This window comes from Flavobacterium arundinis (genome assembly GCF_038289855.1).
In the GTDB taxonomy this organism is placed as follows: Bacteria; Bacteroidota; Bacteroidia; order Flavobacteriales; family Flavobacteriaceae; genus Flavobacterium; species Flavobacterium arundinis.
Map to the genome: position 1 here is coordinate 1 of NZ_JBBYHR010000006.1, position 230686 is coordinate 230686.

Annotated in this window: 159 protein-coding genes (1 of these 159 cut by a window edge); 60 read left to right on the plus strand and 99 right to left on the minus strand. The window is 43.1% G+C overall.

Going from position 1 to position 230686, the window contains the following annotated elements; translation table 11 throughout:
• Positions 1-430: 430 nt before the first annotated feature.
• The 12 genes from AAEO56_RS11620 to AAEO56_RS11675 all read right to left on the minus strand — a co-directional run bounded on the left by AAEO56_RS11620 (position 431) and on the right by AAEO56_RS11675 (position 11696).
• On the minus strand, positions 431-910 hold the full coding sequence (locus AAEO56_RS11620; protein WP_341697230.1) for a hypothetical protein: 480 nt from the start codon (positions 908-910) through the stop codon (positions 431-433).
• A 4-nt stretch (positions 911-914) separates the two neighbouring features.
• The gene (locus AAEO56_RS11625; RefSeq protein ID WP_341697231.1) at positions 915-1877 is read right to left on the minus strand and encodes a phage tail protein; all 963 of its coding nucleotides are present in this window, start codon (positions 1875-1877) and stop codon (positions 915-917) included.
• Positions 1861-2325 carry a hypothetical protein gene (locus AAEO56_RS11630; protein WP_341697232.1) on the minus strand — a complete coding sequence of 155 codons (465 nt, stop codon included), beginning with the start codon at positions 2323-2325 and terminating at the stop codon, positions 1861-1863. The genes AAEO56_RS11625 and AAEO56_RS11630 overlap by 17 nt, the downstream gene beginning before the upstream one ends.
• 56 nt (positions 2326-2381) lie before the next feature.
• Positions 2382-3557 (minus strand): hypothetical protein, encoded by a 1176-nt coding sequence (locus AAEO56_RS11635; RefSeq protein WP_341697233.1) that lies wholly within the window; start codon positions 3555-3557, stop codon positions 2382-2384.
• A complete protein-coding gene (locus AAEO56_RS11640; protein ID WP_341697234.1) occupies positions 3557-5458 on the minus strand; it encodes a type II secretion system protein GspD in 1902 nt (633 codons plus the stop codon). The genes AAEO56_RS11635 and AAEO56_RS11640 overlap by 1 nt, the downstream gene beginning before the upstream one ends.
• Before the next feature lie 4 nt (positions 5459-5462).
• Entirely contained in the window at positions 5463-6857 is a 1395-nt protein-coding gene (locus AAEO56_RS11645; protein WP_341697235.1) for a GspE/PulE family protein, read from the minus strand.
• Between the two features lie 484 nt (positions 6858-7341).
• Positions 7342-7776: a type IV pilin protein gene (locus AAEO56_RS11650; protein WP_341697236.1), complete on the minus strand. Its 435-nt coding sequence runs from the start codon at positions 7774-7776 to the stop codon at positions 7342-7344.
• A 73-nt stretch (positions 7777-7849) separates the two neighbouring features.
• On the minus strand, positions 7850-8968 hold the full coding sequence (locus tag AAEO56_RS11655; protein ID WP_341697237.1) for a type II secretion system F family protein: 1119 nt from the start codon (positions 8966-8968) through the stop codon (positions 7850-7852).
• Complete coding sequence (locus tag AAEO56_RS11660) at positions 8958-9458, minus strand: hypothetical protein (RefSeq protein ID WP_341697238.1); 501 nt, start codon at positions 9456-9458, stop codon at positions 8958-8960. The genes AAEO56_RS11655 and AAEO56_RS11660 overlap by 11 nt, the downstream gene beginning before the upstream one ends.
• Positions 9439-9786 (minus strand): hypothetical protein, encoded by a 348-nt coding sequence (locus tag AAEO56_RS11665; protein ID WP_341697239.1) that lies wholly within the window; start codon positions 9784-9786, stop codon positions 9439-9441. Before AAEO56_RS11665 ends, AAEO56_RS11660 begins: the two co-directional genes overlap by 20 nt.
• Positions 9761-10975, minus strand: coding sequence for a hypothetical protein (locus tag AAEO56_RS11670; protein WP_341697240.1), 1215 nt, complete (start codon positions 10973-10975; stop codon positions 9761-9763). Before AAEO56_RS11670 ends, AAEO56_RS11665 begins: the two co-directional genes overlap by 26 nt.
• Positions 10962-11696, minus strand: a complete 735-nt coding sequence (locus tag AAEO56_RS11675; RefSeq protein ID WP_341697241.1) for a toxin-antitoxin system YwqK family antitoxin — start codon at positions 11694-11696, stop codon at positions 10962-10964. Before AAEO56_RS11675 ends, AAEO56_RS11670 begins: the two co-directional genes overlap by 14 nt.
• 141 nt (positions 11697-11837) lie before the next feature.
• On the opposite strand from AAEO56_RS11675, the gene AAEO56_RS11680 reads away from it, so the two are divergent.
• Both AAEO56_RS11680 and AAEO56_RS11685 read left to right on the plus strand, forming a co-directional pair.
• Positions 11838-12932, plus strand: coding sequence for an RHS repeat-associated core domain-containing protein (locus AAEO56_RS11680; RefSeq protein ID WP_341697416.1), 1095 nt, complete (start codon positions 11838-11840; stop codon positions 12930-12932).
• Between the two features lie 7 nt (positions 12933-12939).
• Positions 12940-13386: a hypothetical protein gene (locus tag AAEO56_RS11685; RefSeq protein WP_341697242.1), complete on the plus strand. Its 447-nt coding sequence runs from the start codon at positions 12940-12942 to the stop codon at positions 13384-13386.
• 105 nt (positions 13387-13491) lie between these two features.
• Here AAEO56_RS11685 and AAEO56_RS11690 read toward each other — a convergent pair whose 3' ends face one another.
• The 18 genes from AAEO56_RS11690 to AAEO56_RS11775 form a co-directional block, all read right to left on the minus strand.
• Positions 13492-14538 (minus strand): tyrosine-type recombinase/integrase, encoded by a 1047-nt coding sequence (locus AAEO56_RS11690; protein WP_341697243.1) that lies wholly within the window; start codon positions 14536-14538, stop codon positions 13492-13494.
• 398 nt (positions 14539-14936) lie between these two features.
• On the minus strand, positions 14937-15521 hold the full coding sequence (locus AAEO56_RS11695; RefSeq protein WP_341697244.1) for a hypothetical protein: 585 nt from the start codon (positions 15519-15521) through the stop codon (positions 14937-14939).
• Positions 15522-15524: 3 nt separating this feature from the next.
• Positions 15525-26819 carry a DUF6443 domain-containing protein gene (locus AAEO56_RS11700; RefSeq protein WP_341697245.1) on the minus strand — a complete coding sequence of 3765 codons (11295 nt, stop codon included), beginning with the start codon at positions 26817-26819 and terminating at the stop codon, positions 15525-15527.
• Between the two features lie 272 nt (positions 26820-27091).
• On the minus strand, positions 27092-27796 hold the full coding sequence (locus AAEO56_RS11705) for a hypothetical protein (protein WP_341697246.1): 705 nt from the start codon (positions 27794-27796) through the stop codon (positions 27092-27094).
• Complete coding sequence (locus tag AAEO56_RS11710; RefSeq protein ID WP_341697247.1) at positions 27786-33410, minus strand: choice-of-anchor J domain-containing protein; 5625 nt, start codon at positions 33408-33410, stop codon at positions 27786-27788. The genes AAEO56_RS11705 and AAEO56_RS11710 overlap by 11 nt, the downstream gene beginning before the upstream one ends.
• A gap of 26 nt (positions 33411-33436) precedes the next feature.
• Complete coding sequence (locus tag AAEO56_RS11715; RefSeq protein ID WP_341697248.1) at positions 33437-39124, minus strand: hypothetical protein; 5688 nt, start codon at positions 39122-39124, stop codon at positions 33437-33439.
• Positions 39121-39720: a hypothetical protein gene (locus AAEO56_RS11720; protein WP_341697249.1), complete on the minus strand. Its 600-nt coding sequence runs from the start codon at positions 39718-39720 to the stop codon at positions 39121-39123. Before AAEO56_RS11720 ends, AAEO56_RS11715 begins: the two co-directional genes overlap by 4 nt.
• On the minus strand, positions 39704-40060 hold the full coding sequence (locus tag AAEO56_RS11725; RefSeq protein WP_341697250.1) for a hypothetical protein: 357 nt from the start codon (positions 40058-40060) through the stop codon (positions 39704-39706). Before AAEO56_RS11725 ends, AAEO56_RS11720 begins: the two co-directional genes overlap by 17 nt.
• Before the next feature lie 1410 nt (positions 40061-41470).
• Positions 41471-43336 (minus strand): OmpA family protein, encoded by a 1866-nt coding sequence (locus AAEO56_RS11730; protein WP_341697251.1) that lies wholly within the window; start codon positions 43334-43336, stop codon positions 41471-41473.
• Between the two features lie 26 nt (positions 43337-43362).
• Positions 43363-44301 (minus strand): PorP/SprF family type IX secretion system membrane protein, encoded by a 939-nt coding sequence (locus tag AAEO56_RS11735; RefSeq protein ID WP_341697252.1) that lies wholly within the window; start codon positions 44299-44301, stop codon positions 43363-43365.
• 134 nt (positions 44302-44435) lie between these two features.
• Positions 44436-51245: a T9SS type B sorting domain-containing protein gene (locus AAEO56_RS11740; RefSeq protein ID WP_341697253.1), complete on the minus strand. Its 6810-nt coding sequence runs from the start codon at positions 51243-51245 to the stop codon at positions 44436-44438.
• A gap of 170 nt (positions 51246-51415) precedes the next feature.
• Positions 51416-59341, minus strand: coding sequence for a choice-of-anchor J domain-containing protein (locus AAEO56_RS11745; protein ID WP_341697254.1), 7926 nt, complete (start codon positions 59339-59341; stop codon positions 51416-51418).
• Between the two features lie 155 nt (positions 59342-59496).
• Positions 59497-61314 (minus strand): tetratricopeptide repeat protein, encoded by a 1818-nt coding sequence (locus AAEO56_RS11750; RefSeq protein ID WP_341697255.1) that lies wholly within the window; start codon positions 61312-61314, stop codon positions 59497-59499.
• 1267 nt (positions 61315-62581) lie between these two features.
• Positions 62582-64303, minus strand: coding sequence for a choice-of-anchor tandem repeat GloVer-containing protein (locus AAEO56_RS11755; RefSeq protein ID WP_341697256.1), 1722 nt, complete (start codon positions 64301-64303; stop codon positions 62582-62584).
• 104 nt (positions 64304-64407) lie between these two features.
• Entirely contained in the window at positions 64408-66834 is a 2427-nt protein-coding gene (locus AAEO56_RS11760) for a T9SS type A sorting domain-containing protein (protein WP_341697257.1), read from the minus strand.
• 343 nt (positions 66835-67177) lie between these two features.
• A complete protein-coding gene (locus tag AAEO56_RS11765; protein WP_341697258.1) occupies positions 67178-68059 on the minus strand; it encodes a helix-turn-helix domain-containing protein in 882 nt (293 codons plus the stop codon).
• An 18-nt stretch (positions 68060-68077) separates the two neighbouring features.
• Positions 68078-68323, minus strand: a complete 246-nt coding sequence (locus AAEO56_RS11770) for a hypothetical protein (RefSeq protein ID WP_341697259.1) — start codon at positions 68321-68323, stop codon at positions 68078-68080.
• Positions 68323-69033, minus strand: a complete 711-nt coding sequence (locus AAEO56_RS11775; RefSeq protein WP_341697260.1) for a hypothetical protein — start codon at positions 69031-69033, stop codon at positions 68323-68325. Before AAEO56_RS11775 ends, AAEO56_RS11770 begins: the two co-directional genes overlap by 1 nt.
• Positions 69034-69381: 348 nt before the next feature.
• On the opposite strand from AAEO56_RS11775, the gene AAEO56_RS11780 reads away from it, so the two are divergent.
• Positions 69382-71070, plus strand: coding sequence for an AraC family transcriptional regulator (locus AAEO56_RS11780; protein WP_341697261.1), 1689 nt, complete (start codon positions 69382-69384; stop codon positions 71068-71070).
• Between the two features lie 107 nt (positions 71071-71177).
• Here the strand turns inward: AAEO56_RS11780 and AAEO56_RS11785 are convergent, their stop codons facing one another.
• From AAEO56_RS11785 to AAEO56_RS11885, 21 genes are all read right to left on the minus strand, one after another.
• Positions 71178-72533, minus strand: coding sequence for an alginate export family protein (locus tag AAEO56_RS11785; RefSeq protein ID WP_341697262.1), 1356 nt, complete (start codon positions 72531-72533; stop codon positions 71178-71180).
• Positions 72533-72964, minus strand: a complete 432-nt coding sequence (locus AAEO56_RS11790) for a DoxX family protein (RefSeq protein WP_341697263.1) — start codon at positions 72962-72964, stop codon at positions 72533-72535. The genes AAEO56_RS11785 and AAEO56_RS11790 overlap by 1 nt, the downstream gene beginning before the upstream one ends.
• Positions 72965-72967: 3 nt before the next feature.
• Positions 72968-74776, minus strand: coding sequence for an amidohydrolase (locus tag AAEO56_RS11795; RefSeq protein WP_341697264.1), 1809 nt, complete (start codon positions 74774-74776; stop codon positions 72968-72970).
• A 99-nt stretch (positions 74777-74875) separates the two neighbouring features.
• A complete protein-coding gene (locus tag AAEO56_RS11800) occupies positions 74876-75565 on the minus strand; it encodes a hydrolase (protein WP_341697265.1) in 690 nt (229 codons plus the stop codon).
• A 288-nt stretch (positions 75566-75853) separates the two neighbouring features.
• Complete coding sequence (locus tag AAEO56_RS11805) at positions 75854-77020, minus strand: MFS transporter (RefSeq protein ID WP_341697266.1); 1167 nt, start codon at positions 77018-77020, stop codon at positions 75854-75856.
• A gap of 10 nt (positions 77021-77030) precedes the next feature.
• Positions 77031-77345, minus strand: a complete 315-nt coding sequence (locus AAEO56_RS11810) for a phosphoribosylpyrophosphate synthetase (protein ID WP_341697267.1) — start codon at positions 77343-77345, stop codon at positions 77031-77033.
• Positions 77346-77396: 51 nt separating this feature from the next.
• The gene (locus AAEO56_RS11815) at positions 77397-78329 is read right to left on the minus strand and encodes an alpha/beta fold hydrolase (protein WP_341697268.1); all 933 of its coding nucleotides are present in this window, start codon (positions 78327-78329) and stop codon (positions 77397-77399) included.
• Between the two features lie 18 nt (positions 78330-78347).
• Positions 78348-79331 carry an alpha/beta hydrolase gene (locus tag AAEO56_RS11820; protein WP_341697269.1) on the minus strand — a complete coding sequence of 328 codons (984 nt, stop codon included), beginning with the start codon at positions 79329-79331 and terminating at the stop codon, positions 78348-78350.
• Between the two features lie 167 nt (positions 79332-79498).
• Positions 79499-81055, minus strand: a complete 1557-nt coding sequence (locus AAEO56_RS11825) for a sigma-54 interaction domain-containing protein (protein WP_341697270.1) — start codon at positions 81053-81055, stop codon at positions 79499-79501.
• A 46-nt stretch (positions 81056-81101) separates the two neighbouring features.
• Positions 81102-81398, minus strand: a complete 297-nt coding sequence (locus AAEO56_RS11830; protein WP_341697271.1) for a GNAT family N-acetyltransferase — start codon at positions 81396-81398, stop codon at positions 81102-81104.
• A 17-nt stretch (positions 81399-81415) separates the two neighbouring features.
• The gene (locus tag AAEO56_RS11835) at positions 81416-82783 is read right to left on the minus strand and encodes a sigma-54-dependent transcriptional regulator (RefSeq protein WP_341697272.1); all 1368 of its coding nucleotides are present in this window, start codon (positions 82781-82783) and stop codon (positions 81416-81418) included.
• Between the two features lie 13 nt (positions 82784-82796).
• Positions 82797-85013: a tetratricopeptide repeat-containing sensor histidine kinase gene (locus tag AAEO56_RS11840; protein WP_341697273.1), complete on the minus strand. Its 2217-nt coding sequence runs from the start codon at positions 85011-85013 to the stop codon at positions 82797-82799.
• Between the two features lie 107 nt (positions 85014-85120).
• On the minus strand, positions 85121-85594 hold the full coding sequence (locus AAEO56_RS11845; RefSeq protein ID WP_341697274.1) for a Dps family protein: 474 nt from the start codon (positions 85592-85594) through the stop codon (positions 85121-85123).
• A 368-nt stretch (positions 85595-85962) separates the two neighbouring features.
• Complete coding sequence (locus AAEO56_RS11850; RefSeq protein WP_341697275.1) at positions 85963-86865, minus strand: carbohydrate kinase family protein; 903 nt, start codon at positions 86863-86865, stop codon at positions 85963-85965.
• Positions 86866-86883: 18 nt separating this feature from the next.
• Positions 86884-88434, minus strand: coding sequence for a glycoside hydrolase family 32 protein (locus tag AAEO56_RS11855; RefSeq protein WP_341697276.1), 1551 nt, complete (start codon positions 88432-88434; stop codon positions 86884-86886).
• A gap of 14 nt (positions 88435-88448) precedes the next feature.
• On the minus strand, positions 88449-89843 hold the full coding sequence (locus tag AAEO56_RS11860) for a DUF4960 domain-containing protein (RefSeq protein WP_341697277.1): 1395 nt from the start codon (positions 89841-89843) through the stop codon (positions 88449-88451).
• Between the two features lie 20 nt (positions 89844-89863).
• Positions 89864-91558 (minus strand): RagB/SusD family nutrient uptake outer membrane protein, encoded by a 1695-nt coding sequence (locus tag AAEO56_RS11865; protein ID WP_341697278.1) that lies wholly within the window; start codon positions 91556-91558, stop codon positions 89864-89866.
• 17 nt (positions 91559-91575) lie between these two features.
• Positions 91576-94677 carry a SusC/RagA family TonB-linked outer membrane protein gene (locus AAEO56_RS11870; protein WP_341697279.1) on the minus strand — a complete coding sequence of 1034 codons (3102 nt, stop codon included), beginning with the start codon at positions 94675-94677 and terminating at the stop codon, positions 91576-91578.
• Positions 94678-94713: 36 nt separating this feature from the next.
• On the minus strand, positions 94714-96288 hold the full coding sequence (locus AAEO56_RS11875) for a glycoside hydrolase family 32 protein (RefSeq protein ID WP_341697280.1): 1575 nt from the start codon (positions 96286-96288) through the stop codon (positions 94714-94716).
• Positions 96254-97609 (minus strand): sugar porter family MFS transporter, encoded by a 1356-nt coding sequence (locus AAEO56_RS11880; RefSeq protein ID WP_341697281.1) that lies wholly within the window; start codon positions 97607-97609, stop codon positions 96254-96256. Before AAEO56_RS11880 ends, AAEO56_RS11875 begins: the two co-directional genes overlap by 35 nt.
• A gap of 233 nt (positions 97610-97842) precedes the next feature.
• Complete coding sequence (locus tag AAEO56_RS11885) at positions 97843-100596, minus strand: substrate-binding domain-containing protein (RefSeq protein WP_341697282.1); 2754 nt, start codon at positions 100594-100596, stop codon at positions 97843-97845.
• A 480-nt stretch (positions 100597-101076) separates the two neighbouring features.
• Here AAEO56_RS11885 and AAEO56_RS11890 point away from each other — a divergent pair, with 480 nt between their 5' ends.
• Positions 101077-102279 (plus strand): T9SS type A sorting domain-containing protein, encoded by a 1203-nt coding sequence (locus tag AAEO56_RS11890; protein ID WP_341697283.1) that lies wholly within the window; start codon positions 101077-101079, stop codon positions 102277-102279.
• 156 nt (positions 102280-102435) lie between these two features.
• Here the strand turns inward: AAEO56_RS11890 and AAEO56_RS11895 are convergent, their stop codons facing one another.
• From AAEO56_RS11895 to AAEO56_RS11905, 3 genes are read right to left on the minus strand one after another with little or no spacing between them, the layout of a single operon-like run.
• On the minus strand, positions 102436-102624 hold the full coding sequence (locus AAEO56_RS11895) for a hypothetical protein (RefSeq protein WP_341697284.1): 189 nt from the start codon (positions 102622-102624) through the stop codon (positions 102436-102438).
• Between the two features lie 45 nt (positions 102625-102669).
• Positions 102670-103716: a response regulator gene (locus AAEO56_RS11900; RefSeq protein ID WP_341697285.1), complete on the minus strand. Its 1047-nt coding sequence runs from the start codon at positions 103714-103716 to the stop codon at positions 102670-102672.
• Entirely contained in the window at positions 103713-104900 is a 1188-nt protein-coding gene (locus AAEO56_RS11905) for a PAS domain-containing sensor histidine kinase (RefSeq protein WP_341697286.1), read from the minus strand. The genes AAEO56_RS11900 and AAEO56_RS11905 overlap by 4 nt, the downstream gene beginning before the upstream one ends.
• A gap of 267 nt (positions 104901-105167) precedes the next feature.
• Here AAEO56_RS11905 and AAEO56_RS11910 point away from each other — a divergent pair, with 267 nt between their 5' ends.
• From AAEO56_RS11910 to AAEO56_RS11945, 8 genes are all read left to right on the plus strand, one after another.
• Entirely contained in the window at positions 105168-105836 is a 669-nt protein-coding gene (locus tag AAEO56_RS11910; protein ID WP_341697287.1) for a BON domain-containing protein, read from the plus strand.
• 107 nt (positions 105837-105943) lie between these two features.
• The gene (locus AAEO56_RS11915; protein WP_341697288.1) at positions 105944-106522 is read left to right on the plus strand and encodes an outer membrane beta-barrel protein; all 579 of its coding nucleotides are present in this window, start codon (positions 105944-105946) and stop codon (positions 106520-106522) included.
• 241 nt (positions 106523-106763) lie between these two features.
• On the plus strand, positions 106764-107309 hold the full coding sequence (locus tag AAEO56_RS11920) for a hypothetical protein (protein WP_341697289.1): 546 nt from the start codon (positions 106764-106766) through the stop codon (positions 107307-107309).
• A gap of 209 nt (positions 107310-107518) precedes the next feature.
• The gene (locus tag AAEO56_RS11925) at positions 107519-108511 is read left to right on the plus strand and encodes a 2-hydroxyacid dehydrogenase (protein WP_341697290.1); all 993 of its coding nucleotides are present in this window, start codon (positions 107519-107521) and stop codon (positions 108509-108511) included.
• Between the two features lie 156 nt (positions 108512-108667).
• Positions 108668-109177 (plus strand): hypothetical protein, encoded by a 510-nt coding sequence (locus AAEO56_RS11930; protein WP_341697291.1) that lies wholly within the window; start codon positions 108668-108670, stop codon positions 109175-109177.
• A 46-nt stretch (positions 109178-109223) separates the two neighbouring features.
• The gene (locus AAEO56_RS11935) at positions 109224-110117 is read left to right on the plus strand and encodes a J domain-containing protein (RefSeq protein WP_341697292.1); all 894 of its coding nucleotides are present in this window, start codon (positions 109224-109226) and stop codon (positions 110115-110117) included.
• A complete protein-coding gene (locus AAEO56_RS11940) occupies positions 110107-110415 on the plus strand; it encodes a chaperone modulator CbpM (protein ID WP_341697293.1) in 309 nt (102 codons plus the stop codon). Before AAEO56_RS11935 ends, AAEO56_RS11940 begins: the two co-directional genes overlap by 11 nt.
• Before the next feature lie 21 nt (positions 110416-110436).
• Entirely contained in the window at positions 110437-112935 is a 2499-nt protein-coding gene (locus AAEO56_RS11945; RefSeq protein WP_341697294.1) for a cation-translocating P-type ATPase, read from the plus strand.
• A gap of 117 nt (positions 112936-113052) precedes the next feature.
• Here the strand turns inward: AAEO56_RS11945 and AAEO56_RS11950 are convergent, their stop codons facing one another.
• Positions 113053-114465 (minus strand): MBL fold metallo-hydrolase, encoded by a 1413-nt coding sequence (locus AAEO56_RS11950; protein ID WP_341697295.1) that lies wholly within the window; start codon positions 114463-114465, stop codon positions 113053-113055.
• A gap of 107 nt (positions 114466-114572) precedes the next feature.
• Entirely contained in the window at positions 114573-115376 is an 804-nt protein-coding gene (locus tag AAEO56_RS11955) for a sulfite exporter TauE/SafE family protein (RefSeq protein ID WP_341697296.1), read from the minus strand.
• Positions 115377-115772: 396 nt separating this feature from the next.
• Here AAEO56_RS11955 and AAEO56_RS11960 point away from each other — a divergent pair, with 396 nt between their 5' ends.
• Positions 115773-116192 carry a hypothetical protein gene (locus AAEO56_RS11960; protein WP_341697297.1) on the plus strand — a complete coding sequence of 140 codons (420 nt, stop codon included), beginning with the start codon at positions 115773-115775 and terminating at the stop codon, positions 116190-116192.
• A gap of 307 nt (positions 116193-116499) precedes the next feature.
• Here AAEO56_RS11960 and AAEO56_RS11965 read toward each other — a convergent pair whose 3' ends face one another.
• The 9 genes from AAEO56_RS11965 to AAEO56_RS12005 all read right to left on the minus strand — a co-directional run bounded on the left by AAEO56_RS11965 (position 116500) and on the right by AAEO56_RS12005 (position 124862).
• Positions 116500-117087, minus strand: coding sequence for a YciE/YciF ferroxidase family protein (locus AAEO56_RS11965; RefSeq protein WP_341697298.1), 588 nt, complete (start codon positions 117085-117087; stop codon positions 116500-116502).
• A 16-nt stretch (positions 117088-117103) separates the two neighbouring features.
• The gene (locus AAEO56_RS11970) at positions 117104-119269 is read right to left on the minus strand and encodes a catalase (RefSeq protein WP_341697299.1); all 2166 of its coding nucleotides are present in this window, start codon (positions 119267-119269) and stop codon (positions 117104-117106) included.
• Between the two features lie 57 nt (positions 119270-119326).
• The gene (locus tag AAEO56_RS11975; RefSeq protein ID WP_341697300.1) at positions 119327-119515 is read right to left on the minus strand and encodes a DUF3606 domain-containing protein; all 189 of its coding nucleotides are present in this window, start codon (positions 119513-119515) and stop codon (positions 119327-119329) included.
• A 139-nt stretch (positions 119516-119654) separates the two neighbouring features.
• Positions 119655-120107: a response regulator gene (locus AAEO56_RS11980; RefSeq protein ID WP_341697301.1), complete on the minus strand. Its 453-nt coding sequence runs from the start codon at positions 120105-120107 to the stop codon at positions 119655-119657.
• Between the two features lie 10 nt (positions 120108-120117).
• Complete coding sequence (locus AAEO56_RS11985) at positions 120118-120678, minus strand: helix-turn-helix domain-containing protein (protein WP_341697302.1); 561 nt, start codon at positions 120676-120678, stop codon at positions 120118-120120.
• A gap of 130 nt (positions 120679-120808) precedes the next feature.
• Positions 120809-121996: a hypothetical protein gene (locus AAEO56_RS11990; RefSeq protein WP_341697303.1), complete on the minus strand. Its 1188-nt coding sequence runs from the start codon at positions 121994-121996 to the stop codon at positions 120809-120811.
• Positions 121993-123135 (minus strand): UDP-galactopyranose mutase, encoded by a 1143-nt coding sequence (glf, locus tag AAEO56_RS11995; protein WP_341697304.1) that lies wholly within the window; start codon positions 123133-123135, stop codon positions 121993-121995. Before glf ends, AAEO56_RS11990 begins: the two co-directional genes overlap by 4 nt.
• A complete protein-coding gene (locus tag AAEO56_RS12000; protein WP_341697305.1) occupies positions 123132-124259 on the minus strand; it encodes a glycosyltransferase in 1128 nt (375 codons plus the stop codon). Before AAEO56_RS12000 ends, glf begins: the two co-directional genes overlap by 4 nt.
• Positions 124260-124583: 324 nt before the next feature.
• Positions 124584-124862 (minus strand): hypothetical protein, encoded by a 279-nt coding sequence (locus AAEO56_RS12005; RefSeq protein WP_341697306.1) that lies wholly within the window; start codon positions 124860-124862, stop codon positions 124584-124586.
• 204 nt (positions 124863-125066) lie between these two features.
• On the opposite strand from AAEO56_RS12005, the gene AAEO56_RS12010 reads away from it, so the two are divergent.
• The 6 genes from AAEO56_RS12010 (at position 125067) to AAEO56_RS12035 (ending at position 132223) form a co-directional block, all read left to right on the plus strand.
• The gene (locus AAEO56_RS12010; RefSeq protein ID WP_341697307.1) at positions 125067-125492 is read left to right on the plus strand and encodes a response regulator; all 426 of its coding nucleotides are present in this window, start codon (positions 125067-125069) and stop codon (positions 125490-125492) included.
• Between the two features lie 21 nt (positions 125493-125513).
• Positions 125514-128807, plus strand: coding sequence for a CheR family methyltransferase (locus tag AAEO56_RS12015; protein ID WP_341697308.1), 3294 nt, complete (start codon positions 125514-125516; stop codon positions 128805-128807).
• A 194-nt stretch (positions 128808-129001) separates the two neighbouring features.
• On the plus strand, positions 129002-129475 hold the full coding sequence (locus AAEO56_RS12020) for a hypothetical protein (RefSeq protein ID WP_341697309.1): 474 nt from the start codon (positions 129002-129004) through the stop codon (positions 129473-129475).
• Between the two features lie 33 nt (positions 129476-129508).
• Positions 129509-130825: a hypothetical protein gene (locus AAEO56_RS12025; RefSeq protein ID WP_341697310.1), complete on the plus strand. Its 1317-nt coding sequence runs from the start codon at positions 129509-129511 to the stop codon at positions 130823-130825.
• The gene (locus AAEO56_RS12030) at positions 130741-131721 is read left to right on the plus strand and encodes a glycoside hydrolase family 88 protein (protein ID WP_341697311.1); all 981 of its coding nucleotides are present in this window, start codon (positions 130741-130743) and stop codon (positions 131719-131721) included. The genes AAEO56_RS12025 and AAEO56_RS12030 overlap by 85 nt, the downstream gene beginning before the upstream one ends.
• A 76-nt stretch (positions 131722-131797) precedes the next feature.
• Positions 131798-132223, plus strand: coding sequence for a response regulator (locus AAEO56_RS12035; protein WP_341697312.1), 426 nt, complete (start codon positions 131798-131800; stop codon positions 132221-132223).
• Positions 132224-132233: 10 nt separating this feature from the next.
• On the opposite strand, the gene AAEO56_RS12040 is transcribed toward AAEO56_RS12035, so the two are convergent.
• Positions 132234-133019: an SDR family NAD(P)-dependent oxidoreductase gene (locus AAEO56_RS12040; protein WP_341697313.1), complete on the minus strand. Its 786-nt coding sequence runs from the start codon at positions 133017-133019 to the stop codon at positions 132234-132236.
• A gap of 169 nt (positions 133020-133188) precedes the next feature.
• On the opposite strand from AAEO56_RS12040, the gene AAEO56_RS12045 reads away from it, so the two are divergent.
• Genes AAEO56_RS12045 through AAEO56_RS12055 form a run of 3 tightly spaced genes read left to right on the plus strand, consistent with a single transcriptional unit; the run spans position 133189 to position 136031 of the window.
• Positions 133189-134724 (plus strand): DEAD/DEAH box helicase, encoded by a 1536-nt coding sequence (locus tag AAEO56_RS12045; RefSeq protein WP_341697314.1) that lies wholly within the window; start codon positions 133189-133191, stop codon positions 134722-134724.
• A 17-nt stretch (positions 134725-134741) separates the two neighbouring features.
• Positions 134742-135242 carry an ankyrin repeat domain-containing protein gene (locus tag AAEO56_RS12050; protein ID WP_341697315.1) on the plus strand — a complete coding sequence of 167 codons (501 nt, stop codon included), beginning with the start codon at positions 134742-134744 and terminating at the stop codon, positions 135240-135242.
• Positions 135243-135254: 12 nt separating this feature from the next.
• Entirely contained in the window at positions 135255-136031 is a 777-nt protein-coding gene (locus tag AAEO56_RS12055) for a hypothetical protein (RefSeq protein WP_341697316.1), read from the plus strand.
• A 186-nt stretch (positions 136032-136217) separates the two neighbouring features.
• Here AAEO56_RS12055 and AAEO56_RS12060 read toward each other — a convergent pair whose 3' ends face one another.
• Entirely contained in the window at positions 136218-137195 is a 978-nt protein-coding gene (locus AAEO56_RS12060) for a fasciclin domain-containing protein (RefSeq protein ID WP_341697317.1), read from the minus strand.
• Positions 137196-137477: 282 nt separating this feature from the next.
• Positions 137478-138374 carry a MerR family transcriptional regulator gene (locus AAEO56_RS12065; RefSeq protein WP_341697318.1) on the minus strand — a complete coding sequence of 299 codons (897 nt, stop codon included), beginning with the start codon at positions 138372-138374 and terminating at the stop codon, positions 137478-137480.
• A 170-nt stretch (positions 138375-138544) separates the two neighbouring features.
• On the opposite strand from AAEO56_RS12065, the gene AAEO56_RS12070 reads away from it, so the two are divergent.
• The 8 genes from AAEO56_RS12070 to AAEO56_RS12105 all read left to right on the plus strand — a co-directional run bounded on the left by AAEO56_RS12070 (position 138545) and on the right by AAEO56_RS12105 (position 146471).
• A complete protein-coding gene (locus AAEO56_RS12070; RefSeq protein ID WP_341697319.1) occupies positions 138545-139633 on the plus strand; it encodes an FAD-binding domain-containing protein in 1089 nt (362 codons plus the stop codon).
• Positions 139617-140321, plus strand: a complete 705-nt coding sequence (locus AAEO56_RS12075; RefSeq protein WP_341697320.1) for an SDR family NAD(P)-dependent oxidoreductase — start codon at positions 139617-139619, stop codon at positions 140319-140321. The genes AAEO56_RS12070 and AAEO56_RS12075 overlap by 17 nt, the downstream gene beginning before the upstream one ends.
• A gap of 2 nt (positions 140322-140323) precedes the next feature.
• Entirely contained in the window at positions 140324-141739 is a 1416-nt protein-coding gene (locus AAEO56_RS12080) for an SDR family oxidoreductase (protein WP_341697321.1), read from the plus strand.
• A complete protein-coding gene (locus AAEO56_RS12085; RefSeq protein WP_341697322.1) occupies positions 141736-142023 on the plus strand; it encodes a TIGR03643 family protein in 288 nt (95 codons plus the stop codon). Before AAEO56_RS12080 ends, AAEO56_RS12085 begins: the two co-directional genes overlap by 4 nt.
• A gap of 5 nt (positions 142024-142028) precedes the next feature.
• Positions 142029-142160 carry a DUF2256 domain-containing protein gene (locus tag AAEO56_RS12090; protein ID WP_341697417.1) on the plus strand — a complete coding sequence of 44 codons (132 nt, stop codon included), beginning with the start codon at positions 142029-142031 and terminating at the stop codon, positions 142158-142160.
• Complete coding sequence (locus AAEO56_RS12095; protein WP_341697323.1) at positions 142139-143701, plus strand: cryptochrome/photolyase family protein; 1563 nt, start codon at positions 142139-142141, stop codon at positions 143699-143701. The genes AAEO56_RS12090 and AAEO56_RS12095 overlap by 22 nt, the downstream gene beginning before the upstream one ends.
• A gap of 111 nt (positions 143702-143812) precedes the next feature.
• Positions 143813-144649 (plus strand): phytoene/squalene synthase family protein, encoded by an 837-nt coding sequence (locus AAEO56_RS12100; RefSeq protein ID WP_341697324.1) that lies wholly within the window; start codon positions 143813-143815, stop codon positions 144647-144649.
• A gap of 238 nt (positions 144650-144887) precedes the next feature.
• A complete protein-coding gene (locus tag AAEO56_RS12105; protein WP_341697418.1) occupies positions 144888-146471 on the plus strand; it encodes a sensor histidine kinase in 1584 nt (527 codons plus the stop codon).
• Between the two features lie 196 nt (positions 146472-146667).
• On the opposite strand, the gene AAEO56_RS12110 is transcribed toward AAEO56_RS12105, so the two are convergent.
• The 5 genes from AAEO56_RS12110 to AAEO56_RS12130 all read right to left on the minus strand — a co-directional run bounded on the left by AAEO56_RS12110 (position 146668) and on the right by AAEO56_RS12130 (position 151360).
• Positions 146668-147624 (minus strand): sodium-dependent bicarbonate transport family permease, encoded by a 957-nt coding sequence (locus tag AAEO56_RS12110; RefSeq protein WP_341697325.1) that lies wholly within the window; start codon positions 147622-147624, stop codon positions 146668-146670.
• 73 nt (positions 147625-147697) lie between these two features.
• On the minus strand, positions 147698-148666 hold the full coding sequence (locus AAEO56_RS12115) for an L-threonylcarbamoyladenylate synthase (RefSeq protein WP_341697326.1): 969 nt from the start codon (positions 148664-148666) through the stop codon (positions 147698-147700).
• Complete coding sequence (locus AAEO56_RS12120; RefSeq protein ID WP_341697327.1) at positions 148663-149499, minus strand: DUF6671 family protein; 837 nt, start codon at positions 149497-149499, stop codon at positions 148663-148665. Before AAEO56_RS12120 ends, AAEO56_RS12115 begins: the two co-directional genes overlap by 4 nt.
• Positions 149499-149756, minus strand: coding sequence for a hypothetical protein (locus tag AAEO56_RS12125; protein ID WP_341697328.1), 258 nt, complete (start codon positions 149754-149756; stop codon positions 149499-149501). Before AAEO56_RS12125 ends, AAEO56_RS12120 begins: the two co-directional genes overlap by 1 nt.
• A 167-nt stretch (positions 149757-149923) precedes the next feature.
• Complete coding sequence (locus AAEO56_RS12130) at positions 149924-151360, minus strand: NADP-dependent isocitrate dehydrogenase (RefSeq protein ID WP_341697329.1); 1437 nt, start codon at positions 151358-151360, stop codon at positions 149924-149926.
• Between the two features lie 93 nt (positions 151361-151453).
• Here AAEO56_RS12130 and AAEO56_RS12135 point away from each other — a divergent pair, with 93 nt between their 5' ends.
• The 5 genes from AAEO56_RS12135 to AAEO56_RS12155 all read left to right on the plus strand — a co-directional run bounded on the left by AAEO56_RS12135 (position 151454) and on the right by AAEO56_RS12155 (position 157535).
• Positions 151454-152374, plus strand: coding sequence for a LysR family transcriptional regulator (locus AAEO56_RS12135; protein WP_341697330.1), 921 nt, complete (start codon positions 151454-151456; stop codon positions 152372-152374).
• A gap of 80 nt (positions 152375-152454) precedes the next feature.
• Complete coding sequence (locus tag AAEO56_RS12140; protein WP_341697331.1) at positions 152455-153126, plus strand: TetR/AcrR family transcriptional regulator; 672 nt, start codon at positions 152455-152457, stop codon at positions 153124-153126.
• Between the two features lie 4 nt (positions 153127-153130).
• A complete protein-coding gene (locus AAEO56_RS12145; protein ID WP_341697332.1) occupies positions 153131-154801 on the plus strand; it encodes a peptidase domain-containing ABC transporter in 1671 nt (556 codons plus the stop codon).
• Positions 154795-156147 (plus strand): HlyD family secretion protein, encoded by a 1353-nt coding sequence (locus AAEO56_RS12150; RefSeq protein WP_341697333.1) that lies wholly within the window; start codon positions 154795-154797, stop codon positions 156145-156147. Before AAEO56_RS12145 ends, AAEO56_RS12150 begins: the two co-directional genes overlap by 7 nt.
• Positions 156144-157535 carry a TolC family protein gene (locus AAEO56_RS12155; RefSeq protein ID WP_341697334.1) on the plus strand — a complete coding sequence of 464 codons (1392 nt, stop codon included), beginning with the start codon at positions 156144-156146 and terminating at the stop codon, positions 157533-157535. Before AAEO56_RS12150 ends, AAEO56_RS12155 begins: the two co-directional genes overlap by 4 nt.
• Before the next feature lie 97 nt (positions 157536-157632).
• Here AAEO56_RS12155 and AAEO56_RS12160 read toward each other — a convergent pair whose 3' ends face one another.
• Entirely contained in the window at positions 157633-157983 is a 351-nt protein-coding gene (locus AAEO56_RS12160) for a hypothetical protein (protein ID WP_341697335.1), read from the minus strand.
• Positions 157980-158468: a DoxX family protein gene (locus AAEO56_RS12165; protein ID WP_341697336.1), complete on the minus strand. Its 489-nt coding sequence runs from the start codon at positions 158466-158468 to the stop codon at positions 157980-157982. Before AAEO56_RS12165 ends, AAEO56_RS12160 begins: the two co-directional genes overlap by 4 nt.
• Before the next feature lie 152 nt (positions 158469-158620).
• Here AAEO56_RS12165 and AAEO56_RS12170 point away from each other — a divergent pair, with 152 nt between their 5' ends.
• A complete protein-coding gene (locus tag AAEO56_RS12170) occupies positions 158621-159856 on the plus strand; it encodes a helix-turn-helix domain-containing protein (RefSeq protein WP_341697337.1) in 1236 nt (411 codons plus the stop codon).
• A gap of 124 nt (positions 159857-159980) precedes the next feature.
• On the plus strand, positions 159981-161795 hold the full coding sequence (locus AAEO56_RS12175) for a serine hydrolase (RefSeq protein WP_341697338.1): 1815 nt from the start codon (positions 159981-159983) through the stop codon (positions 161793-161795).
• Between the two features lie 189 nt (positions 161796-161984).
• Here the strand turns inward: AAEO56_RS12175 and AAEO56_RS12180 are convergent, their stop codons facing one another.
• A complete protein-coding gene (locus AAEO56_RS12180; RefSeq protein WP_341697339.1) occupies positions 161985-167873 on the minus strand; it encodes a T9SS type A sorting domain-containing protein in 5889 nt (1962 codons plus the stop codon).
• A 105-nt stretch (positions 167874-167978) separates the two neighbouring features.
• Positions 167979-170651, minus strand: coding sequence for a hybrid sensor histidine kinase/response regulator transcription factor (locus AAEO56_RS12185; protein ID WP_341697340.1), 2673 nt, complete (start codon positions 170649-170651; stop codon positions 167979-167981).
• Positions 170652-170890: 239 nt separating this feature from the next.
• Here AAEO56_RS12185 and AAEO56_RS12190 point away from each other — a divergent pair, with 239 nt between their 5' ends.
• From AAEO56_RS12190 to AAEO56_RS12210, 5 genes are all read left to right on the plus strand, one after another.
• Entirely contained in the window at positions 170891-171934 is a 1044-nt protein-coding gene (locus AAEO56_RS12190) for a ligase-associated DNA damage response exonuclease (protein WP_341697341.1), read from the plus strand.
• Positions 171931-173535, plus strand: coding sequence for an ATP-dependent DNA ligase (locus AAEO56_RS12195; protein ID WP_341697342.1), 1605 nt, complete (start codon positions 171931-171933; stop codon positions 173533-173535). Before AAEO56_RS12190 ends, AAEO56_RS12195 begins: the two co-directional genes overlap by 4 nt.
• Before the next feature lie 54 nt (positions 173536-173589).
• A complete protein-coding gene (locus AAEO56_RS12200) occupies positions 173590-176049 on the plus strand; it encodes a ligase-associated DNA damage response DEXH box helicase (protein ID WP_341697343.1) in 2460 nt (819 codons plus the stop codon).
• 51 nt (positions 176050-176100) lie between these two features.
• Positions 176101-176742, plus strand: coding sequence for a ligase-associated DNA damage response endonuclease PdeM (gene pdeM / locus AAEO56_RS12205; RefSeq protein WP_341697344.1), 642 nt, complete (start codon positions 176101-176103; stop codon positions 176740-176742).
• A 203-nt stretch (positions 176743-176945) separates the two neighbouring features.
• Positions 176946-178706, plus strand: a complete 1761-nt coding sequence (locus AAEO56_RS12210) for an ABC transporter ATP-binding protein (protein ID WP_341697345.1) — start codon at positions 176946-176948, stop codon at positions 178704-178706.
• 74 nt (positions 178707-178780) lie between these two features.
• Here the strand turns inward: AAEO56_RS12210 and AAEO56_RS12215 are convergent, their stop codons facing one another.
• From AAEO56_RS12215 to AAEO56_RS12250, 8 genes are all read right to left on the minus strand, one after another.
• Positions 178781-180760, minus strand: coding sequence for a DUF3857 domain-containing protein (locus AAEO56_RS12215; protein ID WP_341697346.1), 1980 nt, complete (start codon positions 180758-180760; stop codon positions 178781-178783).
• Positions 180757-182703: a DUF3857 domain-containing protein gene (locus AAEO56_RS12220; RefSeq protein ID WP_341697347.1), complete on the minus strand. Its 1947-nt coding sequence runs from the start codon at positions 182701-182703 to the stop codon at positions 180757-180759. Before AAEO56_RS12220 ends, AAEO56_RS12215 begins: the two co-directional genes overlap by 4 nt.
• Entirely contained in the window at positions 182672-185926 is a 3255-nt protein-coding gene (locus AAEO56_RS12225) for a tetratricopeptide repeat protein (protein WP_341697348.1), read from the minus strand. Before AAEO56_RS12225 ends, AAEO56_RS12220 begins: the two co-directional genes overlap by 32 nt.
• Positions 185927-186196: 270 nt before the next feature.
• Positions 186197-187204, minus strand: coding sequence for an LLM class flavin-dependent oxidoreductase (locus tag AAEO56_RS12230; RefSeq protein WP_341697349.1), 1008 nt, complete (start codon positions 187202-187204; stop codon positions 186197-186199).
• Between the two features lie 21 nt (positions 187205-187225).
• Positions 187226-187732: a peptide-methionine (S)-S-oxide reductase gene (locus tag AAEO56_RS12235; protein ID WP_341697350.1), complete on the minus strand. Its 507-nt coding sequence runs from the start codon at positions 187730-187732 to the stop codon at positions 187226-187228.
• Positions 187725-188726, minus strand: coding sequence for a bifunctional methionine sulfoxide reductase B/A protein (locus AAEO56_RS12240; RefSeq protein WP_341697351.1), 1002 nt, complete (start codon positions 188724-188726; stop codon positions 187725-187727). The genes AAEO56_RS12235 and AAEO56_RS12240 overlap by 8 nt, the downstream gene beginning before the upstream one ends.
• 148 nt (positions 188727-188874) lie before the next feature.
• A complete protein-coding gene (locus tag AAEO56_RS12245; protein WP_341697352.1) occupies positions 188875-189879 on the minus strand; it encodes a polysaccharide deacetylase family protein in 1005 nt (334 codons plus the stop codon).
• A gap of 22 nt (positions 189880-189901) precedes the next feature.
• Positions 189902-191617, minus strand: a complete 1716-nt coding sequence (locus AAEO56_RS12250; RefSeq protein WP_341697353.1) for an amidohydrolase family protein — start codon at positions 191615-191617, stop codon at positions 189902-189904.
• A 181-nt stretch (positions 191618-191798) separates the two neighbouring features.
• Here AAEO56_RS12250 and AAEO56_RS12255 point away from each other — a divergent pair, with 181 nt between their 5' ends.
• Positions 191799-192179, plus strand: a complete 381-nt coding sequence (locus tag AAEO56_RS12255; protein ID WP_341697354.1) for a hypothetical protein — start codon at positions 191799-191801, stop codon at positions 192177-192179.
• 10 nt (positions 192180-192189) lie between these two features.
• Here the strand turns inward: AAEO56_RS12255 and AAEO56_RS12260 are convergent, their stop codons facing one another.
• From AAEO56_RS12260 to AAEO56_RS12275, 4 genes are all read right to left on the minus strand, one after another.
• Positions 192190-193317 (minus strand): DNA helicase PriA, encoded by a 1128-nt coding sequence (locus AAEO56_RS12260; protein ID WP_341697355.1) that lies wholly within the window; start codon positions 193315-193317, stop codon positions 192190-192192.
• A gap of 1 nt (position 193318) precedes the next feature.
• Positions 193319-194422: an SPFH domain-containing protein gene (locus AAEO56_RS12265; protein WP_341697356.1), complete on the minus strand. Its 1104-nt coding sequence runs from the start codon at positions 194420-194422 to the stop codon at positions 193319-193321.
• A 167-nt stretch (positions 194423-194589) separates the two neighbouring features.
• Positions 194590-195276 carry an SIMPL domain-containing protein gene (locus AAEO56_RS12270; protein ID WP_341697357.1) on the minus strand — a complete coding sequence of 229 codons (687 nt, stop codon included), beginning with the start codon at positions 195274-195276 and terminating at the stop codon, positions 194590-194592.
• A gap of 64 nt (positions 195277-195340) precedes the next feature.
• The gene (locus AAEO56_RS12275; protein WP_341697419.1) at positions 195341-195967 is read right to left on the minus strand and encodes a rhomboid family intramembrane serine protease; all 627 of its coding nucleotides are present in this window, start codon (positions 195965-195967) and stop codon (positions 195341-195343) included.
• Between the two features lie 177 nt (positions 195968-196144).
• Between AAEO56_RS12275 and AAEO56_RS12280 the strand changes: the two genes are divergently transcribed.
• Positions 196145-197062, plus strand: coding sequence for a lysophospholipid acyltransferase family protein (locus AAEO56_RS12280; protein ID WP_341697358.1), 918 nt, complete (start codon positions 196145-196147; stop codon positions 197060-197062).
• On the opposite strand, the gene AAEO56_RS12285 is transcribed toward AAEO56_RS12280, so the two are convergent.
• Both AAEO56_RS12285 and AAEO56_RS12290 read right to left on the minus strand, forming a co-directional pair.
• A complete protein-coding gene (locus AAEO56_RS12285; protein WP_341697359.1) occupies positions 197040-198536 on the minus strand; it encodes an aminotransferase class V-fold PLP-dependent enzyme in 1497 nt (498 codons plus the stop codon). The genes AAEO56_RS12280 and AAEO56_RS12285 overlap by 23 nt on opposite strands.
• A gap of 208 nt (positions 198537-198744) precedes the next feature.
• Positions 198745-199968 (minus strand): porin, encoded by a 1224-nt coding sequence (locus tag AAEO56_RS12290; protein WP_341697360.1) that lies wholly within the window; start codon positions 199966-199968, stop codon positions 198745-198747.
• A gap of 180 nt (positions 199969-200148) precedes the next feature.
• Between AAEO56_RS12290 and prmA the strand changes: the two genes are divergently transcribed.
• Both prmA and AAEO56_RS12300 read left to right on the plus strand, forming a co-directional pair.
• Positions 200149-200982, plus strand: a complete 834-nt coding sequence (prmA, locus tag AAEO56_RS12295; protein WP_341697361.1) for a 50S ribosomal protein L11 methyltransferase — start codon at positions 200149-200151, stop codon at positions 200980-200982.
• 23 nt (positions 200983-201005) lie between these two features.
• A complete protein-coding gene (locus AAEO56_RS12300; RefSeq protein WP_341697362.1) occupies positions 201006-201281 on the plus strand; it encodes an ATP-dependent Clp protease adaptor ClpS in 276 nt (91 codons plus the stop codon).
• Between the two features lie 51 nt (positions 201282-201332).
• On the opposite strand, the gene AAEO56_RS12305 is transcribed toward AAEO56_RS12300, so the two are convergent.
• The gene (locus AAEO56_RS12305) at positions 201333-201866 is read right to left on the minus strand and encodes a hypothetical protein (protein WP_341697363.1); all 534 of its coding nucleotides are present in this window, start codon (positions 201864-201866) and stop codon (positions 201333-201335) included.
• A 549-nt stretch (positions 201867-202415) separates the two neighbouring features.
• Here AAEO56_RS12305 and AAEO56_RS12310 point away from each other — a divergent pair.
• The 8 genes from AAEO56_RS12310 to AAEO56_RS12345 all read left to right on the plus strand — a co-directional run bounded on the left by AAEO56_RS12310 (position 202416) and on the right by AAEO56_RS12345 (position 217984).
• Positions 202416-203879, plus strand: coding sequence for a T9SS type A sorting domain-containing protein (locus AAEO56_RS12310; RefSeq protein ID WP_341697364.1), 1464 nt, complete (start codon positions 202416-202418; stop codon positions 203877-203879).
• Positions 203880-204024: 145 nt separating this feature from the next.
• Entirely contained in the window at positions 204025-206814 is a 2790-nt protein-coding gene (locus AAEO56_RS12315) for a triple tyrosine motif-containing protein (RefSeq protein WP_341697365.1), read from the plus strand.
• A gap of 243 nt (positions 206815-207057) precedes the next feature.
• Entirely contained in the window at positions 207058-210102 is a 3045-nt protein-coding gene (locus tag AAEO56_RS12320; RefSeq protein ID WP_341697366.1) for a SusC/RagA family TonB-linked outer membrane protein, read from the plus strand.
• Positions 210103-210113: 11 nt separating this feature from the next.
• The gene (locus AAEO56_RS12325) at positions 210114-211616 is read left to right on the plus strand and encodes a RagB/SusD family nutrient uptake outer membrane protein (protein WP_341697367.1); all 1503 of its coding nucleotides are present in this window, start codon (positions 210114-210116) and stop codon (positions 211614-211616) included.
• Positions 211617-211628: 12 nt separating this feature from the next.
• Positions 211629-213179 (plus strand): hypothetical protein, encoded by a 1551-nt coding sequence (locus AAEO56_RS12330; RefSeq protein WP_341697368.1) that lies wholly within the window; start codon positions 211629-211631, stop codon positions 213177-213179.
• A gap of 3 nt (positions 213180-213182) precedes the next feature.
• Positions 213183-214823: a glycoside hydrolase family 16 protein gene (locus AAEO56_RS12335; RefSeq protein WP_341697369.1), complete on the plus strand. Its 1641-nt coding sequence runs from the start codon at positions 213183-213185 to the stop codon at positions 214821-214823.
• Between the two features lie 87 nt (positions 214824-214910).
• The gene (bglX, locus tag AAEO56_RS12340) at positions 214911-217220 is read left to right on the plus strand and encodes a beta-glucosidase BglX (protein WP_341697370.1); all 2310 of its coding nucleotides are present in this window, start codon (positions 214911-214913) and stop codon (positions 217218-217220) included.
• Positions 217217-217984 (plus strand): glycoside hydrolase family 16 protein, encoded by a 768-nt coding sequence (locus AAEO56_RS12345; protein ID WP_341697371.1) that lies wholly within the window; start codon positions 217217-217219, stop codon positions 217982-217984. The genes bglX and AAEO56_RS12345 overlap by 4 nt, the downstream gene beginning before the upstream one ends.
• A 67-nt stretch (positions 217985-218051) precedes the next feature.
• Here the strand turns inward: AAEO56_RS12345 and AAEO56_RS12350 are convergent, their stop codons facing one another.
• The 4 genes from AAEO56_RS12350 to AAEO56_RS12365 all read right to left on the minus strand — a co-directional run bounded on the left by AAEO56_RS12350 (position 218052) and on the right by AAEO56_RS12365 (position 220051).
• A complete protein-coding gene (locus AAEO56_RS12350) occupies positions 218052-218369 on the minus strand; it encodes a hypothetical protein (protein WP_341697372.1) in 318 nt (105 codons plus the stop codon).
• Between the two features lie 31 nt (positions 218370-218400).
• A complete protein-coding gene (locus AAEO56_RS12355; RefSeq protein ID WP_341697373.1) occupies positions 218401-218814 on the minus strand; it encodes a DUF6691 family protein in 414 nt (137 codons plus the stop codon).
• Positions 218815-218821: 7 nt separating this feature from the next.
• On the minus strand, positions 218822-219382 hold the full coding sequence (locus AAEO56_RS12360) for a YeeE/YedE family protein (RefSeq protein ID WP_341697374.1): 561 nt from the start codon (positions 219380-219382) through the stop codon (positions 218822-218824).
• 168 nt (positions 219383-219550) lie between these two features.
• Positions 219551-220051 carry a hypothetical protein gene (locus tag AAEO56_RS12365; RefSeq protein ID WP_341697375.1) on the minus strand — a complete coding sequence of 167 codons (501 nt, stop codon included), beginning with the start codon at positions 220049-220051 and terminating at the stop codon, positions 219551-219553.
• Between the two features lie 114 nt (positions 220052-220165).
• Here AAEO56_RS12365 and AAEO56_RS12370 point away from each other — a divergent pair, with 114 nt between their 5' ends.
• From AAEO56_RS12370 to AAEO56_RS12385, 4 genes are all read left to right on the plus strand, one after another.
• The gene (locus AAEO56_RS12370; RefSeq protein WP_341697376.1) at positions 220166-220720 is read left to right on the plus strand and encodes a DUF1543 domain-containing protein; all 555 of its coding nucleotides are present in this window, start codon (positions 220166-220168) and stop codon (positions 220718-220720) included.
• A 95-nt stretch (positions 220721-220815) separates the two neighbouring features.
• Positions 220816-221412: a DUF7822 domain-containing protein gene (locus tag AAEO56_RS12375; protein WP_341697377.1), complete on the plus strand. Its 597-nt coding sequence runs from the start codon at positions 220816-220818 to the stop codon at positions 221410-221412.
• Positions 221413-221435: 23 nt separating this feature from the next.
• Positions 221436-222590 carry a DUF4274 domain-containing protein gene (locus AAEO56_RS12380; RefSeq protein ID WP_341697378.1) on the plus strand — a complete coding sequence of 385 codons (1155 nt, stop codon included), beginning with the start codon at positions 221436-221438 and terminating at the stop codon, positions 222588-222590.
• Positions 222591-222610: 20 nt separating this feature from the next.
• Positions 222611-223762, plus strand: a complete 1152-nt coding sequence (locus AAEO56_RS12385; protein WP_341697379.1) for a DUF4274 domain-containing protein — start codon at positions 222611-222613, stop codon at positions 223760-223762.
• 90 nt (positions 223763-223852) lie between these two features.
• Here the strand turns inward: AAEO56_RS12385 and AAEO56_RS12390 are convergent, their stop codons facing one another.
• Positions 223853-225097 carry a T9SS type A sorting domain-containing protein gene (locus tag AAEO56_RS12390; protein WP_341697380.1) on the minus strand — a complete coding sequence of 415 codons (1245 nt, stop codon included), beginning with the start codon at positions 225095-225097 and terminating at the stop codon, positions 223853-223855.
• Between the two features lie 253 nt (positions 225098-225350).
• Here AAEO56_RS12390 and AAEO56_RS12395 point away from each other — a divergent pair, with 253 nt between their 5' ends.
• Positions 225351-225476 (plus strand): hypothetical protein, encoded by a 126-nt coding sequence (locus AAEO56_RS12395; RefSeq protein WP_341697381.1) that lies wholly within the window; start codon positions 225351-225353, stop codon positions 225474-225476.
• Position 225477: 1 nt separating this feature from the next.
• On the opposite strand, the gene AAEO56_RS12400 is transcribed toward AAEO56_RS12395, so the two are convergent.
• Positions 225478-225981, minus strand: coding sequence for a hypothetical protein (locus AAEO56_RS12400; protein WP_341697382.1), 504 nt, complete (start codon positions 225979-225981; stop codon positions 225478-225480).
• Between the two features lie 149 nt (positions 225982-226130).
• Here AAEO56_RS12400 and AAEO56_RS12405 point away from each other — a divergent pair, with 149 nt between their 5' ends.
• The gene (locus AAEO56_RS12405; protein WP_341697383.1) at positions 226131-228182 is read left to right on the plus strand and encodes a YCF48-related protein; all 2052 of its coding nucleotides are present in this window, start codon (positions 226131-226133) and stop codon (positions 228180-228182) included.
• A 62-nt stretch (positions 228183-228244) separates the two neighbouring features.
• Here the strand turns inward: AAEO56_RS12405 and AAEO56_RS12410 are convergent, their stop codons facing one another.
• Positions 228245-230686, minus strand: partial view of a methylmalonyl-CoA mutase family protein gene (locus AAEO56_RS12410; protein ID WP_341697384.1) — the 3' portion only. Its footprint extends 1005 nt past the window's final position; only the last 2442 of its 3447 coding nucleotides appear in the window; its start codon lies beyond the right edge, outside the window; it ends in the stop codon at positions 228245-228247.

Consider the following 230686-nt stretch of genomic DNA (forward strand, 5'->3'; position numbering starts at 1 on the left):
GCAAAAGGAAATTAAAATGAGGACTTATAAAACAAAAAACAGAAGTAACCAAGAAGCTACTTCTGTCTAAAAAATTGTACTTTTATTATTATTAATCCTGTATCGTTATTTTAGGACTAGTCAATAGTGGACAGAAGATGGGATTAGAAACCCATCTAAGAAACCCTTATAGTCACTGGGCTTCATATATTTTGGCTCGAAATGCAATGAATTTACCACAATTTGAACCTGCTTAACTAATTGATTTAAAAGAACGATATAAGTCAACATCAATACAGTATATTTACTGAATATGGTTAATAGAGAGAAACCTTAATTAAGTCTATACTCGCGAAACATATAATTTTAATATTGGATCTATCGCTTTAGAAACGTAGAACCTTATATGAATAATTTCAACGAAGATTTTGCATCTCTTGTATTAGAAAAATTAATGTTTAAAAACCCTCTTTTCCTTGTTATAAATAACTAAAACCGAATCTTTAAATATCTTTTGCACTACTAAATCATTTTTGGCTTCCCCCTTATGCAATTTGAATAATTGCCCGTCAATTTTTAATAAAGCCAATTCCCCGTTGGTGCCTGATTTTATAAAACCGAAGTACTTTACATCAGGCCATTCTGTATTAGGTTTTACTTTTGCGGGCTTAGGGCCTTTAATCTGGTGCGTATGTACCCTACCTTCGGCTTCACGGCTCACCGTTATATGCCCTAAAAAAGGGTCCCTGCCCAAAAGTACCATTGTAAAGGTATCTCTTTTGGCAATAATATCTTTCAATGGGATATTACCCGACTTCATGTATGATATATTTTCTTCATCATGAAAATAATTGTTTATATAGCGGTACCCCAGAGTTCCCCACAACCCGAGTACTGCAACTATTAATACTATATTTATCTTTTTCTTCATTGGCTTATTGGACATTAATTTTAAATGAAGAACTGTAATTGCTATTGTTGCCTGCCTGGTCTGTTGCCCTTACTCTCCAATAATAATTTCCTATCGTCTCAAAAGTATATGTATAGGAAGGTATCGATATTGACGAAGTATTAATGATATTACCAAACCCCTGATCGGTCGCAATTTGAATCGAATAGGTAATCGATGAACTTACCGTCCCTGTATCCTGTACGTCCGACCATTCAAAGTCGATAGCATCTCCGTCCTGTACCGTAGCGTTGTTTGCCGGCATATTGTTTTGGGGTTGGTTTGGCGCTGCCCTGTCAAGGTAGAACACCCGTGTTGCAAAAGGAGTTTCAGTTGAATTTTCAGTATTAATTGCTTTTACTTTCCACATATATTGGCCATCCTGGGTAATTATACTGTTATTTAAGGTTAATGAAGTCCCGGTAATTTCATTTTGTTCATGCACCAGGATATTGCCCTGAGACACGTTTATCAGTTGAAAATCATAATTCGTGGCAGCATTTACCGTCAGCCATGAAAAAGTAAGGGATGTATTTTGGGTATATACTCCTGATGAAGGTGTAGAAAGCTGTACCTGCTGGCCGGAAAGGTCTGATGTTTCAATGAGAGTAAATGACATAGGGAATGTATATGCCGTTTCATAAGCAAAATTTTCTCCCCTTACTCGCCATTGATAATTTCCCGCAGTTAGTGCGTAAGTGAAATTGTTTCCGCTTACAAGCGAATCCAACACCACGCTCTGGCTGGTAGAATATACCTGTATCCTGTATTTGTCTGCGCCGTTTAGCTCGCTCCACTGGAAGTTCACAACATTACTTTCTATCTGCTGATTATTTTGCGGGTAAATCGCAGTTACCATATCATCGGTAATGTCTTCTTCCATAATATCTTCGCAACTGTAGGCCGTCAATACAATAATAGCAGCCAGGAATTTACTTATTCTTTTCATAATTCTGGAATATCATTTTTAAATGTAAGGTATTAGTGTTGTTATCTTTTTTTGCAATATAGAAATCCAGATTGATAAGCCTGGAAAAATCTACTTTTTTTTCAGCGTCATAACTGAGCTTCATTAGCTCGTTTATCCCTCCGGTAACATCAATTACGTTTGTATATATCTTATAATTGTCATTCGAATAGCCGTGTATTGATTCGAGCATATATACAGAAACACCTTTATAAGCCGAAATGAATGCTACAAGATCCTGCTGAACCGCTTCTTTATTTTGTCCCTCTTTCCCTATGACATTATCAATAGCGGCAATTTCCTTATTTAGCACTTTGAGGTTATTTTTGCCTTCCTTCGTTTTTGATTGTTTTTCGGTAAGTTCCTTATTCTCATTTACCAAACCTATCAAGGAGCCAAACGATCTCTTGTAGGCTGCAAATGACAACATACAAAAAATAATGAGCAATGCCCTGAATTTGGTTTTATATGAATATTTCTCAAACATTATAAGAGTATCTTTACTTCAAACTGCTGAATATTTTTTTTGTCTTTTTTAATGGATACAATTTCAAATTTTTTGATCCATTTCATATTTTTAAGGCCTGAAAACCATTCATTAAAATCCGGTTCAGTTGCTGTGGTTCCCTTTAGGATTATTGTATTAGGGATTACCTCTACTTTCTCTTTTTCCTTTATTTCTTTAGAAAGCGGAAAAACATTTAATTCTTTGAGCTGTATTGTGGACGGGACAGATCTTAAAAGCTCATAAATATAAAAGCTTAAAAATTTCTCCGATAGCTGCCCAGTCTGGTTTAATATCGCCAGTTTTTCTTTCTTCGACTCCTCCAGTTTTACAATGTATTCATACGTTTGCTTAGTAAATACATTTTCCTCATTCAAATTTATATTTTTAGCCGAATAATATTGTATAAGCATATAGCTCGTAAGCAGCGATGCCAGAAAAAAGATAAGCATTCCGGTACCAAAGTAATTAAAGCTCTTCTTATAGAGTATTTCTTCAGCATTTATCCTGTCGGGAGTAACCTTGCTAATTTGTCCCGGCTTTAGGAAAAAATGCACAGCGGCCCCATAAAGCGGTAGGTGGTATTGTGAGATCTTTTTATCACCAAAAGTATAATCGTGTTTTACAGCATCGGTCTGTCTTACTATATCATAGAGTTCCGGGCCATCATGCTGAAGTACAGAATTATTAGCATAAACCGTATTCTCACCTATAGATGGTAATAAAAGCCCTGCAACAAGCGGCCCCAGGTAACAGTCAATAACCTGTATTCCTTTACTACCAAAGCTTTCTACAATTTCATCAACATGTTGCTTTCGCGAAAAACTTAAAAATACTGCTGAAGGTGTGGCATAGTCAAGGTGATACATTAATCCAAAGTCAATATTTTTCCTCCAATTGAGATCAGTCTCATTGTTAAGATCAATCTTTTTGCTTAATACTCCTTTGCCATCAATTAACAGAAGAGCGGGTAATTTTTTATCAATGTGTTGCTGCATTTCGTCAAAATCTTCATAAACAGACGACGAAATTATATTAAGTAAGCTACCTTTTTTCTTTATGACAAGAGTATAATACGTGCTTTTTTCGTCACTGTTATATACTCCTACTATAAGTAAAGTATTAAATTTTATTATTTTGGATAAAACACTCAGCATTAATAAATTATAGTAGGTTTTATAAAAATGTGGAGCTTGGAATTACTTTTGGACCTTCTTCTCCCGCTAAAAAGCCATTTGATAACAGGTATTCTTGCAAGCAATGGTACTCCCGACCCTGAATCTTCTTTCTGCAATTCGTCAAGTCCGCCAAGAAGGACCATCTCATTATTCTTTACCCGTACTAACGATTGGAATTGCTGTGTTGCTTTTCCCGGCGGCGCGGTCTCCCCTACCCGACCTAAAAAAGAACTTTTTTCCACCACAACACTAAGCGTAACATTTTCATCTGTTGATACATATGGTTTGATAGACACACTAAGGTTGGCTTCAGTAGATTTCCAGGTACCTGATTGCAGGACATTATTAGTCAGGGTATTAGACAGAAGTTGGTTATTCTGCTCAAAATAATAGCTTGTTTCCCCAATTGCCAATTTGGCCTCATGACCACTTATAGTAGCAATTTTGGGAGTGGATTCAATCTTTATTATAGAATTGTCTTCCAGGAATTTCATATTCAGGTAAAAAGCTTCCGTAACTTTTCCGAGTTTAAGGATACCAAGACCATTGAAGGCGTCAATCAGGCTATTTACGGAAGTTGCATTAAGGTTAACATCTCCTTTAGGAAATAGCAGGCCACCAGTAGCTGTAGTTCTGTTCTTATCAAGGCCCGCAGTGAGGCCCGTTTGTATGTCATACGATTTTTTGTATTGAACGATCATAACATCAATCTGGACCAGAGGCACAACTTTATCTATTTGCTTGATATATAATTTAAGTTCATCGATAGTAGTTTTTGAACCTGAAACAATGAGTGCATTGAGCTCAACGAATTCTTTGATCTCTACCCTTTCAAAAAATATTTTTGGCAGTGAAAGCAGAACTGATTCTATAGACCTGTTTTCAAGCTGAATAAGCTCTGTGATCCTTAATCCTTCGGTAGATTGCTCTCCTATAAGATAAAAAGAATCTTCTTTTTTAAAGGTATATTTCTTTCCTCTGAAAATATGCTCCAACAGATCGTCGAAAGTTATATTGTCTGCCAATAAAGTAGTTTTCTCATTCTCAGGTTTATTATATAAAAAATAAGTTATATTAAGTTTTTCGGCAGCATCTATTATAATTTCAGCAGCATCAGCGGCATTTGCTTTAATTGTTAAAAAACCGGCTGGATTAACTTTAATTTCAAAATAACCCGGTGTACCAAAATCTGATTTCTGGCTTTTGGTTTTAGCAGAGGACTTTTCCACCGTTGCTGCAGGTTGTAGGTTCTTTTCAAAATAATAAAATCCGTTCTCATCTTGTGTAACGATGAGGTCATTAGACTTTGCCATCATATCAATAACCTGATCAAAGGGCCTGTTGAGAATATAGGAAGTTACTATATTCTTTTTCAAGTCGGGAGAAAGTATTATACTCTTACCTGATTTATCAATGATCGCCTGTGCTACTGATATCAATGAGTCATTTTGCAGCTTTACAGAAAGAAAATCATTTTGCGGATTGTAGTTGACATCAATTACTTTAGATACCTTTTTGGGCATTACAGGCACTTCTTTTCGCTTTTTAAATATAATAATGTTACTCATAAAGCTTACCTCGAGTCCATACTTTTCTGTAAGGAATAAAAAGACATCCTTAACAGTTACATCATAAAAATTGTTAGACACTACCTGGTTCAGGTCGGTATCAACACTTACATTCAACTGATGTTCTCCGGCAATTGAAGTTATGAAATCGTGTAATGTTAGTCCTGAAATATCAATTTTAATTACTCCATTGATTCCCGGCTTTTGTTTCGACAGTTCATCAAGCTTAGCGCTCAATAATGTCAAATCCTGTTGTGCAAAAGAAAGTGTAGTACAAAATAAGGCAATTAAGGCGAGTAAATATTTTTGCATCAAATTAAATGTTTATGAGTATGGAATAAATTTCCTCCAGGGATGTTTCTCCTTCGGCCAGTATATCGAAGGCTTTATCCGGAAGACTCTTGTGGTTTTTGCCTTTATAGAGCTTATCTATTGAATTGTCTTTTATAGCCAATGCGATATTATGATCAATTTTTATTACTTCATATATAGCCCTTCGCCCTTTATAACCGGTATGATAACACTGGTTGCAGCCACTCGCTTTATAAATCTTTGTAACCTCATATGGCAACTCGTATCCTGCCGGAAAGTCACGGACATTACAATCAACTTCTTCTTTGCAGTCTGGACACAGTTTTCTCAATAAGCGCTGTGCAACAGATAGGTTCAAAGTTTCTGCAATAAGGTACGATGGAACTCCCATGTCAATAAGCCTTGAAATAGTACCAAGTGCAGAATTGGTGTGTATGGTGGAAAGTACCAGGTGCCCGGTAAGCGATGCTCTTATTGCCATAAGCGCTGTTTCGGAATCCCTAATTTCCCCAAGCATTATTATATCTGGGTCCTGACGGAGAAATGACTTTAATGCCGAAGCAAAAGTAAGCCCTATATCTTCTTTTAACTGTACCTGGTTTATACCTTTTAAAGTATATTCTATAGGGTCCTCAACGGTTACTATATTCCTCTTGCTGTCGTTTAGGAGGCTTAGCGTGGCATACAACGTCGTAGTTTTACCTGAGCCTGTAGGGCCGCTTATAAGTAATATTCCATTTGGTTTTTTTACAGCTTCAAGATATCGCTGTAACTCTTCATCTTCAAGACCCAATGCATTCAGGCTGATATTAGATGCATCCTGCCCCAATAGCCTCATTACTATTTTTTCGCCGAATAAAGTAGGCAGTATGGAAACCCGTATGTCAAATTTATCATTAGTTATCCTGCCATCCTGGGGAAGCCTTTTCTCTGTTATATTTAGCTTGGAGCGTATCTTTATCTTATTTACAATTTCAAGGTAATTTTCACGGTTTATTTTATACCGCTCAATAAGATGCCCATCTATTCTGAAGCGAACGCGGGCAGAATCTTCGTAGACTTCAAAATGGATGTCACTGCTCTTAAGAGATATTGCTTCCTGTACAAGACTATCCAGAAAGTCGCCCTTGTCAATACTTAACTGGCCGGAATTGGATACCCTCTCCTGCCTGTAATGTATTGCAAGTGCTTTTTCAATTTCATTGCCCGAGAACGGCATGAACAGCATCTCGTGCCCCAGCAGTAATCTTAGCTCATCCTGTATATCAACAGTATTGTTTTTCTCATCTATGTATACTGACAATATACCCGAATCCAGTTTTTTTGGTAATACCCTGTAGTGGTTTGCCATGTTCCCTGAAATAAGATGACGTTCTTCCTGGCGGACAACAATTTCCATTATAATTTTATTAAAGTTATTGATGGAAAATTGAACAACAGGTCTTTTGCCATAATAATAACCAGCAACAATGAAGCATATCCTGCAAGCGGAATGTTACTTTTTTGTTTGTTGAAAATAAAATACAGTACTATGGAAAACACCAATGATAATACAAAAAACAATATATAGTTGCGTAACAATAGTAAAGGTGTTACCGCTACATAAAACAGCAGGTCGCCCAGCCCAAAATAATTTTTGAAAGGATTTAAAAATTTGCGGTTTTTAATCGTCATATATATTACCATCAAAAATAAGGTCATGCACAGGAAAATAAAATTAAAAAGTAACAATGCCAGGAGTTCTCTCTGACCTACAGCATGGTATATAGCATATAGTGATGTAAGAAAAAGGACTGCAGGCAAAAGAATGTGTATTTGCCTGAATTTTATATCCTGGTAAAATATGATCAGAAGGCTTGTCAGTATGGTTATAATTATCACGATTATTCTTTAACTACTTCCGTTAGCAATTTTTTATGGTCTATCTCCCACGTGTTAAAATTCCCGTCACCGTCAAGATCAGTTACTGATGTAGCACGGGCAAGAAAAGAGTCATTTGATGATTCTATTATCTCTATTTTGTATACTGCCTGGCCGCCTTCGTCAACAGTCGGCTCTTGTTCAAAGCCAATTTCTTCAAGGTTATTCGAATACTTTGAAAACCTGTAAAAATTGCTTTTCTGCAATCCATATACCTGATTTAGCATAGCCTGTGCTTCAATGGCTTTGGCCTGACCAATTACAGAAGTCTGGTTGGGAAGCACCATTAGTAACAGTATACCAATAATACACAACACTATCAGAATCTCTGTTAGAGAATAGGCCTTTACATATCCTTTTTTAATTTGCCGTAAATATCTTTTTTTGATAATTTTCATAAAATAATTTATAAGTAAATTCCTGTAATGGAAATGTTATAATTTCAAATATATAGAAACATATTTGATTGTACTAATTTGTTAATATCTTACTCAGGTCAAACATTGGTGCATACATAGATATCATAATCACTCCTACAACCAGACCAATAACTATTATGATCATTGGTTCAAGTACTACACCGATCATTTTTGTCTGGTGGCTGATATCTTCGTTGTATTGTTCGCTTAACCTTTCGAACATAGTATCCAGCTGATTAACCTGCTCAGCCACTTCGATCATCGATACCATTTTATTTTCATAAACACTATGCTTACCTAAGCTTTCACTCAACGATGCTCCTCTCGTTATATCCTCTTTTATTTTTTGAATAGAAAGTTCAATAGGAAAAAAACCGATCATTTTTGAAGTTAATGACAAAGATGACAGTAAAGTGGTTTTAGAAGTAATGAGAAGGTTCATTGACTGGCAAAACCTTGATATATATATCTTGCGGATAAGATCGCCAAAATAAGGTACTTTGAGCACTATGGCTGATGTAATTTTCCTGTAAGTATCTCTTTTCCTTAAATAATAGTGACAAGCGATCATGCCAATAACTACCAAACCAAAAACGGTGAAAATAAATCCAGAATTAGTTGATATTTTGATAATGTATTGTGTGCTTTTAGGAAGTTCGCTGCCAAATTGCCTGAATACCGAACTGAACATTGGCACCACTTTATTGAGCATGAAATAAAGTACCAAAAAAGTCACTACCAATACGATACAGGGATATGTAAGCACAGATATGACCTGCCGGCGCATCTGTATCTTTCTGTTGAAATACTTTTGTAACTCGCCCAGTACTTCTTCCAGTTTCCTTGTCTCTTCCCCTATTTGTACACTGTAATATTCATAGGGTGAAAACTGTCCCGATGTCATCATCGCCTCATAAATGCTTTTGCCCGATGTAACCTTATCTTTTATCTGAAGGATGAGATCTCTTTCAATCTTATTTTTTGTCTGGTTGCTTAATATCTCCAGTGATCTTTTAAAGTCGACCCCCGACTTTAGGAGCATACCAAGTTCGCGGTAGAAAATTTCCTTTTTTTTATCAGAGAATTTTTTACCAAATTGAACTGTCCCACTTTTAGTAAAGCTTTTTGACTTTTCATTTTTAATAGTATATGTACCTAAGTCAATGCTCATCCTTACGCTGGTTTAAAAGTTCATCCGGGTATATTTTCTTGTAAAAGTTCAGCGGAATTTCTCTCTTGTCACTTACAATAACCCATCTAAGCCTTTGATAATATTCGCCGCCCGATTTACCCGGTAACATTTCGCTATGTATCCTTTTTGTTGCTATATAGAAAGTATCTGTAAAGCCATTCCTGTCCATTACGAACCTGTCTTTTGATATATAATATTTTATGTCCTCCCCATAAGGCACGGTGAAGTACAATTCCCCTTCATTGACCAAATCCATTTTTTCACTTTCAAAAATTGCTTTATTAAGGCTGTAACACATTCTGTTCAGGTCAGTCACACTACCATTTTGTTTTTTAAAATCCAATAGCCTTTCGGAGGTTATAGAAAAAATAATAAATATGATACAGAGTATAATAGCCGTAACAGCCATAGCCACCACAGCTTCGATGATAGTAAATGCGCTGATATAGTTATTCCCCCTGCTTTGCATTGATATAGAAGCTTTTTTCAGGATACGCTGTTATACTGTCTCTATACTTCACCGTAACTTTTTTTATCTTACTTGTCATTTCATCTTCAAATTCCCATTGACCGTTTGTATAGTTTTCCATCAAGGAATCCTGTTGTATCTGCAAAAGGAAAAAAGCTTCGTTCACTTTATTCCGCTCACTGTAAAAACGTAATGATGTCTTTGGCGAAAATACCGCTGCATACACCATGATTGCGATATAAAGGCAAATGGATATTATGCTCAGCGCAATGACCGACTCCAAAAGCGAATTAGCTTTTACCCTACATAGCTTTTTTGATAGCAGCATAATTGGTTTTGTTTTTAAAGAGGGGTACCGATACAAAAAACTTCGGCCTTTTTAATGCATTTATCTCTACATCAGCAATGCAGTTATCATATTCGCCAGAAAATGTCTTGTACATAAACTTACCCGCATAAACCGCTCCGTATACATCACTTTTCAACATAACATCGCCGGTACAGTAAATATCACCGGTAATATTTCCTGCCTGACCTATTTGAATCAGGTCATTTTCTCTTTTTAGTGTTTCCCCGCTATAGAGCACTATAGCACCGGATATTGCTAACTGCTCCCCTGCAATTATACTTGTTTTTTGCTTTGAAGTATTATAAATACAAAGCGCCGAAGGATAAGTAAGGATGACTTTATTTCCAACCTCTATTTTTTCTGTGGCAAAAACCTGCACTGACCCCTTAAAATCATTACTGATGAATACCTTAGGGGCCATAAGAATTATATCCTGCAAACTTGCCGAAGCAGCAACCACAATTGAATCGTTTGATGTAATTATTATGTTGCCCTTAATTTTAATGTCCGAAAGTAATGTACCGCTCATTACAACCTGCACTGTAGGCTGTAAAAATGAGTTATAATAAACCGATTCCTTTTGCGGGAGGTCATTAATTTTAGTGATAATTCCCTTCGACCCCATAAAAGCTTTGAAAAAATTATCTGACAGCTCCGGTAATTTTTGTTCAGGATTGATCAGTTTCCCTGAAACTTCGAGTTTATTGGGTTTATTGTTGATATAAGCAACTTTAATGTAGTCTGATGGCAAATACCTGTCACCAATAAGCTTAACGGTTCCCGAATAAGAAAGTGGCCTTGATTGTGCAGGAGTATAGATACAGGTTTTGGAGGGTATTTCGCCGCCAATGATATGTGTGGAAACTACCGTATCATTTCCAACTAAAGATGTAGCCTTTAGTATTGAAAGCAGCCCGTAAGGCTTTGCTTCGTAAAAGGATTCGATACCGTTTTCTTCAAGTATCTCTGATGTTTGGTTATCATCCTTTTGCATATTCGCCAAGGCATAGTTTACAAACGACTGGTTTTGAATATACAGGTCTTCGTGGTTGTTATAATAAACATTAAGCTGGCCGTACAGATTGGCAATATAAAGTAATGCCGCACACAATATTGATATTATGAGGCAAACATATATAGCATAAAGCAGGCTGTTAGCTCTTACCATCAGTGGTTGTCTTTTTCTTTTTTGAAAATATCCTTTTAAAGAACCCGGGCTTTTCGTCTGCTTTAGCGGGAGTTTCTTTTTTTTCTGCCACCGGTTTCTTTGCCGATTTATTCTTTGCCGGCCTTTCAGCAGCTTCTTCTTTGCCTTCTTTCTTTTTCCTGCTGAACAGCCTTTTAAAGAAGTTCCCCTCCTTCTTTTGCTGTAGCGTGTCTTTTACAGGCTTAACTTTCGGCACAACCACTTTACCGTCTTTGTATTTAAGAGTATCCTTACTGATATAGTTTATCCACCTGCCATGTTTCCGGTGGTTTTTAAACTTTCCTTCCTCTACCATAAAGCCTGTTTCGTCATAACCATAATAACTGCCATCCATCTGGCCGTCGCTCCAATAGGTTTTCGAATGGAGCACTCCATTTGGGAACCATGTTTTCCAGTAGCCTTCTTTCAGGCCATTTTTAAATTTTCCCGATTCTGCCAGCTGGTTGCTAAGGTAAAACTTTAAAAAGTCGCTGTGCAGCAATTCGCCTCCAATGCCATTTTCTGAACTGTGGATCGCCCCGCCCCTGAACCAAAAGTAATACCTGTCCGGTTCTGCAAACACTTCCTTATCTGTAGTATAAAACTCATAGCGGAATTGCTGGTCGGATATCCTTTTCTTTAACGATGTATCGCTAAATGAAAATAATATGGCAACAGCAAAAAACAGAAAAAACTTACGCATTGAAATTATATATTAGTAGGGCAATATAACATTTTTTTAATAGGGTTTAAAATTAATTTTAGGTTTAAAATATGTAAATTATTGCTATAATATGTACATTTAGCTCATAGAATTTTTTCACTACGTTCTTACAGATACTGAATAAAAGAAAAGAAAGATTACTATCCTTTTGGGATGCTCGTGCCCGAGAGGAATGATAAGGATACGGCAGATAATTACAGGTATGGGTTTAACGGTAAAGAGAAGGATGATGAGTGGAAAGGAAATGGAATGCAGTATGATTACGGGTTCAGGATTTATGACCCGAGAATTGGGAGGTTTTTGTCTACTGACCCATTGTCCAAATCTTATCCATGGTACACTCCATACCAATTCTCAGGTAATAGTCCGATTGCTAATATGGATTTAGATGGTCTTGAAGAATATTATTATTTAGCAAGTTGGAATAAGAAAAGTGGAAAGATTGAATTTAAGCTTCAAAATACCGTATCTAAAAAATCATTTTTAGGATATGAATGGACTCCTGCAGAAGAACATATAGTTACTTTTATCAGTGCAGATGGAGATGAGGATATATATTCTTTTACTGAGAATGGCCATTTAACTAGAATTGATGGGAGAGGTGAGCGTGTAAATAAAATTTCTAGCTTCAAAGAATACAAAAAGGCAAGCGCAAATAAAAAATTTGAGAGTGAAGATAAGGCAGTAAGAGATTTTGAAGGCGATTACGACAGAAATGGCTTTTTTAGTGAAGGAGCATTAACCCTTAATTTTTGGGGAAATGTAGCAAGAGATTATACAGAGCAAACAGTAATGAATGGAACTGCTTTGCGTTATTCTCGCGGAAGCAATATCCCTTTATCAGCTACACCTGAGCAAGAAGGAAATAACAATAATAATAAAGGATTAGTTGCTACTTCTGGTAAAGCAGGGGGCGGGGCGAAATTGGAATATATAGCTCAACAAACAAGAGATAGGATTCAAGCGGTTGCAAATAAGTATGAATTAGAAATCACTGTAGTAGGCTCTAGAGCGAGTGGAAAAGCTGAAGAACATTCTGATTGGGATTATATTATAAAGGGAGGGAATTCTAAATCCAGAAGTTCAGCATTATATCAACTACCAAAAAATTCAAAAGCAGCAAAGGATGGAGATATGAGACCAGGTTCTGAGCAATTAACAGGGGTAGAAGTTGATAATAGTAAACCACATATTACATTCACTCCAAATAAATAAATTAAATATGAAACTAAGAGTATTTGATATAAATAGAAAGTCTAAAATAAAATGTGAATTATCTATTGATGAGGAATTTAAAATTATTTATTGCAAATTTAGTGGTATATATGAAATTGGCAGTAAAGGAAATATGGATGGGTTATTTATTTTTTCAAAAATTTGTTCGGTATATTTTCTTTTTGATACAATAGCAGTTATAATATTGGATCTGAAAGAACTTAACTATAGTTTTGGAAATACATTATTAAAATCACTAAACTTTTTTGAAGAAATTGGTAGAGATAAAGAAGAAAAAGAAAAAGAAATTATTATAATTGTTTCTGAACAAAATCAAATGAGCATTGGTGAGGTGATGAAAATGCTAACTAAAAATAGAGTAAAAGTCCATCATGATTACTCTGAGGCCATAAATGAAGCTATTATTTTCGCTGAAAATGATATCATGGATTAGTTGTTATGTCAACACTATAAAAATTGGTTTGTACATCTGATGTTTTTGAAATAATGATTACAAAAAATGATTTAAAAGATGAGTGGTACTACGCATCAATTTTGTTTATACAAAGTAACTTTCCAATTTACTGTGCACCTTGTCAATTTCTTTATCCATATAGGCCTGGGCATAATGTACATAGCGGTTAAAGGAGCCACTTGCTGCGCTATGCCCGCTTATTTTGCGTACCAGGTGTTCGGGCATACCTAAAATAAGCAGGGTGGTAATGGCGGTGCGGCGCATCATGTGGGAGCTCATTTTGTCGCAAAAGCGTTCCTGGGCAGCAGCTTTTAAAATCTTTTTTGCCTTGCCTTGTTTTTCGCGGGAAACTTCTATCGGGTTGGTATACCCGGCCTGTTCGCCCATTTGCTTTAAACTCTTATTGAAGTTGAACAAGCTTATTTTTCGGAATACACCTGTTTTACAGCTTACAGATCTATATCTCTTATAAATATCCACAGCATAGCCGGGTAGCTTTACACTGGTATAGGTTTTTGTCTTTTGCGATTTTAATTTCAGGTACCAGTCATCGCCGGTTTGCTCGAAATTCTTATTAGTTAGTAAAAAAATATCTGAGAAGCGCAGCCCGGTTGTACACCCAAAGACAAATATATCCTTAATACGTTTGAGGGAAGGAATAAGGCTTTCCTCAAATTCTTTGTCGTGTATCAGGAATTTCAGCTGTTCCGGCGAAAGCACAAAAATGCTTATCTCTTCCTTCCTTACATAAAACAGCCTTTGGAAATCGCCGGTATTAAAGTCTTTATCATTTTTCAGGTAATTGAAAAACACCCGGATCGTCTTTATATTGTTGCCCACGTAATTGTCGAAACATCCCTTCTTATAAAGAAAATCGGTAAACTTCTGGTAAAATTTTTTCCAGTAATTCTTCTCAGACTGTAGTTCCCGTTTGTTCAGCTTTGAAGCATCACACAGCTGCAGTTCAAACTTGCATTCAGTAGAGAACTGTACCAAATTCTGCAGCACATAATAATAGTTCTGTATTGACTGTGGCTGTATACGTTCACCGTTTTTCTTAAGCCTTTTACCCGTTTCGGTATCTTTTATAAATTGCCTGAATAACGGAACTAAGGGTAAAGGTTTTTTCATAAGGTGTTTCTTTCAAATATAGAGAAAACAACCTGATTAATCCGCTTTCAATAATGTTTTGCAATAGCCGTCTTTTAGGCTTATTTCTTCATTTAGTCCTGTCCCTATCCCGCCATAGCAGGGTGTCCGTTCTATCTGCAACGGAAGGACGATGGCAGGATGCCGCTACCATCAGGGCTAAGGGTGATGTATGTACATAAAAATATGAGCGATACTGCTCATATTTTAAATTTGTTTTTGTGATTTTTTATCTTAGAACATTGCAACATATGCTAAAATCAAATCTCTAACTTTAAGTACCAATCTTAATTTTAACATTTATTTCTGCATAATGGCTCTTTAAAAATTTATAAACTTAATCAAACTGTATGTTAACAATTATATTGACCGGACATGTTTTATTCTTGCCAAATGTTATTACTGATACCCAAATTTTTAAGATTTAAATATCCATTTTGTTTAGAAGAGTCATTGATAAAATCTTTATATTTCATTACATTATCTAAATTAAATTGGAACAAGGCTCTTTTTTTGCTATAAATATCTATTTTGCAGTGTCCAAAAGGAAAATATATATACGAATCAAATGAATACTTAAAACTATTACCCACTTTATCCAAATTCCAAGACTTAGAAATTTTAAATACCTCTTCATTTTTATATATAAATTCATTATTAATAATAGGAGTGATTTTAATATCGAAGGCAATAATATCTTCAAAAGAAAATTTTCCAAAACCATTAATAGATGCTACATCCATATCTTCCTCAAAATTTTTGTTCAGTGTATTCAAAATATTTTCTGCCTTAATTAAATCGCCCCATTTATAATTTTTATCTATTGAAACTCCCCAAACGATAAAATCAATATTAGTCGGTAGCATAGTTGGCACAGACAAAAATATCATTTTTCCATCGTATACGTCAATTGGTGATTCTATACTTGAGAAATCAACACTTGTAATATCTAATTGTAGTAACATAAATTATAAATCTTTCTTTTGTAAAATAATTTCATATATATCTCCTTGTATGGGTTTTCCGTCAGTGGTTTTCATTCCAGCTTTTATACTCTTTGATACTTTCTGTAAATTTTGTAATATATTAAAATTTCCGAGTCCGTTAGCCGTTCCATTAACAATTTGATTAAAATATTTATTACTTAGACTTCCTCTGATAATAATTGTACCTTTTTCTTTTAAAAGCTTGGACGCATCTACAAGATAGTCGCTATATCCATAAGGGTTGTTAGCAATTATATTATCGACACTTCCAAATAAATCGAGTTTTTTCATTATTTTACTAAAACTCGATATACTTCCTCTAAATCCTTGCGTAGCTTGAACATCAATGTTAAGAGCAAAATTATAACGACTTTTAGAACCTCCAAAGAAATCTAAGATTTTTTTCCCACTGCCTTTAAAAATTTTTGCTAATTCGTCTCCTTTAGCTTGGGGAAATAAGTCTTCCGGTCCTTCATAAAAGAAGCCTGTAGTCGTAGCAAAAATCTCCGTTAATAAAGCAGGATTTCTTACTATTGAAAGTGCAATACTAATAGCTCTTTGTTTTAGATACGGAAAAGAAACAATCGCAATTCCAAAAGCCAAACCATATTTTTGAGCTTTTATCCCACCCTTATAAGCATCATAAGCTTTTATTGCCTCTTCAACATTTCCCGTAGCTAATTCTGTATTAAATTTTTCTAACCTTGCGTCTGCAAGTCTTGCCGAATTGTGGACAAATGGCTCCAAACCTTCTAATTCAGATGCATCTATCACCCTATTTCCACTAAATGCATAAGGCGAGTAAAAAGGATATTTTCCTGTCAACGGATCCACGGCAAAAAACCTTCCTATCCTCGGGTCGTGCATCCTGTAGGTATAATTCAGGCTGTTGCCGGGCCCTTTTAGTTCATCATCCCTTTCCTGCCCCTGGAAACCAAACCTGTACTTATCCGAAGTATCCTGGTAATTCCTCTCGGGTACGAGCATCCCGAAAGGGTAATAATCATTGTACGCAACCACGTCCGGTACATAGCCTAACGCAAAGCTATCGGTTATTTCGTTAACTACGACATTGTCAACATAAAAGTTTACCGGTGTGGTAAGAGGGGACGGCACCGAAAGCTGGACCGATATCCTGTAATTATCACTCTGCCCTGTTCCCGGGGTATAGGTAAATGTTATCCTTGTTCCCGTAACCAAAACATTGCTTATCCCTACATTGCCCGTAACACGGCTAAACCTTACCCGCACGTCCTGGCTTACGCCGGCCTTGTCTACATCCAGCGTTATATTATAGGTTTTGTTTTGCGTTAAAGCCACATCATAATAAGCCCCTGAGTTGCTAATAGCGCTCGATATCTTCAGCCTGCCGTTATCATTTATCATACCAGAAGCCGCAGAGTGCTTTACCCAGCCTGCAAAACCTGAGTCAAAATTGGTTGTGTAGACAGCAGTTTCCTTAGAGCTGCCACCAATAAGCTTCCTGTCGGTTATTACGCTCAATACATTACCCAGATGGTTCGTTAGTTCATAACGCTTATCACCTACAAAACGATTTACCTGGATAGGGTCGGCTGTCTCAGCCAGCACGCCTGCACCCTGATCTAATCCCTCACAGGCGTCGCCTATACCGTCACCATCTAGGTCTTCCTGCAACGGGTTGGCAGTGTAGCGGCAGTTGTCGCAAGAATCGCCTACTTTATCTCCGTCACTGTCCTTTTGGTCAATATTGGCCACATCAGGACAGTTGTCACATTGTATATAGTCTTCCCCTTCGCCACATGTGGCATCGCCCAAGCCATCTCCATCACTGTCGGCCTGGTCTTCGTTAGGGCACTGGCAATTATCACACACATCCCCTACATTATCCTGATCAAGATCTTCCTGCAACGGGTTAAAGGTGAAAGGGCAATTATCGTCAGTATCTACAATACCATCCTGGTCGGTATCAAGGCCGGGATTACCACAGTATTTTGTGCCGTAGGCTATTGTATTAAGGGTCATTGTTACCAGCCCGTCTTCTGAATGTGGCGTGTAGTCAAACAGGAATAGTTTCCCCTTATCTTCAATTGTATAGGCAAATTCGCACATCTGGGCTTTCACACCGCCCAATTCTTCGGGCGGGAAAAAAGCATAGTAAGGCACTTCTCTTTTACCTATGCTATGGTAGGGCTCAGGTGGGTTTTGGTAAGAATTACCTGTCGTCTGCTCCTGTCCGTCTTTTACTTTTTGATCTACTGCATTAAAGCTTGCAGGGGTAAATATATTTCCGTTTATGGTCATGGTAGGCTGGTAGGCCCCATTTATCAGACTCATCTTCAAATCCATGTCCCATTCGCCTGCAGGTATGCCTGCTATATCCTGCTTTAATGTATAGGTGGTCTGATCAATATAATTCCTGAAGGAGTAACGCCTTCGATGCATAGACGGCTTGTAGTCATGGTAAATACGTTTGTACCGCTCCAGCACAATAACCGGCCGGTAATTGCCGTCACTGTCCATGGTAATCTTTACTTTTGCAAAGCTCCTTACCCAGTACTTTTTATCGGCGTTTCCTACCTTAAAATACATCGCTCCCTGAAGGTCGGCAAGGTTATAGGTCGAATTTTCAGTAAAGCTGCCGTCAGCAAGCTTAAATTTGGTCGTAATTGAAAATTTGTCGGTCACCGGCCCCGCCTCTGTGAAGAAGTTCAGCTTCTCCATATTGTCCGTCCATTTCGTACCCAAATTTTGTTGAAGGTCAAGCCCCGCCGTTACCGGTGGCATATATCTCATCGTGCTTGCCCGCATTGCCAAACGTCCCGAACCAGAATCGGCAGCATTCATTTCCTGCATCCCATGCTCCATACCTATCCTGCTACTACCATATATGGCATGCTCTATGAGGTAATAGGCCTTATCGCCACCCACAGGCTCGTGCAGCTCATAGGTACTCATCACGTTGCCTTGTGCATCCAGCTGATAGTAAGTCGTTGTTATTTTTGTAGCTTCAGCCACGCTCTTGGATATCCTGTTGCCAAGCCCGTCATACCCAAAGGTTATCACCGAGCCGTCGGTTTTGGTTACGCTCCGTACCTTTCCGTCCACCCGCCAGTCAATGGTAAGCCCCGCCCCGAAATCACGGGTAAGCTGCCCTATGGCATCATAACGGTATATGAAGGGTTTCTGGTCATCTATATCATCATTAGGTATGTTTGAAATGGGAGCGGTGTCGTCTACATGCGACAGCTTATTAGAGTTGATAATATACTTGTATGAAAAGTTATCCATTAATACATTAGTCATAACACGGTTTACCATACCCTGCAGGTTGCCGTTACGGTCATAGGTGTACGAGCTGCTGTATGACGCCCCGCTTGTAAGAGGAAAACCATAAGCATCATAATACCTTGCGCTGGAGGTCATGCCCTTTATACGGTTTAGCTGATCGTAGGTATAAAAATTATATTGTGTGTGCAGCAGGTTTTGGTTTTGATCAAGTAAAGAAGTCACCATTTCCTTTATATTTCCGTTATAAAGGTTTTTGTTACCCTCAACCCCTTGCCCTTTGGTGTAATATAAAGTTATATTATCCTTGTTGTCAATAGCATTGTGCCTTGAGGCATAATCACCGTTATAATAGTTGAGGGCAAAGGCAAAAGCATCTTTAGCCACGGTAAGACCATCTTTACCCGCATCACTATCAGGATCAATGCGCTCGCCGTTTACGGCTTTAAGCCATCCCTGTAGTGTATAGATATAATCGAGGCCCTGTACCTTCTTGTCTCCAATTTCTGTACGTGCCAGCGGCCCATGATCATAGTATAGGTAATTGGCTTCTTTTTCCCAAATCACATCATCCTTACTGGTATACACCTGTGTTATCCTGTTATCGGCATCGTAGTCATATTTATGTATAAACTGATCCGGCTTGCCGGGTTGGTATGTTACCCGGTTTACATTGCCGCTTATAAGATCATAATCATAAGATATCTTCTTAATACTTTGCCCAAGCGCCGCCAAATCATCGTTATTTATATGATACACCAGTTCTTTTACATTGCCATGCACATCATAATCATAAAAAATTCCGTTGGCATATTCGGCATCTGCTTCCCCTCCTGCTATGGTCGATGTAAGTTCATTATAATAAAGTACAGCCGTAACCCGGTTCCTTGTATTATTAATAGAATAAGAGGTAAACCAGTCGGTAGTGCTCGCTAATGGCTCGTCATATATGGTACGGGTTACTTCTTTTCGAGTGTTAGCGGCATCAAATCCATCCTGTTTTTCTCCTGCCAGCATAAGTCGCCCTTCGTCGCTTATTGTATATTTTGCTGTGCCTGTACTATTTGTCGGTTTTATTTCTCCAGCTTCATAAATTCTACCTAAACCGTCATATTTGGTATAGCTGAATTTATCACCATTTCCATAGGCCACAACATTAAGGTTGTATAATGATGAACCCGTTCTGCTTATACTAAAATCTGCTATAAGAGGGGCTCCAATATGCCCGGATGGTTCATTCACATCATGTATCACTGCCCCGTTTTTAGACCAGTATATCTTATTCCCTTTTCTTTCTATCCTATATATATCACCGGCAGCTATTTCTCCCACATTTGTGAAGCTGCTCCCCATTCCGCGACTTATATTTATAGGATCCCCTGATAGAGCGGGAGTAGCTATATTAAACATATAGTCCATAATAAGTGCTGAAGGATTGTTATTGTAAGAAAGACCGGCCCTTATACCACTTGCATTCGTAGTAACATTGAAAATAGTAAATTCAACAAAGCCATCGCCACTAATAATATGTGTTGTGGTGTTCGCATTCAATGCTGTTGTTCCCGAACCTGTCTTAGTAAGTGTACCATCTGCTATTGTCATGCCGGTATCCAATGTTAGGGAAGGCATGCCCTGAAAATCGGTTAACTGCCTTTCATTTTGCGATGCAATAATCCGGCCTAACTTATCGTATGCAAATTTGGTTATGCCACCGTCGGGTGTTTTTTGCCACACCAGCTGGTTGAGCGTATTATATTTGTATTGCGTTTTTAAGTTATGTACAGGCAATAATGCCAGATTTGTACTATCATTTGTCCTGGCTTCATCTATGTTGTCATCCGTTCCAGGCAATAACCTGTGTACACCTTCCGGGGGTACGGTCTGCATCAGGTTGCCGGCCTGGTCATAGTAATAAAGAGTATATTGATATTCCTTATCATCTGCGCTTTGTGTGAATGTTTCCCTGAGCCCTTCCATAGCCTGCTTTATATAACGCTGCCTGAATGCTTCCCTTTGGTTTGCCAGGTATTGCTCATTCAATTGCGATATATAAGTACCATTAATCACTTTTGCAAAAAGAGTACACGGATCTGTAATTTCAATTTCGTCAACTGATGCACTTAATGGCATATTTTGTGACGGGCAAATGTCATACTCGACTACATAGATATCATTTACATAATTAACCCATTGCAAGACTCCTCCTCCTGAAGTATATGCGAGAAAACTATCTATAGCATGCCGGGTTTGGGCATTTCCATAACCAAGGCCCGACTTTGCAAACTGCTGTATGGTTATGAAAAATTCATCGTCTATATCATCGATATCAAGTGCTTCCAAATAATGAATATAGTCTGCCGTAATATACTGCAGGTTCATATTGCAAAATTCTTCCGGTCCAAGATATGATGGCCGCTCGTATTCTTCAATAGTGTCAATTGCATCATTAAATGCGCCCCATGCTTCCCCACACGTTACTACATCAACAGGCTTGGGAATACATGGTATACAAGCCACCTCGGCAGTACCAAAACATTGAGTAAGATTCAGGCAATTTATAACTCCCTGGCCATGATTATTACTCAATCGATCTATAATAAAAGATTTGAAATCTTTATTAAATTTTATACCACTTATGGTCTCTACATCAGTTCCGTTATCAGCAGGCAGGTCAAAAACAAAACTACAATCTGAATTTTCGAAAAGCGTAAAACCCATTTGCCTGTGGTCGTCGCTACCTGCCATATAAAAATTATATATCCCAGGTGATCCGGTATCATCACTATCAAGGAACTCCAGCAGATCTGCAAGAGCATCAGGGCTGCTTCCGTCCTCCCATCCCTGGCTTTCTGCATTTTCATCATATCCTTCTATAAGCTCATTTAAAAGGTCTGTTATAACCAAAGCAGCATCAACTGCCTGCTCACAACTTGTATCAATGCATTTTCCACCACTACCGTTCAAAGCTACAATACCTGCAGGAACTACATTTCCATTATCATCTATATATTCATTATGGTATGCCAGCACTTCAAAACTTGCCTGGTCCGTATATTTAGTGGACGAAAAATGTGTTATACTTGCATATAATGCGCCATTGACGCTATTATCTATGGGAACGCTTATAATGCACCTACTGGTAGTTGTAACTATATAAAAATATACACCCCTGACACCATCGTCCACATATGAAAAATTTTTGAAAGAAATATCTTCAGAATCGAGGTAGGATTTTAATTCAGTAGTGTATGGCTCTGGAGTAATGGTATCATCTACATTAATGTTATCCTTGTTTAGCCATATATAGTTGAGTACTCCATGCAGCGCTCTTTCGGTCCCCTCTTCCCAACTTACTGTTTCAGTACATGTACAGTCAAAATCCAAAGGCACTGACATAGAAGAGTTTTTCCAGATACTGCCTCCTGTAACCGTGTGCAGGCTAAGGTCATTTGCTAAATAGGTTACTGTTATAGTATTATTTGGATGGATTGTAACTGCCGTAAACTTCAATACGCCTGTGGATGGCAAAGATGCATTACAATAAGCTACGGCTGTTCCTCCAACGGCAATAGTAAAACCTGAGGTAGTGCCATACCATATTGCATTAGATGAAGTATCGCCAAATATTTGAGGCATAATGCTGCCAACATAACCATAAGGATCCTGCTGGTTCAGCTGCCCTTCGTTTACATATCCTAAAGAAAGGGAAGAACTATATAAATTGCCTGAATCTTTAAGTTTATTAAAAAGCCTTACAAGCGCCTTTTCAAAGCGTGTGCGTTTTTCACATCCTCCTATTCCTGTGCCTGCAGCATCTTCTTCACTCAGCACCTGGCCTCCGGGAGTTATTGCAGGATCGCCTTCAAAACCGCAGCCTCCTACAGCAGCTTTGGAAACGCCTTCAATAATTATCTCTTCCGGTACTTCACAATCTGTCAGGAAGGGATGCCTGACGATTGATGCTATTATACGAAACCTGTAGTTTTGCGTAACGGCATCATAAGATCCCGGAATATAATAAAAGTTTCTGAAACCTGTTATTGAAAAGTCGCCATCTTCATATTCATCCCATGTAGGCAAAGAACTACAACCTGGGTTTCCTGGCAAAATATTGAGCGTTAAACGCTGCACACCGCCAATTTCAATATCAAGCTGTGATGGAGATATGATATCGGCAGCAATAACCGGAGTTGAAGCGGGTGGCCAGGACAAACCTGAAAGCGCCGTGAATAAATCGGGAGTAAGGAAAGGGAAATTATTTGCAGGAGTATTAATAAGTAATCCGTTAGTTTGGTACTGTGTATTAAGCATTCCTGTCAGGAAGTTTTCCATATCAAATGATAACGGGCACCTGCCGGTTTGCATATATATACCGCTGTCTGTATCACTTGTAATATCGTTAGCAGCATCGTTATCACCGTTATTAAATCCAAAATCAGTATTCAGGAATCTCTTTATCTTGTTTTCATATAAACTTGCGGTAAGTTCACCGCACGGCGAAGAAATAGTTCCATCAATTCCGTTGTTATAATTAAGCGCATTGTTTATAGTTGTATGTATAGCGCCATAATTACTAAAATTGGAAAAGACAGTAACGAAGGTGTCATTATTTTCAAGGTCGCCTATACATCCATTATATCTCCTTTTGCCTGCGGAATAGACATTAGCATAAACGTTTTTTATTTTATTTTTCAGACCGATATAATAGTTCCTAAAGGTTATCCAAACATGATCCCGCTGGCTTTCAGACAAGTTCGTATTCATGTATGTAACCGCTGCAGAAAAAGAAGAAAGATCTGGAAAACTGCTTGCAGGCATCATACCCCCAGGATTTACTGTCATGTAAATAGCAGCCTGAAGCATATTTGCATCATTACCATTTATTGTAAACCCATCATAATTACTTGTAAGGGCCTCATGCATAATAGCCCATCTCTGATCCCTTATAGTACTATCTTCAATAGGTCCGGCATCTCCTGAATATATAATATTGAAATACGGATCGTTATTGGTTACAGCTGTAGTATTTGTAACAAGCTGTTCAAGGTCATAATTATGCGGGTTATTCCCTGACTCTATATCTTCAAATGTTGTGATGGTTTCCAGAAACCTGTCAAAATTATCCGAACTCATCGCAAGGCTCCCACCGGTTGTTTCGCATAACGCTTTTTCGTAAACATAATAATAGTATTCAGGATGATACTTTAGTAAGGATCTTGACCATGAAGGCTTCCATGCATTTAAAAAATCTTCGACCTCCTTTAACTGTTCTGGCCTTACCCATAAATTGCCATCAGCTTCGAATGGTACTACACCTGCATCAATAGCCGGGTTATACGTATTAAGCCCTATCATTTCTACCCTTACTCTGGAGGGGGTGCCAAGATCGTCGGCATATGGCTTAAACTGATCAGGATGTTTCCAACTGAAGGCGGCATCAACTTCAGGTGGCCCGTCTTCATCATCATCATTATTCACAAGAAGATAGCCACCATAATAAAAAGCATTACTGCTATTAAAAATACTCAGCCTGTCAGGATCAGGAACCTGCTCTAATTCTTCGTCGGTCAGCATACTGAGGTTTGCCAATCCTTCTGTAGATCCATATTGACCACCAATATTCATATCTGCAAGAAGTTGATATTCACTTACTGAACATGTTGCTAAAGGTTGTTCGCAAAAAGCACGACACCCATTTAATGATTGCCTGAACTCATTTTTAAAGCGATTTTCATATAAATTGATTATTTCCTGTTCAATAAGCGGTTGTTGGTTATCATATTTAAGCACTTCCCCATCATAATAAAAAGACTCATTATTGAGTATTGCTTTTATATTTACTAAAACATAAGCATCTTCTGCTTTTTTTACCAAAGATTCCCTTAAAAGTATATTACCAAGCTGGTCTCCATTATTTTCGGTTTCCCCAATTAAAGCAGTAAACATCGTTGCATCCGTTTCATCCAGGAAATTATTGATAAAAAGTTGCTCACACTCTTTACATGTAATATTACAATTCGAAACCGTTCCGGGGCTAAATTGTATAGGGTCTATATAGCAGGGATTTAAAGGATTTCTTAACCTTTCAACATAATCATCTGCATAACGATCGAGGGCTTCTTTATTGATCCTTACATCTTTATTCAAAGTATAGGTACCAACTTCAAGATTACTGGCTTTTAAAGGATTACTTTCATTTTCTGTTCTTTTGACTGAAAGTTCAGTTACGCCTGTTGAAGTTAAACTAAAAGTACCGACCTGCCCCTTTCTGTCTCCTTCAATACCATCTATTTTTTCATAACCGCAATCGTCCAGAAGGCTAATGTACCAATCGAACACAAATGGGTAGTTGTACTCTGCAACGCAATTATCGTCATAAACATCTGTGGTGTGTGATAAGTTGTATTCAAAAGTAACAGGTGTTGCACCCTGTTTAGCTATACCTATCTGTTTTTCTACCCTAACACCGTCTAAAGCGCTGCCATTTTCACCTGACGAATATTTATCATTATTTATAGTAAGGTCAGTAATTAATTTCTGATGGAGACCTTCGTTCGCTTCATCCTCCAAAGCATCAAGGTTTGCCGGATGTGTTCCTGTAAGGGCAGTTGCTATAGTCCTTCCCTGGGGATCTACATAGCTTATACTTACCTGGCCATTAGGGTCTACAACCATATTTTTTTTATACCGGTTATTGTACCCAACGTTGTACCCAAAGAGCCTGTTTAATTCAATTCTGCCTGGCACAAAATAAAAATATTGCATTTCATGGTCTGAGCCCAGCTGGTGCGTTTCGCCTACTCCTCCTTTTCTTCTTATTCTGCCTGTGTTGTCCGGAGTATACTCTATTTGAGAAAATGGATATCCGGATGCATTTGGAACATAATCATGGAAATTATTTTTAATTGACGTTGATTCCGAATAAAATTTTGATGCCCCTGATGTTTTAGACATAACCGGGGAATGCGTAGGCTCACAGTCAGTAACACCTGAATTCTCCCAGTCAAAATCCCTGTTTGAAAACAACTCCAAAGAACTGTTTTTATTAAGTGCATCATAAAACCGTATTGCGGCTTCTTCCAAAGGTACCGGCAATACTTCAATCGCAGGTCTTCCCTGCGTATCATAAATAACTTCCCCTACAACAGTCTGGTTATTGGAATTAATTCTTGTAACTGTTTGGCGGTTCCTGAGTGTTCCGTCAAAATAGCTTACAACTTCTTTTTTCTTTCCTTCTTCAGCGTAAGAACTCTGATATTGCCAGTTTTTTCCACCATCTTCATGATCAATACCTATTTCCAAAACATCCGGCCAGTTGTACACGGTTGTTTTTTCTTCCAAGCCGCTAGTCCAGGGTCCATAATAATATTTGGATACGTCATCAAGAAAACGCCCCACAGGCCTTATCCTGTAGACCAGATAACCGCGTGAGAAAATCAGAGGTATCCTGTAAAATGTCTTTTTTGTTTGTATGCGTGTACAATTCAATCGAAACTCTGTTTCAGTTAGGCTTATATCATCCTTTTGCAGCTTGTTACCTGTGTGTGTGCCATAATTATCGAGCCATACCCATTCAAGTTCATATTCTTCCGCAGGAGCATCAGTAAAAACACTCCATGAAATCTCAAGTTCATCCTCACCGTTTGTAACGCCGGAAGATGTTATAGCTGTTTCTGCAACGCCTGCAAATGTTATTAGTTTTTTTTCTATAGGGGTTACAACAGTATTCTTTAGGTTATAGTATCGGTCGGTTATAAATTGTGATTCTACATATATGACAGAATTGACATCGTTAAATGAAGGATCTATTGTCCCTGTGGCATCTTTATACACAATACCTGTAACTTCTATATGTGCTTTGTGGCAACCTGGGAATTTGTAAACCGCAAAATCAGTTAGCCCGCCCAATGATGAAGCCTGCGTAATAAAATCGTGCTTTATCTCCAGGGTGATACTTTGTGTTGTGGGAGTATTATTTGCGTCGTAGCTGGTTACATTAAATGTGACCATACATGAATAAACCAATAACTTAGTAACAGTTGTATCCAAATTGTCCTTTAACCCTAAATTGATGTAAATTGCGGGATTTATTGAAGTAAATTTGGAAGTATTAGTAGTAAGCTGTGCAAACAAGGGATCTACAATATTTAAGGTAGCTCCATTTGCAGAATGCCCAACAAATGGACCGACTACTGTTTTTTCTTCATTGGCGTAAGACAAACAGTTACATAGTATAATTATTGCCGTAAAAATAAATTTTTTCACTAACATATGCTCTAATTTTATCGGTGATCTATTAATTCATAATTCCTGTACCTGGCCGCAAGGGTAACCTTCTTATTTGCTACCGTGAAATATTTTGAAGTGTCAAACAGGGCTAACGGAACATTTTCTCTGCTGTGTTTACCAAAAATTATTTCTAATCTTGGATATTCCATATCCTGTTTTCTGTAATCCCCTGAAAAATCCATTGCGTTAGCATAGTAAAAAATTTGCTTTTGGATGAAGTAATCTTTTCCTATATGAAGTACAAGTTTTGAATAAGGTTGGGTGGTAATCGGTTTAGCCTTAAACTCCATTTCCCAGTACGTTTTTTTATCTTTAATTAATGGCTTTTGGAAATCGTCAAATAAATTTCCAAAATCATATTCTTTGCTTAGAATGTTTGTCCCATTTGTAATCAGTACAGCTTTTTCTTCATTGCTGATTTGTGCATTAATTCGTTTTGTTATAAGATATTCGGTATCATTAATTTTTATATAAACTTCGTTATCTGCATTCTTAAAATATAGACCGGTATAAAATTCATAAACTTTTTTATCCTGTTGTCGCTTATATAAATTATAAGTTGTTGAGAATTGCAGCGATTTATTTGAGGAATACTGAGTTCTTACCTTTCGGAGTATTTCTTCTCCGTTTTGTGAATAAGTACAGCAGCTAATTAAAAGAAAAAACAATGCTCTTTTTATCTTGGATTTAATCTTCATTTTCACCTACTGTTTTAATTACATTCCCTGAACGGCTTTCCTGTATTGTCTTCACCCCTTTCGAAGTTTCCTTTTTTATTCTTACTAGTCCGCCTTCTTTATCATATTCATAGAATGTTGTATAATTATTATCATCATGCTCTGCCATTAACCTGAAGGTTTCGGGATCATATACAAAAGATTTCATACTTCCGTGTATAGGATGTATCCGAATATCATCGAAATATGCCGGGATACCATCATTAAGATTTATTAATTCTATTCTCATAATAGCAGCTTCGTGCGGCACTACAAATTTTGCAGCTATTCGTTGCCAACCATCAATTATTTCCCCGGCAGGATTAAATGATATTTCGCTTACCTGATCTTCATTATCATCGTCAAAGACAAGTTTTAACACTACGTGCTCATAATTTTTAACCTGTATGTTATGTTCTTCCTTAACCCAGCCACTTACCCAATAAGTCTCATCAGGCATAGGCTGGAATGTTTCACAGTTTTCACAAAAGTCTTTTGGCAGCGGTTCGGGCCCACACCCTAGGTCTGCTTCGGCGAGTTTATTATAAAAATAATCCAGATCCAGTACTAAGTGGTCAAAAGTAGGGTACTCAAAATAATTCGATGTCATCAGATCATTTTTGTTGCTTACCGGAAATTGCGTAGAAGGAAGGTTGAGCAAAAATTTAAGCGATGTCATCAGCCTGCCGGTTACCTCATTCTGTTGGTTTTCAGGATCATTTGTATCTATCACAGGATTTATTCCATCCACATAATAGCCGCTGCCTATACCATATACATATAAATGGGAGTATACATCTGCGTCATGAATAAGATTTTTAAGCCTTTCCATATCTGCTGTCTGGGAACCATCTGTTATAAGAATTATGATTTCGGGCTTTAAATCATAGGATAGTGCTTTTGAAATACCACTGGCCCAATAATCTGAATTTGGGCTTATTCCCATTGCCCTCCTCGCAGCAGTATAAGGAGATTTATATTTGTGGTCCAGCCAATCGTTTAGCTCTGCAAATTTTCCCGCTGGATTATTTACTGGACCCGATAACCGGCCTGATACCTCGTCAGTGCGTGTATATGTGTCCGAATCGCACATCCCTATGAACGAAACAACCGTCCCGCTACCATATCTGTTCTGAAGCTCTAAAAAGTTCTTCAATTGCTTTTTAATTTTCAGCGCTTCAACAGCATCAATAGAAGCTGACTCATCCAGTACGAATGCAATATGCGACTGGCAATGCTCTATTTCAGGACAAAAATCTATGTGCTTTGTAGTGTTTACAAATGATTGCGTACCATCTGCATATGTAATAATAAAAACACTTTCGTTTTCTGCACCTTCATACCCTACGGTGTTAACATGCGCTATTGTACCAAAATTATCGACGATCACATCTGAGTGTCCGGATGAAAAACCAAATGAAAGTTTCCCATTACTCCAAACAGGATTACTAATAACAGGGTTGCTATCGCTAATGTAAGGAGCTAAATCAGTAAGTTCCGGACATGTGTAACCATCAGTTAAGGTACTGCCCATACTTAACAGTTTATTTAGTAACCTCATATACAATGCTATCACTTCCTGTGAATCCTGGTTGGATTCGGTACATACTGAGCAAGAAGTACTCACCGATATGGTCATATGGAAAGTTGTTTTACAACTCGTTCCGTCTTTAACGACTAATTTAATTTTATAATGGCCTGGCTGAGCATAAATTTTATGTGGATTGACCTCTGTACTTGTGGTAGAGCCGTTGCCAAACTGATTATAAAATGTCCAGAGCACAGTTGCCCCAGCAGGTATACCGGGTTGAAGATGGAATCCGACATTTACATTTGGCGCAACACATGAAACTCCCGAGTCTAATGCTATGCTTCCTAATATCGGCTCACATTCTTCCTCCGGGCAAAAATTTATATGCCGCACGGTATGATAATATGTATGATTATCATTTATATAACTATCAAACATAGTGTCTATAGTTTGATATTCTTCAGTTGTAGAAGGCGGGGCATAAGTCATTAAGTTGATATCAGTTACCTGCCCATACTCTGTCGGCACTGAAACATCATAAGTGGCTCCATGATTAGAAAAAGAAAATTTCATGATACCTTCTTCAAAAGCCAGGTTCCATATTTTGGCATTATCATCAGTTATATAGGGACGCAAGGACTCAAGCTGACTACAGGTGAACTGATTGGAAAAAACATTTCCCTGCAATGTGAGCAAATAATTGATAAGATCCATATAGTATTCCCTCACCTCAGGCGATCCAGGATTATTTTCGGCACATATCTCTTCGCAACCTGTATCTACAACAATCATCTTATAAAAGGTTGCATTGCATCCGTCTCCATAAGTTACAACCAACTTAACTATATATGGTGCTTTTTCAAAAGTAAATACAGGACGTTGTAAGTCGCTTGAAAAGACTTCAACCATGTCTTCCTGACGGAAAAATGTCCAATCATAACCGGTTATTGTAAAGCCACCTGCATCAAAATAGAACTCTTTTGGCGTTCCCATCTTTATACAGGTTATGCCGCCTACAAGCTTAATTTTACCTGTAAGTGGTGGGCATTCTCCCGGGCAAAAATCTACATGCGATACAGTATGATGGTGATAAATACCTCCAATAAGCGGTTTTGTGTCTATTGATGTCTGGATCTCAGGAGATGTAAAACTTAAAAGATCTATATCTGTAATGATACCCGGTGCACCTTCATTATCAATGCTTATATCCGGAGAAACGGAGTCTGAAAAAGAAAATTCAAGCTTCGTACCATTAAATGTTAAATTATAGATCAATGGCGTTGTATCGGTGATATATGGAGCTAAAGCCACAAGTTGGGAACAATTGAAAGGAGTAGTTATTGCTACAGAACCATTGCCACAATAAGTACTAATAAGATAATTGATAAGATTCAGGTATAATTCCTTTACAACAGGAGACTGTAAATTTTCCTCTGTACATTGCGTGCAGGCAGTATTTACAATAAATGGTTTTTCTATAGTAGTAGTGCATCCGTCTGCTGTAGTAACAACAAGTACTGCTTTCCAATCAGACGACTTTTCATCATTTTTAAAATCTATCACTGGGTGTTCAACTATACTTGTATACACTACATTACCTGATCTGTAAAATACCCAGGAATACTGTTCGATGTTTGTATTGGTTGTAACCACTGTAAAAATCGTTGGTTCATCAGGGGTCGTGCATGCTAAACCTGATTCTACCCTTATATTACCTACTACAGGCTGGCAAACAAAATCAGGACAAAAGTCAATGTGCTTAACCGTATTATCAGACGTTATTTCCCCGTTTCCGAACGTAACATACATATTGGCTTCGTCAGAAAAAGATTCAAAATTGAAAAAATCAATAGTATCAACAAATCCACCTGTAGGGTATTTTAATATAACATCAGGGCCATCCGCTTCATTGTGATCTGCAAATGAAAAAGAGATAGTCCCACTTTCAGCATCCTTAACGAAATTATAAATCAGCGGATTGGGATCCAGAATATATGGAATCAGCGGAGCGAGTTCATTACAATCATACGGCCCTGTTGTTGGAACCTCAACTGCCAAAAGGTGGTTTAACAACTGTATGAATAACCCTTTTGCAAGTTCGGCCTGCGCGGGATTTTCCGGGCAAACATCCTCTAGGCTAAGCGTACAGATATCAAATTTAGTATTTACCGGACTACTCGTTGCACTGTAGACCCTTATCGTATAAGTTTGGCCGGGAATAAGGTTTGTGGCAGTACTTTCATTCTCTTCGCTGCAATACACAAGCGTTAAATTATCGCAGATACCTCCCCTGTACAAGGAATGATTGAAGTCTGTCAAATTATCATCTACAGGCAGTATTTTTATAATTTGTTTGGTTCCGTTTGCAACGAATTTATACCACACATCATCATTTGCAGATCCGGGACAACTATTTACTTCCAGAGAAGGAGTGGCATTGCTCAGAGTGCCACGTAAAGGAACACATGATGTTTTCGTTTCATTTCCTACTGTTTTTGCATTTGCACAATCATCATTCACCGGAGGGCAAGAATACTTTGTAAAAAAGCTGCTTACAATAAAGCAATCCGGGTCCTGCTGACTGGTCAATACAACGTATCCTGTGTCAGTAGACCCAAAAGTACCGAAATTATATACGCCTGGAGTTGATATGGTTTGTGTTGACAACGGCTGTAAAACCCCCGTATTATATCTGTAAATAGTAGCTTCCAAAGATGTCGCGCTTCCCAAATCTGTTATATCTGCTACCACGTCAAAATTTAGCGCATCGTTGCAATCAACATTAAATACAGCCTCAATATTATTCGTACATGCCTCTTCAGTAATAGCAATAGTATAACCTGTAAAAGAATCAAAACTATAAGCCCCGGCTACAACTATGAAATATTCCGTTCCGGGTGTTACATCCAAATCGTTTATGGTTTTTTGCAGCTGTGCCTGGTCAAATGTACCGGCCAGGCAATTTGTACCAATATCTTCACAGTCGGTAAATACAAATATACCGGTCGCATTATGAAGGGGATTAACTTCAATATCGATCTCTGTGACCGATGGGGGCGGAGTATAAGAATACACTACATACTCCCAATGATCGTATCCTGTAGTGCCGGTTGTACAGCCCGTACCTGGGGTTGTTATCTCATCTTGTTCCCTCAAAAGCTGGTTATTATAACCTATATACGGTAATGATGATACCGTTATAGGAAATGAACAATTATCGCCGTACCGTGATGTCCTGAAAGTCTCTGACACTTCTTCAGAATGTTCTCCACTAATAAAAGGGCAGTTAGCTTTTACAAGAAATAGGTAGCGGGTATTTTCTAACAATGAGGAGATATCATAATAATTTGTTGTAACTGTAGTACTATCAATGATAGTTGGTGGTCCGGAATCAGCCGTAATTTGAACCTCTACATAGAACGATGTTGCCCCTGTATTATCCCAAGTCAGTCTCGCAGAGGTGGGTGTGAGGTTTGTTACTGAAGGATGTTCTGCGATACATTTTGTATGTACCGATACATCGTCAATAAGCCATCTGTCCCCATTATCACCATTCATTACAAATGCTATATACACAGATGTACCAACAAGACCCGCAGGTAAGGTAACATGTTTTTCAATGTAATTCGTCTGATCGGGGTCGGGATTTAAGGTAAGCTCCGTCCATGCCTGCAATTCAGTATAGGAAGACGTATTTAGTGGCGTACTGCCCGTATGGATCATTATACGGTAGGTATTATTGTCATCTCCCAATTGGGTAAGCCTTGATTGAAAATACAATTCCCCATTTTGTGGCACAGTAAATTGGGGCGTAACCAGCCAGTCCTCAGCGGTGCCGATTGGTACATTCTCCCTGTCTATATAGGCCGCATGACCAGTTCCCCCAAATGCGGGTGTTATAATTGACTGCGCCGCAACAGTCCACTGTTTCCCTGTACCTGAAACATTTATTTTTTGCCAACCAGTAGGGAGGGCAGTCCCGTTACTCTCAAAGTCTTCACTCAACTGGCTATAACCGCTGAAACCTGTTAATACAACAAACAGCGTAAATATGATTTTTCTCATTTCATTAAAAGCTATAATGTTATTATTTAAGGCGCACCCGGTGTTGCAGGGCATGGTACTATCCTCTTTTTTATGGTAGCCTTATTGTTAGGGGCCACCTTCAGGCTTTTCCGTCCCGAATGTGCCTGGACTGATGAAATGGTTACCTTATTAGGCTTTATGTCGCCCTGATAGCTAAAGTGCGATGTAGTGTCGCAAACATTAAAATCATAATCCTCAAAGCCATCGTATGCCAGTTCCCTGTACCTCGTATTTGCCGCGACAGCAACAGGGAATCTGTAGTTGTAGCCATATAATGCCGATGAAAATCTTTCAAGTGCATCCCTATTTTCCAGTTCGAAGCCATAAGGGTTGTATTGGCTGACTTCGGATGCATACGTCCATTTCTGAAGGTTTAAATCAGAATTGGGAGTCCATTTTTTTAAATCCTCATTATATATATAGTATGGAATGAAATCTTTAAAGAAACCTGATTGCCTGGTCGAGGCATTTTCTTCAGAATTTCTGCCCGTGAGGTAGGCGTAGGATATTTTCGGCCTCCAATTCCCCTTTACGTTATACTTATAAGGGTTGTAGGCTAACAATTGATCATCATAATCAAATTTCAGTTTTCCATTAGCATCAAACTGCATCCTTGGCAGGCGGCATTCGCATTGTGCCGGCCATTCATCACTATAGGCAATGGCCGAGGCATTAACAATCCTGTAATTGCCCCATGTTTCGGTACTGAATAAATTTGCCGGAAGCTTGGTAAGTGCCGTAGTGCCATTATAGAGTGGGTTTAGCATTGAGGTTACTGATGCCATTGATGCGGCTTGCATATTCCTGAAACCTGATCTAACAATCGTAAAGTCAGCTTCACTTATACCCATAGTTTTTATACTAGTCCCTTCCGACGTTATCAGGGTAAATTTAGTATTATCTATAGCTGCCACATAAGCTTTAAATTCTTCTGTTGGCAATTTTACCCAAATTTCGTCTCCCTCCATGAGATAGTCTGATGCTTTATGAACACCACTGAGCCTGAATTTGTCTTGGGTACCGAAAACCGGCCTGAGCTTCCAGCTAAGCCCTACATTTTTTGCCGTTTGACCCATAGCCTTATATGCCCAGTAAGCCGGAAAATTAAATGAATAGTATTTGTCATTGTATTCATTGACGGTTTCGGTTAGCAACACTTCCCCTGTTTCCGCATCCCAGGCAAGGTTCCTTGTATATACACTCGAACCGGCATCATAAACTTTTTGTTCCCGTAAAATACCCGATGTATGGATAACCTTTGTAGTGACAGCCATTTTTATGGTGTTATCATGCCTGGAATAGGTAGGTATCGGGGTAGGTATTATAAGTGCTCCAATTATGATAGGCAGGAACGCAGTATTTACATTTATACTTCCTGATTCTGTGACGGATGTATTTTGCCTGAAATCATTAATTATATCATAGTCGACACCTACCAGATTATCGTTGACAATATTTCCTTCGGCATCAATAGTGGTCACAGCATTATTAAGCTTCCCTTGGTTTCGGTTAAACCCTGAAGTATGTTGGCCCGTTTGTTCACTATAAATGTAATCTGCCCCCGAGATTGCCGCTGTCTGCCCTTCGGCATAAACTCTCGTGGCCTTCATCTTGCCATCCATGTCATTAGTATGTAAAGTAAAACCCTGAGAGAGTGTAATATGATCTTTTACATTTAGATTAATTATTTGGGCTAATGGGTGTGACCTGTCATATGAAGCCTTTAGATCTGTATAATCAACAATTGTAGGATAATCTCTGGAGGTATAGAATTCTGTAACAACACTTCCTGTGGCGTGCTTTTTAACTTCGAATGTTTGGGAACCTTCCTGTATCTGGCGCGGGAGGTTTTTTACAGTTACTTTACTATATGTGATCTTAGGAGCAGGAAAAAAACACTCGCCAAAGGGCAGCTCTATATAATTCCTGCTTTCCGGGGCAAGCAGCTTACCTCCCTCTTTCTTATCGTAAAAAGGCTGTACAAAAGGATTTTCCTTATCGCCAATAGGTTCGTATGCCGCTACACCCGAAGATACGACTTTACCGCCTTCCTTTGTTTCATAAGTATATTGCTGACCATAGAATTGTTTATAATTATCATCATCTGTATGATTCGCCATTACGTCCCAACGGTCATGCATAATAATTTGCTTAACCCTGTTTCCACCACCATATTTAATCCTATCGGGAGCCATAAGGCGTATCCATGATTTTCCGCTGATAAATTCACTTGCTATTTTTTTATCAATAAGTTGGCGATTGGGACTTTTAAACATGTCAAGCAGATCCGGAACGGAGTTCAGTATTTCCATGATAATTTCTTCAACATTATCTGTTGATTCATCTGTATTACCGTCGTAAACATATTTGTGCAGGTATTGCCTGCCAAAATTCCAACCGGCTTTGGATATAGGATTTACATTTCCATCTGCGTTAAGGCCATCCCCTTTATTAACCAATTTTACAGGTATAGCGGCATAACGGTGTCCTTCTATTACATTTGTTATGCGATAATCTATATCTCCCTGCAAGTTTTGTCCCCGTTCAAAATAACCGGTTACGTAATCATAAAGCTGGCCCGCGCCTGTGTTTGGTTTGGACATATTTAGCAAAAACCTGAAGTAAATGGCTTCATCTGCAAGGTTGCGAATATATCTATCCTTAAATTTAGATCTGCCAACTTCAGTATTGTCTATATCAGTTCCTGCGGGAAGCTGCACATATAAAACGTCTTTTTCATCTGACATGCTATTGAAAAGCGTAGTGTTCCTGACACCATTCAGAGTTGTTGGCAATGCGTCAGTACTTTTGCCTACCCCGGTTACCTGATACATCTGCATTACTTCCTTATCCTGTACATACCTGTAATCGTCTGATTCAAATTCAATCTCTATGCGACCGCCAGATGGCAGGTCTATGCTCCGCATAAGCCATGCTGTGGCATACTGGTCTGCCGTTTCCTTATTTTGATCTACATATGGGAATTCAGCATTGGAAAGATCCTGATATATGCCACATCCTGTAGTCTCTGCATTAGGTTTAAAATTGCCCCAGATATCGTAGGCCTTCATGTCATAAGCAGGATTTTCATATGGGCTGTTAAGATTATTACCATAATTAAAGCTGTATGGGGTATACTTGCCCATGTTAGAATCCCTATAAGTAAAATATACCTTCTGGAGGGTAAGTTTCCCTCCCTGATTTCCAGTAAATTTGGGATTATTAAGTTCACTTCTGTCTTTTGTACCGAGATTATTATCCACTCCCTGGCACAGGTAATAATTATATTTAAAGTGTGCCACTTTTATAGGTATGGCGTCATCTCCTTTAGCGAGGTATTCTGGTTTTGAATACAGTCTTATCTTATCAAGTTTATACATCCTGGAGGTAGTTCCTGTCCTTGTCCCCCCCCCATCTTCATTGTCTACGCCATAACCATCTTCTCTTAATGATATATCAAATATGGCTATATGGGTTTTGGTTTCTATTTTTTTTATGTACAATATTTCCTTTTCGCCATATAGATAATTTGCTTTATCATCTCCTTTACTCGTTTTCAGTCCCTCATCATAATTAGCTTTCTTTTTAGCGAAAGGGATTCTCCACTTATAGAGATTGTCATTTGTTTTAGCATCATAGCTAAATTTTGTATAGGAGCCTAAATCATCATCTGTAAGTCCATTATTTGTCAGGTCTGAATAATCGGATGATAATACAGCTGTCAGGAGATAGCTATGGGCATAAGCAGGTGTGGTAATCCTGTTAAAGTACTGGTCGCCACGTGCATTGTTATTAATGCTGTTATCGCTTCCCGGATTATAGCTAACCAGCCCCGTTTGGCAATCTCCCGGACGGCCGCTTATATCAAATGTCGCTTCCTTTTTAACCACATTATAGGCCGCACGCCCATATACATACCTTTCTCCACCATCTTTCACGATCCTAATTTCCGCGGTGTGGTGATCATGCTTTCCTTCTACACAGTAGGGACTAAAGTCGGTTGCAATACCATAATCAGCTGCCTGGGCTCTTGAAAGTTTTTCTATCGCCTGGTTCCTGCTTAGTCTTTTTTCCCTTTTTAAAGGTGTATTAATATTTATCAGGCTACTTGCTGATCCTTTCTTGCGAAAATGTTGTTCCACAGTCCTTGAAAAAGGTGAGCCGCCTATTTCAAAACGAACAGGATCGTAATTTCCCATTTTCTCCTTCAGCAGACTATATTCATTATCTACATGGAATCCGCCTATATTCTTAAAAAACACTTTTTCATAATCCGGCCTGTTGCCTGACTTTTTTTCTTCCAATTTTGGTATAGCATAATTTGTGCCTCTCCAAATCATGGTTGAACTTTTTGCAGTTGTGATACCAATATTGGCTCCCCAGTGCGCCCCACCTCCTACACCTAACTCTACACCACCGCTTTGCCCATTAGAATTATCCTCGGTATGATTATCATACACATACCCCACCTGTCCTTTATAAGGCCTGAACATACCCGAAATGCCCTGGCCCTGTATGCTATATAGATCGTAGGTACTATTGGTGACAGGAATGCTTGTACTCCCGGAAGAAAAAGTCCTGTCTTTTTCCCTGTTAAAATCCAGGATGTTGTCATCTGTCGCATTATATGTATTTTCATATCCGTAAGCCTTCTCAATTTTTTGCTTTTCAGTATCCCGTATTCCCTGAGTCGTCCTGTATCCTGTAAACTTTAAGCCTCCCGGTTCGGTACCCCAAAATTCCCCTTCAATATTCAAATTAAAGGTCATGTTATTTGAAATCATCCCTACACGTTTTGAAGGCGTAAAAGTGGCATCAGCAAAAGAAACGGAGCCACTGATTCCCGAAAGCGATTTGCCTTTTGATGATTTTGTTACTTTTCTGGTTTCAGAAAGTGTCACCGTTTCAATACCTCGTCTGCTGCTTAATGTCGTCCCTATACTACTTGTCAATTCGATATCTCTTTTCTGACCTGACATCGCTTTTTCATAAAATGACACGGAAGGACTAACACTTACCCCTTCTTTCGAATCCATATTCATGCCCACAGACAAGTTATTAGAAATTTGGTAACTTAAGCCTGCTGTTACGGTAAACCCGAAACCATCATAATTATTAAATGTTGTACCAAAGCCTATGCTTCCGTTGAAAGGAGAGCCACTTTCCGGAGCAGCGGGAGTTTCACCCTCTACTGGTGGTGGCGGCGGTGGCGGTGGCGTTGGAGATTCTCCTACCCCCTGTACGGGAGTATTTTCCGCGCCAAACAAAGTACTGAACACGTTGAAATTGGCCCCAACCGTTACATTCTTTTTCATATTATTTTCATAGAACATCTCATCGCCCGAAAAATCGTCAGGGAGGCCGCGCAATTGCCTTGATATCTGGCCGACATTCAAATCCCAACCTAAACCAACCCATGATGCTTCTTGGTCCATCGTAATATTAGAATTATAAGCAAGGTTAATCGGATAGCCTCCTACGTCCATGATAGGAATATTATAACTAAAATCACCACTGGAAAGATCTACCATGTCTGATGTCCCAATAGGCGTAAATGATTCAAATTCAGGCTGCGAAGGGCCGCCTGTAAGCGCGTATGCACACATAGGAGCTGTAATTTCAAGAAATATCATTAATGCAAGATAGGAGGCAATAATTTTTGATGCTTTGCTGGTTCTGATGGTCTTAATCATAATTCCGCTCTGATTATAGGTTGCTCGAATTTAAATTTTAATATTCCCTTACCGAATAGTTGATCATTGTATATTAACTGGATTTTATCTTTGGGTTTTATATTTCCAAAGAACAATAGTAGTTTATGGATTGGTGCAACTTTAAAGCTCCTCTCAAAAACAATCCCGGAACAGGGTATAGTATCTTTTTTGGATGTAACCACATAAAAATCCTTATTAATTGAAAACGACATATATTTTACAGCATCATCATATTCCATCCCCGTGAATTCCTGATTCAGCAAATCCTTTTCCTCATCATCAGAAAAATTAAATTCAATTATTCGTTCACTATTATTTGCCTTTTCAATAGAATCAATCTCAAAAAGATTATCATTGCCTTTATTATTAAGAATATAATAAGCCACAGGAACTTCAGCAGCCTTAAAACTTATGCGATCTACTTTTTGTGTGTGCTCCCTCGTCTTCCATCCATACTTTTCAAGATTAAAATAGCGGGTTCTTATTTTACTGTCATCTATAGCAGTATCATCTTTACAACTAATGAATAATGCTAATACTATAATCATAATAATAGCACTATTTACCTCCTTCATACTTTTCATTTATATATTTAATAAACGAATCAGTTACATTTTGATGTTCGTCACCATACAGAATATTTTCATTAGTCTGCATACCCAGAATAAATCTGAAACTATTTTGTTTAGAAAATTCTTTAGCATAATTACTTATCCTACTCCAAATTTTCACAGATTCATTATTGGTGAAATTGTTCGTGAAAATTTCTAATTGTTCTTTTTCAAAGATGAATTTATTCATAAGGGATTCATCATGACTGTAAGAGGAATCAGTCACTAATCTATAGAGGCTGTCAACGGCTTGTTTCCTGATCTGCAATTCCCGCTCTCCACTTTTCTTCATTTCAATAGTCATATTGAAATTTTGAAATACTTTTAAGTTGTCTACATATACAATTGAACTATCTCTATTACAAAAAACTAAAAATGACAATAGAATAATTAAGCAAGCATTACTAATAATTAGAAATAAGATTATTTTTTTTGAAACCATAAATCATTACAAAATATTTGTTAAGAATATTACAAATATATATTTAAATTAATTAACAGCTATTCACTAATTAATTTAATCAAAAAAATGATAATATATTAACATTAACCCGGTAGATAATTAAATTTTGTAATTAATATTAATTTGGATCAAACTATAGGCTAACGGTTTAGCAAATTTCAAGTTATTAGATAATTAACTGTTGGGAATAGAAGCGTGTCATATTTATAATCCAACTTTATAGTGTTAGGAACATTATGAAATGAAAATATGGCTATCATGACACGAGTGAAATCCACATCTGTTCGTCTAAAAATTCCTGTTCGGGAGGGGAACATAGTCGAACCTATTCATTTAAACGTTTGTAAAAATGAAAGTCAAATACTACGAAAACTATTTGCCATGAATTTGCCATAAACTTATTACACGCACCATCCATAAATTTTCATTAGGTGTATTATAAACACACACTTTGTTGAATACACATAAAATTATATTGATATACATTACGCGGGAAATACTAAAAGATTATTTAATAAATCTAACTAATATTAAGACTGCACTTCATAATTTAACAAATAATTCTCGCACCAATGGTGCGAGAATTAAAACTATATATTGTCATTATTTTATATTGCTTAACACACCATAAAATTATCTTAAATTCTAAATTCATTATGCCGAAAGCCTCGCCAATACTAACAAATCCTCAATAAAGGTGTTCGAAAATTGTCCGGGCAAGTCCACCGGAAGAAAAAACCTGCTTAATTTTTGTTAAGTAGGTTTTTATTGTGTTACAGAATGTGAATTAATTGACATAAGATAGGAGTCGAACCATATCTTGAAACCCCATTGAATGCTAAGTTTCAAATATTTTTGATTAAATATTCCATGATTTTGCTACAATTTTAACCTGCTTGGTTGCTTGATTAAAAAGAACGTTATACTCGCTACAAACTTAGGAAAAATAAAACATCTATTCATTTAGCACACACAATTGATCTGAGACATTGCCCAAGATATTTTTCGGATCTTCTTTAATTTATTGCTATCCGATGCATGGAATAAATCAACTCGGGTTGTAGTAAAGCACTGGACGGCATTCGTTTTCGCATTCTGCATATAAGCTCACTATAAGTCAGGTTGCCGCTGTCTTGATCATACGCTTTGCCGTAACCAGCACTTACTATCCGGCGTATGTCGAAAGAAAATAAACAGGGCTGCCTCACTTTAGAGACAGCCCTTTATTAGGTGATGATTGGTTTGTAAAGCTTATTTCTTCACGATGATGAACTCTGAGCGGCGGTTTTGTGCGTGCTGCTCTTCTGTACAGCCCGTGCCACAGTCCACCTTAGGCTGGCTCTCACCAAATCCTTCACCCGATATCCTCGCCTTGGCGATGCCTTTGGAGATCACGTACTGTACCGTAGACTTTGCCCTGCGGTTCGACAGCGCCATGTTGTACTTGTCTGACCCGCGGTTGTCCGTATGTGCTTTTACCATGATCACCATGTCCGGGTATTTCCTGAGCGTTTCCACTAAGTTGTCCAGTACAAAAGCGCCTTCTTTGGTGATGTTGCTCTTGTTGAATTCAAAGAAGATATCCCCAAGTTCTACAACCGGCTGGTCCGGAACTACTATGATAGGGTCAAGGTCAACAAATACTTTGGCCTGTGGCCCCTTGCCTGCCGGAATTTTGGCAGTACCATTGCTGTACTGCTCCTTGCTTCCCTGTAGGCTGAACGGCCTGTCACAGTCAATGTTATAGGTCACCATACCCTGGGCATCGGCTGTCCTGGTCTCGATCACGTTGTTCTTATCGTCAAGTATCGCTACCCTGGCACCACCAAGGGGCTGCAGGGTCTTTTTGTCCCTTACCTGTACTATCGCCTCTACGCCGCATACCGGGGTAGCGCTGTAGATCTTGTCGAAGCCGTCGCGGTTACTGGAGAAGAAACCGATGTTGTTCTTTACGTTGAAGGTAAAGGCAAAGTCATCCTTCTCACCATTCACAGGCGCACCGATGTTGACGGCCTCATCGTTCTTCTTCAGGTCGATCCTGAACACATCCAGTGAGCCGAAGCCTTTGCGTCCGTCGGAAGAGAAATACAGGTGGTTCTCATCGGTGATGAACGGGAAGCTTTCGCGTCCTGCGGTGTTCACTTTCGGGCCAAGGTTTACCGGCTCGCCATAGCTGTCGCCATTTACATCCACTTTCCAGATGTCGTTTCCGCCAAGGGTGCCTTCCCTGTCGGAAGAGAAGTACAAGGTCTTGCCGTCCTTACTGATCGAAGGGTTGCCGGTTGACCATTTCTTGTCGTTGAACGGAAGCGGCTCGATATCGCCCCACTTGCCATCTTTCTTTTTTGCCATGAAAAGCCATACCTGGCCTACCTTAAGGTTGTTCTCGGCATCCCTCTGGTACTCCTTGCGCTCCTTGAAGCTCTCGCTTGCGAAAAACATGGTGTTGCCGTCGGCTGTTACCGCCGCAGGGCCATCGTGGTACCTGGAGTTAACTCCCGGAAGGGCTACTGCCTCGCTGTAGGTGCCGTTGGCGTTGTAAGTTGCCGTATACATGTCAAGGTAAGGCTCCTCGCTCCAGCCATAGGTCCTTCTTGAGGTATTCCTGGCGCTGGTAAAGTACAGCGTGTTGTCGTCGTGGAGCATGGCTCCGAACGATCCGTATTTCTTGTCGTTGATGTCAAGGGCCTTCTCATCGAACAATTTTGCCTGGTTCCTGAGCTTCGGAAGGTAGTTGGGGTCCTTTTTGAACTCCACCGCCCTTTGGTCGCCCGGGGCCATTGATGCAAATTTCTGCATCTGCGCATTGGCGCCCTCATAGTTGCCTTCTGCTTTCAGCATCTGTGCATAGCGGTAGTATACTTCGGCATCCTGGCTGGTCTCGGTAGCCCTGGCATACCACTTTACCGCTTCTTTGCTGTTAAACACGTTGTAGTAGCTGTCGGCAATCTGACCGTACACATAAGGGTCTTTCTTGTCGATCTTCTGGTAAGCCTCTGCCGCTTCCACATACTCAAAGCGCGCATAAAGCTTGTCGGCCTCCTCCGTATCTTTGGTCTGCGCCGTTACTGCCATACTGGCGAGCATAAAACTAAGGGTAATATATAAATTCTTCATGTCTTATCTTATTATGTCGCTTTAGGTTAGAAATAACGTGGTGAACGTGATACTTTTTTCGGGAAGTTCACATCGAACAGCAACATCACCTCGTGCGAGGCAGGGGTGGTCACTTTCAGGTCCGATACGATGTGGTCGTACGCATAGCCGATCCTCAGATTCGGGGTAATGGCATAGTTTACCATGCCGCCAAAGGAGTCATCCAGCCTGTAGGTCGCGCCGATCTCGAACTTGTTGAAGAATAGCGCGTTCAGCGAGCCGTCGATGGACGGGTCTACGCCAAAGGCCGACTTCACCATGAACGATGGCTTCAGCTTGAAGTTATCGCCAATCTCAAACACATATCCACCCGTTAAAAAGTAATGCGACACTTCAGATCCGAACTCAAGGTCCTGCCCGTTGTCCGACCTTACGTTAAGGTGCTTGCTCTTAAGCATGTTCGGTACCGAGAAAGCCAAGTAGTAGTTTTGGGTGTAGTAGAAAACGCCCGTACCCACATTGAAGTAGGTATTGTTTACGTTCTCTGCAAACGCAGGGTCATTCGGGTCCGGCACATAGCCGTTCCCAATGTCGTCATACAATCCTACGTCGTGGAACGTGAGTCCCGCTTTTAATCCAAGGGCAAGCTTGTGCTCGCCGCCCAGCTTAAGGGTGTAGGAGAAGTCGGCATACAGGTTGGTCTCCTGTACCGGGCCGATCTCATCGACTATCGCCGATAAGCCAAGGCCTACATTTTTCCCCACAGGGCTGTGCCCCGAAAAGGTGCCCGTACTCGGGGAATCCTGGATGTCAACCCACTGCTTGCGATACAACAGTCCAAAGGCAAGGTTTTCCTTTGAGCCTGCATACGCCGGGTTGATCACGTTCATGTTGTACATGTACTGCGTGTAGTGCGGGTCCTGCTGCGCCGTAGCGTCCAGCAACCCACCAAGAGCCAATAATGCTGCAAGGTAAATTCTATTCATATTGGTTAATTTATTATTTTACTATAAGCAATACCGGCCGCAAAAATCTTGTTATACAAAAACTACTACATAAATATAAAACTGATCTTTCCCTGCGGCACGGATATTACTATTTCATTCGTTTTTCTTTTACATTATCGTTTCAGGGCAAAGTGGGCTTTGAATTCCCTTGCTTCCCCGTTAAAGGTGTATGCTACAGTAAACCAGTAGTCATCCCCGGGCATCGGCTGGCCATTGTAGGTTCCGTCCCACCCTGCTCCTGCGGCGCTTATCTGTTTGAGCAGTTTACCGTAGCGGTCGAAGATGTAGATCTTCGCATCCCTGTTCTCATCGGTATCCAGCCCGAAGATGTTCCAGGTGTCATGGTAGCTGTCACCGTTCGGTGTGAAGAAGTTCGGGTAGCCTATCGGACTCACCCCATCAAGGTCAAGCATAAGGTAAAGGTCGTTACATGGGTCGGCCGTTGCGGTATCCCTTACATATATGGTATGCGGTTGGTAAGGCGATACGTTTTCGAACACATTGGAGTTCTGCCATGGGCCGTTGTCAAGGCTGTATTGGTAGTCACCAAAGCCTTCTGCAAGCACGGTCACCACCTGGGCCTCACCAAATGGGTTACCCACCACAAAGCCGTGCCCGATAGGGCCGGCAGGGCCGCTTTTCTCTATAGTTACCGGAGCTATCGGATCCGACACACAACCTGTAGCGCTGGTGGCTATCACCGTATAGTTTCCTGGCTCAGTTGCTGTAAGCATTGGTCCTGTCTGTCCAACGATCTCAACAGCGTCTTTGAACCATACAAAGGTATGTGTAGTATCAAGGCCGGAATCTATTATAGCAGGACGTACATTTTCTTCGGTCCTATAGTCGATACACACGGTGGTATGGTCAGTTTTAAGCAACGGTTCCGGGATGCGCTCCACGAACAGCTCCAGTGTGGTGATGTCGTTACAGCCACTTACAGTCGCCTCGTTGGTTACCCGTACCCATATCATTTGGTACTCCGGTGTGTTTTGGAACGCCGTTGGGTTGGGAATGGCATTGTCACCTGCTTCAGCATCCTCAAGGCTGGTGTAATAGGTTACGCTGTAGTCCGCAGGGTTCTGCGTACCAAGGGCATCATCGTCAGCCCTTGTCAAATCGAAGGTGAACCTACCATCGTTGGTACCGTCATAGTCGCACTCAAAGAACGTTTCGGTAACAGGGTTGGCTGTCGCTGCTTCTTCAACGAGCAGGGTAAGCGGTGCCCAATTGGTACAGCCTGTGTCCTTGTTTATCACCTGTACGATGATGTTCTGGATATTCGGCGAGCTGGTGTTGGTGTAAATGTACGGCATGGCGATCCCGGCAAGGCGGTCAGCCTCTGTCCTGTGGAAGGTAATGGTGTAGTCAGCCGGGTCGGCATCTTCACCCAGTATTTCATCCATGTGGGTGTTGAAGTCGAAGGTAGCGATGCCATCAGTGTTTTGCTCACATATCGCGTATGGCGCTATCACTCCGGCCTCACCCAGCTCGGGCAGCGGGTTCACGATAAGCTCAAAGGACACTACCTGGTAGCAGACAGGGTCGGCAGCATTGCCGGTATTGGTCTCAGCCCTCACCCATATCGTTGCACTGCCGCTGTTATAGTTCGTAATGTTCACTATCTGGTTCTCCCTGTTGTTCGCATCGTCAAAAGATTCATAATAAGTCAGTACCATGGTAGTATCATTGTTACGGATATCCGCTGCGGCATCGGTAAGGTTAAATAGTTCCATTCCGTCAGGCGAATTGTTGTCATCACACAATACCAGCGGGCTTGCATCCTTGTCCGGCTCGGGTAAAGGAAGTACTTTTATCGTAAGTGTGGTATAACTTTTACAGCCCTCCGGTGTCGTCACCATCACGAACAAGGTTTTCGGGTTGCCCAGCGGTGGTGGTGGGTTGGTGTAAGCAGTAGGGTTATCAATTGGTACTGCCATTGGATCAACCCTTGGGTCAGCCTCAAAATAGGCCACCGTCATCCCCTGCCCTATACCAAATTCACCAAGTATCTCCTCGTCTTTTACTGTAAGGTCGAATTGGGTTTGCCCGTCGTTGCCTTCCGGATCCAGGCTTTCATTACATAGTGCCAGCACGGTTGGCGTTGCAAGAAGCAGCGGCCTGTCCAGGAATAGCTGGAATGTAGTTATGCTAAAGCATCCTGTATCCGGTGTCTCTACCCTTACCCATATCGTTTGCCCACCTGCGCCATAGTAATGCGCAGGGTTGGTGATCCGCGGTGCGCCGTTACCTGCATTGGCCTCGCTGGTAAAGTAATGTATGGTAAGCGTAGCAGGCGTTGTGCCAAGGGCATCATGTACCACTGCATCCTGTACGGTAAGGTCAAAGTAGGCTTTGTTGTCCTGGCCGTTGGCATCCCGATCGTCGCACTGCACCAGGTCCTCAAGGTGTTCCGGAACCTGTGGTGCAGGTTCTACCACCAACGACAACACATACGGCTCCAGCCTTGTGCATCCTGTGGTGCTGTTCACTACCCTGACGTAAAGGAACTGTGCAAAAGGGTTAACGTTATGGTAGTTCGCAAGGTCTTCTGTTATCGGGTTGTTGCCGCCGATAGCATCCTGATAGGTGGTATGGAAACTCACTTCAATGTCAGTAGCACCATTGACCATGTCCTCCACAAGGGCTTCCAGGTCGAATACCCCAATGCCAAGGCCGGTGGTGTCGCATACGGTTAGTTCTTCAGCTGTTGGCATCACCAATACCGGTATAGGCTCTACCCTCACATCGAGCAGCACGATCCTGTAGCAGCCGGTTTCTTCTACGGTTACCCTTACGAATATCGTCTCTACTGCTGATGTATTGGTATAAGCTTCAGGGTTCAGTATCCGGCTTGGGCCGGTGCCTGCAACGGCATCTTCATACACTTTAAAAAATGTCACATTGATGCCGTCCTGCAATCCTATGACCTCTTCTGTCTTCGTAGTAAGGTCAAATACCTCCCTCTCATCGCCCGGATTGTTGCTATCGCAAAGTGTGTACGGATCAGGGTCGTTGGCTACCGGAAGCGGGTTTACGATAAGGGCTACGTCCACCTCTTTAAAGCAGCCTGTGGCATTGTTGTTCACCCTTGCGATAATCACATCACTTGCGCTGTTGTAGCTGGCAGGGTTTGCTATCTGCCCAACGCCATTATTGAAGGTAACTGTAAACTGTCCAGCGTCCTGTGTAACCAGTATTCCCTCTTCCAGTATTGTAAGGTCAAAGATGGCGATACCATCTGTATCGTTGGTACCGTTGTCGCACATTTCGTAAGGCTCCGGCTCGGTAGCTACCGGGACAGGGTGTACTATCAGCTGAAGCTCTACGATGTCGAAGCAACTGCTTTGGCTGGCAGGGAAATCCACTCTTATATACAAAAGCTGCGAACCATCCGTTTCTATATTTTCATATGCATCAGTATCAACTATCCTATTATTAATAGCCGAATGGAAAGCATCATCATAGGTTTCATATACGCTTACCATGTTTGTACCGGCCTGCCCGCTGATCTGCGCTATAACCGGGTCTAAATCGAACGTTGCCACAGTATCACCATCAAGGTCACATTCTGAAATGGGCTCGGGCGCTGCGACAGTTGTAGCTGCCAGTACTTCGAGGCTTACCGATATCACCTGCGCGCACAATGTGGCCGTGTAAGCGACCCTGGCATACAGTGTTCCTGTAGCGCCCTGGTAGGGTGTATTTTCTGCCGCGCCAACCCCACTGACCGCAGCATCCTGATCCTGATAAAACGACACAGCTACTCCCGGGCTATTGCCAAGGATATCCAACCGGATTGCATCAAGATTGAAAAGGCCAAGTCCCGGTGAAACCTCACAAGATACATAGGCCGGCAAATCGGTATTGACCGATGGCAGTGGATTAACTACAAGTGCGGCAGGTACTACTGTGATGCAACCTGTTTCAACCGACACCACACGCGCCCAAATTGTGCCGGTCCCGCTGCTATGGGCTGAAGGATCGGTAATACCAAGCTCGTTGTCATAAGCATTTTGAAAATTTCCTGTATGGTAACTGAGGGTATAATCATTTTCATCCAATCCGGCAAGTATGATGGGGTTAAGCGCCAAAAGATCAAAGCTGGCCAACCCATCGGTTTGATCAGGTCCATTATCACAAACAGCATAGGGTGCAGGAACAGTAATTTGAGGGGAAGAATCAACCTGTAGATGCAATTCCAACACATTAGGGCATGTTAATGTGCCCGATGTCGATTCCAAACGGATGTAAAGTGTCTGTATCCCGAATACAGCCTGGCTTAAATAGGCTTGTGTATCTGTTACCCGATCCGTATCTACCGCATTAATAGCCCCTGAATAAGAACTATAAACGCGAATTTGGTTACTGCCCGATTCCGAGGCCACCTGCGCCAGCAAAGGATCAAGATTAAAAACCGCCTGTCCGTCCCCATCCGTATCGCACTCATGCAGCACAGCAGGTGTTTGCGCCTGAGGAAGCAACACAGCCCGCAACTGCAAAGGCTCTATACTCCGGCAACCTAAAATGGGGTCTTCTGCTAACGCATATACTTCGGTCATATCGGGAGCTGTATATGAGGCCTGTGGCAAGTCATTATCCCCTCCTTCTATGGCGTCGTTGTATGAGCCATAGTAACGCACTATGAGACTCGCATCGCCTGCTGTAATCTCATCTGTTTTTTCAGAGAGGTTAAAAATTCCGGTTTCAGGCGATGTTCCCTGTCCACAAACCCAAAGAGGTTCGGGCGATGCTGTAATTATGTTATTTATCTCAAATGTAAGGAGCGCAACCGACGGGCAGCTTCCTTCTGAATTATGCACTATCCTAATGTAAATGAGCCCACCATCTGTAGCTTCATACCCATCCCCTATAGCATCGTCGCCCGCAAGAGCATCACTCCATGATGCGTGATAAGAAATAGTGTAGTTATTCAGATCGCTATCCTCATTTGCTTCACTCAAAAGAGGAACTTCGTTTGATGCACTATCTCTCAGCCCTTGTGCCAATACTGTAAGTTGTGACACTATAGCAGTATTGGTACTGCCGATATCCTCGCAAAGAACATAGCTAAAGGGGCCATTATGTAACGGCCCGCGGTCGACAGTAAGCACGATAGGCTCAATGTCGTAGCATGAGGGAAACAGCTCATCAACTATTCTGACATATACAGTAGCATCAGCAGATTGGTATTGCGAGGGGTTGTCGATTGCCGTACCCTCTGCTTCAGCAAGATCGTATGTGCTGTAGAAATCATAGCTATAGCCGTCAACAGGGATAACAGCATCCGCCAGGTCAAAAACCGCTTCAAAAGCCGTATTGATATGACATGCTGTTAGCGGTGATACGGTGTGAGGCTCAATACCTTCCCTAAGTATGATTTGCTCGGTAAAGGTGTTATTGTTTTCATTGATCTCGCGTACCGTTCCGGTACCTGTCCCATCATCGTCAATTACCACGCTAAGATCGAAGGCTGAAGGCACTTCGGGTGGTAATGTAACTGTTACGTTGCCCACTTCAAATCCACCAATGGGAATTGTAGCGGTAGTGGCAGCTGATCCCACAAGCAGGCCATCAGCATAAATGGAAATAGGTGTGCCAAAGGGCAGCACATCGGTACTATTGTCATTCTTTGCCATATAAATGACCTGTATGTCACGATTGCCACAAATTTCTTCACCGGTGTGGTAAATCATCTCGATAGTTGCTTCCGGTAACTCGCTATTGACCACAACTACAATATTATTTGCGATCACAGCATCCTGGCCAGTCGTCAGCGCCACATCGAGATCAGTATCACCTATGGCAATGTAGTTCTGAATATCGTAATAATCAATATCCATATTCCAAAGGTTAGATGCGCCGGTAAAACTATTGGTACTATTAAATGGATTACCAGCCGGGTTCAGGGCGTTGCCCAATACGGTATTATTCACTTTCAGCGATTCGGAAACAGAATTGCCCATATCTCCCTCCCACGCTAAAAAGCCGATCTTGGCACCGGCATCATCAACAACGTTAAGATTATCCAGATAAATATTAAGCAAGGGGCTATATTGATCCACCGTTTTAAATCCGTCGTAAACGCTTACCTGATTGTAGGGAAGTGTACTATCCATATAAATAACTACGATCGACCACCCCGCAAAATTAATCCCTGAAGTACAATAAGTAGGGTCGTTGGCGAGCGTTTGGCTAATATCGAGGGAAGAGAGCGTATAAGTACCACTACTGTTCACAATACCCGTAACATCGGCAAATGCCCCGAAGGCCGGCTTATAGTTGGCCAGGCCTAATTGTATTGTTGAGTAGAAAGTTCTTTCAGCTGAAACATCAATATTATTAAGCTTTACGTCAAGATCTGCAGGTCCGGATCCTGCCCAATACAGGTATGCTGCCGTTATGGTCTGCCCAGGTGCCAGGCTTAACCCGGCTGACGATTGTGTCAAAACGCCACAGTCATCATTGTCTAATATCCCCGCATTTGCCTGAAGGTTTAAGGTATTGCCTATGGCTGTATAATCATATTGGCCATTATACTGGGAGTAAAGCTGAAAAGGCGCGCCCCGCTGCACATCGAAGGTATAAGCCTGCGCGGTTGTGCACCCCTGATAAATGGTGTTCAAAGTCAGTGTAACCAAGCCCTCCTGAATGAATGTAAATGTGACCGATTGGCCATAAAGGACCGCCCCGCCTCCAAAATCCCACTGGTAGGTCAATTGGGCAGGATCTATACCGGGCATCTGGATACCCGCTGTCATTGCTATTGGCCGGGCAAAATCCACGGTGTAAATCCCGTTTTGTAAATCCGACGGGGTAACAGCAGTTAATTGTGCAGGGATGCTTTCGCAATCGGTTTGCGCAAAAAACATTCCCGGCAATAACAATACTGTCCATAATAAAAATTTCAATTTCTTCTTCATAGCATCTCTTGTAATCATTTGCGACCATTCGAAGCAATATATGCTTCATAAAGACCCGCTCCAACTTAATAGCAATTTATTATAAGGCATTAAAAAACCAACTTCTTTGATACTGTGATGAGGGCCAAGCCAGCCCTCATCATCAAATATCAAATGGTATTCAAAAAAATCTAGTCCTCTCGGTTCACGTAGATCCAGCCTGTTTTGGTCTCTGCGCTTTGCAATTCGATACTGTAAAAGTAGGTGCCTGTTGACAGCGTTTCACCTGAATCCGTCTGGCCTGCCCACTCGTTGGTATAGTTGCGCTGCTCATACACCTTCTTGCCGTACCTGTTAAATATTATCAACCTGGTGACACCCATGCCGGTCAGGTCCAGGCTATCATTTTCCCCATCGCCATTTGGCGAAATACCACGCTGAACATCACATAGAACACTATTAAGAGTGTAGCTTGCCGTTGCAGCGCAATCCCCTGTGTCAACTGTTACAGTAAACACTACAGGCAGGGAGATCCCAGGATTGGACCGCAGGTAGTCTGAGGCATTGAAGCCAGCATCGTTACCTAGTACTGTTCCTTGTGCGTCCCTCCACTCGTAATCGGCAGATGAGCTGTCATAAGAACCGTTTGCAGGCATGGCTTCGAGATAGAACTCCCCTGCATTGCAATCTCCCTCAACCACTGCCGAAATGTTATTTGCAAGTGTGATCGTGAAGCTGCTGCTACCATCCTGCTCGCATTCGTCCTGGCTGGTGTAGTTATATGTGATGGTATAAGAACCCTCCTGGCTACCGGAAATATCTATAGATCCATCGGCAGTATTTAATGCAAGGCCGGGAACATTTGCTGTAAAAGTGCCCCCACCCGCAAATCCCGGTGCAAGTAACGGCTGAACGGTCCCCGCGCCCATGCAGTAGGCTTCTTCGTAGGTGAACGATGTGTTCGGTACGGTTTGTGGAGCTATTGCTATTGTCGCAGTTAGCGTTCCTCCGGAAATACATAGTTCCGCATCTGGCGCCATCGTATAAGTAACCTGGTGATCGCCTGCTGTTGCTCCACCCAGGTCTATGACACCCGTTTCCGGATCAACTGATAGTGTCGCAGAGGTAAATGTACCGCCGAATGTAAAGTCATTTGACAACTCCGGTAAAGCTTCAACGCTGCCCTGGCAAACGTTATCATAGGTAAAGCCCATATTTGGTGCCGACGGTGCAACTACTGTAATGTTTGCAGTATGTGTACCGCCTTCGATACACAAAGCAGTGTTTGAAGGGACAGTATAAGTAACCTGGTAAGTACCTGCTGCAACATTCGAAAGGTTAACAATACCCGAAGTGCTATTTACTGCAAGCGCTGCAGAAGAGAATACTCCTCCCTGGGCGAATCCTGTAGGTAATATCGGTGCTGCATTCGTTTCCAGCTGGCATTGGTCGGCATAGCTAAATGCTATCACCGGAGATGTGGCAGCTAAAATAGTGATCGTAGCAGTGTAACTTCCACCCGATATACATCCTGCAGTGTTTTCCCCCACCGTATATACGATCTCATAGGTGCCTGCTGATACACCTTGCAGATCAATGATCCCTGTTGAAGCATCAACCGTTAACGTGGTTGAACTGTAGCTACCGCCAGGAGTAAACCCTCCTGACAATACAGGTTCCGCATCTGCATCAAGCATACAGGTATTGGCGTAGCTAAACGCTAATTGCGGTGAAGCGGCAGCATTTATGGTAATGCTCGCAGTATGGCTGGCAGCAGCCCTGCACAGGGCAGGATCGGCAGCCAAAGTATAGGTAACCTGATGTACACCGGCAGTAGCGGTGCTAATGTCGATGACTCCCGTTGTTGCATCTACGGCTAGAGTTGCAGAACTATAGCTGCCGCCCGAAGTAAAGCCTCCGGAGAATACAGGTTCCGCATCTGCATCAAGAATACAGGTATTGGCGTAGCTAAACACTAATTGCGGTGAAGCGGCAGCATTTATGGTAATGCTTGCTGTATGGCTGGCGGCAGCCCTGCACAGGGCAGGATCGGCAGCCAAAGTATAGGTAACCTGATGTGGACCGGCAGTCGCGGTACTAATGTTGATGACCCCTGTTGTTGCATCTACGGTAAGAGTTGCAGAACTATAAGTGCCACCCAAAGTAAAGCCTGCGGGCGCAATAGGCGTAGCGTCAGGATCAAGGCTGCACGCGTCGGCATACGTAAACGTGGCCACCGGCTGTGCAGCTGCTCCAATATTGATCTCTGCGGTATAGCTATCTGCCAACTCGCATGTAGTTGTATTTGCGGCAACCGTGTATACAACTTCGTGCAGGCCTGCTGTCGCATTGCTTAGATCGATCATTCCTGAAGAAGGGTTAATCGTCAAAGTTGAGGAACTAAAGGTTCCCCCCTGAACAAAACCTGCATTCAGCATCGGTGATGCATTGGTATCCAATATGCAGGCATCAGCATAGCTAAATGAAATTTGTGGTGTGGTAGCCGGCTCTATAGTTATCTGGGCGGTATAGCTGCCTGCAGCTATACACGAAGATACGTTCTGTGCGACCGTATAGGCCACTTCGTATATACCCGGTGAAACACCACTTAGGTCTATTATCCCTGTTGCAGGATCTACCGTTAAAGTTGAAGAACTAAAGCTGCCCCCTGCCGTAAATCCGGAAGGCAATACAGGTACCGACGATCCTTCGAGCGCACATACATTGGCGTAACTGAAGGATGCCTCAGGCAATGCCGGCGCAGTGATCGTTATCTGCGCGGTAGCACTGCCGGCCGATATACAGTTGGCTATGTCAGCAGGTACAGTATAAGTAATTTCATAGTTACCTGGCGAAACGCCTTCAATAGCAACAACACCTGTTGACGGATCAACTGTAAGTACTGGCGATGTGAAGGTCCCTCCTCCATTGAAACCCACAGCCAATACAGGTATTGCACTAGTTGCCAGTGAGCAGCTTTCAGGATAACTAAAGCTGATAGATGGCGCAGCCGGCTGGGCGATCACGACAACTGCATCGAAATGGCTGCCTGTGAGGCATTCGGCATTCGGCACCGTGTAAGTTACCGTATAACTGCCGGGGGTAGTCTGAGACAGATCGATGATCCCTGTTGCAGGATCTATCACAATTCCGGAAGCTGTAACACTGTAAGTACCTCCTTCAGTGAAACCTAAAGGCTTGACAGGTCCGGGGTTTTGTCCTGAAAGTGCGCAAATAGCTGTTGCATAAGAAAACTGCGTAAGCGCCAGTGCATTTGGTACCACAATAGTATTAAATTCAAAAAGCGTAAAGCAGCCTGTTACGGTATTGTCTACCCTTACATGCACTGTGTGTGCGTTAACAGCAGTATACGATGATGTCCCTGTAATGGCATCGTTGTCATCACCCACTTCAGCAAGAGCTGAACTTTCAAAATAACGCACTGTAAGATCTGCGGCGATGGCTACATTTTCCAGTATCGTATCCGTATTGTTATCGAGGTTAAAAATTGCCTCTGAAGTAGCCGAACAAAGGGTAAGCGCTTCCGGAGCGTTGACAATATCGCGGATGTCATCATAAAACTCAATCTCGATGGTATCCTGTGTTGAACATCCTGAAGTGATCACAGTAGCAATAACTTCATATATCCCAGGTTCAGTTACTGTATAAGCAGAAGCTGTTGCGCCGGGGATCACATCTCCATCCTGTTTCCAAACAAAGTTAAAATAGGTTGGGCTTAACCCTGTATCCAAAACTTTATCTGTTCCTGCACAAACAGCAGTGTTAGTGCTTACCAGCATATCGGCCCCAAGATCGATACGGCCTACATTAAAACTGTCGGCATCAAGAAAAATAGCAGAATCGAAGTTACCGTCGTTCTTTTCGGCTATAACCATTTTAATGTGGTAGGTCTCGCCCGGAATTACAGCCGAACGTGCGGTCATCGGCAGTGTATTGCCAAGAAAGTTGGAAGAGCATGCGTATCTGGAATGGCCCCTGTAGCCATCATAAAGCTTGTCGAATTTATCCGGGTTCGCAGATGGACACGAATTATTCAGGTCATAGTTATATGCTGCATCCCTGATAGTGGTTACCGACACCGGGGTAGTCGTTTCGGGGATAACGGCAAGATTAACTGTCTGGCCGTTGGAATCGGTCATGAAAAATGCGAATGCATCACCCCACTGGCATTGGAACAGGCCATAATCTTCCGATGCGAAAAGGAAATCAAATGACATCTCTGTACCGTATGCCTTAAAGTCGAATTCAATAGAAGTGGCATTGTAAAAATTGTTCAGTCCCGGGGAAGTACCCGTTTGGATGATGTAATCGTAAAGCTGCTGATCACCGAGCCACAGTATATTGTATGGCGATACCGTCTGCGAATACGACGCGCTCTGTGAAGCCGTTTTGTAACCAGCGGCATTAGTAGCTTTACCGGTAGAGAGTACGATACCCCTTTCAAAAGGGAAATCGGAACCATTGCGGGCAAAATGTGCTATTCCGTTATGTGGTGCACCATAGTTAGTTCCCGTAAAATAATTGATATTTGAAACTTCCGCGCAATTCTCATCGATTAACACATCGGTTATGAGCTGCTCCGGTGTATAGGTTACCTCATCAATTACTAAGGGCGGCGCAGGAGTACCGATACAAATATCGAAACGTGTATCATTTGCCGTGGCATAATTTGAGAACACCCTGATCTTGTATGTTGTTCCAACTGTAAGATTATTTAGCAGCACGTCATTGTTATTATTAGTACCCTGCAGGAATAAAAAGGTATTATAAAGTATATTATTGCCAATAGTGCAGCTTACCTGCTGTAGATTATTGCAGGCGCCTGAATAGACTACTTTTGACAAATTGAGGCTCGTGCCGGATCCCTGCCTGTTATTAATATAAAGGATATGTGATGCAGCAGTAGCGGTAAACTCAAACCAAACGTCATCATTCGCATTTGCAGCCACACCACAAACATTTCCCTGTGGCGATGCCGTTGCACCCTGTAATGTTGCATGGTAAGGCGTTTCGCAATAACCCAGCGGGCTTACCGGAAGCACATAGGCCGTATCGCAGTTGTCGTTTGTAATCAGCGTGTTGAAAATATCTTTCAGTGTCCAGTTGCTGCTATCTGCATCCCCACATTTTGAGCGGACATAGATGGAATACCTTGTTCCGGGAACCAGGTCCGGGATAGTGTATGGATGGTAAGATACTATAATTCCCTCGGAATTGGCATCAGGGGCAACTTCGTTCGTGCTGGTCGGCACAGCAAATATTTCCCACGATACCGCGTCGGCGGGCTCCGTCCAGTCTATAGTTAATGATGTGCTGGTAGCACTGGTCAATACAACATTCTGTGGCTTAGGACAATCCAAAGGGGTACAGTTGCCGATCCCCGAATATACGGGCACTGTTATAGGCAGAATATCAGGCGTAACACCTTTTATATAATGGTATACCGTTTCATCATAAGAATCAAGAACAAGTACTTCTGCAGTGAGTGGGGTCCAGTTTGCTGATGCCCAGTATAGTGAGAATGGGATATTGGGACAAATAGCTATAGTAGCGGTGCTTGTAGGCGAGGCTATCGGGACCGTTCCTACCAAAATGTTATTCTGGTAAACATTAAGAGCGGAATAATTACCGTTTCCAGTTGTCGCCTTTACCATAAAACTATAATTACACCTGTCTGCTGCCTCACATACCAAGGTATTGAACGTAAATGGCCCCACCCATTCACTTTGATCCGTAGCCGAGCAATATGCCCTTACATAATATTCGTATAATGTAGCGGTGTCCAGTGTGGACGGAGTGTATGAAGGAACAGAAACAAGCACACCGTTACCGGCAGGCATACCTGAATTAGCAGGCTGTACCGCCACCTGCCATTGTGTCTCCTGATATCCAGGCGTCCATGAGAGCGTGGCGCTGTTGTTATCAAAATTTGAAGCAGTAAGGGCGATAGGTGCCGGACATTCGGGTATATCCTCAATGATAACCTCGTCAATATACAGCGTCCAGGAGTTGGTGCTTACATTCGGAACCTGAAAAGCAATGTTAACCGGCCCTGAAAAAGCATCAAGGTAAATGATCTTCTGGTCGTATTGGGTGTTTGAAATAGTCTGCTGCGGCATCAGTACGTTCGTAAAGTTGGCAATTGCCGGGCCGGTGGTAGACAACAGGACTTTCAGGTCAGTAACATAAGACGCAGATACTACACGATAGCGAAATTTCAGGCGCTGGTTTGGCGCCAGGTTGATCGTTGGGCTTATCAGCCAGTCGTTATTGCTGGTTGAGTTCCAGTATTTAGTAATGGTTGCCAGTTGGTCTCCCTCATACATGCCGAAGGTGGCATTCCGGTTCCAGGTAAGGTTGTCTGCATTTGCATCGTTTACAGTCCAGCATGCGTCACTCACTGAGTTAGAATTGAATGTCTCTGTGAATGGTGTTGGGATCGTTCCGCATAAGGTTAGCAGAGGAGCAGTCGCTTTTCCCCATAAGCTTTTATCTGATGCTGAACAGACAGCCCTAACATATACATCATAACCCGAAGTAGGGTTTAAGTTGATTAGTCCCTGTGAAGCCGTAGTCGCACTAATTACGCCTGTTGCATTACTCTCCGGCCATGGCGAGCCTGTTGGCAGGACCAAAACCTCCCAGCCGGTAGCACTACCCGACTGCGTCCATGAAACCGTTGCAGTAGTTTGCGTAATTGCACCAAATGTAATGGCAGTGGGTACAAGGCAGGTCAATAACTGAACATTTACATTATCAACGGAGGCAGGCGGCTGAACACCACCCGCAGCATTATTACGCCATTCAAAAACGAGCCTCATGTTCTGTCCTGCGAACTGCGAGGTATTCAGCATATAGCCGTAGGACTGGTATTGGGAAGAATTATTAAACTTGTCTCCTATTTTTATACGGTTTGCCGCGGCCGTTATTGCTGTACCCGCAACCGGACTAAACGTAGCCGGGACAGCCCAAACAGAAAAATAATCATTAACATCGCCTGTTCCCCGCCAATTGAATGAAATACCTACCTGTTGAGTGCCGGCAGGGATAATTATTTCGCGATAGGCATGAACGGTAGAATTTTGAGTAAGCGTATAAGCGTTAGATACGCCTTCATCATTACTTATATATAATGATCTTTGGCCACCTGCACTGGCAGCATTTCCAACGAACCACTTGTTCAGCTGTGTTCCGTTAACCAGGGTCCACCCTACTGTACCCGATTCAAAATTATCATTAAAAGGCAAACCTGTAGCTGCCTGGAGCGTAGAAAAATTGTATGGCCCTATCCATGTACTTTGGCTGGAGCCACAATTTGATCGTATATAGCACGTATAAGCAGTAGACGGGTTCAGCCCTGTCAATGATACAGGAGATGCTCCCGAGTGTGTCACTACACCACTATTGGCGGCACCTGTACCTTCTATAACCGCAACTTCCCAAACTCCCGATGTTGTACCTACAACTACTGCGCTTGCTGAATTGGTGCCTATAGCATTTGTTGAAGCAGAGGTCGCGGGGTAACAGTTTTCGAAAAGCCTTATATTATCAAGAGTGAATATTTCACCCTGTGCAGCGGCACCGTACTGAGTATCTTTTTTAATGAACGCTATATAAACACTTTGGTTGGAATATGTTGCAGGAAGCGTGATCGTTTGTTCATAGCAGGATAACTGGTTGCCCGGATTCATAGTGTTTTCTGTCCACGTCTGTAACAGAACAAACGTCGACACATCAGTCGCCGAAGTTGTAGATACCCTTAATTCATAGATCGAACCATTTTGGGCCGGATAGGTCTGCTTCGCCTGAAACTTCAAACTGGCATTAGCAGGAATAGGTATCAGCGGACTCACCAGCCAGGCTTGGGAGGTATTGCCAATGCCTATTGCGGCTGTCGGAACCGTGGCGCCTGTTGTTCCCTGGCATGTGGTAGCGGTCGAATTTGCCCATGCCGGAACCGTTCCCTGGGCTCCGTTCAGTAATGTAAATTTTCCCCACGTGTTCGGAATTCCGGATTCAAAGTTTTCGGTCCAAACCTGGCTATGAACAAAATTACAGAAAAGAACGAGCATTACAACTAAAGTAATTTTTCTCATAATAAAAGCATCTTTTGGAATTTGTAATAATAATAGAATCCAAAAATAGCTGTATTATAACAAAAATGACCATTTTGCTCCTAGACAAATACTGAACAATCAAAAAATTAACTATTTAATTTTCAGTAATTTAAAAAAATAATTAATTTTTAAGACTATACATTGTTATTTCCCGTCACTATTTCACATATAAAATCATCAAGACTTTGTTGTGTGTCGAGATTTAACTTTTTCCTGATACGATAGCGCGATGTATGAAGACTTTGTAAAGAGATATTTAAAAGACTGGCAACCTCATTAAGGGACATCCTTATCCTGATATAAGCACAGATCCTAATATCTGTTGCGGTAAGCGAGCTGAAGCGGGATTTAATTTCCGTAAAAAATCCAGGGTGAACTTTCTCAAAAACTTCCCGAAATTTTTCCCAATCTTTTTTTTGGTTTTGATTATGAAAAAGAATTGATCTCAAATCACTCTCGATTTTATTGGGGGTTTTGGAATTTTTGTCTAATATCTCCGCTATTTCGGCCATCAAATTGTTCTTGCCCAAAAGCTGAAGGCTGATAGAAGTTATTTCCCTGTTCTTTGTTTCGAGCTCGAGATCCTGGTGAACAGACCTTAATTTTAAAATTTCCTTTTCCGCTTTTTCCTTTTCAAAATTCAAATGCTCAAAATCAATCTTTTCCTGTAGCCGCTCATTTTCAATTTCGCTTAGTTTTAAGCTTTTCTTGTTATTCCTGAAGAATAACCAAACTATACCAAGCACTAAGACAGAAACTATACCTATCATTACAGATACTATTAACAGGAGACTGCTTTTTTCACGTTCTATCTGGTATTTGCTGAGGAGCAGTTTTTTTTCCAGTGAAGATTTTTCAAATTCATTAGCCCATTTCAATTCTTCTATCTTCTGTTTCACTTCTGAGCCAAACACGCTATCTTTCAATTTGTAATAACGTTCTGTCATCAACGCATGATCGGCATAGCGGCCCTGAAGTTTTGTAACATAAGACAACTGCTCCAGCGCTCCCAACCGCCCGCCCGCAAATTTCATTTTATCAGAAAGTGATAATTCTTCATTAAAATAGTAATGGGCGTTTTTGAGATCTCGCTTTGCCAGATAATTTAACCCTAAATTGTGGAGTACTCTCTCTTTTAATCTGTCGTTGTTAATTTTCTCACTAAGCCGCAATGCCTCATCAAGCATTTTAAATGACGAATCGTAATTTTTCAACTCCCGGTCATTATTACTGATGTTGATCATACAACTTGCTATACTTACAGTGTCATTTAGCGAATTGAAAATATCAAGCGATTTTTTCTGATAAAAATTTGCTCTTTTAAAGTCGCTTTTGGTACTAAATACACTGCCAAGATTGGCATAGAAGACGCCAATACCCCGCTTGTTGCCAACTTTAGTATAGATAGTATAGGCTTTATTGAAATTAATGACTGAGTTGTCATAATCGCCCATTTCAAAATATAATATACCTAAGCCATTATAAGATACCGCAAGATTAATCATGTCATTCTGAGATTGAAAATAATCGCGTGCCTTTAAGTAGTAATCTAATGCCACTGTATACTCATTATTTTGGACATAAAATTTCCCTAAAACTGTATATATCTTATGTTTGTAGTTTTCCTCTCCGATTTTGTCTGAATATTTCAGGGCTTTTTCGCTGTCCTCACGTACCTTATCGGACAAACCTGAATTCACATTGATTATGGTTTTATAATAATAGCCTTGCAAAAAGAGGGAATCGTTATCCGTTAATTCTGCTCTTTGCAAAACTTCATCGGTTATCCTCCTGGCTTCTTGCGGGTTGATTCTTGCCAGTGAATCGAATTTGCTGCTCTCTTTCGATGCAAATGAAATTTTATTGCCCTTATCTTGATTACAGCCAATAAAAAGTGTTGATAATATTAAAAATATAACAGTGTATTGGAGGGTCGACCATTCTTGTTTCATTTGAATGTAGCTACAAATTTATTTATTATGTGTTTCAGACCGATTATAGTTCTTTATTCATTTTATAATTTAATTCGGTATAGTTTACAATTGCTTAAAAATAGTTATTTTTTACAATCATTAAATTTATTATAGATTATATAACAAATTTTTGAAAGTTCGTGTATCCGCTATTGATTTAGTAAAAAGCTATACAACCTACAAATATCATTAAATTATGGCGACTGACTTCACAACTACTTCTTTCTTACGAAAGTTAATTGTTAGAAGCAGTAAAGAAGAAAAGAAATAAATTTAAAATAGTGTTTCATTTTGTAAAATACTTCGAAAAGGATATTTTCAATCTGGTAATTGCTAAAGCAATCCATATTATCATAAATCTGAAAACTTCCTGACAGCGTACTAATTTGATTAACTCCCTGGACAAGACAAAATAAATCGCTAATGTTGAAAACGTAGAGAAAATATCTTATCCAGTTTAAGGGAAATTACGGATTATAGTTTAGATTCTGGAATCGTATTATGAAAACAGAAACGCTGATTATATTAAGAAATTCGATGTGGTGATTCAAAATAGAAAAACTGATATCTGCAAAAAAAACAGTAATAATATCTAATACAACAATTTATCTCGTTTTTCTGCTTAAATTTTCTTTCTGATGTTTGTGTGGCCCTGTCTCTGATCGTTAGGTTGTGAAAAACTAGAAAAATAGAATGGAGAACGATATGTTTTTTATTAAAAATAACACGCGGAATGCTATTTTTAGCAGCTGATCATAATATGATTAAAAACTTTCCTTAATTAACCGGGTTCTGCAAGGGATGGTAGTCGAACCTGTTCAGCTAAAGTGTTTACCATAGATTTGCCAGAATTTTACTAGCTATGCTGAATTACACTAGCAGAATAATAATACTACATAGATCTTCCTTAACACAACATAAAATCATCTTAAATCTGAAAGCCGTCACGCAGAAAGTCGCGCCCATATTGATAAATCTTCAATAAAGGTGTTCGAAAATTGTCCGGGCAAGTCCACGAAGACGGTTTACGGCATACTTTTCAAAGTTGCCAAAAGCGCACAAAATGTCTCGAAAAGCCTTAAAACCTGCAAATTTTAACGTTTGCAGGTTTTTTTATTTTCCCTGCAGCAAGCAAAATTTTCAAAAGTGCCCAAAGTTACGTGCAAAATCGGTCCAGTGCTCCTGCCTCCTACAAGCTTAGCGACAAATATCAAGAACATATTATAGTTTCTGAACAGACATAAATTTACTCTTTTATAAATTTCCCAAACCAAGTGCCTTTATCAGTATTTAAAACAATGCTGTATAATCCTGTTGCGTAATTAGCAGTATCAACCTGGGATCTTTCACCGTTACTTTTAAAAACTACCTGCCCGAGCATGTTGGAAATTGTACATCCTGTAACTTTTAAATTGCTGTTGTCCGGCAATTTTATATTCAGGATATCTTTAGCCGGATTTGGATATAAAGCTATAAGGTTTTTATAAGCAGCCATCTCATCAATGCCCAGGCATCCCACAGTGATATGCAGCGCCATCGTTACTGTTATGCCGCATTCATTTTCCATTTCACAGGTGTAATTGCCCGAATCGGTAGCAGTGATGTTTGGAAAGTTCAAAATACCTGTGGACTGAAACGGTACAATTTCACCATTTTTTTTCCACACATAAGATATTGCATTAGTGTTTTGCACATCAAAGCTAAAAGGAGTGTTTTCGCATGGATTAAAGGTGTCCAAAACAAACTCTTGATATGAGGGCTTACGGCATATTTCGATTAAAGATTCAGTAACATTGGCATTAGGAGGTAAAGGAGTTCCAAACGGTGTAGGCATAATTACAGAATTATCGGCCGGGTTAAACTGAAAAACCCCAAATGAGGAGATCCCGAAATAATTTCCTGACGACGCTCTCATAATGTAGTTTGGGTTTGCCCCTGTAAAAGAATCTGGAGGATTTTGCTGAGTCCCGAAATCATGCAGTTTCGTAATGGCATTTGTAGCAGGTGAATATTCAAAAAGCGTACCCCGGTGCTCTGTAAACGTTACATCATTAAGTGTAACATAGGTAATGCCGCCGTTTTGACAAACTCCGTACACCTTGCCGTTATCCCCGCTAAATGTGGCTTGTGGCTCGCTGCCCAAATTGTCGCCATTAAATTCAATTTTCTTTGTAAGCGTGTTCGTATTGATATCAAACTCAAGTATCGTCCCATCACCTGGCACGGCGTTACCTCCCCCCTCTGTAATATTAATTAGTTTACCAGGGGTTGTCTCTATAAATTCACCACTAAACCTAATACCCTCACTCCCATCACATTTTAATTGATATACTTGCTGTATGCTATTGCCGGTAATATTTACTTTGATAATGGTACCAAAGTTATTTGGCCCTACAGAACTAACTCCGGGGCAAAATGAATCTCTTGTTGTACAGTATAAAAAACCGTTAGAAGCTTTGAATAATTCGCTGTCTATGCTATATCCCGTTGCACCTGTTAAAAAGTTAAAGGTTTCTGTTGCCAAATCATAACGAAACACCCTGTTTGAAACAGTGCCATAAAGCTTTCCGGCTACAGGTTCTATTACACCGGCACCATAGATATAATTTGGAGCCTGTATGTCAAAATAATGCACCACCCTGTATTTATCAAAAATCAGGTCATATTCATACAAAACACCATTACCGTTTGCAATAACGCCTCCTGAAGTATTACCTCCTGCCACTGTTATCCCGTAGAGCTTACCGTTCGACGCTAAAAATAATTTCCCTTTTGGCGTTTTTCCTATCGAAAAGTCTAAGAATTCGTGCACAATCATCGGGTTTTGGCCGGCAATGTCGTACTTTGTTATATTGCCATTGTATGTTGTAGAATTTTGGTAACCTTTATTTACGCCCCAAAGTTCTTTTTGCGAATAACAATTACAGGTACAAATTAGTAAACCTATTATAAGTAGTATTTTATTCATAGCAAACATGATTTCAACTTAGTATTTTTCCAGATCATAACTATGTAAAAATAAGAAACTTTGGCACGTACATGCCAAAGTTCCTTTTTAAAATGTAGATTAAACTATTTAATAATAATTTTTTTAGCTTCTTTTTGACCATCGATATCTAATACTACGATATAAGAACCTTTGGCTAATGCTTCACCTTTAATATTATTTTCTCCACTTTGCAAGTCATATCTAATGATTTCTTTACCGGAAATATCATATATGCTGGCTGTGGCTTTTTGATTGAAGCCCGGAATCTTTATAAAGAAATTACCTGTATTTGGATTAGGATAGACTGTGATCTCGTCATCGCCGGAATCAGGTCCTGATCCCTGGGCGGTACGCTGTGTATGAGTACCTGCAGATGAGCACAGGCGTGTTGTACATCCTCCTGAGGTTACATTTACACAAACTGTAACTGATCCCGGGGAAACAATCGGGCCGTTTAGAGAAAAGTTATTAGCCGTTGCGCCCGCTACAGCCGAACCGTTTACAAACCATTGGTAAGTAGCGCTAGGCGGAGGAGTTATCACAAAGTAGCTATCAGGATTCCCAGCGCTAAAAGATGTGAACAGCTGTGCGCCATTGGCCGAAACAGTAACTGGTGTAACGCTCGTTGCAGCAGCGCCACAACCACTATTATGTGTAATAGACAGGTTGTAGGTACCAGCGGTAAGTGCGCTTGTGCTAAATGTAAGGATATTAGGAGAAGTAAAGGTCACGCCTCCTGTAATGTAATTGCTACCTCCTCCTGTAGGAATCAGGGTAGCAGTATAAGTGCCCGAAAGCGGATTAGTAAATGTTACGGAATTAGTACCCGGTACCCCTACGCTAAAGCAACCGGCTACTACGCCTGTAGGTGCCGCGGCACTATAGCCTATAGTTGTAGAGGCTGCACTGTTACAGCCTACAATACCGTTAGCCGTCACTATTACTGTTCCATTTAGGGTTGCCGTTGTACTGGCTGGTGTTACGGTTATTGAATTGGTCGCAGTGGTGAAACTGGATGCGGTCCAGCCAGATGGGAACGACCATGTATATGTTGCGCCCGGTGTAGCTGCACAAGTATAGGTTTGAGCTGTTAACGCACCCCTAACTACGCATGCCGGCCCACTGATGGTTGGCGTTACAGGTCGTACCCTGAAGGTATAGGTAATATTTCCAGCACATGCAGTTGAACTCGCTGTAAGTGTATACGTTCCGGTAGTTGCCCCGGCAGCTACATTTACTGCTACTGTAGAGTTAGGTGTTGAAGGCGCAAGCGTTACTCCTGTGCCTGAAGGCGATATGGTCCAGGTGGTTGGATTCGCTGCGGCAGAAGTACTGATGTTAAACATATTATTACTGCTGCCCGGAGATAAGCAGGTAGTACCGGCAATAACAGGAGCAATAGCCACCGGAGCTGCGAATGAACGGTTGATCTGGTATTGGAATGTTAGCGGATCACAAGGTGCGTTGCCAACCGTTAATGTTAATACACCAGGGTTATTAAAACCATTTGTATTTATGGTCACATTATAATTATTACCAGAGACTAGCACAGGTGTACCAACAATCCAGCCGGTATTGGGTGCAGTCCATGTGCAGGTATTAGTAGAACTGTAATTAATTGTAAATGTGGCAGCCGATCCGGTTGTTGCGCAAAGAGGCATAATTGAAGAAAGAGGTGCTGTTGTTGTTCCTACCGTTGGCTCAGAAGGTGCATCACCTATAGATTTTGTAACACATGTTGTTCCCAGCGTTCCAGTCACCGATGTTCCTGCGTCCCACGGGTTGGCCCGGCCTAAGCAGCATTTTATGGTAAATGCACCTGAAGCAACGGGTGTAAATGTAATAGAGCTGTTATCGGCAGAGTAATAAGTAGACCCCGGTACAGCAGGAGGCATCCCACTCCAGTAATACTGGTCAAAACCAATATTATCACCCGCATTGTCACTTGCTACCTGGTCAACGGAAAAAGTACAGGGAACTCCTCCCTGTACGCATGCAGGGCCTACTATTGGAGGGGTTGTAGTATAGGTTTTATAAACTTCGAATGTAAGGCTGTAACCACTACAGGCACCAGCGTTATATCCTATGCTCACAGTACCTTTGCTTTTACCTAATTTTGAAGCGGCACTTCCCGGTGCACCTTCTGATCCACGCAGGAATTTATTATACGACTGTATACTTAATGAAGATACTGCACCGGCAGATTGTGTTGGGGCTGTTGGCGGTATATTCGCCGTAGTTACTGAAAGATCGCCCCGTAAGCTCCATCCTGTCAAAGTATAGCCACCGGGAGTGGTTACCGTAAATGTTCCGCCGGCAAAGTTATCCGGCATGGCTACTACGCCTCCACTGCCAACCTGGTTTAAACCAATGGACCCACCGGTTCCTGGTACTTTAACAGTACAGCCTGCCGGTACTGTCACGACTTGTGCAAAACTCGCTGTCATACCAAATAGTATAACTAAGAATGCATAAATTAATTCCTTAAAAATTGTGTTTAATTGTTTCATGTAATTCTAAATTTTATATTCAAATCCTAAAAATTCTTAAACATGCTGCTTTGGCGGGCAGGACACATGCTAAGAAAACAATGTTTTTATAGAGATTCTCCAGAGTGCTACTTTGATATTGATTGTTTGTGCTCCAATGCATACAGGCGGTAATAGAATGTAATTGGCCGTCCAAAATTCACATTATGCAACAGTGTTAACATCTTCCAAATTTAATGGCAGGATGGTGATAAAGAGTTATCAAAATCCTGCCGAAGTTTTCAAAAATCAATCCTTTTTTTTATTAAAACACTTTGGTTTACAATAAATTAAAAAATATTTTTTTTGTTGACAGAACAAATTTTTATAAAGCTGTACTTTGTTGGAACGCACCGAAACGATACTCTGTAGGGCTTATCATTGTATTCTTTTTAAAGAAAGTGCTAAACGAAGGTACCGTAGCAAAACCCAACTCTTCTGTAATTTCTTTAATGGGTAATGCCCTGTCTTCTAAGAGCGGCTTTGCCTTAGATATAATTACCTCCTCTATGCACTGCTTTACTGTTTTTTTACGGCGCTGCCTCACTATTTTATTCAGATGGCCCGGAGTGACACAAAGCTTATCGGCATAAAACCGGACTTTATGCTCCTTCTCTACATGTTGATGTAGAATATCAAAAAAGCGCAAAACCAATCTTTCTTTTCTGTCATGCTTTAAAAGAAGTTCTTCATTGTTTTCAAAATAAACTGCTGCTATTTCATAAAGAAGCTGTTTGAAACTTAACTGGATAAGCTCCATATAAAAGCGTGAGGCATCGCCGCTAATTTTCCGGTCCAGTATCTTACAGGTACGCTGCAACGATTCATATTGCAGGGGTTTTGCATGCAGTATCCAAAATGATCTATTTGCAATTGATGGCAACTGCTGCCATAATGCGCTGTTAAGCAAATTAGTGGCAGCATAAGACTTGTTAAAAAAACAGCATTGAACAGCTATATCTGATTCTGATTTGGATATCTGGCACAAGACACCGGGAGAAATGATAATTACATTACCGGGGCATAACTGATAGTTTGCCTGGTCAAGGTTAAGATGCAGTATACCGGATCGTACAAGGAGGATTGAAAAAAATTCGAGTGTAAACTTTTTATCTGTGGTTTTAGAAATTATACTTTTAAGGATTGTAATGCCGTTAAACTTAAGTTGGTCAAGTTTCTCTGTGTTATTTATAAGATGATGAATCATAAGGTGTGGATTATGATATTACTTTTCCCTTTTCATATAGGATGATGCGCAAAAAAATATATTTGCAGCAGCCACTAAAGAGAGAACGTAAACTGTTCCGCGTAAGCTGTCCAGCTTCTCACCTTCCTGCTTTGAATAGGCCACTAAGGCATCATAGCCTGCCAGCTTTATAATTACGATCAGGCCCGTGAGGTTCAACCCAATTATTAAAAAGCTGCAAATGCGCTTTATCAAAGCCTCATTACGATATATCCAGACAAACATTAGTTACTACTGTTATAAAGTCCTCCGGCTAACGACATAATAATGGCTTTACACGGTCCCTCTTGGGAGCCGTATATTGCACTTGTAAGGCTACCCCTGGACATGCGCCAATCTTTATCTTTCCCCTTCTTCTTGTCGTAAAAAGCAGCATAACGCGCTACAGAAGTGGTAGTCAGGATAATTTTCCGTTCTGCTTCCGGTAGCGCCGCATTTTCAATAATTCCGGATTCGAAAGCTATTATCAGGCTATATATAACCTCATAGGAAGAGGCCTTAGACTCTAAATCAAAAATATTGTCGATAAGTACTTTAAGGCTATTTTGTGAAGCAGGCGATAAAGCGCTATTAGACAATACCTGAGTAAGGTTGTCTTGTGTAATTACATTGAGTTGGGCAGTACTGACTGAAGTGTAATTAGGTGCCAGGGATAAAAAGGTACTGTCAGCCTGAGCTATGGATTCTAAGGCAGTGATCCTTCCAGTGAGCGAAGCAGGGGTATTATATGTGTATGCTTCTAAGATCTGGTTATGCATCCAGCCGGCATTATCATATCCATTGTCCGGATTTGCAGGCATTGTAATGGCCTTCTTTAAAAATGTTTCATTGAGTGCGCTTTTTTCTATTTGCTGGTTTTCTGTTTCCTGAAATTCAGGACTGCACGAAAGTGAAGCAATTGCAAAAAGCAATAGCCACAGGATTGGTCTAATCATAATTTTAAAATGTAAAGGTTACTGAATTTGTTTTATCCAGTCCATTTCGCCCGGGGATTTGAACAGCCGCTTTGAATTCATGGCAAATCTATGCTTATGTGTAATGTAAAGCAATAAACTGTTTGTGGCTTTCTAGAATTTTGAGTGCATAATTCTAGAATTACACATTACATTTTAATTAGATAATTACATGGTAATTACTGATTTAAATATTTAATTAACACCGTTGCTCACAGCTTTAAATTCCTTTGTGCAAATGCATTTTATTAATCGAAAATAAATACTTTAGTACACGGATTTGTATCTCATGAAATGCCTGTAAAGCCACAACCGGAAAACCAAACTAATTTGAAACGCCATTTAGATATTTTCATGCTTATCCTTGCCTTTTGTACATCGGAGGCCGGTGCCGGTATGATTTACCTGCCTGAAAACGATACCCTGCTTTTAAAAAATTATTCCTATTTAAGTGACCATATTGACAGGTTTGAAGGCAAGCCCCGGGCAGCTATATATCTCAGGGCGTATCTGGCTAAAGCATATAGCGAGAAAAACTGGCCGGAAGTTGTAGAAGGATATAAAAATTTTGTGCACGCTACTGAAGAAAATAAGCGGCTTGCATATACCGACAGCATGATAATTGCGGCATCGAAAACCCGTAATAATGACATATTAGGGTCAGCATACCTCACAAAAGGTATTGTTCATTATTCTATGAAACACTATCCCCAGGCACTTGATAATTATCTTGTAGCCGAACGTTTTATAGCAAAAGGTAATGACCTGTACCTAAAATTTAAGGCAAAATATAACATTGCCCATATCAAATATTACTTAGGATATTATGAAGAGGCATTAAATCTTTTTAAGGAATGTTCCTACTATTTTAAAAATGAAAATGACCTTGCCTATTTAAACTGCTTACATTCGGCAGGGCTTTGCTACAACCGGATGGGAAAATATGCGCTGTGCAGTACTACCAACGCCCTCGCCTTTAACGAAAGCAAGCGGTTACATATATCAGAACTGGATCCTTACCTCCAACTTTCTGAAGGCATTAATTTTTATTTCCTGAAGCAATATCAAAAATCGCTCAGTTTAATAGGGCAATCACTTAATGGAATAAGGAAGGATAATGATTTTGCCAATGAAGCCATAGCCTACTTTTACCTCGGAAAAGCAAATATGGATTTTGGGAATAAAACACTGGCATATACCTACTTTAGGAAAGTAGACTACATATTTGGCGAAAGGCATTACTTACGCCCCGATATGAGGGAAGGCTATGAGACATTAATGAAATACAGCCATGAAAACGGTAATCCTGAAAGTGAATTGTATTACATTAACCGCCTCTTTAAAGCCGATAGCTTATTAAATAATAATTATAAATACCTCTCGCAAAAAATCCATAAAGAATATGATACTGCAAAACTTTTAGAGGCTAAAAGCGCTGTAGAGACAAGGTTACTGATAAGAAAAAACTATGAAATTATTTTTATTGTATTAGGTCTGTTATTAATATGCTTTTTGCTTTACCTCATCCATAAATATTTTAAAAGTAAGCAACAGTATAAAATACGATTTGAACAAATAATGCATGAAAAGGCAACTACGACACCTGTAAGAAATTCTACAGCTCAAAAAATTGCAGAAAACGATCCTGTTCCAATTAAGGCAGAAGTAATAGCTTCTATTTTAAAACATTTACAAAAATTTGAGACGCAACACAAATACCTGCAAAAGGAACTGACAGCTGTTAAAATTGCAGAGACGTTTTCTACAAATCACAAGTATTTATCAAAGGTGATCTTAATGCACAGTGGTAAAAAGTTTAACGACTATGTTAATGACCTCAGGATCGATTATATCATCAACCTGCTAAAGGAGGAGCCACAATACAGAAAATATAATAATAAAGCGTTGGCTGAAGAAGCGGGCTTCAGCACAACACAGCACTTTACAAAAGCTTTTTTAAAAAGGACACAAATATCACCCTCTTTTTTTATAGCAGAATTAAATTTACATTTTACCTAAATAAAAGTATCCGACTGTAATTTGTTAGACACTATAAATAATTAAAACCTCAGTAAATTACCGGGGTTTTGCCTTTATATTTTAAGGAAGGAGTGATGTGCCGATCTTTAAAATCGTATCCTCCCGGTAACAGCAGCATAAAAATAGTCTTTTCCCGTGCCAGACTTCTCAAGGAAACTTCCTGCATTGAACCAGGCGCTTTCAAGCGTAAAGTTTAAAAACGGATCGGGCGTATACTCTATATTTGCCGATAGCTGTGTACCAATAAACCTTTCGGCAGTACCTGTACCAGCATACAGTAACTGCATGTTAGGTGCATAAATGCCATCGTTCACGCTCCATCGCCAAAAAATATCAAGGTCTGAACCGAATTCCCATTTGTCACTTAATTCGAGATCTACAGAGGGATGGATATCAAACAGGTTGGCCGGACCAATAAGGGCCACCAAACCAAAATATGCGCCTCTGGGGTACAGCGGGTTGAATGTCTGTAGTTTATGATCTGTATTTGAACTGTCGCCTGATATAGCTTCGGTTTTTAACCCGAACACAGGCTTAAATAGCAGCCCCTCCGCTTTATAATTTATGTTAGAAGATATTGTCCATGCCGATATGTCAAGATTTGAAAGTGATCCAAACTGGTAAAGCCCTTCAATGTCATATTTCCACTTTCCTTTGTTTTTCCAGAACCTGCTTCCAATAGAATGTCTCATTTCCGTACCGGAAGCAGTGTCATAGTGTGCCTCCCGCTTATAGAGCCCCAAATAATACAGGTCAATATTATTAAAGAAACCATTCATATTAATAACAGTATAGCTTGCCCATAATTTAGCCTTATCATTAAACACATCGTTAAACGCGCCCATTTTATTCGCAACGGGGTGCGTATAAAAAAGGTCGGTTTGCAACCTATCCTGCTTATAGAACAGTTTTGCCCCATCCATAGCAATACGGCTGTTAGGTCCCTCACGTACCCCTATAAGCCTTTGCGATCCGTACATTAGTTCCTGCCGGCCGGCACGCAATATAAGAGATGCTTTTTCGTGGCTCAACAGAGCAGCATCTATAAAAGCCTGGTGTATATCCACAGTGTTGTCATCTACCGGGCTGGCATCGGTCAATCCCGCCGAAAGGCTGCTTTGCAGTTGTGCAAATGCCCTGAACCTGTGGGCATGAACATCTGCATGGAACAGGTTTCGATTTAGCAGATAGCCGTCGGTCGCATCCGGTTCGTCACCCCATTTGTTATTTACAGTATAGATGTATTGCAGCCGGAGTTCGCCCCCCATTGAAAGATAAAGGTTGTCATTACCAAGATATTTCATCTTGTCGTACCAGCCGGAGGCCGTGTCGCTTTTTATGGCGCTAAGGTCATCATCATATCGTAACGGCCTGAAGCCGGGGTGTTGAGCGGCAGCTTTTACCATAAACACCAGTGTGATAAGCATAATAATGCGTTTCATTATTTTATTTTTTGACTTATGTAATGGTCTAATGAATAGCGGCCTCCTCCCAGAATAATAATGAGCAGTAATGAAACACTGTACATATAGGGAACGTCGCTCACTGCAAGCGAATCGTTAGCGTGAACTATAAAATATCCGGTTAGTGTCACACACACGGCAGGCAGGGCAGCCAGGCGTGTGCAAAACCCAATGATTAGTAAAAACGGCAGGTAGGTATTCGCAGCTATCGCTATAAATTCGTTTAGCGCGGGGGGCAGGCCCAACGGATTGGGTACTGCCTCCGGTGCTGCTACGCCTACACCTATTTTTTTAAGCCCATGTACTATAATGAGCTGCGCTGCCACAGCTATCCTGAAGATAAGTATCCCGAAATTATATCCCGGACTTTTCAGGTCTGACGATAATAAGGTTGCTAATAATCGTTTCACGGTTTAATTTTTTTGATATCCGCCAAAATAATTTACAGGACTCCATTCGGGTAGTGCTTTTGGCTGTGGGGCAGCGAAAGCGCGGTACTCGTCATTAGCATATACTACTTTTCCATTTACAACCGTAAGCTTTGACTCCATTGCGAGTAGCTGCTCTTCTGAAGCCGAGAAATAATCGCTGGACAGTAGTGTAAAATCGGCCAGGTAATTTTCCTTAAGCATGCCTCTGTCACTATCCAGGCTGATTAACTGTGCGCTGCCCTGAGTAAATAACTTAAGGGCTGTGGTCCTGTCCAGGATGTTTTCTTTGCTCATGTATTTTAATCCGCCAAGTGTTTTTCCTGAAGTAAGCCAGTACAAGCCCACCCATGGGTTGTAGCTCGCTACCCTTGTGCCGTCGGTACCCATACCCACTTTAATGCCCATGTCCATTATTTTTTTAATAGGCACGGTATTGGCGGCGGCAGCTTTGCCGTAACGCTTAATAAAATTTTCGCCCTGGTAAGCCATCCTGTGCTGAATGGCAATACCGCCATTCAACGCTTTTATCCTTTGCAGGTTCTCTACTGATACGGTTTCGGCATGATCAAAAAACCACAGCAGGCCATCAAGAGGCGTTTCTTTATTAATTTCTTCTATAACATTGAGAAAACGGGTAATACTTTCATTATAAGTAGCATGAATCCTAAAGGGCCATCTGTTTTTTATAAGCAATGATAAAACCGATTTTATCTGGCCTTCCATAGCAGGGCTTAGCTCTGGCCTTGGCTTGTCAAAATTCTCAAAGTCGGCTGCACTCATTACGAGGTTTTCCCCGCCGCCCTGTACATGGTATTCCACCTTTGGCATTTTACCAAATTTCTTACTCCCTTCAGAGGGCACGTCACAACCAGCGCCAATCTCTACCGAACTGATCCATTTGTTGTAATCGGCCAGTTCACTGCCAGCCTTTTGGGCAAAAAGATAGTAAGGCATACGAACTGTCAATGCGTTTTCTTCACATAGCTTTTTAGTAACGCCATAATCGTCAGGATAGTTCTGGAAACCACCTCCGGCATCCATTATCGCAGTTACGCCCAGCCTGTTCATTTCGCTCATAAACAGTTTTGTAGAGTTTATTTTTTCTTCGGTTGTGAGCTCTGGTAGTTTTGAAAGTGTCGAGTACAGGATAAAAGCATTGGGCTCTGCCACAAGCATCCCTGTAGGATTACCATAAATATCCTTCTCTATCAGCCCGCCGTTCGGGTTCGGGGTATTGGCATCCAGCTTTAAGGCTGCAATACCTGCTTTATTAAGATAAGCATGCCCGTAAAGGTGCAGGATAAAGGTGGGTACATTACCCGTAGCCTCATTAATTTCCTCTAGTGTTGGCAGCCTTTTTTCTTCAAACTGGTAGGCATTCCAACCGCCTACAACGCGCACCCATTGCCCTTGCGGAGTACGCTGTGCCTGCTCTTTAAGCATAGCTAAAGCCCTTTTAAGAGAACGAACTCCATCCCATCGCAGTTCGGTATTATAAAACCTTCCTCCGCGAATGATGTGCATATGAGAATCAAACAATCCGGGAATCACAGTGCCGCCTTTAGCATCTATAACCGTTGTGTTTTTGTTTTTATACCTCAGGATTTCGGTATTGCTGCCTGTCCTGATAATTTTTCCATCGGCAACGGCCATAGCCTGCACCACAGTATTATTACTGTCCAAAGTGTGTATTCTGGCATTATGCACAATAAGCGTAGCTTTCGCTTGTGCGGCCGCCTCTAATGAGGACAGTACCAGGAAAAAGAAAATAATTTTTATAAAGATTTTCATGACTCGTGAATTTTGAAAATTAATAGAAGTAAAAAACGGGCTGCACGCTGGGCACAGCCCGTTTTGCCAAACCAAACCGGTGTACACCGGCGTTGGTTATTAATGCTTAAGCATTTCGTGTGCATACTGTACCCCTACCCCATAAGCGCCACCATATTTCTTAACAAGATCGGTAACAGCTTTGTAGGTCTCCTGGCGGGCCCAGTCACGCTGTAATTCCAAAAGGTACTGTAATGATGTCATTGGCCTTACACCCGCCTGAACCATACGTGCAATCGCCATTTCATGGGCTTCTTTAGACACGTCTGCGCTGGCATCGGTAATTACATATACTTCATATCCCTCGTTAACTGCCGATAATGCAGGGCCAACGATACAAACGCCCGTCCAAAGGCCTGCAAAAACCAGTTTCTTTTTGCCTTTGCCTGTAATAGCTTTGTGGGCATTTACATCTTCCCAGGTATTCATGGTAGTACGGTCTATGTAGTTTGACGTTTTTTGAGGATAAAATTCTTCGATTTCCCTGAATACCGGGCCGCTGAAAGATTTCTCGGCTACCGTTGTTACAACAGTGGGCACGTTGAATATTTTTGATGCGCCTGCTACCAGGGCAGTGCTGTTACGAAGCTGGTCTATAGGCTGGCTGGATACAGCAAATGCCATTTGGCTCTCGTGGTCAACCAGTATCAGAGCGTGGTTGGATGGGCTTAGCAACTCCGGGCCCGGTTTTTGGGCAAATGCAGTTATAGAAGCTAAAAATAAGGATGCGGTTAAAATAAATGTTTTCATGACGTTTAAAATTTAAATATTGATTTATTAAAAATTTGTTTTATAACAGCAAATACTTCCGGACGCTTTACTGTTCTCTACTTATAATTCCAAAATCAATACCTTTATTTTAAAACCATGTATATCAATAGCTTATGTTTTAAATGCCAAAATATTTTAACGATATGCCGTAAATTATACAGGTGATTCGAAATCACGTTGTAAATAATATCAGCTCTTAAGTGTATATAAAACAAAACCGGGGACGTGCAGGTCCCCGGTTTTGTAATCAGTTATTAAGGCTTCTCTTTATTTCTTTTTTAAAGATAGAGCTATTAGTATAGCAAGCACTGTAAACAGGCCCATTTGCAGCAAAACCATGCTCCAGCCACCATGCTTCCATACTGTTATCCCGGTAAGCGCACCCAGCGCCCCGCCTATAAAATAGGATGTCATATAAACCGTGTTGATGCGGCTGTTGGCCGAGCTGTCCAGCGTATAAATAAGTGCAATATTGGTTATTTGTATAGCCTGTACGCCAACGTCTATAAGCAGTACCGCCAGTAGCAGCACTGTAACAGATACAGGAAAGAAGTACAGCAATACTATACTTAGCAGTACGAAACTGAGCGAAACCATCAATACTTTTTTAGGGCTATCGCTCTTGTCAGACAGTTTTCCTACTATAGGGGCCAGTAAAGCGCCACCGGCTGCCAGCAGCCCGAAGAGGCCAATAGTATCAGCTTTGTAGTTAAAAGGCTCTCCGCTTAAATAAAAGGTGAGCGTCACCCAAAACGAACTTAATGTCCCAAATACCAAAGCGCCTAAGAGGGCTGCCATCCGCAATGTTGAGAAACGCCTAAGCTGAAAGAGTACCGATGACAACAACTGAAGGTACGAACCTTCAAAACGTTCCTTAACTGACGGAAAATTACCCTGCATCATTATAGCGGTAAGGGCTACCAGTCCTGCTGATATCCTATAAACATACTGCCATCCTATCCATTCTGTAATAAATCCGCTAAAGACTCTTGCTGTAAGTATGCCTACCAGTATTCCTGTAAAAATTATACCAACTACCTTACCCCTATTTTGCGATACCAGGCTTGCGGCCATAGGCAATATTACTTGTGCGGTAACCGCAAAGAGACCAATAGCCAGGCTTGATGCGTACAGCGAAATGATACCCTGCGACAACGACATGGCAATTAATGCGCCCATCAGCAAAATCTGAAGCAATAGTATAAGCCTCTTGCGCTCAATTTTATCTCCCAGCGGGGTAATAAATAACAGCCCAAGGCCATAACCTGCCTGCGACAATGGGGCGATCATGCCCACATCATCTCCCGATATGCCCAACGAATTCCCAATTTCATGCAGTATGGGTTGGCAGTAATAAATATTGGCAACACAAATTCCGGCTGTAATAGCCATAATTAATATTTGCGCTTTAGATAATTCTTTAATTGGTTCCATAATATAATTTTTATCGAACAGTTAGCTTTTTAATCATTTCGGCAGAAAGTGAATCGGCATACATACCGAATGCGCTGGTAAGCACTCCTTTGATGCCGAGGGATACCGATGTAATGCCATATACAATATCTTCATCGCCGGGATCTGTAGCGCCTTCAAAGCGGAAGATGTAAGCAATATCAAATTCGTCCGGCGACAAGTCGTGTTGATCATTATCATACTTTATACAGTTTTCGCCAAGGTTAAAATCATGTATAAATCCTTCGCTGTTAAGCCACAAAAGAGCTTCAGTAACAGTGTCAAATGCGGGTTGCTGTGTATTCATCCTGAAAATAGTAATGCCTGCACCAGTATTGATGCAGGCATATTATGTTTATTATTGTTTTATAAATTTAATTAATTCCTCATTAAACTTATCTCTTTCCTCCAGAAAAATGGCATGCCCGCTTTTTTCAAAGGTAACGAGCTGCGAGCCTGCTATTCCTTTATTCATTTGCTCTGCCAGTGCATAGGCTACGATCTTGTCCTCTTTAGCATGTACAATAAGTGTCGGTACCTTTATTTTAGGAAGGTCGCCCCTCAAATCTTCATCCCGAAGTGCCATCAGGGCCTGTTCCATAGCGTAGGGCGACGACTGCATTTCTATATCCCCCATCCATTTTCCAATGCCGGGAGAAATAGCCTCGGGGGTCAGCGCAAACTGAGCGCCTATAGCTGCCAGTAGCCCGGGCCTGTCGGTATTATTAAGCCCTATCCAGTTGGTAAGATCCTCTTTTTTTGCAAAAGGATAAGGAAAATCCGCCCTTTTAGTTTGCACAGGGGCTGCTGCCGATAGTAACACCAGTTTGCTAACGTGTGCATTATTGTATTTAGCGGTATAGTGCAGCGCAATGGCCCCTCCCATAGAATGGCCTACTATAGTTGCATCGGTAACATCCAGTTCATCAAGCACGGCTTTAATGTCATCGGCAAACTGGTCATAGTTGTACTTGCCATAAGGCTTATCCGAAAGGCCAAAACCTCTTAATGTAATGCCTATTACCCTGTAACCTTCCTTAATAAGCGGATGGTACTGGTATTCCCACATGGCATCGCTCAGCGGATAACCGTGTATAAATATTACAGGTTTACCATCACCCAAATCGGTTACGTGCAGTTTTACATTAGGCGCAGCCTCAATATATTCTGCTCTTGCTTTTACAGCAGTTTCTGTTGTTGTTTTCATTGTAGTTTCAGTTTTTTTGTCGCTGCATGATGTAGCCAGCGCGAGCAGCAATAGTATTGCGCCCATATTATTTATTAGTTTCATTTTTAATTGAATTTAAGATTAAGCAAAAAGATATTTTTTCAATTCAGCGGCTGCCTGCCTGAACAGCGCTTTGGTTTGAGGCAGGTGGGCAAGAGGGTTAAGAAGCCCCCAGTCATGTATCATTCCGTTATAACGGATAGTGGTAACTTCAACACCGGCTTCGTCCAGTTTACGGCCAAAAGCTTCGCCTTCCTCTCTTAATACATCGGCCTCGGCAACCGGGATGAAAGTAGGTGGGAAATGTTTCAGGATATCAAGGGGTGCGTTAAGCGGAGAGGCGTAAATTTCTTCGCGCTGATTTAAATCGGTGGTATACTGGTCGTACATCCATTTCATAAGGGGCGTGGTTAGGAAACGGTCCTGCCCAAATCTTTGGTAGGTCTCAGTCTCAAAATCAGCAGCTACGATAGGCCATAACATAATAAGGTTAGCGATTTTCGGACCATTGTTTTGTATCGACCTTATGGCTGTAACGGCAGTCATATTAGCGCCTACGCTGTTGCCCACAATAGCCAGCCTGCTGCCGTCTGCGTTTATTTCGCTGCCGTTTGCCGCTACCCATTTTGCAACTGCGTAAATTTCCTCAGTTGCCTGGGGGTATTTGGCCTCAGGAGACGGGGTGTAATTCACAAATACACCAACAGCCCCGCTCAAAACTACAAGGTCGCGTACCATGCGTTTGTGGGTAGGGTAATCGCCCAGCACCCATCCGCCACCGTGGATGAAAATGAATACAGGAAGCATTTCGTTGTTTCCTTCCGGCCTTACAATGTTAAGCGTTACATTGTAGCCATCCTGGGTAATGGTTCTTTCAGATTCTTCAATGCCTGAATAATCTACCTCAACCGATTTTTGTGCATTTGCCAATACCAGCCTTGCTTCCTCCGGGGACAGGGTTTCTAATGGTACACCACCTGAGTTTAATGCTGTAAGGAACTCCTTTGTAGCTGTAGAAATTGCAGGGTCCTGATTGAATGGTGGAATTGTAATTTGGTTTTTCATAATGTATTGATTTAATTAAAATTAATTATCGTTATACATTACAAGAAACCAAAAGCGTTCCTAAATAAACAAATCACTATTATTCAACACATTACAGTATTTGTATGATTTATTTTCTACGATATTTCGTGAAATTATAAACGTTTAATAAATACAGAAGAAAGAGGTTATTGCCCGGCAGAATAATGCCGTTTCTTAATGCCCAGCCTTTCCATTTTTGACTTTAGGGTAGTAGGAGGCATTTCTAAGAGGGCTGCGGCACCGCTTGCGCCCGATATTTTCCCATTACAAAATTTAAGAACCGTAAGGATATATTCTTTTTCAAATTCGTACCAGGGCTTAATGGCATTACCGGGTGTGGCAATGTCTTTATTGTTGGTTATCTGCACCTCTTTTATAACCTTGTCCGGCGTTAAAAGGAATGCTCTTTCCAGCGCATGCTCCAGTTCGCGTATATTCCCCGGCCATGGATAAACCCTGAGGGTATTGAGCGCTTTTACAGCAATGGTTTTAAGTGGCTTTTTATTTCTTACGGCATTGCGTTGTATAAAAAAACTTGCCAAATCAGGGATATCCTCTGTTCGTTCGCGTAATGCCGGGACTTCTATAGCGAATACATTGAGCCTGTAATAAAGGTCGGCCCTAAAATTACCTTTCTTCACTTCTTCCTGCAAGTCCCTGTTTGTAGCGGCTATAATCCGGGTATCCGCAATAATACTTCCGTTGCCGCCTATTCGCTGTATTTCCCTTTCCTGCAGGGCGCGTAGTAGTTTTACCTGCAATTCCATGGGCATATCACCTATTTCGTCAAGAAACAGGGTTCCTTTATCGGCCTGCTCGAACTTGCCTTTTTTTTGCGCTATAGCACCGGTAAAGCTTCCTTTTTCATGCCCGAAGAGTTCGCTCTCCAAAAGGTTTTCTGGTATAGCAGCACAATTGACTTTTATTAGCGGCTGCATGCTCCGGGCGGAATTATCGTGTATTGCTTTTGCCACCAGCTCCTTGCCTGTACCACTTTCACCAAGTATAAGCACACCACTGTTGCTACCGCTTACCAGTGTTATAAGGCTCCGTACTTGTTGCATGGCCGCGCTCTTACCTATAATACCCATATCGTTAGCCTGTGCCATATCTTGAATTTCCGGCTCCGGGATTGTTATTCCCGGGATTGCTTTTTCAAAAAGGAGTATATTGGTAAGCGTGATGCCTAATTGTAGTGACAGCATTTTAATAAGTCGCTGGGTATTTCTTTCGGGTTCGTTTCCCCTGCCAAAGCCAAAAAAAGCCACTCCTTTACAATACTTTGACGAAAGGGCGACCGAAACCAAACTAAAAGAATACAATTGTAAGGCCTCTTTGAGAAAAGATGGAAGGCCGGGCGCTTTTGCAGCATCACTTTTTGAGATTACAGCAGGCTCCGGGGAATTTAGCGCTGATGCAAAAATTGCAGAACTGTCGGTAAATAGTGTGGTTTTGTGTTTAGTATAATCAGCGGGAGTACTATGGTATTGAAGCCTGTAGCCTTTTCGAGGCTCATCTTCAATGCAAATGGAAAAATGGTTGAATCCAATTGTGCTTTTAACCACGTTGCTTACCACATCATGAAATTCTTTTCGCGTGGTGACCGGAGCGAGGCTTTCGCATAATGAAAATAACAGGGATTGTTCCTGTTCCCTTTGCTGTATGCGTGCTATGATCTCATCCTTGTCCGGGCTGCCTGCCATGGTGTATTACTTTTTTATAGGTAAAAATACATAAAATGTTGTATTCTTATTCCTGCTTTAGCCATACATTGGCATAGGTATCAGGATGCCTTTTGAACTGCGCATGAACATAAGGGCAAAGGGCAATAACTTTAAGGTTATTTTCCCTGCTGTATTTCACCATCTCTTCCAGCAATAACTTAGCATAGCCTTTACCTTCGGCAGGAGGCTCAATGCCGGTATGGTATACGGTAAGCTTTTCATCTTTAAGGCTTATGACCATTTCACCAATTTTACTGTCTTCTTCATAAAGGTTAAAAGCACCGTGTTGTTTCGCATCCAGTTCCAGTTTTATTTCAGTCATACAAATTGGTTTAAAGGTTAGTAATGTTCCTGCTGGATACCCAGCTTTTTCATTTTAGAGTATAGTGTTGTGGCTGGTATTTTAAGTATCTCGGCAGCGCCTCCGGGTCCGAATACCTTACCGCCGCAGGCCTGCAATGCCTGCATAATATGCCTGCGTTCCATATCTTCCAAAGATTGCAGTCCTCCCGTTTCTCCACTTTGCGGCGCAGGAAGAGCCACATTAGCCGGAAGGTTAACCTGGCTTATTTCTTCGGATGTGGCAAGCAGGGTACTGCGCTCTATTAAATGCTCTAGTTCCCGTATATTGCCCGGCCAGTTATAGTGCTGTAGCTGTTCCATTGCTTTTTGCCCAAAGCCATTAATATTTCTGCCGGAAGCGGTATTAAATTTTTTAAGGAAATATTCCGCCAGCAGTGCTATGTCTTCCTTCCGTTCCCGTAGCGGCGGCAGCTCAACAGGAAACACATTAAGCCTGTAGTAAAGATCCAGCCTAAAACGTCCTTCGGCAACTTCATGTTCCAGGCTACGGTTGGTCGCCGCTATAATGCGTACATCAACCTTTATGGTCTGGTCACCACCTATGCGTTCAATTTCTTTTTCCTGTAATACCCGCAGCAGCTTTACCTGTGCATCTAAAGGAAGTTCGCCAATCTCATCGAGGAACAGCGTACCACCATCGGCCTGTTCAAATTTGCCAATCCTTCGGGAATTTGCACCGGTAAAAGCGCCTTTTTCATAACCAAAAAGCTCTGATTCCATTAACGATAATGGCAGCGCAGCACAGTTAACAACCACTATAGGCTTATTTTTCCTGGCCGAATGCTCGTGTATCGTGTGAGCGATCCTTTCTTTGCCTGTGCCGCTTTCGCCAGTTATAAGTACCGAAGTTTCAGTAGGGGCAACAATATTGATTTTGGACAATACAGCCTGTAACAACGGACTGTTACCAACGATCCCCGTAAAGGCTGCGTTTACATTGGTTTGCGGGTTGGCCGTCGCTCTATTTTCCAGAGCATAACGGTACCGTGCAATATCAAGCATAACCAGGAGGTCCTTCTCCCTGAAAGGCTTTACCATAAAGCCATAGGGCTGCGTTTTTTTGACAGCCTCAAGCGTAGTCTGGTTGGTATTGGCAGAAATAAATAGAAATGGTGTCTTGCATTTTATTAGTTCCCACGCCAGGTCAATCCCGGTTTCATCACCTTTAAGTATAATGTCAAGGAGTACCCACTGGGGCTTTTTGGCAGTAATCATAGTGCGGGCCTGTGCCGCAGACGAAGCAATACCTACCACATCATAACCACCCTTTTTTAATATCATTTTCAGGTCATTAGCTACGATAAACTCATCCTCAACAATTAATATTTTCTCTTTATTTTCCATTATCATATACCGCTTATACAGCGGCCTGTCTTTTTATAAAGTTAATAGTTATTATTACGCCGTTACCCGACTGGATAGTAAATGTGCCGTCCAGCTGTTCGGCGAGCCCTATCATGAGATTCATACCAAGGGAATCTGTCTCAGCCGATTCAAAATGCTCAGGAAGTCCTATACCGTTATCAGAAATGCGAAGCAGGTAGTTATTATCGCTGTCTTCCAAAAGAATATTTATAATGCCTTTACGTTCAGGAAATGCATATTTAATCGCATTGGTTATGGCCTCATTAAGTATTAGCCCCAAAGGTACAGCCTGCGCCACATCAAGGTCTATGGCAGCAAGGGAAAGCTTAAACTTAATCTTGCCTTCATGGTCAAAGCTGTCTTTTAAATAATCGGCCAGCTCTTTAATGTACCATGGCATATTAATGCTGGAAAGGTTCTCTGTCTGGTACAGTTTCTGGTGGATAAGAGACATGGCATGCATCCTGTGCTGGCTGTTCTGTATGGCTTCCAGCGCTTCCTCGTTATCAAGGTAAGCCGATTGTGTGTTAAGCAGGCTTATTACTATCTGTAAATTGTTTTTAACCCTGTGGTGTATCTCTTTTAATAGCCATTCTTTTTCAGCAACAAGGCGTTCCAGCTTATTGTTCTTTCGGTTAATCTCGTCCTGCTTGGCCTCCAGTATGGCATTGGTTTTGCGTTTCATGCAGTACCTGCTGTAAAGCAATCCTATAATTATGCACAGTACAACAACGCTGCCAATGAAGATGTACCTTATAACAAGCTCATTTTCAATTCTGGCTTGCTGCAGTTGGCTTTTGTTCGTAAGCAATTTAATATTCCTGTCCTTTTTTTCAGTATCATATTTCAGCTGTAAATCGGCAAACTGCTTTGTATTGTTGATATTAAAGACAGAATCATTCAGTTGCTTATAGTTTTTTAAATGCTGAATGGCCCCAAGATAATTACCCGTAGCAGAATCTACTTCAAAATGGGTCTTTTCAAGCTGGGTAAGATTATAGATGTCATTGTTTTTCCGGCTTAACTGCTTCAGCTTTTCAATATATCCATAGGTTTTTGCTGCCTGCCCTGTTTTTAGTAAATAATGTATCATTGCATAGTACATTTTTTCCTGCTCCATGGGGTTTTTAACCTGTCCGCTTGCACATGTAACTAATTGGTCATAATAGGGTTTTGCCTTTTCATGTTTTTTTAACTCGCAGTATAATAATATATAAAGTGATGCATATTCTATATCACAATTTTCTTTGTGATAATATTTGTACCCGTTATTCAATACTTCCAGGGCTTCAGCAACTTTACCCCGACCTAAAAGCCCGCGAGCGGTATTAATAGTGATAGAGGTTACACCCTCGGTATCATTATTTTCTTTTGAAATAGCGATTGCCTTTTTATAATACTCAACCGACTTGTCGTAAAATTTCAGTTCAGAGTATATCGTGCCTATCAGATTTTTTATAATGCTTCGCCATAATGCATCGGCTTCGGGAGTTGTTTCAGTTACTTTGTCGGCAGCAAGGGCATAAGCAAGTGCGTTTTCATATTTACCCTGTGTCCTGTAATCCATCGCCAGCATGGTGTATTCCTTATACAGGGCCGGCTCTTTGATTTTCTTTTTAATTTTAACGGCATCAAGTGCAAATTTTATAGAAGTATCTATTTCATCAAGGCCGTTATAAAGTACGGAAAGTTCGGTGCGTGTTTCTGCCTCTTTAAGAAATGCACCTGCCTGTCTGTATAAGTCAGCGGCTTTTAGAAAGTACTGCTCTTTTTTAAGCAGGTCATTTTCCGGAACCTCATAAGCAATAGACATATAAACGGCAGCCGCCTCGGTTTTGAGCCCGTTCGAAAGCGCATATTGCAATGCTTTGTACTTTAATTTTGAAGAATAAGCGCTGTCACCATTTTCCGCTGCAATTTCACCTTCCAGCAGCATATTTTGTGCTAGCTCCTTCTTCATTCCCAACTTACTGCTAAGGCGTATAGACCGTTTATTAAATAGTGAAGCACTATCCAGGTCGGTTTTTATATTCCCTTCCTTTTCAAAGTAAAACCGGGCTGCCTGATAGTAAAGCCCTGCTTTTTTTGTCTCGTCTTTTTCCTTAAGAAGTTTATTGCTAATTTCATTAAACCGGGTGTTGCCTGGCGACTGCGCAAAGACATTTAAGGATATGGCAAATATAATGATAAGCAGTACTTTAGATTTCATATTAGTATGGTTGTAAACCGTTAACTGAGTGGCAACTACTTCTGTTTTCATCCCGAAGATAAGCACGTTTCTTAAATACACCACCCGGTTGTAATGTAAATTCCTATTTATTTTAAATGTGCCCTGAGCATCCAGGCCATTTTTTCATGGGTTTCCAAAAGGCTTGTTATAAAGTTGCTGGTTCGGTAATCTTTTAGTTCCGATGCAAGGCGGTCACTATTTTCGCGCAGGTATATGATAATGCTCTCATGGTCTGACAACAGTTCTTTTATAAAACCGATGCTGGTATTTTCGTGGCTTTTTGTTTCGGACAGGTGTGTGAGGTCCAAAAAACTTTTAAGGGTTCCCGGAGCGTAGTGACCGAGGGTTCTTATCCGTTCGGCAACACTGTCAACAATATCATCCATCTGATTGTACTGCTGTTCAAAAAAAAGATGCTTGTTATAAAAATCGTTACCTTCAACATTCCAGTGCGCATTTCTCGTTTTTGTATGTAATACATATTCATCGGCAAGTATCCTGCACAGTATCATCGCTACGGCAGCCCTGTTTTCTTCGGTAATTCCAATTTGTGTTTCCATTGTAATTATAGTTTCTTAGATTTCTATAGTTTTCAAACGGCATGCCTTTTACTTAAAACTCTGTTTTTCAATATTTAAATATAATCATTAAAGTAATTAATTACTATATATCGTGATTTTACAAAATACTACGAAGCCTTTTAAAATACCAAGCCCTGTTTTCAAAAGTAATATTTAATGAATTTGCTACAATCCTGACCTTTTTAATTTAGTGATTTAAATACGAACATAAAACTTAAGGAATTTGTAGAAACGGCACCCGCTTCAAAAAGAAAAGGGGCAGCTACCTAAAGCTGCCCCTCTGACAGGGAAATCCTTTTCTTCCAAAGTAACCCAAACTTTTGGAAACCCAACGAACTAACCCAAATTTATTCTACACGACACATTAGCGCTTCAATGTCTTCTTCTGTTAACACAGGGTTTGCCCCTGCCGATGCCGCTACAAGCGCCCCTACGGCACAGGCATAGTCTATGGCGCGCTGCGGATCCTGCCCAGAAAGTAGTCCCATAACAAGTGTGGCCAGGAACGAGTCACCTGCCCCTACCGTATCAACTACCTTTACCGGATAGCCGTTATTGCTGTAAAGGCTGCCTTCCCACATCAGCACGGCGCCATGCTTGCCTTTGGTAGCACACATAGAGCGCGTCCCAGTTTTATAAGCTATAAATTCCATATTGTCTTCCAGTAAGGTATAAGGCGAACCCATGCCTGCGGCAATTTCAAGCAATTCTTCATCATTGAATTTTATAAAGCTTGCCGACCTGATAAGGCTTTCTATGGTTGCCTGTGTGTAGTGCGGCGGACGCAGGTTAGCATCAAACACCTTGTAAATATCATTTTTAAGAAGTTCCTCCAGCGAACGCTTAGAAACTTCATCGCGGCACACCAGGCTGCCATAGATCAATACATCGGCATCACCTGCAAGGCTGCGGGCATAATCTGTCAGCTCTATCTTGTCCCAGGCAGACGGGTAACTTATTTCATAACTTGCACTGCCGCGCTCGTTTACATACACTTGTACTAAACCTGTAGGATATTCTTCTGTCCGTATTATACCCGTTGTATCCAGCCCCTGCGCTTTTACATAGGCTACAATTTCATCACCATCGGCATCTTGCCCAACGCAGCTTATCATAGCCACTTCGCAACCAAGGCTTTGCATCCTGAGGGCAAGGTTTAACGGTGCGCCGCCAATTTTTTTACCATCGGCAAAAACGTCCCAAAGTACCTCGCCATACGATACCGCTTTAAGTTTCTTCGCTATATTCATTCAGATAATAATTATAATTTAAGGTTTTAAAACCTGTAATCCTGTTACACTTGCCGTAGCTCCGCCTGTGGCTATAAGCCCCCAGTTTTGCTGTTCACGGCCGTAAATTCGGTTCGTTAATGCTACTTTACCATTTATATAAACTACACAAACGCTGCCGTCTGCAATAATATCGATGTTATATGCCGTGCCCTGGGATATAACCATCGGGATACGGGTAACCAGATCGCCATTGCTGTTGTAGGCAGCAATACGGTTCTGCGCGGGCTCCAACACAACTTTATAGTAAGTATTATCGCTCACGTTAAAGTAAAAACCTGCCGAGCCAACAGTATTTGTAAGCGAAAGCTGTGCCCCGATACGAACTTTTTTACCGGCTGCGTCAAAGGTTGCCATTGCATCTCCCGCTTCGCTGTTAAGCGTATAGCCGCCGTTACTTTCGGTTACCTGGCCGGTAGAGGTCGTCATGCTCACTGCGCTGTTTTGTGTAAGCAGCCCGCTTATAGCATCCGGCGCTTTTGTAGCAAGGGTCCCATCGGTATTCTGCACCAGTTCATGTATTACAAGGTTGCCCGCCCATTCCTTACCACCGGTGTCATTTTCCGGAGCTTTGCGTGCAGCCCAGCCAAAGGCATATCTCTTATTGCCGTCTGATGCTGTTTTTGCAGCATAGTAATATTCTCCGTCTATGAGATCGTTCGCAGGTTTTGTCCACGGCCCGTTAATGGTTGTTGCCATGCGGTAGTGGGTGCCTTTGTTGCCGCTCCAGTTTTCGCTGAACATCATGTACCAGTAACTGCCCATTTTAAACACATCGGCGCACTCCATCATCAGGTAGCTGTCTTCCGGTGTGGTGGTATACAACGGCCCTTCGGTTATCCAGTTGCCGCTGGCAGGGTCGGTAGTTGTAAATTTAAGCAAAACCGCTTTACGCGAAGGGTCGGTTTGTGTGCTCACCAGCATCCAGTATTTACCGTCGTCAGGATTTTGGAATACCTGCGGGTCGCGGAAATCATAATCGAAATACCCGGCAGGCGCCGTTATTTTGAAAGATGGCTGCTTGGTCCAGGTCTTCATATCAGTACTGGTAGCCAAAAGCACGCTTTCGCGCGGGTTATTAGCACGGAACGCCGCGATATCATTATGCCCGGTGTAATAAAAATAATAGGTACTACCCACTTTTACCATGCTGCCTGTTCCTATGCCAAAATCGGGTTCGTCCTGCCCTCCGTAGGGTATCCTCTGCCCTTCGTAGGTAAATGTGGCAAGGTTGGTAGTGCTATATTCATGGATATCATGAAACCCTTTTCCTGCAGGTTTGTTTATAGCATCGTGCAAAAAGTAAATATGCCAGGTGCCATCTTCATAATACGGCATTACATCTCCGGTATAGCCTGCGCTATAGTACGGCTCGTCGCCACCCATCCATTGCGATGGCGGTGCAGGATAAATGCTGCTCATTTCTGTTTCGCCGCCCATTATCGAGCCGCCTGTGTACCTATCGTCATTCGAGCACGAAAGGAACGAGAGTGTTATGGCAGCTGCTAACCCTATATATTTTAGTTTCATTGTGATCATTTTTATTATTGCCCAATAAGATAGTTAAGGCTGTTTTGGGTAAGTGTTTGTATGTTTGTAATAAAGGAATTAGGCTGGCTTGGGTTCCCATTAGCGTCGGGCTCATTATACCAGTCATAAGCCCCCATAGATATTATTACAACGTTGGCATCGCCGTTATTGCCCCATTCCGCAACAGTAACGCGTCCGTTAAGGGCATCGTCCCAGGATTCGCTGGCCAGGTTCATGCCGCCGGTCTGGCTTCTCCAGCCTGCACCGTTATTATAGCCGCCCCATTCCGGTAAAAACCACCATGCGGTATGATTTAGCCTGTAGGTTCCGCCCTGCAACAAATTTGCTTTTCCTGACTGGAAGGTTTCCAGTCCCTGGAATATAGGGTGGCCTTCATGCCCCACAAAAGACATTCCCCAGGAGTTACTGTCTACGCCTCCGGCAGGTAAAAAATCACCAAACACATTGTTAGGGCCTTTACCCGCAGGTACTACACCCAGCGCATCTACATACTGGCTTGCAAATGTGGTAAGCAGCAGGTTGCCTCCATTGGCCCTATAGCTTTGCAGCGCCGCTGTAACAGCAGGGTTAAACGCTATTGACGGCAAGGTTTGCGCCGAATCGTAGTGCCACCAGATAACATCAATATCGCTGATGCTTGTTCCCGAATTGATCTGTGTAAAAGAAAGGTACTGTGCACCACTGTAATTGGCGAACAGCCAGTCGCACGCGGTTTTTTCGTCCATATTGGTAATGGCTTCATGGGTGGCGGCTGTGCCGAGGAAAGCGACAGTGAGTCCTTCTACAGGAACACCTACAGTTGCCGTATAGATTACCGATGTGCTACCCGATGTTACCGTAAATACCACAGGGTTCGTAAAATCTATAGTACTGCCCGAAGCCGGAGCGATACTTACCCCTTCATTTAGCTCGATAACGGGTTGTAGCGCCGTAAGATCGGTGCCCGATGGCAGCGTAAGGTTTATGGTATGAGCGGTGTTATTAATAACCGCTGCCAGGTTGTTTATTTTAAAGCTGACTATCGGAGCAGCGACTGTTACGTTTACCGTGTAGTCTTTAAACAGGTTGCCGTTTACGACACGGAACACTACCGGCTGGCTAAAATTTACGGCCTGGCTAAAATCAACATTTAGTTCAGCGCCCTCAGGTATTGCTACATCCGCAACTTCAGCGCTTACACTACTGCCAAAAGGCAAGGTGACAGTTATAGTACCGGCATTATTGTCAATAACACCTTCCGTACCGTTTATACGGAACGATTCAACGCTTACAGCAAGGTTATTTTCAAAGCCTGTTTTGTCAAAACTTTCTTCGCACGAAAACAGCACAGCTATAAGCGCCAGCAGCAGCCCCGCTTTATGAATGCTTTTTTTATATACTTTTTTCATAATATTCAATTTAGTATCGATTAATAACCCGGGTTTTGGTGGTATACGCCCTGGCTGAAGTTTATCTGTGCCAACGGTATAGGGCAGTATTCCTCTTTGTTTTTGTCAAAATATGCATCGTTATAATAGGCGCGTTTGGTTTTTTCTTCAGCATAGTAGGCATTCATAACCTCATCGGTTACACCCCAGCGCACCAGGTCAAAAAAGCGGCTGCCTTCCATAGCGAGTTCCAGGCGGCGTTCCCAGCGCAGGGCATTGCGGGCATACTCCTGGGTCCAGTTGCAGTTTTGCCCGTTTATATAAGGGCTGATATTGGTATTATTAGCGTAGCCGGATATGAGTGCTGTACTGTTTGCTGCACGGTTACGAACCTGATTTATAAGTGCAAGGGCATCGTTCTGCTGGCCCATTTCTATCAAGGCTTCGGCACGCATAAGCAGTACATCGGCATAGCGTATCTGGATGCGGTTTTTAGAATTGCCGTAAAAAGGGTCAATGTTTACCACACAGCCACAGTTAGGCGATACGTTTTCTTTAAGAGACGCAAAGTAACCATAGGTACTTGGGCTCCTTACCCACGCCGCTACATAGGTATAATCAGGGTCATACTTCCAGGGTAGTCCCGGTATGGCTACCGTATGGTAAAGGCGTGGGTCTACCGAATAACTGCTAAGTTGGTTATAGTCGAGGTCATCATCATTAAAGGTGTTAAATAACGGAAGTCCATTATTGGTCTTAAAAGCATTGACTAAATTCTGGCTTGGCTTATGGAAATCGCAGCAGCCAAGGCCCTGTGGCGTACTCAGCACATCGCTGAAGTTTAGCCTGCCGTATAGTGTGCCGTCGTCCTTGCTGTATTGTATGGCAAATATGCTTTCCGGCCCGTTTTCATAACTGCCCGGAAGAAAGTTATTGGCAAAATCAGGCTCCAAGCTCGCCGAGCCCATCACCTGTGCGGTAGCGTCGAGCACCTGTTGCAGGTGTTCCTGGCTGATACCGGTTACATTATAGTTTTCGTCCTGGGTATAAGCCTGGTACAGGCGCGTTTTGGCCAGGTAGGCATACGCTGCTTTTTTGCTGGCGCGGCCCACTTGTGCCTGTGCATCGGGCAGGACAGCAGCGGCGGCTTCAAAATCGGAAGCTATCTTTTCCCAAAGTTCCTCATTGGTAAGCTGGGTATTACTTATCTGCGGGTATTCTTCCACCGGCATATCCTCCGTTACATAGGGCACATTGCGGTACAATATCTTTAGCATAAAGTAAAAATGCCCGCGTATAAATTTCATTTCTCCCATTCGTGCCTCTTTTTGCGGATACTCAGCCGCATCAAGCATCTCCAGCGCGTGCAGTGCCTTGTTACAGCGTGATATCCCTACATAGTTCAGGTACCACAGGTTATCCAATTCGGCAAAATCGGATCGGATATTGTTTGAAACCTCAAAAAAGTGGAAATCCTGGATGTCGTTTGTGCCGCTGCCTCCTTTATACGCATCATCACTGCGCACATTACCATACGGCCAAAGGCTAAGAGGGGTATCATAGTGGTCATTACCCAGGGCAGCATAGGCTGCATTAACAAAGCCGTCTACATTTTCGGCGGTTACTACTTCGCCTTCGCTAAGCACCCCGCGCGGGTTATTATCTAAAAAATCAGAGCAGGCAGTAATGTTAAGCATCAGTGCCAACGCGCCCATCGTATATATAATCTTTTTCATCTTAGTTTCTTGTTTGGTTATAATGATACATTAAGGCCTACCGTGAAGGTTACCGGTAGCGGGTAACCAAAGGCCGGGCTTTCAGGGTCTACACCCGTAAATTTTTTGCTGTCAATGATAAGCAGGTTTTGGCCACTCACATAGATCCTGAAATTTTCAATGCTGAATTTTTCGCTAAGCGATTTTGGCAGAGTATAGCCCAGCTGTAGCACGCGCAGCTTCAGGTAGCTGCCTTTCTCCACATAATACGTGCTAAAACGGCTCTCGGCATTGCGGTCTACGGTAGTAAGCGCAGGTATATTTGAGTTAGGGTTATCTACGCTCCAGGCGTTAAGCAGGCGTGTGCCTTTGTTAGACCCCACATCATCCACGCTCCAAAAATCGGTCTGGTACTTGGTACTGTTAATCACATCCACGTCGCCTATTCCATCCCAAAAGGTTGTAAAGTCGAAATTCTTATAGCTCAGCGCAATATTAATACCGTATTGGAAGCCGGGGTTAGGGTTGCCTATCCAGGTGCGGTCGTTATTATTGATAGTGCCATCACCGTTAAGGTCTCTATAGCGTATGCGTCCCAGGCCTTTGCCCGGCTGGTCGGCCGAATTATCTACCTCTTCCTGACTACGGAAAAGCCCATCGGCCACATAGCCATACATAGAATTTATCGGCCTGCCTAAAATATTATCGTCAAGACCATTGCCGCCATAGCTGTTTTGTACCGCTTTCGGCAGTTTGGTTATCTTGTTTTGATTAGCCGAAATGTTTGCCGACACTTCATATTTAAAGCCGCCTGCCGTCTCATTATGGTACGTAAGGGCCGCTTCCCAGCCTTTGTTTTCCATACTCGCGCCGTTTACCCACTGGTTACCGCCTTCGCCTATGGCGCCAAGGTAAGGTGGCTGTACTAATATATCTTCCGTCTTCTTTATATAATAGTCTGCCGAACCGCTCAGTTTCTGGTCGAAGAAACCAAAATCAAGACCGATATTGGTTTGCGTAGTCGTTTCCCATTTCAGGTTGTCGTTACCGGTTTGGGTGGCAATAAACCCTGAAGGCAACAGGCCATTATTATTGCCGTTTATATCATATGCTGTTCCGTAAGACGTTGCCCAGGTAGGGCTACCACCGGCATAATTAGCCAGGAACAGCGAATATACTGCGGTGTTGCTTATCTCCTGGTTGCCCGTTTGTCCCCAGCTGGCACGTAGCTTCAGGTCAGAAATGACAGAGTTCTCCTTGTCTTTGATAAAACTTTCCTGGCTGATGCGCCATCCGGCAGATACCGCAGGGAACGTACCAAACTGGTTGTTCTTCCCAAAGCGTGACGACCCGTCGCGGCGGATAGTTCCCGAAACAAGATAGATTCCGTCATAATCATATTCGGCTTTGCCAAAATAAGAAAGAAGCTTATATTGCGTAGAGGTACCGCTGGTAAACGATTCGCCGGTACCTGCATCAGGGTACATATAATCGGGCGTTTCTACAATAAAGTCATTTTTACGAAGTGTAGTATTATCAAAACTGTCCTGGTACATTTCGGTACCCGCAAGCAGGTTAACGTGGCTTTTACCGAGGTCAAAGTTGTACAGGGCGGTATTTGTCCACGTCCATTTGTCGCTTACGCTCTGGTCTATCGTAACTGATGTCTGGTCGTTATGCAGGTAGCCTGAAGTATAGCTTCTTTGAAGCGAACGCTTATTATAATAGCCGTAATCTATACCGAAACTTGTTTTTACATGCAGGTTCTTTATTATTTCAAGATCTGCATACGCATTTCCGAAAAGGCGAAGGTATTTATAACCGTTGTCCTTATTGTATTCCAGCAGGCGCACAGGATTTTGCCTGTCGTTCATTCCTCCTACCGGGCCGCCCCAACCATTACCATCTGCGGTATGTACCGGTATTATAGGCAGCGCACGCAATGCCGGATCGAGCACTCCGGGATCGGTCACTTCATTAGTGCGGGCAAATGTAAAGTTCTCACCCACTGTAAGCTTTCCGTCAAAGTATTTGTAAGAACTGTTCATGCGTGCGGTAACACGCTTAAACTCGGTTGTCTTTACAATACCCTCATTATTATAATAGGAAAGCGAGAACAGGTAGCTGCCCTTATCAGTCCCGTTAGATACTGAAAAATCATAATTTTGGGCTACACCTGTACGGGCTATCTCGTCATACCAGTCGGTATTGGCCGATTTTAGCGTATGCGCCGCGTCCAGGTATTCCGGCACCAAAACCTTATTTAGCGTAGGCCTGCCGTTTACGGCGCTCCAGTCAAACTGATAACTCAGGTTATTGTTATTGGGATCTATCCCATCGTTCACATTGGCCTGCCAAAGCGCCTGTCCGTACTGTTCCGCATTTAAGACTTTCAGCCTGCGTGCATAGCCTGAAAATGCGGTATAATGATCGAAGGTGATACGCATGCGGCCGTTCTTCCCTTTTTTGGTGGTTATGATTATAACCCCGTTAGAGGAGCGCGAGCCGTAAATACTGGCCGAAGCCGCATCCTTAAGTACCTGTATCGTTTCTATATCATTAGGGTTCAGCTCGTGCATGCCAGATTTTGTAGGCACCCCGTCTATAACCAATAATGGTGCGGTATTGTTAAGCGTACCCACGCCACGGATCACGATCCCCGTATTAGAACCTGACGGTGAACCATCTGTAGTTACACGTACTCCCGGTATACGGCCTTGCAGCGACTGTAGCGCGTTGGGCTGTTTCTGCTTGTTGGCTTCATCCATATCCACCACCGCAACGGCGCCGGTAATATCAGCTTTCTTTTGCGATGAGTAGCCGGTAACCACTACGGTTTCCAGTTCTTTGTTGTCAGGAACCAATAAAATATTCACTGTTTCCTGCGCTGCAATCGTTTGCGGTTTAAAGCCGATATAGGTTACCACAAGGTTTGTACCAGGGCTAACATTGGTAAGCAAAAAGTTACCATCAAGGTCGGTAGAAGCACTGATAGTAGTACCCTCTACCAGTACCGAAGCCCCCGGGAGCGGCATATTGTCTTCTGAAGACACTACCGTTCCCTTTACCTCTATTCCCTGCGCGGTAGCAGCCAAAACCGGGAACAGGAGGCATAAAAAGAGAATAATTTTACATTTCATAATTAATCTTTGTTTGGTTATGGTTAATCGTGTTTATTAAAATTTCAACTGGTTAATTGTAAGATCATTAATTTCAAATACAGATGATGCCGCTGCCGAAAGTGTGTTGAAAGGCGCGCCGGCAAAAAATATTTCTGTCATTACCGTTTCGCCATCGTTATAAAAAATTTCGATGCTTGTTTTATCCATCAGGATGCGGAACGTAACTGCTTTCTGGGATCCGCTTAATGCTGCCTTAGACGGCGTTGCCGTAAACTTCTGGAATGCAGGTGCGCTGCCTGATTTTTGACGGTCGATAAAAAGGTTGTGTGCTTTATTATCTATACCAAAGCTCAGCGTTTCGCCGGCGTCATTACTAAACGTAAACGTGTACACATCCTGCTTTAGGTCCTTCACGCTGAAAGTAATGTCGGCCCTTGTGAGATCGGTCGTGCCTTTCTGCGAAAGCACTGCTGTACCTTTCACTACGATCTTTTTTTGACGGTCCGTCTTTTCAATATAATTTTTAAACGCTTCGGACGGGCTTGTTAAAAGGGCATATTTACCATCCTTTTTTACGAGTTTCAGTTCCCGCGGGATCGTATTGCTGCTGCGCCATCCGTTAGTAGGTACCACCTCTGCATATTCCCAGTTGCTCATCCACCCTATCATCATCCGGCGGCCATCTTTTACCGGAGCATTGCCCCAGGTAACCCCCGCATAATTATCCTTGCCATGATCCAGCCATACGGCCTTTTCTTTCGCAACCCTTTCCGCAAAAGCCTTATCCAGTGTAAAGGTCTTACCATCAAAATCGCCTACGAAATATTGTGTACCGCTTCCGCCGTTTGCCCCACCGGGATTAAGGCTTTGTATCAGTACCCATTTTGTTTCGCCTGTACCTTCTACTTTCATCGGAAAGAAATCAGGACATTCCCACACCCCACCGTGCGCTCCTATATTTTTGCCAAAGTCTGACAGGTAATTCCAGTCTTTTAGGTTTTTAGAAACATATAACTGTGACCTGTCCTGAGCTGCAAGTACCATTATCCATTGGTTGTGTATGCTGTCCCAGGTAACTTTGGGATCACGAAAATCGCGTATCCCCGGATTTTTGACCACAGGATTACCCACGTCATATTTTGTCCAGTTATACCCGTTGTCCAGCGAGTAAGCGAGTCCCTGCGACTCTACATCAATTGCGCCTGCCTTTTCCTTAACCGGGTCGTGGTAGGTAAATATTGCTACAACAGGGGCATTTTTCCCGTTTCCAAAGCCACTGGTATTGTTTACATCGAGTACCGCGCTGCCCGAAAAAATATAACCGAACCTGTCAGGGTAAAGCGCTATAGGCTGTTCTTCCCATTTTACCAAATCCTTACTGGTAGCATGCCCCCAGTGCATAGGTCCCCACTTGTTGCCATAGGGCCAATACTGGAAATACAGATGGTAAACACCGTCGGCATAAAAAAGCCCATTAGGGTCATTCATCCAGTTATTCTTTGGCGTAAAGTGAAAATTGGGCCTGTACATTTGCTCCTCAGTACTTTTTGTATCCTGTGCACTGGAGAAGTTAGCCGATAAAAGCAGGGCGCTGCTAAATGCTAATGGTAGAAGTTTTTTTAGTATCATTTTGTGGTGTTACATTATTCGTTAGTTCTTCACTTAATTCTTCAAGAGACCTGCCCTTTGTCTCGGGCATTAAAAAGGCAACAAACGCGAGTTGGAAAACCATCATAATGGTAAATATCAGGAATACAACCTCAGGGCCAATAGTACTAAACAGTATCGGTATCAGGGAAGGGATAATGGCTGCCAGCACCCAGTGTACCGAACTGCCAAAGGCCTGGCCCGATGCACGTATATGGTTTGGGAAAATCTCTGATATAAATACCCAGATAACAGCTCCCTGCCCAATGGCGTGTGATGCGATAAAGAGAAAAAGAAATGCGGGCACAGACACGCCCCCCCAGTTGAAGTAAAATGCAGCGGATACCAGCCCTAATGAAATGATGTATCCAACAGAGCCTATGTACATAAGTAATTTACGTCCAAGTTTATCAATAAGAGCTACACCAAGCAATGTAAACAGCAAATTGGCAACTCCTATACCTATACTGCTCAAAAGGGCAGTATTCTCTCCGAGGCCAGCTTCCTGGAATATCCTTGGAGCGTAGTATAAAAAAGCGTTGATGCCGGAGAACTGGTTAAAAAAAGCGATAAGGAAAGCCAGTATCAGGGGGAAACGGTATTTTTTCATAAATATGTTTTCATGGCTTTTATCCCCGGCCTGCTGAATTTCAAGCATCATAGATTCGATATTGGCAGAGGGGTCTACAATAGCAAGTACCTTTCGCGCTTCCTCGTTCCTGAACTTTGATAATAACCATCTTGGGCTTTTAGGCACGGTAAACATGAGCGATATATAAATAACTGCCGGTACAGCCTGTATGCCCAGCATCCATCGCCATGCATTTTCGCCAACATCTTTAAGGAAATAATTTGATACAAAAGCTACCAGTATACCCAGTACGATATTGAATTGATACAAGGCTACAAGGCGGCCCCGTTTTGCAGCAGGGGCTATTTCCGATACATAAGCGGGTGCGGCAATAGTGGAAGCACCCACGCCAAGGCCTCCTAAGAACCTGAACGCAGCGAACGTGAAAGGATCATTTGCCAGTGCCGAACCAATGGCTGAAACAAGAAAGAAGGCGCCTATCCATAACAGTGTGTTTTTACGGCCTATTTTATTTGTAGGTATGCCTCCAAAGATGGCACCAACAACGGTTCCCCATAGCGCCATGCCCATAACTACAGAGCCATGGAAGGCATCGGATGAGTGCCAAAGTTGCTGTAGCTGTTTATCGGCACCCGATATTACTACGGTATCAAAACCAAAAAGAAAGCCTGCCAGCGCGGCGGTAACAGACCAGATAAGTATTTTATTCATTGCAGCGATATTAATTGATCTGCTGCTAAATTATCAGGTATCGCTGCATTTGTAATTTTGAAAATGCTACAATTTTGTAACAACCGTGAGATAACATATATCAAAACTCAACAAAACACTGTAAATCAGTAATTTAATTTTACGAAAACGATATAATTATATTGCTAATATACATTTTTTGTTACCAAATGTATATTTTTGATACATGGCATTACGTTTATCCTGGTATCATTTTACCCTTTTATTTTATATTCTTTAGGAGAAACACCAAATTTATTCTTAAAGGCGGTAGAAAAATAATTTGGCGATGAGAAGCCCAGGGAATAAGCTATCTCGCTAATATTCATATCGGCCTCACGCAGCATTGTAGCGGCTTTCTCCAGGCGGATGTTATTAATATGATCGCTTATGCTCATACCCAATATAGCCTTTACTTTACGGTACAATTGTACGCGTGATACATGGAGTTTATCGGCCAGTTCTTCTACAGAGAACTTTGGATTGTCCATATTTTCCATGATATGGGTATTCATGCGCGAAATAAAATCCTGTTCTAAAGTACCGAATTTTGATTCCGGCTCTACACGATAAATATTGTTCGTATAATAATAGCGCAGTTTTTCCCTGTTAAAAAGCAGGCTGCTGAGCGACTGACGCAAAACGGACAGGCTGAACGGTTTTGCCAGGTATTGGTCTACGCCGGCCTGCATCCCCTGTATAACCGACTCTTTATTGCTTTGGGCACTAAGTATAATGATAGGTATATGAGAAGTGCGCAGGTCCTTTTTTAAGATTCTGCTAATCTCGAAGCCATCTGTCCCTACAAGGTTAATGTCACAAATAATTATATCCGGCACCAGCTCTAAAGCCAGGGTTACAGCGTTGCTGCCGTCTGAAGTATGCACATCATATTCTGCCGAAAGCTTGCTGCTCAAAAAGTTCACCAGGTCAGGATGGTCTTCTATTACCAGCAATGTATATTTCTCCAGGCCGGGAGCTAAGACGTTAATTTCCGGCAGGTGTTCAAATTCAAGATCGTCCTGAAGTAACGATGTGTTGTATTCTGTAATTGTGGCGCTATTTATTTCTGCCTGCAACAGGTGTTCCCTGCCCTTATAAATTGTAATTACAAATTCAGTACCCTGCCTGGACCGTACTTCTATAGTGCCTTTATGAAGCGCTATAAATTCTTTAGAAAGGTTAAGCCCGATGCCGCTGCTGTTCTTATTGTTATTCGATGCGCGGAAAAAAGGATCAAACACCATATTCATCTCTTTTTCAGGAATTCCTATACCGCTGTCTTTAACCACGATCTTCAGGGTGTTATCTACTCCATCTTTAATAGTAATGGTTATCTTACCATTATCCGGCGTAAATTTAAAAGCGTTAGACAGCAGGTTAAAATACACCTTATCCATGAGACTGTTATCTATATAAACTTCTGTATCCTTGTGGTCAGCAATAAGGCGGAAGTCGATATTCCTCCGGGCTGCCTCGCCTTTAAAGTTGGCCATCACCTGGCTGGTAAACGAGTAGATGTTGGTTTTAGAGGCCCTTAAGGTAAATTTACGCTCTTCTATCTTCCTGAAATCGAGCAATTGGTTTATCAGGCGCAGCAGGCGGTGGGAATTGCTGTATATAAGTTTTAGCTCATCCATAATGCGGGTACCCTTTATCTTGTCGTTTTCTATAAGCGATTCAGCATAGCTTAATATCAGCGTTATAGGTGTTTTAAACTCGTGCGACAACCCTGTAAAAAAACTTAGCTTTGCATCATTGCTGCGTTGTGCTGCAGCCGCCATTACTTCTATCTCATTTTTTTGGTCGGTAACGGTGCTGTTGATCTGCTCCAACTGCCGTTTTTTGCGCGAAATGGAAATAGTGCTGTAAATGCTGTATACGGCAAGGCTGAGTATTATCATCAAAAACAAAGTAAGCAGCCGCACCAGGCTATGCTGCGATGCATATTCCCGCTCCTGTTCACTTATGTTCTCAAGCTGCTGTTTTATAACCGTTTGCTGCTGGTCTACCTTATCCAACTGGCTCTTAATGATCTCTGCATTTATTTTATCTATAACGATCGTATTAAGAAGGTTATTTTTAGTAATGGGTTCCTTGTTATAAATTTTCAGGGCAAGCCTAAGCGCTTCGTTACCCCCTGTAGGGTAAAGTATGGAAGCCTGCAAAATTCCTTTCTTAACCAGCTCTATACCACCATTTGGAGTATTAAGGGCATCTACCCCTACAAACTTTATCTTATTCTCCAGGCCGAGTTCCTGTGCAGTTTCCCACGCACCCAGTGCCATGCGGTCATTCTGCGCAAAAATGTATTCAATGTTCGGGTCGTTTTGTAATAACTTTTTGAGCTGTGGCTTAATCGATTTGCTTTCCCAGTCACCGTTTATAACGCTTACGAGTTTCATTTGAGGATGCTGGTCTATTATTTGAGAAAAACCCAATCCGCGCTCATAAGCCGGTGACGATGTTTTAAGCCCAGTTATTTCTATTATCCTACCATTGCCATTGCTGTTAGAAACAATATATTTTGCGGCAATGCGCCCTACCTCTATATTATCAGCACCTATATAGGCAGTATATTCTTCGCTGTTTATTTTGCGGTCTACCATAATTACCGGAATGCCCTTTTTTACCGATTTTTCTACAATAGCGGTAAGCGGCTTTGCTTCAATGGGCGATACGATTATAACATCTGTACCGAGGTCGATGAACTTTTCAATATCCTTTATCTGCTGCTGCACATCGTTATTGGCATCCTTAATTTCCAACTGTACTTCCGGGTGCAGCGATGCCTCAATCACCATGCTCTTATTTAGCTGGCGCCTCCAGTCATCGGTATTCATTCCCTGCGAAAAGCCAATTTTTACTGTTGTGCCATCGTTCGGTTTGGTACAGGAAAACAGCGACAGCAATGCAAACGCTGCTATAAGAAGGTATTTTATACGGGACAGAAAATAAGTAGTTCTCATTCGGTTATTACGCTATAAAAAGATGGTTCCTGTGGCGGGTCTGGACTGCACAAATTGTAAGGGAATTTGCCACTTATTATATATTGGTGTAAGGTGCAAGTTAAGCTAAAATAATATGTATGTCAAAATTCATTGTCTGCTAATTAAGTAAAAAGATAAAGGATTGATAATTTAAACGTTATTTAATTCCTTAATATTCAAAACACAAGTATCATTTTTATAAGGGTCAGTAACATAATCAATACTATTTCGTTTTCGTAAATTTTAATTTTATAAGTAAAACATTAAAAATTAACACCTTATATTAATACTAGCATATGATGAGGTGTATGATATTTAATTGTAACATAATTAAAAATGTACGCAACTTTTAACTGATACTTTAGTAAGCGATTTTCAAATTTGCACTACAGATGTTCAACTACAACGTTTCACCAGTGCATAAAAGATCCGTATCACTTAACTAATAAAATCTTTACAATGATGAAAAAACTACTACTTATTTTTCTGCTTTTTACAGCAGGTACAACAATGATGTTCGCTCAATTTCCCAGTGTGGGTATTTTAGGGGCGGCTACCCCGCTGGGATGGAGCGGCAACCAGCCGGATATCGCCATGGCTACTACTGATGGCGTTACATACACCCTTAACAACATTAGCCTTTACACGGGCGGGTTGAAATTTCGACAGGATAACAGCTGGCCGCTAAACTGGGGAAATACGGCGTGGCCAACCGGCACAGGTGTTCAGGACCAGGGCGGCATGGACGTGCCTGTCGTTGTGGGTGTATACGATATTACGTTTAACCTTACTACGAAAGAATACAGTTTTGTGTATAAGTTCCCGGTAATAGGCATCCGCGGGAACGCCACAACGGTAGACTGGGGCAGCGCCAATGGCGATATACTTCTTTCTACGACCGACGGAATCACATACACACGCAACAACTTTACACTGGATACCGGAGGCCTTAAATTTCGCCAGGATAATGACTGGCCTAATAACTGGGGCGGCGCTACATGGCCATCGGGCAGCGGTATCTTTAATCAGGACGGTGTTGATATTCAGGCACAGGCCGGCAGTTATAACATCACGTTTAACCGCACTACACTTGAGTATAATTTTGAACAGGTGTTTATAAGCATTGGTATGATAGGCAGCGCCACGCCCGCAGGCTGGGATGGCCCGGATATTGATATGCAGACTGCTGATGGTATTACCTATACCCTAAACAATTATACACTAGCCACAGGCGGGCTAAAGTTTCGTGAAAATGACGAATGGCCCAATAACTGGGGCGGTACCGACTGGCCATCGGGCGTAGGGATATTTGATCAGGGCGGGGTAGATATACCTGTACAGGCAGGAACTTACAACATTACGTTTGACCATGTAAGCAAAGTGTACAATTTTGAAAATTCCCAAACTGCAGGTAGCACAGAATTTAATGCCAATGGTATTGTTATATTCCCTAATCCGGCACAGCAAATAGTTAACGTAAGCAACGCAAATGAACATGTATCCAACATAAATATTTTAGACGTTACGGGTAAACTAACAGCCAGTTTCCCGGTCAATGCCACAAGTGCCGCATTGGATATTTCAGCCTTATCCGCCGGTATTTATTTTGTACAGATATCAACTGAAAAAAACATCCACACAGTCAAGTTTATAAAAAACTGATTATTATAATTTACTGTTTCGTTAAACCTAAAAAAATACCCTACCCCCTATGCAGGAGAAGGGTATTTTTTTTGCATAATTATCAAATGTCTTTTTAGCTTGCGAAAGCAATAATCACAGTCCACAATATTGCACTATTCCTATGCCTCTATTTCTTCACGATGATGAACTCTGAGCGGCGGTTTTGTGCGTGCTGCTGCCTTTGGCCACTACCGTGTAAACAAGTACAGTTTGCCTTCGGGCCCGCAGGTTATGGCGGGATTCAGTACCCCCTTCTTCTTCCATCTTATTTCCCGGCTCAGGTCCCATAATGACCCCCAGCCGGTATAGTTTAAATACGCTCATTTTCTATTTGTTACTAAACGCTTGATAAAACAGGTATTACAACTGCTAATTCCTCATTTTTACAAGGCTGGAAAAATCCAGGATGGTAAGACTGCTTCCCTTCTTGTCGATAAGCCCCTCATTCCTGAATTCCGTGAGCGTACGGCTTACTGTCTCAGAGGCGGTGCCGGACATTGCTGCCAGGTTATCCCTGCTTATGGCAATGGTTTCACCGTCACTATTATTTTGTCGAAACAAGCGCAGGATGGCTTCGGCAATCCTTTTCCGTACAGATTGATAGGCCAGTTGCAGCAGGTGGGCATCCCTGTCGCGCACTTCGCTGGACAGGATACCGATAAACTTGCCGGCGATTTCCGGGTTTTGCAGGAGCGCTTCAAACTGTTCTATCGGGAAAAAACATAATTGGCTGTCCTCCATTGCTGTGGCGGTGTCGGTATGGGGCGCATCAGAAAGGATCATGTTTACACCCAGAAAATCATCCGGTTCATAGATACCCGTCATGAGTTCCCTTCCATCTTCGCTCATTTTTACAGTTTTGACTTTTCCAGATAGTATGAGATAAATGCCAATAGCCCTATCACCTTCATAATGTACGACCTGGTTTTTTCTGAACATCCTGCTTTTGCGTTCAGCAATAATTGCAGCCAGTTCATTGAGGCCTTTGCCATTAGGGACAAGCTTGCCCAACTTGTCAAGCGAATGGCTGTAAAAATCCTGCTCATCGTGCTTGCGTTTCAGCCTGATATCTATTGCATTGAGCAGCTCCATATCGTCAAATGGCTTTGTCAGGTAATCATCTGCCCCCATTTCCATCCCCTTGCGAAAATCGGTCCTGTCAGACTTCGCTGTTATGAATATAAAGGGTATCCTGCTTGTCAGCTCATTCTTATGCAATAAGAACAGCACGCCATAACCATCCAGTTCCGGCATCATGATATCGCATAATATAATGTCCGGTATAATTGTATTGGCAATTTCCACCCCTGCCCTGCCATTATTTGCCTGGGAGACCTCATACCCTGCGAGGCAAAGGATATCAACAAGATTTTCCCTTATATCGTTGTTATCTTCAATTATAAGTACTTTTGTCATAGTATTGGAAATGTTAGCGTAAATAATGTTCCGTTTTCAATAGTGCTGATGCATTCTGCCCTGCCATTCATGAGCGCGACATACCGGGAAACGATATTCAGTCCCAGGCCGGTGCCGGGTATACTTCCCGTATTATGCGCCCTGAAAAACGCAGTAAACAAGTGCTTCTGGTCATCGGCGGGAATACCTATCCCATTGTCCCTGACAGCTATCGTGCAAAGGTTTTCACTGATTTCTGTATGAAAATTGATCGCTGTATTTTCGCCGGAATATTTTATAGCATTAGTAATAAGGTTGATAATGCAGCTTTTGATCAGGTGCTGATCAAGCAGCACCATGGTAACTTCTCCGGAATGCCTAAAAAATATTTCCTGGTCAGGCTTGGCGAGTAATTGCATTTCTTCTGATATCTCAGTACCCAGCCTTTTGATATCAAATAATTTTAGATTCACCTTTACTTTTTGTTCTTCCAGTTGCTCTACATATAAAAAATCATTTAGAATCGTTGTAAGGTTGGCAACGCCGCTTTTGATCTTTCCTACATGCTTTATGATATTGTCGTCCTGATAGGGTTCCGCATACCTGTCGATAAGTGATGCCGAGAGCTGCACGGTGCTCAGGGGTGTCCTGAACTCATGGGAAGCCATCGAAAGGAACCTGTTTTTAAGCCTGCCAAGGTCTTTTTCCTTTTGGAGTGACTGGCTAACCTTTTCCTTTGCCCGCTGGAGCGCCTTTATAGTATCATTAAGGGAGCGGGTACGTTCCTCCACCAATTCTTCAAGGTGCGATGCATAAAGCTGGAGCCGCTCTTCAGATTCTTTCTGCTGGCTCAGGTCATGGACAAAGCCTGCATATATAATCCTTCCGGAATACACTACCTTGCTCACTCCCAGCTGCATGGGGAACAGCCGGCCATCCTTTCGCAGTCCCATAAGCTCACGGCCGATGCCTATGATATTCGCCGCACCCGTCTCCTTGTATTTCCTAAGATAGCCATCGTGCTTTTGCTGGTGCGGGGAAGGCATCAGCATTGAAATATTGCTGCCTACCACTTCGGCTTCCTGATAGCCGAATAACCGGCACGCCGAAGGATTGATAGTCTCAATGATTCCCCCTTCGTCTATCGTTATGATGCCGTCAATTGCATTTTGTATCAGGGCCTGAAGCAGGGCGGCATTTTCCATAAGGAATAGGTAGGTAAGGTTACTTTACCAAATGTCGCGCTAATAAAATTGAACTGTGTTAAATGCATGCCATTTAAATATTTATTTTACACATTACCAACATCTTATTGTAGATTTTTGGCATTAGCAGCCCAAGTTTACTCTCCGGCAAGTTGAAACACTAATTATTGATAAAGATGTTCCATATCACCTTTGGCTATGCGCATGGTCATTTGCAGATAACTATATATGTATCAACTTTACGTGACAAATCAAATACGAACTATTATGGCAGCTAATGAAAGTTTGCAAAGAAGGATTCAGCAGGCGCTGCAATGGGAACCGCTCCTGCATACCTCCGAAATTGGTGTGACCGCGAAGGACGGCGTAATAACGCTTTCAGGAACTGTGAGCTGCCCCGCCAAAAAGGCCCAGGCAGAGGAAGCGGTCAAAAAAGTTTTGGGAGTGCGGGCAGTTGTAGAAAATATAGAGATAAGCAATAGCGCCCCCGGCAGCAATAACGATAATGAGATTGCCAAAAAGGTCATCAATGCTTTCCTGTGGAATACGGAAATCGCAGCAGAAAAAATACAGGTAAAAGTCGAATCGGGGTGGGTCACACTGTCCGGTGAAGTGGCATGGAAGCAACAAAAAGAAACCGCAAAAAAAACAATTATCAACATGATTGGCGTAAGGGGCGTTATCAACAATATTGCAATCTGCCCTAACCGTGATCACCAGATTAGCATAAAGGACATCATGGCAGCGCTCCTGAAGAGTGGATTAGTTAACGCTGAAGGAATACATATTGAGACGGAGGGGAATACCGTCATCCTCTTGGGCAAAATTGATTCGTGGTACGAAAAAGAAGAGGTGGCAAAAATTGTCTGGAATGCGCCGGGAGTTGCAGAAGTCGATAACCGCCTTGAGGTAAGATTCGGCCGTGAATTTGACTGATAAGCGCGATTTAAGTAACGTGTATCATTTTTTCTGCCGTTGCCCGTCATTTTGCCGCCAGCCCTAATGTCCGAGATTTGCATTAATAATAACATAAATATCATATAATGAAAAACACTATCCTACCCTTGCTTATTGCAGTAACAATGATCAGCTTCAGCGCTTCTTCCCAAATTCAGAAAGGCAATTTATTAGTTGGTGGTAACATTGCCAACGTAAACCTGGGACTTAATGACCCAAAAATATTCAGTGTGGATATTACCCCAAAAGTTGCCTGGTTTATTAAAGACAATATTGCCCTGGGTGGCTATGCGCAATTCGGGCTTGAAGCTGCAAAGCATACAAGTACCTCAACAAGTTATGGAATTGGTGCTCTCGGGCGCTACTACACAGGCCCTGAAGGTGAAGTGGTCAGCCACAGCCGTTTCTTTGCAGAGGTTACAGCAGGCTTCGGTGGCGTGAACGTAAGCGGCACAGATAATACTAACGGAGTGAACCTGAGTGCAGGGCCGGGCTTTGCCTACTTTATTAATCCTAATATTGGACTGGAGGTACTTTTCAAGTATAATGGGCTTGTTGGGCTGGGAAGCACCCCTTACCAAAGTAACCTGAACCTGTCCTTTGGCTTCCAGATATACCTTCCGGGAAAAAGCACCGTAAAAAAAGTTGAAAATGATTTCAAATAATAATACAGCTCGAAGCAAACCTTGCCTATATATGGTATGGGGCTACGGGAAACCATGAAAAAATCTGTGAAGACGATGTCACAGATACGTTGAAAATGGATAGGGCTGTTGCTTGAAATGAGATGACGCATAAGGTTCGATAATTACCGGTAGCAAAAGCGTATACGATAACAGGCAGGAAACGCAGGTGAAGCCACACCTGCTTCTACGTTAATACATATTAATCCTAATAACCAAAGCTATGAAAAATGAAAAATCGACAGCATTTCTTTATGATACACACCAACAGGCGGAGCATGTAGTAGGTGAGCTGCAGGAAAACGGGGCTGATATGAAATTGATATCCATGGTGATGACACATTTTAAGAACTGCAGTACTCCCATCGGGTACTATGAAGCCGGTGCCCGCGTGAAAAAATTGGGGAATTACGGACGCTCTTTTGACACATTGACCGGATCTGCCTTGCTCGTGTTACCCGGCTTGGGCCCGTTACTCATCATCGGCCCCTTTGCCAATGCGATCGTGCGGGTACTGGAAGCTAAACCAACCGCAGGCGCTGAGGGTGTTGTATGCGCAGCCCTGCAGAGCCTCGGGGTTCCTTTACATGAAGCCCGGAAGCACGAAACACTCATTAAAACAGGAAAATTCATGCTTGTAGTTCAGGGCATGCAGGACCGATTAAGGCAACCGATAGATAAGCCACCCTTCCGGATAGCAAGGCATTACCTGAGGGAGGACAACAGAAAAATTATACTGAGCGGCGGGGAACACTCTCCGTTTCAGTAAACTTAAAATGCTGCGCTATCGGGCAAATTAACAGGTATACGATCCCTGTAAATAACTATTATGACAACACATAAGAAAGCAGCAGTATGGATGGACCATTCCCACGCCAACATAATAGCCTTACCTGATAACGCTATTTTGGAGACTATCACCCTGAATTTAATAACAGTTTACTAACCAACAATTCAAAGACTTTCTAAAAAACTACAATGAAAACAGCCATATTTAGCACCAAGTATTATGAGCGGGAGTACATGGATAAGGCCAATGCCGCTACCGGCCACGAGCTCACTTATTTTGAAATTCCCCTTAATATTGATACTGCCGTCAATGCAACAGGCTTCGAAGCAATATGTATACAACTGGGCGACAGGATAGACAAAGCAACCATCACGCAATTATCAGCGGCCGGTGTCAGGTTAATTGCCCTTCGGAGCGCCGGTTTTGACAATGTTGATATCGAGGCTGCGGCGCAGCATAATATTACTGTGGTAAGGGTTCCCGCTTATTCGCCGCAGGCCATTGCGGAACATGCAGTAGCCCTTATACTAACCCTTGACCGGAAAACCCATAAGGCCTACAACAGGGTACGGGAAAACAACTTTTCGCTTCACGGCCTGCTTGGCTTCAACCTCTTTGGAAAAACAGTAGGTGTCGTGGGAACCGGAAAGATCGGCAGGGCTTTCTGTAGTATAATGCTTGGTTTTGGCTGCAGGGTAATTGCCTATGATATAAAGGAATCTGAAGAGATGAAAAACAAAGGAATAGTATATGAAAGCCTGGACTACCTGCTTCAAAACTCCGATATAATATCCATACACTGCCCCCTGAACGCAGGGAGCCGACATCTCTTTGATGCCGGCGCATTCTCGAGGATGAAGGCAGGAGCTATGCTCATTAATACCAGCAGGGGTGCGCTGCTGAATACTACCGATGCTATTGAGGCCCTAAAGAAAAAGCAGTTGGGTTACCTGGGCATGGATGTTTACGAGGGTGAGGAAAGCCTGTTTTTCAAAGACCTTTCCGAAAGCGTGGTTCAGGACGATACTATAGAAAGGCTTATGTCCTTTAACAATGTCCTCATAACGCCGCACCAGGCTTTCTTTACCATCGAAGCACTGGAGCAGATTGCGAAGATAACTATAGGAAATTTTACTGCTTTCGAAAACAGCGAGCCACTGCCGAACGAGGTGTTGCTATGAAGAATTGGTAATTAATTAAATACATATTTAACCCTATAAAATGCCTGATTATGGAAAAGATCAATATGGACAACCTGGTGACTGTTTTGGAAAAAACGGTGCCTCGTCACAATCTGGCACATAATCCTTCTTCAGGAAAGTAAAAAACATCAGGAAATGAAAACTATGAGCATCCGGAAAATACCAATGACACATACCATCATATATGTGTTTTTTACAATAACAGCCACGTTGGTATTGCTAAACCGGTACACCAGCCTTTACATCAATAATTCTATTGTCCACTTCACACTGCTGTTTATAGCGGCAGCTTCGTTCATCGTGATCGCAGGGCATTTTTTCGGAAAGTTAAAGACCAATAAATCCATAACGGTTATCTTTTTGATGGTGGGCGTTCTCTGCTTTTTAAAATCCTTCCTGACCTGGGGAGGCGACTGGAAGACCCAGACGGTTGCTTACAGGGACCCGCATAACCCCCGCCGGACAATAGAATACCAGATTCGTGGTGACCGGTTTTCATTTGGATATAAAAAACGTGTCGTAAACCGCTTAAAAATCGTACCTTTCGTAGACTGGACTACTGATATTGATACATCGGCACTGGATACCCCGAAATGGGAGCGTGTCAATGAAAACATCAATGAGATGGGGTTTAAAGGCCAGTAAGCCGAGACCTGTAAATGCTTAATCTGGTAATTAATTTTAAGAGAAGATGGAATTTATAGACTATTACAAAATACTTGAGATCCCAAAAACTGCCGATGATGGCATGATTAAAAAAGCTTACCGCAAGCTTGCGCGGAAATACCATCCTGACCTGAACCCCAACGATAAGGAGGCGGAAAAAAAATTCAAACAGCTGAATGAGGCCAACGAGGTACTTGGCAATCCGGAAAACAGGAAAAAATACGACCAGTACGGCAAAGACTGGAAACATGCGGAAGAATTTGAAAAATCGGGCTATCAGCCCAACCAGTCCCAAAGTTCGGGCAGGCAGCAAAGCTCCTCCGGATTTTCAGGGGACTTTTCTGATTTTTTCCAATCCATGTATGGAGGCCAATCTTCCGGCAGGCAGCAGTCCAGGTTTAGGGGGCAGGACCTGAATGCAGAATTGCATCTCGGTCTCGCTGATGTCCTTACTTCCAAAAAACAGACCCTTACCGTCAACGGCAAAAATATCAGGATTACTATCCCTGCCGGCGTAGAGAACGGCCAGATCATAAAAATACACGGACACGGGACACCCGGAAGCACGGGAGGGCCAAACGGTGACCTCTACATTACATTCCTGATTGCAGATGACCCGGTTTTCAAGAGAGATGGCAGCAATATTTATATCAATGTCACAATCGACCTTTATACCGCAATGCTCGGTGGTGAAGCGGTCATCAATACGCTGGATGGCAAAGTGAAAATGAAAGTGGCCCCGGAAACGCAGCCGGGAACCAAAGTAAAGTTAAAAGGCAAAGGTATGCCGGTATATAAGAAAGAAGGCGAATTTGGGGATTTGTATGTTACCTATGCAATACAATTACCCTCTAAACTATCCGAAGAAGAGAAAAAGCTATTTACAGAACTATCAAATATAAGGAGTCATGAAAACTGAATCTTTGATACTGGTGAAGCAATTCTGCCTGTCGCACGGCATTGACACCGGCTTTATTGCGGCGCTCCACAACTTTGGGCTTATAGAGATCATTGTAGCCGAAGAGAACCAATACCTTTCTCCCCTACAGCTCCGCGAAGCTGAAAAGATGATCAGCCTCCATTATGAACTGGAGGTAAACCTGGAGGGTATCGACATTATCACCAATCTGCTTAGGCGCATTGAAACCCTGCAAATGGAACTCAATGCAGCACAAAATAAACTCAGGCTTATTGATACCACGCCCCCACCCGACTAACACCTTGCAAATAACTATAAAATGCCTGCAAATAATTTCGACATAAATGGCCTATCTGCTGAAGAAGTTCTTCGGGCAAGGGCAAAAAACGGGCTGAACAAGCTTGACTATAAAAAGGAAAATAGCCTTTTAAAAGCGATTAAGCGCATTTTTATCGAGCCGATGATGATCTTATTGCTGGCTGCGGCCTCCATTTATTTTATAAGCGGAAAAACCGGTGACGGCTTTTTTCTTGTTGCGGCAATTATTTTCCAGACATCCATATCGCTGTTTCAGTATTCCCGAAGCAAAAATGCCCTGGAAAAGCTTAAAGATTTTTCGCAGCCAAAATGCAAGGTTATCCGCAGTGGAAAAGTGGAAGAGATCAAAAGTGAAGAAGTGGTCATCGGCGACAGCCTAATGGTGGAAGAAGGCGGTTCGATTGCAGCAGATGGCGTTATAATCCATTCCAACGATTTTTCAGTGAACGAATCGATACTCACAGGAGAGTCACTGTCAGTCTTTAAGGACAAAACAAAAGAAGATAACCGTATATATATGGGTACTACGGTAGCCACAGGCCTTGCCATTGCGACCGTTACCGCTATAGGCAACCAGACAAAGCTTGGAAAGATAGGTTCGAGCCTGGAAAGCATAAACGAAGAAAAGACTCCACTGGAGGTACAAATAGCCAATTTTGTAAAGAAAATGGCAATCGCAGGGGCGCTGGTTTTCGTCATCGTGTGGATCATCAATTACCTGCATTCGCACAACATTATGGGCAGCCTGCTGCAGTCCCTTACTTTAGCCATGAGTATCCTTCCGGAAGAGATACCCGTTGCCTTTACAACATTTATGGCATTGGGAGCCTGGCGGCTGATGAAAATGGGCATTGTAGTAAAACAGATGAAAACTGTAGAAACTTTGGGGAGCGCTACCGTTATATGCACCGACAAGACCGGGACAATAACAGAAAACAAGATGACGCTGGCAAAACTATTTGTGCTTTCTAGCCAAAAGACCCTTGCGCCCGGCGATATAAAAACACCTGAAGAAAAAGAATTACTTGCTGTTGCGATGTGGGCCAGCGAACCCATTCCTTTCGACCCGATGGAAATGGCATTACACAATACTTATAAAGAAGTGGCAGGGAAAGACGAGCGGCCTTATTATAAGCTGGTACATGAATACGCGCTAAGCGGCAAGCCGCCCATGATGACCCATATATTTGAAGACGGAAAATCCCATCGTGTAATAGCTGCGAAAGGGGCTCCGGAGGCCCTCATGGCCGTTTGTAGTTTGTCTGATGCTGAAAAAAAACAGGCCAACGATGCTATAGCATTATTGGCAGCCGATGGCTACAGGGTCCTGGGTGTAGGATCCTGCATTTTTACAGGAAATGATTATCCCGAAAGCCAGCAGGATTTTAAATTTACGTTCTTGGGCATTGTTGCTTTTTATGACCCGCCAAAGGAAAATATACGGCAGGTACTGGAAAAATTTTACACAGCAGGCATTTCGGTAAAGATAATTACCGGAGATAATGCAGCCACTACATTGGCGATAGCACGGCAAATTGGGTTTAAAGGCTATGATAAAAGCATTACCGGGGATGCACTGATGCTGTTGCCTCAGGACGAGCTGGAGGCCTGTGTTATGAATACAAATATATTTACAAGGATGTTTCCCGAGGCCAAGCTCAAAATAATCAACGCATTAAAATCACAGAACCAGATTGTGGCGATGACGGGAGATGGCGTAAATGACGGCCCGGCACTAAAGGCAGCACATATAGGCATTGCTATGGGCAAAAAAGGGACAGAGATTGCAAAGCAGGCTGCCTCCCTTATATTATTGGAAGATGACCTGTCTAAAATGGTAGATGCTATTGCGATGGGCAGGAAAATATATGCCAACCTGAAAAAAGCGATCCAGTATATTATCTCGATACACGTACCCATCATCCTTACCGTATTTATTCCGCTTGCCCTGGGGTGGAAGTATCCCAACATTTTCTCTCCGGTACATATCATCTTCCTTGAATTGATCATGGGCCCTACCTGCTCTATCATCTACGAAAATGAGCCGATGGAAAAAAACACAATGTCGGCAAAACCTAAGCCTTTCACATCAACCTTTTTCAATTGGAAGGAGCTGTCTGTAAGCCTTATCCAGGGCCTCGTGATTACCCTTGGCACTTTATCTGCTTATCAATATTGTGTTGCTCATAATTACACAGAATCTGCAACAAGGACAATGGTATTCACCGTCCTTATCGTGGCCAATATATTCCTCACACTGGTCAACCGTTCGTTCTATTTTTCGATGCTTACGACGTTGAAATATAAAAATGCCATGGTACCGCTCATCATTTTAATTACGGCAGGCCTTTGGAGTGTAATGTTCTTTATAAATCCGTTGACACTGTTTTTTGGGTTTGAGAGATTAACTGCCGGGCAAGCACTGCTTGCTGCAGGAATAGGATTTGTAGCCGTAACATGGTTCGAAATTGTAAAATTGGTTAAAAGGAAAAGTAATTAACTACGGGGAACTGCCCCAAACGGTAACTGACCTTTTTTTGTGACAGCCTTTAAAAGACAGGATATTTTATCGTTTTCCTGTGCCTTTTAACTCTTCCGTTGAATCACGGGCATGATATTATAATAAAGTTGTCGGGCATATATATTTCGTCCGGGGGAGCTTTTCGTCCACAATGGCTGCAAACCCTCCTTCTACATCGGCAAAATTGTCAAACCCCCGTCGTTTAAGGATGGAGGCAGCGATCATGCTCCTGTAGCCTCCTGCGCAATGCAGTATGAATGGCTTATCTTTTGAGAACTCCGCTAAATGGTTGTTGATCTCGTTCAGGGGAACATTGACAGCCCCTATTATGTGTTCGGAATCAAATTCACTTTTCTTTCTTACATCAAAGAGTAAAATGTGCTTATTATATTTTGCCTTAAGCTCAGCGGCTGTAATTCTTTTTATGCTGTCTGTTTCTTTTCCTGCTTTTTTCCATGCATTAAAACCTCCATCCAGATAGCCTATCGTGTGGTCATATCCTATACGGGACAGCCTTATAAGCGTTTCATCTTCTTTACCTCCATCGGTAACAAGCAATATCTCCTGTCCGATATCGGTTATCATTTCACCTGCCCACATGGCAAAATTGCCATCCAGCCCTATATTGATACTGTTCGGGATAAATCCTTTTGCAAAGTCGGCGGGGGTGCGTGTATCAAGCACCAGGGCCTGTGCAGCATTTGCAGCCAGCTCAAATTCTTCAGCATTCAATGGTTTCTTCGCTTTTTGCAGTACCGCGTCGAGGCTGTCATAGCCATTAATATTCATCAAGACATTTTTCGGGAAATAGCCGGGCGGCCGTGTCAATCCCGTAAGCAGTTCCTTTACAAATTCGTCTTCGGTCATGCCCGTACGAAGGGCGTAATTAGCTTTTTTCTGGTTGCCCAGCGTGTCGGTAGTTTCTTTACTCATCATTTTTCCGCAGGCGCTTCCTGCACCATGGTTGGGATATACGATCAAGTCGTCGCTAAGCGGCATGATCTTATCCCGCAGCGAATGGTATAGCAGCCTCGCCAGTTTATCTTCTGTAAGGCCGGCTACTACATGCTGTGCCAGGTCGGGCCTTCCCACATCGCCTATAAAAAGGGTGTCGCCTGTAATCAGGCCGTGTTCTTTCCCGTTCTCATCTGTCAGCAGGTAAGTGGTGCTTTCCATTGTATGACCGGGGGTATGGAGTACCTTAACCTTATAGTCACCTACAGTAAAAACCTCGCCGTCTTTGGCTATTATTGCCTCATAATCGGGTTTTGCAGTAGGCCCAAATACTATTTGCGCACCGGTTTTTAACTTCAGGCCGAGATGGCCGCTTACAAAATCGGCATGAAAATGGGTTTCAAAAACGTACTTGATCTTTGCGTTGTCTTTCGCTGACTTTTCGATGTAGGGCTGTACTTCACGCAAAGGGTCAAAAATAGCCGCTTCTCCCCTGCTTTCTATATAATAGGCAGCATGCGACAGGCATCCGGTATAAATTTGTTCTATTTTCATGACACTTACTTTGTAATTTATAAAATATACGTCCATGCAGGCACAAAGGCTACACGGGTACTTTTAGTAAAAGTAATATACGGGAGGAACTGCTGGTATGATACAGATCACTTTAGCAGTAATTCTTTTATAATGATGTAAATAGCCATTACCAGGAGGAACCAGCCAAAAATTGGTTTTAGTTTATTACCCGATATATTCCTCGAGAGCTTTATCCCAATAAATATACCGGTCACTGACGCCAATGTGAACATCGAGAGAAAAAACCAGTCCATATCCCGATGCCCGGCATCAGCGGTAAAAGCCGTGAGGGACTGGACTGAGACTATTACAAGCGAGGTGCCTACAGCCTTTTTTAAAGGCATCTTTATAAAGAAAACCAGTGCGGGTATTATAATAAACCCGCCACCTGCACCAATAGCTCCGGATACTATCCCGGTACCCAGGCCCAAAAATGTTAGCTTCAAAAAATTGTTGCCCTGTCCCACCTCTTCTATTGCCTCACTCGTGCTGTTCCTTATCATCCGGAAAGATGCTAAGAGCATAACTATTGCGAACAATACCATCAGAAGCATGCCGCGGGAGATCGCCAGCCCATCGGTTTTGACAATAAATTCCGGTATGGCAGGGATGATAAATGCCCTAACAGCGTAAGCCGCGAGCAATGCCGGGATACCGAAAATTGCGGCAGCCCTGTAGTCAACATTTTTAGCAGCCGCATTACTTATCCCGCCAACAAGGGCTGAAGTGCCAACCACAAAAAGGGAATAAGCCGTTGCCAGCATAGGCTCTACTGCGAGGATGTAAACTAAAATAGGTACTGTAAGTATAGAGCCGCCGCTTCCTATCAGCCCGAGAGAGATACCTGCGAGGATAGCCAGGAGATAGCCAGCGACAAGATTAATATCCATAAGGAATTGTTTAACTAATTAGCGACCAAATAGCGGTGCTGTTAAATTGGGGATAAAATTAAAAAAAATAAACGGTGCTACCTGAGATTATAAACTATATTCCTGATGATATACGTATCCGTGGCCCTGCGCGCTTTTGACCTTGTCCAGTAGAGAAGTGCAACCACCCGAAGTATATTTCTTGTTAGTACAAAAATCGATCAGTACAGGCTCATGGCCTTGTATAAGATTGGTGAATTTTTCCATAATTATAGTGTATTGCCAGGTAAATGTAAGTGTTGGAAGTACTGTAATAAATGATCTCCGTCACACATAAATGCTATACGCTAAGTGATTAATGACGAGTGTCATGGTATCACAGTTATGCAGGCTATATTTTAGCAGAAAATGACGGTTATGAAGATCCTTGTCAAAACCATACTGATAGCCCTTCTAGGAATGAACGCGCTGACTGCTACTTACGGCGGCCTGAACCTTATGCTAATACCTAATGGAAGCGGCCTGGGATTGCCTTTGGAACTGCTTTCTAACACGCCTTTTGACAGTTATTTTTTGCCAGGGCTGATATTACTGCTATCCAACGGGCTTTCAAGCATCTTTATCGGCTGGATTTTTTTAACGCACAGCCGCCACAGCTACTGGATGGTAAATGCGCAAGGCTTTATGCTGGTGACCTATATCGTTGTGCAGGTAATGATGATAGATGTGATAGTACCCCTGCACCTGATATGCGGTGGGGCGGGCATGCTTATGATACTGTTAGGCTCATTTTATGAGCAACTGCTAAAAGGCAGGAAGAAAAAACTTGCCGCTTAAACCGATTGCATCAGCGATGATGCTTATTTTTTCTTTATTCAAAAATCTCCGATTGCAAATGCAATACACCATTCCACGATAATCAATATATCCGAAGTAGCCCATTTTTCCAGAAATGAAGGCCTGTTTGCCATAGTGGAAAATAGTGATAAACTGGCTGTTTCAATATCTAAAAAACAAAGCCTGATCATGCGGCCTGGCAATCATTAGCCCTATATAAAAATTTATACATTTTGTATTCTAATAGCAATTTAAGCTAAAAAGGCGCAGAGTTACCTCCGCGCCTTTTTGCTGCTGCTATACCGATCTATTCTGGAACTACAGAATCCATCGTGTTTTTAGCAGCTTTAAGGTTTATCGAACTGCATGCAGCATCGCTCAATATCATGTCGGCCTCTTTTTCTTCAGCAAGGGTTTGGGTAAGCAGCTGTACTGCATCATTTTCTCCCAATGCTTTTGCAAAAGCGCACAGTGTTCCGTAAGTGGCTATTTCGTAATGCTCTATCTTTTGGGATGCGGCAATAATACCGGCATCACGCACCGGCCCGGGAACGGTTTCTTCAAGAATGCCATCACCTTCTTTTAGTAACCCTGCCATAGCCTCACATTTTTTTCCTTCCGGTTTTTCACCTAAAAGTGCAAAAATTGTTTCTAACCGTACGACCTGGTTTTTAGTAACTTCTAAATGCTCTTTTATAGCCGAAGCCAAAAGTGGGGAAGTTGCATTTTGCGCCATTTTAGGCAAAGCGGTAACCAGCGCATTTTCGGCCCAATAGATATCTTTTAGCGAATCGATGAATAATTCTTTCAGTTCGGTTGCTGCATCTGCCGCGGCAGCTACAATTCCGTTATTGTTATTCTGGCTGCCTTTTGAAGGCGTATTGTTATTTTTCATGTTTATATTTTTTCTGTTAGTTGTTTGATAATCCTGCCTCCCTTGACCAAAAACGGTGATTGCCCATAGCTGCAATAAAATTAGCCGCAAAATCAGTATTTTCGGTATCCGCTCCTATCACAATACCTTCATCGCCATTATCTATTTTATTGGCAAATGAAGTTCCGGAAAGCAGTTCAATGCCCTGGCCCTGTACTCCTATTACCTTACAATGCCTGTAAGCATCATTAAGGAAATCCATCACGTCGGCATCCTGCGAAAGTTCGTTCAGCCCCTGCCCGCCCGGAATGTACACTGCATCAAATAATACTGATGATGAGGTAAGAAAACTGAAATCTACCGGCATCTCGCCGCCTTTATCCGTTATCACTTTGCCAAGGTAAGGCGCTATAAGGCAGCCTTTGGCACTCTCTTTTAGCAAAGCCATTTTCATATCCAGTACGGCCTGCTCATCTACGCCGTCAGCACATATAATAGCTACTTTTCTCGAAGCGATGGTCGGCGTCACTGTTGGATTATTGATCATACTCAATGCCTGTGAAAATTCTACCGATGATGGCACCGATTTCGGTTCCTGCTCCCCACCCAGGTTTTCAGGCGATACACCGTGGTTCATTGGCTGCTCGGGAGAGGCCGGTACAACCAGCCGAAGGCCATCAGCTACTTTTTGGGCAAGTTCTGTATTGATCTGCGAAAGTATCCCGAGCATGCGTACCCTGATTGCCATTGTTTCTACTTTACCCAACTCAAAGCGCAACGCCCTTATAATATGGTCCTTTTCCGTTTGAGTCTGGCTGTTGAAAAACAGTTTTGCCTGCCCGAAATGGTCAGAAAAGCTCTCGCTCCTGCCACGTACCTTGTGGGCATCAACCCGTTCGTTATAGCTGGCAAAGCCACCGTCTGCAATGCGTGACTGGTACGGGCAGTCGCCACCCAGTGAATTGGGCGAATAGCTAACGCGGCCTACATTAATTTCCTGGCGCATGTGGCCGTCGCGCTGGTTATTATGTGTTGGCGAAATGCTCCTGTTAATCGGTATTTCATGGAAGTTAGGGCTGCCAAGGCGGGACAATTGTGTATCTGTATAAGAGAAAAGCCTTCCCTGCAAAAGCGGATCGTTGGTAAAGTCGATACCAGGCACAACATGTCCGGGATGGAAAGCAACCTGCTCTGTTTCAGCAAAAAAGTTATCGGGGTTGCGGTTCAGTACCATTTTCCCGATGATGGTAACAGGCACCAGTTCTTCCGGGATCATCTTGGTGGGATCTAAAAGATCGAACTCAAACTTGTGCTCATCCGCCTCGGGAACTATCTGAACGCCCATTTCCCATTCCGGGAAATTACCCATATCAATAGCCTCCCAAAGATCCCGCCTGTGGAAATCCGGGTCATTACCCGAGATTTTTAGCGCCTCATCCCAAACAACGGCATGCGTACCCAGCTTTGGCTTCCAGTGGATTTTTACAAAATGTGATTCGTTCTGCTCATTGATAAAGCGGAATGTATGTACGCCAAAGCCCTCCATCATACGGTAGCTTCTCGGGATAGCCCTGTCAGACATTACCCACATGATCATGTGTGCCGATTCCGGCATAAGGGAAATGAAGTCCCAAAATGTATCGTGTGCCGATGCTGCCTGGGGCATTTCGTTATGCGGTTCCGGTTTTACAGCATGTATAAGGTCGGGGAACTTGGTAGCATCCTGTATAAAAAAGACCGGGATATTATTCCCTACAAAGTCATATATGCCGTCCTGCGTGTAGAATTTAACCGAGAAGCCCCTCACGTCACGGGCCATGTCGGTCGATCCACGTGACCCGGCCACGGTAGAAAAACGGGTAAATACAGGTGTCCTCTGCCCCACTTCCTGTAAAAAGCCTGCTTTGGTAAATTGCGGTATCGGGTTGGTCACTTCAAAGTAACCATGCGCACCAGAGCCACGGGCATGCACGATCCTTTCCGGAATGCGCTCGTGGTCAAAATGCGTTATTTTTTCCCTTAGGATAAAGTCCTCAAGCAGCGATGGGCCGCGCTCACCCGCCTTTAGTGAGTTGTTGTCATCATTAACCTTTACGCCCTGATTCGTCGTAAGGGGCTTATTGGTCCCATCCGACTTGTTGAGGGAAAGGTCGCGCTGCTTAGCCTCCTGGTCATTGTTAAAAGGTGTACTATTTTGTTTCATAAGGTATGGTTTGTTGAATTTTATGCGGAAAAATATCCGGCTAATGCGTGGATCGGTCTATTTATCGTTTTTGTCTTTGAGGTATTTTTCGACATCCTTTGCATTACTCCCTACAGCCCTGACTGCTCCTGTAAGCTGCTGGGGCGAAACGCTGAATTTTTTTGTCCAATACTCCATTTCGTATTTTTCGCTTGTATTGATCAGCGAGCGATCCGGCTCACCTGTCTTTTTTTTATTATCGCTCATCGTTAATGTGTTTTAGGTTTATTGATATACTATCAAATTAACTACATAACCAGAAGTAAAGCATTACATGATTTTCATGAAAGCTTACATCATCGCGAATGCTATGGATATTATAAAAACCTCCCAAAGTATAATGCTGTCAGGAAGTGTAATAATTGATCATGTAATTTTCCCTGTTGAGCCCGTCAGTAACATATTGCCAGTTCATATACATGACATCGCACAATATCTTTTTCAGGTCATCAAAATCGTTCGGCTTCCTGATAAATATGTTGGCACCGGCAATAAATGCCTCCTCAACAGCCGCAGGGGAAGAAAGGCTCGAATACATTGCAACAGTCGTATCACGAAGCCTGCTGTCCGAACGGATTTCGCGCAGGCATTCCATACCCGACTTTCCCGGCATGTTGATATCCAGGAATATAATATGAGGCAGGATATGGCTGTCATCAAGGTAGGCCATCAGCTCAGGGCCGTCTTCACACATGCTCAGTGAATGGTTTATTTTTAAACTATCAAATACTTTCTTAAAGAAACGGCGGTCGTCCTGGTCATCTTCCGCAAGCAAAATGTAAAGTTTTTCCGGATCCATAATTTTAAGATTAATTGATATTTATTGTTTGAATACGTTTGTTGTGCAGCACTTTTTGAAAGACTGTCGGGGTAAAGCCGGTTATCTTCTTGAATTGGTTCGACAAATGTGCCACACTGCTGTAATTCATACGGAAGGATATTTCCGTAAGCGAGAGGTTCTCCGTAATAAGCAGTTGCTTCACGCGCTCTATCTTCTGGATTATGATAAAGCTCTCTATCGAAATATGGCACACTTCTGTAAATACATTGGAGAGCGTCCTGTAATTTTCATTCAGCTTTTCCGACAAAAAAGAAGAAATTTTTATAAGCGGCATATTCCCTTCTTCAAGCATAGAGAGTATCGCAGCTTTTATCTTCTGTACCAATATCGCTTTTTGGTTGTCAACAATCTCTATTCCATAATGGTTCAGCTGTTTTTGCAGCAATACATACTGCTCCATTGGGATATTATCTTCAAAATTAACAGCACCTGTACCTACTATGGTATATTTAAAACCAAACCTGTCGAGTTGCTCCTGAAGGATAACACGGCAGGTCTTATCAAAATTATATTTTAAATACAGGATCATGTTGGGGTGTGGTTGGTTGTATAAATTTACTCTAAAACAGAAAAGCCGCACTAAAATCCCTGTAACTTTAGTATTAATATAACACTTATCAACACATTGTCAGTAACACCTCACATTTTTAATTGCATGCCTATTTTAAGTACCGATCTACAACAATATCAAAATCCCTGCTCAGCTCATCTAATTCTAAAGCCATTGTATTATAGGCTATTGCCCGCGCAATTGCATTCTGCCCGCGGAGTATTGCATTTACCGTAGGCAGGTCGGCAATGCGGTTTTTGTACAAGTCCAAATCATAAATACCGCAATCAAAATAGCGGGTAAGGTCATCCCAGTCGGGCCGGTCTGTAACCGGATAGATGCAAACTCCATGGAGCGGTATGCCTTCACTCAATGCCACAATACATTCTTCAGTTATTTCCTCAATCCATTCGGCCCGCCCAATGCCAAAGTGACCCGTTTCCGAAAGAAATATGGGTTTAGAATACCTTAAGTATGCCATTCTTAGCAGGTCGGCAACCCGTGTCCTCCTTTTAGTATCTTCCGGCCACGGCAGTGTGCCAATGCCATGATCCCACTGGCTACTCCAGTAATAGTTAAAGCCAAGTATATCCAGATACTCTTCGCTGCCACCCAGTTCAGGGCACATACGCCCGGCAATAATATCCATTGCCTGAAACTGGTGCTCATTTAAATTATCGATGTGTTCCGGGGCATCGAACAGGCTTCCGTGTATGCGTATCAGCGGCTCTACATGCACAATGCGGCATTCCGGCAAAACCGACTTCAACATCTGGATGCCCTGTATGGCTGCCTTGCAAAGATGGTACTTGATATCGAAGCCGCAATTTACGGCAAAGGGCACGGTACCCCTAACATCTCCGGAATGCCACGAAAGGAAACTTATTTCATTGATGGGGACCACAAAAAGGGGCTGATCGGTTGCCTGGCTGTAAAATCCGGCAAAGGCATTGCATAACGCAACAAAACGCTGGCAGAAATGCGGATGCGTAGGATATATACCATCCGGGTAACCGAAATGGCATAAATCCCATATCACCTGGATACCTGCTTCATCGGCGAGGCGTATCCTGTTGCCAACTTCGGTAAAATCAAAAACATACGGCGCCACCTCAACAGCGCTCCAGCAAATGCCTTCGCGGGCCACATGGATACCCAGCCCGGCCAGGTCGCGATAATCTTCTGCTGCGCGAAGGTCATGCTCCGTTTCCTTCAGCAGGTTAACACGCTCGCCGGACCGGTTGATATGGTCGGCGCATTCGTAGCCGCCCATAAAAAAAGATTTGAATAAACTCATATAGAAAGCTGTGTAGCAGTCGGCGCTACTTCCTCGCCCAGCGCTTTAAAAAGATCGAGTGCATTTTTAAAAGCCTGGTCCATGTTAAAATATTTATAGTTGGCCAGCCTGCCTACAAAATAAACATCGGGCACCGTAGCCGCCTCATCCCGGTACTTTTCGTAGATTTCCTGGTTTTTAGCGTTAGGAACCGGATAGTAGGGTTCGCCTTCATCGGTGGTATATTCACGTACCACAGTTGTCTTTTCCGACTTTTGGTTGCCAAAATGCTTGTATTCAATGATCCTCGTAAAATCAACTTCCTGCCCGGGATAATTGATTACCGAATTTTCCTGGAAATATTCGGTATCAACTGTTTCGCTTACGAAATTGATCGACCTGTATTCCAACTTATCTGTAAGGCTGTGCTTAAAATCGAAAAAGCGGTCTATAGGCCCGGTATAGAATAGTTTTTCATATCCCTTAACCTGGTCTTTAATTTCAAAAAAGTCGGTATTGAGCATCACCTCAATATTGGGGTGGTCAAGGATGCTTTCAAAAAGCCGGGTGTAACCGCCTTTCGGGAGCGCCTGGTAGGTATCCGAAAAGTAGCGGTCGTCATAATTGGCTCTCACGGGTATGCGCTCGAGTACCGAGGCATCAAGCTCTTCAGGATATTTGTCCCACTGCTTTTTGGTATAATGCCTAAACATCTTTTCATATAAAACCGGGCCAACCTTATTCAGTGCAGCTTCCCTGCCATCTGCGGGTTTATCAGTGGCAAGCCTGTTCGCTTCTAGCCATTGTGCCATCTGTTCCTCTGTGGTTATATCTGTGCCAAAAAGTGCATTTACCGTAGTTATATTTACCGGTATAGGCACCAGGCTTCCTTCAACATTCGCAAGCACTTTGTGTTCCCATGGATACCATTCCGAAAATCGGTTTACATATTCCCAGACCGATTCCTCGTTGGTATGGAAAAGGTGTGCCCCGTATTTGGAAACGAGTATGCCGTTTTCGTCAATATAGTCGTAGCAGTTGCCCGCAATATGATCGCGCTTTTCTATGATAAGCACTTTTTTACCAACATTTGCATAGCGTTCTGCCAGCACAGCGCCGGAAATGCCGGCCCCAATAATTACTATTTCAGCATTTCTCATAATGCAGCAGTTTCAACTAGTAATTGCTTCATTTTGCTTACCGTACTATCCCATGAGGTGTTCCTGAGTATCTCATTGTAGTCGTATTTCATGATAGAGTCAGGGCTGTTTGTTATCGCCTGGTCAATATAAATCGAGAATTCTTCGGGCGTGGCTACTATCTTAACAACATCGCTATAGTCGCGCACAACATCTTTTATCGCGGTAGAAATGATGGGTTTTCCTGCTGCCATATATTCCAGTGTTTTAGTTGGGCTGATGTATTTTGTAGCATCGTTAAGTGCAAACGGCATCATGGCGATACTAAAGGCTTTAAGGTAGCCGGGCAGTTCCTTATAATCTTTCATTCCAAGGTAATAGATGTTGCCCAGCCTTGGCAGGTCATGCTCACCGATCTTGGCCAGCGGGCCGATCATCACAAATGATACATCAGGCTTCAGTAAGGCAGTCGCCCTCAAAAGCTCCAAGTCGATACGCTCGTCAATAACCCCAAAGTAACCCACAACAGGCGATGGGATGCTGCTGATATCCCCGGGCAGTGCAATGCCGTTAAGCGCTTTTTCAAAATGCGCCTGGTCTACCGAGCTAGGAAAGCAGTGAACATTGCCGTGCAGCTGTGCTTTCGATTCGTACAGCGATTTACCTCCTGTAAATACGATGTCGGCATTAGATACCAGATATTTCTCCTGTTCGATAAGCCTTTCGGGAGCGCCTTTAAAAAGCGAAAGCTCGTCCATACAGTCATATACGGTTGTGCCAAAGTCAAAATATGACAAAAGTGGGACGAATGCTGCTGAGTAAAACCATCCTGTTGCAATTGTTTTGCCGATATACTGAGGCAATATCGTGGCAATCTCCTCTATAGAATGTGCATTCGGCTGAAGGATGTGCAGGTTATCGCTTATCTTCTGCATCCTGCTGCCTTCGCCTTCTCTGTGCCATGGCTCTTCAATCAGCAGTATTTTATTGTCATGAGCAAGCCGGCTTATAATATGCTGCGGCCTTTGGTATACAAAATCCCATCTCAGGTGGCAAAATACCACAATATCATACGATTCCTCTCCGTTATTTCCTTTTTGCGGGTTGGCACCTCCGCGGGAAAGTTTATTTGTTGTCGGTTGCATTCCGTTGTTTTTAAGTTTTAGTGTGTCTTTCACATTTATCTTCATAATCGATATATTTAGCTGGTCCTGTTCCCTGCAAATTTCTCTTTTTAGCTACAGTATGTTCTTATATAATTCTCCGGGAACTTTGCATAATACTGTGCTTTAAGAAAACTTTATGAATACAAAAATCCCCGTACGGTAAGGCACGGGGAACAAACTAATACAACCAAATGAACTAAATATGTTTTACAAGGCAATAGCAAATTATCAGCTTGCACCATAAATACCAATGCTACAGATCAATGCTATATAACTATTAACTAAGGGCTTAAGAACCGGCTTTTATTTCATACCCGATCCGTTTGCCGTACTGTTGCCGCCATTGGTAGTTGTAGTTACGGAATCAGATTGGGTGCTGTTAGTCTCGCCGGCACCAGCGTTTGCGTCGCCATCAGTACCCATATTATCATCTGGTGTAGTTCCGCTATTAGTGGCGTTAGCATCACTTGCAGCCTCGACACCCTGCTCATTGTTCCCTTCATTTTTACACGATACGGTTGTTAATAAGAATCCAACCAGTGCTGAACATAGCAGCATATTCCTTAAGTTTGTACTTTTCATGATATTTATATTTATGTAAGCAAAGTTCGATAATAGCTTATAGTATCTTTTACAGGATATTACTGTAACATTACATAATTGCGGCATTGTGCATGAAACAAATTCGTGATATTATGTAACAGCAGTTAAATGCAGCCCACTATATTTGCAGGTATAAGTACCTTTTATACCTTTTAGAGATATTAATGTTTAATTTATAGTCCTATGTCTAAGTCAGGTGTAATCGTTATAATAGAAGACGATGTTGATGATCGTAAATTTTTAAGTGAAATTATTTCGGAACTTGGAGTAGCAAATGAGTTAAAGTGGTTAGAAACCGCTGAAAGCGCTCTCGAATTCCTTTCTACTACTTTCCAGTCCATATTCATTATTATTTCCGACGTGAAGCTCCCGGGTCAAAGCGGCCTGGAATTCAAGAAGGCAGTTGACGATGATCCTACGCTGCGAAGAAAAAGTATCCCTTTCGTATTTTACTCTACAGATGCTAACCAGGACGATGTTAATGATGCTTTCCTGAATATGAATACACAGGGATTCTTTAAAAAGGGCCCTGACTATAAAAAAGCGAAAGACGCCATTAAAATTATTTTCGACTACTGGAAGCTGTGCAGGCATCCGAACACGCAATAGCTTTCCTTTAATACCTCAATTATGCTTCCACAAGATACCCTGTCAGATACGGCTATAACCATAAACTTTCCCATTGTTGGTGTGGGGGCATCTGCCGGAGGGCTGGACGCGTTCGTCCGGCTGCTGCGCAGCATTCCGGAAAAATCAGGAATGGCCTTTGTATTGGTCCAGCACCTTGCAGCGGACCATGAAAGCCTGCTTCCGGGAATCTTGGCACGCGAAACGAAGATACCTGTATATGAGATAGTGGATAATGTGGAGCTTGCACCCGATACTATTTATACCATTCCTGCCAATAAAATACTCACTGTACTTGATGGCCGCTTAAAACTCATGCCCAGGGATAATGATATAAGTATAAACAAGCCCATCGATATTTTCTTTAAATCCCTTGCAGAAGTGCATAAAAGCTTTGCAAGGGGTGTAGTATTGTCAGGAACCGGTTATGACGGAACAGACGGATTAAAAATAATAAGGGAATACGGCGGTGCCACCTTTGCGCAGGCGCCGGATGACGCAGCCTATGAAGGAATGCCACTTAGCGCAATAAGGGCAGGCGCAGCCGATTTTGTACTGAATGCCGCGGACATCCCGGCACAGCTAAAAAAAATCGACTCGGCCTACGAGCACAGTTTTGCCTATTCGGATGGCCAGGAGGCCAATCCTGATAATGAAGAGGAGCTTTTCAGGCAGGTCATCAGAGTGTTGCGGCAACGAAGCGGCAACGATTTCAGCCACTATAAGCAACCTACGATACGGCGACGGATTGCACGGAGGATGGTACTATGCAAGGTAGACGGAATGGCATCCTACCTGAACCTGCTGCAAAAAGACAGGAACGAACAGGATGCCCTGTTTAATGACGTCCTTATACCTGTCAGCTATTTTTTCAGGGATACGAAAAATTTCAGCATGCTCGCCAACGAAGCGTTTCCTCTAATTGCAAAGAACAAAACAACTACCGATTCTATACGGGTTTGGGTGGCCGGATGCTCTACAGGCGAAGAAGCCTATTCTATGGCAATATCCCTCAAAGAGTTTTTCGATGATGCGGTGCCAGGCATAAAAATACAACTATTTGCATCAGATATTTCAGAAAATGTAATCGCCAAAGCCAGGGCGGCAATATACAGCAGCGCAGATGTGCAGAACGTATCGCCGGAACGCCTGAATAACCACTTTACCAAGCTGGATGGCATGTACCATGTAAAGAAGGAAATACGGGAAATGTGTGTTTTCGCAGTCCATAATTTTATAAAAGACCCGCCATTCGCAAAAATGGACCTGATATCCTGCCGTAATGTACTCATCTATATGGACCAGTTCCTTCAAAAAAAGGCGTTTAGTACCTTTCATTATGCGCTTAGGCCAAACGGTATATTGTTCATAGGCAAATCAGAGACTATAAATAACGCAGCCAGCCTCTTTGTCCCCATCGTCAGGAATCAAAAAATATACAGCCGCAAAACCGCTAACGATAGCTTTAGCCCTGCTCCGTACGAAGAGCGTAAAACCAGCTTTGGCATTAAAGAGCGCCAAGGGAAGAAAGCAGATATGCCGGGAAGCAATATTCGCAAAAAGGTCAACGAACTGTTGTTTAGCAACTATACACCTGCTTCACTTATCCTTGATGAAGCCCGGGACATTATACACTTTCACGGCGATGTGAGCCCGTACCTGCTACCCTCTCCCGGCAAGCCTGATTTCAATATATTCAAAATGCTGCACGAAGATCTTGCCTTTGAAGTACGTGCCGCATTGCTGGCCGTAAAGAATGGCGGTAAAGGTATCATTCGCGAAAACCTTCCCGTAAAGGGAAAAGACTTTACAGTGGATCTGGAAGTATTGAATATGGAGGATAACGGGGAGCAAAATTACCTGCTGCTTTTCCATAAAAATGTAATTCCGCCCGGAAAAGCAGGTTTTCAGCAACGAAAAAGCGCAGAATTAGAGCGCATAGCGCAGCTTGAGGCAGAGCTACAACAGATGCGCAACGATATAAGGCGCGTGACCGAAGACCAGGAAGTGGCCTATGAAGAACTGCAAAGCGCCAACGAGGAACTGCTTAGCAACAGCGAAGAATTGCAAACCCTTAACGAGGAGCTGCAAACCTCGACAGAAGAGCTACAGTCTAACAACGAAGAACTGAACAGCGTAAATGATGAGCTGAGAGACCGCCAGGAACAGCTCTCGCTCGCGCGCCTTTACTCCTCCTCTATTGTTGAAACAATACGGGAACCCCTGCTGGTGCTTGACATTGACCTGCGGGTAAAAAGTGCAAATGCCTCGTTTTACAAGTATTTTAAAACGACTGAAAAGGAAACGGAAGGAAAAGTATTGTTTGATCTCGCCGGAGGCAAATGGCAGGATGAGGGCCTGAAACAGGAACTCTCAAAGGTCCGGATGGGCAAAACCGTTATTGAAGATTTTGAGTTTGAAATCCTGCTCCCCGAAGGCGGTGAGCGGGCTATGCTGCTTAACGTTCGCCCTATACTGCATAAAGACCTGAAAGAGCCGTTGATCCTGATCGCTATCGATGATATAACGGAAGTCCGTACAATGAACAGCCTTTTAGAAAAAAAGAACCTTGCCCTGAAAGAAAGCAACAAAGAACTTTCGTCATTTAGCTATATCGCCAGCCATGACCTGCAGGAGCCGTTACGGAAAATACATACGTTCAGCAAACTGATCCTTGACGACAGGGAGTCTGCACTGTCCGGCGAAAGTGCCAGCCACCTGGAACGGATATTGGTATCGACCCGGAGAATGCAGCAGCTTACCGAAGACCTGCTTCATTATTCGCATATAGCAAATTCTGATAATTACCAGATGTTCGATACGAACGTTAATATGACAATTCATGAAAGCCTGGAGGAATTGTCCGAAAAAATTGCCGAAAAAGGAGCCACCATTACTGCCGCCGAACTTCCGGTATTGCGTGCTGTACCCATGCTTATGCGGCAGCTGTTCATAAATCTTATAGGCAATGCAATAAAATATGCGCGCAAAGACATCGCTCCGGACATTGTGATTGCAGGCGCTGAAGCCGATAGCGGTGATATACTCAAAATCCAGGGGGACCGGCATAAAAAGTACTATAAAATAATGGTAAGCGATAATGGTATCGGGTTTCCTAACGAGCAGGCACAGAAAATATTTGAGCCCTTCCAGAGGCTGCATGGCAAAGACAAATATGACGGCACAGGTATAGGCCTGGCCATCTGCAAAAAGATCATGACCAGGCACCACGGATTCATTACCGCTGAAAGCCTTCCCGGAAAAGGCGCCGTGTTCACGTTATTGTTTCCATTTTAAATACTGAGCTTGAATTTTAGGCTTCCCTAATAGTATGTAAAATCATACAAAAAATCTGAATTTTCCTGTAACTTGTTTCGCCTGTGCAATGCTAAATTTGTAGGTAATGCCATCCTGATGATGCGGGCCAATGTGCCAGTATCAGCGTTTACGGAAAAGGCAGAAAGTAATCCCATCCGTTAAAAGGTAATACTATGAATACAATAGGAAAAATCATTGTGGCCGGTGTTGTAGGCACAACGTTTATGACGATGTTCAGCTACCTTATTTCAAAGAAAGCAAAGGAGCAATACCGGGAACCCGAATTACTAAATACCCTGATTGACCGGTCGAAGTCACTACCCTCAGCGCCGAATAAAGAGGTACACCCTGCGGGCTGGGCTGCACACTACGCCATCGGCATTTTGTTTGTAATGTCGTACAGGATATTCTGGAAAAAATCTTTGACGAAACCTACACTCGTAAAAACATTGCTGATAGGCGCAGCCAGTGGGACTGTTGGTATAGTGTCCTGGAAAATATTTTTTTCGGAACATGATAACCCGCCCCAAAATGACAGGCAGGGCTATTACAGGCAGCTGTTTATTGCCCACATTATCTTCGGGGCTTCCTCCATACTAACCTATAAGCTTATGTCTGCAGATAAAGCTCTGATGCTGAAAGAATAATCATCCGGTAAAATCCAAACTAAAATTATTGCAATGAATAAAGTGTCGTGCTATGCTGCCACTGCGAAATCGGATATTGCGGGCAGCGCTTCGCTTTTTGAAAAGCAATTCTCAGGTTATTCCATGCGGCTCCACAACACGGGCGACTCGCTATGGATCGTTGTTCACTGGCCTAATAATGCACAGGTGGCTTTCCGTGCTGCCTTTGCGCTTAACAGCAAATTCGACTTAGCGGAACTAAAGGAAAATGACGAAAAATTAAACGTCAGACTATCAAGTGGGCTAGGGAATTACACAGTTGAAATTGATTTTCCTAACGGGGAATTTCCCGTTTTGCATTATACGACAGCGTTTAAAGCTAATGTGCCAATACTTCTCCCCTATTCGCCTAAGGATATTATACCGCTGACGCAAAACGGCCAGACCATAAATACTTTTGGAAAAATCCATGCAAGCCAGGTTGGGACACGTTCCGGGTTGGTATTCGCAAGTATGACAAGCCCTGCACAGCTTTCTATGTTTTACCTGCAGAACCTCACGGCCATGTCCGAATTCTGCGATGTGACACAAACTTCTTTGGGTGAAACGGTTGGCGGTGCGTGGCCGGAGATGGGTTTCAACCTTCCTGCTGTTACCGAAAATCCCTTGCCGGATGACAAGTTTTATACTGTATCGGATGCTTATATAGTAGTAAGTGAGGATGTCCCTGACAACGATATTGAAATAGCCACGCAATACCTCAACTACCTTGCAGCACTTTACCAAATTATGCCAAAACCGGATACAAAATACCGTGACTGGCCGCAGATATCGCGAAAAGCATTGCGGGACTTAACCTTAAATAAAGGTTGTTGGGAATATGCGGGAGGCCACGCCCACCTTAATGCCTATTTGTGCGATTACAAAACCCCGCCAGAGATCATGGTGCAGCTCGCAGTGCTTACTGCTATAACTGAGCATTCAAAATGGACAGGCGTTGCGTATGAGGTTATAAAAGAAATTGCTGAAGGCGTACCGGCATTTTATGATGATAAGCTGAAAACGATCTCACGGTGGCTGCCTTCGAAACGCGGGGAGTTTGATGAGTCGGAAGAGCAGAAAAGCGCGATGGTCATGGATTCGTGGTACCTGCATCATCCGCTCATGAATCTTTCTAAGCTGGCCCTAAACGGCAATAAGGATGCTGAAGAACTACTGCTGAAATCACTGGATTATGCCATAAAGTGGCAAAGCATTTTGATTATAAATGGCCCGTATTCTATAAAATGGATACGCTGGAGATCGTCAAAAAAGAAACGGCAGAAGGCAAAGGTGGCGAAAAAGATGTCGCCGGAGGATATGCACACCTAATGGTGAATGTATGGAAGATAACCGGCGACAGGAAATACCTCGATGAAGCGATAACGGCAGCGAGGAAACTTGCAGAAATGGGTAATGAGATTTTCTACCAGGCTAATAACACGGCGTTTTCTGCACTGGCACTGCTACGGCTGTACAAAGAAACTAAAGATGAGCAGTTTCTGGAAACGAGTTACCTGTGTATTGCAGGTATTATGAGGAATGTGCAGCTGTGGGAATGTAATTATGGCAACGCGAAGTCGTTTGACAACTTCTTTGGTGTTTTCCCCTTAAACGACGCGCCTTACAAAGCAGCTTATGAGGAAATGGAAGTATATGCCGCCCTCAACGATTATATAAAGGAAGCCGCTGAGATAAAGGCTCCGATACTCCCTTCGCTGTATGTGCTTTTGCCGGAGTTCGTGAAGTACAGCGTGAGCAGGCTAACCTGCTATTACCCGATATTGCTGCCTCCTGACATTCTTTCGAAAGAAATAAAGACGGGTGAAGTTGAACCTAAATTATGGATACCCGTCGAAGACCTTTATGATGGCTGGCAACAACACGGTCAGGTAGGGCAGGAAGTGTATGGAGCCGGTGTAGGCTTTGGCATTGTGCCAAGGCAGTATATAAAAATTGAAGATGAAGATTTTTTGATTTATACAGATTACCCTGTATTGCAAAAGCTAAACCTTAAGCAAAAAACACTCACGTTACAATTCATTGGCACCGATACTTTTCAAAGCCGGCTGCTTATCATAAATCCTGATAAGGATAAAAACAAGGTTCCTGTTGCGAGCATGTCCCAAAAAACAAAAGATTCCGTTATGAAACCGGAGAGGGCGTCGCGGGAAGAGGTTGAATACAGCGTGGCCGGGAATGCTAAAATAAAAATACGTTGGCAATAATACGATTAATACATAAATGTCCTGTTTCCCGATAATTAACAGTTACCTTGTAAACATACAATTTTATAAAGTAATCATGAACCAAACCGGGCCCATTATAGTAATTGAAGACGATCTAGACGACCAGGAAATATTTTCTGAAGTATTTAAACAACTGAACTATAAAAACAAGATCATATTTTTTGGAGATGGCGAACTGGCGCTCGACTATCTTATCAAGACCAGGATAAAGCCATTTATCATTTTTTCTGACATCAACATGCCGAAATTAAATGGAATGGAGCTACGCGCAAAGATCCATGAAAATGAAGATTTGCGGATTAAGTCCATTCCTTATCTGTTCTTTTCGACGATCGCAGAGCAGGATAATGTTATTGATGCTTACTCTAAATCGGTGCAGGGCTTCTTTGTAAAGCCTTCGAATTTTGAAGAAATAAAGAGTACCATAAAAACTATTGTTGAATATTGGCAAAAATGCGTTTCTCCAAATTACGTCAAATAGCAAATAGTGATTAAGCTCCCTGCCCAAGGTTAAGGCTTAGCCCACCGTCCAGCGTGAAAGTCTGCCCTGCAGCATAGGAAGCATCTTCGGACACAAGGTAAGCCACAAGTTTAGCAACTTCCCAGGGTTCCGCGGCACGTTTGTAGGGAATATTCTCAACGGCTTTTTTCAGGTGGTTGGGATCATCAAGCGCTTCCTGGTTCATTGGGGTCAGTATCATTCCGGGAGCAACACTGTTGATATTGATATTGAACGGCCCCAGTTCCAACGCAAGGCAGCGCGTTAAATTACGCACCCCGCCTTTACTGGCGCAGTAGTCGCCTCCCCCTGCCCTCGCCACTTCTTCATGGATCGAGGAGATATTGACGATCTTCCCGCCATTTCCGTTGGCTTTGCGTATTTTTATAAATTCTTTGCAGCCATAAAATGTACCGTACAGGTTGGTACGGATTGTCCTGTCAAAAGTCTCGATATCCATTTCGTCAGCATAGATACCGGACTCGTTAACCCCTGCGTTATTTACAAGTATGAACGGGATGCCAAGGATTTTTTCGCATTCATTAAAAATTGCCTGCACTTGGCTATAGTCGCCAACATCTGCTTTGATAATAATACCCTTCCTACCGTTCTCTTCAACTAATTTGAGCGTTTCCTTTGCGCCGTCTTCATCGCTGTGGTAATTGATTACTACATCAGCGCCACGCGCGCTCAGCTCTACGGTACATGCCCTGCCTATGCCGGAATCGGCTCCTGTAACTATGGCAATCTTATCTTTTAAAGGAAGTATTTCGTTCATCGCTTTACTATTTATACTAAAGATATTCAGAATAAATTTCCTTAGGAATGGGACTTGGCAATTTATCTTTTAATTAACGCCTGTTGAGGCAGGTAAAGCCAATAATTTAAAGAAACTTTATAATAGTTAGGAAATTGCCTTCGTAATTTGGTTTTACTAATAATGACTTATGCAAAATACCGATACAACTCCCGAAACAAAGCCCACAAAGGCGCTTTATGCCTACCAGCTTGGGGATATAACAACGCTTCTTGACAAGATAGAAGGCAACCCTAAAAACCACAGGCTGCTGTACCAACTGCCCACCGGTGGCGGCAAAACAGTGATATTCTCGGAAATTGCAGCGCGCTTTATCGCGAAGTATGGCCGCAAGGTTGTGGTCCTTACCCATCGTACAGAACTTTGCCAGCAGACATCCCGCACGCTGAAAAACCGCGGCATCCGCAACATGGCCATAAACAGCAGCGTGAAAAGAATACCCCGCAACGACGATTATGACTGCTATGTTGCAATGGTGGAAACCCTCAAGAACCGGATACGTGACAAAAAGATGAATACAGATGCGGTCGGCCTTGTTATCATTGATGAGGCGCACCACAACTCATTCCAAAAACTGCTGGGCCAGTTCAAAAATGCGGTTGTGATTGGTGTTACTGCCACACCATTAAGCTCTGATATAAACCTGCCGTTACATAAGAATTATAATGAGCTGGTGGTTGGAGAACAGATTGGCTCCCTGATAGAACAGGGCTTTTTGGCCAAGCCTACTACATGGCGGTATGATGTAGAGCTGAACACCCTTAAAACGGGCATTCATGGCGACTTTACTGTCAGCACTTCGGATGCTTTATATAGTTCGCCTGCAATGCTCGACCTTCTGCTACACGCGTATGAGGCGCATTCGAAAGGAAAAAAGACACTGATATTCAATACCGGTATATTTACATCGCGCGAAGTGTGCAGGTTGTTCAATGACGCAGGCTATCCTGCAAGGCACCTTGACAACAAGACACCGGCAGCGGAAAGGGCGGAGATCCTGAAATGGTTTAAAAAGACCTCCGGGGCTATACTGACATCCGTATCTATCCTCACCACCGGGTTTGATGAACCTTCGGTACGCACCGTAATACTAAACCGCGCGACCAATTCCCTCACCCTGTACCACCAGATGATAGGGCGTGGGTCACGAAGGCTGCCACAGAAAAAGACATTTTCGATAATCGATCTGGGAAATAATACAGAGCGGTTCGGGGAATGGAACGCGCCGGTAGACTGGAAATATGTTTTTGAAAGCCCCGAAGAATACCAGCAAAAAATGAATACCCATACGGAATATGAGAACCATGCAATATCATCGGATATCAGGGCGGCATTCCCAAACAGCCTGGGGATATCTTTCGATATCCAGACAGCCTACCAACAAGCTTTGGACAACGGTCAAAAACCGAAATTGGTTATTCGTGATTCCATACGCCAGCATGCCTTAATGTGTGCTGATAATGCGGAAACAATATCCGAAGCACTGCATTTAACAGCCGAGCTTGATAAAGAAATAGACTGGCGGGTAAAACAATACACCAAATGCCTGGGGACAGTGACGAAGAACTACATAGAGTGGCTACAGGGCGATTATCGCGCTAAGCTCAGGACATTGGTACAAAAAATAATGCAGCGAAGGATGCGTATTGAGCATGCTGCAACATAATAAAACATCATCACATTATGGACGAAATAACACAGGCGCTTTTTGCAGCCTCGAGACAGGGAAATGTCCCGGTTCTTATGGAAATATTCGGAGTCAGGGAAAACCTTGACGTACAGGATGAAAAAGGCTTTACACCCCTGATCATTGCTGCTTATAACAACAGGCCGGAAGCAGTTGCCGCACTTTTGGAAGCCGGAGCCAATCCCGATGCTACCGACAACGGCGGCAATACTGCACTGATGGGAGCCGCTTTTAAAGGCTATACCGAAGTTGTCTATGTACTCATCAGTAAGGGCGCCAACCTGAATGCACAGCACGGAAACGGCGGCACGGCGCTAATGTTTGCTGCAATGTTTGGCCGTAATGAGGTGGTAGACCTCCTCCTTGAATCGGGTGCCGACAAGGACATTAGGGATATCCGTGGCATGAAAGCATTCGACCATGCCATGCAGCAGGGCAATACAGAAGGTGCCGCCAAACTGAAAGGCGATGAAATGATGAAAAACTATGAATCATAAATATTTACTGATATGAGGACAAATGATATTGTTATAAGGCTGCACGGCGAAGATGCACCAAAACTGGAAATAGGAAACTCTGATAACTATGCCGATTTTTACAGGCACCTGCAACAAAGCATCAGTAGCCGGAATGCCGACATCGTGCATAAAGGTGATTACTTCAGGTATGACCAGCACCTGCTGCCGAAAGATGGCGACGGCTTTATGACTTATGTCCTTTTCCGTGAATTAACTTTGAACGATTCAGGTGATGATTCGGCTATTTGGGGTATACTTGCTAATGAAGCAAACCGATTGGATTTTCCTGAAGTAAGGGAACACAATGAACATCAACAGCTTATAGAATTATCAGCGGCATCTGACTTTAACGATGATCTTACGGATGATGAAGATCAGGACCGCGAAGAAATTCTTATCCGTATTCCAGGCAGCCGTGAAGAGCTGGAATTCGATCCTTCCGGCACTGAAGGAAATACAATCCTATACGACAAGCTTGCAAAACTTATCTATGATAAAGAGGCAGAGATCATGTACAAGGGGCCGAAACTCATTTTTGAGGATAACAGGGACCTTTTCATAAATCCCGATGCTTTCTCGGTATATATACTTTTCCGTTCGGACAGAAGCAGTAATTACGATGACAATGATTCACTATGGGCAAACCTTGCATCTGACCTGAAGGTACTTTCGTCAATCACTTTACTCCGATTGGCCCCTGCTTACCAGGTGTTGCTATTTACGCATAGCAATGAAGCCGTGCGGGAAACATCAAATAATTTTAGCTAACTATAGTTCAAGAGACCTTAAAAGACAGCCGCAATATGAGACAGAAGGCTTAGACCGGGAATGAATTACAGCAATAAGATAAAGTGTAAAACGGTCTTGCTAAAGCTGCAGAGTACAATAAAAGAAGGGTACCCTTATGCAAGGCACCCTTCGATCAAACCAACACTAACCTAATTCAGTGCTGTACTACATTGGTAAAAGTACTTTATTAATTACGTGAACAACGCCATTAGAAGCCTGTACATCAGTTGCTGTGATATTAGATACCCTTCCGTTGGCATCGGTTATAGAAGCGCCGCCTTCAAGGTTAACAATGAAACTGCCGCCCTGGAATGTTGTCACAATCATATTGTCCTCCAATGAAGCTGCCAATATATTCCGGCTCGTTACTACGTGGTATTTAAGCGTATTTTCAAGTGTTGCCTGTGGGATGTCCGCCAGGCCGTTAACGTCCAGCTCTGTCAGCAGGCTGCCAAAAGCCGCATTGGTTGGTGCAAATACTGTGAAAGGTGAACTCTGTGTACCTGAGAGGATGCCGGCAAAGTCGGGCTGGTCATCTCTTGTAAGTGCCTGAACCAGTATTGAAAAGTTAGGGTTTGCTTTAGCATGGCTGGTAACTGTCGGCAAATCGATTACACTGCCTACAATATGTACAACACCATTGCTGGCCGCTACATCTGCAGTAGTCACCGTAGCGCCGCCATTGGATGCGCCGCCATTGATCACAACCCCACTCGCAGTATTGATAAACATACTCAGTGTATTGGTAGAAGATGCACTTCCCTTAGCCAAAGTCTTCACGTATCCTGTAGTGAGTGATGATGATGTTGCGGTGCCTGACACTACGTGGTTAAGCAATATTTCCTTAAGCAAAGGAACCGGTACTTCTTCCAGGTTATCAAAGCCTTTTTGTTGCAGAAATGCATTAAACGCCTGGTTTGTAGGGGCAAAAACGGTAAAGCTTCCGGTTCCGTCAAGCGTAGCGGTAAGTCCCGCCCTGTCTAAGGCATCCACGAGAACTGAAAGATTTGCGTTTGATGCAGCTACATCGGCAATTGTGTTGCCCTGCGGCATAGGATTGCTGTCGTCATCACTGCACGACACTAACGGAAGAAACGCCAGGGTGAGTATTGCCACTCCCCTTTTGAAAAAATCTCTTTTCATAATATTTTTATTTTTAGGTTTGAATTTCAAAATTATGATAGAAATTTTTGTTTAGGCAAAACAGCATTATATTTAAACAAAAAATTATATTTTGTTAAGATGTTTATACCGCCAAAGCAAAATGAAATTGTAAAAAAAACCACACAGATAAAGGCAAATGCGATTTCCGGTAATTACAATTACAGCTGCAAAAGTTTAACAAAATATAAAATAACAACGCATTCCATAAAAAATGGACGTCGTCAGACAAGCCAATAGTCACATAAGACGAGTAAAAAAATGTCAGGATAGCCTGGTTGCTATGTCATGAAGGGATGCAAATCGGGTAAGGCCTTCTGTCTCGGGCATGGTAAGTTCCGCCACCCTTCGCCCTACGATCCAGAGTTTGGACTGATTATCTTTTACCTTTGCCAGGAGCGCCTCTACATATTGATCCAGCGGTTTCTCAGCAGGAAGCACCGTAAGATAGGTTATAAAAGTTACGTTCCTGAAGAGCCGCGTTACTTCCGAAAGGCTGTCCAGCGGAATGTTGCTGCCAAGGTAAACACAACCCTGGCCATGGTATGTAATAAGATACTGCAGGTACATCAGGCCCAGCTCGTGGATCTCACCAAAGGGAAGAAACAACACATAGGAAGGCACAGTACCCTTTTTTACCTTCCTGCTGCAAATTGCAGTTTGCTGCATGACCACCATCCTGATAAGGCAGCTTATAAAATGCTCATGGGCAGGCTGTATCGTCCCTGCCTGCCACATTATCCCGATCTCTTCAAGAAAAGGCAGGTAATAGCCGGGAAACACTTCCTCAAACGGCATTTTTGCCAGCAGGTGGTCCGTAGCATCAAGGAAAAGAGGCTGGTCAAAGGTCATCATCGCCAGCTTAAAGAGATGGATCGTGTGGTTGATATCTTTCCTGCCCACGCGGATCTCGCCAACCATCATCTCTATCTCCGAAGTACCCATTTTTGCTACTTTTGAGATTTTCACGCCATACCCGGTCAGGAGCACAACATTAAGAAGCTTGCGCAGTTCATCAAGACCATAGTAGCGAAGGTTGTTTTCCCCGCGCTGAGGCGTAAGCAATGCATACCTTTTTTCCCACATGCGTATTGTATGCGCCTTTACTCCGGAAAGCCCCTCCAGGTCCCCTATAGAAAATACTGTCTTAATATTATTCATGCTCAAATGGTTTTATTACTCTGTAACCCGCAGGCTGCAAGAGAGAATGTAAAAGTAGTTAAATTTTGTTCAATATAAATAGTTAAATCATTAAACAAATAAATTGTTTACATATATTTGTAGATATATTAAACAATTTACAGACTGTAGTTTCGGCGAAAGAAGCAGCTATGAAATTCCCGGCATCTCTTAACGATATAATAGAGCGGATCGATACTATCGACCCAAAGGCGTATGCACAGACCAGAAATTATTTTTCGGGCGCTGTCTCACAACTGTCACCTTATATATCGCGCGGGATAATCAGTACGCGTTTCGTATATTCGCGTCTTAGGGAACGTTATGCTGCGCAGGAATGCGTTCGTTTTGTGAGCGAACTACTCTGGAGGGAATATTTTCAGCGCCTGCAGCAGCATGATCCTTCTATTGACACACGCCCCCGGCTGGGCAACGGTATTGGTAAAAGGGCAATCCCGGAAGGTATGCTTAGGGCTGCAACCGGTATTGATGCAGTAGATACTGCTATAAGCAACCTTTACCGGGACGGGTACATGCACAACCATGCCAGGATGTATACCGCGAGCCTGTGTATCATGGCTGGCTATAACTACCTCCAACCGGCGCGGTGGATGTACTACCACCTCCTTGATGGTGATGTGGCCAGCAATTTTTGTTCCTGGCAGTGGGTGGCAGGCCTCCACACGGGAAAGCGCTACATTGCGAATCAGGAAAATATTAATACGTACAGTGGCACTGCCCAAAAAGGCACCTCCCTTGATAAAAGCTATGCAGATATTGAGCAGCTTAGCTACCTCCCTGAACTCGAAGAGCAGGCACAGCTTGACTTCGCAACGCTGCTGCCCGATCCCGGGGAACTCTCACTACAGGATGCACCGGTGCTCATTTACAATAGTTACAACCTGGACCCGCTCTGGCGAAAAGATAGTACAGCAAACAGGATACTGCATCTTGACCCCGCCCACTTTGCAGCATACCCCGTGAGCGAAAAGGTTATGGATTTTATAATGGCAGCAGCGCGCCATATTGATGGACTGCAAATCTTTAAAGGTGCGTACAGCACCCTGAAATCAAGCTATCCCAACCATACCTTTATTGCAAAGGAACACCCGCTTTTCAGCTACCCCGGTGCAATTACCGATCCGCGTGATTGGCTGGCCGAAAAAGTCGACGGGGCGTACCCGTCATTCAGTAAATATTATAGTGCGGTTAAAAAAATATATTATGCAGATTACATCTAAAAATTACATTGTGGCTGGAGCCAGCAGTGGTATTGGCCTTGAATTAGCCCGTATGCTCATGAAGGAAGGATTTACCGTTTATGGAATCAGCCGGACCCCGGGGCCATTGGAAGGTGAAGACCTGTACAGGCACTTACCTCATGATTTCCTGAGTGATGAACCGCTACCGGATATTACCGCTGATGCAGCAGGCATTGCTTACTGTCCCGGTAGTATTGTACTCAAGCCCATAAACAGGGTAACCCGGGACGACGTAAACAAAGCCATTACTCTCAATGCAACGGCTGCGCTGTGGTTTGCACAACGTTACCTTGCTAACATAAAGGGTTCAGAAGATCCCTCTATGGTTTTCTTCAGTACGGTAGCCGTACAATCAGGGTTGCCTTTCCACGCGGCGATTGCAATGGCAAAAGGCGCGGTAGAAGGCCTTACGAGGGCGCTCGCAGCCGAACTGGCACCATTGGTACGGGTAAATGCCGTGGCCCCTTCGCTGACCGATACACCTCTTGCCGCAGGATTGCTCAATACAGAAGCGAAAGCCGAAGCCAGCAAGGCGAGGCATCCACTCAATACTGTGGGGACTGCAAAGGAAGTTGCACTGGTTGCCTTTCACCTGCTGACACAATATAAATGGGTAACCGGCCAGGTTTTTGGCATTAACGGCGGATTAGGAACAATAGTGAGATAACCATGAAGATACTTTTAACAGGCGCAACAGGCTACATAGCACAAAGGCTCCTTCCTGAGCTTTTGGCACAGGGACATGACGTAATATGCCTCGTCAGGGATGCCCGCAGGTTCGACACCGGAAAATTCGGCGGCAATAACCTGCCAAAAGTTGTGGAAGCCGACCTGTTGGAGTATGATAGCCTCGCGGTATTACCCCGGGATATTGATGCAGCATATTATTTGGTACATTCAATGAGCGCCTCGGGCGAATTCACAGAACTTGAAGAACGCGCTGCCCGCAATTTTACAAAAGCGATAGCATTGACCCGCGCAAGGCAGGTTATTTACCTCACAGGAATTGCCAATGACACAAAACTGTCCGCGCACCTGGCCTCCCGCAAACATGTTGAAGATATTCTTTCCGCAGGGCGTGTTCCCCTTACCGCATTACGTGCAGGTATCATTGTAGGGTCCGGCAGCGCCTCTTTTGAGATCATTCGCGACCTGGTGGAAAAGCTTCCGGTAATGGTGGCGCCAAAATGGCTGGATACCCGCTGCCAGCCCGTTGCAATCCGCAATGTGGTAGAATTCCTGTCCGGTGTACTCCTCAATACCGATACCATCGGCAGGCATTTTGATATCTATGGCCCGGATATACTTACCTACAGACAGATGCTGATGCAGTTCGCAGCAGAAAGGGGCCTAAAGCGCTGGATCATCACAGTGCCGGTCATGACACCGAGGCTTTCCTCCTATTGGCTCTATTTTGTCACGTCAACCTCTTATCCCCTGGCAAAAAACCTCGTAGACAGTATGAAAGTAGATGTGGTAGCAGTGGCAAACGGCCTTGCCGCATCGCTGGGCATACGGCTTATACCCTATCGTGAGGCTATTGCCCTGGCTTTTGGGAAGATTGAACAGGATATGGTGCTCTCCACATGGAAGGATGCACTGGGCACAAGCCGTCAGGACAGCCTGTACAGTAAAGTGCAGGTGCCTGAATTTGGTGTGTTTACCGATGTAAAGACAATGAAAGCACCGGATACGCAAAGGGCAGCAAACAGGATTTTTGCCATAGGTGGAACAGCAGGCTGGTATTATGCCGACTGGCTTTGGGGTTTCAGGGGTTTCCTTGACAAGCTTTTTGGAGGGGTTGGCCTCAAGCGCGGCCGCAGGAATGCCGCCTCTATATCTGCCGGTGAATCGCTCGACTTTTGGAGGGTAATTTATGCCGACCGTAAAGAAATGAGGCTATTATTGTACGCAGAAATGCGGCTTCCCGGAGAAGCCTGGCTCGAGTTTACCATTGTAGACGGTATTGTAACGCAAACCGCAACCTTCCGCCCGCTGGGGCTGGCGGGAAGGCTTTACTGGTATATCGTACTGCCATTCCATTATTTTATATTTAACGGGATGATAAAAAAGATTGCATCATGAAAAAGACAACTAACATATTCAGCCCGCAGCAACTCGACAGGATCATAGAGATGGCATGGGAAGACCGTACCCCATTCGAGGCTATAAAGTCGCAATTTGGGCTTAATGAGAGCGAAGTGCGAACCCTTATGCGCAAAGAGCTGCGGTTTTCAAGCTACAGAAATTGGCGCAGGCGCGTCGAGCAGTGCAGCACAAAGCATGCTGCCAGGCGTGTTGAAGGAATTACACGCTTTAAATGCACCCTGCAGCGTACCATCACAAACAACAAAATATCCAAGAGGTGAAGCAGGTGAAAAAATCTGACCTCCCCGTAAAAATTTGCGTACAGTGCGGCCTGCCTTTTACCTGGAGGAAAAAATGGAAAAAAGATTGGGATAATGTAAAATATTGCAGCGAGCGATGCAGGATGAAAAAGGATTAAACGGTAGTTACCGCGTGCTGCGCCTTGTGCTGGGCGACCAGCTTACTATGCAGCACCAATGGTTTAGTTCGCCATCTGATGAGGTACTGTATGTAATGATGGAAGTGCGTACTGAAACGGACTATGTGTGGCATCATATACAAAAGGCATGCGCGTTTTTTGCCGCAATGGAGCGTTTTGCACAGGAACTTGTAGCGGCAGGGCATCATGTACTGTACCTGGCTTTAGACAACCCACTGAACCTGCACAGCTTTGCCTCTAACTGCAGCCGGCTTATCAGCCACTACAATATCACGCGATTTGAATACCAGCTTCCTGACGAATACAGGCTCGATAAGGCGCTTAAAACATTCTGCAGCAACCTGGATATAGCATGGGAATCGTACAACACAGCACACTTCTACACCTCCAGGGGTGAGGCATCAGAGTTCTTTGGCAGCAGGAAGGGTATGGTGATGGAGAGCTTCTACAGGCACATGCGCAAAAAGCACGGCATCCTTGTTAGTGGTGGTGTACCGGTTGGGGACCAATGGAACTTTGACCAGGACAACCGCAAAAAATTACCCCGTGGCCACAGGCCGCCTCCGCCGCTTCATTTTGATAATGATGTTACCTCCCAATATGCCCGTATCATCGCTGCGGATGTAAAGACAATAGGTACTATAAACCCTGCTAACTTTCCATGGCCGTTGGACCGAACCCAGGCCCTTGAACTGTTAAGGCATTTTACAGACTATTGCCTGCCGCTCTTCGGGACCTTCCAGGATGCAATGCATACCGGGGAGTATTCGCTTTACCATTCAAGGCTTTCGTTTTGCATGAATACCAAGATGCTTTCACCGCGCGAGGTAATAGATGCAGCACTATTTTCGTGGCAGGAAAGCGGGGGCGGCATTGCCTTAAACCAACTCGAAGGCTTTATAAGGCAGATCCTTGGATGGCGTGAATATATGAGGGGCATTTACTGGATGAAAATGCCTGGTATGGAAAAGATGAACTATTTCGGGAATGACCGCAAACTACCGGAATGGTATTGGACCGGAAATACGCGTATGAAATGCATGAAGGAGTGCATAAACCAGTCGCTCGGTCATTCCTACGCCCACCATATCCAAAGGCTAATGGTAACCGGAAACTTTGCGCTGATTGCGGGTATAGAGCCTTCAGAGGTCGATTTTTGGTACCTGGGCATCTATATAGATGCGATTGAGTGGGTGGAACTTCCGAACACCAGAGGTATGAGCCAGTTTGCCGATGGCGGGCTGACAGCATCCAAGCCGTATGCAGCAAGCGCCAATTATATTAATAAAATGAGTAACTACTGTAGCGGCTGCCATTATAACTATAAGGCACGAACAGGCGATGCTGCCTGCCCTTTCAACAGCCTCTATTGGGATTTCTTTGACAGGAACCGGAGTAAGCTCAAAGACAACCCGCGTATCGCTATGGTCTATCGCCTATGGGACCGGATGGCGCAACAGGAGCGTGCTGCTATACTCACCCGTGCACAAGAATGCCTTGATACTATTGATAATCTATAAAATTAAATGATAATAAGCAGGCCGGGGTACTGTTCGGGTCCGGGGTTCCACCAGCCATAATTTCTGAAAGAACTGCGGCACAGGAGACCAACAAATTAAAAATTTCGTAAAATGAAAAGCCTTTATGATGACCTCTCACAGCAGGTGAGCAGGATAACCACAAAAAAATACAGTACCAGTTTCTCCCTCGGTATTATGGCGCTTCGGCCCTCTATACGCCCGGCGATCTATGCGATATACGGCTACGTGCGACTTGCCGACGAGATTGTAGACAGCTTTCATGAATTCAACAAGAGGGAGCTGCTGGAGCGTTTTCGCCGGCAGACATTTGAGGCCCTGGATGAGAGGATATCTATAAACCCAATCCTGAATTCGTTCCAGGAAGCAGTCAGGCGGTATGGTATCGGCAGGGACCTTATCATCCAGTTCCTTAAAAGCATGGAAATGGACCTTGACCCTTTGAGCTATGACAGCAGGCTTTATGATGAATATATACTGGGTTCGGCCGAAGTGGTGGGCCTCATGTGCCTGCACGTCTTCACCGAGGGTGATAAAGATTCTTATCACAAGCTGAAGCCTTATGCTATGAAACTCGGTTCGGCTTTCCAAAAAGTGAATTTCCTGCGTGATCTCAATCACGATTACTCCCAGCTTGGACGCACTTATTTCCCGGGGCTGGACCTTGCCGCTTTTGATCACCAGTACAAAAATTCGATAGAGCGGGAAATCGCATCAGAATTTGAAGAAGCTCTTGTAGGTATCAGGCTGCTCCCGCCCTCTTCACGTTTCGGCGTATATCTGGCCTGCCGCTATTACTTTTCGCTTTTGCGGAAGATTCGCAGGATTCCTGCAGAAAAGTTGTTGGACGGCAGGGTACGCATTAATAATGCGGGGAAAATAACGGTAATGGTACGCAGCTATGTACGCTTTAAGTTCGCCTCCATATAACATTGTTACCAACATCTCTTCTATTTGGCACCGCGGACTTTAGATTTCGTGCGGCAGGACTGATTAAATTTTAACAAAATTATAAGAATTGTTAATCGATATAGGTTAATTACATAGCGATATTGCTGAATATGAGCCTTAAAGTGGTGATTTCAAATATAATTCTGTATTTCGGGATTAACAATCGTTAAAGCAGGATAATACATCTGAAAATGAGTAATTTGTTATTAAATTCGTGATGACTTTACTGGCGGTCATGTGGCTTTCAGTACATGCTGAAGAGATTAAGATGGAAGAGATACTGGAATTTCTTGAAAAGTTTTTTGATACCGGAGCCTTCCCGCCACGCTGGCATTGTGGCAGGTGGAGCGAGTTTCACGGATGGCTGTATATAGTATCCGACGTAGCTATATGGGCAGCTTACTTTGCCATTCCGCTAATTTTGCTGCGTTTCGTAAGGAAGCGCAAAGACCTTCCTTTCCCTAAGATTTTTTGGCTCTTTGGTGCATTTATTTTAGCCTGTGGCCTCACACACCTCATCGATGCTGTAATCTTTTGGCTACCTATATACCGGGTAAGCGCATTTGCACGTTTTGTAACGGCCATCATTTCCTGGGTTACGATACTATCTCTTTACAGGATCATTCCGCAGGCACTACAACTACGTTCAGCAAAGGAACTCGAACGCGAGGTGGCGCTACGTACTTCGGAGCTTCATGAAACAATCGAAAAAATGAGGTTCATGGCAGATGTTATGCCGCAAATAGTATGGACGGCCAAACCTGACGGCACCATGGATTACTTTAATAAACGCACCCAGGAGTTTACAGGCAAGGCCTTTGATGAACTTGAGGGCTGGCGCTGGTCTGAAATCCTGCATCCTGATGACAGGGAACATACGGTAGAGCGATGGAATGATGCTTTGAAAAACAAGGTGCAGTTTGAGGTAGAAAACCGGATATTATCAGCTGACGGCCTCTATTACTGGCATCTTACACGCGCTGTGCCGCAAATGGGAGAAACAGGCGAAGTGATCTGCTGGATCGGGACCGCGACAAATATAGAACAGCATAAGAAAAACGAAGAAATCCTAGAAAGGAAGGTAGCCGACAGGACCGAAGAACTGCGCATTGCAAACGAAAGCCTGTTGCAAAGCAATTCAGACCTGGAACAGTTTGCCGGCTTTGCGTCCCACGACCTGCAGGCTCCATTGCGCAGCATGACTATGTATATGGACATGCTCTCCCAAAGGAACCAGGCTGTACTGGATGAAAAATCCATAGGCTATATAAGCAAGGCAGTAAGCGCCGGACAGCGTATGCGAAACCTTATAGAAACCCTTTTGACATACTCAAAGGTAAATTCTAAAAATGCCCAGTTGGCAGAAGTAGACCTGAATGGGATTATCGATATAATAAGAAGTACAATAACAGACGTATACCCTGCGCAAAAAGTAGCGTTGCAGTCTCATATCAACCATACTGTAATTGCCGATGAATTGCTAATGACGCAGTTGCTGCAGAATCTTGTGGCTAACGGTATAAAGTACAATTCCAGCGAGGTGGCAGTTGTAACCATAGCAACTGAAGAATCTGCGGGACACATCCTGATTTCCGTTACTGATAATGGCATAGGCATACCGCATAAGCATCAGGATGCCATATTTAAAGTTTTTACAAGGCTTCAGGCAGATATGGATGGTACAGGCCTCGGGCTCGCCATCAGCAAAAGAGTTGTAGAAAAGCACAAGGGAACAATTTCGGTAGACTCAGAGCCGGGCCGTGGTACAACGATCACGGTTGCTATCCCTAAGCGCCCATAGTGCAGGTAAGGTTTAAATCCCGGGCCAGGAAGACGAAGCCTTAGTGACCGCCGCAGAAAGTAAGTGATAATGTAATTTTTAGTAGCGATTATGCTCCCGGCTATCGTTATTTCCTATAGTGATGAAAGCGGCAATTGCCGCTTTCTCTAATTTATACAGCAGTATTTCAAATGCTGCTCTTTTAAACGGTTCATAATTATAGCGATGCAGCAGCAAAATATAATGGCATCCCGATGGTTATATTTACCGGGAAAGTTACCCCCAAAGCCATCGGCAGGTAAAGGCCGGGATTTGCCTGAGGCGCGGCAATTTTCATTGCGGCGGGGACAGCGATGTAGGATGCGCTTGCCGCGAGCACCCCGAAAATAAACCTGCAGGAAACATCGTCAGTAACTGCATTGCTTAAATAAGCAGCGGCAGTGCCATTGATTAGCGGCATCACAATACCGAAGGCAAAAGGGAACCATCCTTCCCTAAACAGGGCGCTGAGCTTTTTACCGCTTGTAATGCCCATATCCAGTAAAAATATGGCCAGAAAACCTTTAAAAAGGTCTGTTGTAAAAGGTTTGATACCCTGTGCTTGTTCCGCGCTTGCAACGTAACCGATGCAAAGGCTTCCCAATATCAGCAACACGCTGCCGTTGGTAAGCGAATGGCGCAGCACATCCTTTGTACCGGATGTACCTTCCTTTTGGCTAAACAACGATATCAGGAGAAGCCCTGCAATAATAGCCGGCGATTCCATCAGGGCCATTATTGCCACCATGTGGCCACTCAGGGCCATTCCTTTCATTTCTAAAAATGTTGCAGCCGTTACGAATGTAACGGCACTTACCGAACCGTATGCTGCCGCAATGGCACCCGAATCGGCAACCTTGAATTTTTGTTTCAGTATAAAGAAAAGGTACACCGGTATCACCACGGCCATCGCCAGGCCAAAAGCCATTGACCAGAGTATCTCTGCCGTAAGGGCTTCATGAGATAACTCCTGCCCTCCCTTAAAGCCTATTGCAAAAAGCAGGTACAGGGATATGAACTTAGAGGAATTCGCCGGAATTTCTAGGTCACTCCTCACATAAACGGCTATGATGCCCAGTACAAAGAAAAGCAGGGCGGGATTAGTCAGATTTTCAATAAGCAGGTCAAGATTCATCGAAATATATTTTTAAATTTATGGTTAGTGAAAGCAGATACGGCCTGTGGCGGCCCTGAGTATAATTTTAATATTACAATTGCCACGACGCTCGTTTCAACTTGTCATTAAGTGCCGCGCCAACACCTTCCGCGGGGAATTCCTGTACTATGATAAGGTCAAGCCCTAATCCGTCCAACCTGTGGAGCGTACCATACAAGTTGGCAGCAACCTCATCCATATCAGCGGAAGGGCTTAATGAGCAGGATATCGTAACAGCGTTGTTTATAAAGAATTCGCCATAATATAACACTCCTATCTTCTTACCTTTATGCTGTTCCGCCAGCTTTTGGAGGTCATTGGAAAAAACGAGCGGTGTTGCGGGGGCATAATGCCTTGGATACATACCGGGGGCAACTTTTGCTGCGCCTGAATGCCTGTCAATGAAGGTAGCACCGGTTACAGCCATTATTTGCCCCGCAGTGATGCTTCCATGCCTGTACACCACAACATCAGTGCCTTCGAATCCTACAATTGTCGATTCAATGCCTACTATGGAGGGGCCACCGTCCAGGATCAGGGGGATTTTTCCGTCGAAATATTTAAGCACGTGGGCTGCTTCGCTTGGGCTGATTGCGCCAAAAGGATTGGCGCTGGGTGCGGCAACGGGCTCACCGACAATGGATAGCAAAGCCAATGCTGCCGGATGGGCGGGCATTCGCACGGCCACGGTTTCCAGCCCTGCCGTAACTACGTCCGGAACGGTACTTCGCTTTTTGAGAAGCATGGTCAATGGCCCCGGCCAAAATGCCCGCGATAGCTGCCTTGCTAACTCCGGTACCTCTGCCGCTACATCATCCAGTTGCGACAGGCCGGCAATATGCACAATTAACGGATTGTCGGCGGGGCGGCCTTTAACTTTAAAAATATTGCTGATCGCAGTGTCCGAATTAATAATGCCGGCAAGCCCATAGACAGTTTCTGTGGGCATTCCTATTACTTCACCGTCGAGCAGCCGGCGTGCCGCTTCCGGTATGTTAGTGGTTAAAATAGTTTTTCTCATGGGTTACACATATCGCAATACATCGGTTCTTCTGCCTCTTTTCCGTTAGGGTACTTCGTTTCCGTGCTAAAGCCGCATTTCACGCAGCAATAGATATGGCTTAGCGCCGATGCTGTAGGAAACCTGCATGCACTACAGGGAAGTCCCGGCCGTATGTCCGTAATGCTAAAACCCGGCGTGCTACAGGAGGGGCAAAGGGATAGCGCCTTAGCGAAAAGTTTATCTGCTGCCCTGGCAATGGCCTGCATACGGCTGGGGTTGTGCATAGCGCGCATGTCGGTTTCAATAAAAAAACTACCGTAATCGTTCAGGTACTTCTGTCCCAGCTTTGCCATCAACTCAGGGTCGTTGACACCTTTAACCATTCCCCGGGTGCTATCTTCAGATTTTCGGATTATCACCGCATGGCCCGGAAATTTAGCCTGAACGAGAAAGGTTTCAAGTTCCTCTAAATTTGTGATCAGCGATCCGCTGAAGTTTGTATCCAGGGTAAGTTCGCGTGCTAGTATTTCTACGCCATTCACCAGGTCTTTCAACATTATCAGTTCATCGTCTCCTGGGGCTATAAACAGCGTAGGGTGGGGACCGAACGACCCTTCGCTTGCAATGGCGAGGTCATATCCGTATAAGGCCATCCCTTGATCGCACTTGCGCCGCAGGGTAGCCAGTGCGTCACCATGCCTCTGAATTTCTCCGGTAAAAGTGCCAAGATAATCAGTATCATAGGCATGTGCTACAGTACATGTTACGCCGAGAGCCTTCTCTGCCAGTGGGGCAATGACCTGCTCCTTACCGTGCTTGGTAACAATTAGTAATTTACGGCCCTTAAACATCACTTCATCATTATATCTGCGGTAATGGTAACCGTGGCAGCAGGATCCATTGCCGAAATTTGTTCCATGAATTCCTCTCTCGTTTTTAACAGCTGCTCTTTTCGTTTTAGGGAGCGGTCATCAGTATGGCCATTACGTATCTCGCTGCGAAAACTTTCCCTGTTGTGGAAGTTGATCTTGTATTCTAAAAGGGCGAGTATGACCTCTTTGGCCTCAGCTGCAGTAAAGGCGCCCTCGATAAGCTTAAATTTTGACATTTTTCAAATGGTATTTATTTATTAAACAACAGCATAAAATCACAAGGCACGCAACCAGGCTTCCTGCATCCGGGACATTCCCCGAAGGGAGGGACAGCAATACAGCTGTCCCTATGATAACAACCAGAGCACCGGCTGCCTTTAGCTGCCTGCCGGGGGCAAATCCCCTATTGGCCCTGCCCGAGCGAGTATGCATCTTTTCCATCGAATCTATACAGGTTTTCAGTTTTGATTACATCCAGTCCGCTTTTTTCTGCCAGTTCTAATAGTTTAATTATCGTGGCTTTGGCCAGTGTTGTGCCATCAGCTAGCTTAAAGCGGCAGCGCCAATGGTCGGTGCAAAACGTCTCGCTGAAGCCTTCCGGCCATACCTTTATACCCCTGTTGGTTATCATGGTGAGGTGTACGCCCTCCTGCTCAATAGTTTTTACCCTACCGGCAAGCTCATCGGCATCCGAACCAGTCCAGTGCAGGAACAGGTCAACACCGCAAAGTTCTTTCGCCGCAGGAGCCTTCCGCCTGTATTCCGGCATTACAATCGCTTTATCTTTGGCATAATTTACCTTTGGCAGCGTCGCGGGCTGCTGCCCGAGGTTAGCGATAACCGCCTGCGCAAATTCTTTGGTCCCTGCCAGCTGTGTGCTTATGCCCTCCTTATAAAGGTCGTAGGTATGGATACCGTCCTCTATGGTCTTTAGCCAGGCATTCTGTACTTTCTCTGCCACATCAGTCTGCCCAATGTGGGTAAGCATCATCACCGCACCCTGGAGCAGCCCGGATGGGTTGGCCATGTTCTGCCCTGCCCTGCGCGGAGCCGAGCCATGGATTGCTTCGAACATAGCGCACTCTGAACCAATATTCGACGAACCTGCCAGGCCAACAGAACCGGCTATCTGGGCAGCTACATCCGAGAGTATATCACCGTAAAGGTTAGGCATCACAATGACATCAAAAGCCTCCGGGGTATCGGCCATTTTTGCAGCGCCGATATCGATGATCCAGTGCTCATTTTCAATTTCGGGATATTCTGCAGCAATTTCATCAAATACCTTGTGGAAAAGCCCATCGGTTTGCTTCATTATATTATCCTTGGTAAAGCAGGTAACTTTTTTCCTGCCGTACTGCCTGGCATATTCAAAAGCATAGCGAATGATCTTTTCGCAGCCCGGCCTGCTTATAAGCTTCAGGCACTGCACAACCTCATCGGTCTGCTGGTGTTCGATACCGGCATAGAGATCCTCCTCGTTTTCCCTTATTATAACAACATCCATAATAGGATGCTTGGTCTGAACAAAAGGATGCAGGCTTATGCATGGCCTTACATTGGCATACAATCCGAGGAATTTGCGCGTAGTTACATTCAGGCTTTTATAGCCGCCGCCCTGAGGGGTCGTGATCGGGGCCTTTAGGAAAACCTTGTTGCGACGTATTACGTCCCACGATTCCCTGGCAATACCTGCCGTATTGCCGCTCAGGTAAACATTCTCCCCAATTTCGATCTCTTCCACCTCAATCCGCGCTCCTGCCGCCATAATAACTGAAAGTGTCGCATCCATAATTTCCGGCCCTATGCCATCGCCTTTTGCTACAGTGATTTTTTTCATAAAAAGTTTTTTAAATGATTTACAGGACAAAGGTATTTTGACGTATTCATATATTTTTATTTATATTTGAAATGAAATACATAAAAATTATTTATGAATTACACACTGCACCAGTTACAGATTTTCCTAAAGGTATCGCAAACCCAAAGCATCACAAAAGCGGCTGAAGAACTTCACCTCACCCAGCCTGCCGTCTCGATACAGCTTAAAAACTTCCAATCCCAATTCGATATTCCCCTGACTGAGATCATAGGAAGAAAAATCTACATAACCGCTTTTGGAAAGGAAGTTGCATTAGCCGCAGAGGCGATACTCGAACAGGTGCATGCCATTAATTACAAAACCGCTGCCTACAAAGGCCAGCTATCGGGAAGGTTAAAAATATCGGTGGTATCGACCGGCAAATACGTAATGCCTTATTTTCTCTCCGCTTTCCTTAAAACCAACCCGGCGGTAGACCTGGTGATGGATGTTACCAATAAGCGCGAAGTACTGCAAAGCCTTAATAACAACGAGGTAGATTTTGCACTGGTATCCGTATTGCCGGCGAAGATGGAAATTGAAAAACTCGACCTCTTAAAGAACAGGCTGCACCTGGTGGGCAACACCTCACGCACCTTTGATAATGTGGCTTCGCTGGACATATTCAGTGACCTGCCGCTGATCTTCCGGGAAGAAGGATCCGGTACGCGGCAAACGATGTCCGAATTCCTGGCCCGAAACGAGATCCCGCACATCAAGAAAATGGAGCTTACATCGAATGAAGCCGTAAAACAGGCTGTGATCTCGGGTATGGGCTATTCAATAATGCCGCTGATAGGACTTAAGAATGAATTGTTTAACGGCGACCTGCAAATCATACCGGTCAGGGGGCTGCCAATTACTACAATGTGGAGCCTTATCTGGCTTAAAGGCAAAAAGCATTCCCCTGTAGCAATAGCCTATCTGGAACATTTGAAGGAACAAAAATCGCATATTATTGATTCCGGGTTTTCTTGGTACGAAAGGTATTAGTGATTTAACAAATGTTAAATAAAACTAATAATCCCCAAAACAATAGTAACACTATTATATTTGCAAGTAAATTGAATAATGTGAAAAATTTACTTTCGAACCTTAAAATCCAGGTTAACCCAAAAATTTACCTGAAAGACCCTGAAACCTCAGAACTGGGCCGGAGGATCGTTCAGGAAAGCATAATCCTTATAGATGAGATTGGGTTTGACAACTTTACATTTAAAAAGCTTGGCGAACGCATCGGCTCTAATGAAAGTTCCCTTTACAGGTATTTCGAGAATAAGCACAAGCTGCTGGTGTACCTTTCCTCCTGGTACTGGAGCTGGATGGAATACAGGATCGTATTCGCTACTGCGAATATCTCAGACCCTGAAGAAAAGCTGCGCCAGGCAGTTACCCTCGTTACAGAAAAAATAGAGGATGATGAGAGTACGAGCTACATTGATGAATCGATCCTGAACCGGATTATCATAGCAGAGTTTACCAAAACTTTTTTGACCAAGGAAGTAGACGAGGAAAATAAAGAAGGGTTCTTTTTGATATACAAGCAGATCATCAACCGTATTGTAGCCATGATCGCAGATTTGAATCCTGATTTTCCGTATCCGAGATCTTTTGCCTCAAGCATTGTAGAAGGCTCACTCCACCAGCATTTTATAAAAGATCATTTTAAGACAATAACAGACTGCAACGAAAAGGTAAGCCCTACAGATTTTTATCTTTATCTTATAAACTCATTAAATAAATAGTTTTATGACCCCAGCAAAACGATTCTTCAGCTTACTGAAGGTTGACAGGAAAGATGTCTACCAGATATTCTTCTATGCGCTTTTCGCAGGGCTGATCAGCCTATCGCTTCCTTTGGGTATCCAGGCGATCATCAATTTTATCCAAAGCGGAAAGGTAAGTGTGTCATGGATAGTGCTGATCGTTGTAGTTGTAGCGGGAGTTGGGCTTGTAGGCCTCCTGTCCCTGATGCAGCTGCGTATCACTGAGAACCTCCAGCAGAAAATTTTTGTGCGCGCTTCTTTCGAATTTGCCTATCGGCTTCCCAAGATAAAGTTTGGTGAGCTTTACAGCAATGTATATCCCCCCGAACTTGCCAACAGGTTCTTTGATACCATGTCCATTCAAAAGGGTGTTTCAAAACTGCTGATTGATTTTTCTTCTGCATTGCTCCAGATCAGTTTTGGCATAATCCTGCTATCCTTATACCATCCTTTCTTTATCCTGTTTGGAATACTGCTGATTGCACTTTTGTACCTGATTTTCAAATTTTCTTACCAGCCCGGCCTGGACACAAGCCTCAGCGAGTCGAAATATAAATATAAGGCAGCAGACTGGCTTCAGGAAATCGCCAGGAACAGTTCATCATTCCGCACAACGCTGAACTTTAATTTTGCGCTTGAAAAAAATAATACGCTTGTAAACGGCTACCTTAATTATCGCGAAAAGCACTTTAATATTATTCAGCGACAGTTCATACAGCTAATTATCTTTAAGCTGATTATTACTTCGGGACTTCTTTTGATCGGCGGATTCCTTGTACTTAACCAGCAAATGAACATTGGGCAGTTTGTCGCTGCCGAAATTATTATCCTGTTGGTAATTAATTCCGTTGAAAAAATTATTCTAGGTCTGGAGAGCTTTTACGATGTGCTCACATCGATAGAAAAAATCGGGCAGGTTGCCGATATGGACATTGATGACGAACAGAATATTGAGGCACTGCCGGAAGGAAGCGAAATGACACTGGCTGCAGAAAACGTTCGTTTTCGCTTTCCCGGCGGAGATAAAGACATACTCAGAAACGTGAACCTCCGGATTACCCCCGGTGAGAAAATATTGCTACAGGGCAATAACGGCGCTGGAAAAACCACATTGATACGGGTGCTTTCAGGATTGCTCCAGCCTACATCGGGCGCGCTTTCCATAAACGATGATTCCCTTGTAAAAATCGACCCTTCCTCCTACCGTGCACGGATAGGCTGCATTGTTCAGGGTGAAACTCCTTTTGAAGGGACAATACGTGAGAATATTACCTTTAATAATCCCGCGATAGGAATTGCTGACGTGCGATGGGCGCTCGATGCAGTACAACTGACGGATTACATTAAGTCACTTCCCGACGGCCTTGACACTAAAATTTACCCCGAGGGACGGCAGCTCTCTTCGTCTAATGCACAAAAAATACTGCTGGCCCGCAGTATCGTGCACAGGCCCTCTATTTTGTTTTACGAAGATCCTACCGACCGTATGGATAAAGATGCCGCAGAGGCAATTATAAAATTTATATTTTCAGGTAAAAACCCGTGGACCGTTGTCGTTTCCTCTGCCAATATACATTGGGAGTCCAGGGCAACCAGGCAGATCATAATGGAAAACGGCAAGATAGTCAACGACCAATACCAAACGCCATGCTAAATATATCAAATAATAAAAAAGCAAGAATAGAATCGGTAGAGCAATTCAGCACCGTGAAGCAGCTTGCCAACAGGCCGCATTATAAAATACTCAACAGGATAATTATAGGATTATGCCTGTTGGCGGTACTGGTGCTTTTCCTTCCCTGGACACAAAACGTATCCGGAAGCGGTGCCGTCACTACCCTAAAGCCAAACCAGCGTCCACAGACGATCCACACCGCTATAGCGGGCCGTATAGAAAAATGGTATGTAAAAGAGGGCGATTTTGTAGAGAAGGGCGACACGATCCTTTTCATTTCGGAAGTTAAGGAAGATTACTTTGACCCTAACCTTGTAAATAATACCAAACAGCAGGTAGACGCCAAAAAAAGCTCGCTTGAATCGTATGACAGCAAAGTGAAATCGCTGGAGTCCCAAATGGCGGCACTCTCCAATGAGCTGACACTTAAAATCCAGCAGGCTAATAACAAAATAAGACAGGCACGGCTTAAAGTTAAAAGCGACAGCATTGATCTTGAAGCGGTAAAGACCCAACTGAGGATTGCTACTACCCAGTTTGACCGCTCAACGCAACTCAACAAGGACGGCCTTAAGCCCCTTACTGATGTTGAGGAAAAGAGGCTCAAGCTACAGGATGCGCAGGCTAAGATAATTACACAGGAAAACAAGCTGCTTACCGCTAAAAATGAGCTTATTAATGCGCGAGTGGAAATCGGCAGGCTTACAGCAGAGTACAATGAAAAAATTGCAAAATCAAGCAGCGACAAATTTACTGCGCTGAGCAGCCAGTTCGACACCGAAGCGCAGGTATCCAAGCTCGAGAACCAGTATGTGAATTACAGCATACGCAATGGCATGTACTATATTAAAGCGCCGCAAAGTGGCTATGTTAACCGCGCCCTCCAGTCAGGTATTGGCGAAACTATAAAAGAGGGTACTTCTGTTGTGAGCATAATGCCCGCCAGCTATGAAATTGCCGTGGAGACCTACGTAAAGCCCATCGATCTCCCTCTCCTGAAAAGAGGCGACGAAGTGCGGGTATGGTTTGACGGCTGGCCTACAATCGTTTTCTCGGGGTGGCCGGGCATGTCTTACGGTACATTTGGAGGCCGGATTGTGGCTATCGAAAATTTCATCAGCCCTAACGGCAAATACAGGGTGCTCATTGCGCCGGATAAGAATGAGGCTTCATGGCCTAAACAGCTCAGTATTGGTGCCGGTGTACAAACCATAGCCCTTCTCGATACCGTGCCAATATGGTTCGAGATATGGAGAACCCTCAATGGTTTTCCACCCAATTATTACCAGGCTGAACCAAAAAATGAAAATTCTAAAGAAAAATGAAAACGAGGGCTTTTATAATCATATTGCTGTTCTACGGCTATATAGCTGCTGCTCAGTCATTTTTGCCGGGTGAGCTCAGCTTTAGCGAATACATAGGATACGTAAAGAAATACCATCCGCTTGTAAGACAGTCAGGACTGCTGGTGAGCAGCGCGGAAGCGGAGCTGATGGCTGCCCGAGGCGGATTCGACCCGAAGATAGAGGTCGATTATAATGAGAAAAATTTTAATAATAAAAATTACTATTCGCTGCTAAACAGCTCCTTTAAGATACCGACGTGGTATGGAATTGAAATCAAGGCTGCGTTTGATAACAGCGAAGGTATCTATGTAAATCCTCAAAACACTACGCCAAACAGCGGCCTTACCTCAGCAGGTATATCGGTACCTTTAGGCCAGGGGCTGTTCATAAATAAGCGAATGGCCGATGTGCGGATGGCAAAGGTGCGCCTCCAGCTTAGCGCTGCCGAGCAAAAAATACAGGCAACCGAAGCCATACATGAGGCTGCACTTGCCTACTTTAACTGGAAAAGAGCTTTTGATGAAGCACAGCTATACGAAACCTATCTTGACTATGCCCAGGTGCGTTACAATGGTATAACAAAGCTTATTGAGGCCGGCGACAAGGCTGCAATTGACAGCATAGAAGCAGGAATCCTGGTTAAGACCCGGAAACTCAACCTTACCGAGGCCAGGCTAAAGCTTACAAAGTCCAGGCTCGAGTTGTCCAACTTCCTTTGGATAGATAATGTTCCCGTAGAGTTGGCCGAAACCTTGATCCCGGAAAAAAATGTCAGGAACAGCGTTGATGCCAGCTTTAACATCAACTTAAAAACCACTGCATCATCAGTGATAGAGAGCCATCCTAAAATACAGGCGTTGCAAAGCAAGATTGGACTGCTTGAAATTGAGCGCAGTTATAAGGCAAATATGCTGCTGCCCCAGGCAGATGTAAGCTATAACTATCTTTCTGAACCGGATTACTTTACCAATTACCGGTTTGAAGATTATAAGATAGGCCTTAATTTCAGCTTTCCGTTATTCCTCCGTAAAGAGCGTGGCGCCCTGAAGCTTGCAAAACTGAAAATTCAGGACGGGTTGCTGGACCTGGATTTTGAGCGCGTCGCGTTAAAGAACAAGATCCTTGCCCACCAGGCTGAAATAGAAACGCTGATCCAACAGCAAAAAACGACAGCAGAACTGGTAAGGGACTACTCCGCCATGCTATCATCAGAAGAGAGGTTATTTACATTTGGGGAGAGTTCGCTATTCCTTATCAATTCCCGGGAAAATAATGTTGTAAGCAGCAGGCTCGCCGAAATAAATACGGAAAACAGGCTGCTGGCATCGCTTGCTGGCCTGTTCAGGGTACTTAGTAATCCGCAATAATTTTACCTTCGAAACTACTGCTGTTACAAAAGACGATAACAGTAACAGGAAACTTTAAAGTCCCGGTTTACAGGTTACAGTGCCCTGGCTGGCCTGTTTACCGAACATTGTATTTGTCATTGAGGACCGTATTGCCGTCTGCTGAAAATATTGCCCTTCGGTTTTCTTCATTTGCAAGCTCAAACGTTCCATTGACCACGTATTTATATTCTGTAAAAAGGTAGCCTGTAGCTATTTGTACCGTGGCTTTGTACGTTCCCGAAACACTATCGTATACAAGTGGGTAGTCCTGCTCCCAGCTTAATGGCTTATCGCCGCCCCTTACAGCTACTGAACTCCCCGGGGGTATTCCTTTCGTGTCTATGGTAAAGGTGACAACTTGCTGCCTTGTTTCCTGCACGCAGGAGTACAGCAGTAAAGTGATGAGTAACAGCATTATTTTTTTCATGATTTTTTATTGCGTTTAGTTAGAAGATAGTCAATGCCAAACCTGCCGCTGCCCAGTACCATGGTGTATAGTGTGACAAAAGAAAACCCGAGCGCAGGCAGCATGCTCCAATAGCCGTTTTGCATCTGCTGGAAAAAAGCAGCAACAAGCATGGTACTACATATAAGCAGCGATGCTATCCTTGTCTGAAGGCCCGCAAGCAGCAGCAAGCCGCCCACTGCTTCGCTGAATCCTCCCATCCAGGCAAAAAATGCCGGAAAAAGTGCAAACGGTTCGCCAAATTGCGCCACATCGTTGGGGAACCAAAACGCAATCTCAAAAAAACCAAGATTCAGGTCGGGGTCAGACCAGGGCATACCGAATTTTTGTGCGCCGAAATCAAAAGCCATAAAATAGCCGCAAACCAGCCTTGGCATTGCAAGGAGGACATCCTGTCTCCAGTGCGGAAGCGTAACAGGTACTGTTAGTCGTCGTAATAATTGCATAGTGTATGATATTTTTGGCTAAAGTAGCTGCATTGCAACACAGTGAAGCACCGAATTATAATATGGTCGCTACTTAATTTTATGAATATGAGCCATATTTCAATATCTTTAAACCGGAAAACTCAAACCTTCCACAATTTAAGCAGACTCCTATGCAATTTGATTTCGGGCTTCACAGTTCGCTGCTGCTGGTTTTCCTGGCGCATCTCTTGGTATATTCGGGGTTATGCCTGCGCAGGTACCTGGCAGACAGGCACGCATCCGACTTCTGGCTTGCGCTGTTGCTTATGCTTACGTTCCTTTATGTATGCCCATGGATGTTGGGCTTTGCCGGATGGTACTCGAAACAACCCTTCAGGGATATCCTTTTTTATGTACCGTTCCAGCACCTCTACCTGTTGGGGCCGGTCATCCTTTTCTATGTACTGAGCCTGCTCAACCCCGGCTTCAGGTTCCGGAAAAAGTACCTTGTCCATTTCATACCATCAGTATTGTATCTTATCTACGCTATATTTATAGTGGTTTATGATAAGCTGGTCTTTGGCGGGTATTATTTTCTGGCAGATGAAAGGGACCGTGATTTTGACGACTGGTACCAGATAAGCGGCTTTATCAGTATGATTATTTATTTTATTGCGGCACTCCGGTTCTATATCAGCTACAGGAAGATAGTACTCAATTTCCTCAGCAATGCGGATGCTTTTTCATTCTCCTATGTCCGGAATTTCCTCATTGCGGTGCTTGGGACACTTATAAGCTGGTGCGTAGTTGCCATATACGGGCTTTTCTTCAGGGTAAATTTCCTGGACAGCTGGTGGCATTTCCTGTTCTTCTCGGTTTTTAGCTATTATGTAGCCATTGCGGGCTATTCGAATGCAGTCAGGTCAAAGGTTTACATAGAAAGGTGGACATTGCGCTCGACGGGCAGGATTCTTTTGGCTAAAGGAAACAAAAGGCTCGCAAATGGTTTAACAGAAAGCGTTTTGCTTGCAGAGCCACAGGATTTGCAGGAACCGGAAATCGACGCTTTGCCGGAAGACTACCCCGAATGGCTGGAGAAGATCAATGCAGTGATGCAATCTGGAAAATGTTATGAAGATCCCGAACTATCCCTACCCCAGCTTGCGGCGATGCTTCAGCTGAGCGTTCCGGTACTTAGCCGTATCATCAACAAAGGAAGCGGCATTAATTTCAACGACTTTATAAACGGCTATCGCGTTAGAGCTGTAATTGCCCTGCTTACTGAAGGTGCACATAGGCGAAGCACCATACTGGGCCTTGCTTACGACTGCGGCTTTAACAGCAAGACTACCTTTAACCGCGCTTTCAAAAAGCAGACAGGGCTTTCTCCAAAAGATTTCATTGCATCACTCCCCGAAGTGAAATAGGGTTCATATTATAATAGGGGCGCTTTGTTTGAATATCCCTGCTTAGATTTGTACAAACACGCCACCACAATTCCGCATGTGCCTATTAATTAAACCTTTTACCACAACCTTTAGCAACCTTAGCATGAAAACATCAGCTCTCGCCATCCTATTCCTGGCAACTTCCATTATTTGTTCGGCCCGGGCGCAAACTCACCCCGAAAATCGCATTAAAAAAGTAGAGTATGGCCTTATGCCTTATGTGCCAGTGGAAGGATTGCCGGAATGGACGATTGCCGCGCGGATGAAGGTGCATAAAATACCCGGTGTGAGCATTGCGGTTATAGACAATTACCGTATTGATTTTGCAAAGAGTTATGGATTTTCAGACACGCTTCAAAAGATACCGGCAACGAATAAAACCATCTATTCTGCCGGATCGGTAAGCAAATTAGTGACAGCGATTATCGTAATGCGGTTGGTAGACGAAGGAGTCCTTGACCTGGATACCGACGTTAACCAATACCTTACCACATGGAAGTTAGAACCAAGCAGTTATACTCAAGGTAACGCCATTACGCTGCGTATGCTTCTCAGCCACACAGCCGGGACGAGCCAGAGTTCCTATTGGGGCTTCAGGCAGGGACAGGCACCGTTGCCGTCTGTCAGGCAAATCCTCGATGGCGACCCTGTCAGCGGCACAAGGAGGGTCGTTGTGAATAGTGAGCCGGGGAAAGAATTCCGGTATAGTGGCGGCGGGTATATGATTATCCAAATGGTGCTTATGGATGTACTCCGGACGGACTTCGAAACGATTGCCCGCCATTATGTTTTCAAACCCCTAAAGATGGACAGCAGTACTTTTGAACAGCCATTGGCAAAGCGGTATCTCCGGAGGCTTTCTACAGGTTATTCTGAAGCGCCATGGTTTACGCCGGGCGTGTATGTTTACCCACAGCAGGCAGCAGCAGGCCTGCATACCACTGCTACAGACCTGGCGTTACTAATAATTGAAATGGAAAAGAGCCTGGCCGGCACATCTTCTTATTTAAAAGCCGATACTATAAAGCAGATGCTCTCACCACAAATTACCATTAGCAGCGGGCAATACACTGAAGAAATGGGCCTGGGTGCATTTCTGTTCCGGCGCTCTGACACAAAAGGCGACCGTGTTGCATATTTTGAACATATTGGTGTAAATGCGGGGTTTGTAGCCATAGCGACAGGGAGCCTTGCCGGGGGTCGCGGTGCTGTGATACTTTTAAATTCTGGTGATGATTTTAACGGTTTCGGCAAGGAACTCGCCCGCAGCATTGCTTCTGCTTACGAATGGCCCGGATTTTTGCCCGATCGATTGTTTCCTGCCCAGCTTACAGAGGAACAGTTAAAGGAATACTGCGGTCGCTACAGGAAGGGGCCCAATGAGGTAGTTGAGATCAGGATGCGGGATGGATATTTTACAGAACGTATTAACGGCGGCAAAGAGATATTGTGTTTCCCAACCGGTAACGACGCTATTGTATTTACCGACTACAACATAAAGGGTGTCTTCCTTCGTAGCAGTTCCGGCAGCATCTCCGCATTGCGGACGGAATACCAAAACGACGATCAGGCCTGGCTCCTAATGCCTGATGGAGAATACACCGCACGTGAATATATTGCAGCGGGCAACTATCTACAGGCAGAAAATGCGATAATTAGCGATAAGCTATCGGAGAATGAGCTTACCTATTGGTCATACGAACTGCTAAATTCAAAAAAGCCGGACCCTGAGGCAATAAGCGCTATCCTTAAGTCAGCTCTCGCATTATATCCCGAAAGCCCGATTGTGTATTTCCGCCTGGGTGACTTGTCCCTTCTCAAAGGGAACAAGGCCGAAGCCCGCGCTCACTATGAAAAAGCCTGCAGGCTTGATCCGCAGGGGCAGGAATGCAGCGCCAAATTAAAAGCTACTGAATAATACATAGAGCAGCTAATCCTTTCGGGAAATACATATATGAACTCTATTGATTTATGAATCGGCAATCTGAAAGATGTTAAGGATTTATTACTTCCATCTTAAAATGGTAAATACGAAGATGCAAAAAGATTTCCGTAAAAGAAAAAGCCCCTAATCTTTTGAAAAGGGGCTCTTGTTAAGTTTGGAAAATTATCTCTTAATGAATTTTACATGCGTACCGCTAGCGGACTTTATAAAGTACATCCCTGCACTTAATTCGCCTGTGCCAATGGTATTAATTCCTGATTTTAAAGCCTGGCTGCTGATCGTTTTTCCTGTCATATCGGTTATTACGATCTCGGTTGCTTCTTCTGTCTCAATAAATAACTGATCGACTACAGGATTCGGATATACTTTCCATCCTTTTTGTACAAACGTCTCCGCGCCTAAATTGGTAATCGCAACACATTCTGAGGTTGCACTACATCCGTTTTGGGTTACAATGACGGAATAAGAGCCGTTTGCTGTTGCTGTGAATGATGCACCGTTAGCCCCATTTATTGGCTGGTTAGTCGCGCAGTTGATCCATTGGTAGGATGCGCCTGTGGCAGATGCAAAAATCGTAGCTCCTGTAGTGGTAACATCTGTATTTACAGAATTTACTACCACCGTCATAGTTGCAGTTGATGCACACTGGCCAGCATTTGGAGTGAAAGTATACGTAGTCGTCGCGTTGTTGTTTACCGCAGGGCTCCATGTACCGGTCACTCCATTGGTTGAAGTAGTAGGCAATGTAAACGAACCACCAGGGCATATTGCCGCAACCTGTGAGAATATTGGCACAACGTTATTATTCACGGTTACGGTCATTGTAGCCGTAGTAGCACACTGTCCTGCATTTGGCGTAAAGGTGTAAGTAGTTGTAGCATTGTTATTCACTGCCGGGCTCCATGTACCAGTAACTCCATTATTGGAAGTCGTTGGCAAGATAAACGAACCACCAGGACATATAGCCGCAACCTGTGAGAATATTGGCACAACGTTATTATTCACGGTTACCGTCATTGTAGCCGTAGTCGCACACTGGCCGGCATTTGGCGTAAAGGTGTACGTGGTAGTTGCGTTATTATTTACTGCAGGGCTCCATGTACCTGTTACTCCATTGGTTGAAGTCGTTGGCAAAGTGAACGAACCACCAGGGCATATTGCTGCAACCTGTGAGAATATTGGCACAACGTTATTATTCACGGTTACGGTCATTGTAGCCGTAGTAGCACACTGTCCTGCATTTGGCGTAAAGGTGTAAGTAGTTGTAGCATTGTTATTCACTGCCGGGCTCCATGTACCAGTAACTCCATTATTGGAAGTCGTTGGCAAAGTGAATGAACCACCAGGGCATATTGCTGCAACCTGTGAGAATATTGACACAACGTTATTATTCACGGTTACCGTCATTGTAGCCGTTGTAGCACACTGGCCGGTTGTAGGCGTAAAGGTATACGTTGTAGTCGCGTTGTTGTTTACTGCCGGGTTCCATGTTCCTGTTACTCCATTAGTAGATGTTGTTGGCAATGTAAACGAGCCTCCTTGGCAAATTGCAGCAACCTGTGTAAAGGTTGGCACTGTACCGGGAGTTACCGTTACTGTCATTGTAGTGAAAACCGCGCATTGACCTGAAGTCGGCATAAATACATATGTCGTAGTAGCAGTATTGTTTATAGCCGGGCTCCATGTTCCGGTAATACCATTATTAGAAGTCGTTGGCAATGTAAATGACCCTCCCTGACAAATAGCTGCAACCTGGGTGAACGTTGGTGTTACATTATTATTTACCGTCACTGTCATTGTAGCAGTAACCGCACACTGGCCTGCGTTTGGTGTAAATGTATAGGTAGTAGTAGCTGTGTTATTCACCGCCGGGCTCCAGGTTCCGGTAATGCCATTGTTTGAAGTTGCCGGCAACGTAAATGACCCTCCCTGGCAAATTGCCGCCACCTGCGTGAACGTTGGAGCTATATTATTATTTACAGTTACCGTCATCGTAGCATTAACCGCACACTGGCCTGCATTTGGCGTAAATGTATAGGTAGTAGTCGCTGTAGTATTCACTGCGGGGCTCCACGTGCCTGTGATACCGTTAGTTGAAGTCGAAGGCAGCGTGAACGATCCCCCTAAACATATAGCTGCCACCTGTGTAAAGGCAGGAGTTACCGGATTGGTAACCGTCATGGTTATTGCATTACTGGCAACAGTTGGGGTAGTCGGGCATAGTACGCTACTTGTCATTACAACCGTAACTACAGCGCCGTTAGTCAGCGTGCTTGTGGTGAATGTAGGGCTGTTCGTGCCAGCATTGTTACCGTTCACTTTCCATTGGTATTGTGGTGCCCCACCGCCATTAACAGGTGTTGCTGTAAAGGTTACCGGGCTGCCACTGCATACCTGGGTGGCCGAAGCGGCAATGGAAACCGAAGCGTTGCAAGGCTGTATCGCCCCGTAAACGCATATAGAAAAGTTGTCGATTGTAAGTCCCTGGTATACGTTGAATACCCGGATGTAATATTCCTGGCCCTGCGTAAGGCCGGAGGCTGTTCCCGTTTCGCTAAGATTTACCCCCACACTATTGACACAAGCAATAGGAGTACCTGTGCATCCACCCTGGAACACCTGGAAACCAAGGTCGCGTCCTGACATCGGCCCCACATAAATGTTTGCAGAAGCGCCTTCGGCTATGAACCTGAACCAAACGTCCTGGCCGGCCTGTGGTGCGCACGAGATTGCCTGTCCATCAAACATTGCACCGCTAAATGTAGCGCCTATCTGTGAGCAGGTCGTGTTTTGGGTTAAAAGCGTTGCGTTTTGGCAGGTATCATTTACAGGCTTCGGATATTTTGTAATGCAGAAGGAAATATTGTCTGATGAATATCCTGTCATATTATGGAAAAAACGGACATAATAGGTTTGCCCTATGACAAAGTTATTATTGATGTAGTACTCTGACGTGTTGCTGCCAAAACTGTTTACACATGCCATTACGTTACCCGAGCAGCTTCCTTCAAATATCTGGAAACCTGGGTTAAAGAATGAAACCGGATTAAGATAGATACTATAAGTTTGTTCTGTAGCCACAAACTTGTACCAAATGTCCTGCGACGTAGTACCCGCCGGGCAGGCAGCCGGCCCATCAAGTGTTGACCCTATGAATGTTCCGCCCACATAAGTGCAGGTTGTTCCGGGGAATACTTCTGTCGCATTCGCGCAGAGGTCGTTAACCGGCGTTGGATATTTGGTAAGGCATATCCTGAAATTACTGAGAGGAAGTATGTTGGTAGCATTGAATACTCTTATATAATATTCCTGTCCTGGGATAAAATCATTACTGTAGTAGCTCTCAAATGCACCCGCAGCGCCTGAATTTACACATGCAACCACTGTACCGTTACATCCGCCCTGTATAATTTCAAAGCCGTGATTCAGGCTGGTGATCATATCGAGCGTAATGCTGTTGGTAACATCTGTCGCGGTAAACTTGTACCATACGTCCTGCTGGGTTCCCGAGGCGCATGCCGGTATGGTACCATCCATCATAGAGCCGCTGAAAGTGCCTGTTATATAGTTGCACCCTGTACCCGGTGTAAGCTGTACTGCATTGGCGCAAAGATCGTTGGCAGGTGGTGGGTATTTTATAACACATACCTGGAAATTTCTTGTATCCAGTGAGCTTAATGGGTTAATAACCCGGACATAGTATTCCTGCCCGATAACAAAATCACTGGCGAAATAATATTCGCTGCTATCAGTGGAATAGAAATTTTGACAAGAAATCAGCGTCCCGTTGCAACCGCCCTGGTAAAGCTCGAAAGCGATATTCACATTGGTTGCTCCGTCAACATCAATTTCCATCATCTTTTCAGTAGCTGTAAACTTGTACCAAACATCCTGAGAAGCGTTAGGCGCGCAGGAAGGAACACCGCCGTCTTTCAGCGCCCCGCTAAAGGTACCCGAAGTATTTGTACAGGTAAGCGCTGGGGTCAGCTGTATGGCATTAGTACAAAGGTCATTTGCCGGTGGTGGGTATTTTACAATACATATCTGGAAATTTCTTGTATCCAGTGAGCTTAATGGGTTAATAACCCGTATATAGTATTCCTGTCCTATTATGAAATTACTGGCGAAATAATATTCGGCACTATCACTGGAATAGAAATTTTGACAAGAAATCAGCGTGCCGTTGCAACCGCCCTGGTAAAGCTCGAAAGCGATATTCACATTGGTTGCCCCGTCCACGTCAATTTCCATCATCTTGTCGGTAGCTGTAAATTTATACCACACATCCTGGGATGCGCTTGTGGCACAGGCAGGTACGCCGCCATCTTTTGATGCACCACTGAATGTACCCGAAGTATTTGTACAGGTAAGCTCCGGGGTCAGCTGTTGTGCATTGACGCAAAGGTCATTAGTAGGTGTCGGGTATTTGGTAACACAAATATTGAAGTTGCGTGTCTGCAACGCAGATGATACGTTAAAAACCCGAACATAATATTCCTGTCCTACAATAAAATTGTTGTTGAAATAATTTTCTCCCCAACCTTCAGAATAACTGTTAACACAGGCAATAAGGGTGCCGTTGCATCCTCCCTGGTAAAGCTCGAAGCCATGATTAAGGTCTTGTATCTGGCCAATACCTACACTCATAGTCACATCGGTAGCAGTAAATTTATACCACACATCCTGGGATGCGCTTGTGGCACATGCAGGGACACCGCCATCTTTGAGCGACCCGCTGAATGTACCCGTAGTGAAAGTACAGCTAGTACCCGGGGTTAATTGCGTTGCATTGGCACAAAGGTCGTTGGCCGGTGTCGGATATTTGGTAACACAGATATTGAAGTTGCGTGTCTGCAACGCAGATGATACGTTAAAAACCCGAACATAATATTCCTGTCCTACAATAAAATTGTTGTTGAAATAATTTTCTCCCCAACCTTCAGAATAACTGTTAACACAGGTAATAAGGGTGCCGTTGCATCCTCCCTGGTAAAGCTCGAAACCATGATTAAGGTCTTGTGTCTGGCCAATACCTACACTCATAGTTACATCGGTAGCGGTAAACTTATACCACACATCCTGGGACGCGCTTGTGGCACAGGCAGGGATACCGCCATCTTTGAGCGACCCGCTGAATGTACCCGTAGTAAAAGTACAGCTAGTACCCGGGGTTAACTGTGTTGCATTGGCACAAAGGTCGTTGGCCGGTGTAGGATATTTGGTAACACAGATATTGAAGTTGCGTGTCTGCAACGCAGATGATACGTTTAAAACCCGAACATAATATTCCTGTCCTACAATAAAGTTATTGTTGAAATAATTTTCTCCCCAACCTTCAGAATAACTGTTAACACAGGTAATAAGGGTGCCGTTGCATCCTCCCTGGTAAAGCTCGAAACCATGATTAAGGTCTTGTGTCTGGCCAATACCTACACTCATAGTTACATCGGTAGCGGTAAACTTATACCACACATCCTGGGATGCGCTTGTGGCACATGCAGAGACACCGCCATCTTTGAGCGACCCGCTGAATGTACCCGTAGTAAAAGTACAGCTAGTACCCGGGGTTAACTGTGTTGCATTGGCACAAAGGTCATTAGCAGGGGTTGGGAATTTTTGAATGCATATTGTGAAAGATGCCGTAGTTAATTGCGCTGTAGCATTAAATACACGGATGTAATACTCCTGCCCAACGACAAAGTTATTATTAAAGTAGCTCTCGCCATTGCCTCCAAAGTAATCATTTTTGCACGCCACAACTGTGCCGTTGCATCCGCCCTGCCTGATCTCAAGCCCGTGGTTAAGGCCTGTAACAGCATTTAAGTAGATACCATGGGTAGCATCGGTCGCAGTGAATTTATACCAAACATCCTGTAAGGATTCCGTAGCACAAGTGGGCGCGGCACCGGTAATCGTCGCTCCGCTAAAAGTCCCTGTAGTGTTGCTGCATGTGATGCCGGGAGTAAGCGAGATCGCATTGGAGCAATCATCATTTGCATAAGAAATAAAATTCCAGAGGCAAAGTAAGAGTAATAGTAAATTCCGTAACATATAAAATTTTGGTTTAAATTCTTATTGTGCCTGCAAATGTAAATGGTAAGCTATAAAAGCCCGTATAGCCATGTTGCAGGTTTGTGTACTATTGTTGCATTGTTGTTAAATCTGTTGATCTTTAATGAATTGGCTCGGGCTTTTGCCAAAGTGCTCTGTGAATGACTTCGTAAAGTACGACTGGCTGCTAAAGCCGCATTTATAGGCAATTTCAGAAACGTTGCCATCATTATTCAGCAACAGGTCTTTTGCTTTTTCAAGTCGTACCATGCGAATGAAGTTGGTCGTGGAGAATCCTGTCAACGCGACAAGCTTCCTGTGCAGCTGGCTCCGGCTAACCGCCATATCGTCTGACAATTCGTTAACCGAATATTCAGGGTTGTCGATATTCACGATAATGCTTCCTATAACTTTATTGACATAGGCATTGTCGCTTTTGATGCGCTCCTCAAATGTTTTTGGGGACCGGATAGAAGCCTGGTAGTTTTCGCGATTGCGCTGTATCGTCGTAAACAGGTTGCGTACGGTAAGCTTCAGCTCATCCGGCGAGAATGGTTTTGATATATACGCATCTGCCCCGTAACCCAGCCCTTCCAGGCGGCTTTCCAGCGATGCTTTTGCCGAAAACAAAATAACCGGAAGATGGCTGGTGAATTCGTCCGACCGTATTTCCTTCAATAATTCGATACCATCCTTTTCGGGCATCATAATGTCCGAAAGCACGATGTCAGGCAATTCCTCACGAATCAGGTCAAGAGCCTGCTGCCCATTTTTGGAATGTATAACACGGAAACTATCCTGCAATACCGATATTGTGAAGGCAGCGGTATCAGCATCATCCTCGGCCAATAATAGCGTAGGGATCCCTTCCTGCTGTGCCTGTACCGTAATGGCCTCCTGCTCCTCTACGGGGATTGACACTGTGAATGTAGTACCCGAAGAACTGCTTTGCATTTTTATAGTTCCGTGCGTAAGTTCTACTAATTCTTTTACCAACGATAACCCTATACCCGTCCCGTTTGTTCCCGCAGCATATTTACCCCTGAAAAAACGGCGGAATACTTTTTTCTGTTCCTTCTCGGGGATACCCGGCCCGTTATCTTTTATCTCAATAACCAGTTTGCCCCCCTCGATTCCTGAAATGATATGGATTTCCGATCCACCGGGGCAATATTTCACCGCATTGCCAATAAGGTTGGACAGTATTTTTTCAAGTGCATTTGAGGGAAATGAATAATTGGCGCCCAGGTTATTTTTATCATAGATGATATTCTTATCCTGTGCCGCTTCGCCTGCAAGACTGTTAACTATATCTTCGATAAAGCCCCCTATATTCCCTGTGGTGTAATGAAGCTGGAAACTTCCCTTGCCAAGCTTGGAAGCATCCAGCAGCTCATCTACCAGGCGTATCAGCTTTTTTGAATTGCGCTCCATCAGCACTAAATGTTCGGGATTCCCGATACCCGGATCCTGTTTCATCAACTGTATAGGCCCATTAATAAGCGTTAGCGGTGTCCGTATTTCATGGAAAATGTTTTCGAACATCTTTAGTTTTTCCTGCTCAAATTGCTGCGTGATCTTTCTTCTCTGGAAAAGCAGGTAGGTAATAAAACCTGCGATCAGCAACACTAAAAACGACCCGAAAAGTATCAGGTTCCTTTGGTTTTTGCCCTTTTCTATTTCCTGCTTATTCAGCTGGATCTCCTTTTCCTTTTTTTCACTTTGGTACCTTATCTCAAGTTCGTCAACTTCTTTCTGCTTTTGTACAGAGAACAATCGCTGGCGCGCCTCGCTTTCCATTTTTTTGTAATGATATGCATTCTTAAAGTCGCCTACCGACTCATACGCAAGGCCGATACGGTCATACAAAGCAGGCTTGAACTGGTCTTCGGGACGCTTGTCATTCACAGCGATAGCCTTTTTCATGTATTCAATTGCGCCTGCATAATTTTTCTTTTCCAAATGATAATCACCTATGTTCTGGTAGGCTGTCATCTGGTTGACGAGGTCCTTATTTTCTAATGCAAACTCAAGGCTTTTCTCGTAGTAGTAAACACATGAGTCCGGCTTAACGGTTTGGTAGGCGGCGCCGAGGGAATTATAAACGGTCGCCAGGTATTCGGGCTGTTTTTTCTTTAAAAGTGTTTTTTCCGCATCTCTAAGGGTTTTTACTGCTTCATTAGGCGATCCGGTAGAGATTTGAAGGATGGCAAGATTTGTAGTAATCAGCGCATAGTATTGATAATCATCCCCTTCTTTCTTTGCCTGTGCTGCCAGCTTCAGGTATTCCTCGGCCTTTTTAGGATTGTTTTGATAAAAATAACAAACCCCAATCCCGTTATAAATGGTCCCTGCTAATGATTTTTCATTATGTTTTTCAGCAAGGGCCAAACCTTTCAGGTAAAAGGAAATAGCTTCCTTCATTTTATTTTGCTTCTGGTAAGCCTCCCCTATTTTGGCATACGACCTGATGACAATAACATGATTGTTATTTTTACGCCCGATTTCTATTGCCCTGTTCGAATAATATAGTGCTGAATCAGGGTTTTGGCCCAGAAAATAAGTTGCCATCTCTACATTCAGCTCTCCCCTGCGCAGTTCATTGGCACTTTTCATTAAATGGCGAAGGGAATCTGCTGTATGCTGGCCGGATACGTTTAGCGGCATCAGGAATGACAGTGCAGCAATTATAAGGAACACCAAATTTCGAAGCCCCTGACTGCAAAACATTTTGCAGGTATTGAAGCTTATAATGAATGTTTTATCGTGGAGCGGCATATATCTTTAATCTCGATTTTTTTTGCAAATATATAATAAGTCACCATGCGGTGGCTATTAACTCACTGTTTTTGTTAACATTTTGTTAAAGCAAATTGTTATTAGTTACGAATTATGCAATTATTAATTCTCTGGCTCGACTAAGTAAGTGGCTATACATATCAACGACCGTTAAATTTCTTACAAACAATAGCTATAAGAAAAATACAGTTTGTAACTTTATGTAAAACTGTATTGGAATGAAACAGCCATTACTGGCATTTAACGATAAGGGCATATACTGCGCTGCGGCCGATGTATATCTCGACCCGTGGCGGGCAGTGCCAAAAGCGATTATTACCCATGGCCACAGCGACCACTCCCGCTGGGGTCACGGCAGTTATATAACCCACCACCTTAACGTTCCTATTATAAAGCACAGGCTTGGCGACATCAACGTTGCGGGCAAGGACTGGGGCGAGACTTTTAGCATCAATGGCGTAAAATTCAGCTTTCACCCTGCGGGGCACATCGTGGGCAGTGCGCAGGTAAGGGTAGAGCATAAAGGCGAAGTGTGGGTGTTTACCGGCGATTACAAAACCGAGGACGACGGCCTGTCAACCCCTTATGAAGTAGTGAAATGCCATACCTTTATAACTGAAAACACTTTTGGCCTGCCCTGCTTTAAATGGCAGCCACAGGCAGAGGTGATGGCCGAGGTTAATGCCTGGTGGTCGCAAAACCGCGCTGAAGGGCAAACATCCATACTCTTTGGCTACACATTGGGTAAGGCGCAGCGCCTGCTAAAACACCTTGACCCGTCTATAGGGCCTATATTTACCCACGGTGCGGTTGAAAACATGACCCGGGTTATCCGGGAGATGGTGGATATGCCCGAAACTACGCTTATAACCCGCGATACCAAAAAAGAAGAATTACAGGGCAGCATCATACTCGCTCCCCCATCCGCACATGGCAGCACATGGATCCGGCGTTTTACCCCTTATGTAACGGGTTCTGCTAGCGGCTGGATGGCATTTCGCGGGGCAAGAAGGCGCAGGGCTATAGACAAGGGATTTGTAATGAGTGACCATTGCGACTGGGCTGGGCTGCTGGAAAGCATACAGGCTACCGGCGCCGAAAAAATTATATGCACCCACGGCTACAGCGATATCTTTAGCACCTACCTGCGTGAGCTTGGTTATGATGCCCGCACAGAGCAAACCCAGTATGAGGGCGACGAAGGCGAAACCGATACTAAAGAGCCGGATGAACTTTTGGCAGCGGAAGGAGGCACACCGTGAAGAATTTTGCCGAACTCATAAAAACACTCGACAGCAGCAACAAAACCAATGTAAAGGTAGATGCCCTTACACAATACTTCCGCGCGGCAGGCGACAGCGACAAAGTATGGACGATAGCAATACTGTCGCACCGCAGGCCCCCACGCCCGGTAAATACCAACCTGCTGCGGCTGTGGGCTGCAGAACTTGCCAATATACCATTGTGGTTGTTTGAAGATTCCTACCATATAGTGGGCGACCTTGCCGAAACCATAGCTCTCATTATCCCCACCTCCAAAGACCATAGCGAAAAAACGCTTACAGAGTTTGTGGAGGAAATGATAACACTGAAAAAGAAGACCGAGACTGAAAAAAAAGAGTACCTGCATACCAACTGGCTTTCGCTGAATTATTACGAACGTTTTGTGTTTACCAAGCTGATAACCGGAAGCTTCCGGATCGGCGTAAGCCAAAAGCTGATGACCCGGGCTTTAAGCAAAGCTACCGGCGTGAACGAAGATGTACTTGCTTATAAGCTTATGGGCGAATGGGACCCGGCACGGATAAGCTTTGAAAAACTGGTACTTACTGAAAAAGAAGACGATAACCTGAGCCGCCCCTACCCCTTTTACCTTGCCTATGCCGTAGAAGGGGAACCAAAGGATCTGGGCGATGTTGCCGAATGGAGCGCAGAACATAAGTGGGACGGGATTCGAAGCCAGACGATCATTCGCAACGGACAGCTTTATGTATGGAGCCGTGGCGAAGAACTGGTTACCGACAAGTATCCCGAGTTCAATAGCTTTTTAGGCATATTGCCAAACGGAACCGTGATAGACGGCGAAATATTACCCTGGATAGATGGCAGCATCGGTTTGTTTAACGACCTGCAAACCCGCATTGGCCGCAAGGTAGTTTCGGCTGCACTGCTAAAGAAAACACCGGTTGTCATACGGGCCTATGACCTTTTGGAATGGGAAGGGAAAGATATCCGCACGCTTCCTTATACCGAACGCCGTAAGCTTTTGGAAAAACTGTTTGAGCAGATAAACAGCTATCAGCTCCCGTTACAGCTTTCAGAACGGATACAGCTCAACGACTGGGATGAAGCCCTGCATGAAAAAGCCAAAGCCCGGGAACTGCGAAGTGAAGGCCTTATGTTCAAACGGAACGATTCTGCTTATGGAGTGGGCCGGAAAAAGGGCGACTGGTGGAAATGGAAGCTCGACCCTTTTAGTATCGATGCGGTACTTACCTATGCCATGCGGGGCAGCGGACGCCGCGCGAACCTGTTTACCGATTATACTTTCGCACTTTGGCAAACCAATGAGGATGGCACTAAGGAACTGGTTACGTTTGCAAAAGCCTATTCAGGGCTTACCGATGCCGAATTCCGCATGGTAGATGATTACATCAAAAAAAATACGCTGGACCGTTTTGGCCCCGTGCGCAGTGTAACGCCAAAGCTGGTGTTTGAAATAGGCTTTGAGGGCATAGCCTTTTCCGGAAGGCACAAAAGCGGTGTGGCAACACGTTTTCCGCGTATATTACGCTGGCGGCACGACAAAACGATAGAAGAAGCCAACAGCATAGAAGATTTAAAAGACATGATACCAAAATAGTCACCTTGATTTTAAGTATTGATTTTCCAGGTGGCAGCCAAACTACGTATTAACATGAACAGGGAACAGCTTTTCGGCATTGCTACAGACTGGTTTACCGAACGGGGCTGGAAACCTTTCCCGTTCCAGACACAAACCTGGACAGCATTTCTCCAGGGGAAGCACGGCCTGCTGAATGCCCCAACAGGCAGCGGGAAAACCTATGCGTTATGGATGCCAATCGTCCTCGACTATATAAAAAGCAACCCCGATTATAAAACCAAACACAAGCCGGGGCTTAAAGCGATCTGGATAACACCGTTGCGTGCGCTTTCGACAGAAATAAAACAGGCTGCAGAGCGGGTAGCAAACGAACTTGAGACTGGTATGACGGTCGGGGTGCGTACGGGAGACACGTCATCTTCGGAAAGAACAAAGCAGAAAACCAAAATGCCCGACCTGCTTATTACCACTCCCGAGAGTATGCAGCTCATGCTGGCATCTAAAGATTATGCTTCAGTATTTAAAACCTGCCGCGCGATAGTAATAGATGAGTGGCACGAACTGCTGGGTACCAAACGCGGCGTTCAGGTGGAGCTTGCCCTTAGCCGCTTAAAAACGGTAGCGCCAAAAATGCGCATCTGGGGTATATCGGCAACCATTGGTAACCTGCAACAGGCTATGGAAGTGCTGTTGGGGCCGCACTCTGAAGCTTTGGAAAATGCCTCCATGATAAGGGCGCACATCAACAAAAAAATAAATGTAATTTCTGCAATACCCGAAAAGATGGATGCGTATCCCTGGCGGGGGCACATGGGTCTCCATTTGGTAAAGGAAGTGGCCGATATTATTAATAAAAGCCGGACGACCCTGATATTCTGCAATACCCGTTCGCAGTGTGAACTGTGGTTTCAGGCATTGCTTGCCAAATATCCTGAATTTGCCGGGGAGCTTGCTATGCACCATGGCAGCATTGCCCACGAAACCCGGCAGTGGGTAGAGCAGGCTATTCGGGATGAACAACTAAAGGCCGTGGTTTGCACATCAAGCCTCGATTTAGGTGTCGACTTTGCGCCTGTGGAAACGGTAGTACAGGTAGGCGGCCCGAAAGGGGTAGCGCGGTTTTTGCAGCGTGCAGGACGCAGCGGCCACCGGCCCGGCGAGGAAAGCAACATTTATTTTCTTGCCACACACGCTATAGAGTTGGTTGAAGCCAGCGCCCTGCGCCGTGCGGTACAGGAAACCGTGGTAGAAGACCGCGTGCCGTACCTTAACAGCTGGGATGTGCTGGTACAATACCTTGTTAGCCTGGCCGTGAGCGATGGCTTTTACAGCGACGCTATTTTTAAAGAAGTGCAAAGTACCTTTTGTTTCCAGGGGATGACGGAAGACGACTGGCAATTCTGCCTCAACTTTATTACGCGTGGCAGCCAGAGCCTGCAGGCATATGATGAATATAAAAAAGTAGATATTGATCCGGACGGGAAGTTTAAGGTAAACAGCCGCCAGGTAGCACTGCGCCACCGGATGCAGATAGGCACCATAGTGGGCGACTCTGTAATGAATGTAAAGTTTTTGGGAGGGGGCTACATAGGAAGTATTGAAGAATGGTTTGTTTCCAAACTTAACCCGGGCGATGTATTTATATTTGCCGGGCGCAAGCTGGAACTGGCACGCATCCGCAATATGGAGGTGCTGGTACGCATGGCAAGCCCATCGGCAAAGGCGGTGCATGCCAGCTGGATGGGAGGCCGGCTTACATTATCGAGCCAGATGAGCGAGCTAATACGCGAAGAATTATATGCCGCAAATACGGATACTATGAGCTATGAGCTAAAGTCGCTTGCCCCTATGTTTGCCCGCCAGCGTAAAGAGAGCATCGTACCATCTGCCGACCAGTTCCTAATAGAAACGTTCAAAACCCGTGAGGGCTACCACGCAATTTTCTACCCGTTCGAAGGGCGGTATGTACACGAAGCCTTAGCCAGTGTTATGGCCTATCGCATCAGCTTGCTTAGCCCGATAACATTTTCACTGGCTTACAACGATTACGGTTTCGAGTTGCTTTCCGACAAAGAAATAGACATGCAACAGGTTCTTGACAACGACTTGTTTTCACCCGTACATTTGCATGCCGACCTACAGCACAGCCTTAATGCTACTGAGATGGCAAGGCGAAAATTTCGTGATATCGCTGTAATAGCAGGACTGGTATTTACGGGGTATCCCGGTAAAGTAGTTAAAACAAAACACCTCCAAAGCAGCAGCCAGCTTATTTTTGAGGTATTCCGGGATTATGAGCCCAATAACCTTTTATTCCAGCAGGCATATCGGGAGACCTTTGAACACCAGCTGGAAGAAGGCAGGCTGCTGATCGCCCTTGCCCGGATAGAACAACAGGAAATCGTATGGAAACGGTGTGAGAAACCCACGCCTTTCAGCTTCCCTATCATAACCGACAGGCTGAGAGAGCGTTTATCCAGCGAAACACTGGCCGAACGTATAAAGAAAATGACGGCAAGCTATATGAAATAATCAGTACAACCTACGCTTTAAACTTCCAAAACATAGTGGTATTTTTGCAGCATGACATTGGAGATTTCAATAAACAATCACGATTTTGTATTGCATTGCACCGGGGCAATGTACTGGGTAAAAAAAAAGATGCTGCTTATCAGCGATGCCCATTTAGGTAAAGTATCGCACTTTCGAAAGCATGGGGCGGCCATACCCGGAGCAATCATCCATAAAAATTTTATAAAGCTTGATGAAGCCGTGAACCACTTTAATCCGGAAAGCATCTGTTTTTTGGGCGACCTTTTTCACAGCGAATTAAATAATGAATGGCATTTATTCCATAATTGGGTGTTACATACTGACATCCCCATTGTACTGGTTGCGGGCAATCATGACATCATTAAACCCGACAAATATCATGACCTGAATATCCGGATCGTCAGTGAATGGGAACTCGACGGTATGCTGCTTACCCACTATCCCGAAATCCGTGAAGGATTTTTCACGTTGTGCGGGCACATACACCCAGCTGTAGAGTTGCGCGGGGCCGGAAGGCAGTATTTAAAACTGCCATGCTTCTTTCAGTCGCCCGGGCAAATGATACTACCTGCCTTCGGCGAATTTACAGGCACTTATGTGATGCAGCCCCAGGAAACCGATTTAGTTTACGCGATAATTAAAGACGCGGTCGTTAAGATCGGATTTGATTAAACACCGCCGCCGTTGTACCTGTTACATCCGCAAGTCCTTTTGTAACCAAGCAGGCATTTAAGGATATAATAAAACTTCCGTAATCGATGCTGTCAATTTTATTTTCTAACTTTGATGTTTATTTAATTCTCTTTTCCAATAAGGGATTGCTGCACAATTATCCCTGAACATTTCCATAAAATCCAAAGACGGAACACACGCTCATGAAAATATTACTGCGTTATTTAAAACAATACAAGACCACTGTTTTTGTAGCATTGGCACTGGCAACCATAAACCAGGTTTTTTCACTCTTAGACCCTTTTATCTTCCAAAAAATCATCGATGACGTGGCCACGGTTTACAAGGCCGATAACCACACGGTAAACGAGTTCTTTATGGCGATACTCCCACTGTCTGCTGCTTCGGTAGGGGTTGCTTTTATAAGCCGGATCGCTAAAAATTTCCAGGATTATTACATTAGCACTATCACACAGCGTGTTGGCGCACAAATATATGCCGACGGTATCAGCCACTCGCTCCTGCTTCCATTCGAATCGTTTGAAGACCAGCGTTCGGGCGAAACCCTGGGTATCCTGCAAAAAGTGCGCACTGATGTGGAGAAAATAATCCTGACCGGTATAAATATCCTCTTCCAGTCGATCATAGCTTTGATATTCATATCCATTTATGCCTTCACGGTGCATTGGGCAATACTGCCATTGTTCCTTGCTACTGGCCCGCTGATTGCATGGATAAGCTCCGTACTCAGCAAAAAGATCAAGACGATACAGGTACAGATCGTAAAACAGTCTACAGGGTTGGCTGGCTCTACAACCGAATCATTACGGAATATTGAGCTGGTAAAATCTTTAGGACTGGCAAAACAGGAGATCGCACATCTTAACGCGACAACACAAAAGATACTTAAACTGGAGCTTAAAAAAGTAAAATACGTTCGTTCCATGTCTTTTATACAGGGCACCTGCGTAAATTTATTACGTACGCTGATGGTACTGGTACTTATTTACCTCATCTACCAGGGCAAGATCACGTTAGGGCAATTCTACACGCTTAATATCTATTCGTTCTTCCTGTTCGGGCCGTTGCAGGAAATTGGGAACGTGGTTAATACCTACCGGGAGGTTGAAGTATCGTTGCAGAATTTTGACGAGATCTTTAAAATACCGGTAGAAGAAAAACCGAATAACCCCCACCCTATTATTAATATCGACACCCTGGAATTCCAGAATGTCAAATTTAAGCACCAGTCTGCCAATAAAGATGCCCTTAAAAATATAAGCTTCAGTGCTAAACGCGGTGAAACTCTTGCTTTTGTTGGGCCGTCGGGTTCGGGTAAATCGACCTTAGTAAAATTACTGGTAGGCCTCTACCGCCCGAAAGAGGGAAAAATACTCTATAACGGCCATAATTATGACGAGATCGACTTCGACCAGCTTCGGGAACGTATCGGCTTTGTAACCCAGGATACGCAACTGTTCTCGGGCACCATACGCGAGAATCTGCTCTTCGTGAACCCAACAGCTACAGACGAACAATGCCTAGAAGTACTACGGCAGGCGGCCTGCCATACCCTGCTGGACAGGGCCGAAAATGGTCTGGATACTATTATTGGGGAAGGCGGCGTAAAAGTTTCGGGGGGCGAAAAACAGCGCCTGAGCATTGCACGGGCTTTACTGCGCAACCCTAACCTTTTGGTATTCGACGAAGCCACCTCATCCCTCGATTCGCTTACGGAAGAAGAGATATCCGAAACCATAAGAGAAGTATCTATAGATAAGACCCACCTCACGATCGTTATCGCCCACCGCCTTAGCACTATTATGCATGCTACGAATATCTTTGTTTTAGAAAAAGGTAATATAGTAGAAAGCGGGACGCATAACGATCTGTTACAGCTTAAGGGATTATACTACGCCCTTTGGAGACAGCAGATTGGCGAGAGGGAAAAGGCTGAGAATTAAACACCAGCCCAAACAGATATAAATTAAATGAGCCCGGATTTACCGGGCTCATTATTTCACGCTTACCTGTAAGCTTATTTATTCAGGATAATTACAATTTTATTGAAGTCGGCAGCCGCATTGATCACTGCACGATACGCTTCAAAATTTTCCAGAGGATAATTAAGTATATTGTAATATTCGGTATTTTCTACAATAATCTCGTTCCCTTTTTTCTCATACTTGCTTATAAATGCAGCCTCGGTTTTGCCGTTTACGCTTAAGGTTTTATCCATGTTGAATTTATCAAGATTTTTAACCGTTGCGCCTGCCGGAAGAATGATTTTTATTTTACGCGTGTAAGAATGCGGATGGTTTATCTCTACAGGCAGTACCCTTTTATTTTCCTGGTAAAGCTCCATTTGCTTACCTATTGTCTGCCCCACCGAGAACAAATAGTTGTCACCTGCCTTGCGTATAAGGTCTTTGCCTTCAAAGGTAATATCCATTATAAATGGTTTTTTCCCAATAAAATCTACACCATCGTTCGTAGTGTTAAGTGTTGTATACTCTGTTTCCACTGTATAATTTTCGGCAATGCTTTTAAGTACCGCCTTGTAGTTATCTGCCGGAGCAAAATCTTTTATAGGCTGAAAATTCAATGCTGAATATCCTCCAAATTGTATCTTACTTGTTACCATAGGATTTTCCATGTCTTTCGAAAAATCAACAGTAATATCCATGATGTCGTGTGTTATGTCAGCACCGGGAATTTCTATCATGGCAACTTCACCAATACCCATTTTAGTACCTGCAAAAGTTTTCTCTTTTATAAAAAGCCCATTTGTACCGGCCAGCTCATCGGGTATAAGCGGGATCCTGTATTCTACCTCCAGCGGTGTCATGTATTTTTTGATTGACGGGAAATAAAATAACAGCTCGTCCAGATTTTCGTAGCTCTCAAAATCTTTGTCAAATGCGATCTTATAACGGCTGGATGTTAATACAAGGTTGTTCTCTACACCCATTGTTGTAAACACCGCAATATATAGCCTTAATATATCGGTTTGGTTAGCCTGTTTCGATTTTATAATATCCTGAAGCGTTTCCTGCCCATCGATATACCTTTTGTAGCTTATGGTTTTCTTTATCTTATTTTCTATATTCCAAACCTGTTCCTGCAAGTCAGAAGATTTCGCTATGCTTTTGCAAAAGTCGGCAATGGCATTTTGTTCTTTCTTGCTGTACTCCGGGTGAAACCTCTCATACAGGTTCGTTGAAAACTCTTTGAAACCGAAAAGGTTTTTAGTCCCGTTAGCTAAATTTTCATCCAGTTTGTAACGGAAACGCTTTATGTTACCATTCCAGTTTGAATATTTTTCGTCATCATTTAAAGCTGGCGTATCGGTCTCGCTGACAGTTAACGTATTTGATTTGGCCGACGGCGCTTTTTGGGTAATAACCGGTTCAGCAAGCCCATTATAGCTTTTAGTCCTGAAGATCAGGTGATCGGGGTAAATTAACTGGAACTCACTTTTTGCAATAGGATATTCATCCTGCATTTTAATGGTGTGCCCTTTTAATTCAGGAGATTCTTCAAGTATAAATATGGTTTCTATAACTGCACCTTTCTCAAGGCCATTTACCGCAAAGTATTTATATTTAACCCCTCTTTCTTCGTCAGTTTCCTCTTTAATATCGCCTTTCTTAAGTTCGATTACCTTACCGCTCTTGAGTATAACACGCGCTTTGGTGGTAATTACATTTTCCTTGGATCCGTAGGGTATGTATATCCTGTTATTGCGTTCTACCGCATCATCGCTGTTTATGTATGTTTTTTCGTGAGAAAGGTAATATTGTAGCGCCCCATCTTTGCCCGGAACAAGCTCGATCTTTATATTACGCTCAAGTATCGCTTCTTTTTCATCTTTATATTTGGCAGGGATTTCCGGTTTGGTTTGCTTTTCATCCCAATTATAATTTTTAAAAGAACAATCCTGGGCTTGTACATAGCTATAAGAACCGCATAGTGCAAAAAACAATAATGCCGTTTTTATTTTGAGAGTTAAATTCATTTTTGAATAAGTATTAAGGTTTGTGTGTAGGCGCTTTTTAGTTTTTTTATAGTCTCAGTCCATAATGCAAAGTCGGCTTTTTCCAGCAATAATTTTTTAAGCTCTATTTTTGCTGCCAGCGAAACAATGCCGCCGCTATTGGTGTATTTAAAATCGGCTTTCATTACAGCATTGTCAAGGCTAAAATTTTCAGGCAGGTATTTTACCGAATAATTTTGGGGAATCTGCAGGTTGTAGGTAGTGTTATATGCCGAAAGATAATCCAGGTCATAGGCCGTTACACGATCGGGTTCCAGTGTAAGTTTTTCGTAAGCGCGATCCATAAAAAGGTTTATATACAGCTCTTTGTCTACCTGTATGGCATAATCGTCAAGCTCAAAATTAAAATTAACCTGATAAGGCTTATCACGGTCTGATACATTCGACTCGGTATAGTCCTTAAGGTAAAACTTATTGCTCCCCATGAGTACCAGGCTTTTTATCATTTCAAAGCGTGTTTTGCCGGAAGCATCGCCAAGCTGCGACAAAATATTGCTCCTTGAGTAGCCTCTATAATTTATTGAGCCTGAACCTGAAATTTTTTCCTTATCAAGGCTTAATTTTATAACCCCGGCAGCTTCGTTATTTTCAGCAGGTACAACAGGCACACGAATAATCTTGTAGGTATCCCCATTGCTGATAAGGACTTCTTTATCCTGGATAAATGCCGTTGGTATCCCATAGCGGGTTTCACGATCGGTCGCATCAAGGAATACATAATTGCCATTGTCGTTGTATACTGCTATCATGTGGTTGTCTACAGCGGGTGTAGAAAGTTCCTCATACGAATAAGGGATATCGCGCGTGCCTACCCAGGAAACGGTTACATTTTTTACTCCGGCATAAGTAGCCATAGCGCTAATAATACTGGCCATGTCTTTACAATCGCCAAATTTGCGTTTGCATACCAAAGCTGCTTCTCGCGGGATAAAGCCCTCATACCCGTTTTCGAACGCTATGTATTTGATATTGTCTTTAACCCAGTAAAATATCTTTTTTACTTTTTCGGTATCCGATGTAAGCCCGGCAGTAATCTCAGTGGTAATTGCTTTTAGTTCGGCATCGTCTGTTTTGTTCAGGTTTTTTGTAAACGCTTTATAGTAATCATAGAGTTTTTCCGTGTCATCCAGTACATTTATTTTTTTTGAGTCTATTGTGTAGTCTTTCACATATACGTTAATGTGCGGTATGAAATAACGAAAGCCCGGATTATTAGGCTCCATTTTTACTGCTTTTACGTCTTTTAATGTCCATCGGTATATAAACTTTCCCTTCTTTTCTGATTTGGAAAATTCTATGGTATTACCAGGGTCGTTAAAAATGCGGTAGCCAATCGTTATATCTTTGTCTGTGCGCACTTCCAGTGTAGCATTAAGCATAGGGTAGCTACTGCCAAAAATAAAGCTTTGCAGCAAATACGGGTCTAGAAACTCTGTTTGTACCGTATATACCTTTCTTGCCCCGGCTTCGAGGTTGGGGAAAATAAGCTGGCGCTCTTTTACATCATTATAAAATACAGCGCTTTGCCTTGCCTGTTTTTCGTTAGTTTGCGTAACCTTTATCTTTCGGTCTTTACCTTTATCGTTAACGATGGAAAAAGCCTCATACTCCTTAAGCTGGACAAGTTCTGAATATGAAAAGTCTTCCTCGTTGTTTTGTATGCCATTTTCTGACATGATCATGGACTCGTAATAATCATTGCGCAGCACACGCAGCTTTTTATTGTCTACAAAAATATCATAAGAGCTCTTATCGCTAATGACAAGTTCATTAACGTCAGCATAGATTTTCTTATATTCTGCAAATGTGCCTGTTTTTTCCTGAGCTGCAGCCTGAAGTGCGATGAGAGGCAAAAGCGCTGCAAGGTATTTTTTATTTAATTTCAACAAGTACATCTGAATCATAGCGTTTTGTTTGGGAAATAGTCCCATTATTGTAAATTTTGCAAAGGCCGTGCATCTGGTCATTTTTATATTCGGCATTTACCCATGGCTTGCCGTCTTCTTTAAAAAATTCCTGAAGACCTTCGAAAGATGAATTTTTAAAGTTTTCCTTTTTGTATACTTTCCCGTTGGCATAATATTCTGCGCGTAGCCCCGTCAAAAGGCCTTTATCATAATTGCTTTCATATTCGGGTTTACCTTCCGGGCTGCTTACCAGGAATCTCCCATCCATGTTACCGCTTACATAGTTAAGTTCTATCGCATTTTTACCATTAGGGTATACGGATACAATTTTAGCAGTCTGGGCTGCAACCGGTTTTTTATCGGTTAGTTTCCCGTCTTTGCCCATTGTTATGTAGTACACCAGCTGATTGCGCTGATAGCCCAGTATGAGTATATTATCTCCTTTTAAATTATAGTATTTTACCTCGCCTTCTTTTTCATCATCATACTGCGTCGTCTCTGAAAACTTATTTTTATTGTTGTAATAACGTATAGTTGTCCCGGTGTTATCTCCGAAAATATAAGTATCCACAATCCTCAGGTTTCCGGCAATGTCATAAATTTTACTTGTACCGTTCTCCTGCCCCGAATAATAATCTTTATCTAAGAGTGGCGCTCCTGTGGGGCCGTTTTTCAGATACTTTCCGTGCCTGATGCCGTTTGCATAATTACACTGAATATAGATACTGCCTGTTTTATCCTTGATCGTATAGGTGCCGTTTAATGTACCATTCGTTAATGTATACTCATGCACGAGAGTGCCTTTATAGTACAGGTTCTTTATTTTACTGTTATTATTTTTATAATCAACTTCATTCTCTTTTTTACCATCGGTGTCAAAGGTTTCCATCTTTATGGCAGTCCCATCTTTATATGTAGTGATTTCACTCGGATTCCCATTTTGCCAGTAATCATATCGTTTAGATTGCAGTTCGTCATTGATGTAAAAACTTTCTGAAGAAAGGCTACCGTCAGAATAAAAGAATTTTGCCGGGCCGTTGGCATTCCCGCGGTTATAGTAGTACGAACCCGAAAGAACGCCATAGTCATATCTTTCATAAACACCCTGCAATGAGTCGTTTACATAATTTACTATGCTGGCAAGCCTCCCATCATCATTATAGCTAAATGATTTACCCGATTGTAATCCATTTTGATAATTATCCTTACTTCTTAAAATACCGTTCGCGTAAAAATAACTCCATTCGCCAGTTTTCCTGCTTTTTTCAAATTTGCCGGTCGTTATTATTTTTCCGTCAATTGTTTTAATACTATAAGCGCCTTTATTTACAGGTACATCTACAGGCTTTGCATTGCCTGCTGTATATTGAAGGCCGGACTTGATTTCATTGTTCTTATAGTTTTCCTGAAAATACAATTCGGTATTAGTATTATAATAATTATAGGTAGCAGGATTACCTGTTTTATCATATATAATTTCGTAGGATTTTTTGCCATTGGCAAAATTAATAACACCATTTGTCGGGATATTATTTGCAAAAATAGTTTCCTCCTGTAGGGTACCATCCGGAAAGTATTTTTTTAATGGAGACGAGATTATACCACCCTTATAGTCAATCTCTGATTTTAAAACCTTGCCATTATAGTATTCAAAAGCTTTCCCCTCGCGTTTCTCCATAACAAATGAATCTTCGCTGGATACATTTCCTGCTTTATCATAAACAATATATTTACCGTTAAGCTTGCCATTGAGGTAATTGTCTTCTGATTTCTTTGTGCCGTTTTCATAAAGGCAGGTAAGGGTGCCATCGCGCTCGCCGTTGATAAAATTACCTTCGCATGCTTTACCCCCGTTCAGGTAGTAAGAAGTACTGATGCCATGAAGTTTGTCATCTTTGTAGTTTTCTGCCAATTCAATATTGCCATTATCAAAATAAGTGGTCCTTTTACCATTGAGTTTACCATCGGTAAAGTATTTTTCTTCGATAAGGCGGCCCTTATAATCATAATATTTTTGCAGACCTTCAATTTTGTCATTCGCAAAATTTAGTTCAGACACCATGTTGCCACTGGCATTAAGCACCTTATACTTGCCCTCTTTTTTGCCATTTACAATTTTCCCTAAAAGATAAGGCTTACCATTTTGGAGATATACCACCACTTCTTCCTGTTTTCCAAAAAGGTCTATCTTGCGTTTTGCAAAAACATCCCAAAAATCATTGGCAATATAACCATCTGTAAAAGCCTCGATCTTTTTATTTTGTGATGTAAGCTTTTTTCCAAGCTTTTCTTTCATACCCAATAAAATATAGTACGAAAAGCCCTCAAACTGTTTCTTCTTTGACATATCTGCCAGCCACGGAATGTAAGTGGTTTCAAAAAAACCATTTTCTACTTTGTGTTCTGGTGCATAATCTATTATCGCCTGTACCTGGCGTATGATTATATCATCAAATTCAGAGTTAACTTTATAAACACTCCTTAATGGCAGCGAGTTTCGAAGGACAACATCTATATCCTCAAAATTATCCCCGCCTGCTTTGGAAAACACCAGCTTATTCTTATCAAGGTAGTTATCTGCAAACTTTGCATTTAGTTTTTTTATAATCTCAGGACTGGCAGAACTCTCTGGAACCAATGTTAAATAGGCAAGTAAAGCCATGGTGCCTTCCACGGCGCGCCCGTCTTCCAAAGCTATCAGGCCTAAAAGATAATGCGAGCCCGCATGGTTCGGGTTTATCATAATAGCCTTCTCCAGGAAGTCTACACTTTTTTGCCGCTCTTCTTTACGTACATAAAGCAATGCCATGTTATACAAGAGTGAACTTGAATTGGGAAATAATTTTTGGGCTTCCAAAAACATTTTCTCAGATTTATCATACTCTTTCCTGTCGCTCAAAAAGTTACCGTAAGACATATAAAAATCCGGCACTTCGGCCATATAGCCTTTTACATAGGCATTTTCATAAAAAGCATTTGCGGCTTCTTTATCTTCACCGGCAGCAAGAGCCATTGCTTTTTCATATTGTGCGGTATAATACTTTGGATCATTGGTAACGATCTTATCAAATTGCTTAATTGCGTCAGCATATTTTTGCTCGTCGTACAATCTGATACCTTCTGCAAGGAATGCATTACCATCATACACAGCAGAATAATCTACCTGAGAATAGGCTGTGCTGCAAAGCCCAAAAACAAGGGCCGCCAATACGTTTTTCATGGGGGAATAATATTTCCCCAAATATAATTTTTTTGCCAAACACAGGACACTTTTCTTAAAGTTTTCTAAAAATTTTATTAAACATTTTTAGAATAGAAAAAATACTCCCAAGCTACTTGATAAAATGCAGAATACCCCAGGAGTATAGCGTTGTTGGCAATTATTTTCAATTGAAATGAAAAGATAATGACAGGCCTGTAAATTATGATTGCTGTATTTTCAGGCCTATCAGATATCTTTTAAAAAAATGTATCTTGTGGCTAGTATTTATTATAGTTCGTTCACAATTTCCGAGAGTATCCTGTAGGAATGCACCCTGTCCTGATGATCGTACATATTGCTTACAACCAGCAGTTCATCTACCCCAGTTTCGTCCAGGAATTTTTTCAGCTGTTTGGCTACTGCTTCCTTCCTCCCTACAAATGAATATTTCAGCATTTCGCGCACTGCCGGGTTGTGCTGTATCATCAGGAGTTCATCGGTCATTTCCATCGGTGGCTGTAATGGTTCCCGCTTACCTGTCAGAATTCCAAGGAACATTCGTACTACAGAGGTGAAATTCCGTTCAGCCTCCTCATCGGTATCCGCTGCAATGACATTGATCCCTGCCATAGCGTAGGGTTTATCGAGATACTGCGATGGCTGGAATTCTCTCCTGTATATGTCCAGCGCCTCATGAAGGAGTCCCGTGGCAAAATGGCTGGCAAATGCATACGGAAGGCCCATTTTTGCAGCAAGGTGTGCGCTGTCCAGGCTCGAACCCAGGATGTATACCGGCACGTTAACGCCCTCTGCCACAACTGCCCTTACCTGCTCCCATTCATTATCATCAGAGAAATATTTTTGTATCTGCTGTATCTCTGTGGGAAATTTGTTTACAGCCTGCATCCTGTCGCTTCGTATGGCATGTGCAGTCACCTGGTCCGTTCCGGGTGCCCTGCCTAATCCGAGGTCAATGCGGTTGGGGTACAGCCTGCCCAATGTTCCAAATTGTTCAGCTACAATAAGAGGCGAATGGTTTGGGAGCATGATCCCGCCAGACCCTACCCTTATCGTTTTTGTATGCCCGGCAATATTCCCGATAAGTATCGAAGTGGCCACGCTGGCAACATGGATCATGTTGTGGTGTTCCGCCAGCCATAAGCGGGTGTAGTCCATTTCTTCTGCCTTTTGGGCAAGGTCGACACTATTTTCAAGTGTTTGTTCTATAGTCGCCCCATCTGACACAATGGCAAGTTCCAGTATCGAATAGGCTGTTTTCTTTTTTGTTGTTTCCATAGTATTATATTGCACCCTCACTTAGCGAAGGTGCTGTAGCTTATCGTGGTTTGCCGCATTCGAAAACCGGTCCATAATAAACTTTAGTTTTGGATTAATGTAAAGTTCGCAAAAAGGTTTTTGCGGATCGCTGAAATAATAGTCCAGCAGTTCTTCCCTGCTCGCTTTAAATGACGCGAAAGGCAGTACCTGAGTAATAACAGGCCTGTCAAATTCCGGCTGTAAATTCACAATAGCCTCTATTGCCGTAAGCCTGTCATTTTCGTTATAAGTGTAAACGGCCGACCTGTATCTGTCCCGCATCGGGTGCATTGAGGTGCTGCTGTGCGTGTGGAGATGGATAGCAATAAGGGTTCCGAAAGGTATGCTATCATCATCGTAAGTAACAACAACGCCTTCTGAAAATTCCGAATTTTCTCCTTCAGACGCAATCCACCCCTGCTCAACAGACAGGACTCCTTTCAATGACGAAAAAACCGCTTCGGTACACCAGTGGCAGCCACCGCCAAAACCGGCTTGCTTACTCATGCTTTGTTATAGCTGTATCCTGAGTATCTTTCAGCCTGCTTTTAAAGAGTTCCTTAAACTTCTTCAGCTTCGGGTCGATAACCGCCTGGCAATATCCCTCCTGTGCGTTATTAGCATAGTAGTCCTGATGGTACTCTTCTGCTTTATAAAAATGTTCAAATGGAACAATTTCAGTTACAATCGTATCTTCATAAAAGGGCTGCATTTCTGCGATTACATTTTGTGCAATTGCTTTTTCTTCGTCATTCCTGTAAAAGATACTGCTCCGGTATTGTGTACCTGCGTCAGCGCCCTGCCTATTAAGGGTTGTCGGGTTGTGGGTACTCAGGTGTATACGCAGCAAATCGGCATACGATATTTCACCGGGGTTGTAGGTAACCTCGATCACCTCAGCGTGGCCTGTCAAACCACTGCATACTTCCCTGTAGGTAGGATTATCTATCCTGCCACCGCTGTAGCCGCTCTCTACCCGGCTGACGCCTTTCAACAAAGTAAACACCGCCTCGGTACACCAAAAACAGCCCCCGCCAAACGTTGCTTTCCTTTCATCACTTTCCACCTTTTTCAGCGCTACTGCATTCATACAATACCTCAGTCCACCGGGTTTGGGGCCATCAGGAAAAACATGTCCCAGGTGTGCATCGCAGGTATTGCATACTGTTTCTACGCGCATCATGCCATGGCTTACATCTTTATTATAGGCTATAGCATTCTCACTTACAGGCTGTGTAAAAGAAGGCCACCCCGTACCGCTTTCAAATTTTTCGGCGGCATCAAAAAGCAATGTGCCACAACATACACAGGCATATTTTCCGGGCTCAAACAGCGAGCACATTTCCGAACTGTAGGAACGCTCAGTGCCTTTTAAACGTGTAATCCTGAATTGTTCAGCGGTCAAAAGCTTCTGCCATTCCTCATTGGTTTTTACAACTTTCTCAGCCGGAACAGGATTACCGCTATTGGTAAATTTTACAATATCAATCCACTTAAGCATACTAAATCCTTTCTTTAATGTAGTTTATAATATTACAGTTATAAAAAGCGTGCCAAAGGCGATATTCCTTATTAATCGGCTCTTTTGTCAGGTCAGTAATTTAAGCAGCGAACAATAGGTGTGAGGTATTTTTATTGAAGTAAATTGTTTACTCTTTAAACTCATCATCAACGGCCTCCCGTAAATCATACAAGAGCCATTGTCCGGCAAGCACAGCGCTTTTTTGTGATTTTAATAACGCTATAAAATCTTCCACGCCGAGAGGCTCGTTGCCATTGCCATGAATTAAAACAATACTCCCTGCCTTTGCCTGCTGCCCTTTCGCCAGCCATGCATCGCTGCCGATGGGAATAAGCCCGTAATTGGTTACCTTCCCTACAATGGAATTATCCGATACCAGGCCGGGAAAACGAAAAAAAACCGACGGCACCAGCCCGTGTTCCAGCATAGCGATCTCCGTCCCGAGAATTTCAAAATCGAGGTCGGTTCCCGGTTCGAGGAGAAAATTATCCTTCAGTGGTTTCTTAGGATCAAAATGATGGTTGTAGGTATGGTTTACCCAGGTAACAGCGATATCGCCTGTGCTTACAAGCCCTTTAAGCCACTTAATATCCTCGCCGTGGGTAAGCATAAACCTGCCACTTATTGATAATGCGACGGGTACGGGTTTTTCTATTTTTTGGAATTCGGTAATGAGTGACGTAAAAACAATCCTGTCTAATGGCTTATGCGACGGGCAAAGATCTATTGTCAGCGTTATGCCATGTTCTTTAGGAAATCCGTGAATGATACCAGCATCCTGCAATGCAAAGGACTGTTTTTGTGCCGTAACAATAGCCCTGCAATAGGGCGTGTCCCTGTATTTTGACAAAAGCCCTGCCCGGTCGAGCGGCTGCATAGTTACTACCCGCGCAGGTATAATCTGGGTCTCCATCGTTTGGGGATCAACAGCCAGATAACTATCTACCCCATTTCTGGCAAATTTCCTGATAAAAACAATGTCATGGGTATTGTAGGTGCCGTAACCGTAAACGGCTTTATAGTTACTGATTATTATTTCCTGAGCAATAGCCGGGCTACTGCTTAAAAAGAAGGCCAATATGCAAATGATACCAAATATGCTTATGATTGAACGATGATTGCTGCGTGCCATAGTACTACTATTTATAAACTACTTATGCTAAATTCAGGTAACTCCTTGGATTACTGCGGGCAATCAGGTCGAATTCCTCACTGCTAAGGCCGGCAATAGTATCTGAGAGTATTTGTTTTTCGGATTTATGGTTGCGCACCACATAGAAGTCGGTGCCAAATAATACCCTGCTCCTCAGTTTGGCATTATCGTGCTTCAATGTCGATTTCAGCAACGAATGGATAGCATTATCATGGGCAATGTAGCTTATGTCAGCATATACATTGTCAAACTGGAGCATCATACTGCATAGTATCGAATACCAGTCGCAGCCTTTCCATAACTGTTCAATTTTCCCGTCGGTTCTACGGCCCGTTTTGCTCTTTAAAAAAGTAATCCCTACCGTAGGATTTTTAAGCACCTGGCTGCTATACAGGTCGCGGTCGAGCTCAAAAAAACGGTGCCATTCGTCCTCGCCTCCAAAATGGGCAAAACACATCTTTAGCTTCGAAAGGTCATGGATAAGGGGTGTACTTTCATCACTATAGCCAAATACCTCATGCAGCTTAGGAGCTTTACCAACCACTTTGCGCAGCAGCTCTTCTTCCAGCAAACAGAGGTAATTAAGCGGATGTGTAAAATTTACACTGAAGTCTTTGTTTGACATTTCGGGCAACAGCAGCGGAACATATTTCCCCTTGCTGTCGGCCTGCTGGAAAATGGGGTGCCTGTCCCATTGCTTTTCTTTCTTTCCGCGATAAAAAATAGTCCCCCTGATACAGTGCGTCATGACAGGGATATTGTTCTCCCGGGCATACCTCCAAAGTACGAGCAGCCTTTCGTCAAAAGGGTAATAGCCTAAGGCAGGATAGATTTTGAAACCCGAAAAGCCGTTTTCTTCTATATACGTTTTTACCATGCAGGGTTCAAGGACTATTTTTCCATTGCTAACCTTATATCTAAAGAAGTTCTCATCATCAGTCATCCTTCTCGGATCGACAAAAAGGAAAGGATAAATTACATCTTTCAGCATTTTTTTCATTTTCCTAAGGTCTTCCATCTGTGTGTAGAAGTTTTTAGTCACCTTCCCGGCTCCCATATATTCCATATCCATGGGCAGGATCACGAAAGATGTTTTTGACGGGTACTGGTCCCTAAGCCTGCGGAATATCCCTGCCTGTGTTGTATAAAATGCAAAGCGCCCAATGGTTAGGTAGCGCAATACCAGCTCTTTTGTACCTTTTCCCGGCAGTGCCCTGAAAACCGACCAGCCTTTTTTTAGGAAAAAGAACAAGAGGTTCCTGCCTGTGGGGAAAAATAGCCAAAACGCGAGCGCGGTCAGGATTTCAGGAAACATTTTTTTATGCCATAACAATATATTATATTCAATGAGCCTGGCTTTAATTTGAGGAAGCACATCAGGAAAAACCATGAATACAATGTGCAGCAGCATCCAAAACCCTATTAGCCAGTAGAAAAGAGACAAGACCGAAGATCTAACGATTCCCATACGTGTATGGTACAGCGCAATTTCCAACCGTTTGTACCACGGCTTAAACTGCCATCTGTAAGGCCCTTTGAACCATTTCCGGAATAAAGCCACTATCATTTTAAGGGAAAGCATGCGATATAAAACACCCCAAAAGATACCCGACACAAATGTCTTTGCCAAAAATGGCGGCACATGGTCGGCAGTAAAAACGTGGGTATGGCAATTGATTATAGGCAGTTCACCGCCAGTAGATTCACTTGGTTCCATAATGGTTATTTTGGTTTAAAGCAATCATTGGTCCGTAGTAAAAATAGTAATAAACCTATTAACTATTTAATTTTTAATGCCGTATCCATTTTAGAAGGAATAATTAAAACAGTTATAACATTAATGCTGTTTTTTTGATGTAATTTTAATGTAGGTTACTACGAACTTAAAAAAAATCATTATGCATAAGAGACCATTGAATATCAGTGAAGTCATTTTAAAATATACGCTCGATACGTCCGATGATATCGCACTTAACTGCGACCACTGGACTGCTACGGATTTTGCAGGTGCAATAGATTCCGGGCTATTACAATATGAAGGATGGGAACCGAAAAACGAATCCGGTGCCCCCTTCATTCCTGTTGACGGTGCTGTCACCGTACTCATCTCCGTGCGCATTGAAACCTATAATCCTGTTTTAGAAGAAGTGGACTTTACTTACGGAATTGTTGATGCATTTCAAAACGGTGCCTGCAGGATAGAAGCCAATGACACCCATACCGTAACTATAAGCATTAAGGGTATAATCCACGACCATAATATCCATCATCCGGAATAGTTTCCCACACTTACTGTTGTGTATTCTGGTAGTATTGGATAGCTATTACAATTGCAGCGATCAGCATGAGTGACGCTATTACGGCAAGCGTTATCTTGATCCAGCTGTACGGCCTTTCGCCCTGTACTTCACCGGTACGCGCATTTACAACAAACTGGTACACTTTGCTGTTGTATTTATAGACATTCACATAAACCGGGAATAGCAGGTGCTTATAGGTAATGTTGCTGTAATCTGTCGTTAAAGAATTGATGTGCTGCTCATCGCCGCCTATGTCATGCCGTACTGCATCCCTTATCCTCGGATCGGCTATCACCTTAGCCATCTCAAATCCTTCTTTTATATCAATCTGGTATTTTTCGGTGATGAAGCCACTCAGGTAACTTTTGCCAAAAGGGATCAGGTTTTCCATGTCCCAGGGTTCCAGCTTCTGTACATATTTTTCCGGCAGCGACCTGGTTGCCCCTACAAGCAGGTCATCAAAGAACATGCCCACACTTCCGCTGGCAGGGTACCATCGGGTTTTGCGCACCTGTCGCGTTTTGGTAACCGACTTGCCATTTTCGGTAGTAGTATAAGTTTCCGATACGTAATAATACTCGCCGCGCTCTCCTGTGTATTGGCTGAAGGTAGCGGTATCATAGGTCCAGTACGGTATATATATCCCGTTAAAGCGGTCGGCATTGATATTGGTTTTCTTCAGGTCATCAGGCGCAAACCAAAGGCTTTTTATCCATTCCTCGAAATGTTGCTTTGCGGATGCCTTATCCAACCGGAATGGCAGCAATGAGCCCGGAAGTATGATGTTTTCATCATAGCCCTGCTCCGCATCGATTAGCGGCGTGAGGCAATATGGGCAGGCTGCAGAAGCAACACTACTGTCCCTGGACGATGATGCACCGCAGCTCCCACATTTCACAAAATGCTGAGACACTGTCACCCCTAAGCCTTTGCCCTGTCCCAATGCGGCAAAAAAATCATTTTCGGTGATCTTTCCTGTAACCTGCGGAATTTCATTTTCGGTTCCGCAATACTCACAGTTCAGGTGCTGCGTTCCCGGCATATATTTTAAATAAGCCCCACAATTATTGCATGGAAATCTGACGGTACCGAGTACCTTTTCTTCTGCACTCTCCATTTTATTGCGGTATCGGCGGCGGTGTGGTAAATATACCTTTCAGCTCGGTTACCCAACCGGCCTTAGCCCAGTCGGCCATTCCCGAATGCCACACTAATGTTTCTTTTGTAATCTCGTTTTGGGCAGCCATCTGTTTTATCACATCCAGTTCAAAAGGCCCGGCCTGTTTTCCGTTGAGAACCAGAAAAATGGCCATAGACGAAGGTATGGGCGGTGGCCCCTGGTTTGGTGGCGGCCCTGATGCCTGCCTGCTGTTTGAATATACTTCGGCAATATGGCCTGCCATTCCGTAACCCATAGACAGCCCCATGCCCGCACCTGCAATACTATGTTCGTTATCAGCGGCTTTTTCCAATGCCTTTGCGGCCTTCATCTGTGTAAGCCTGCCCAGGTCAATAGCATTCAGGCGGCTAAGTTCGAATATCTCGGCCTTGATCTCATCCGGCATCGAAACGTTCTCGATAAGGAATTTTGTCAGCTCAATGCCGTATTTCTCAAATTCAGGCCCGATCATCTGGAAGATTAGCCCTGACACTTCATTCACGTTTGCCGCATAATTTTCAACAGGCAGGTTCGCTTCGCCTATCGCATCGGTAAAGCGCGTTACGATAAGGCTCTTTAGCTGCTCTGTAATTTCGTCGGTTGTAAAATTGCCGTCGGTACCCACAATTTCCTTTATGAAAAGCCCGGCGTCCTTAACCCGCATTACATAGGTACCGAATGCACGGATCTCCAACATCCCGAAACGCCTGTCATTAAGGATTATCGGGTTCTTAGTCCCCCATTTTCTGTCGGTAATATTTTTAGTATTAACAAAGTAGACCTCTGCTTTAAAAGGGCTTTCAAAACCGTACTTCCAGCCTTGTAATGTAGAGAGTATCGGCAGGTTTCCCGTAGTCAGTGTATAGGTTCCGGGAGAAAAAACATCCGCCAGCTTTCCTTCACTGATGAATACTGCAACCTGTCCTTCGCGCACGATCAGCTTTGCACCATTCTTTATTTCATTCTGGAAGCGTTCAAACCGGTATACCAGTGTGTTGTTAGATTCATCGAGCCATTGTATAATGTCGATCAATTCACCGCGCAATCTGTCAAATAATCCCATATTTTCAGTTTCGTATTTTGTGTTTTTTTATTGGTATAAATATATATGAAAAAATGTTTCATAGACAATTTGCATATCTAAACTGTAGTAAAAATTTATTCTGATTCAACTTCAAACAAAAAAAGGAAGCCGAAGCTCCCTTTTATGTATGATATTGCTATTCCCTGTTATTGCAAGCTGTAACTGATGTTTACATTGGCAGTAACCACAATCTCTCCAATGGCGAGAGTTTCTCTTGGTGCGCTGTCCATTGCCGACTTAAATTCAGCATGCATCATAGGTGCAGGATAATACGTTTGGGTATTATCGGTAACCAATAATGCCTTTCCTGTTTTTTGTCCCAGGGCAGCGGTATAGTCGTCGGCTTTCTTTTTAGCATTGGCTACAGCCAAAACCCTTGCCTCGCTTTCATACTGTGCCTGTTTCGATGTCCTGAATTCCACACCGTTTACGTTATTGGCACCCGCATCTACAACACCCATCATAAGGGCATCATATTTTGTAAGGTCTTTCAAGTGGATAATAACAGTCTGCGACGCTACGTAGCTGTATTTCTTTTTATCATAATCATAATTCCTGTTCAGGCTCACCCTTTTGGTTTGGTAATCCTTTTCGGGCAGTTTTGCATTCTTCAGGTATTTCAGGATAGCATCAATGGCGATGTCGTTCTTTTTCTTTACATCGGCAGCATCGGCCCCGGTATTCTCAACCCCAATGGTTATTACGGCCTCATCAGGCACTACTGATACCCTGCCTTCACCGGAAACATTTATCTGTGGCGGCTGGTTTTGCTGGATCTGGGCGTTTGCCATCGTGCTTACGAACACAAACAATACTAATGCAATTTTTTTCATGGTATTTTGTTTTTGATTTATGATTTGTTTGTAAGATTTCAAAAGGCGTGCCAATTATTGCGCTTTACAGCTTTCCCATCTTCGCCATGATGAATAAAATCACTATTGGCACAGCAAGTATTATGACAACCAGTGTGTTATCATATATCATATTTGGCATTCGTGACAGCGCTATTGCATAGCCGCCTATGGCCCCGCCAAAGTGCGCGGTATGACCGATGTTGTCATTCTTAGCCTTCATACCATAAATAGAGAACAAAAGGTATAATATACCAAAGATATAACCCGGTATAAAGAAATTGATCTTCCTGTCCGGATCTATTAATATTGATGCAAATAAAACTCCTACAACTGCACCCGAGGCACCAATAGCCCTGTAGGAATAGTCATTCTTATGAAAGTATAGCGTAAGCAGGCTCCCAGCCACAAGGCTTACAAAATATACCATTAGAAAACCGACAACACCAAATTTGAAAATTACAACGGGAGCAAAAAAGAAAAGGGTAACCATATTAAAAATAAGGTGTGTAGGGTTGGCATGCAGGAAAGCGGACGTGAACATCCGGTACTGCTCCCCTGCCCGTATGCTCCCTACATGAAATTCATATTTCCTGAAAAAGGAATAATCCCCAAAAGCCTTATAGCTTACAATCGCATTTATGGCAATGATAGCCACTAAAACCAAATCTATATCTCCCATATCTTTTTATAAAGCGTAAAATTAGCCAATAAATCACAGGGCAGAAAATTAAATTTACCATCAGCAGTTGATAAAGGCGCAAAAGCGTATTGGATGTCCGGTTTCTGCTAAGGCAGCCGTTGTGCTGGTAGCTAAAACACCCCTGTAAATCGGGAATAAAAAGTATATTTGCATAAAAAAGAGATGCAGCTTTTAGCGTACATACTTAGTTACCCGCTGTTCTGGCTTATTTCGCTGCTACCGTTCAGGGTACTTTATTTCCTTTCTGACATCACTTGTTTCATTACCTACAGGATAATTGGCTACCGGAGATTGGTAGTACGGCAAAACCTCGCCCTTGCCCTCCCGCACCTGACCGAAAAAGAGCGAAAGGATATTGAAAAAAAATCCTACAGCCATTTTTGCGATACCTTCTTCGAAATAGCAAAGTCACTTACCATTACCGATAAGCAGATACGCAAAAGGTTTACCTTCACCAATATTGAGCTGGCCCATGAATATGAGGACAAGGGAAAAAGCGTGGTGCTGTTTACAGGGCATTATGCAAGCTATGAGTGGCTATTGTCTATGAATATGTACTTCAAATCCTTCAAAGGCATTGGTATTTACAAGATTGTGAGGAACAAATATTTTGATGCGCTGGTTAAAAAAATGAGAGGGCGGTATGGCGCAGAACTCATCGGCACTAAAAATATAATCCCTGCCATGCGGCAAAACCAAAGGAAAAGCATTAAAGGATTTTATGGCTTCATCAGCGACCAGTCGCCAAAAAAGAGCAGCATCATTTATTATGGCAAGTTTTTCGGGGTCACTGTACCCATGCAGGTAGGCGGCGAAATGCTGGCTAAAAAACTGGACATGAATGCCATGTTTGCCCGTATTGATAAAACAGGCCGTGGGTACTACCAATGCACTTTCGTACCCCTGGAAGGCAGCCCGAAAGATTACCCAAACTTTGCCGTAACCGACTGGTTCATGAATTTGCTTGAGGAGCAGATCAGGGAAAAACCGGAGTACTACCTATGGACACACAAAAGATTTAAGCACCGCCTTGACGATACTGTTACAGATCAAACCAACCCTTAACCATTTCGGTTGCATCCGGCTGTAAATTTACATGGCTAAATTCGTTGCTGGCATTGTTGTATTTGTAGTCTTTTGCCCATTCAGTATGATTTTCCGCCATTGCTGCAATGCTGTCGCATACATATTTTATTTCGGCATTGGTAGTTGTCGGGTGGATTGACATCCGTATCCATCCCGGTTTTTGTATCAGGTCGCCGGCAGTGATCTTATCGGTAAGGTAATTTGACATTTCCTGGTCTACATGCAGCAGGTAGTGCCCATAGGTGCCGGCACAACTGCAGCCTCCCCTGGTTTGTATGCCAAACCTGTCGTTAAGGAGCTTCACACCAAGATTAAAATGAAGTCCGTCGATATAAAAGGATACTACGCCTAACCTGTTTTTATGCTGTGGCGCCAGTATATTAAGGTTCGGGATACTACCAATCCTTTCAAAAATATAATCGATAATCTCTTTTTCCCTTTTCAGTATATTATCAATGCCCATCTGCTCTTTCAGCTTTACGGCAAGCGCTGTTTTTATAACCTGGAGGAATCCGGGTGTACCCCCATCTTCGCGCTCTTCTATGTTATCAACATATTTGTGCTCGCCCCATGGGTTGGTCCAGCTCACTGTACCACCGCCCGGATGATCGGGCACCATATTTTTATAAAGCTTTTTATTGAATATCAAAACACCCGAAGTGCCGGGACCGCCAAGGAACTTATGCGGCGAGAAGAAAATGGCATCCAGGTAAGCGTCTTCATCGGCAGGATGCATGTCTATGCTTACGTAGGGAGCCGAGCAGGCAAAATCCACAAAACACACACCATTATACTGATGTATGATTTTTGCTATTTCATGATATGGCGTTTTAATCCCTGTGACATTAGAGCAGGCCGTAACCGATGCTATTTTAAGTGTACAATCTTTATATTCCTCAAGCAGACCTTTAAAGCTGTCAAGGCAAATAAGACCTTCGGGACAGGCAGGGATTACCACAACATGGGCAATGGTTTCCAGCCAGGATGTCTGGTTGGAATGGTGCTCCATGTGCGAAACAAACACTACAGGCTTTTTCTCTTCGGGAACTTTAGTAAAGGCCTTCAGGTTCTCAGGGACTTTAAGCCCCAGGATACGCTGGAATTTGTTTATTACCCCGGTCATACCCGTTCCGGTTGTAATTAGAACATCATCGGCACTGGCATTCACATGGTGCTTTATGATATGCTTTGCTTCGTGGTAGGCATTGGTCATCGCTGTTCCTGACACGGTGGTCTCGGTATGGGTATTGGCTACAAAAGGCCCAAAGTCGTTAAGGATTTTTTCCTCGATAGGCCTGTAAAGCCTGCCGCTGGCGGTCCAGTCGGTATAAACGATCTCCTGTTTGCCGAATGGCGAAACAAACTCCTGCCCTATCCCGACAATATTTTGCCTGAATTTGTCGAAGTAGTGTTCCAACTCACTTTTTAGCATAGTATCTGCAGCCTGTAACATAATGTTGCGTGTTTAAGTCCCTGCAAATTTATTAAAATAAAAGGATTAGAAATACGTATTACATCGATAATACTGATTAGAAGTAAGTTTTGAAATGGATTTCACAAATTTCCTGCCTGAGTATGATTATCCCTGTTTTTAGTCAAAACGATATAAAAATCTGTTACGACCCGTTATATAGGTGTAATCAGTGTTTCTTGTTAACTGATTATATCCCTATTTCTACCTGGAAACGAATATACCAGTTTTGCTTAGAGGTGTTATCAAAGTACTTCATGTCGTCAAGGGTAAACTCCATTTGGGCTTTAAAAGCATGTTCCCATACATATTTAGTAATGCCAATACTATATTCGTTTGTATCCGGCGCAAGGGCAGCTATATCCCTATTGACGTTTTGGGTAGAAAAGCGCCCGATGATCTCATAATTTGAAGGAAAGAGATAGCTAAGCTGGTAATCGAATCCGCTACCCGTAAAGATATATTTAATATCGGTGGCATCATTTGGATTGACAGTTATAGGGTCACGGGCAGTGCGCTGCATGTAAGCTGCCATAGCTGCCCAGCCATTATATTTCAACATGGCATCTAGAAAAGCCGTTTTCATATCCCTTTTTTCAAAGAGGTCGTCGCCAAGCTGGCCGCCTGTCCTCCTGGCTTTATTATTGTATTGGTAGGCGCCGGATATCATCACTTTGGGTGTTGTTTCACGCTTAAGGTCGCCTTCAAAAAAAGCGCCGTCCTTTGTAAATGACCCAAATGGGTATAATTCTACTTTACCTGTGTAGGCAAGCCCATTATCAGGCTTGTCGGTAGAATTTCGTCCCTCTCCGGTTGTTATGGCGCTCCTGAAATTGTATGAAAACCTGTTGAGATGCTCGTTCTGGTTGTGCACCTGGAAGCCAAAATCCCTGTCGATGTTGAATTTGGCATTGTTGATGGTCCTGTCGGTAAGTTGCAGGGCGCCTGATGAATTGACACGCTGGCGGTTGCCCGGCAGTTTCGTTTGGCCGAAGCCAATGTTCCAGTTCCTGTCCGGCCGGTAGAAAACTACCGCATCGCGTATTACATTAAGGTTTTCGCCATCTTTAATTTCACCAACATCGCCGGGAGCGAAAGACAATTGTATGGCGTAGATGAATCTCGGGTCGCCCACATAACCGTCAAATCGCAGGCGAAGGCGGCGCACCTGGCCATCAATAGCCGCTTCCTCTCCTTCTTCCTGAAGATAGGTAGCTCTGTTCTGAATCCTGAAGCGGATATTGAACTGAAAAAGACTATCCGGTGACGTTATACCCAAACCTTTACCATAATTATAGTATGGCAGCACCGAAAGTTTCAAATCATTATCTTTGGTCGTCCTTTTGATATCAATCTGCGCAAATGCATTTGTAATACAGAAGGATACTATAAACAAGAGTACATTTTTTTTCATCGGGTGCGTTTTTATAATTAAGTTCAATACCGCAAAACAAAGAAATATCCGCTTTATCTGAATTGATAATTGTTATCAAATTGTTTTATTTTGTAAAGCCCTGTAAAGTTTGCGCAAACTTAATATTAAATCAACTTATCCAATGTTATGTAAATATTACCTTTGCAAAAATTTAAAGTTATGTCGAACATTTATATGGGTTACTACTTTACAGTCGAACCCAAAGAACCGGGAGCGGAAATACTTATGGCCGAACTGGGAGAAACCCCTTTTGAAAGTTTTATAGAAACTGAAGAAGGCCTTTCTGCTTATATACAAAAGGAGTTTTGGAATGAAAATATCCTTGATGGCATCTACATCCTGGGCTCTGATGAATTTAAGATAACCTATACTTTTGAAGAAATAGAACAGGTAAACTGGAATGAGGAATGGGAAAAGAATTTTGAACCTATTGATGTGGACAATACCTGCAGGGTAAGGGCACCATTCCATGAAAAGAAAGATGTGAAGTATGATATCGTAATCGAGCCAAAAATGAGCTTTGGCACCGGGCACCACGAAACGACCTTTATGATGATCCAGCATTTGCTTGAGACAGATATCGAGGGTAAAAAAACACTTGATATGGGGTGCGGTACGGCCATTTTGGCCATACTTGCCGAGATGAAAGGCGCGCAGCCCATTGATGCAATTGATATTGACAACTGGTGTTACCTCAATTCTATTGAAAATGCAGAGCGAAATAACTGCCACCATATAAGTGTTTATGAAGGTGATGCTGCTTTGCTTGAGGAAAAAAATTATGATGTTATTATTGCCAATATCAACCGCAATATATTGCTTAACGACATGCTGGCTTATGCAGATTGCCTTAATCCGGGTGGCATATTGCTGCTTAGCGGGTTCTATGAAGAAGACATACCTGCCATTGATACTTCGTGTACCGAAAAAGGCCTTACCTTTGTAAAAAAATTTAGCAGGAACAATTGGGTTTCACTAAAATATGTAAATTAGCATTTCAGATTAAAAGAGTGAGCATGAGTACCAAGGAAAAAGTTTTAGAGGAAGTATTAGTTGAAGAACTCACTTCCCTGAATAATGAGATCGTATTGTATAACGACGAGGTGAATACATTTGACCACGTTATAAACACGCTGATAAAAGTTTGCGGCCATACCGCAGAACAGGCTGAGCAATGCTCGCTTATCGTTCACTATAATGGCAAGTGCACAGTTAAGACGGGCGAATATAAAGAGCTGAAGCCGCAATGCACAGGGCTTCTGGATGCAGGGCTTAGCGCCGAGATAGTATAAAAAAAGGGTATTCATAAAGAACGCCCTTTTTTTTAAGCCCAAACGACTGAATTATCGTTTATCATAAATAAATTCAACATCGCCATTGGTGTAAACAGCACCACCCTGAGCATTCCTGTCAGGATACTCGGAAAACAGTTCATACATTGTAAGCTTTCCACCCTGCTTGGTGAAATTTGCCACAACGTTGTCACCATTATCATCTTCATACCTAACCCTTAGCACAACATTAGCACCGGTACCTGCATAAATTTCCCAAGTACCTGAAACTGTAGTTTGTGCACAGGCCGAAGTACCATTGTCTTCATTAACGATAATACCGTTCATATCGGCAGTGAAGGTATTATCTGCATTAAATGTAACCTTAGAGTTATTATAGCAGTCGGATTCTTCCATTTGGTTAATGTGCAATGTTCCATCCTCATCAAAATCCGTGGCTTCCTGGGTGTTTACTTCCCTAAGGTCATACGTTCCCGCAATCTCAACGTCGGTATTACCAGTGTTGCTACTGTCATCATCACTACATGAAGTGAATCCCAATCCTGCTATCGCAAGCGTACATACAAATAAATTGATCTTTTTCATTTTGCTGAATTTTAAATTAAGTTATTAATGAGGCAAAACTAGATTCAACACCTCTTAATAAAAATATAAACTCCGTTAATTAAATTTACTTTAACACCCATTATAATGAAGTAAGTTTATAAGTAGCTAAAAAACAATGAACTTAACGAAAACACATAAAATGTTCAAATCATCGGCTATTTCTATATTTTGATAATTTTTTTAACACAATTAACATTTTAAAACAGATACTTTTATACTAACTTAAATTTGTGTAGCATTCAAAACTAAGCATCTAATATATTGTAGGGTCATTATTTCCACTACAACAAAATTCATTTTATAGGTAAATCAACTATACATTACCACAACATAACGTTATAGGTTGTAAAAAAAATATCGCTGGTAAAAGAACAGATTCTTTGAAAGTAACAGTATTAATTGATATTTACATATTTCAGGATATGGAAATTAAAGCGTTAAATAATTGTATAGTTTCTATATAGGCGCGAAAACGAAATAGTATATCATATAATGACTACTTTGGCTGAAAATTAAAATTTATCAATCATGAAAAAATCTTTACTCTCAAATTTTTTTAAGGGAGCAGCAGTATTCGGCTTTACACTGTTTTCCCTTAACAGTATAAATGCACAGGTGAATGTAACCGTTGGAAATTTAGGTGCTGACCCAGCTGTATGGATAGGTTACGCAAGTTTCTTTGAAAACAATGGTAATTTCGAAAACGGACAGGAGCTGATTTATGCAGGTGGCAGTCCATGGGGCGTTGCTGAAATAAAAAGCGAACTCGATGCAGCAAATAATCAAATAAAATTATACCCAAATTACAATGCCTATAACGCTACCGATTCTTTTTGGTCTGACGGCAACGGAAATGGTAATAAAATATTTGAAGGCAGTACTTTTACAGAAAGAACCGACCTTGCTGGCCAGCAATTGGTTTTCTCAGGAAAAACACTAAGTTCAACGCTTCTTCCTGAATTTAAAGATACAGCATTCATAAAAATACTTGATCCTGCAAATAACTATGCTACAGAATTCGTAGTAACAGCAGCGCTCACAGCAGGAGAAAATTTCACATTATCTACAGGTAATTTCGTAATACAACCGGGCCGCATTGTACAATATGGCTTTTCTGTACTTGGAAAAAATGCAAACCCTACTCAAATGACCGCAAATGGATTTACCGTAGTTACAGCAGACGAGCCTGCAATGCCGGAATCAAATAACGTAACCATTTCAGCAAGCACGACTCCACTTAATGGCTATGCAAACTTTTTCCAACTTGATGGCACTACTTATGCAGGCGGAAGTCCATGGGCAGTGGCAGACTTGAAAACAGTACTTAATCAGGGTGATGGCACAATTGACCTTCATCCAAATTTTAATGCATGGAACGAAGGAGATACATTCTGGGTTCAGAATGGGGCTGGACAAAAGATATTTGAAGGCAACACCTACGTTGAAGACAATACACTTATCAACCAGGATGTTACATTCTCAGGACATTGTATCAGCAACAGCCTTGCTGCAGGTTACACAGGAATAGCTTTTATTAAGGTTCTTAGTGGAGCACCAAATTATGCGTTGGTTCTTAACATGCACGTACCACTTGTTGCAGGAGAAAATTTCAGCATCCACGTTGCCCCGGGCGATTATGCCAATGGCGCTATCTTCCAGTACGGCTACTCTGTAACAGGTGTTAATGCCAACCCTACACAAGAAACTGCTCTTGGATATGCAAGGGTAGGCGCAGCTACTGCAGGTGTAACAGATGTTGAGAAAAACACTTTCACAATGTATCCTAACCCAGCAAGCAACGTGCTTAACTTTGCTTCTGAAAATGCAATTGAAGGTATCCAGGTGTACAACGTTATGGGCCAGAAAGTAATCGATACAAAACCGGCACAGAACAATGCTTCTGTAGATGTATCAGGCCTTACAAGCGGTGTTTATATTGTAAATACTACAATAAACGGCAAACAAAGTTCTGCCCGTTTTATTAAACAATAATTTCATATAATTTTCTAAGTTCATGTTGATAAAGCCGCCCATGTTGTTTTGGGCGGCTTTTTTTTACCTCGACGATGCGGCGCAATCGTTTTTGAGGTTGTATATTCGTATTTTATCCATCTATAACTAACCAAACTACCACATTTTGATAAAAAAGGCAATCCTATTACTTCTATTTTCCCTCGCAGGATTTGCGCAGGAACTGCCGCCAATATTAAAATATACACCCGAAATTTACAATGCGGGCAACCAAAACTGGATGATCAGCCAGGATAGCGGCAACTTTATGTACTTTGCGAACAATGAAGGCCTGCTTGAATTTAACGGGTCGGAATGGACATTGTACCCATCTCCAAACGAAACCATACTCCGCTCGGTAAAGGTTATAAATAACCGTATATATACCGGATGCTATATGGAATTTGGGTATTGGCAACGGCAACCCAATGGGACACTAAAATATTTTTCATTAAGCAAATCTGTAAAAAAAGATATTCTTGATGATGAGCAGTTCTGGAATATCGTGCAATATGACCGATGGGTTATCTTCCAGTCGCTTAGCCAGATCTTTATTTACGATACCAAAACGCAAAAATACCGTATCATCAAGCCTAAAACCGGCATAAATAAGGTTTTTACAGTAGACAATACTATAATGTACCAAACATTTGGCGAAGGGCTTTTTGAAATTGAAAATGGCCGGAGCAAGCTGATAAGCAATAACGAAACGTTTTTAAAAAACAAGATCGTAAACATATTCCATGTTAATGACGGCCTGTTGCTTCAGACACAGGTTAACGGCTTTTTAGAGTATAAAAACGGCGCAATAACCCAGTGGATTACTGAAGCTGATGACCAGATGAAAATCAGCAGCATCTATAATTGCCAGATGTTAACAGATGGCAGCCTCGCACTGGGTTCGGTGTCAAATGGCATCTTTGTAATAACACCACAGGGCAAATTAAAACACCATATTACCCAAAACAAAGGACTCAGCAATAATACAGCCCTTTCTGTATTTGAAGACAAGGATAAAAACCTTTGGGTAGCGCTGGACAATGGCATCAATTGCATTAACCTTCAATCTGCAGTAAGGAGTTTTGTAGACGATACCGGCTTTTTAGGAACGGTATATACTTCTATACTATACAATGGAATGCTTTATGTAGGCACAAACCAGGGACTATTTTGCAAGGCTTACAAGAGCAACGATGAATTTAAATTTGTTGCCGGCACCAAAGGCCAGGTATGGTCTTTATACGAATATGACGGGACGTTGTTTTGCGGACACGATTCGGGCACTTACATTATAAACGGGGCTTCCTCAGTCCATTTCTTTTCAGAGTCGGGCACATGGAAGTTTGAAAAGCATCCTTACAATAAAAACTTACTGTTCCAGGGCAATTACCATGGGATATCAGTACTCGAAAAAACTGCATCAGGATGGAAATTCAGAAACCGGATAAAAGGTTTCGACTACTCCAGCCGCTATTTTCAGCTGGCAGGAAACGACATTTATATAAGCCACGAGTACAAGGGCGTGTTCCGGATTACCACTGACAGCGGCTATAATAAAGTATTGAATTTTCATGCTTACAAAACTCCTTCTAAAGGTAAAAATGCCAGCCTTAGCAGCCTTAACAATGATATTTACTATGCTTCAAAAGACGGTTTTTTTAAATTAGACAAAAAGAGCAAAGAGTTTGTAAAACAGCAAAAGCTGTCGCAGGTTTTTGTAAACGATGAGTATATCTCAGGAAAACTTACGCCTGACAAGACGGATAAACTTTGGTTTTTTACAAAAAACTATATCAACTATTTTTCGTGTGGCAAACTTAATACCGAACTGAAACATGATATCATACCTATCCCCTCTTCGCTGACCAATTCGATGCTGGGTTTTGAGAACATTACCCAAATAACCCCAAGCACTTACCTGATAGGTACAACAGATGGCTATTATACCATCAATATGAGCGAGCTTGCATTTAACCGGTATAATGTTTTCATTACCAATGTAGCGACAAATGTGATGAATCAAAATACGGTATCACAACCGGTTTCATCCGAAGGGAGCTTTGGCCACAGCGAAAACAATCTGACCTTTTCATTTACAGTACCGGAATATGGCAAATATGTAAATGCGGAATACCAATATATGCTGGAGGGCGTACAAGAGGAATGGAGCGAGTGGAGCAACAGGCCATTTATTAATTTTAAAAATCTTGCCTCCGGAGATTATACTTTCCGTGTAAGGGCAAAAACAGGGAACTCATTGTCAGTTAATACCGCAGAATATTCTTTTACGATACTGAAGCCATGGTATGCTACCACACTTGCATTGCTCATATACCTGATAATAGCTATAATTGCGGCATATCTCATTAACAGGGCCTACAAGAACTACTACCACAGGCAGAAAGAAAAGCTGATTGAAGAAAATAACAGACTGCTCGAGATCAAAGAGCTTGAAAATGAGCAGGAATTGATGAAGGTGAAAAACCAGCAGCTGGAACAGGATTTTGAGAACAAGAACAGGGAACTGGCTGCCTCAACAATGAACCTCATCAAAAAGAATGAATTGCTGTCGATGATAAAAGACGACCTGAAGAAGTCAGGCGAGGGTGGAAATATTAAATCAGTGATTACTACGATAAATAAAAACATCAATGAGGATGATACATGGGATATGTTTAAAGAGGCATTTAACAACGCTGATAAGGACTTCCTGAAAAAGATCAAGAAGGCACATCCGCTACTTACACCGAATGATTTGCGGCTTTGTGCGTACCTGAGGCTGAATTTATCATCTAAAGAAATAGCGCCACTGCTTAACATTTCTGTGAGGAGTGTAGAGATCAAACGATACCGTTTGCGTAAAAAAATGGATTTACCTCACGAATTAGGACTTGTTGAGTACATTCTTTCGGTTTAGCCTACTACAACAATTACGTAAAACACCTATACATTGCCACAACAAAGGCTGTTATTACAATGTTTTCGTAGGCAATTTGTCGCATTTACAACACTCTTAAAATCGTGTTAATACAGGGGTATTAATAGAAAACGTGCCTTTGGAAAGCTTTTTTTAAGAATGTATATTATTTGTAGGGGTTCTTTTTAATTTATTTACTGGAGACTGCCATAATTTTATAAAATCACAAAAATCAATTTTTATATGAAGTCAAAATTATTCTTGATTGCCTTTATGCTAATGTCGTCATTTTGTTTCGCGCAGGATGTTGAGATTAGCGGAAAGGTAAATGAAGCGGCAACCGGGCTGTCTATGCCGGGGGTAAGTATCGCTGTAAAAAATTCTACTGTAAGTTCGGTTACCGACATGGATGGTAATTTTTCCATTTCAGTACCCACCGGTTCAACGCTTGTGTTTAGCTTTATAGGCTTTGAATCATTCGAAATGGTTGCTACATCCAGCCAAAGTATTACAGTAAACCTTAAAGAGACGGCAAAAACGCTCGACGAGGTAGTAGTAATTGGTTACGGCTCCCAGAAAAAAAAGGAAGTAACCGGCGCGGTAAGTGTCGTAAGTGCTGAAACTTTAGGAAGGTTACGACCTGTAAAAGTAGAACAGGCGCTACAGGGAACGGTATCAGGAGTAAACGTAACCACGCAATCCGGATCTCCCGGCGCAGGCCTTGATATCAGGATAAGAGGTATCGGGACTAACGGTGCTGCCGGGCCTACAGTGATCATCGACGGTTACGTTGGAGAGCTTGGCCTTCTGAACCCGCAGGATATTGAAACGATAACTGTATTAAAAGATGCGCAGGCTGCCATATATGGTACCATTGGCGCTAATGGCGTGGTATTGGTTACTACCAAAAAAGGAAGAAAAAACCAAAAAACGTCTGTTTCCTACAATGTTTATACAGGCTTCCAGGAAACTTCAAGAAAACTGCCAACACTAAATGGTACTCAGTATGCCGCGTTGCTTAACGAAAGCTATGCGAACGGAGGACAGCCATTACCCTTTCCTAACCTTAGCGGGATTGGAAAAGTAACAGACTGGCAGGATCAGGTATTTAGTAAAAATGTGCCGCTTGTCAGCCATGACATTAACCTTTCAGGAGGATCAGATAAGATAACATATGCCTTTAGTGGTTCGCACCTTGACCAGGAAGGTATTGTTGGTCCCGATAAATCGAACTTTTTAAGGAATACCGCGAGGCTATCGCTTGGTGCTGACCTTTCAGATAATCTTAAACTGAATACGAACATTATCTATACGTATTTCAATAGGAAAACATTAAATGAAAACGCACTTGGTTCGGTATTGTTCAATGCACTTAATATATCGCCTTTACAGGATACCCGTGACGAAAACGGAGATTACACGCTTGTACCTGCCACTTCAGGCTTTGGTAACGAAATAATCAACCCGTTGGCTCAAATAGACAATACGTATAACGATTACAATTACAAGAAAATAAATGGTACGTTTGGCCTTGATTACACTGTAATAAAAGGGCTGACAGTTACTGGAAGGATGGGTTTCAATACGGCTAACAGCGGCTCGAAAAGCTTTAGCAAAATAGTTGATTACGGTCCCGGCAAAATATACAACATTACCCGCAGCAGTGTTTCACAAGCTACCGTAAACGATAATAGCTATACTTTTGACCTTTTTGCAGTATACCAAAAAACAATTGCAGAAAGCCATAATTTTTCATTCACGCTAGGTAATACCATATTCAAAGAATGGGGTACAGGATTATCTGCAACAGGTTATGACGTGCCGAATAACTCTTGGCAATTTGCCGATATCAGCCTTGCAAATGGCCTGCCATTGCAAAAATCAGCAGGATCGTATAAGTATGACGAAAGAAGGCTTTCTTATTTTGGAAGGCTTCAATATGACTACAAAGGGCGTTACCTTTTCTCTGCAATGATCAGAAGGGACATGTCGACTAAATTCGGACCGGACAACAGAGTAGCCTACTTCCCTTCGGTAACAGGAGGATGGGTACTTTCAGATGAGTCTTTCTTTAAACAAAACAATATACTTAGCTTCGCGAAATTGAGGGCAAGCTATGGTTCACTTGGTAACGACCAGATTGGTAATAATCTGTATACCGCATTACTGAACGGAGAAGCTACGTATGTATTTGATAATGCACTTACTACAGGTACTGCTGTAGGGCCTATACCAAACCCTAAAGTGAAGTGGGAAGCTGCGAAGAAATTTGACGTTGGTGCCGACCTTAACTTTTTCAACAACGAGGTTACCTTTGTAGCTGATTATTTCGTAGATACACGTACAGACCTTCTTATACCTAATATTCCGGTATCAGGTATATTAGGAGCTTCCGCACCGGGATCCAGCTTCCCTACAATTAATGCAGGAGATGTAAAGAACTACGGTCTTGAACTTGCATTGGGCTATAGGAAGAACCTGAGCGATGACTTTAGGATAGATGTTAATTACAATGTTACCTTCCTTAAAAACAAGGTAACTAAAGTTGATAATGCAACCGGTTTCTTATCCGGCGGTGGCTTTGGCCTTGGTGAAGCCGCAGCAAGGATGGAAGTTGGTAAGCCAATGGGCTACTTCTATGGTCTGAAAATGGAGGGTATCTTCCAGAACCAGGCTGAAATTGATGCAGCCCCTTCGCAAAGCGGGCTTGGATCACAGAGCACACAGCCGGGCGATATTCGTTTTGCAGACGTAAACAACGATGGTAAGATAGATGCTAATGACAAGACCAATATTGGCGACCCGATACCGGCTGCAACAATGGGCTTTAACATCAACCTTCAATACAAAGGATTTGACTTCGTAGCATATACATTTGCCTCAATAGGTAATGATATGGTAAGGAACTATGAAAGGAATGTGCCAAATGGCAACCGACTTAATTATGTGCTTAACAGGTGGACCGGCGAAGGTACCAGCAACTCTGTGCCAAGGGTAACCACTGGAGCCACAAATAACAATGTTTTCTCGAGCTATTATGTAGAAGACGCTTCCTACGCAAGGATACAGAACGTACAGTTGGGCTATACTTTTGACGAAAAATTAATTGGCAAAAGCGGCCCTACAAAAGTAAGGCTGTATGCAGGGGTGAACAACCTGTATACTTTTACAAAATACAGGGGATATGATCCGGGAGCATCTTCAGGTGCATCGATAGGAGGCGGTATCGATTATGGCTTCTATCCGGTTGCGAGGACGTATATGATAGGTGCAAACATTAATTTTTAATTATTACGACAATGAAGAAGAAAATAATAACAGCCGTAGTTGCATTAAGTTTTTTAACACTGAATATTTCATGTGGGGACGATTTTGTTGACAGGACCCCTCCCTACTCTATAGATTCTGAAAACTATTTTAATTCTAAAGCAGATTACGAACAGGCATTAATTGCCGTTTATGACATGCTGCAATCAACTTACCAGAATGTACTGTTAGGAGAGATAGCCTCTGACAATACGCTTTGCGGAGGAGAGAGCGCAACTGATACACCTGGTTTCCAGCAAGTGGATAACATGAGCCATACTCCTGTAAACCCTCAGGTTAAAAACATATGGGACTGGATGTTTGCCGGTGTAAACAGGGCAAATTATATCCTTGAATTTAAAGACAAAACTGATTTTGAAGGCAAAGAGCAAATAATAGCACAGACCCGTTTTTTAAGGGCTTATTTCCATTTCGAACTGGTTAAATGGTTTGGCGGTATACCTATGAAAGGTGATGCAAGGTTCAAACTGGGCGATGAAACAACTATTCCGCGCTCCTCTGCTGAGGATGTATATGCTTCTATAGAAGCCGACCTTCTTTTTGCTATTGAAAACCTTAATCCGGGGCCTGCAACACAACAAGGCAGGGTAACCCAGAACGCAGCACGGGCATTGCTAGGAAAAGCGTACCTGTACTGGGCTGACCTTGGAGATGGTCACCCTGAGAAATTCGCACAATCTGCAGCTGTCCTTGAAACGCTTATACAATCTAACGCTTACACGCTTGTAAGCAATTACGATACCATATTTGAGAACAATAACGAGAACAACTCCGAATCTGTTTTCGAAGTGCAGTACACTGATGCCGAAGGTGGAAGCTTTACCTGCCTACAGTGTAGCGAAGGTAACGTAGCAGTAGGTTTTAACGGCCCAAGGGGCTATGCTGGCCCATTGTACGACCCTGGATACAGCTTTAACATCCCAACTCAGGAAACATATGACTTTTTTGAGCCGGGAGATCTAAGAAGAGATGCTGCTATCCTTAACATTGTGGCATGGCAGGCTGCCCATCCTGAGGTAACTTATAGCCAAGGTTATGAGCATACAGGCTTTTACAATAAAAAATACATACCAAGGAAAGGCGACCTTAACATTCCGGACCAAAACCTTACGAACCCAAACAACTACAGGTCTATCCGTTATGCAGACGTACTGCTGATGGCTGCTGAAGCACTGAACAGGGGTGGTTTGGACGATGTTAAGGCACGTACCTACCTGAATTTGGTGAGGCAGAGAGCTTTTGGCGACGCAAACCACAACATAACAGCTTCAGGATCTGCACTAACACAATTTATATTTGATGAGAGAAGAAGAGAACTTGTAGGCGAAGGCCACCGTTTCTTCGATCTTGTAAGGACAGGAAGGGCAGGCGCCGAGATTGACGGCTTTGTAGAAGGTAAAAATGAAGTATTCCCGCTTCCTTATGAAGAGATCCAGTTTTCTAACGGTAACTGGGCACAAAACCCGAATTATTAATAAAAAAGCTATATGAAAAAATTTAAATTTATATTCAGCATTCTTTTTGTGGCGCTACTTGCGGGCTGCTCTGACGAAGATAGCGATACGACATTTGCAGATAATGCGAATGCCCCTCAAAACCTTTCTGCGTTGTTCACCATCACACAGGACAATAGCGGACTTGTAACTATCGCGCCGCATGGCGAAGGTGTTGTGAGCTATGAGCTTTATTTTGGTGACGGAACAGCAGAACCTGTTGCGCTTGGGCTTGGCGAAAAAGTGAACCATGTATATGCCGAAGGGCAGTATAATGTGAGGCTTATCGCGACAGGGATCAATGGCAAGACTACAGAAGTAACCCTGCCGCTTACTGTAACGTTTGTTGCTCCTGAAAACCTTGAAGTAAACATTGCTGCAGTTGTAGGTAACTCATTATCGATAAATGTATCGGCTACGGCAGATTATGAAACCTATTTTACAGTTTCTTTTGGTGAGGATTCTTCCCTGCCTGCTGTAGAGTTTAACGAGGGCCAGACAATCAATTATGTGTATGATGGTATCGGAACTTACACCGTAACGGTAACTGCTTACAGCGGTGGTGCGGCAACAGCAGTTTATACGCAGGATGTGACCATTTCGAATCCAATGGTACTGCCTATCAACTTTGAGAACCCTACGCTCAATTACAATATAACAACTTTCAACGGTGCAACGGCAGGCGTGATTGCAAACCCTGGTTCAGGTGGAATCAATACAAGCTCTAAAGTGGGTTCTATGACACCTGCGGGTGCTGTTTGGACAGGTGGTTTCTTTACGCTTGATACTCCTGTGAGCTTTGCAGCAGGACATCATTTCAAAATGAAAGTATGGTCGCCGGCAGCAGGCGTTCCTGTTATACTGAAGCTTGAAAATCTTACTAATGCCAATATCAATGCTGAAGCGGCTACAACTACAACTGTTGCAAATGAATGGGAAGAATTGGTTTTTGATTTTGGAGGAGCCAACCTGAATGCACAATATTCAAAAATAGTTTTGTTCTTCAATGCAGGTAACTCAGGTAATGGTGATACCTATTACTTTGATGATATCGCGGTATTTGATGGCCAGGATCCTTTGGTATTGCCGCTTACTTTCCAAAGCAGTACAGCAAATTATGCATGGAATAATTTTGGTGGCGCAAATGGCCAGCGAATAGATAACCCGCACGTTACCGGAATCAATACAAGCACCCAGGTGGGTCAGGTTGTAAAAGGAGCAGGATCTCAGGTTTGGGCTGGCGTTGCCCTCCCTATGGCAAGCCCTATAGATTTTTCAACCATGCATAAGGTAAAAATGAAAGTGTGGTCGCCTGCGGCAGGTATGCCCCTGCTGATGAAATTTGAAACGATTCCATTGAACGAAGCCCTGAATATCGAAAAACAGACAGTGACAACCGTTGCAAACCAGTGGGAAGAAGTAACTTTTGACTTTACAGGAATAAATAACGCAAACAATTATCGAAATGTGGTATTCTTCTTTAATTTCGGCTTTGCCGGTACAGGAGAAACCTACTATTTTGATGATGTGCAACTATCAAATTAAACTATGAAAAAGACATTAAAAAATTTAGGAAAATTCCTGATGCTGCTTGTACTTGTGACGAGCTGCCAGGATGATGACACAAAATTTGGGGATATTGTGGCCCCTACCAATCTGGCATTTACCTATGATGTGGTAGGAAAGTCAGCCGAGTTCCCTAATGGTGACGGAAGCGGAAAAGTAGTATTAAGGGCAACTGCCGATAATGCTATAAGCTTTAAGTACATGATACAGGGCGGCGGCGAGGCAACTGTAGCAGGCGGCGTATATCCTTATACTGTAACAGCTCAGGGGGTTAACTCTTATGAAGTTGTTGTGATTGCTTATGGCAAAGGCGGCGTGGCTACAACGGCCTCATTTATGATGGAAAACGTATTGCTAAACTTCGAGGATGAAGAAACTACACAGTTCCTTACGGGAGGCACCTCTAAAGTATGGTACATTGCTGCGGCAGAAGCCGGACACCTTGGCGTAGGCCCAAACACTCCTGACGGCAATAACAACTGGCCTGCCTATTATGCTGCGGCTCCTTTCGAGAAAGCCGGGTCTGATGTGAGCAGCTGTTTTTATAATAACGAATTTACATTTAGCCTTGATGGCGAACAGATAAAATTCGAGAATGATAATGGCGGCGCTACATTCTTTAATGCGTCCTATACAAGTGTAGGCGGTACACCGCTTGGAGCAGACACTTGCTTACCTTATGATGTTTCGGGAGTGAAAAACGTTACACTTGGCGCTGCTTCCTCTTATGTAGCTCCGGCAGGAAGTACAGGTACACAATTTACAATCTCAAATAATGGATTCTTAGGATACTATATTGGCTCAAGCACTTATGAGGTTTTAAGCATCACTGCAACACGCATGCAGGTAAGAGTTGTACAAGGCAATAATACCGACCTTGCATGGTACCTTATACTAACTACCCAGCCTCCATACCCGGATGATGAGCCGGTTTATGACAACCTTGTATGGGAAGACCAGTTCAATACAGCAGGCGCTCCGGATGCTTCTAAATGGACAATGGAACTAACCAACAACAACGGATGGGGTAATGCCGAGAAACAGTATTACAAAGCGGAAAACGCAGTAGTATCAGGCGGAACGCTTAAAATAACAGCCAAGGCTGAAAATTATATGGGTTTCAACTATACATCTGCCCGTATGAAAACAGAAAATAAATTTGAATTTACGTATGGCAAGGTTGTAATCAGGGCCAAACTGCCAAGCGGTGGCGGTACCTGGCCTGCTTTATGGATGCTGGGAGCCAACCAGGATGTAGTAGGATGGCCTGCTTGTGGCGAAATTGATATGATGGAACACATAGGAAATGACCAAAACAGGATCAGTGGAACGCTGCACTACCCTGGCAACTCAGGCGGTAATGCAAATACAGGCAGTACTGTAGTACCGGGCGTATCTGACGATTTCCATATCTATTCTATCAACTGGAGCCCGAGCTTTATCCGGTTCTATGTTGATGGCAACGAATATAAAACGTTCCCTAACTCGGGATCAGTGCCTTTCAACCATGACTTCTTCCTGATAATGAACGTAGCCATGGGAGGAAATTTAGGCGGCGCTATTGACCCCGGCTTTACACAATCGACCATGGAGGTAGATTATGTAGAGGTTTACCAGGAATAAATTTTTCAAAAAACATCTGTTCTAATTACCAATAGTATGGAGGCTGGCCTGGCCGGCCTCCCTGCTTATTGGATTCAAAAAATTATAATGAAATATAATTTACCTAAATATGCCTGGGTAGCCTTACTAGCGATTGCGCTTGGATGTGGCTCCACAAAACAAAATATTGCCTCCACAAAACAAGGCCTTCCGATAGACCGAAAGGTTGACTCGGTTTTGAATCTTATGACCCTTGAAGAAAAAGTGGGCCAGATGAACCAGTATAACGGCTTTTGGGATGTAACCGGGCCCGCGCCTAAAGATGGTGTGGCAGCCGATAAATATGAGCACCTTAAAAAAGGATGGGTAGGCTCCATGCTGAATGTAAAGGGCGTAAAAGATGTAAAAGCATTACAAAAGATTGCCGTAGAACAAACAAGGCTGGGAATACCAGTGATATTTGGCTACGATGTTATTCACGGATATAAAACCATCAGCCCCATACCACTTGCCGAAGCAGCGAGCTGGGATATGGAGGCTATAGAAAAATCGGCAGGGATAGCTGCCGCCGAAGCTGCTGCTTCCGGACTGAACTGGACATTTGCACCCATGGTGGATGTATCCAGGGATGCACGCTGGGGACGCGTTATGGAAGGCGCGGGCGAAGACCCATACCTGGGCAGCCAGATAGCTGTTGCACGGGTACATGGCTTTCAGGGAGACCTTGGCGAATTTAACCTTGCTGCATGCGTAAAGCATTTTGCGGGGTACTCTTTTGCCGAGTCAGGCAAAGATTATAACACGGTAGATATAAGCAATAACACGCTTCATAATATAGTATTGCCTCCATTTAAAGCTGCTTCGGATGCAGGCGCGCTCACGTTCATGAATTCTTTTAACGAACTTGAAGGCATACCTGCAACCGCAAATGCGTATTTACAGCGCGATATACTCAAGAAAGACTGGGGCTTTAAAGGCTTCGTAGTATCGGACTGGGGCTCGATGGGTGAGATGATGGCCCATGGCTACGCGAAAGATCTCAAACATGCCGCTGAGCTCGCAGCAAACGCTGGCAGCGACATGGACATGGAATCACATGGCTACATACAACATCTTGTAAACCTGGTAAAGGAAGGCAAGGTATCTGAATCTAATATAAATGACGCCGTACGACGCATATTAAGGGTTAAGTTTGAACTTGGCCTGTTTGACAATCCATACAAGTATTGTGACGAAGCCCGCGAGCAGCAAACCATTGGAAAAAAGGAATTTCATGATGGTGTGCTGGATATGGCAAAGAAGTCGATTGTACTTTTAAAGAATGATAGCAAAAATCTCCTTCCCCTAAAAAAGCAGGGACAGAAGATAGCGTTGATCGGCGCATTGGCAAACGACAAGACCAGCCCTCTTGGCAGCTGGAGGATTGGTGCCGATGAAAACACAGCGGTATCAGTACTGGAAGGCCTGCAGGCATATAAAGGCAACCAGTTAGTGTATGCCAAAGGTGCCGATGTAGCCTTGGGCGATCCTAAATTTATTGTGGAAACAAAGATAAATATGACTGACAAAAGCGGGTTTGGCGAAGCTGTAAACGCCGCCAAAGGCGCAGACGTGGTTATAATGGTGCTGGGTGAGCACGGGTTACAGACCGGTGAAGGCCGTAGCCGTAGTGAACTTGGGTTACCGGGAGTACAACAGGAATTATTGGAAGAAGTATATAAGGCAAATCCAAACATCGTTTTGGTACTAACCAACGGAAGGCCACTGGCATTGCCATGGGCTGCCCAAAACATTCCTGCAATAGTGGAAGCATGGCACCTTGGTACTGAAAGCGGGAATGCCATAGCGCAGGTGCTTTACGGTGATTATAACCCAAGCGGTAAGCTGCCTATGAGCTTCCCTAGGAGCGTGGGGCAAATGCCGCTGTACTACAACCATAAGGCTACGGGAAGGCCCGGCAACGGACAACCTACCGAGAGCGTTTTCTGGTCGCATTATATCGACCAAAGCAATGCCCCCCTCTACCCTTTCGGGCACGGTTTGAGCTATTCTAAGTTTGAATATTCTAACCTGAAGCTGAGCAGTCCCTCTTTTTCAGAAAAGGGAAACATAACGGTTACGTTCGATGTGAAAAACAACAGCAATGTTGATGGCAAAGAAGTCGCACAGTTGTATATACGGGATATAATAGGATCGGTTACACGCCCTGTAAAAGAGCTGAAAGGCTTTGAGGTGGTTGAAATAAAAGCCGGCCAGACAAAAACCATAACATTTACAATTGACGAAAAGACGATAGAATTTTATACTGCTAATAAAAAATGGGAAGCAGAACCGGGTGATTTCATGGTGTTCGTGGGCGGAAGCTCGGCAACAAGCCTTGAAACCGGATTTAGCTACGGAAAAGACGCAAAGCCATGAGAAAAATAACAATGACCTTGATAATGCTGGGGGCTATCTCTGTTTCCGCACAGGTAAAAAAAGGCAAACTGATATGGGAAGAGAACTTTAATGGCAAAAAACTAGACGAGAAAGCATGGAACTTTGAGCTTGGCGACGGATGCCCCAACGTATGCGGATGGGGCAATAATGAACGCCAGCTGTACACCAAAGATAATCATACCGTTAAAGACGGTTTCCTGACCATTACGGCAAAAAAGGATGGAGACAAATATACCTCTACCCGTATCACCACCGCCGGCAAAAAAGAATTTAAATACGGTTATATAGAGGCCCGTGCCAAGATCCCGACAGGACATGGCATATGGCCCGCATTCTGGATGCTGGGGTCTAATATAGGGCAAAAAGGCTGGCCACTGGCGGGCGAGATCGACATATTGGAATATATCGGACGCGAACCGGATATGGCTTACACGACACTTCATTTCCAGGACCGACATGGGGATAACGCATTTGGCCATAAAACCCTGATGCCGGAAATTGAAGAAGGTTTCCATAATTATGCGGTGCGATGGACTCCCGAAAAGATTGACTTCCTTGTGGATGAGAAAATATTTTTCTCCTATGCTCCGGAAAATAAAAACGAAGCCAACTGGCCTTATAACCAGCCGTTCTATATTATTTTAAATGTAGCTGTTGGCGGAAACTTTGGCGGCCCGGATGTAGATGACAGCATATTTCCGCAGGACTATGTAATCGATTATATAAAAGTCTATTCCAACTAAAATTTGATTTCAGTTAGTTGAAAGGGTCGCTTTAAGGCGGCCTTTTTCTTTTATATAAATAGAGTGGTTATCGAAAAGAATAATTGGCAAATACAAATATAACCGATAACAGTGTCAGCCATAAGAAAGCTTTGGACAGCAACTTCAGCCTTGTCCTGAAATCGACCGACTTTTGGAAAAAAAAGTTTACGAGAAAAAGAAACAGCAGGAAGACAACCAATATGATTTCATTGAACGCGATCCTGCCCAGCACAAACCTCCAGAAATCGCCAAGCTGTAACTGTAGCTGCTCCTTCCCTCCCAGATAAAATACCGAAGTAAAAATGAGCAGGATACCTACACAAATGAAATAAGTGTAGTTGATGATGTAGAAGATTTGTTTCATAAGAGGTTCAGGCAGATGTTTCCCTGATTGATTAATGCGGCAGCTTATTCTTTATCAAACCATACAGGTAAGTGCCTAGTAAAGCCCCAAGCAGCACGACACCAATACCCCAGAACCCCGCTCCTATCAGTATAAAAATAGGCCCCGGACAGGTACCTACTAGTCCCCAGCCAAGGCCGAAGAGTATGCCACCTACGATATAGCGCGTAAAGCTTTTTTCCTTATCCGCTATAACAATCGGCTGCCCGCTAATGTCTTTCATGTTGCGGCGCTTTATAACCTGTACCCCGATAAGGCCAGTTACAACTGCCACACCAATGATGCCGAACATGTGAAACGATTGGAAGTGAAACATTTCGTAAATGCGGTACCACGATACGGCTTCCGATTTTGTAAGCACAATACCGAACACTATACCTACGAGTAAGAATTTTATAAATTTCATGATACTTTTAATTGAAGATTAATGGTAACAAAAACCATGACATAATGAGCCCGCCGATGAAAAACCCGATAACGGCTATTAGCGACGGCAGTTGCAGGCTACTAAGCCCTGTGATGGCATGCCCGGAAGTACACCCACCGGCGTAACGTGTACCAAAGCCTACCAAAAGCCCTCCTAGAAGCAATATGCCCAGGATTTTTGGCGACTGTAATGCCTCCATGCTTGTAAGCGTGTCGGGAAGCAGTTTGCCGTTGGGCTCGTCAATATGCATTTGCTGGAGCTCTGTTACCGTTTTAGGGTTCAGGTTAACACCCGAACCATCACTAAGGTAGGTAACGGCCAACCACCCCCCAAGTGCTGCGCCAAGCACTACTGTAAGGTTCCATCGCTGCGCTTTCCAGTCGAACCTGAAGAACTCCGATGTCCGCCCCGCACCCAATATGGAGCACATGCTCCGGAGGTTTGAAGACATTCCGAAAGTTTTGCCGAAATAAATGAGCGCCAGCATGACCGCTCCTATAAGAAAGCCTGATAGATACCACGGCCATGTTCCGTAAAAGCTATACATAGTAGTTTATTTGTTTATTCGTGGATTTGGTTATTTGTTCCTTCGCACAAAAATAAGGAATTTATATGGCATCCTCCACTCTCGCTTCAACGCAAAAAAAAACAGCTCCCAATTACGGAAGCTGCTTATGTTTTCAATTAGAACCTGTGAGATGATTAATCCTCGTTCTTATCTTTTTTCTATCTGTACATCAGAACCGTTTTGGGCGCTAATGGCACTCATTACAGCATCAAAGTCATTGGTATTGACAGTCTGAGAGAAATATCCCGGTACTATTGCCACCCTGAATACCTGGTTAAGCGAAAAATCCTGCCTTAACAATGGGTCAAAATCCGATTCAATATAGATGGAGATATCATCCTGTGAGAAATCGAAGAAATATTTCAGTACACCTTCATTCAACGTGTATGATGTAGGCACCGGCTCCCAAATATCCTTTCCGGTAGGTGTTGTACCTGAAAGCCTGTAAAGCAATACCACATCAGACGCATAGATCGACGGATTAAGCGGTACAGTTACCCTAAAGTCCCCTGTCGCTATAAAGTTGACATTATCCACTTCGAATACTTCGCTTATCGTGTCGTTATCAACCCTGTCATCATTATTGGTACATCCGGTAAAAGCGAGTGTTCCGATTACAGTTGTCAATAGTAAAAATATCTTTTTCATAATTTTAATTTATTAATGTTATTTTATTGTCTAAAAGTAGCATTTCAAAAACTGAACCAAAAATTTAAATTGGTAAAAAAATATTAAACTTTTTTTGAATATCTTTATACTACTATGGAAATACCTCTTAAACTATATATGGTTTTATTGGGCTGCACGCCAAAAGGCAGGCTTACGGAGCAGCACGATATTTTTTTCGGGATCGCAAATTCGGTATCTGAACTTAAATCCGAAATGTATGCGTTTTGGCCTGATGGCGGCCAGCTGCATGTGGATTGCTGGCGCGAAGTAACGCAGGTTGACGGTTACAGCATAAGCATTGTTCCCAAGGAAGAAGCTGCAGAATATCCCGAAAAACTGTTCTTCCTGAACCTTGGCGGCTACCGCCCCGGGGAGTTTGAGGAATACCATTATAAAATGCTCGCTGTTGCCGCAACCATGGGCAAGGCAATAAAGGAATCCAAAAAGACAGCGTTTTACAAGCAATGGGGCTTTAAAGGCGCTGAATCGCACCTGGACGAAAAATATACCCTGGACGTAGACGACATGCATACAGTAGAAGACTTGTTTTCCAGTGAGATCAAAGCGAGTTACAGCATCAGGATAGAAAAGAAGGAAGGCCCTGAAGATGAGCTGCATTTAGGTTATCTGAAATTAGGCAAACGTTAATCCCCCGGTAATTTTAATAATTATTTAATTGTTGCCTCAAACCTGCAAGGATTTTCTTCTATATTTATATTTCAAATAATTAAATTTTTTTTGCGATGGCAAACAGAAGTTATATCTATGGCCTGAAGAATGGCCGATATACCAGTATTGGTGAATACCCTTATTTTATTCCTTACGCTTTTAAAGTACTTGCGGGCTTTGATCCGCAACCAGTGGAATCGGCGCTTTTTGACCCGAAAGTGGGCATAAAAGCAGATTTTGCAAAAGGGAAAGAAGCTCTTTATTATATCCTTGATTTCTTATCGGCAACAAAACAAATGGCTGACCATGAAGAATTTGAGGCATTTGTGGCGGAAACGAAAGCCTTTTTAGACCCTATAGACGCCGAACACATTGTACTGGAAAACGGCGAAATTTATTCCTTATATACGGATGATAACGGTGAATACCTCTCTGCCGAAGGCCTGGAGGAAGTGAACGTAAGGGAGTGTAAGTCCTGCTTTTTTCGTGGTGAGGAGATCGGTCTTATAAAGGAGTTCGGCCTGCATCCCACGCAAATTTTTAACCTGCAAAATGAAAAAGCCGAGGAGGTATTCGCTGCCGTCATTGTGCTGAAGGACGAATGGAAAAAAAGGATGGCGGAAAAATGCTGGCGCGATGTGCTGTATTTCCAATTCAATTATAAAGACTAAGATTCAAACAATAAGACTGGAGAATGATACTTGAAAAATTACAGAAATATTCGGGCTGTGACCTGAAGGCCTGCGAGGAGCAGCTGGCAAAACGGAACGGCAATTTTTGGGAAGCGCTGTATGACCTTACTATGCCGGTTGAAGAAAAAGACTTTTTCGCTACAAAATTATGTACCACGGAAGACACCTCGGAATTATTAGCGATACTCCGCAGCCTCAAGGAAATTTACGGTGGATGGGGATTTTCAGAAATCAGGATCAGGGTCTGTGACGACGATGAGGCATTCTTTATGTCATGCAAGCCCACAGGGAAAGAAGGCATGTATGAGTTTATCCCCGAACCTGAAGAAATAGAGAAGTATGGCGCGCTGCTTAAGTCGGCGGAACAGGAGATCGTTATTCAAACCTTACAAATGCTTGGCATGATCGAATTCAGGCATTTCAGCAGCGATATCATCAATGAAATTAAAAAGCTGTTAACGGGTAAAAATGCGCATGTGGCGAATGAAGCCATGAGGTCGAACACCACGGATCAACCTGAAAAAACATCAGTATTCTTTGATGAACTACAACACAACTTTAAGCCCAACCGTAGCCAGAACCATTTTATGGCCATCAGAACATTCTGGAGTAAAAATGTCCCATTATATCCTGAAATAACGGAAGCTGTGCAGCGGCTTACCCGCTCCGGTAACAGCCAGGTTCGCGATATGGCGAATGATGTTTTAGTGCGCTACGGGCGGATAAGCCCAGAGGAAAAAGCGGCTGCAGAACTCAGGCGGCGAAAAGCTGAAGTGGCAGGTATGCATTACAGGGTAGAAAAAATTAAAACCGCAAAGGCGCTGTTCACCTTCGCCGATAAATTCAACTGGGATGAGGATGTAGAATATATGTTCGCGGTAATTCGCCATGAATTATGCGAGATGGCTACTGCCCGGCTTGTGTACTGGCGAAGCGAACCCAACTATTACCAAAGGTTCACTGCTATCGAAGAAGTGGAAGAATACCACAGGGATCTGTTTCGCCTGCAGCGGGAAATAGAACAGGGAACACAGGAAGGAAAATATCCCGTGGGTAAATTAAAATACGACCCGAAAAATGATCATGGCTTCGACAGGACCGAAAGCAATGTGCCTGATAGCGAAATAAAAAGGGTGATCCCGGAATTTATGTATTGATTTAAACTTATTGAAAATTTATGATCATCGAAAAGCTACAGAAATATTCCGGGGCAGACCTAAAAACCTGCGAGCAGCAATTGGAAAAAAGAGAAGGTAAATTTTGGTTTGCACTGCATGATCTTTTAAAGCCAACAGATAAGGAAGCCGTTGTGGTAAAGTTACGTACTGCCACCGATGCGGAAGAACTGTACGCTCTCCTCACCAGGCTGAAAGAAATTTACGCCTGTAGTGATTTCCAGGATGCAGTAATGAAAGTATTTGATGAAGACAGGGAAATCCTCGAAGCACACAAGCTGCACGGTGTTGATGCACTGAACGATTTTGAACCAGAACCCGGGGAGATGGATCGGTATGCAGAATTATTAAAATCGTTCGTGCCAAAAAATATTGTAAAAACCCTTGAGATCGTTGGCCGCATACGTGCCGTCGATTTCACACCCGACATCATTGATAAAATTAAAAGCTGGCTGACAGGCACTAATGACCATATGATAAAGCAGGTATTCAGTACCAACATTAACGAACAGCCTGATAAAATAAGTTTATTTTTTAACGAGATCGTTTTTAACCTGAAGCCGGACCGCAGTGCATACCACTTCACTGCCATGAGGGCGCTATGGAGCGACAGCGCCCCTGCTTACCCTGAATTGACGGCGACACTTCAGAAATTCGCCAAAGCCCGTGACACCCAGATTGGCAGCATGGCGAACGACCTGTTGGTGCGTTACGGCAACACGGGCGAAGACGAGAGGGAGGCTGCAGATAGCCATTTCCGCGATAAGCAGGTTGCGGCCATTCACAAAAAGGTAAACAAGCTGAAATCGGCAAAAGGCCTGCATAATTTTGCTAACAGTTTTGATTGGGATGACGATATGGAATATATGTTCGCCGTTATACGCCACGAGAAGTGCGAAATTGCGACTGCAAAGCTGGTGTATTGGAGCATCGGACCCACTTACTTCCAGCAATATGCCTCTGGCGAAGAAGTGGAGGACATCAACAGGGATGCTTTTATGCTTATGACCGAGATCGAGGAGCGTATGAAGGATGGAAAATATGCTGTGGGAAAGCTTGAATATGATCCTAAAAATGACTTATTCAAAGATAAGACCAAAAGCGACCTGCCTGAGAATAAAATAAAAAGGGCGATACCTGAGTTTATGTATTAAACAACTATAAGCCCTGCCCGACTTCTCTGTTCTAGTTGTACTATTACCATTCTGCAGGTCAAACTACTGGGTGAAGCAATGCAACGGTGTTTAGTTTTTCTTTACCAGCCTGTACGAATAATCAGGGAACTCACTCACCTTAATGATAAATACGCCCGGCTGTAGCCTGCCTACATCGATCCTGTTGCGTTCGCTATTGAGTATCCCACTTTGTACATCGCGGCCATTTATATCGATGAAATTGTATTGTATGCCTACAAGTATCGGGTCAATATCGATATAAAGCACATCGCCTGCAGGATTAGGATATATCCTTATTTTCGAACGGATGTCATTCCGGAGCGTTGCCAGCGGCAGGTTCTCCAAATAATCCTGAAGGTAAGCCGAGAGGTCGAACTTATGCAGTTTCTGGGATACGTTTACTATTGGTGCCTGCACGAAATGCTCATTGGTGGTAAAGTAGTCCATTCCGTTCGATGTCGCGATCCCCTCCATTTGGTGAAAACCCATAGACGATGTACCGACCTTCCTTTTGTTACCGCTAAAAAAATCGTGCCCGTTAAAATCGTAAAGCAGGTAAAAGAACGGCTGCAACAGGGTGCTGTAACCTGTAAGCACAACAAGTTTTTTGTCTTCAAGATATGTCGCTCCTGTAATGAGGCCACTTACATCGTACGTTGCTTTAAGCTGCGCCACGTGTGTACCCGGCGTTTTAGGCAAGGCATATACACTAGTTTTCTTAGTTACCCATTGCTTGGTGAACAGGTAAATACTATCCTGGCTAACGATAAAGGCCTCGCAGTCGAAATCGGTATTATTGCCTCCGGTAGGTGTAAAATTAGTTTGGTTGGAATAAGTAAAATTAATGGTGTTCGCCTGGACATTGCCCGAGATCAGTTGTGCCTTACCCACTCTAATGATCCTAAGGTTGTTGCGGTTGCCGTTGCTGTTATTACCAAAATCACCTATATAAACATATTGCGCATCCTGCGATATCTCTTCCCAGTCGGTATTAGATGTGCCGGTTACAGGGAATGTTTGCAGCACGGCTCCTGTAATGCTGTCGAGCGAATAAAGATTGATATCATTATTATCATTGTGCGTTACCAGTCTGTTCTCCAATTTAATAAGGCCTGAGGTCTCGTCTACCGTATTGGGAAGGTCTACAGAAGTTATCGGCCCAACAGAAGATGAACTATAAGTACAGCTGCCATCGTTTACTGTGGCCTGCGAGTTATAATTATTTGAAAGCGCGTCGGTACAGCCAGCTACCTGTGCCTGTGCACTCCAGATAAAGAGCAGTAAAAAAACAGATATAAGGTACTTAATGTTCATGACTGTAGGGATTATTTCCACTGAAAGGTAGCAAATCTTTTAGCAGTAATAAATTAATACGTAAGAGTTTAAGACAACTTTAAATCATTACCTATAAGATAGTTATGATTTAATTAATTATTGATTAATGATTTCAACGAACATTAACCCCGCTTTATGTCACTCAGTCCCCATTAATACTCTTTACCAAAAGTTAAATGTTTTCCTTTTACAAAATGTCGTGCCTAATTTTAATTATCTAAAAACACACACCATGAACAAATTATTCAGAGGCCTCATTGCAGGCTGGGGCGCAAAGAAATTAGGAGGAGGCTGCGTTGGCACTATTGTAGTATTCGTAATCATTTATTATTTACTGGGGTATTGCGACAGGATGTAGGTCAGGTCGAGGCCGCAACCGATGCCGCTGCATTTTGCATGACCCTGAAATAATGCAGCGAAAGCAGGATAAGCAGTTGCTCCTGTTCTGTACTCCCAAAGTCATCAGCGCAGGTAATGGCATAGCCCTGGGTAAATTTTTTCCAGCTATAGTCAGATCTTATTTCCAAAAGCTCTTCCCCTTTATAATTTACGAGGGTATTGCATAGGGAGAACATACTTTTCGCCCGGAATACAAATTGATGATGCGTTTCTTTAACCGGGCTTATTACCGTAGAGCTGTTCCATTTGCTTTGCATATCGAATAGCGGCCTGTCATCTTTTGTAAGGCTGTATTTGGTATGCCAAAAGTTTTGGGCCTTAAAGATATAAGGGCCGTCTTTCCCCAGCCATATCTCAGGGTTAGAGGAATACCATTTCGGATACACAAGGCTGCCTTTAACTTCGCCATTCACGATACTATTGAACTTCCGGCTGCCTTCGGATATAACGGTAATGGTTTTCATTATTCAATTTTTTTGTACTGCTAAGGAAGGTATTATTTCTTTGGCAGCCAAAAATGTTGATGCAGATGATGGCGGGGTTATTACAAATTACATTGTCACCATTCAATTTTTGAATATTTAATCTGCTATATTTACATCAAATTTTTTTTATGAAAAGAATACTACAATTTTGTTGTCTAATCCTTTCGACATCAGCATTTTCACAAAATGGATGGCAGCTTTTAAATCCGACTCCATCATATAACAACGGCATTGATATACATTTTAGTTCACCTAGCACTGGGTATATAATTACTGAAGACGAGCTTTTGGAGACTACTGATGCGGGCCAAAACTGGCACTTTAAGCAATCTCTAATTAACGCTACTGATATACACTTTAAAAATAATATTGGTGTTATTGCAGGACTGAGTGGATATGCCATGAAATCCACGGATAGTGGAGCAACATGGGCACAAATGAATACTACTACCTCTCAGGCTTTCAATTCTGTTACTGTACTGGATGCAAATAATATTATCTTATCATCTTCTACTAAACTTGTAAAAACATCAGATGGGGGAGTAACATGGCAAACACTCAATATTCCGGATACAAGTGTCAGTCCTTCATTATTAGTTAAGAAAACTATTTTCATAACGCCATTGATTGGACATGCCGTATGCAACTCCAAACGAATTATGAAAACCATAGATGGTGGTGCAACTTGGTACTTTACTGAGCTTACCACCAACAATAGCACCGATTTTATCACGGTTTTTTTCGCTGATGCAAATAATGGATACGCCTCGGATAGCTTTGGTAAACTGATGAAAACGACAGACGCCGGAGAGACGTGGACAGAACTTCAAAATATTTCTATGGAAATCCGGTCGATTTTCTTTTTGGATGCAAATAAAGGTTATGTTGCAGGTGACGTAGGCCGGGTCTATAAAACAAATAATGGCGGCACCAGCTGGCAGGCGGTAGATACACCCAACTCTTATATTGGGCAAATGGATTTAAATGGAATTTATTTTACAAATGCAAACAAAGGTTTCAGCACCGGTGTAAGAGGCCGAATACTTAAAACTACTAACGGTGGAACCGCATGGGCTGCTTATTCACCTTCGTACTTTGATACACGCAGTATTGATTTTGTAAGCAATAATGAAGGATTTGCGCTTTTAGGTGGTCAATGCTATAATACTACTGATGGAGGCGTAACATGGTCTTATAGAGGAGAAGTAGCCAGTGAATTCATAACCCCGACAAAAATAGAATTTGTAAATGCGAATATCGGGTATATGGCAGCGGGTTCATTCGTATTCAAAACAATCGATGGTGGTATAACTTGGACCGTTAATAATGGCGGAGCCGGAATGAATATGACTGACATTAAGTATATTGAGTTTATTGATGAAAATATAGGGTACGTTTCACAACATAATTATGCCCGACTCTTCAAGACCACAAATGGAGGAACTACGTGGCAACAAGTATCCAATCAAATAAATAACAGCTTACAATTTATTAATGCTAATGTTGGTTATTCCCTCCGTAGCGGGAAGGTGTTTAAGACTGTTGATGGAGGTAATACATGGAACGCAACTAATGATAGCAACTTACCATATGGTATTGATATCAATTTTGTAAATGAAGATGATGGTTTTGCATTGGGCACTACTTCAATAAGAAGGACTACAGACGGGGGATTAAATTGGCAAAACTATAGTCTTCCTGGCGGCAGCAACTATTCTTTCAATTATTTAAAATTTATTACTCCCAACACAGGTTATATTGCTACTGAAACGGGTGTCATATTTCAGACTACGGATGGTGGACAAAGTTGGAGTCCAGTATTTGGCACACACGATATAAGTACAATTACTTTTAACAACGGTTATCTTTATATTGGCGGAATTTGGGGAAGAATTTCAAGAAATCAAACTGGAGTGTTATCACAAACAGACTATATTGCTGTAAATAAAAATATTACCATATATCCTGTTCCGGTACTAAAAGATTTAAATATCGGCACAGAAAATTTGATTATTGATAAAATTGAAATGTTTGACCTTTCAGGAAAAAATATTTTAATTCAAAATGCAGCTGGTAACTCAACCGGGGTTTATGATGTGTCGCCACTAGAGAGTGGAATTTATATTATAAAAATATATTCAGAAAATAAAGTTCACACTAAGAAGTTTATAAAGTCCTAAAAAAGCCTTCCATTCCGGAAGGCTTCTATCTAAAATCTGGTCTAATATCTAATAGCCTAAAGTTACATATTCCTCCTGTACTGCCCTCCTACTTCAAACAATGACGAAGTGATCTGGCCAAGTGAGCAAACTTTCGAGGCTTCCATCAACTGCTCGAAAATGTTTCTGTTCTGTATCGCGGCATCCTGCACAATGGCAAGCTGCTCTGTTACTTTGTCGGCATGGATGGTGTGAAGGATCTCAAGGGTATCGATCTGGAATTGTTTCTCTTCTTCTGTCGCACGGATTACTTCCAATGGCACTACAGTTGGCGACCCTTTCGAGCTCAGGAAGGTGTTTACCCCAATGATAGGGAACTCGCCTGTGTGCTTGAGTGTTTCGTAATAAAGGCTTTCCTCCTGTATCTTGCTGCGCTGGTACATGGTTTCCATAGCGCCAAGTACGCCGCCACGCTCGGTGATGCGGTCGAATTCTGCAAGTACGGCCTCCTCTACAAGGTCGGTCAGTTCTTCGATGATGAACGAACCCTGTATCGGGTTCTCGTTTTTCGCCAGTCCAAGCTCCTTGTTGATGATCAGCTGTATCGCCATCGCACGGCGAACACTTTCTTCTGTAGGCGTTGTGATAGCCTCGTCATACGCATTGGTATGCAGCGAGTTACAGTTGTCGTATATAGCGTACAATGCCTGAAGCGTCGTACGGATGTCGTTAAAGTCGATCTCCTGCGCGTGCAGCGAACGCCCCGATGTCTGGATGTGGTATTTCAGCATCTGCGCACGCTCGTTCGCACCGTATTTATTCTTAAGCGCCTTAGCCCATATCTTACGTGCCACACGCCCTATCACGGCATATTCCGGATCAATACCGTTACTGAAGAAGAACGACAGGTTCGGACCAAAGTCATTGATGTTCATACCACGGCTCAGGTAGTATTCCACGTAAGTGAATCCGTTAGAGAGCGTAAATGCAAGCTGCGTTATCGGGTTAGCGCCCGCTTCGGCAATGTGGTAGCCGGATATCGATACCGAATAGAAGTTACGTATGTTATTTGTAATGAAATACTCCTGCACGTCGCCCATCAGCCTTAATGCAAATTCTGTTGAGAAAATACAGGTGTTTTGCGCCTGGTCTTCCTTAAGGATATCGGCCTGTACCGTACCGCGCACCTGGGTCAGCGTACGGACTTTTATGTCGTTATACACATGGGCAGGCAGCACCTGGTCGCCGGTCACACCAAGGAGCATCAGGCCGAGGCCGTCATTACCCGCAGGCAGCTCGCCGTTGTAACGCGGACGTGCAATGCCTTTCGCTTTGTATATTTCGTTAATGTGGTTGTCTACTTCCGTTTCAAGGCCGTGCTCTTTGATATAAAGCTCACACTGCTGGTCGATAGCGGCGTTCATAAAGAAGCCCAGCAGCATTGGCGCAGGCCCGTTGATAGTCATACTTACCGATGTAAGCGGGTGAGCCAGGTTGAAGCCTGAATACAATTTCTTGGCATCGTCAAGGCAGCAGATGGATACCCCGGCATTACCGATCTTTCCATAAATATCAGGGCGCACATGCGGGTCGTTGCCATATAGCGTCACACTGTCAAACGCTGTAGAAAGGCGCTTTGCAGGCAGTCCGGCGCTCACGTAATGGAAACGCTTGTTGGTACGCTCAGGGCCACCCTCTCCGGCAAACATCCTCGACGGGTCTTCGCCTTCACGCTTGAACGGGTATAGTCCAGACGTGAACGGGAATTCGCCAGGTACATTTTCCTGCAGGCACCAACGCAAGATATCGCCCCACGCCTTGTATTTCGGCAGGGCAACCTTTGGTATCTGCGAATGCGAAAGCGATTCGGTATGCGTTTGTATCCTGATCTCCTTATCCCTTACCTTGAAGGAATACACAGGGTTCTTATATTTGTTCACCTTGTCGTCCCAAGTCAGGATGATCTCCCAGTTATACGGGTCAAGGTTCATTTTTACACGGTCAAACTCTTTAAGCAGCAGTGAAAGGAATTGCTCCTTATCGTCCTGCATTTCGACTGCGCTCAATGTGACAGAAGCCTCATCAATACCCGCTTTGCTGATAGCCGGCACTTTACCTGTAACACTCTCAATGGTTTTATAGAGGCCGTACAGCTTTTGGGCCACTTCCTGCTGGCTCATGGCCACCTCATCATACTTACGGTTGTTCTCAGCGATCTCGCTAAGGTAACGGGTACGGTGCGGCGGTATCACGAAGATCTTCTCGCTCATTTCGCGGGTGATTTCGAAGGTTGTTTGCAGGTCAGCACCCGTTTTCTCCACTACCCTGTCCATGATCTTTTTGTAGAGCGTGTTCATGCCCGGATCGTTGAACTGCGAGGCTATCGTGCCGAAAACCGGCATATCGTCAGGGTTCTTGTCCCAAAGGTTGTGGTTGCGCTGGTACTGTTTCTTCACATCGCGAACAGCGTCAAGCGCTCCCCTTTTGTCAAATTTATTAAGGGCTACCAGGTCGGCAAAATCAAG

Excerpts from the sequence above, each read along its gene's own strand:
- AAEO56_RS11620 (WP_341697230.1), bottom strand. The coding sequence starts at position 910 with ATGAAGAAAAAGATAAATATAGTATTAATAGTTGCAGTACTCGGGTTG.
- AAEO56_RS11625 (WP_341697231.1), bottom strand. The coding sequence starts at position 1,877 with ATGAAAAGAATAAGTAAATTCCTGGCTGCTATTATTGTATTGACGGCC.
- AAEO56_RS11630 (WP_341697232.1), bottom strand. The coding sequence starts at position 2,325 with ATGTTGTCATTTGCAGCCTACAAGAGATCGTTTGGCTCCTTGATAGGT.
- AAEO56_RS11635 (WP_341697233.1), bottom strand. The coding sequence starts at position 3,557 with ATGCTGAGTGTTTTATCCAAAATAATAAAATTTAATACTTTACTTATA.
- AAEO56_RS11640 (WP_341697234.1), bottom strand. The coding sequence starts at position 5,458 with ATGCAAAAATATTTACTCGCCTTAATTGCCTTATTTTGTACTACACTT.
- AAEO56_RS11645 (WP_341697235.1), bottom strand. The coding sequence starts at position 6,857 with ATGGAAATTGTTGTCCGCCAGGAAGAACGTCATCTTATTTCAGGGAAC.
- AAEO56_RS11650 (WP_341697236.1), bottom strand. The coding sequence starts at position 7,776 with ATGAAAATTATCAAAAAAAGATATTTACGGCAAATTAAAAAAGGATAT.
- AAEO56_RS11655 (WP_341697237.1), bottom strand. The coding sequence starts at position 8,968 with ATGAGCATTGACTTAGGTACATATACTATTAAAAATGAAAAGTCAAAA.
- AAEO56_RS11660 (WP_341697238.1), bottom strand. The coding sequence starts at position 9,458 with ATGCAAAGCAGGGGGAATAACTATATCAGCGCATTTACTATCATCGAA.
- AAEO56_RS11665 (WP_341697239.1), bottom strand. The coding sequence starts at position 9,786 with ATGCTGCTATCAAAAAAGCTATGTAGGGTAAAAGCTAATTCGCTTTTG.
- AAEO56_RS11670 (WP_341697240.1), bottom strand. The coding sequence starts at position 10,975 with ATGGTAAGAGCTAACAGCCTGCTTTATGCTATATATGTTTGCCTCATA.
- AAEO56_RS11675 (WP_341697241.1), bottom strand. The coding sequence starts at position 11,696 with ATGCGTAAGTTTTTTCTGTTTTTTGCTGTTGCCATATTATTTTCATTT.
- AAEO56_RS11685 (WP_341697242.1), top strand. The coding sequence starts at position 12,940 with ATGAAACTAAGAGTATTTGATATAAATAGAAAGTCTAAAATAAAATGT.
- AAEO56_RS11690 (WP_341697243.1), bottom strand. The coding sequence starts at position 14,538 with ATGAAAAAACCTTTACCCTTAGTTCCGTTATTCAGGCAATTTATAAAA.
- AAEO56_RS11695 (WP_341697244.1), bottom strand. The coding sequence starts at position 15,521 with ATGTTACTACAATTAGATATTACAAGTGTTGATTTCTCAAGTATAGAA.
- AAEO56_RS11700 (WP_341697245.1), bottom strand. The coding sequence starts at position 26,819 with ATGGTCACATTTAATGTAACCAGCTACGACGCAAATAATACTCCCACA.
- AAEO56_RS11705 (WP_341697246.1), bottom strand. The coding sequence starts at position 27,796 with ATGAAGATTAAATCCAAGATAAAAAGAGCATTGTTTTTTCTTTTAATT.
- AAEO56_RS11710 (WP_341697247.1), bottom strand. The coding sequence starts at position 33,410 with ATGAGAAAAATCATATTTACGCTGTTTGTTGTATTAACAGGTTTCAGC.
- AAEO56_RS11715 (WP_341697248.1), bottom strand. The coding sequence starts at position 39,124 with ATGATTAAGACCATCAGAACCAGCAAAGCATCAAAAATTATTGCCTCC.
- AAEO56_RS11720 (WP_341697249.1), bottom strand. The coding sequence starts at position 39,720 with ATGAAGGAGGTAAATAGTGCTATTATTATGATTATAGTATTAGCATTA.
- AAEO56_RS11725 (WP_341697250.1), bottom strand. The coding sequence starts at position 40,060 with ATGACTATTGAAATGAAGAAAAGTGGAGAGCGGGAATTGCAGATCAGG.
- AAEO56_RS11730 (WP_341697251.1), bottom strand. The coding sequence starts at position 43,336 with ATGAAGAATTTATATATTACCCTTAGTTTTATGCTCGCCAGTATGGCA.
- AAEO56_RS11735 (WP_341697252.1), bottom strand. The coding sequence starts at position 44,301 with ATGAATAGAATTTACCTTGCAGCATTATTGGCTCTTGGTGGGTTGCTG.
- AAEO56_RS11740 (WP_341697253.1), bottom strand. The coding sequence starts at position 51,245 with ATGAAGAAGAAATTGAAATTTTTATTATGGACAGTATTGTTATTGCCG.
- AAEO56_RS11745 (WP_341697254.1), bottom strand. The coding sequence starts at position 59,341 with ATGAGAAAAATTACTTTAGTTGTAATGCTCGTTCTTTTCTGTAATTTT.
- AAEO56_RS11750 (WP_341697255.1), bottom strand. The coding sequence starts at position 61,314 with ATGAAACAAGAATGGTCGACCCTCCAATACACTGTTATATTTTTAATA.
- AAEO56_RS11755 (WP_341697256.1), bottom strand. The coding sequence starts at position 64,303 with ATGAATAAAATACTACTTATAATAGGTTTACTAATTTGTACCTGTAAT.
- AAEO56_RS11760 (WP_341697257.1), bottom strand. The coding sequence starts at position 66,834 with ATGAAACAATTAAACACAATTTTTAAGGAATTAATTTATGCATTCTTA.
- AAEO56_RS11765 (WP_341697258.1), bottom strand. The coding sequence starts at position 68,059 with ATGATTCATCATCTTATAAATAACACAGAGAAACTTGACCAACTTAAG.
- AAEO56_RS11770 (WP_341697259.1), bottom strand. The coding sequence starts at position 68,323 with ATGTTTGTCTGGATATATCGTAATGAGGCTTTGATAAAGCGCATTTGC.
- AAEO56_RS11775 (WP_341697260.1), bottom strand. The coding sequence starts at position 69,033 with ATGATTAGACCAATCCTGTGGCTATTGCTTTTTGCAATTGCTTCACTT.
- AAEO56_RS11785 (WP_341697262.1), bottom strand. The coding sequence starts at position 72,533 with ATGAAACGCATTATTATGCTTATCACACTGGTGTTTATGGTAAAAGCT.
- AAEO56_RS11795 (WP_341697264.1), bottom strand. The coding sequence starts at position 74,776 with ATGAAAATCTTTATAAAAATTATTTTCTTTTTCCTGGTACTGTCCTCA.
- AAEO56_RS11800 (WP_341697265.1), bottom strand. The coding sequence starts at position 75,565 with ATGAAAACATTTATTTTAACCGCATCCTTATTTTTAGCTTCTATAACT.
- AAEO56_RS11805 (WP_341697266.1), bottom strand. The coding sequence starts at position 77,020 with ATGGAACCAATTAAAGAATTATCTAAAGCGCAAATATTAATTATGGCT.
- AAEO56_RS11810 (WP_341697267.1), bottom strand. The coding sequence starts at position 77,345 with ATGAATACACAGCAACCCGCATTTGACACTGTTACTGAAGCTCTTTTG.
- AAEO56_RS11815 (WP_341697268.1), bottom strand. The coding sequence starts at position 78,329 with ATGAAACTAATAAATAATATGGGCGCAATACTATTGCTGCTCGCGCTG.
- AAEO56_RS11820 (WP_341697269.1), bottom strand. The coding sequence starts at position 79,331 with ATGAAAAACCAAATTACAATTCCACCATTCAATCAGGACCCTGCAATT.
- AAEO56_RS11825 (WP_341697270.1), bottom strand. The coding sequence starts at position 81,055 with ATGGCAGGCAGCCCGGACAAGGATGAGATCATAGCACGCATACAGCAA.
- AAEO56_RS11830 (WP_341697271.1), bottom strand. The coding sequence starts at position 81,398 with ATGACTGAAATAAAACTGGAACTGGATGCGAAACAACACGGTGCTTTT.
- AAEO56_RS11835 (WP_341697272.1), bottom strand. The coding sequence starts at position 82,783 with ATGGAAAATAAAGAGAAAATATTAATTGTTGAGGATGAGTTTATCGTA.
- AAEO56_RS11840 (WP_341697273.1), bottom strand. The coding sequence starts at position 85,013 with ATGAAATCTAAAGTACTGCTTATCATTATATTTGCCATATCCTTAAAT.
- AAEO56_RS11845 (WP_341697274.1), bottom strand. The coding sequence starts at position 85,594 with ATGGAAACACAAATTGGAATTACCGAAGAAAACAGGGCTGCCGTAGCG.
- AAEO56_RS11850 (WP_341697275.1), bottom strand. The coding sequence starts at position 86,865 with ATGAATATAGCGAAGAAACTTAAAGCGGTATCGTATGGCGAGGTACTT.
- AAEO56_RS11855 (WP_341697276.1), bottom strand. The coding sequence starts at position 88,434 with ATGAAACTAAAATATATAGGGTTAGCAGCTGCCATAACACTCTCGTTC.
- AAEO56_RS11860 (WP_341697277.1), bottom strand. The coding sequence starts at position 89,843 with ATGAAAAAAGTATATAAAAAAAGCATTCATAAAGCGGGGCTGCTGCTG.
- AAEO56_RS11865 (WP_341697278.1), bottom strand. The coding sequence starts at position 91,558 with ATGAAAAAGATTATATATACGATGGGCGCGTTGGCACTGATGCTTAAC.
- AAEO56_RS11870 (WP_341697279.1), bottom strand. The coding sequence starts at position 94,677 with ATGAAATGTAAAATTATTCTCTTTTTATGCCTCCTGTTCCCGGTTTTG.
- AAEO56_RS11875 (WP_341697280.1), bottom strand. The coding sequence starts at position 96,288 with ATGATACTAAAAAAACTTCTACCATTAGCATTTAGCAGCGCCCTGCTT.
- AAEO56_RS11880 (WP_341697281.1), bottom strand. The coding sequence starts at position 97,609 with ATGAATAAAATACTTATCTGGTCTGTTACCGCCGCGCTGGCAGGCTTT.
- AAEO56_RS11885 (WP_341697282.1), bottom strand. The coding sequence starts at position 100,596 with ATGAGAACTACTTATTTTCTGTCCCGTATAAAATACCTTCTTATAGCA.
- AAEO56_RS11890 (WP_341697283.1), top strand. The coding sequence starts at position 101,077 with ATGATGAAAAAACTACTACTTATTTTTCTGCTTTTTACAGCAGGTACA.
- AAEO56_RS11895 (WP_341697284.1), bottom strand. The coding sequence starts at position 102,624 with ATGAGCGTATTTAAACTATACCGGCTGGGGGTCATTATGGGACCTGAG.
- AAEO56_RS11900 (WP_341697285.1), bottom strand. The coding sequence starts at position 103,716 with ATGACAAAAGTACTTATAATTGAAGATAACAACGATATAAGGGAAAAT.
- AAEO56_RS11905 (WP_341697286.1), bottom strand. The coding sequence starts at position 104,900 with ATGGAAAATGCCGCCCTGCTTCAGGCCCTGATACAAAATGCAATTGAC.
- AAEO56_RS11910 (WP_341697287.1), top strand. The coding sequence starts at position 105,168 with ATGGCAGCTAATGAAAGTTTGCAAAGAAGGATTCAGCAGGCGCTGCAA.
- AAEO56_RS11915 (WP_341697288.1), top strand. The coding sequence starts at position 105,944 with ATGAAAAACACTATCCTACCCTTGCTTATTGCAGTAACAATGATCAGC.
- AAEO56_RS11920 (WP_341697289.1), top strand. The coding sequence starts at position 106,764 with ATGAAAAATGAAAAATCGACAGCATTTCTTTATGATACACACCAACAG.
- AAEO56_RS11925 (WP_341697290.1), top strand. The coding sequence starts at position 107,519 with ATGAAAACAGCCATATTTAGCACCAAGTATTATGAGCGGGAGTACATG.
- AAEO56_RS11930 (WP_341697291.1), top strand. The coding sequence starts at position 108,668 with ATGAAAACTATGAGCATCCGGAAAATACCAATGACACATACCATCATA.
- AAEO56_RS11935 (WP_341697292.1), top strand. The coding sequence starts at position 109,224 with ATGGAATTTATAGACTATTACAAAATACTTGAGATCCCAAAAACTGCC.
- AAEO56_RS11940 (WP_341697293.1), top strand. The coding sequence starts at position 110,107 with ATGAAAACTGAATCTTTGATACTGGTGAAGCAATTCTGCCTGTCGCAC.
- AAEO56_RS11945 (WP_341697294.1), top strand. The coding sequence starts at position 110,437 with ATGCCTGCAAATAATTTCGACATAAATGGCCTATCTGCTGAAGAAGTT.
- AAEO56_RS11950 (WP_341697295.1), bottom strand. The coding sequence starts at position 114,465 with ATGAAAATAGAACAAATTTATACCGGATGCCTGTCGCATGCTGCCTAT.
- AAEO56_RS11955 (WP_341697296.1), bottom strand. The coding sequence starts at position 115,376 with ATGGATATTAATCTTGTCGCTGGCTATCTCCTGGCTATCCTCGCAGGT.
- AAEO56_RS11960 (WP_341697297.1), top strand. The coding sequence starts at position 115,773 with ATGAAGATCCTTGTCAAAACCATACTGATAGCCCTTCTAGGAATGAAC.
- AAEO56_RS11965 (WP_341697298.1), bottom strand. The coding sequence starts at position 117,087 with ATGAAAAATAACAATACGCCTTCAAAAGGCAGCCAGAATAACAATAAC.
- AAEO56_RS11970 (WP_341697299.1), bottom strand. The coding sequence starts at position 119,269 with ATGAAACAAAATAGTACACCTTTTAACAATGACCAGGAGGCTAAGCAG.
- AAEO56_RS11975 (WP_341697300.1), bottom strand. The coding sequence starts at position 119,515 with ATGAGCGATAATAAAAAAAAGACAGGTGAGCCGGATCGCTCGCTGATC.
- AAEO56_RS11980 (WP_341697301.1), bottom strand. The coding sequence starts at position 120,107 with ATGGATCCGGAAAAACTTTACATTTTGCTTGCGGAAGATGACCAGGAC.
- AAEO56_RS11985 (WP_341697302.1), bottom strand. The coding sequence starts at position 120,678 with ATGATCCTGTATTTAAAATATAATTTTGATAAGACCTGCCGTGTTATC.
- AAEO56_RS11990 (WP_341697303.1), bottom strand. The coding sequence starts at position 121,996 with ATGAGTTTATTCAAATCTTTTTTTATGGGCGGCTACGAATGCGCCGAC.
- glf (WP_341697304.1), bottom strand. The coding sequence starts at position 123,135 with ATGAGAAATGCTGAAATAGTAATTATTGGGGCCGGCATTTCCGGCGCT.
- AAEO56_RS12000 (WP_341697305.1), bottom strand. The coding sequence starts at position 124,259 with ATGCAACCGACAACAAATAAACTTTCCCGCGGAGGTGCCAACCCGCAA.
- AAEO56_RS12005 (WP_341697306.1), bottom strand. The coding sequence starts at position 124,862 with ATGAAAAGTACAAACTTAAGGAATATGCTGCTATGTTCAGCACTGGTT.
- AAEO56_RS12010 (WP_341697307.1), top strand. The coding sequence starts at position 125,067 with ATGTCTAAGTCAGGTGTAATCGTTATAATAGAAGACGATGTTGATGAT.
- AAEO56_RS12015 (WP_341697308.1), top strand. The coding sequence starts at position 125,514 with ATGCTTCCACAAGATACCCTGTCAGATACGGCTATAACCATAAACTTT.
- AAEO56_RS12020 (WP_341697309.1), top strand. The coding sequence starts at position 129,002 with ATGAATACAATAGGAAAAATCATTGTGGCCGGTGTTGTAGGCACAACG.
- AAEO56_RS12025 (WP_341697310.1), top strand. The coding sequence starts at position 129,509 with ATGAATAAAGTGTCGTGCTATGCTGCCACTGCGAAATCGGATATTGCG.
- AAEO56_RS12030 (WP_341697311.1), top strand. The coding sequence starts at position 130,741 with ATGGATACGCTGGAGATCGTCAAAAAAGAAACGGCAGAAGGCAAAGGT.
- AAEO56_RS12035 (WP_341697312.1), top strand. The coding sequence starts at position 131,798 with ATGAACCAAACCGGGCCCATTATAGTAATTGAAGACGATCTAGACGAC.
- AAEO56_RS12040 (WP_341697313.1), bottom strand. The coding sequence starts at position 133,019 with ATGAACGAAATACTTCCTTTAAAAGATAAGATTGCCATAGTTACAGGA.
- AAEO56_RS12045 (WP_341697314.1), top strand. The coding sequence starts at position 133,189 with ATGCAAAATACCGATACAACTCCCGAAACAAAGCCCACAAAGGCGCTT.
- AAEO56_RS12050 (WP_341697315.1), top strand. The coding sequence starts at position 134,742 with ATGGACGAAATAACACAGGCGCTTTTTGCAGCCTCGAGACAGGGAAAT.
- AAEO56_RS12055 (WP_341697316.1), top strand. The coding sequence starts at position 135,255 with ATGAGGACAAATGATATTGTTATAAGGCTGCACGGCGAAGATGCACCA.
- AAEO56_RS12060 (WP_341697317.1), bottom strand. The coding sequence starts at position 137,195 with ATGAAAAGAGATTTTTTCAAAAGGGGAGTGGCAATACTCACCCTGGCG.
- AAEO56_RS12065 (WP_341697318.1), bottom strand. The coding sequence starts at position 138,374 with ATGAATAATATTAAGACAGTATTTTCTATAGGGGACCTGGAGGGGCTT.
- AAEO56_RS12070 (WP_341697319.1), top strand. The coding sequence starts at position 138,545 with ATGAAATTCCCGGCATCTCTTAACGATATAATAGAGCGGATCGATACT.
- AAEO56_RS12075 (WP_341697320.1), top strand. The coding sequence starts at position 139,617 with ATGCAGATTACATCTAAAAATTACATTGTGGCTGGAGCCAGCAGTGGT.
- AAEO56_RS12080 (WP_341697321.1), top strand. The coding sequence starts at position 140,324 with ATGAAGATACTTTTAACAGGCGCAACAGGCTACATAGCACAAAGGCTC.
- AAEO56_RS12085 (WP_341697322.1), top strand. The coding sequence starts at position 141,736 with ATGAAAAAGACAACTAACATATTCAGCCCGCAGCAACTCGACAGGATC.
- AAEO56_RS12095 (WP_341697323.1), top strand. The coding sequence starts at position 142,139 with ATGCAGGATGAAAAAGGATTAAACGGTAGTTACCGCGTGCTGCGCCTT.
- AAEO56_RS12100 (WP_341697324.1), top strand. The coding sequence starts at position 143,813 with ATGAAAAGCCTTTATGATGACCTCTCACAGCAGGTGAGCAGGATAACC.
- AAEO56_RS12105 (WP_341697418.1), top strand. The coding sequence starts at position 144,888 with ATGACTTTACTGGCGGTCATGTGGCTTTCAGTACATGCTGAAGAGATT.
- AAEO56_RS12110 (WP_341697325.1), bottom strand. The coding sequence starts at position 147,624 with ATGAATCTTGACCTGCTTATTGAAAATCTGACTAATCCCGCCCTGCTT.
- AAEO56_RS12115 (WP_341697326.1), bottom strand. The coding sequence starts at position 148,666 with ATGAGAAAAACTATTTTAACCACTAACATACCGGAAGCGGCACGCCGG.
- AAEO56_RS12120 (WP_341697327.1), bottom strand. The coding sequence starts at position 149,499 with ATGTTTAAGGGCCGTAAATTACTAATTGTTACCAAGCACGGTAAGGAG.
- AAEO56_RS12125 (WP_341697328.1), bottom strand. The coding sequence starts at position 149,756 with ATGTCAAAATTTAAGCTTATCGAGGGCGCCTTTACTGCAGCTGAGGCC.
- AAEO56_RS12130 (WP_341697329.1), bottom strand. The coding sequence starts at position 151,360 with ATGAAAAAAATCACTGTAGCAAAAGGCGATGGCATAGGGCCGGAAATT.
- AAEO56_RS12135 (WP_341697330.1), top strand. The coding sequence starts at position 151,454 with ATGAATTACACACTGCACCAGTTACAGATTTTCCTAAAGGTATCGCAA.
- AAEO56_RS12145 (WP_341697332.1), top strand. The coding sequence starts at position 153,131 with ATGACCCCAGCAAAACGATTCTTCAGCTTACTGAAGGTTGACAGGAAA.
- AAEO56_RS12150 (WP_341697333.1), top strand. The coding sequence starts at position 154,795 with ATGCTAAATATATCAAATAATAAAAAAGCAAGAATAGAATCGGTAGAG.
- AAEO56_RS12155 (WP_341697334.1), top strand. The coding sequence starts at position 156,144 with ATGAAAACGAGGGCTTTTATAATCATATTGCTGTTCTACGGCTATATA.
- AAEO56_RS12160 (WP_341697335.1), bottom strand. The coding sequence starts at position 157,983 with ATGAAAAAAATAATGCTGTTACTCATCACTTTACTGCTGTACTCCTGC.
- AAEO56_RS12165 (WP_341697336.1), bottom strand. The coding sequence starts at position 158,468 with ATGCAATTATTACGACGACTAACAGTACCTGTTACGCTTCCGCACTGG.
- AAEO56_RS12170 (WP_341697337.1), top strand. The coding sequence starts at position 158,621 with ATGCAATTTGATTTCGGGCTTCACAGTTCGCTGCTGCTGGTTTTCCTG.
- AAEO56_RS12175 (WP_341697338.1), top strand. The coding sequence starts at position 159,981 with ATGAAAACATCAGCTCTCGCCATCCTATTCCTGGCAACTTCCATTATT.
- AAEO56_RS12180 (WP_341697339.1), bottom strand. The coding sequence starts at position 167,873 with ATGTTACGGAATTTACTATTACTCTTACTTTGCCTCTGGAATTTTATT.
- AAEO56_RS12185 (WP_341697340.1), bottom strand. The coding sequence starts at position 170,651 with ATGCCGCTCCACGATAAAACATTCATTATAAGCTTCAATACCTGCAAA.
- AAEO56_RS12190 (WP_341697341.1), top strand. The coding sequence starts at position 170,891 with ATGAAACAGCCATTACTGGCATTTAACGATAAGGGCATATACTGCGCT.
- AAEO56_RS12200 (WP_341697343.1), top strand. The coding sequence starts at position 173,590 with ATGAACAGGGAACAGCTTTTCGGCATTGCTACAGACTGGTTTACCGAA.
- pdeM (WP_341697344.1), top strand. The coding sequence starts at position 176,101 with ATGACATTGGAGATTTCAATAAACAATCACGATTTTGTATTGCATTGC.
- AAEO56_RS12210 (WP_341697345.1), top strand. The coding sequence starts at position 176,946 with ATGAAAATATTACTGCGTTATTTAAAACAATACAAGACCACTGTTTTT.
- AAEO56_RS12215 (WP_341697346.1), bottom strand. The coding sequence starts at position 180,760 with ATGAATTTAACTCTCAAAATAAAAACGGCATTATTGTTTTTTGCACTA.
- AAEO56_RS12220 (WP_341697347.1), bottom strand. The coding sequence starts at position 182,703 with ATGATTCAGATGTACTTGTTGAAATTAAATAAAAAATACCTTGCAGCG.
- AAEO56_RS12225 (WP_341697348.1), bottom strand. The coding sequence starts at position 185,926 with ATGAAAAACGTATTGGCGGCCCTTGTTTTTGGGCTTTGCAGCACAGCC.
- AAEO56_RS12230 (WP_341697349.1), bottom strand. The coding sequence starts at position 187,204 with ATGGAAACAACAAAAAAGAAAACAGCCTATTCGATACTGGAACTTGCC.
- AAEO56_RS12235 (WP_341697350.1), bottom strand. The coding sequence starts at position 187,732 with ATGAGTAAGCAAGCCGGTTTTGGCGGTGGCTGCCACTGGTGTACCGAA.
- AAEO56_RS12240 (WP_341697351.1), bottom strand. The coding sequence starts at position 188,726 with ATGCTTAAGTGGATTGATATTGTAAAATTTACCAATAGCGGTAATCCT.
- AAEO56_RS12245 (WP_341697352.1), bottom strand. The coding sequence starts at position 189,879 with ATGGCACGCAGCAATCATCGTTCAATCATAAGCATATTTGGTATCATT.
- AAEO56_RS12250 (WP_341697353.1), bottom strand. The coding sequence starts at position 191,617 with ATGGAACCAAGTGAATCTACTGGCGGTGAACTGCCTATAATCAATTGC.
- AAEO56_RS12255 (WP_341697354.1), top strand. The coding sequence starts at position 191,799 with ATGCATAAGAGACCATTGAATATCAGTGAAGTCATTTTAAAATATACG.
- AAEO56_RS12260 (WP_341697355.1), bottom strand. The coding sequence starts at position 193,317 with ATGGAGAGTGCAGAAGAAAAGGTACTCGGTACCGTCAGATTTCCATGC.
- AAEO56_RS12265 (WP_341697356.1), bottom strand. The coding sequence starts at position 194,422 with ATGGGATTATTTGACAGATTGCGCGGTGAATTGATCGACATTATACAA.
- AAEO56_RS12270 (WP_341697357.1), bottom strand. The coding sequence starts at position 195,276 with ATGAAAAAAATTGCATTAGTATTGTTTGTGTTCGTAAGCACGATGGCA.
- AAEO56_RS12285 (WP_341697359.1), bottom strand. The coding sequence starts at position 198,536 with ATGTTACAGGCTGCAGATACTATGCTAAAAAGTGAGTTGGAACACTAC.
- AAEO56_RS12290 (WP_341697360.1), bottom strand. The coding sequence starts at position 199,968 with ATGAAAAAAAATGTACTCTTGTTTATAGTATCCTTCTGTATTACAAAT.
- prmA (WP_341697361.1), top strand. The coding sequence starts at position 200,149 with ATGTCGAACATTTATATGGGTTACTACTTTACAGTCGAACCCAAAGAA.
- AAEO56_RS12300 (WP_341697362.1), top strand. The coding sequence starts at position 201,006 with ATGAGTACCAAGGAAAAAGTTTTAGAGGAAGTATTAGTTGAAGAACTC.
- AAEO56_RS12305 (WP_341697363.1), bottom strand. The coding sequence starts at position 201,866 with ATGAAAAAGATCAATTTATTTGTATGTACGCTTGCGATAGCAGGATTG.
- AAEO56_RS12310 (WP_341697364.1), top strand. The coding sequence starts at position 202,416 with ATGAAAAAATCTTTACTCTCAAATTTTTTTAAGGGAGCAGCAGTATTC.
- AAEO56_RS12320 (WP_341697366.1), top strand. The coding sequence starts at position 207,058 with ATGAAGTCAAAATTATTCTTGATTGCCTTTATGCTAATGTCGTCATTT.
- AAEO56_RS12325 (WP_341697367.1), top strand. The coding sequence starts at position 210,114 with ATGAAGAAGAAAATAATAACAGCCGTAGTTGCATTAAGTTTTTTAACA.
- AAEO56_RS12330 (WP_341697368.1), top strand. The coding sequence starts at position 211,629 with ATGAAAAAATTTAAATTTATATTCAGCATTCTTTTTGTGGCGCTACTT.
- AAEO56_RS12335 (WP_341697369.1), top strand. The coding sequence starts at position 213,183 with ATGAAAAAGACATTAAAAAATTTAGGAAAATTCCTGATGCTGCTTGTA.
- bglX (WP_341697370.1), top strand. The coding sequence starts at position 214,911 with ATGAAATATAATTTACCTAAATATGCCTGGGTAGCCTTACTAGCGATT.
- AAEO56_RS12345 (WP_341697371.1), top strand. The coding sequence starts at position 217,217 with ATGAGAAAAATAACAATGACCTTGATAATGCTGGGGGCTATCTCTGTT.
- AAEO56_RS12350 (WP_341697372.1), bottom strand. The coding sequence starts at position 218,369 with ATGAAACAAATCTTCTACATCATCAACTACACTTATTTCATTTGTGTA.
- AAEO56_RS12355 (WP_341697373.1), bottom strand. The coding sequence starts at position 218,814 with ATGAAATTTATAAAATTCTTACTCGTAGGTATAGTGTTCGGTATTGTG.
- AAEO56_RS12360 (WP_341697374.1), bottom strand. The coding sequence starts at position 219,382 with ATGTATAGCTTTTACGGAACATGGCCGTGGTATCTATCAGGCTTTCTT.
- AAEO56_RS12365 (WP_341697375.1), bottom strand. The coding sequence starts at position 220,051 with ATGAAAAAGATATTTTTACTATTGACAACTGTAATCGGAACACTCGCT.
- AAEO56_RS12370 (WP_341697376.1), top strand. The coding sequence starts at position 220,166 with ATGGAAATACCTCTTAAACTATATATGGTTTTATTGGGCTGCACGCCA.
- AAEO56_RS12375 (WP_341697377.1), top strand. The coding sequence starts at position 220,816 with ATGGCAAACAGAAGTTATATCTATGGCCTGAAGAATGGCCGATATACC.
- AAEO56_RS12380 (WP_341697378.1), top strand. The coding sequence starts at position 221,436 with ATGATACTTGAAAAATTACAGAAATATTCGGGCTGTGACCTGAAGGCC.
- AAEO56_RS12385 (WP_341697379.1), top strand. The coding sequence starts at position 222,611 with ATGATCATCGAAAAGCTACAGAAATATTCCGGGGCAGACCTAAAAACC.
- AAEO56_RS12390 (WP_341697380.1), bottom strand. The coding sequence starts at position 225,097 with ATGAACATTAAGTACCTTATATCTGTTTTTTTACTGCTCTTTATCTGG.
- AAEO56_RS12395 (WP_341697381.1), top strand. The coding sequence starts at position 225,351 with ATGAACAAATTATTCAGAGGCCTCATTGCAGGCTGGGGCGCAAAGAAA.
- AAEO56_RS12400 (WP_341697382.1), bottom strand. The coding sequence starts at position 225,981 with ATGAAAACCATTACCGTTATATCCGAAGGCAGCCGGAAGTTCAATAGT.
- AAEO56_RS12405 (WP_341697383.1), top strand. The coding sequence starts at position 226,131 with ATGAAAAGAATACTACAATTTTGTTGTCTAATCCTTTCGACATCAGCA.